At 70.8% G+C, this 230,686-nt stretch carries 191 protein-coding genes, 2 tRNA genes, 4 pseudogenes and 1 riboswitch (2 of these 198 only partly in view); of the genes and pseudogenes, 114 read left to right on the forward strand and 83 right to left on the reverse strand.

Annotated features, from left to right (window positions below; translation table 11 throughout):
• The 9 genes from MMA15_RS28505 to MMA15_RS18555 form a co-directional block, all read left to right on the forward strand.
• On the forward strand, nucleotides 1-264 hold the end of the coding sequence (locus MMA15_RS28505) for a CpaE/TadZ family protein (RefSeq protein ID WP_372498268.1). It extends 1,899 nt beyond the left edge of the window; the window shows 264 of its 2,163 coding nt (coding positions 1,900-2,163); its start codon lies off the left edge, out of view; it ends in the stop codon at nucleotides 262-264.
• Between the two features lie 7 nt (nucleotides 265-271).
• Nucleotides 272-775: a TadE/TadG family type IV pilus assembly protein gene (locus tag MMA15_RS18520; RefSeq protein WP_241061192.1), complete on the forward strand. Its 504-nt coding sequence runs from the start codon at nucleotides 272-274 to the stop codon at nucleotides 773-775.
• A 45-nt stretch (nucleotides 776-820) separates the two neighbouring features.
• Nucleotides 821-2,173 (forward strand): TadA family conjugal transfer-associated ATPase, encoded by a 1,353-nt coding sequence (locus MMA15_RS18525; RefSeq protein WP_241061194.1) that lies wholly within the window; start codon nucleotides 821-823, stop codon nucleotides 2,171-2,173.
• 155 nt (nucleotides 2,174-2,328) lie between these two features.
• A complete protein-coding gene (locus MMA15_RS18530) occupies nucleotides 2,329-3,273 on the forward strand; it encodes a type II secretion system F family protein (RefSeq protein WP_241061196.1) in 945 nt (314 codons plus the stop codon).
• Between the two features lie 14 nt (nucleotides 3,274-3,287).
• A complete protein-coding gene (locus MMA15_RS18535; RefSeq protein ID WP_241061198.1) occupies nucleotides 3,288-4,190 on the forward strand; it encodes a DUF5936 domain-containing protein in 903 nt (300 codons plus the stop codon).
• Nucleotides 4,191-4,551: 361 nt separating this feature from the next.
• A complete protein-coding gene (locus tag MMA15_RS18540) occupies nucleotides 4,552-4,755 on the forward strand; it encodes a hypothetical protein (protein ID WP_241061200.1) in 204 nt (67 codons plus the stop codon).
• Between the two features lie 44 nt (nucleotides 4,756-4,799).
• Nucleotides 4,800-5,351: a hypothetical protein gene (locus MMA15_RS18545; protein WP_241061202.1), complete on the forward strand. Its 552-nt coding sequence runs from the start codon at nucleotides 4,800-4,802 to the stop codon at nucleotides 5,349-5,351.
• Between the two features lie 32 nt (nucleotides 5,352-5,383).
• On the forward strand, nucleotides 5,384-5,974 hold the full coding sequence (locus MMA15_RS18550) for a hypothetical protein (RefSeq protein ID WP_241061204.1): 591 nt from the start codon (nucleotides 5,384-5,386) through the stop codon (nucleotides 5,972-5,974).
• Between the two features lie 4 nt (nucleotides 5,975-5,978).
• Nucleotides 5,979-6,749: an OmpA family protein gene (locus tag MMA15_RS18555; protein WP_241061206.1), complete on the forward strand. Its 771-nt coding sequence runs from the start codon at nucleotides 5,979-5,981 to the stop codon at nucleotides 6,747-6,749.
• A gap of 245 nt (nucleotides 6,750-6,994) precedes the next feature.
• Here MMA15_RS18555 and MMA15_RS18560 read toward each other — a convergent pair whose 3' ends face one another.
• A complete protein-coding gene (locus tag MMA15_RS18560) occupies nucleotides 6,995-7,174 on the reverse strand; it encodes a hypothetical protein (protein ID WP_241061208.1) in 180 nt (59 codons plus the stop codon).
• Nucleotides 7,175-7,985: 811 nt separating this feature from the next.
• Nucleotides 7,986-9,038, reverse strand: coding sequence for an L-glyceraldehyde 3-phosphate reductase (gene mgrA, locus MMA15_RS18565; protein WP_241061210.1), 1,053 nt, complete (start codon nucleotides 9,036-9,038; stop codon nucleotides 7,986-7,988).
• A gap of 209 nt (nucleotides 9,039-9,247) precedes the next feature.
• Between mgrA and MMA15_RS18570 the strand changes: the two genes are divergently transcribed.
• The 4 genes from MMA15_RS18570 (at nucleotide 9,248) to MMA15_RS18585 (ending at nucleotide 14,930) form a co-directional block, all read left to right on the forward strand.
• On the forward strand, nucleotides 9,248-10,051 hold the full coding sequence (locus MMA15_RS18570) for an isoprenyl transferase (protein ID WP_241061212.1): 804 nt from the start codon (nucleotides 9,248-9,250) through the stop codon (nucleotides 10,049-10,051).
• Between the two features lie 528 nt (nucleotides 10,052-10,579).
• Nucleotides 10,580-11,902 (forward strand): RNA 5'-3' helicase PhoH2, encoded by a 1,323-nt coding sequence (gene phoH2, locus MMA15_RS18575; protein ID WP_241061214.1) that lies wholly within the window; start codon nucleotides 10,580-10,582, stop codon nucleotides 11,900-11,902.
• Between the two features lie 488 nt (nucleotides 11,903-12,390).
• Nucleotides 12,391-13,083 (forward strand): aggregation-promoting factor C-terminal-like domain-containing protein, encoded by a 693-nt coding sequence (locus MMA15_RS18580; RefSeq protein ID WP_241061216.1) that lies wholly within the window; start codon nucleotides 12,391-12,393, stop codon nucleotides 13,081-13,083.
• A 287-nt stretch (nucleotides 13,084-13,370) separates the two neighbouring features.
• The gene (locus MMA15_RS18585) at nucleotides 13,371-14,930 is read left to right on the forward strand and encodes an AI-2E family transporter (protein WP_241061217.1); all 1,560 of its coding nucleotides are present in this window, start codon (nucleotides 13,371-13,373) and stop codon (nucleotides 14,928-14,930) included.
• Between the two features lie 209 nt (nucleotides 14,931-15,139).
• Here MMA15_RS18585 and MMA15_RS18590 read toward each other — a convergent pair whose 3' ends face one another.
• On the reverse strand, nucleotides 15,140-17,227 hold the full coding sequence (locus MMA15_RS18590) for an alpha/beta hydrolase (RefSeq protein ID WP_241061219.1): 2,088 nt from the start codon (nucleotides 17,225-17,227) through the stop codon (nucleotides 15,140-15,142).
• A 166-nt stretch (nucleotides 17,228-17,393) separates the two neighbouring features.
• Between MMA15_RS18590 and MMA15_RS28655 the strand changes: the two genes are divergently transcribed.
• The 6 genes from MMA15_RS28655 (at nucleotide 17,394) to MMA15_RS18620 (ending at nucleotide 24,028) form a co-directional block, all read left to right on the forward strand.
• Nucleotides 17,394-18,464 carry a Scr1 family TA system antitoxin-like transcriptional regulator gene (locus tag MMA15_RS28655; protein ID WP_241061221.1) on the forward strand — a complete coding sequence of 357 codons (1,071 nt, stop codon included), beginning with the start codon at nucleotides 17,394-17,396 and terminating at the stop codon, nucleotides 18,462-18,464.
• 215 nt (nucleotides 18,465-18,679) lie between these two features.
• Complete coding sequence (locus MMA15_RS18600; RefSeq protein ID WP_241061223.1) at nucleotides 18,680-19,207, forward strand: PadR family transcriptional regulator; 528 nt, start codon at nucleotides 18,680-18,682, stop codon at nucleotides 19,205-19,207.
• Complete coding sequence (locus tag MMA15_RS18605) at nucleotides 19,204-19,959, forward strand: ABC transporter ATP-binding protein (RefSeq protein ID WP_241061225.1); 756 nt, start codon at nucleotides 19,204-19,206, stop codon at nucleotides 19,957-19,959. Before MMA15_RS18600 ends, MMA15_RS18605 begins: the two co-directional genes overlap by 4 nt.
• Nucleotides 19,960-20,081: 122 nt before the next feature.
• On the forward strand, nucleotides 20,082-22,469 hold the full coding sequence (locus MMA15_RS18610; RefSeq protein ID WP_241061227.1) for an FtsX-like permease family protein: 2,388 nt from the start codon (nucleotides 20,082-20,084) through the stop codon (nucleotides 22,467-22,469).
• 237 nt (nucleotides 22,470-22,706) lie between these two features.
• Complete coding sequence (locus tag MMA15_RS18615) at nucleotides 22,707-23,720, forward strand: SPFH domain-containing protein (RefSeq protein ID WP_372498269.1); 1,014 nt, start codon at nucleotides 22,707-22,709, stop codon at nucleotides 23,718-23,720.
• 35 nt (nucleotides 23,721-23,755) lie between these two features.
• Nucleotides 23,756-24,028 carry a type II toxin-antitoxin system antitoxin gene (locus tag MMA15_RS18620; RefSeq protein WP_308290618.1) on the forward strand — a complete coding sequence of 91 codons (273 nt, stop codon included), beginning with the start codon at nucleotides 23,756-23,758 and terminating at the stop codon, nucleotides 24,026-24,028.
• A gap of 120 nt (nucleotides 24,029-24,148) precedes the next feature.
• On the opposite strand, the gene MMA15_RS18625 is transcribed toward MMA15_RS18620, so the two are convergent.
• On the reverse strand, nucleotides 24,149-24,427 hold the full coding sequence (locus MMA15_RS18625) for an ANTAR domain-containing protein (RefSeq protein ID WP_241061231.1): 279 nt from the start codon (nucleotides 24,425-24,427) through the stop codon (nucleotides 24,149-24,151).
• 504 nt (nucleotides 24,428-24,931) lie between these two features.
• On the opposite strand from MMA15_RS18625, the gene rox reads away from it, so the two are divergent.
• The 3 genes from rox to MMA15_RS18640 all read left to right on the forward strand — a co-directional run bounded on the left by rox (nucleotide 24,932) and on the right by MMA15_RS18640 (nucleotide 28,618).
• Nucleotides 24,932-26,413: a rifampin monooxygenase gene (rox, locus tag MMA15_RS18630; RefSeq protein WP_241061232.1), complete on the forward strand. Its 1,482-nt coding sequence runs from the start codon at nucleotides 24,932-24,934 to the stop codon at nucleotides 26,411-26,413.
• A 259-nt stretch (nucleotides 26,414-26,672) separates the two neighbouring features.
• On the forward strand, nucleotides 26,673-27,833 hold the full coding sequence (locus tag MMA15_RS18635) for a sensor histidine kinase (RefSeq protein ID WP_241061233.1): 1,161 nt from the start codon (nucleotides 26,673-26,675) through the stop codon (nucleotides 27,831-27,833).
• 38 nt (nucleotides 27,834-27,871) lie between these two features.
• A complete protein-coding gene (locus MMA15_RS18640) occupies nucleotides 27,872-28,618 on the forward strand; it encodes a response regulator transcription factor (RefSeq protein ID WP_277400392.1) in 747 nt (248 codons plus the stop codon).
• Nucleotides 28,619-28,800: 182 nt separating this feature from the next.
• On the opposite strand, the gene MMA15_RS18645 is transcribed toward MMA15_RS18640, so the two are convergent.
• The 5 genes and pseudogenes from MMA15_RS18645 to MMA15_RS18665 all read right to left on the reverse strand — a co-directional run bounded on the left by MMA15_RS18645 (nucleotide 28,801) and on the right by MMA15_RS18665 (nucleotide 37,133).
• Complete coding sequence (locus MMA15_RS18645) at nucleotides 28,801-31,017, reverse strand: SpoIIE family protein phosphatase (protein WP_372498357.1); 2,217 nt, start codon at nucleotides 31,015-31,017, stop codon at nucleotides 28,801-28,803.
• 363 nt (nucleotides 31,018-31,380) lie between these two features.
• The gene (locus MMA15_RS18650) at nucleotides 31,381-32,061 is read right to left on the reverse strand and encodes a class I SAM-dependent DNA methyltransferase (protein WP_241063287.1); all 681 of its coding nucleotides are present in this window, start codon (nucleotides 32,059-32,061) and stop codon (nucleotides 31,381-31,383) included.
• Between the two features lie 723 nt (nucleotides 32,062-32,784).
• Nucleotides 32,785-33,429 (reverse strand): annotated as a pseudogene (gene fomD, locus MMA15_RS18655) (cytidylyl-2-hydroxypropylphosphonate hydrolase); the annotation flags it as partial.
• Nucleotides 33,430-33,834: 405 nt separating this feature from the next.
• Complete coding sequence (locus MMA15_RS18660) at nucleotides 33,835-35,229, reverse strand: class II fumarate hydratase (protein ID WP_241061235.1); 1,395 nt, start codon at nucleotides 35,227-35,229, stop codon at nucleotides 33,835-33,837.
• Between the two features lie 206 nt (nucleotides 35,230-35,435).
• Nucleotides 35,436-37,133 carry a fumarate hydratase gene (locus MMA15_RS18665; RefSeq protein ID WP_241061236.1) on the reverse strand — a complete coding sequence of 566 codons (1,698 nt, stop codon included), beginning with the start codon at nucleotides 37,131-37,133 and terminating at the stop codon, nucleotides 35,436-35,438.
• Between the two features lie 353 nt (nucleotides 37,134-37,486).
• Between MMA15_RS18665 and MMA15_RS18670 the strand changes: the two genes are divergently transcribed.
• Complete coding sequence (locus MMA15_RS18670; protein WP_241061237.1) at nucleotides 37,487-38,209, forward strand: DUF1707 SHOCT-like domain-containing protein; 723 nt, start codon at nucleotides 37,487-37,489, stop codon at nucleotides 38,207-38,209.
• A 299-nt stretch (nucleotides 38,210-38,508) separates the two neighbouring features.
• Nucleotides 38,509-38,880, forward strand: a complete 372-nt coding sequence (locus MMA15_RS18675; RefSeq protein WP_241061238.1) for a WhiB family transcriptional regulator — start codon at nucleotides 38,509-38,511, stop codon at nucleotides 38,878-38,880.
• A 231-nt stretch (nucleotides 38,881-39,111) separates the two neighbouring features.
• Here MMA15_RS18675 and MMA15_RS18680 read toward each other — a convergent pair whose 3' ends face one another.
• The 3 genes from MMA15_RS18680 to glpX all read right to left on the reverse strand — a co-directional run bounded on the left by MMA15_RS18680 (nucleotide 39,112) and on the right by glpX (nucleotide 42,313).
• On the reverse strand, nucleotides 39,112-40,299 hold the full coding sequence (locus MMA15_RS18680) for a GDSL-type esterase/lipase family protein (RefSeq protein WP_241061239.1): 1,188 nt from the start codon (nucleotides 40,297-40,299) through the stop codon (nucleotides 39,112-39,114).
• A 133-nt stretch (nucleotides 40,300-40,432) separates the two neighbouring features.
• Nucleotides 40,433-41,029, reverse strand: coding sequence for a TetR/AcrR family transcriptional regulator (locus tag MMA15_RS18685; RefSeq protein WP_241061240.1), 597 nt, complete (start codon nucleotides 41,027-41,029; stop codon nucleotides 40,433-40,435).
• A 249-nt stretch (nucleotides 41,030-41,278) separates the two neighbouring features.
• On the reverse strand, nucleotides 41,279-42,313 hold the full coding sequence (gene glpX, locus MMA15_RS18690; RefSeq protein ID WP_241061241.1) for a class II fructose-bisphosphatase: 1,035 nt from the start codon (nucleotides 42,311-42,313) through the stop codon (nucleotides 41,279-41,281).
• Nucleotides 42,314-42,542: 229 nt separating this feature from the next.
• Here glpX and MMA15_RS18695 point away from each other — a divergent pair, with 229 nt between their 5' ends.
• Nucleotides 42,543-43,178 (forward strand): DUF4245 domain-containing protein, encoded by a 636-nt coding sequence (locus MMA15_RS18695; protein ID WP_308290563.1) that lies wholly within the window; start codon nucleotides 42,543-42,545, stop codon nucleotides 43,176-43,178.
• A gap of 221 nt (nucleotides 43,179-43,399) precedes the next feature.
• Here the strand turns inward: MMA15_RS18695 and MMA15_RS18700 are convergent, their stop codons facing one another.
• From MMA15_RS18700 to xseA, 3 genes are all read right to left on the reverse strand, one after another.
• Nucleotides 43,400-43,993, reverse strand: coding sequence for a malonic semialdehyde reductase (locus MMA15_RS18700; RefSeq protein ID WP_241061242.1), 594 nt, complete (start codon nucleotides 43,991-43,993; stop codon nucleotides 43,400-43,402).
• Nucleotides 43,994-44,242: 249 nt separating this feature from the next.
• Complete coding sequence (locus MMA15_RS18705; protein ID WP_241061243.1) at nucleotides 44,243-44,596, reverse strand: exodeoxyribonuclease VII small subunit; 354 nt, start codon at nucleotides 44,594-44,596, stop codon at nucleotides 44,243-44,245.
• 9 nt (nucleotides 44,597-44,605) lie between these two features.
• On the reverse strand, nucleotides 44,606-45,820 hold the full coding sequence (xseA, locus tag MMA15_RS18710) for an exodeoxyribonuclease VII large subunit (RefSeq protein WP_241061244.1): 1,215 nt from the start codon (nucleotides 45,818-45,820) through the stop codon (nucleotides 44,606-44,608).
• Nucleotides 45,821-45,897: 77 nt separating this feature from the next.
• Here xseA and MMA15_RS18715 point away from each other — a divergent pair, with 77 nt between their 5' ends.
• Nucleotides 45,898-47,043 carry a 4-hydroxy-3-methylbut-2-enyl diphosphate reductase gene (locus MMA15_RS18715; RefSeq protein WP_241061245.1) on the forward strand — a complete coding sequence of 382 codons (1,146 nt, stop codon included), beginning with the start codon at nucleotides 45,898-45,900 and terminating at the stop codon, nucleotides 47,041-47,043.
• Nucleotides 47,044-47,083: 40 nt separating this feature from the next.
• On the opposite strand, the gene MMA15_RS18720 is transcribed toward MMA15_RS18715, so the two are convergent.
• Nucleotides 47,084-48,007, reverse strand: coding sequence for a DUF6542 domain-containing protein (locus MMA15_RS18720; RefSeq protein ID WP_241061247.1), 924 nt, complete (start codon nucleotides 48,005-48,007; stop codon nucleotides 47,084-47,086).
• A gap of 145 nt (nucleotides 48,008-48,152) precedes the next feature.
• Here MMA15_RS18720 and ychF point away from each other — a divergent pair, with 145 nt between their 5' ends.
• On the forward strand, nucleotides 48,153-49,241 hold the full coding sequence (ychF, locus tag MMA15_RS18725) for a redox-regulated ATPase YchF (protein ID WP_241061249.1): 1,089 nt from the start codon (nucleotides 48,153-48,155) through the stop codon (nucleotides 49,239-49,241).
• 18 nt (nucleotides 49,242-49,259) lie between these two features.
• On the opposite strand, the gene MMA15_RS18730 is transcribed toward ychF, so the two are convergent.
• A complete protein-coding gene (locus MMA15_RS18730; protein ID WP_241061251.1) occupies nucleotides 49,260-49,631 on the reverse strand; it encodes an MmcQ/YjbR family DNA-binding protein in 372 nt (123 codons plus the stop codon).
• A gap of 502 nt (nucleotides 49,632-50,133) precedes the next feature.
• Between MMA15_RS18730 and MMA15_RS18735 the strand changes: the two genes are divergently transcribed.
• The 4 genes from MMA15_RS18735 (at nucleotide 50,134) to MMA15_RS18750 (ending at nucleotide 55,967) form a co-directional block, all read left to right on the forward strand.
• The gene (locus MMA15_RS18735; protein ID WP_241061253.1) at nucleotides 50,134-50,886 is read left to right on the forward strand and encodes a GntR family transcriptional regulator; all 753 of its coding nucleotides are present in this window, start codon (nucleotides 50,134-50,136) and stop codon (nucleotides 50,884-50,886) included.
• Between the two features lie 118 nt (nucleotides 50,887-51,004).
• Nucleotides 51,005-51,220 (forward strand): SPOR domain-containing protein, encoded by a 216-nt coding sequence (locus tag MMA15_RS18740; protein WP_372498358.1) that lies wholly within the window; start codon nucleotides 51,005-51,007, stop codon nucleotides 51,218-51,220.
• A gap of 90 nt (nucleotides 51,221-51,310) precedes the next feature.
• Entirely contained in the window at nucleotides 51,311-53,761 is a 2,451-nt protein-coding gene (locus MMA15_RS18745; RefSeq protein WP_241061257.1) for a SpoIIE family protein phosphatase, read from the forward strand.
• A 415-nt stretch (nucleotides 53,762-54,176) separates the two neighbouring features.
• Complete coding sequence (locus MMA15_RS18750) at nucleotides 54,177-55,967, forward strand: ATP-binding SpoIIE family protein phosphatase (RefSeq protein ID WP_241061259.1); 1,791 nt, start codon at nucleotides 54,177-54,179, stop codon at nucleotides 55,965-55,967.
• Between the two features lie 154 nt (nucleotides 55,968-56,121).
• On the opposite strand, the gene MMA15_RS18755 is transcribed toward MMA15_RS18750, so the two are convergent.
• The 7 genes from MMA15_RS18755 to MMA15_RS18785 all read right to left on the reverse strand — a co-directional run bounded on the left by MMA15_RS18755 (nucleotide 56,122) and on the right by MMA15_RS18785 (nucleotide 64,546).
• Nucleotides 56,122-57,915 carry a serine hydrolase domain-containing protein gene (locus MMA15_RS18755; protein ID WP_241061261.1) on the reverse strand — a complete coding sequence of 598 codons (1,794 nt, stop codon included), beginning with the start codon at nucleotides 57,913-57,915 and terminating at the stop codon, nucleotides 56,122-56,124.
• 477 nt (nucleotides 57,916-58,392) lie between these two features.
• Nucleotides 58,393-59,295: a succinate dehydrogenase/fumarate reductase iron-sulfur subunit gene (locus tag MMA15_RS18760; RefSeq protein ID WP_241061263.1), complete on the reverse strand. Its 903-nt coding sequence runs from the start codon at nucleotides 59,293-59,295 to the stop codon at nucleotides 58,393-58,395.
• On the reverse strand, nucleotides 59,292-61,277 hold the full coding sequence (locus tag MMA15_RS18765; RefSeq protein WP_241061264.1) for a fumarate reductase/succinate dehydrogenase flavoprotein subunit: 1,986 nt from the start codon (nucleotides 61,275-61,277) through the stop codon (nucleotides 59,292-59,294). Before MMA15_RS18765 ends, MMA15_RS18760 begins: the two co-directional genes overlap by 4 nt.
• Before the next feature lie 30 nt (nucleotides 61,278-61,307).
• Entirely contained in the window at nucleotides 61,308-62,090 is a 783-nt protein-coding gene (gene sdhC / locus MMA15_RS18770; RefSeq protein WP_241061266.1) for a succinate dehydrogenase subunit SdhC, read from the reverse strand.
• A 225-nt stretch (nucleotides 62,091-62,315) separates the two neighbouring features.
• On the reverse strand, nucleotides 62,316-62,621 hold the full coding sequence (locus MMA15_RS18775; RefSeq protein ID WP_241061268.1) for an Rv0250c family protein: 306 nt from the start codon (nucleotides 62,619-62,621) through the stop codon (nucleotides 62,316-62,318).
• Between the two features lie 222 nt (nucleotides 62,622-62,843).
• Nucleotides 62,844-63,494: a GNAT family N-acetyltransferase gene (locus tag MMA15_RS18780; protein ID WP_241061270.1), complete on the reverse strand. Its 651-nt coding sequence runs from the start codon at nucleotides 63,492-63,494 to the stop codon at nucleotides 62,844-62,846.
• 131 nt (nucleotides 63,495-63,625) lie between these two features.
• Entirely contained in the window at nucleotides 63,626-64,546 is a 921-nt protein-coding gene (locus MMA15_RS18785) for a bifunctional helix-turn-helix transcriptional regulator/GNAT family N-acetyltransferase (RefSeq protein WP_241063288.1), read from the reverse strand.
• A 408-nt stretch (nucleotides 64,547-64,954) separates the two neighbouring features.
• Between MMA15_RS18785 and MMA15_RS18790 the strand changes: the two genes are divergently transcribed.
• The 7 genes from MMA15_RS18790 to MMA15_RS18820 all read left to right on the forward strand — a co-directional run bounded on the left by MMA15_RS18790 (nucleotide 64,955) and on the right by MMA15_RS18820 (nucleotide 75,353).
• Nucleotides 64,955-67,186, forward strand: a complete 2,232-nt coding sequence (locus tag MMA15_RS18790) for an ABC transporter family substrate-binding protein (RefSeq protein WP_241061272.1) — start codon at nucleotides 64,955-64,957, stop codon at nucleotides 67,184-67,186.
• 199 nt (nucleotides 67,187-67,385) lie between these two features.
• Nucleotides 67,386-69,257, forward strand: a complete 1,872-nt coding sequence (gene typA, locus MMA15_RS18795; RefSeq protein WP_241061274.1) for a translational GTPase TypA — start codon at nucleotides 67,386-67,388, stop codon at nucleotides 69,255-69,257.
• Between the two features lie 249 nt (nucleotides 69,258-69,506).
• Entirely contained in the window at nucleotides 69,507-71,147 is a 1,641-nt protein-coding gene (locus MMA15_RS18800; protein ID WP_241061276.1) for a peptide ABC transporter substrate-binding protein, read from the forward strand.
• A 14-nt stretch (nucleotides 71,148-71,161) separates the two neighbouring features.
• Nucleotides 71,162-72,085: an ABC transporter permease gene (locus MMA15_RS18805; protein WP_241061278.1), complete on the forward strand. Its 924-nt coding sequence runs from the start codon at nucleotides 71,162-71,164 to the stop codon at nucleotides 72,083-72,085.
• 70 nt (nucleotides 72,086-72,155) lie between these two features.
• Entirely contained in the window at nucleotides 72,156-73,205 is a 1,050-nt protein-coding gene (locus tag MMA15_RS18810; RefSeq protein ID WP_241061280.1) for an ABC transporter permease, read from the forward strand.
• Nucleotides 73,206-73,216: 11 nt separating this feature from the next.
• Nucleotides 73,217-74,254: an ABC transporter ATP-binding protein gene (locus MMA15_RS18815; protein ID WP_241061282.1), complete on the forward strand. Its 1,038-nt coding sequence runs from the start codon at nucleotides 73,217-73,219 to the stop codon at nucleotides 74,252-74,254.
• Entirely contained in the window at nucleotides 74,235-75,353 is a 1,119-nt protein-coding gene (locus MMA15_RS18820) for an ABC transporter ATP-binding protein (RefSeq protein ID WP_241061284.1), read from the forward strand. The genes MMA15_RS18815 and MMA15_RS18820 overlap by 20 nt, the downstream gene beginning before the upstream one ends.
• A 151-nt stretch (nucleotides 75,354-75,504) precedes the next feature.
• On the opposite strand, the gene MMA15_RS18825 is transcribed toward MMA15_RS18820, so the two are convergent.
• The 7 genes from MMA15_RS18825 to MMA15_RS18855 form a co-directional block, all read right to left on the reverse strand.
• Nucleotides 75,505-76,098: a GTP-binding protein gene (locus MMA15_RS18825; RefSeq protein WP_241061286.1), complete on the reverse strand. Its 594-nt coding sequence runs from the start codon at nucleotides 76,096-76,098 to the stop codon at nucleotides 75,505-75,507.
• Nucleotides 76,079-76,468 carry a DUF742 domain-containing protein gene (locus MMA15_RS18830; protein ID WP_241061288.1) on the reverse strand — a complete coding sequence of 130 codons (390 nt, stop codon included), beginning with the start codon at nucleotides 76,466-76,468 and terminating at the stop codon, nucleotides 76,079-76,081. Before MMA15_RS18830 ends, MMA15_RS18825 begins: the two co-directional genes overlap by 20 nt.
• Nucleotides 76,469-76,894, reverse strand: coding sequence for a roadblock/LC7 domain-containing protein (locus MMA15_RS18835; protein ID WP_241061290.1), 426 nt, complete (start codon nucleotides 76,892-76,894; stop codon nucleotides 76,469-76,471).
• A 37-nt stretch (nucleotides 76,895-76,931) separates the two neighbouring features.
• Nucleotides 76,932-79,565 carry a sensor histidine kinase gene (locus tag MMA15_RS18840; RefSeq protein WP_241061292.1) on the reverse strand — a complete coding sequence of 878 codons (2,634 nt, stop codon included), beginning with the start codon at nucleotides 79,563-79,565 and terminating at the stop codon, nucleotides 76,932-76,934.
• A 487-nt stretch (nucleotides 79,566-80,052) separates the two neighbouring features.
• Nucleotides 80,053-81,240, reverse strand: coding sequence for an NAD(P)/FAD-dependent oxidoreductase (locus MMA15_RS18845; protein ID WP_241061294.1), 1,188 nt, complete (start codon nucleotides 81,238-81,240; stop codon nucleotides 80,053-80,055).
• 74 nt (nucleotides 81,241-81,314) lie between these two features.
• Nucleotides 81,315-82,883 (reverse strand): amino acid adenylation domain-containing protein, encoded by a 1,569-nt coding sequence (locus MMA15_RS18850; protein WP_241061296.1) that lies wholly within the window; start codon nucleotides 82,881-82,883, stop codon nucleotides 81,315-81,317.
• The gene (locus MMA15_RS18855; RefSeq protein WP_241061298.1) at nucleotides 82,880-84,892 is read right to left on the reverse strand and encodes a beta-ketoacyl synthase N-terminal-like domain-containing protein; all 2,013 of its coding nucleotides are present in this window, start codon (nucleotides 84,890-84,892) and stop codon (nucleotides 82,880-82,882) included. The genes MMA15_RS18850 and MMA15_RS18855 overlap by 4 nt, the downstream gene beginning before the upstream one ends.
• Before the next feature lie 425 nt (nucleotides 84,893-85,317).
• Here MMA15_RS18855 and MMA15_RS18860 point away from each other — a divergent pair, with 425 nt between their 5' ends.
• Entirely contained in the window at nucleotides 85,318-86,319 is a 1,002-nt protein-coding gene (locus MMA15_RS18860; protein WP_241061300.1) for a GAF domain-containing protein, read from the forward strand.
• 250 nt (nucleotides 86,320-86,569) lie between these two features.
• On the opposite strand, the gene MMA15_RS18865 is transcribed toward MMA15_RS18860, so the two are convergent.
• On the reverse strand, nucleotides 86,570-87,688 hold the full coding sequence (locus MMA15_RS18865; protein ID WP_241061302.1) for a hypothetical protein: 1,119 nt from the start codon (nucleotides 87,686-87,688) through the stop codon (nucleotides 86,570-86,572).
• Nucleotides 87,689-88,329: 641 nt separating this feature from the next.
• Between MMA15_RS18865 and MMA15_RS18870 the strand changes: the two genes are divergently transcribed.
• The 5 genes from MMA15_RS18870 (at nucleotide 88,330) to MMA15_RS18890 (ending at nucleotide 94,593) form a co-directional block, all read left to right on the forward strand.
• Nucleotides 88,330-89,376: an ABC transporter permease gene (locus tag MMA15_RS18870; protein WP_241061304.1), complete on the forward strand. Its 1,047-nt coding sequence runs from the start codon at nucleotides 88,330-88,332 to the stop codon at nucleotides 89,374-89,376.
• Between the two features lie 85 nt (nucleotides 89,377-89,461).
• Nucleotides 89,462-91,255 carry an ABC transporter substrate-binding protein gene (locus MMA15_RS18875; RefSeq protein ID WP_241061306.1) on the forward strand — a complete coding sequence of 598 codons (1,794 nt, stop codon included), beginning with the start codon at nucleotides 89,462-89,464 and terminating at the stop codon, nucleotides 91,253-91,255.
• Between the two features lie 140 nt (nucleotides 91,256-91,395).
• Nucleotides 91,396-92,373, forward strand: a complete 978-nt coding sequence (locus MMA15_RS18880; RefSeq protein ID WP_241061308.1) for an ABC transporter permease — start codon at nucleotides 91,396-91,398, stop codon at nucleotides 92,371-92,373.
• 10 nt (nucleotides 92,374-92,383) lie between these two features.
• Entirely contained in the window at nucleotides 92,384-93,457 is a 1,074-nt protein-coding gene (locus MMA15_RS18885) for an ABC transporter ATP-binding protein (RefSeq protein ID WP_241061310.1), read from the forward strand.
• Nucleotides 93,458-93,471: 14 nt separating this feature from the next.
• A complete protein-coding gene (locus tag MMA15_RS18890; RefSeq protein WP_241061312.1) occupies nucleotides 93,472-94,593 on the forward strand; it encodes an ABC transporter ATP-binding protein in 1,122 nt (373 codons plus the stop codon).
• A gap of 145 nt (nucleotides 94,594-94,738) precedes the next feature.
• Here the strand turns inward: MMA15_RS18890 and MMA15_RS18895 are convergent, their stop codons facing one another.
• On the reverse strand, nucleotides 94,739-96,997 hold the full coding sequence (locus MMA15_RS18895) for a S9 family peptidase (RefSeq protein ID WP_241061314.1): 2,259 nt from the start codon (nucleotides 96,995-96,997) through the stop codon (nucleotides 94,739-94,741).
• Nucleotides 96,998-97,217: 220 nt separating this feature from the next.
• Here MMA15_RS18895 and MMA15_RS18900 point away from each other — a divergent pair, with 220 nt between their 5' ends.
• The 4 genes from MMA15_RS18900 to MMA15_RS18915 all read left to right on the forward strand — a co-directional run bounded on the left by MMA15_RS18900 (nucleotide 97,218) and on the right by MMA15_RS18915 (nucleotide 101,249).
• Nucleotides 97,218-97,412 (forward strand): hypothetical protein, encoded by a 195-nt coding sequence (locus MMA15_RS18900; protein WP_028434116.1) that lies wholly within the window; start codon nucleotides 97,218-97,220, stop codon nucleotides 97,410-97,412.
• A gap of 31 nt (nucleotides 97,413-97,443) precedes the next feature.
• Complete coding sequence (gene mshB / locus MMA15_RS18905; protein ID WP_241061316.1) at nucleotides 97,444-98,382, forward strand: N-acetyl-1-D-myo-inositol-2-amino-2-deoxy-alpha-D-glucopyranoside deacetylase; 939 nt, start codon at nucleotides 97,444-97,446, stop codon at nucleotides 98,380-98,382.
• A complete protein-coding gene (locus MMA15_RS18910) occupies nucleotides 98,379-98,924 on the forward strand; it encodes a DUF6113 family protein (protein ID WP_241061318.1) in 546 nt (181 codons plus the stop codon). Before mshB ends, MMA15_RS18910 begins: the two co-directional genes overlap by 4 nt.
• Nucleotides 98,925-99,053: 129 nt before the next feature.
• Complete coding sequence (locus MMA15_RS18915) at nucleotides 99,054-101,249, forward strand: peptidoglycan binding domain-containing protein (protein WP_241061320.1); 2,196 nt, start codon at nucleotides 99,054-99,056, stop codon at nucleotides 101,247-101,249.
• A 317-nt stretch (nucleotides 101,250-101,566) separates the two neighbouring features.
• Here MMA15_RS18915 and MMA15_RS18920 read toward each other — a convergent pair whose 3' ends face one another.
• Both MMA15_RS18920 and MMA15_RS18925 read right to left on the reverse strand, forming a co-directional pair.
• A complete protein-coding gene (locus MMA15_RS18920) occupies nucleotides 101,567-102,589 on the reverse strand; it encodes a transglutaminase-like domain-containing protein (protein ID WP_241063289.1) in 1,023 nt (340 codons plus the stop codon).
• Nucleotides 102,590-102,730: 141 nt separating this feature from the next.
• Nucleotides 102,731-103,903 (reverse strand): GNAT family N-acetyltransferase, encoded by a 1,173-nt coding sequence (locus MMA15_RS18925; protein ID WP_241061322.1) that lies wholly within the window; start codon nucleotides 103,901-103,903, stop codon nucleotides 102,731-102,733.
• Between the two features lie 140 nt (nucleotides 103,904-104,043).
• On the opposite strand from MMA15_RS18925, the gene fdxA reads away from it, so the two are divergent.
• Nucleotides 104,044-104,370 carry a ferredoxin gene (gene fdxA, locus MMA15_RS18930; RefSeq protein ID WP_241061324.1) on the forward strand — a complete coding sequence of 109 codons (327 nt, stop codon included), beginning with the start codon at nucleotides 104,044-104,046 and terminating at the stop codon, nucleotides 104,368-104,370.
• A 342-nt stretch (nucleotides 104,371-104,712) separates the two neighbouring features.
• Nucleotides 104,713-105,789: a succinyldiaminopimelate transaminase gene (gene dapC / locus MMA15_RS18935; RefSeq protein ID WP_241063290.1), complete on the forward strand. Its 1,077-nt coding sequence runs from the start codon at nucleotides 104,713-104,715 to the stop codon at nucleotides 105,787-105,789.
• 156 nt (nucleotides 105,790-105,945) lie between these two features.
• Here dapC and MMA15_RS18940 read toward each other — a convergent pair whose 3' ends face one another.
• A complete protein-coding gene (locus tag MMA15_RS18940) occupies nucleotides 105,946-106,470 on the reverse strand; it encodes an ATP-binding protein (protein WP_241061326.1) in 525 nt (174 codons plus the stop codon).
• Between the two features lie 500 nt (nucleotides 106,471-106,970).
• Nucleotides 106,971-108,020, reverse strand: coding sequence for a VldE C-terminal domain-containing protein (locus tag MMA15_RS18945; protein ID WP_241061328.1), 1,050 nt, complete (start codon nucleotides 108,018-108,020; stop codon nucleotides 106,971-106,973).
• 51 nt (nucleotides 108,021-108,071) lie between these two features.
• Here MMA15_RS18945 and dapE point away from each other — a divergent pair, with 51 nt between their 5' ends.
• Together dapE and MMA15_RS18955 are read left to right on the forward strand one after the other, a co-directional pair.
• The gene (gene dapE / locus MMA15_RS18950) at nucleotides 108,072-109,151 is read left to right on the forward strand and encodes a succinyl-diaminopimelate desuccinylase (RefSeq protein ID WP_241061329.1); all 1,080 of its coding nucleotides are present in this window, start codon (nucleotides 108,072-108,074) and stop codon (nucleotides 109,149-109,151) included.
• A gap of 245 nt (nucleotides 109,152-109,396) precedes the next feature.
• The gene (locus tag MMA15_RS18955) at nucleotides 109,397-110,149 is read left to right on the forward strand and encodes an LOG family protein (RefSeq protein WP_241061331.1); all 753 of its coding nucleotides are present in this window, start codon (nucleotides 109,397-109,399) and stop codon (nucleotides 110,147-110,149) included.
• Between the two features lie 68 nt (nucleotides 110,150-110,217).
• Here MMA15_RS18955 and folP read toward each other — a convergent pair whose 3' ends face one another.
• On the reverse strand, nucleotides 110,218-111,087 hold the full coding sequence (gene folP / locus MMA15_RS18960) for a dihydropteroate synthase (protein WP_241063291.1): 870 nt from the start codon (nucleotides 111,085-111,087) through the stop codon (nucleotides 110,218-110,220).
• Nucleotides 111,088-111,291: 204 nt separating this feature from the next.
• On the opposite strand from folP, the gene MMA15_RS18965 reads away from it, so the two are divergent.
• Together MMA15_RS18965 and MMA15_RS18970 are read left to right on the forward strand one after the other, a co-directional pair.
• Nucleotides 111,292-111,873: a DivIVA domain-containing protein gene (locus MMA15_RS18965; RefSeq protein ID WP_241063292.1), complete on the forward strand. Its 582-nt coding sequence runs from the start codon at nucleotides 111,292-111,294 to the stop codon at nucleotides 111,871-111,873.
• The gene (locus MMA15_RS18970; protein WP_241061333.1) at nucleotides 111,863-112,468 is read left to right on the forward strand and encodes a DNA-3-methyladenine glycosylase I; all 606 of its coding nucleotides are present in this window, start codon (nucleotides 111,863-111,865) and stop codon (nucleotides 112,466-112,468) included. Before MMA15_RS18965 ends, MMA15_RS18970 begins: the two co-directional genes overlap by 11 nt.
• Nucleotides 112,469-112,526: 58 nt before the next feature.
• Here MMA15_RS18970 and MMA15_RS18975 read toward each other — a convergent pair whose 3' ends face one another.
• Nucleotides 112,527-113,315, reverse strand: a complete 789-nt coding sequence (locus MMA15_RS18975; RefSeq protein WP_241061335.1) for an enoyl-CoA hydratase-related protein — start codon at nucleotides 113,313-113,315, stop codon at nucleotides 112,527-112,529.
• Between the two features lie 321 nt (nucleotides 113,316-113,636).
• Here MMA15_RS18975 and MMA15_RS18980 point away from each other — a divergent pair, with 321 nt between their 5' ends.
• A complete protein-coding gene (locus tag MMA15_RS18980; protein WP_016469583.1) occupies nucleotides 113,637-113,804 on the forward strand; it encodes a DUF3117 domain-containing protein in 168 nt (55 codons plus the stop codon).
• 300 nt (nucleotides 113,805-114,104) lie between these two features.
• Here the strand turns inward: MMA15_RS18980 and MMA15_RS18985 are convergent, their stop codons facing one another.
• Entirely contained in the window at nucleotides 114,105-114,791 is a 687-nt protein-coding gene (locus MMA15_RS18985; RefSeq protein WP_241061337.1) for an O-methyltransferase, read from the reverse strand.
• A gap of 170 nt (nucleotides 114,792-114,961) precedes the next feature.
• Between MMA15_RS18985 and sigE the strand changes: the two genes are divergently transcribed.
• From sigE to MMA15_RS19005, 4 genes are all read left to right on the forward strand, one after another.
• Nucleotides 114,962-115,735: an RNA polymerase sigma factor SigE gene (sigE, locus tag MMA15_RS18990; protein ID WP_241061339.1), complete on the forward strand. Its 774-nt coding sequence runs from the start codon at nucleotides 114,962-114,964 to the stop codon at nucleotides 115,733-115,735.
• Nucleotides 115,736-115,746: 11 nt separating this feature from the next.
• Nucleotides 115,747-116,748 carry an anti-sigma factor family protein gene (locus tag MMA15_RS18995; protein ID WP_241063293.1) on the forward strand — a complete coding sequence of 334 codons (1,002 nt, stop codon included), beginning with the start codon at nucleotides 115,747-115,749 and terminating at the stop codon, nucleotides 116,746-116,748.
• 299 nt (nucleotides 116,749-117,047) lie between these two features.
• Nucleotides 117,048-117,539, forward strand: coding sequence for a sec-independent translocase (locus MMA15_RS19000; RefSeq protein ID WP_241061341.1), 492 nt, complete (start codon nucleotides 117,048-117,050; stop codon nucleotides 117,537-117,539).
• Nucleotides 117,540-117,756: 217 nt separating this feature from the next.
• On the forward strand, nucleotides 117,757-118,410 hold the full coding sequence (locus tag MMA15_RS19005) for a hypothetical protein (RefSeq protein ID WP_241061343.1): 654 nt from the start codon (nucleotides 117,757-117,759) through the stop codon (nucleotides 118,408-118,410).
• A gap of 164 nt (nucleotides 118,411-118,574) precedes the next feature.
• On the opposite strand, the gene MMA15_RS19010 is transcribed toward MMA15_RS19005, so the two are convergent.
• From MMA15_RS19010 to MMA15_RS19020, 3 genes are all read right to left on the reverse strand, one after another.
• Nucleotides 118,575-119,762 carry an Mrp/NBP35 family ATP-binding protein gene (locus MMA15_RS19010; protein WP_241061345.1) on the reverse strand — a complete coding sequence of 396 codons (1,188 nt, stop codon included), beginning with the start codon at nucleotides 119,760-119,762 and terminating at the stop codon, nucleotides 118,575-118,577.
• A 134-nt stretch (nucleotides 119,763-119,896) separates the two neighbouring features.
• Complete coding sequence (locus MMA15_RS19015; protein ID WP_372498359.1) at nucleotides 119,897-120,487, reverse strand: DUF1003 domain-containing protein; 591 nt, start codon at nucleotides 120,485-120,487, stop codon at nucleotides 119,897-119,899.
• A 76-nt stretch (nucleotides 120,488-120,563) separates the two neighbouring features.
• Nucleotides 120,564-121,907 carry a magnesium transporter MgtE N-terminal domain-containing protein gene (locus MMA15_RS19020; RefSeq protein WP_241061349.1) on the reverse strand — a complete coding sequence of 448 codons (1,344 nt, stop codon included), beginning with the start codon at nucleotides 121,905-121,907 and terminating at the stop codon, nucleotides 120,564-120,566.
• Nucleotides 121,908-122,172: 265 nt separating this feature from the next.
• Between MMA15_RS19020 and MMA15_RS19025 the strand changes: the two genes are divergently transcribed.
• Entirely contained in the window at nucleotides 122,173-122,847 is a 675-nt protein-coding gene (locus MMA15_RS19025; protein WP_241061351.1) for a hypothetical protein, read from the forward strand.
• Nucleotides 122,848-122,921: 74 nt separating this feature from the next.
• Here MMA15_RS19025 and MMA15_RS19030 read toward each other — a convergent pair whose 3' ends face one another.
• Both MMA15_RS19030 and MMA15_RS19035 read right to left on the reverse strand, forming a co-directional pair.
• The gene (locus tag MMA15_RS19030) at nucleotides 122,922-123,452 is read right to left on the reverse strand and encodes a hypothetical protein (RefSeq protein ID WP_241061353.1); all 531 of its coding nucleotides are present in this window, start codon (nucleotides 123,450-123,452) and stop codon (nucleotides 122,922-122,924) included.
• A 105-nt stretch (nucleotides 123,453-123,557) separates the two neighbouring features.
• Nucleotides 123,558-124,673 (reverse strand): magnesium and cobalt transport protein CorA, encoded by a 1,116-nt coding sequence (locus tag MMA15_RS19035; protein WP_241061355.1) that lies wholly within the window; start codon nucleotides 124,671-124,673, stop codon nucleotides 123,558-123,560.
• A gap of 584 nt (nucleotides 124,674-125,257) precedes the next feature.
• On the opposite strand from MMA15_RS19035, the gene MMA15_RS19040 reads away from it, so the two are divergent.
• From MMA15_RS19040 to MMA15_RS19050, 3 genes are all read left to right on the forward strand, one after another.
• A complete protein-coding gene (locus tag MMA15_RS19040) occupies nucleotides 125,258-125,905 on the forward strand; it encodes a suppressor of fused domain protein (protein ID WP_241061357.1) in 648 nt (215 codons plus the stop codon).
• A 76-nt stretch (nucleotides 125,906-125,981) separates the two neighbouring features.
• A complete protein-coding gene (locus tag MMA15_RS19045; protein WP_241061359.1) occupies nucleotides 125,982-126,623 on the forward strand; it encodes a DUF6758 family protein in 642 nt (213 codons plus the stop codon).
• Between the two features lie 155 nt (nucleotides 126,624-126,778).
• The gene (locus MMA15_RS19050; protein WP_241061361.1) at nucleotides 126,779-127,690 is read left to right on the forward strand and encodes a PHP domain-containing protein; all 912 of its coding nucleotides are present in this window, start codon (nucleotides 126,779-126,781) and stop codon (nucleotides 127,688-127,690) included.
• Here MMA15_RS19050 and MMA15_RS19055 read toward each other — a convergent pair.
• Entirely contained in the window at nucleotides 127,680-128,603 is a 924-nt protein-coding gene (locus MMA15_RS19055) for an alpha/beta fold hydrolase (protein WP_241061362.1), read from the reverse strand. The genes MMA15_RS19050 and MMA15_RS19055 overlap by 11 nt on opposite strands.
• A 194-nt stretch (nucleotides 128,604-128,797) precedes the next feature.
• Nucleotides 128,798-130,645, reverse strand: coding sequence for a DEAD/DEAH box helicase (locus tag MMA15_RS19060; protein WP_241061364.1), 1,848 nt, complete (start codon nucleotides 130,643-130,645; stop codon nucleotides 128,798-128,800).
• A gap of 330 nt (nucleotides 130,646-130,975) precedes the next feature.
• On the opposite strand from MMA15_RS19060, the gene MMA15_RS19065 reads away from it, so the two are divergent.
• Nucleotides 130,976-131,707, forward strand: coding sequence for a ferritin-like fold-containing protein (locus tag MMA15_RS19065; protein WP_241061366.1), 732 nt, complete (start codon nucleotides 130,976-130,978; stop codon nucleotides 131,705-131,707).
• Between the two features lie 241 nt (nucleotides 131,708-131,948).
• Here MMA15_RS19065 and MMA15_RS19070 read toward each other — a convergent pair whose 3' ends face one another.
• The 4 genes from MMA15_RS19070 to MMA15_RS19085 form a co-directional block, all read right to left on the reverse strand.
• Entirely contained in the window at nucleotides 131,949-132,242 is a 294-nt protein-coding gene (locus MMA15_RS19070; RefSeq protein ID WP_241061367.1) for a hypothetical protein, read from the reverse strand.
• Nucleotides 132,243-132,391: 149 nt separating this feature from the next.
• Entirely contained in the window at nucleotides 132,392-132,622 is a 231-nt protein-coding gene (locus MMA15_RS19075) for a DUF3107 domain-containing protein (protein ID WP_241061368.1), read from the reverse strand.
• A gap of 201 nt (nucleotides 132,623-132,823) precedes the next feature.
• On the reverse strand, nucleotides 132,824-133,447 hold the full coding sequence (locus MMA15_RS19080) for a TetR/AcrR family transcriptional regulator (RefSeq protein WP_111600785.1): 624 nt from the start codon (nucleotides 133,445-133,447) through the stop codon (nucleotides 132,824-132,826).
• A gap of 123 nt (nucleotides 133,448-133,570) precedes the next feature.
• Nucleotides 133,571-133,801 (reverse strand): hypothetical protein, encoded by a 231-nt coding sequence (locus MMA15_RS19085; protein ID WP_241061369.1) that lies wholly within the window; start codon nucleotides 133,799-133,801, stop codon nucleotides 133,571-133,573.
• Nucleotides 133,802-133,915: 114 nt separating this feature from the next.
• On the opposite strand from MMA15_RS19085, the gene MMA15_RS19090 reads away from it, so the two are divergent.
• From MMA15_RS19090 to moeZ, 7 genes are all read left to right on the forward strand, one after another.
• Nucleotides 133,916-134,959, forward strand: a complete 1,044-nt coding sequence (locus tag MMA15_RS19090; RefSeq protein ID WP_241061370.1) for an alpha/beta fold hydrolase — start codon at nucleotides 133,916-133,918, stop codon at nucleotides 134,957-134,959.
• A 353-nt stretch (nucleotides 134,960-135,312) separates the two neighbouring features.
• Entirely contained in the window at nucleotides 135,313-136,794 is a 1,482-nt protein-coding gene (locus tag MMA15_RS28270; RefSeq protein ID WP_241061371.1) for a DUF3152 domain-containing protein, read from the forward strand.
• A 321-nt stretch (nucleotides 136,795-137,115) separates the two neighbouring features.
• Nucleotides 137,116-139,347 (forward strand): DUF3492 domain-containing protein, encoded by a 2,232-nt coding sequence (locus tag MMA15_RS19100; RefSeq protein ID WP_241061372.1) that lies wholly within the window; start codon nucleotides 137,116-137,118, stop codon nucleotides 139,345-139,347.
• Between the two features lie 341 nt (nucleotides 139,348-139,688).
• Nucleotides 139,689-140,936, forward strand: a complete 1,248-nt coding sequence (locus MMA15_RS19105; RefSeq protein WP_241061373.1) for a hypothetical protein — start codon at nucleotides 139,689-139,691, stop codon at nucleotides 140,934-140,936.
• A 250-nt stretch (nucleotides 140,937-141,186) separates the two neighbouring features.
• A complete protein-coding gene (locus tag MMA15_RS19110; RefSeq protein WP_241061374.1) occupies nucleotides 141,187-142,131 on the forward strand; it encodes an NAD-dependent epimerase/dehydratase family protein in 945 nt (314 codons plus the stop codon).
• A complete protein-coding gene (locus MMA15_RS19115) occupies nucleotides 142,119-143,015 on the forward strand; it encodes a spherulation-specific family 4 protein (RefSeq protein WP_241061375.1) in 897 nt (298 codons plus the stop codon). Before MMA15_RS19110 ends, MMA15_RS19115 begins: the two co-directional genes overlap by 13 nt.
• Before the next feature lie 61 nt (nucleotides 143,016-143,076).
• Nucleotides 143,077-144,255 carry an adenylyltransferase/sulfurtransferase MoeZ gene (gene moeZ / locus MMA15_RS19120; RefSeq protein WP_241061376.1) on the forward strand — a complete coding sequence of 393 codons (1,179 nt, stop codon included), beginning with the start codon at nucleotides 143,077-143,079 and terminating at the stop codon, nucleotides 144,253-144,255.
• A 66-nt stretch (nucleotides 144,256-144,321) separates the two neighbouring features.
• On the opposite strand, the gene MMA15_RS19125 is transcribed toward moeZ, so the two are convergent.
• A complete protein-coding gene (locus MMA15_RS19125) occupies nucleotides 144,322-147,330 on the reverse strand; it encodes a flippase-like domain-containing protein (protein ID WP_241061377.1) in 3,009 nt (1,002 codons plus the stop codon).
• Between the two features lie 167 nt (nucleotides 147,331-147,497).
• On the opposite strand from MMA15_RS19125, the gene MMA15_RS19130 reads away from it, so the two are divergent.
• From MMA15_RS19130 to nudC, 5 genes and pseudogenes are all read left to right on the forward strand, one after another.
• A complete protein-coding gene (locus tag MMA15_RS19130) occupies nucleotides 147,498-147,947 on the forward strand; it encodes an MGMT family protein (RefSeq protein WP_308290565.1) in 450 nt (149 codons plus the stop codon).
• 155 nt (nucleotides 147,948-148,102) lie between these two features.
• Nucleotides 148,103-151,723: an ATP-dependent helicase gene (locus MMA15_RS19135; RefSeq protein ID WP_372498360.1), complete on the forward strand. Its 3,621-nt coding sequence runs from the start codon at nucleotides 148,103-148,105 to the stop codon at nucleotides 151,721-151,723.
• 150 nt (nucleotides 151,724-151,873) lie between these two features.
• Nucleotides 151,874-155,543, forward strand: a pseudogene (locus tag MMA15_RS19140) (ATP-dependent helicase).
• 10 nt (nucleotides 155,544-155,553) lie between these two features.
• Nucleotides 155,554-156,984, forward strand: a complete 1,431-nt coding sequence (locus MMA15_RS19145; RefSeq protein WP_241061378.1) for a dipeptidase — start codon at nucleotides 155,554-155,556, stop codon at nucleotides 156,982-156,984.
• Between the two features lie 166 nt (nucleotides 156,985-157,150).
• Nucleotides 157,151-158,056 carry an NAD(+) diphosphatase gene (gene nudC, locus MMA15_RS19150; RefSeq protein WP_241063296.1) on the forward strand — a complete coding sequence of 302 codons (906 nt, stop codon included), beginning with the start codon at nucleotides 157,151-157,153 and terminating at the stop codon, nucleotides 158,054-158,056.
• Between the two features lie 158 nt (nucleotides 158,057-158,214).
• Here nudC and MMA15_RS19155 read toward each other — a convergent pair whose 3' ends face one another.
• Nucleotides 158,215-158,457, reverse strand: a complete 243-nt coding sequence (locus MMA15_RS19155) for a mycoredoxin (RefSeq protein WP_241061379.1) — start codon at nucleotides 158,455-158,457, stop codon at nucleotides 158,215-158,217.
• 273 nt (nucleotides 158,458-158,730) lie between these two features.
• Here MMA15_RS19155 and MMA15_RS19160 point away from each other — a divergent pair, with 273 nt between their 5' ends.
• The 4 genes from MMA15_RS19160 to MMA15_RS19175 all read left to right on the forward strand — a co-directional run bounded on the left by MMA15_RS19160 (nucleotide 158,731) and on the right by MMA15_RS19175 (nucleotide 162,415).
• Nucleotides 158,731-161,025: an ATP-dependent DNA helicase UvrD2 gene (locus tag MMA15_RS19160; RefSeq protein WP_308290566.1), complete on the forward strand. Its 2,295-nt coding sequence runs from the start codon at nucleotides 158,731-158,733 to the stop codon at nucleotides 161,023-161,025.
• A 294-nt stretch (nucleotides 161,026-161,319) separates the two neighbouring features.
• Entirely contained in the window at nucleotides 161,320-161,595 is a 276-nt protein-coding gene (locus MMA15_RS19165) for a hypothetical protein (protein WP_241061380.1), read from the forward strand.
• A gap of 131 nt (nucleotides 161,596-161,726) precedes the next feature.
• Complete coding sequence (locus tag MMA15_RS19170; protein WP_308290567.1) at nucleotides 161,727-162,092, forward strand: WhiB family transcriptional regulator; 366 nt, start codon at nucleotides 161,727-161,729, stop codon at nucleotides 162,090-162,092.
• Complete coding sequence (locus MMA15_RS19175; RefSeq protein WP_241061381.1) at nucleotides 162,089-162,415, forward strand: putative WhiB-interacting protein; 327 nt, start codon at nucleotides 162,089-162,091, stop codon at nucleotides 162,413-162,415. The genes MMA15_RS19170 and MMA15_RS19175 overlap by 4 nt, the downstream gene beginning before the upstream one ends.
• A 505-nt stretch (nucleotides 162,416-162,920) precedes the next feature.
• Here the strand turns inward: MMA15_RS19175 and MMA15_RS19180 are convergent.
• Nucleotides 162,921-164,312 (reverse strand): ABC1 kinase family protein, encoded by a 1,392-nt coding sequence (locus tag MMA15_RS19180; RefSeq protein ID WP_241061382.1) that lies wholly within the window; start codon nucleotides 164,310-164,312, stop codon nucleotides 162,921-162,923.
• A gap of 55 nt (nucleotides 164,313-164,367) precedes the next feature.
• On the reverse strand, nucleotides 164,368-165,480 hold the full coding sequence (locus tag MMA15_RS19185; RefSeq protein ID WP_241061383.1) for a ThiF family adenylyltransferase: 1,113 nt from the start codon (nucleotides 165,478-165,480) through the stop codon (nucleotides 164,368-164,370).
• A gap of 124 nt (nucleotides 165,481-165,604) precedes the next feature.
• Here MMA15_RS19185 and MMA15_RS19190 point away from each other — a divergent pair, with 124 nt between their 5' ends.
• A complete protein-coding gene (locus MMA15_RS19190; protein WP_241063298.1) occupies nucleotides 165,605-166,228 on the forward strand; it encodes a M48 metallopeptidase family protein in 624 nt (207 codons plus the stop codon).
• An 83-nt stretch (nucleotides 166,229-166,311) separates the two neighbouring features.
• On the opposite strand, the gene MMA15_RS19195 is transcribed toward MMA15_RS19190, so the two are convergent.
• Complete coding sequence (locus MMA15_RS19195; RefSeq protein WP_241061384.1) at nucleotides 166,312-166,896, reverse strand: NUDIX hydrolase; 585 nt, start codon at nucleotides 166,894-166,896, stop codon at nucleotides 166,312-166,314.
• Nucleotides 166,893-168,476 carry a zinc-dependent metalloprotease gene (locus MMA15_RS19200; RefSeq protein WP_241061385.1) on the reverse strand — a complete coding sequence of 528 codons (1,584 nt, stop codon included), beginning with the start codon at nucleotides 168,474-168,476 and terminating at the stop codon, nucleotides 166,893-166,895. Before MMA15_RS19200 ends, MMA15_RS19195 begins: the two co-directional genes overlap by 4 nt.
• A 277-nt stretch (nucleotides 168,477-168,753) precedes the next feature.
• Here MMA15_RS19200 and MMA15_RS19205 point away from each other — a divergent pair, with 277 nt between their 5' ends.
• From MMA15_RS19205 to MMA15_RS19220, 4 genes are all read left to right on the forward strand, one after another.
• Nucleotides 168,754-169,851 carry an SDR family oxidoreductase gene (locus MMA15_RS19205; protein ID WP_241061386.1) on the forward strand — a complete coding sequence of 366 codons (1,098 nt, stop codon included), beginning with the start codon at nucleotides 168,754-168,756 and terminating at the stop codon, nucleotides 169,849-169,851.
• Nucleotides 169,852-169,919: 68 nt separating this feature from the next.
• On the forward strand, nucleotides 169,920-170,378 hold the full coding sequence (locus tag MMA15_RS19210) for a molybdenum cofactor biosynthesis protein MoaE (RefSeq protein WP_241061387.1): 459 nt from the start codon (nucleotides 169,920-169,922) through the stop codon (nucleotides 170,376-170,378).
• Between the two features lie 280 nt (nucleotides 170,379-170,658).
• On the forward strand, nucleotides 170,659-170,913 hold the full coding sequence (locus tag MMA15_RS19215) for a hypothetical protein (RefSeq protein WP_241061388.1): 255 nt from the start codon (nucleotides 170,659-170,661) through the stop codon (nucleotides 170,911-170,913).
• Nucleotides 170,914-170,938: 25 nt separating this feature from the next.
• Nucleotides 170,939-172,033, forward strand: a complete 1,095-nt coding sequence (locus MMA15_RS19220) for a YlbL family protein (RefSeq protein ID WP_241061389.1) — start codon at nucleotides 170,939-170,941, stop codon at nucleotides 172,031-172,033.
• Between the two features lie 257 nt (nucleotides 172,034-172,290).
• Here MMA15_RS19220 and MMA15_RS19225 read toward each other — a convergent pair whose 3' ends face one another.
• Nucleotides 172,291-172,866: a PPA1309 family protein gene (locus tag MMA15_RS19225; protein WP_241061390.1), complete on the reverse strand. Its 576-nt coding sequence runs from the start codon at nucleotides 172,864-172,866 to the stop codon at nucleotides 172,291-172,293.
• Nucleotides 172,867-172,976: 110 nt separating this feature from the next.
• On the opposite strand from MMA15_RS19225, the gene MMA15_RS19230 reads away from it, so the two are divergent.
• The 4 genes from MMA15_RS19230 to MMA15_RS19245 all read left to right on the forward strand — a co-directional run bounded on the left by MMA15_RS19230 (nucleotide 172,977) and on the right by MMA15_RS19245 (nucleotide 178,194).
• On the forward strand, nucleotides 172,977-175,865 hold the full coding sequence (locus tag MMA15_RS19230; protein WP_241061391.1) for a UPF0182 family membrane protein: 2,889 nt from the start codon (nucleotides 172,977-172,979) through the stop codon (nucleotides 175,863-175,865).
• An 86-nt stretch (nucleotides 175,866-175,951) separates the two neighbouring features.
• A tRNA-Met gene (locus tag MMA15_RS19235) sits at nucleotides 175,952-176,025 on the forward strand.
• A gap of 184 nt (nucleotides 176,026-176,209) precedes the next feature.
• Nucleotides 176,210-178,000 (forward strand): tetratricopeptide repeat protein, encoded by a 1,791-nt coding sequence (locus MMA15_RS19240; RefSeq protein ID WP_241061392.1) that lies wholly within the window; start codon nucleotides 176,210-176,212, stop codon nucleotides 177,998-178,000.
• A gap of 120 nt (nucleotides 178,001-178,120) precedes the next feature.
• Nucleotides 178,121-178,194 (forward strand) — tRNA-Met (locus MMA15_RS19245).
• A 211-nt stretch (nucleotides 178,195-178,405) separates the two neighbouring features.
• On the opposite strand, the gene MMA15_RS19250 is transcribed toward MMA15_RS19245, so the two are convergent.
• Complete coding sequence (locus MMA15_RS19250; protein WP_241061393.1) at nucleotides 178,406-178,822, reverse strand: Fur family transcriptional regulator; 417 nt, start codon at nucleotides 178,820-178,822, stop codon at nucleotides 178,406-178,408.
• 143 nt (nucleotides 178,823-178,965) lie between these two features.
• On the opposite strand from MMA15_RS19250, the gene MMA15_RS19255 reads away from it, so the two are divergent.
• Nucleotides 178,966-180,417 (forward strand): catalase, encoded by a 1,452-nt coding sequence (locus MMA15_RS19255; protein ID WP_241063299.1) that lies wholly within the window; start codon nucleotides 178,966-178,968, stop codon nucleotides 180,415-180,417.
• A 155-nt stretch (nucleotides 180,418-180,572) separates the two neighbouring features.
• Here the strand turns inward: MMA15_RS19255 and MMA15_RS19260 are convergent, their stop codons facing one another.
• Entirely contained in the window at nucleotides 180,573-180,989 is a 417-nt protein-coding gene (locus tag MMA15_RS19260; protein WP_241061394.1) for a CBS domain-containing protein, read from the reverse strand.
• A gap of 332 nt (nucleotides 180,990-181,321) precedes the next feature.
• Nucleotides 181,322-182,116 carry a histidinol-phosphatase gene (hisN, locus tag MMA15_RS19265; protein WP_241061395.1) on the reverse strand — a complete coding sequence of 265 codons (795 nt, stop codon included), beginning with the start codon at nucleotides 182,114-182,116 and terminating at the stop codon, nucleotides 181,322-181,324.
• A 235-nt stretch (nucleotides 182,117-182,351) separates the two neighbouring features.
• On the opposite strand from hisN, the gene MMA15_RS19270 reads away from it, so the two are divergent.
• Nucleotides 182,352-182,987, forward strand: coding sequence for a TetR/AcrR family transcriptional regulator (locus MMA15_RS19270; protein WP_241061396.1), 636 nt, complete (start codon nucleotides 182,352-182,354; stop codon nucleotides 182,985-182,987).
• Nucleotides 182,988-183,029: 42 nt separating this feature from the next.
• Here MMA15_RS19270 and MMA15_RS19275 read toward each other — a convergent pair whose 3' ends face one another.
• The 4 genes from MMA15_RS19275 to MMA15_RS19290 form a co-directional block, all read right to left on the reverse strand.
• Nucleotides 183,030-183,356, reverse strand: coding sequence for a DMT family transporter (locus MMA15_RS19275; RefSeq protein WP_241061397.1), 327 nt, complete (start codon nucleotides 183,354-183,356; stop codon nucleotides 183,030-183,032).
• 140 nt (nucleotides 183,357-183,496) lie between these two features.
• Nucleotides 183,497-184,507: a ribosome small subunit-dependent GTPase A gene (gene rsgA, locus MMA15_RS19280; protein WP_241061398.1), complete on the reverse strand. Its 1,011-nt coding sequence runs from the start codon at nucleotides 184,505-184,507 to the stop codon at nucleotides 183,497-183,499.
• A 13-nt stretch (nucleotides 184,508-184,520) separates the two neighbouring features.
• Complete coding sequence (aroA, locus tag MMA15_RS19285; RefSeq protein ID WP_241061399.1) at nucleotides 184,521-185,945, reverse strand: 3-phosphoshikimate 1-carboxyvinyltransferase; 1,425 nt, start codon at nucleotides 185,943-185,945, stop codon at nucleotides 184,521-184,523.
• A gap of 120 nt (nucleotides 185,946-186,065) precedes the next feature.
• Nucleotides 186,066-186,779, reverse strand: coding sequence for a M50 family metallopeptidase (locus MMA15_RS19290; protein ID WP_241061400.1), 714 nt, complete (start codon nucleotides 186,777-186,779; stop codon nucleotides 186,066-186,068).
• Between the two features lie 138 nt (nucleotides 186,780-186,917).
• Here MMA15_RS19290 and MMA15_RS19295 point away from each other — a divergent pair, with 138 nt between their 5' ends.
• From MMA15_RS19295 to MMA15_RS19340, 10 genes and pseudogenes are all read left to right on the forward strand, one after another.
• Nucleotides 186,918-187,736, forward strand: a complete 819-nt coding sequence (locus tag MMA15_RS19295; RefSeq protein ID WP_241061401.1) for an SOS response-associated peptidase — start codon at nucleotides 186,918-186,920, stop codon at nucleotides 187,734-187,736.
• 349 nt (nucleotides 187,737-188,085) lie between these two features.
• Nucleotides 188,086-188,742, forward strand: a complete 657-nt coding sequence (locus MMA15_RS19300; protein ID WP_241063300.1) for an alpha/beta hydrolase family protein — start codon at nucleotides 188,086-188,088, stop codon at nucleotides 188,740-188,742.
• 329 nt (nucleotides 188,743-189,071) lie between these two features.
• A complete protein-coding gene (locus MMA15_RS19305) occupies nucleotides 189,072-189,737 on the forward strand; it encodes a sigma-70 family RNA polymerase sigma factor (protein ID WP_241063301.1) in 666 nt (221 codons plus the stop codon).
• The gene (gene rsrA / locus MMA15_RS19310) at nucleotides 189,734-190,177 is read left to right on the forward strand and encodes a mycothiol system anti-sigma-R factor (RefSeq protein WP_241061402.1); all 444 of its coding nucleotides are present in this window, start codon (nucleotides 189,734-189,736) and stop codon (nucleotides 190,175-190,177) included. Before MMA15_RS19305 ends, rsrA begins: the two co-directional genes overlap by 4 nt.
• Nucleotides 190,178-190,597: 420 nt before the next feature.
• A pseudogene (locus MMA15_RS19315) lies at nucleotides 190,598-191,957 on the forward strand (HD-GYP domain-containing protein); the annotation flags it as partial.
• Between the two features lie 281 nt (nucleotides 191,958-192,238).
• The gene (locus tag MMA15_RS19320) at nucleotides 192,239-193,567 is read left to right on the forward strand and encodes an HD-GYP domain-containing protein (RefSeq protein WP_241061403.1); all 1,329 of its coding nucleotides are present in this window, start codon (nucleotides 192,239-192,241) and stop codon (nucleotides 193,565-193,567) included.
• Nucleotides 193,568-193,778: 211 nt separating this feature from the next.
• The gene (locus tag MMA15_RS19325) at nucleotides 193,779-194,777 is read left to right on the forward strand and encodes a tetratricopeptide repeat protein (RefSeq protein WP_241061404.1); all 999 of its coding nucleotides are present in this window, start codon (nucleotides 193,779-193,781) and stop codon (nucleotides 194,775-194,777) included.
• A 280-nt stretch (nucleotides 194,778-195,057) separates the two neighbouring features.
• The gene (gene def, locus MMA15_RS19330; protein ID WP_241061405.1) at nucleotides 195,058-195,717 is read left to right on the forward strand and encodes a peptide deformylase; all 660 of its coding nucleotides are present in this window, start codon (nucleotides 195,058-195,060) and stop codon (nucleotides 195,715-195,717) included.
• Nucleotides 195,718-196,116: 399 nt separating this feature from the next.
• Nucleotides 196,117-196,866: a D-Ala-D-Ala carboxypeptidase family metallohydrolase gene (locus MMA15_RS19335; RefSeq protein WP_241061406.1), complete on the forward strand. Its 750-nt coding sequence runs from the start codon at nucleotides 196,117-196,119 to the stop codon at nucleotides 196,864-196,866.
• A gap of 54 nt (nucleotides 196,867-196,920) precedes the next feature.
• Entirely contained in the window at nucleotides 196,921-197,460 is a 540-nt protein-coding gene (locus MMA15_RS19340; protein ID WP_241061407.1) for a hypothetical protein, read from the forward strand.
• Between the two features lie 174 nt (nucleotides 197,461-197,634).
• On the opposite strand, the gene MMA15_RS19345 is transcribed toward MMA15_RS19340, so the two are convergent.
• The 6 genes from MMA15_RS19345 to MMA15_RS19370 all read right to left on the reverse strand — a co-directional run bounded on the left by MMA15_RS19345 (nucleotide 197,635) and on the right by MMA15_RS19370 (nucleotide 205,216).
• A complete protein-coding gene (locus MMA15_RS19345) occupies nucleotides 197,635-198,696 on the reverse strand; it encodes a ribonucleotide-diphosphate reductase subunit beta (protein ID WP_241061408.1) in 1,062 nt (353 codons plus the stop codon).
• The gene (locus MMA15_RS19350; protein ID WP_241061409.1) at nucleotides 198,687-201,125 is read right to left on the reverse strand and encodes a ribonucleoside-diphosphate reductase subunit alpha; all 2,439 of its coding nucleotides are present in this window, start codon (nucleotides 201,123-201,125) and stop codon (nucleotides 198,687-198,689) included. The genes MMA15_RS19345 and MMA15_RS19350 overlap by 10 nt, the downstream gene beginning before the upstream one ends.
• 131 nt (nucleotides 201,126-201,256) lie before the next feature.
• Nucleotides 201,257-201,430, reverse strand: a riboswitch (cobalamin riboswitch).
• 120 nt (nucleotides 201,431-201,550) lie between these two features.
• Nucleotides 201,551-202,051, reverse strand: coding sequence for a GNAT family N-acetyltransferase (locus MMA15_RS19355; RefSeq protein ID WP_241061410.1), 501 nt, complete (start codon nucleotides 202,049-202,051; stop codon nucleotides 201,551-201,553).
• Between the two features lie 100 nt (nucleotides 202,052-202,151).
• Nucleotides 202,152-203,771, reverse strand: a complete 1,620-nt coding sequence (gene mctP / locus MMA15_RS19360; protein ID WP_241061411.1) for a monocarboxylate uptake permease MctP — start codon at nucleotides 203,769-203,771, stop codon at nucleotides 202,152-202,154.
• Entirely contained in the window at nucleotides 203,768-204,142 is a 375-nt protein-coding gene (locus tag MMA15_RS19365; protein ID WP_308290568.1) for a DUF3311 domain-containing protein, read from the reverse strand. The genes mctP and MMA15_RS19365 overlap by 4 nt, the downstream gene beginning before the upstream one ends.
• Nucleotides 204,143-204,421: 279 nt before the next feature.
• A complete protein-coding gene (locus MMA15_RS19370) occupies nucleotides 204,422-205,216 on the reverse strand; it encodes a GntR family transcriptional regulator (protein ID WP_241061412.1) in 795 nt (264 codons plus the stop codon).
• A 330-nt stretch (nucleotides 205,217-205,546) separates the two neighbouring features.
• Here MMA15_RS19370 and MMA15_RS19375 point away from each other — a divergent pair, with 330 nt between their 5' ends.
• The 6 genes and pseudogenes from MMA15_RS19375 to MMA15_RS19400 all read left to right on the forward strand — a co-directional run bounded on the left by MMA15_RS19375 (nucleotide 205,547) and on the right by MMA15_RS19400 (nucleotide 213,921).
• The gene (locus MMA15_RS19375; protein WP_241061413.1) at nucleotides 205,547-206,815 is read left to right on the forward strand and encodes an extracellular solute-binding protein; all 1,269 of its coding nucleotides are present in this window, start codon (nucleotides 205,547-205,549) and stop codon (nucleotides 206,813-206,815) included.
• Nucleotides 206,816-206,934: 119 nt separating this feature from the next.
• Nucleotides 206,935-207,987: a carbohydrate ABC transporter permease gene (locus tag MMA15_RS19380; RefSeq protein WP_241061414.1), complete on the forward strand. Its 1,053-nt coding sequence runs from the start codon at nucleotides 206,935-206,937 to the stop codon at nucleotides 207,985-207,987.
• 131 nt (nucleotides 207,988-208,118) lie between these two features.
• Nucleotides 208,119-208,943, forward strand: coding sequence for a carbohydrate ABC transporter permease (locus MMA15_RS19385; protein WP_241063302.1), 825 nt, complete (start codon nucleotides 208,119-208,121; stop codon nucleotides 208,941-208,943).
• Nucleotides 208,944-209,215: 272 nt separating this feature from the next.
• Entirely contained in the window at nucleotides 209,216-210,901 is a 1,686-nt protein-coding gene (locus tag MMA15_RS19390) for a glycoside hydrolase family 3 N-terminal domain-containing protein (protein WP_241061415.1), read from the forward strand.
• Nucleotides 210,902-210,956: 55 nt separating this feature from the next.
• Nucleotides 210,957-212,058, forward strand: a pseudogene (locus tag MMA15_RS19395) (SIS domain-containing protein).
• A 381-nt stretch (nucleotides 212,059-212,439) separates the two neighbouring features.
• A complete protein-coding gene (locus MMA15_RS19400; RefSeq protein WP_241063303.1) occupies nucleotides 212,440-213,921 on the forward strand; it encodes a sensor histidine kinase in 1,482 nt (493 codons plus the stop codon).
• 161 nt (nucleotides 213,922-214,082) lie between these two features.
• Here MMA15_RS19400 and MMA15_RS19405 read toward each other — a convergent pair whose 3' ends face one another.
• On the reverse strand, nucleotides 214,083-214,346 hold the full coding sequence (locus MMA15_RS19405) for a WhiB family transcriptional regulator (RefSeq protein WP_016469673.1): 264 nt from the start codon (nucleotides 214,344-214,346) through the stop codon (nucleotides 214,083-214,085).
• Between the two features lie 313 nt (nucleotides 214,347-214,659).
• Complete coding sequence (locus MMA15_RS19410) at nucleotides 214,660-215,628, reverse strand: diacylglycerol/lipid kinase family protein (RefSeq protein ID WP_241061416.1); 969 nt, start codon at nucleotides 215,626-215,628, stop codon at nucleotides 214,660-214,662.
• 79 nt (nucleotides 215,629-215,707) lie between these two features.
• Between MMA15_RS19410 and MMA15_RS19415 the strand changes: the two genes are divergently transcribed.
• A complete protein-coding gene (locus MMA15_RS19415; protein ID WP_241061417.1) occupies nucleotides 215,708-216,130 on the forward strand; it encodes a hypothetical protein in 423 nt (140 codons plus the stop codon).
• Between the two features lie 43 nt (nucleotides 216,131-216,173).
• Here MMA15_RS19415 and MMA15_RS19420 read toward each other — a convergent pair whose 3' ends face one another.
• The 6 genes from MMA15_RS19420 to MMA15_RS19445 all read right to left on the reverse strand — a co-directional run bounded on the left by MMA15_RS19420 (nucleotide 216,174) and on the right by MMA15_RS19445 (nucleotide 221,977).
• On the reverse strand, nucleotides 216,174-217,181 hold the full coding sequence (locus MMA15_RS19420; RefSeq protein ID WP_241061418.1) for an RNA polymerase sigma factor SigF: 1,008 nt from the start codon (nucleotides 217,179-217,181) through the stop codon (nucleotides 216,174-216,176).
• Nucleotides 217,178-217,600, reverse strand: a complete 423-nt coding sequence (locus tag MMA15_RS19425; protein ID WP_055486106.1) for an ATP-binding protein — start codon at nucleotides 217,598-217,600, stop codon at nucleotides 217,178-217,180. The genes MMA15_RS19420 and MMA15_RS19425 overlap by 4 nt, the downstream gene beginning before the upstream one ends.
• A gap of 267 nt (nucleotides 217,601-217,867) precedes the next feature.
• Entirely contained in the window at nucleotides 217,868-218,437 is a 570-nt protein-coding gene (locus MMA15_RS19430; protein WP_241061419.1) for a GNAT family N-acetyltransferase, read from the reverse strand.
• A gap of 9 nt (nucleotides 218,438-218,446) precedes the next feature.
• Entirely contained in the window at nucleotides 218,447-219,433 is a 987-nt protein-coding gene (locus tag MMA15_RS19435; protein ID WP_241063304.1) for a 1-aminocyclopropane-1-carboxylate deaminase/D-cysteine desulfhydrase, read from the reverse strand.
• Between the two features lie 261 nt (nucleotides 219,434-219,694).
• Nucleotides 219,695-220,285 (reverse strand): N-acetylmuramoyl-L-alanine amidase, encoded by a 591-nt coding sequence (locus MMA15_RS19440; protein ID WP_241061420.1) that lies wholly within the window; start codon nucleotides 220,283-220,285, stop codon nucleotides 219,695-219,697.
• A 66-nt stretch (nucleotides 220,286-220,351) separates the two neighbouring features.
• A complete protein-coding gene (locus MMA15_RS19445; protein WP_241061421.1) occupies nucleotides 220,352-221,977 on the reverse strand; it encodes an NsdA family TPR-like regulatory protein in 1,626 nt (541 codons plus the stop codon).
• A gap of 227 nt (nucleotides 221,978-222,204) precedes the next feature.
• On the opposite strand from MMA15_RS19445, the gene MMA15_RS19450 reads away from it, so the two are divergent.
• Together MMA15_RS19450 and MMA15_RS19455 are read left to right on the forward strand one after the other, a co-directional pair.
• Complete coding sequence (locus tag MMA15_RS19450) at nucleotides 222,205-223,578, forward strand: NsdA family TPR-like regulatory protein (RefSeq protein WP_241061422.1); 1,374 nt, start codon at nucleotides 222,205-222,207, stop codon at nucleotides 223,576-223,578.
• Nucleotides 223,579-223,666: 88 nt separating this feature from the next.
• The gene (locus MMA15_RS19455) at nucleotides 223,667-224,197 is read left to right on the forward strand and encodes an NUDIX hydrolase (protein WP_241061423.1); all 531 of its coding nucleotides are present in this window, start codon (nucleotides 223,667-223,669) and stop codon (nucleotides 224,195-224,197) included.
• Between the two features lie 190 nt (nucleotides 224,198-224,387).
• On the opposite strand, the gene MMA15_RS19460 is transcribed toward MMA15_RS19455, so the two are convergent.
• Complete coding sequence (locus tag MMA15_RS19460; protein WP_241061424.1) at nucleotides 224,388-224,624, reverse strand: hypothetical protein; 237 nt, start codon at nucleotides 224,622-224,624, stop codon at nucleotides 224,388-224,390.
• Between the two features lie 61 nt (nucleotides 224,625-224,685).
• Nucleotides 224,686-225,594 carry a LysR family transcriptional regulator gene (locus MMA15_RS19465; protein ID WP_241061425.1) on the reverse strand — a complete coding sequence of 303 codons (909 nt, stop codon included), beginning with the start codon at nucleotides 225,592-225,594 and terminating at the stop codon, nucleotides 224,686-224,688.
• A gap of 68 nt (nucleotides 225,595-225,662) precedes the next feature.
• Here MMA15_RS19465 and MMA15_RS19470 point away from each other — a divergent pair, with 68 nt between their 5' ends.
• The 3 genes from MMA15_RS19470 (at nucleotide 225,663) to MMA15_RS19480 (ending at nucleotide 229,074) form a co-directional block, all read left to right on the forward strand.
• Nucleotides 225,663-226,823, forward strand: coding sequence for an EamA family transporter (locus MMA15_RS19470; protein ID WP_241061426.1), 1,161 nt, complete (start codon nucleotides 225,663-225,665; stop codon nucleotides 226,821-226,823).
• Between the two features lie 9 nt (nucleotides 226,824-226,832).
• Entirely contained in the window at nucleotides 226,833-228,056 is a 1,224-nt protein-coding gene (locus MMA15_RS19475) for a methyltransferase (protein WP_241061427.1), read from the forward strand.
• A 172-nt stretch (nucleotides 228,057-228,228) separates the two neighbouring features.
• A complete protein-coding gene (locus MMA15_RS19480) occupies nucleotides 228,229-229,074 on the forward strand; it encodes an SAM-dependent methyltransferase (protein WP_308290569.1) in 846 nt (281 codons plus the stop codon).
• 262 nt (nucleotides 229,075-229,336) lie between these two features.
• Here MMA15_RS19480 and sodN read toward each other — a convergent pair whose 3' ends face one another.
• Nucleotides 229,337-229,732: a superoxide dismutase, Ni gene (gene sodN / locus MMA15_RS19485; protein ID WP_241061428.1), complete on the reverse strand. Its 396-nt coding sequence runs from the start codon at nucleotides 229,730-229,732 to the stop codon at nucleotides 229,337-229,339.
• 292 nt (nucleotides 229,733-230,024) lie between these two features.
• Between sodN and sodX the strand changes: the two genes are divergently transcribed.
• Nucleotides 230,025-230,390 carry a nickel-type superoxide dismutase maturation protease gene (gene sodX / locus MMA15_RS19490; protein ID WP_241063306.1) on the forward strand — a complete coding sequence of 122 codons (366 nt, stop codon included), beginning with the start codon at nucleotides 230,025-230,027 and terminating at the stop codon, nucleotides 230,388-230,390.
• On the opposite strand, the gene MMA15_RS19495 is transcribed toward sodX, so the two are convergent.
• A protein-coding gene (locus tag MMA15_RS19495; protein ID WP_241061429.1) for a CGNR zinc finger domain-containing protein crosses the window boundary here: on the reverse strand, nucleotides 230,285-230,686 show its 3' portion. 237 nt of this gene lie beyond the right edge of the window; only the last 402 of its 639 coding nucleotides appear in the window; its start codon lies off the right edge, out of view — the gene reads right to left on this strand; it ends in the stop codon at nucleotides 230,285-230,287. The genes sodX and MMA15_RS19495 overlap by 106 nt on opposite strands.

A 230,686-nucleotide genomic window follows, 5' to 3' on the forward strand; every position in this document is an offset into this window, starting at 1 on the left:
CTCGCGGGCAACGCGGCCGACGAGGCGGCACGTGCCGCGACCGCCGCCGCCTCGCAGGGCGACGCCCAGGGCGCGTGCAAGGCCGCCGCGACCAAGCATCTGCCCGCGGAGTGGCGGAAGAAGTCGACGGTGCGCTGCGACCTCGAAGGCCACCTGTGGAAGGCGGACGTCGGGCTGTCCGCGCCCGTCCTCTTCCCCGGCGCCGGGAAGCTTCCCTTCAGCATCAGCGGTACGGCGGGGGCCGCGCAGGAGGGCGAGGGGTGAGCGGGGGATGAGCGGTACGCGGACGGTGAGACGCGCGGTGCGGACGGTGCGGGCTGTGTGCTCGGTACGGACCGCGCGGGCGGCTGGTGCCGTGCGCTCCGCCCGTGCCGCAGGGACGCGGGCGGGCGAGCCCGGTCGCGGTGCCCCTCGGAAGCGGCCCGGCGAACGTGAACGCGGCGCCTCCAGCCTGGAGTTGGCCGGAATGCTGCCGCTGCTGCTGCTCGTGGCGATGGCCGCGATCCAGCTCGGCGTCGCGGGTTACGCCGTGCAGCAGGCCGGTACGGGCGCACGCGCCGCGGCCCGTATCGCCAGCCGCGACGACTTCTCCGACGACTACGCGGCGTCGGGCAGGGCGGCGATGTCCCAGTGGACCGCGTCCCGCAGCAAGTTCTCCCTCGGAGGAGCGGAGGACGAGGTCAAGGTGACCACCAAGGTGACCATCCCGTCCGTGGTGCCCGGAGTCGACGACTTCGGCGACGCCTCCCGCTCCGCGACCATGCCGCGCGACTGAGGCGGCCGCCCATATGAACGCGAACGCACAGAGAGGAGGCCGGAGTTGAGTCTGCGGGCCCGTATCACCACCCCCGAGACCCGGACGCGCAACGGTTCGGCCACCGACGGCGGCACCACGCACCTCGTGTCGGTCTACCGCGCCAAGCTCCTGGAGGAGATCGACCTCGCCGAGATGTCCGCCCTCGCACCGCAGGAGCGAAGGGCGCGGCTGGAGCGCGTGCTCGGGCACATCATCAGCCGCGAGGGTCCCGTGCTGTCCACGTCGGACCGTGCGCTGCTCATCCGCCGCGTCGTCGACGAGGCGCTGGGACTCGGCGTGCTCGAACCGCTGCTGGAGGACGCCGGAATCACGGAGATCATGGTCAACGGACCCGACCAGGTCTTCGTGGAGCGCGCGGGCCGCGTGGAGCAGGTCCCCGTGCGCTTCGCCTCCGAAGAGCAGCTCATGCAGACCATCGAGCGCATCGTCTCCACCGTCAACAGGCGTGTGGACGAGTCGAATCCGATGGTCGACGCCCGGCTGCCCTCGGGCGAGCGCGTCAACGTCATCGTGCCGCCGCTGTCCCTCAGCGGGCCCGCGCTCACCATCCGGCGCTTCCCGCGTGCGTACGCGCTGCACGAGCTGATCGCGCTGGGCACGCTCGACGAGTACATCCTGTCGCTGCTGTCGGCCTTCATCCGGGCGCGCTTCAACGTGATCGTCTCCGGGGGCACGGGCAGCGGCAAGACCACGCTGCTCAACGCCCTCTCCGGGCTCATCCCCGAGCACGAGCGCATCATCACCGTCGAGGACGCCGCCGAACTCCAGCTCCAGCAGCAGCATGTGATCCGGCTGGAGACCAGGCCGCCGAACGTCGAGGGCAAGGGCCAGATCACCGTGCGCGACCTCGTGCGGAACTCGCTGCGCATGCGGCCCGACCGCATCATCGTCGGCGAGGTGCGCGGCGGCGAGACCCTCGACATGCTCCAGGCCATGTCGACCGGCCACGACGGCTCGCTGGCGACGGTGCACGCCAACAGCGCGGAGGACGCGCTGATGCGGCTCCAGACGCTCGCGTCGATGTCCGAGGTCGAGATCCCCTTCCCGGCGCTCCAGGACCAGATCAACTCCGCCGTGGACGTGATCATCCAGCTCGCGCGGTTCGCCGACGGGTCGCGGAAGATCGTGGAGATCGTGCTGCTCGCCTCGCACGGCAGGGAGGTCTTCCGCATCGCGTCCGTCGCCCGCTTCGACGCCCGGCCCATGTCCTCGGACGGCAAGGTGCACGGCGCGTTCGAGCATCTGGCCGTACCGAGGCGTGTGGCCGAGCGGCTGCACATGGTGGGCGAGACCGTGCCGCCGGTCTTCGGCGTCGCGGACGACGCGGATCAGCTCACCACGAGGGAGGCGGTGTAGCGAGCGGGGCCGGGGCACGGCACACCCGGTCGTGACAGAGCAGCACACAGCAAGTCCCGCACAGCTCGGGACAGCCCCGCACAGCTCAGGACGCTCAGACAGCCCAGGACAGCCAGGAAACCCACGACCAGGAACCCCAGGATCAGGACCACGCCATGGAGACCACCGCACAACTCGCGCTCGGCGCCTTCCTGTTGGCCGGCGCACTGGCCGTCGCCGCGGTCATGGCGTTCGCGTCGGGACGCGCGCAGAAGAAGGCGCTCGTCGAGCGGCTCACCGCCGAGGCGGTCGGCCAGGAGCAGCCCGCGGACCGCCGCCGCGCCTTCACCGGCGTCGACAAGCGGCTGCGGCGTACCAGGCTGGGCCGCCTCGTGCAGAACCGGCTGGCCGCCACGGGCATGGACATCACGCCCGGCGAGTTCTTCGTGTACGTCGTCGTCCTCGTGGCCGGACTGTGGCTGGTCGCCGCGTCCGTGCTCGCGCCGTTCTTCGGGCCGATCGCCGGGATACTGGGCGTGATCGCCGCGGGTGCGTTCCTCACCCACCAACGGCAGCGCCGCACCGAGCAGTTCATCAATCAGCTTCCGGAGCTGTCCCGCATACTCGCCAACGCCACCTCCGCCGGCCTCGCACTCCGTACGGGGCTCAGCATGGCCGCCGAAGAGCTGGACGCACCGGCGGGCGACGAACTCACCCTCGTCACCAACCAGTTGGCCCTCGGCCGCTCCGTGGACGACGCGCTCGGCGAACTCGCGGAACGGCTGCCGTCACGTGAACTCGTCGTGCTCGTCACGACGTTGGTCCTCGCCAACCGCGCGGGCGGCACTCTCGTGGCGTCGCTGCGCAACCTCACGGACACCCTGGAGGAGCGCAAGGAGACCCGCCGCGAGGTGCGCACCATGCTCGCGGAGGTCAACGCGACCGCGTTCACCGTCCCCGTGCTCGGCCTCGGCGCGATGCTGATGATGAACACGATGATGCCCGGCGCCCTCGCCAGGGTCACCGGCTCCGCGCTGGGCCAGCTCGCGATCATCGTCGCGGTCGGCCTCTTCGCCGCGGGCTTCTTCGTCATCCGCCGGCTCGGCAAGATCGAGATCTGAGGAGGAGAGTGACCATGACCGCGGAGCTGATGCCCTTCCTCCTCGCCGGTGTCGCCGGGCTCGCCGTGTACGGAATCCTCGCGGGCGTCCGTATGTACCGAGCCGACGCCGAACTGCCCAGCGACCTCGCCCTCGCCCTCGAGGTCGGCTCCACGCGAACCACCAAGCGCGGGGCGGCCGTCGACCGTCTCGGCATGCCGCTCGCACCGCTCGTGCTGCGTCTGATGGGGGAGCGGCGCGTCGACAGCAAGCGCCGAAGGATCGACCAGGCGGGCAACCCCGGCGGGCTGACCATCCACCGCTATGCGGCCCGGCGCGCCGCGTACGGCGTCTTCGGCGCAGGCATGGCGCTCGTCGGACTGGCCGCCGACAGTTGGCTGTTCACCATCATCGTGCTCGCCTTCGGCTTCTCCGCCGCCGACTTGGGCATCCGGCAGGCGGTACGCGACCGCAAGCGCGTCATCGAACGCACCCTTCCCGACTTCCTCGACGTACTCGCCGTCGTCGTCTCCGCGGGCCTCAGCTTCCGTCAGGCGATGGAGCGGGTCGCCGAGCACTACGAGGGGCCCTGGGCCGACGAACTGCGCATCACGCTGCGGCAGATGGACCTCGGAGTGAGCCGCCGCGAAGCCTTCGACGACCTGCGCAAGCGCAACGACAGCGACCAGGTCGACCAGTTCGTCTCCGCGCTTCAGCAGGGCGAGGAGCTGGGAGCGCCCATCGCCGACACCCTCATCCAGATCGCCACGGACATGCGCCGCACGGACGCTCAGAACGCCCGCCGCCAGGCGGCCAAGACCGTGCCCAAGGCCACGATGACGACCATCGGCTTCCTGCTTCCGGGGACGCTGCTGCTGATCGTGGCCACCTTCGTACTCGGCTCGGACACCGACTTCGGCTCCGTACTGAACGGGTGACGTGATGAAAGCCGGACAGAGACGAGAGTTCCAGGGGACGCACCCCACATGGATTCAGGGGGCGCCGCCCAAGCCGGCGTCGCCCCAGTCGGTGTCGCCGCCGGGCATGCTCCGGGGGCGCGCCGTGCACGCCCGTCGCTCCCAACTCCCCCTTTACGACGCCCCCTTCGCCCAGGGCGCCCGATGTGGCACAGTCTGCATTCGGGCAACGACGGTGGGCGACGAGGTGAGGGCGGCATGACGGGGCGTCGGACCACTTCAGCACCTTCCAGCTCCAACTCGTGTACGCCGGCTGCCCGTTTGGCCCGCGACGAGACCGTCAACAACTACACCGAGCCCGTCATCACCGAAGGAGACCGCGATGTCGAATGCCATCCGCAACTGGCGCCGGCGCGCCATGGAGCGCATGCACGGCCGCGAGTCGGACAGGGGCGCCAGCGCCATCGAATACGCGGGCATCGTGATCATCGTCGCCGCGATCATCCTCGCGATCAGGGGGCTGGGCCTGAACACTGCGATCTCCGCGGGGATCGCGAAGGCCGTCAACAGCATCCTCGGCGGCTGAGAAGACGAGCCGGGGGCGGGGCCGGACGTGACGAGGGGGCGACCGTGATCCTCTACGGAGCGGTCATCGCCGGTCTGCTCTTCCTGGCCTTCGCCTTCTTCGCGGTGGCGCAGGCGGGCACCGTACGCAACGGCGGCCAGTCCGCCGCCGACGCCGCCGCGCTCGGCGCGGCCCAGGACGACCGGGACGAACTCTTCGAGGACTTCCTCGACGCGATCCTCGACGGCAAGGACCTGGAGGACATCCTCGACGGTCTCGGCTCCATCGCCGGCGACGGATGCGGCGAGGCGGACCACTTCGCCGGCCGCAACCGCTCGGACGTCGTGAGCTGCGACCCGGTCGAACGGGACGGCCACAACGGCTACACCGTGAAGGTCCGTACCCGCTTCGACACGGGCGAGACGATCGTGCCCGGCGCGGACAACAAGAAGGCGGAGGCCGAAGCCACCGCCGTGATCAAGCCCCGGTGCGAACTCGCGGACGACGGCGATCTGATCGAAATCACCTGCGACGGCGACGACTTCACCATCGACCCGGACGACATCGACCTCGAACTGAAACCGTCGGATCTCTTCTCGGTGGTGCTGGTCGGTTGACGAGCGGACGACGAAGAGGGGACGAGCTACCCATGACCATTCGGCGCACCAAGAGGCCCCGTAAAGGGATGACCGCGGCGGCGATCACCACGGGTCTGGTGCTCGCCGTGGCCGGTTGCAGCGGCGGAGACGACGGCGGAGACGGCGGCGCCAAGTCGGGCGACTCCTCCCAGCAGGACGGGTCGGGCGGCGCGGGCGGCGGTTCCGTCGACACGGACAAGGTGCTCGCGCAGGTCAAGGGCGGCAAGGGCGGAGACCTCACCCTGACCATCAACTCCGCGCAGCGCGACAGCTCCGGATTCACCACGTTCAAGGGGACGTTGAAGAACGAGGGGCCCACGGTCGCCGTACTGCCGGGCTGGGCGAGCGACGAGTCCGAGCTCAAGGACAACGGCCTGTCGATGGCCGGGGCGACGATGATCGACAAGAAGGGCAAGAAGCGCTACTACATCCTCCGGGACACCAACGGCCACTGCCTGTGCACCAAGTTCACCGGCGGCTTCGAGCAGGGCGAGACGTCCGAATGGTTCGCGCAGTTCCCCGCCCCGCCCTCGTCGACCACCAAGGTCGACTTCCAGGTGGCGGACATGCCCAGCGCCACGGTCAAGCTGTCAGGTGAGTGACGAGATGAAGCCGACCCGAGCGACCGGCGCGACCCGCGCCCATGTGCTGCGCACCCTGGTGTGCACGTCCGCCTCCGCCGTGCTGCTGACGGCGGTCACCGCGTCGAGCGCACGGGCGGACGACCCCGTCCCGGAGCCCACCGTGAAGGTCCCCAGTGGCCCCACGTCGCTCCCGGGCGCCGACGACCCCACGACCATCCCCACCACGGCGCCCTCGCTGCCGGGCGAGGGCGGCGCACCCGCGCCCGACTACAGCGAACCGCCGGACAACATCGGCGACTCCAAGCCGCCGGTGAAGATCGACCCGCAGGCGGCGGGCCTCAAGCTGGCGGACGGCGCCAAGCTCGCACCGTCGAAGGTGCTCGACATCAAGTTCGTCACCGAGGACCTGGGCGGTGCGGAACGCCGCGAGGACAGCACGGGGAAGACGAAGTTCACGCTCCAGGCGGAGGTGCTGTTCCCGAGGGACAGCTCCAAGCTCGACAGCAGCGCACGGTCGCGCATCTCGGACATCGCCGACGAGATCAACTCGCAGAAGTCGAAGGAGATCAACGTCTTCGGCTTCACGGACGACCTGGGCTCCTACGAGCACGGGAAGAAGCTGTCGAAGAAGCGCGCCGACGCCGTGCAGAAGGCGCTGGCCGAGGAGCTGGACCCCACCGTCGCCTTCAACGTCCGCGGCTACAGCGAGGATTACCCGATCGCGGACAACAACAGCGAAGAGGGACGGAAGAAGAACCGCCGCGTGGAGGTGTCCTTCCCGCGCCAGGGCTGACGGGTGTCGCCGCCCTGGCGGGACGGTGCGGGGCGTGTGCCCGGCCGTAGTGCGGGGCGTGTCCCGCCTCGCTCCACGGCTCTCGTCTCGCGCTTCGGTGGTATGCGCCGGTGTCAGGCGAGAGTCGCGCCGGTCCGGCTGGAGGTCGGGTCGCTGGCTCGGAAATCCGGGCGGTCAGGGCCAGTTGAACGGAATCCGGGACTCGGACGGAGCCGGAGCGCGGCCGGACCCGTCTCTACGGGGGCTCAGGCCGCCCGTGTCACCTGGGCCTGAACGGCGCGCTTCCAACTCGTACGCAGCCGGTCCAGCTCGGCGAGGTCCGCCTGCGACCAGATCGTGCGGCCCGAGACATACTGCCGGATCGCCTCGTTGGCTTCGGCAATGGTCTGACCGTCTGACCCTGGTGGCTGGGAAGTGGAGGACATGTGTCAAGACTAGGGCCTCCCACTGACAGCGACGGCCAAATAGCGGGCGATTTAGGTCACGTGACGCCAACTCAGCTCATGTAAACCCCACTTGGGGCGAGGCGACCCGACCATCCCGAACCCGCCCTGACCGGCGCCTTCGCCCCGCGGCACCCGCTGTCCGCGCCGCCTCGCGCCGTCCGCCGCCCTCGCGCGGACGGTCTCACCGTGAGCGATGCCTCAGTCATGGGGGGGTCGTGATCCGGCCACGGGCGAGGGTCGGCAGTGGTTCATCGTCGACTGGCGGTGCTCCACGTCTACCTCGGCGGTTGGGAAAGACCTGAAGGCATCGCGGCGCTGGAGAACAGAGACCGCTCGGCCTTGAGTCAAACGCTCACCGAGTATTCCGACGGCCTTCTTGAGGGGCGACGACTGGACGTGGGCGTACTCCGCCGCACTTGATCGCGGAGGCTGCCCCGCCCGCACCGTCACCGTCATCGTCGCCCCCGCGTGCGGGGGCTTCCGCGGCCCCCTACCCGGAGGCGTCAAGTCCGCGTTCGTCCGCGGGTCGCTCGTCGGGGTACCGCGGTCGGTGGCCGCCTCGGGCAGGCCGCAGGCGGGCCGACAGGGCGGAGCCCAGGGCCTGAGGGCCGCGGGGCGCTGAAACGATGCGCCTCGTAAGTCAGTTGGTGCCCGGACGGGACCTTCTCAGGGGCTAGGGTGGGAACCCCCCCTCGGGCCGGTCCGTATCCCCCCACGGACCGGCCCGCTTTACGTTACGGGCGTCGCACCGAACCCGGCGCCGACCCCAGCGCCCCAGCGCCCCGGTGCCTCAACTCTCGCTGCTGCGCGCCCAGATGTTCGTGCCGGGCTCGGAGACCGCGTAGGAGTCGATCTCGCGCAGCTCGTCCGCGGTGAGGTCCGGCCCGTCCAGCGCGGCCACGTTCGCCTCCAACTGGCGCACGCTGCTGGCGCCGATGAGCGCCGACGTCGTCCTCGGGTCCCGCAGCACCCAGCGGAGCGCGAGCTGCGCGAGGGACTGTCCGCGGCGTCGGGCGATGCCGTCGAGGCCGCGCAGCCGCCCGACCACGTCCTCCGTCAGGAGCGCCGGGTCCAGCGACGTCCCCTTCGAGGCGCGCGACCCCTCCGGGACGCCCTGGAGGTACTTGTCGGTGAGCAGCCCCTGTGCGAGGGGCGCGAAGCAGATGCAGCCCATGCCCTCGCCCTCCAGGGTGTCGAGCAGGCCGTCCTCCTCCGTCCAGCGGTTGAGCATCGAGTACGAGGGCTGGTGGATGAGCGCGGGCACTCCCATCTCCCGCAGCAGCGCCGCGGCTTCGCGCGTCCGCCGGGAGTTGTACGAGGAGATGCCGGCGTAGAGGGCCTTTCCCTGACGCACGGCGGAGGCCAGCGCCCCCATCGTCTCCTCCAGCGGCGTCTCCGGGTCGAAGCGGTGGGAGTAGAAGATGTCGACGTAGTCGAGACCCATGCGCCGCAGCGAGGCGTCGAGCGATGAGAGCAGATACTTGCGGGAGCCCCAGTCGCCGTAGGGGCCGGGGTGCATCGGATAGCCCGCCTTGGTCGATATGACCAGCTCGTCACGGTACGGGCGGAAGTCCTGGGACATCAGCTTGCCGAAGTTGGACTCGGCGGAACCGGGCGGCGGGCCGTAGTTGTTCGCCAGGTCGAAGTGGGTCACGCCGAGGTCGAAGGCGCGGCGGAGGATCGCCCGCTGCGTCTCCAGCGGGCGGTCGTCGCCGAAGTTGTGCCACAGGCCGAGCGAGACCGCGGGGAGCTTGAGGCCGGAACGGCCCGTACGCCGGTACTCCATGGAGTCGTAGCGGGCGTCGTCCGCACGGTAGGGGTGGAGGGAGGAGTCGTCCGTCATGGCCTCTTTCCTATCAGCGGCCCCCGACGGGCGCCCGGCCCCGCCTCCTCCCGGCTCGGGCACAGGCCCGCGCCCGCGACCCGCGAGCCCAGGTCCGCTTCCCCGTCCCGAACGCCCCCGAGTCCCCCCGGCCCCGAAGCCGCCGATACCTCCCGTACCGGCCCGAACAGCCCGAGTTCGTCCAAGGGCTTCACCCGCAGTAAGGTTCTATGGTCCCGGACTCGCCGAAGGAGGGGCTGGCCATTTACAAGAAGAAGCTTCGTGACCTGGCGTACCGGCTCTACGCCCGCCGGGTGGAGTACCGCCTCGACACCGACCAGGTGCCCAAGCACATCGGCGTGATCCTGGACGGGAACCGCCGCTGGGCCCGGGCCTCGGGCGGCACTACGGAGCAGGGCCATCAAGCCGGAGCGGAGAAGATCCGCGAACTCCTCGGCTGGTGTGAGGAGACGGACGTGAAGGTCGTCACGCTCTGGCTCCTGTCCACGGACAACCTCAGCCGCGCGGAGAACGAGCTGCTGCCGCTGCTCAGCATCATCGAGGACACCGTGCGGGACCTGGCCGACGCCGGGCGCTGGCGCGTGCACCACGTAGGCCAGCTCGATCTGCTCCCGGACCGTACGCAGCAGGTGCTGAAGAAGGCCGAGGAGAAGGCCGGGACGATCGACGGCGTGCTGGTGAACGTCGCCGTCGGGTACGGAGGCCGCCAGGAGATCACCGACGCCGTGCGCTCGCTCCTGTCCGACCGTGCCGCAGCCGGTGCGAGCCTGGACGAGCTGGCGGAGACGCTGACCGTCGAGGACATCTCCGAGCACCTCTACACCCGGGGCCAGCCCGACCCCGACCTCGTCATCCGCACCAGCGGCGAGCAGCGCCTCTCGGGCTTCATGCTCTGGCAGAGCGCTCACTCGGAGTACTACTTCTGCGAGGTCTTCTGGCCGGCGTTCCGGAAGGTCGACTTCCTGCGTGCGCTTCGGGACTACGCGGCACGCCACCGGCGCTACGGGAACTGACGACGCCGGGCACCGAGCCCGGCCTCGCACCGTCCCGGTGCCGTCCCGGCGGACCCGTACCGCCAAGGCGGACCCCGTACGGCTGCCGTCGCGCATCCGAACCCCGGCCTGCGCGTCGCCCCGTACCGCAACCCTCGCCGTCCCGCATCCCCTCGCACTCAGGGCGCGACGGTGTCCGTGAGGGCGCACCGATGCGCGCTCCCAAGGGGAGTGCGCCACCAGCGCACGTTGTCGACCTGCATCTCGCGTCGCCGGTACGGGTCCGTGAAATCACCCTGCGGGGGCGGCCCGCATATGCCATTGCATGCTTGCGCTCAGCCGGGGGAATATCCCCTCATGGCCGGGTGCCCTCCACAGGCGCCCGGCGCCGGGAGGCCCGATTGCAGACCACGGACCGCCGCAGCACTTCTGCGGTGACTGGGATGTCGCGGAGGGCCGGTATCCGGCCCGCCCCGTGCGGGCCCGGACCGGTCTCTTCCCTTGCGACGCCGTCGCACCCCGACCTCTTCCGAGGGGGTTCGTCCACCCGTGGTGACAAGCAACAAGCGCAACGATTCCGGCCGGCGCACGTATGTCATCGACACCAGTGTGCTGCTCGCGGACCCGATGGCGATGGACCGTTTCGAGGAGCACGAAATCGTGCTTCCCGTAGTCGTGGTGACCGAGTTGGAGGCCAAGCGGCACCACCCGGAGCTGGGGTACTTCGCCCGGCAGGCGCTGAGGAGGCTGGATGAGTACCGCGTCAAGTACGGCCGCCTGGACGCGCCCATTCCCATCGGGGACGTGGGCGGCTCGCTCCGTGTGGAGCTGAACCACTCGGACCCCGGGGTGCTCCCCGCCGGCTTCCGGCTGGAGGACAACGACTCGCGCATCCTCGCCGTGGCGAGGAACCTTCAGGCGGAGGGCTTCGACGTCACCGTCGTCTCCAAGGACCTGCCGCTGCGTATCAAGGCGTCGTCCGTAGGGCTGCACGCGGAGGAGTACCGCGCGGAGCTCGCCATCACGGAGTCCGGCTGGACGGGCATGTCAGAGCTGACGCTGCCGGGCGAGGAGATCGACGAACTCTTCGCGAACGAGACCGTGTTCGTGCCCGACGCCGCCCAGATGCCCGTGCACACGGGCCTGGTGCTCCACTCCGAGAAGGGCAGGGCGCTGGGCCGGGTGACCCCCGAGGGGCAGATCAAGCTGGTGCGGGGCGACCGTGAGGCGTTCGGCATCAAGGGCCGCAGCGCGGAGCAGCGCATCGCGCTGGACCTGCTGCTCGACCCGGAGGTCGGCATCATCTCGATGGGCGGCCGTGCCGGTACGGGCAAGAGCGCACTCGCGCTCTGCGCGGGTCTGGAGGCCGTGCTGGAGCGCAGGCAGCACAGGAAGGTGATGGTCTTCCGCCCGCTGTACGCGGTCGGCGGGCAGGATCTGGGCTATCTGCCGGGCACCGAGGCCGAGAAGATGAACCCCTGGGCCCAGGCGGTCTTCGACACGCTCTCGGCCGTCACCAGCCGCGAGGTCATCGAGGAGGTCGTGGAGCGGGGCATGCTGGAGGTGCTGCCGCTGACGCACATCCGCGGGCGTTCGCTGCACGACGCGTTCGTGATCGTCGACGAGGCGCAGTCGCTGGAGCGGAACGTACTGCTGACCGTGCTGTCGCGCATCGGCTCCGGGTCGCGGGTCGTTCTCACCCATGACGTGGCGCAGCGGGACAATCTGCGCGTGGGCCGCTACGACGGAGTCGTCGCCGTGGTGGAGAAGTTGAAGGGGCACCCCCTCTTCTCGCACATCACGCTCAGCAGGTCCGAAAGGTCACCGATCGCGGCCCTTGTGACCGAGATGCTCGAAGAGACCCATATCTGAGGGGAGTTGTCCCTTTCGACGGGCGTTCGGCGCCGGCCGCTCCAACGGCGGTCGGCGTCCGCGCTGTTCAGGGACCCGAGGGCCGCCGTGCCTTCTAATGCGGGGTGTTGAGAGCGCGGCAGCTTAGTACTCCGGCGGGCGGCGCGTGCGTCTTTCCGTTGAACGTGACAGTCAAACCAGGTGTGACCTATCCCACTCGGTGTGGAATTGCCTCAGGGTGCTCGGGTCCGGCAGGGTGTGGTTCCTGTCAGGCCCCGCATACGGCACTCCCGCACCAGCAATGGTGTTGCACCACAAGCGGTACAGCACAGTGCAGAACTGAAAAGCAGTCACGCCGTATGCCGCCCGAGCACCACGCGGGCCCTCCGCGCCCAAGGAGGGTCCCTACGGGCCCGTACCTCCGGTGACCGTGTTCCGAGGAGGTCTGTGCCAGGGGCACGATCAGCGCCCGCGCGGTCACTCAAGCGGGCACGTTGGAAGGAAAACGTGTGACTCGGATCTCCGTCCGGGGATTCGCAGTGGCGTCCGCCACCGCGGTCACCACCGTCGGCGCCGTCGTCGGTGTGGCCTCCGGCAGCCAGCAGGGCCAGACGACGAACGACGTCGAGGCCACTGCCGCTGACTCGACGCTCCTCGAAGACATACCGGCGGGTCAGCAGGCCCGGGTACAGACCGCTTCCCTTACGCAGCAGGCCGACACGGCCTCCACCGCTGCACACGCCGAAGCGAAGAAGTCCGCAGAGGAAGAGGCGCGCAAGCAGGCGGCCGAGGCCGCCGCGGCGAAGAAGGCCGCCGCGGACAAGGCGGCCAAGGAGCGCGAGGCGAAGCTCGCGGCGAGCCGTTCTTCCGCTCGTGCCGATGCGGGTGACTTCCCGGCGCAGGCCTCTTACACGGTCGCCGAAGTCAAGTCCATGGCGCAGAAGATCGTCGGTGGAGAGAACTACCAGTGCTTCTCCGAGATCGTCGAGCGTGAGTCGGGCTGGAACTACCGCGCGAGCAACGCCAGTTCGGGTGCCTACGGACTCGTGCAGGCGCTGCCCGGCTCCAAGATGGCCTCGGCCGGAGCCGACTGGCGCACCAACCCCGCCACGCAGATAAAGTGGGGCCTGAACTACATGAACGACCGGTACGGCAGCGCCTGCGGTGCCTGGGACTTCTGGCAGGCCAACAACTGGTACTGAGCAAGGCGGCCCTCAAGGCCCGGCTCTGAGTCGTACGACGCTCGCCGTCCAGGGCTCGTTCGACTACACAGTTCCATATGCTTCGACGCTCACCCTCGTCCCGTATCGCGGGCCGGGGGTGAGCGTCTGCCGTGACCGGGCGGTGACATCGTCCGTGACCGGGCGGTGAACAACGTCGCGCCCCCGCCGCGCAGGCAACCTTCACGCCGGTAACGTCGTCATCCAACGAACGCCGTCATTCACGGCATCGGGCACGGACACGAGGTTTCCGGGGGCGGAGGAAGCGGATGACGAGCAGGGTGGACAGGCTCCGGGACGGCGTGGCGCGAATGGCGGCTCGGATCGCGGCGCGACGCGAGGAACAGCTCGCGAAGGACGCTGAGATGACCGGACCGGGTCCGGTGTCCGGTCCGGGATCGGGGGCCGGGACGGTGCCGGAGCGTCCGCCCACAGCCGACGGCACGGGCGTACCCAGCGGCCCGGACGGCACGACGGGCCCGCCGCCCGCGGGCCCTGCCCGAGTCGTCCCCGCGGGCGACGGCAAGCCCGCGCCGTCCACGGCGGTGCCGTGGGGCATGCGGGTCGCCGCCGAGGCGGGCTGGCGGCTGCTGGTGCTCGCGGGTGTGGTGTGGGTGCTGATACAGGTGATCAGCTCCATCAGCCTGCTGGTGCTGTCGTTCTCCGCGGGTCTGCTCGTGACCGCGTTGCTCCAGCCGACCGTGGCGCGGCTGCGACGTCACGGCGTGGGGCGGGGACTTGCCACGGCGATCACCTTCATCACCGGCTTCGTCGTGATGGGGCTCGTCGGCTGGTTCGTCGTCTGGCAGGTCACGGAGAATCTGCCCACCCTCACCGAGCGCGTGCAGGAGGCCATCGAGGAGGGCAAACGCTGGGCGATCCAGGGGCCGTTCCATGTGTCGAAGACCCAGGTCAACGACATCGCCAAGAACCTGAGCCAGTGGCTGGGCGACAACAGCCAGGAGGTCACCTCCGCCGGACTCGCGGGCGTCACCGTGCTGTTGGAGTTCCTCTCCGGCGCGGTGCTGACGATGTTCATCACCCTCTTCCTGCTCTACGACGGGCGAGGCATCTGGTCGTGGTTCCTCAAGCTCGTGCCGCGGAACGCTCGTGAGGGCGTCGCCGGCGCCGGGCCCCGGGCCTGGGTGACGCTCACCGGCTATGTGCGCGGGACCGTGATAGTCGCGATGATCGACGCGATCTTCATCGGTGTGGGCATCTTCATCCTCAAGGTGCCGCTGGCGGTTCCGCTCGCCGTCCTCATCTTCATCTTCGCGTTCGTACCGATCGTGGGCGCGGTGGTCTCGGGCGCGCTGGCCGTGCTGGTCGCGCTGGTGACCAACGGGCCCATCACGGGGCTGCTGGTGCTGGGCGTGGTGCTGCTCGTGCAGCAGATCGAGAGCCACATCCTCCAGCCGTTCATCCTGGGACGGCTGGTACGGGTGCATCCGCTGGCGGTGGTGCTCGCGGTCACCGGGGGCAGCCTCATCGCGGGGATTCCCGGGGCGGTCGTCGCGGTGCCGCTGGTTGCCGTACTCAATACGGCGGTCGGTTATCTACGGGCGTACTCGGAGGGGCAGTTCGACGGCGGACCGGCGCTCGCGGGTGCGGGCGGTCCCGTGAGCGGGTCCGGGGGCGGCAGGTCCGCGGGGAAGCGCGGCAAGGGCGGCACCACGGGAGCCCCGGGTGCCGGTGCCTCCGGTGCCTCCGGTGCCGCGACGGAACCCGGCGCCTCTCCCACGGAGTCCGCCGACGCTCCGCCGCCACCGGAACCCGAAACCGGTCCGGAGAGCGGGGAGGGAAGCGGGCCGGAGGGCTCACAGCGGTAGCGCGGCAGCGGCCCGGCGTTCCTCTCCCGAGGCGGTGCCTGAACTGCCCCCGTCCGGGCGGTGGTTCGGGCACCACGAGCCTGGCCCGTCGCGAGCACGCCGCACCGCGAGCACCCACCGCGACTGCGGCCCACTGCGACTGCGGCCCCACGGTGAGCACCGCCCGTCCGCGAGCATGTGCGCGCGTCGTCCCTTCCATGGCCGCCGGTTCAGTAAGGCGCCTTGCGGTGGTCCATATAGCGCTTCAGACGGTGGTAGTCGGCCGTGCTCCAGCCCTGTGCGGGCGGCGCCACCGCGGTCCACGCCTCCACCGAGCCTGTGCCGTAGCGGTGCCCGTGCGGTGCGTCCACGTCGTACGAGACGGCCAGGTCGACCGTCGTCTGCCAGAAGGTGACGAACGGGAACCAGCCGACCTCCTCTGTGATGTCGGGGCCCAGCGGTTCGCGCAGCCAGCGGGGGCGCTCCACCGCCAGGTCCCAGGACCACCACACGATCGCGTCGGACGCGTTCTGCAGATACACCACCCGCGGGCCCCGCCAGGGCGCGGGCGGGCGCGGGAGGTCCCTCGCCGGCCACTGCGCGAAGCGGAAGTGCCTGCCTCGCTCGTACTGGGGGCGCCATACGGGGCTGCCCTCGTCGCGGTGGGCGGTGATCTCCCGGCGGATCGGTGAGAAGCCCGGCGTTCCCGCGAGCACCGCGCCGTCGACCTTCGACAGCAGATCGTCCGGGCCGTCGAACGCGGCCTCTATCCCGTATGCGCCGAGGCTCTCGCCGAAGACCACCAGGCGCGGGCGGCTGCGGGCCGGTTCCTCCAGCCAGCGTGCCCTCACGGCCTTCACCAGTGCGCGGTTGGCCCGTCCCGCCTGCTCCTTGTCGACGACGAAGGAGACCCAGCTGGGCAGTTGGGAGTACTGCATGGCGACGATGGCGGTGTCCCCGCCGTGCAGATATTCCAGGGGTTCGGCGTCTGTGGAGTTGACCCAGCCCATGCCCGTGGTGCCCGCGACGGCCAGCACCTCGCGGTCGAAGGCGCCCGTGCGCTCCAGTTCGGCGACGGCCAACTCGGCCCCGGCGGCGTAGGTCCCGGCCCCGTCCGATCCCAGGTCCTCGAAGGCGCGTCTGCCCACGTACACCCGTATCGGGTCCTTGGCGGGGCGGTGGACGACGTCGCCGATGTGGCGGGCGGTTGGCGTGGAAGCGGTGAAGTTGCGGCCCTCGTAGCCCAGTTCGCGCCACGTGATCAGCGACTGCGGGCTGCCCGAGACGTAGCGCGAGCCGGACTGGACCATGCCCTCCTTGGTGCCGCGGTCGGTGCTCGCCGCCACGGAGGCGACGACGTCCACCACGCCGCGGTCGAAGACCACGTCGCGCATGCCGACGACCACCGCCGTCACGCTGATCAGCAGCCCCGCCACGACCGCGACCGGGCGCGGCACGAATCGGCACAGCCCGCGTATCAGCGTCCGGGTGCCCAGACGTATGGCACGCGCCAGGAGCAGCAGCAGCCCGCACAGCGCCAGCGTCATCAGGGTGATCATCATCGAGTGCCAGGTCAGCGTCTCCGGCAGGTCCTGCAACGCCCTCAACCGCCGCTGCATGCGGGCGCTTTCGGAGAGCGCCAGTACGGTGAGGCCGAGCGCGAGGACGTAGTACGTCTGCCATGCGTGCGCGCGGGCCCGCTCGCCGGGGACCCGCGGGAGGAGGCGGCGGCAGGCCGGTATGAGGGCGAGGCGCGCGAGGCGGCCGAGCAGCGCGCCGATCGCGTAGCCGATGGCGGCGGTGATGCCGCCGATGACGCCCTGGAGGTACCAGGGGCGCGGCACGAGGGACGGCGTCAGCGAGAGCCAGAAGAAGACGGTGGCGAGGCAGGCCGCGCTCAGATCCGGCCAGCGGCGTACGACGCGGGTGGGGTCGGTGCACTTCCGGTACGGGTGGCGGGCGAGGGCGAGGACGCGGGTGGCGGCCCGGACGAGAAAGCGGCGGAGGGCGTCGCCGTCGCCGGGAGCCTTCCCTGGTGCCTGGTGTCCGGCCCCGTACTGGTGGGGGAGCCGCGGCCGCTCCCGCGGAGGTTCCAGCGGCCGTCCCCGCGGTGGCGGAGGTACGGGAGCGTCCGGAACCGCCGGTGGCCGAGGGGGAGCCGGAAACCGGGGCTGGTGAGGGGGCTGGTGCTGGGGCCGGTGCTGTGGTGGAGCCTGGGGCGGGCCGGTGGGCTGCCGCGTGGGTTGCCGCGTGCCTGTCCCGCCCGTCGTACCGGCAGTGCGCCGAGCACCCGGAGCCTCTCCCGTCCTGTACCCCATCGTCCGCCCCCACCCCTCGCCGGAACTCCGTCGCCGATACGGCTGACGCAGCCGGAAGGACTCGGGTTGAGTGTGCATATCCGGCCCGAATAAGGGTTGTTTCGCAACAACAAGGCCCGATAGGGCTGACAGGCAGGCGCGTAACGCAGGGAGGCAGGGAGTCACGATGCCCGCACGCAGGTCCGGCCACGGGGGCAGGCCGTCGGCCCGGCTCGTACTGGCGGCGGAGGCGGTACGCCTCAGGGAACGCGCCGGGATCTCCCTAGCCGAGCTGGCGGCAAGGACCGGCTACGACAGCTCGTATCTACGGGAGCTGGAGACCGGCGAACGCCTCGGCACGCCCGCCGTGTTCGCGGCCCTGGACGCGGTGTACGACTGCGGAGGCCACCTCGGGGAGCTGTGGGAACTGGCCAGGGACGGCGTCTTCCGCGAGCGTTTCAAGCGCTTCATGGAGCTGGAGCGGCTGGCGACGGCACGGAACGAGTACGCCTCGGCCACCGTGCCCGGCCTTTTCCAGACGGAGGAGTACGCACGGGAGCAGTTGCGCACGGCACGGCTCGGCAACGCTCAGGAGCTGGAGGAGCAGGCAGCGGCCCGCGTGGGCCGTCAGGGTCTGCTGGTCGGCGAGGGCGCGCCGCGCTTCCGTGCGGTGCTGGACGAGGCGGTGCTGCGTCGGGGGCTGCGTGACGCGGCGGCGTGGGGGCGGCAGTTGGACCGGCTGGTGCAGGTCGCGCTGCTGCCACGGGTCACGTTGCAGGTGCTGCCGTTCACCTCCGGTCTTCAGCATCTGCTGGGGAGTTCGCTGACGCTGCTGTGGATGCCGGACGAGTCCGTCGTCGCCTACAGCGAGGGGGTGCTGGTCGGGGGAGTTGATCGAGGAGACCGAGGACGTGGACCGGCTGCGTCTCTCCTGCGACGTGATGAGGGACTCGGCGCTCTCGCCGGAGGAGTCGGTGGAGTTCATCGAGCGCGTGAGGAAGGAGGCCGCGCTGTGACGGCGTGTGCGGGTGCGGACGCGGACGCGGGTGCGAGGGGCCGCGTCCGCTGGCGCGCGTCCAGCTACAGCAACGCCGAGGGAGGCAACTGCGTCGAGGTCGCCCCGCTCTCCGGCGGCGTCCGGCTCGCGTCCGGCGCCGTCCCCGTACGGGACAGCAAGCGACCGCGGGGGCCCGCGCTGCGGTTCGGCGCCGGGGCGTGGGGGGCCTTCGTCGAGGCGGTGAAGTCTCAACGGGTCTGATCCGCACGCCCGTTGAGCGTCCCGCCGGGCCGCTCGGCCCGGTCCGCCGACTGCCGCCGTACGCAAGGCAGTCGCGCGAAGCTGTCGGTCTGGCCAGTCGAAGACAGCCGAGGCCAGTCGAGAAGCCGAGGCCCACCTCGCCTTTCATCGCAGGTCACAGCCCTTTTCCGGCGATCTATACACGGCATGTATACCCGTGATGTATAGTCCCCGCCATGTCCATCAGCCACACGCTGCTCGGGCTCCTGGAGGAGTCCGGCCCCCGCCACGGCTACGACCTCAAGCGGGCCTTCGACGAACGCTTCGGGCACGACCGCCCCCTCCACTACGGGCAGGTCTACTCGACGATGTCCCGCCTGCTGAAGAACGGCCTCGTCGAGGTCGACGGGATCGAAGCGGGCGGCGGGCCCGAGCGGAAGCGATACGCCATCACCGACGCGGGCATCACCGACGTCGCCGAATGGCTCTCGCGCCCCGAGAAGCCGGAGCCCTACTTGCAGAGCACCCTCTACACCAAGGTCGTGCTCGCCCTCCTCACCGGGCGGGACGCCGGTGAGCAGCTCGACACGCAGCGCGCCGAACATCTGCGCCTCATGCGGGAGTTGACGCGGCGCAAGCAGGGCGGCGACCTGGCGGACCAACTCATCTGCGACCACGCTCTCTTCCACCTCGAAGCCGACCTTCGGTGGCTGGAGCTGACGGCAGCGCGGCTCGACAAGCTGGCCACGGAGGTACGGCAATGACGTCCACAGCATCCACAGCATCGGCGGCGTCCACCGCGACGGCCGCCTCACCCGGCGCCGGCAGTGCCCCGGACTCTCAGTTCCTGCTCTCGGCGAGCGGACTGCACAAGACCTACGGGTCGACCGCCGCCCTCGACGGCGCCGACTTCGCGATCCGCTCCGGCGAGATCGTGGCGGTCATGGGGCCGTCCGGGTCGGGCAAGTCGACGCTGCTGCACTGCCTCGCGGGGATCGTCCAGGCGGACGCGGGCACGGTGACGTACCGCGGCCAGGACCTGACCTCGATGAACGACGCGAGGCGCAGCGCCCTGCGCCGCTCCGACTTCGGCTTCGTCTTCCAATTCGGCCAGCTCGTACCCGAGTTGACGTGCCTGGAGAACGCCGGTCTGCCGCTGCGCCTCGCCGGACTGGGACGCAAGGAGGCCGAGTCGCGTGCCGCGGCGTGGCTGGAGCGCCTGGAGGTCGAGGACGTGGGCCGGAAGCGTCCCGGCGAGGTCTCCGGCGGGCAGGGGCAGCGCGTCGCCGTCGCCCGCGCGCTCGCGGCGGGCCCGAGGGTGCTCTTCGCCGACGAGCCGACGGGCGCACTCGACTCCCTCAACGGCGAGCGTGTGATGCAGCTTCTGACCGAGGCCGCCCGTGAGTCCAAGACCGCGGTCGTGCTCGTCACCCACGAGTCGCGGGTGGCCGCCTACTCGGACCGCGAGGTCGTCGTACGCGACGGCCGCGCCCGCAGCATGGCGGGCGCCCTGTGAGCGCCTCGGACACCCGCGCCGAGGGGCGGACCGCGGAGCCCTACGGACAGAACGGGCAAGACGGGCAGCACGGACACGACGACCCCGGAGGGGCCGGAGCGGCGGGACCAGCCGGATCGGCCTTGCGGACAGGAGGAACCGGCACCGCTGCGTCGACGCGCGGCAGCGGCGCCGCCGGTCTCCGGGAGTGGGCTCGCGACCTCGCCCTCGGCGCACGCTTCGCCACCAGCGGCGGGCGGCAGGGATGGCTCCGTACGCTGCTGACGGCCGTCGGCGTCGCGCTCGGTGTGGCGGTGCTGCTGCTCGCGGCGGCGGTGCCGGAGATCGTCCGCAGTCAGGACACCCGCGAGGAGGCCCGCTCGGGCGCTTTCACCCACCAGAGCGCCGGCCCCGACCGCAGCGAGTACTCGGTCCTAGGGAAGGACGCCAACAACCGCTGGAACGGCTACCAGTTGTACGGGCGTCTGCTCCAGGCCGAAGGGTCCAGCCCGGCCACTCCCCCCGGGCTGGACCACATTCCCGGACCGGGCGAACTGGCCGTCTCACCGGCTTTGAAGAAGGTGCTCGAATCCCCCGAGGGCGACGTCCTGCGGGAGCGGCTGGACGGCAAGGTCACGGCCGTCATCGGCGACGAGGGGTTGCTCGGCCCGTCCGAACTCGCCTTCTACAAGGGCGCGGACGATCTGTCGGTGGCTCATGGGGCCACCCGCGTCACGAAGTTCGGCAGCCCGCAGGACGAACAGCCCATGGACCCCACGCTGGTGCTGCTGGTCGTGGTGGCCTGTGCGGTGCTGGTGATGCCGGTGGCCATCTTCATCGCGACCGCCGTGCGCTTCGGCGGTGAGCAGCGCGACGCGAGGCTCGCGGCACTGCGGCTCGTCGGCGCCGACATAGCGAGCGCACGCCGCATGGCGGCGGGGGAGACGCTGGTGGGCGCGCTGATCGGGCTGCTGCTCGGCGGCTGGTTCTTCCTGCTGGGCCGGGCGTTCATGGCCAAGATCGAGCTGTTCCACATCAGCCTCTTCCCCGAGGACGTCACGCCCGGCCTGCCGCTCGGTCTGCTGATCGCCGTCGGTGTGCCGCTGACCGCCGTGGCCGTCACCATCTTCGCGCTGCGCGGTGTCGCCATCGAACCGCTGGGCCTCGTACGCAAGAGCGGGCAGCGCAAGCGGCGGCTGCTGTGGCGGCTGGTCCCTCCGGCGGGCGGTGCGGCGCTGCTGCTGCCGCTCGCGGGCAGCCTGAACGGCGGCGGCTCGGTCAACGAGGTGCAGGTCAGCTCGGGTGTGGTGCTGCTGCTCAGCGGTGTCGTGCTGCTGCTGCCGTGGCTGGTGGAACGCCTCGTGGCACGGCTGCGCGGCGGGCCCGTCTCATGGCAGCTCGCCACCCGCCGCCTCCAGCTCAGCAGCGGCAACGCCTCCAGGGCCGTCAGCGGGATCACGGTCGCGGTGGCCGGTGCGATCGCGCTACAGCTCCTCTTCTCCGTCGTACAGGTCGACGAGGAGCGCAACGAGCACCTCGGGCAGGACAAGACGCAGCTCGACATATACGGGCCCAGCTCGACGCTCGCCGACGCGCAGGCGCTGACCGCGGAGTTGAGGCGTACCGAGGGCGTCACGCAGGCGAACGGCTATCTCCAGTCGTGGCTGGAGGCCAAGGGGAAGAGCGACGACGGTGTGAACGTCACCGTGGGCACCTGCGCGTCGCTGCGCAAGGCGGCCCGTATCGGCGACTGCCACGACGGTGACGCCTTCGTCGTACAGCCGGGCAAGGACGAGGGCCCACCGGTCGAGCGTGGAATGCCACTCGTGCTCAACGGGTCCTCCGGCGGCGAGAACGCGAAGGGTACGGAGGGCACGAAGGGCGCCGAGGGGAAGATCTGGCGTGTGCCCTCCTCCGCGCGCACGGTCGAGGGCATCACCTCACCGGAGGGCTATGCCAACTCCGGGCTGCTGCTCACCCCTTCGGTGCTCTCCGAGAAGCAGCTCGCAAGCCCGTCGTTCCAGGGCTGGGCCGTGACCGAACGCACCGACGAGGCGCTGGAGAGGCTCCGTACGACGGTCTTCCACACCGACCCCGCGTACACCCTGTGGGAGACCTCCGACCAGCAGCGTGCCCAGGAGATCGAGGGCGTACAGCAGGCGATCCTGGCGGCCTCGACGGCGGTGCTGCTGCTGATCGGCGCCAGTATGACCGTCTCGATGCTGGAGCAATTGCGGGAGCGCAAGCGGCAGTTGTCGGTGCTGGTCGCCTTCGGCACGAAGCGCTCCACGCTCGGCGCCTCGGTGCTGTGGCAGACGGCGGTGCCCGTTGTGCTGGGCATCGGGCTGGCGGTGGTCTTCGGACTGGGCCTCGGCTGGGTTCTGTTGAGGATGCTCGACGAGGCGAAGCCGGACTGGCTGGTGTTCCTGCCGGCGGCCGGTGCGGGGGCCGCGGTGATCGCCCTGGTGACGGTGATCAGTCTGCCGTTCCTGTGGCGGATGATGCGGCCGGACGGTCTGCGGACGGAGTGAACTGCCGGGCGGTCTCCGGGAGTTCCGGCGGACCGGCGGGCTGAACGACCCGGCGTCACCGCAGTTCACCGCTGTTCCGATCCGGCGATCCGGAAGACCGCTCCCACCTGCGCACGGTTCCGGCCAGGCCCCCATGCTGGCCGGGACCGTGTTTCTGCGTTAAAGTGCTATCACTTTGCTAGACAAGGCTGGTGGCGCGGGCCGCCGGCCGTCCGACACGGAGACGGGGGCATCCCTATGTCAGCGCAGGACCCAGCACCGAAGACACCGAACACTTCCGGACCGGGCGCCGGTTCGCCCGGCTCGGGCGGACGCGGGACCGACACCGAGCCGCAGGACGTGCCCGAGATGCCCGACCCCGAGGTCCGCGAGGTCACCGCGCACAGCATCCCGGGCGGGCTCGCGCTCCTCCTCGGCCTCATCGGCTTCCTGCTGGGAGTCGCAGGGATAATCGTCGGCGGCGGCCTCGCCTCCGAGGGCACCGTCGGGCCCGGCGCGACCCTGATCGTCGTCGGCGTACTGGTGCTCATCGGCTCGGTCTTCGCGATGTGCGGCCTGAACATGGTCGCTCCGGGAGAGGCCCGCGTCGTGCAGCTCTTCGGGCGCTACACCGGCACGATCCGTACGGACGGCCTGCGCTGGGTCAATCCGCTCACGAGCCGCAGCAAGGTCTCGACGCGGGTCCGCAACCACGAGACGGCGGTCCTGAAGGTCAACGACGCCTACGGCAACCCGATCGAGCTGGCGGCCGTGGTGGTCTGGCAGGTCCGCGACACCGCGCAGGCGACCTTCGCCGTGGACGACTTCGTGGAGTTCGTGGCCACCCAGACCGAGGCGGCCGTGCGGCACATCGCCATCGAGTACCCCTACGACGCCCACGACGAGGACGGCCTCTCGCTGCGCGGCAACGCCGAGGAGATCACCGAGAAGCTCGCCGCCGAACTGACCGTCAGGGTCGAGGCGGCAGGCGTGAAGATCGTCGAGTCCCGCTTCACGCACCTCGCCTACGCACCCGAGATCGCCTCCGCCATGCTCCAGCGGCAGCAGGCGGGCGCCGTGGTCGCCGCACGCAAGACGATCGTGGAGGGCGCGTGCGGCATGGTCGAGGACGCCGTCACCCGCATCGCCGCGCAGGACTTCGTGGAGCTGGACGACGAGCGCAGGGCCCAGATGGTCAGCAATCTGCTGGTCGTGCTCTGCGGTGACCGCTCGCCCCAGCCGGTGCTGAACACGGGAACGCTCTACCAGTGACCGACCCCCCTGAGCGCGACGGCTCCGCGGAGCCCGTGGATTCCGTACCGTCCGCGGACGGTACGGACGGCGGGTCCGCGGACGCCCCGCGCGCCAAGCCGGGGAGGTCTGGGCGGCAGCGCAAGCAGGTGCTGTTGAGACTCGACCCGGCGATGTACGAGGCGATCGCCCGCTGGGCGGCGGACGAACTGCGTTCCACGAACGCCCAGATCGACTATCTGCTGCGCAAGGCGCTCGCCGACGCACGGCGCCTGCCGCGCGACGCCAGGCCCCATCCGCGAAGGGGGCGCCCGAGGCGCGAGGAGTGACGGCGCTGCCGGGCCGCAAGTCCCGGCGGTCGGGCGGCGGTCGGGTCCGGGGTTCGGCGGGTGGCCGCAAGGGGGTGGTCACCCGCGGTGCCCCGCCGACGGCGCCTTCGGGGAACGCCGTTACGAGAGGACGTTGCGGAGCGCGCAGGTGATCGCCGCTCGTATGGCGTCCGGCGGGGACTGGGAGTTGCTGTCCGCCACGGCCAGAACGTTTTCGGCCACGGCATGCAACGCGACGCCGGAACTGCGCGCGACTCCGGCGAGAATGCCCGCCGCCACCTGTGCGCTACAGCCGTGGGCGCACATCAGGGCGTCCTGAGCTCGCTCGATCGTCTCTCTGCGGAAGCTGTCGTCTTGTTGCGGGCCGAGTTCGTTCCCAGGGTGCTCTGCACAGTTCACGGTGTGCCCCACTTCTGCGCACAGGAGGAACCGGGTGGCTTGAATGCGCACCCGCTGTCGTGCAGACAATCACAGAGTGTGCCCTCACGGCCACTGTGAGAGGTTTTGGCTTGACTTCCGGCCGGTTGTCGCACTCACCAACTGCCGGACGACCGGCGATTGTTGGCCACAGGCGCGAGCACGGTCACGATCGGCCGTTCCATGGCGTACGCCGAACAGGGACGGACGGCGAGCAAGGGCCGGCGGCGGGAACGGCGCAAAAAGAAAGGGCAAGAAGGTCGTTACCTCCTTGCCTCTCTCAACCTATAGCGCACCGGGGGGCTTGCGGCAAGGCCCGGGTCGTGGCGCAGAATCCTCCGCCGAGGCCAGAACCTGCGGAAAAGACAGACTCGCGAAGTACGTGTGCCATTGCGGCCTTTGGTGTCGCAGGGAGACGGACGTCTGACCTGCGGTGAACACGCGGAGCGGCTGGCCGTGACACAGCCAGTTTGAAATGGGGGGTTCATGATCGACGTGATCATTGCCGGCGGCGGGCCGACCGGCATGATGCTGGCGGCCGAGCTGCGCCTGCACGGCGTCAGCGTGCTCGTGCTGGAGAAGGAGAAGGAACCGCCGCGCTACGTGCGCTCGCTGGGACTGCATGTGCGCAGCGTCGAGGTGATGGACCAGCGCGGCCTGCTGGAGCGCTTTCTCGCGCACGGCAGGAAGCATCGGGTCGGAGGCTTCTTCGCCGGCATCACCAAGCCCGCGCCCGACCGGCTCGACACCGGGCATCCGTACACGCTCGGCATTCCGCAGCCCGTCACCGACCGCCTGCTGGCCGAGCGTGCCGCCGAGCTCGGCGCCGAGATCCGGCGTGGTCGCGCGCTGACGGGACTGAGCCAGGACGACCAGGGAGTGACCGTCGAAGTGACCGGCGGGGACGGCCTCGACGGAGACGGCCTCGGCGGGGACGGCTCGCGGGCCGGGGCCGGGGCGCGGCTGCGCTCGCGCTATCTCGTCGGCTGCGACGGCGGACGCAGCACGGTGCGCGGACTGCTCGGCGTCGGCTTTCCCGGCGATCCCAGCAGTGCGGAGACGCTGCTGGGCGAGATGGAGGCGACCGAGGACCCGGAGACGATCAGCGCCATCACGGCGGAGGTCCGCAAGACCCAGTTGCGTTTCGGCCTCGGACCCGTCGAGGGCGGGGCGTACCGGGTCGTCGTGCCCGCGGAGGGGATCGCTGAGGACCGCTCGGTCCCGCCGACCCTGGAGGACTTCAGGAAGCAGCTACGGGCGACCGCCGGAACCGACTTCGGGGTGCACTCGCCGCGCTGGCTGTCCCGGTTCGGCGACGCCACGCGGCAGGTCGAGCGCTATCGGGTCGGCCGGGTGCTGCTGGCCGGGGACGCGGCGCACATCCACCCGCCGATGGGCGGGCAGGGGCTCAACCTCGGTGTGCAGGACGCGTTCAACCTCGGCTGGAAGCTTGCCGCCGAGGTGCGCGGCTGGGCACCGGAGGGGCTGTTGGACAGCTACCACACCGAACGGCACCCGGTGGCCGCCGACGTGCTGGACAACACCCGCGCCCAGAGCGCGTTGATGGCCACCGACCCCGGCGGCCGTGCGGTGCGGCGGCTGGTGTCGGAGCTGATGGAGTTCGAGGAGGTCAACCGCCGCCTGGTGGAGAAGATCATCGCGACCGGCATCCGCTACGACCTCGGCGAGGGGCACGAACTCCTCGGCAGGCGGCTGCGGGACGTCGAGCTGAAGCAGGGACGCCTGTACGGGCTCATGCACGAAGGGCGAGGGCTGCTGCTCGACCAGACCGGCCGCCTCTCGGCCGGCGGCTGGGCCGACCGGGTCGACCATGTCGTCGACGTCAGCGACGAACTGGACGTGCCAGCGGTGCTGTTGCGGCCGGACGGGCATGTGGCGTGGGCGGGGGAAGACCAGCGGGAACTGCTCGACCGGCTGCCGAAGTGGTTCGGCGCGCCCGCCGGTTGACGCGTTCTTCCCGGTTGACGCGTTCTTCCCGGTTGACGCGTGCTTCCCGGTTGACGGGTGCTCGCCGTTCGGGCGGGAAGGAGCGGCCGGGCGGCGCCGAGCGGCCCGGCCGGCCGCGCCCGGTCCCTGTCCGGCTGGTATCCCCGTGCCGGGACCGGCCCCCTACGGAAGTCGTAGCGCAAGCCGCCTCTGTCATCCGAAAGTCCCCGCCCGCGCCCGCGCCCTGCCATGGCCCGCTCACCGGCGTTACATTCCGTACGTGCCCCGGACCGCGGGCGACTGGATCGCCGACATCGCCCTCTTCCTCTTCGCGGCGTGCTTCGCCGTGCTGAGCGCCGACACCGTCCTGCACGGTGAACACCCGTCGCCTGCCGTGCTGTTCGCGGACCAGGCGGCGGGGGCGCTGGCGTGCGCCGCGCTCTTCCTGCGGCGCCGCCGGCCGGTCCAGCTCGCCGTGGCGCTGCTGGTGGCGGGCATGTTCTCGCACTTCATCACCGGTGCGACGATCGTCGCCGTCTTCACGGTCGCCGCAGGGCGGACGATCCGTACGACGGCGTGGGTGGCCGGGCTGGGCTTCCTTCCCGTACCGCTCTTCCTCGCCGGGGGCCCGAGCTTGGACGATCCGGCGACCGCTTCCGGCGTCACCTACTTCGTACTGCTGGCAGGCGCCATCGGCTGGGGACTGTTCGTACGGTCGCGGCGGCAGCTCGTGGAGTCGCTGCGCGAACGCGCCGAGAGCGCGCGCACCGAGGCGCGCCGTCAGGTGAGGGAGGACATCGCCCGTGAGATGCACGATGTGCTCGCGCACCGGCTGTCGCTGCTGAGCCTCCACGCAGGTGCGCTTGCCTTCAATCCGGGGGCCTCCGAGCAGGAGACGCGGGAGGCCGCGGAGGTCATACGGGACAGCGCGCACGAGGCACTTGAGGATCTGCGCGGGATCATCGGGGTGCTGCGCGCCCCGACGGGCGAGGTGTCACGTCCGCAGCCCGTGCTCACGGATCTGCCGTCGCTTGCGGAGGAGTCACGTAAGGCGGGCATGCGCGTCGACCTGGAGGTCGCCGTCGCGGCCGGGGAGGCGCCCGGCGCGCTGGGCCGTACCGCGTACCGGATCGTGCAGGAGGGCCTCACCAACGCCCGTAAGCACGCGCCGGATTCACCCGTGCACGTGTCGGTGAGCGGCGGTCAAGACGAGGGGCTGAGCGTGCGGCTGCGCAACGGTCTCGCCGCCGCACCGGTGTCCGAGGTGCCAGGCGCCGGTCAGGGCCTGGCCGGTCTCGCCGAGCGGACTCACATCGCCGGAGGGAGGCTCGAACACGGCGTGTACGGCGGTGAGTTCGAGCTGCGGGCGTGGCTGCCGTGGGCGGCGCGGCGCGGTGCGCCCGAGACCGCCGCGCAGGTCTCCGGGCCGGGCTCGACGTGAGGCAGAGGCACTCGGCGAACCCGCCGGACCGTACAGGGATGTCCGGCGCATCCGACGAAGGGGACGGGCGCGACGCGGCGGACGCGCCGGACGCGCCTCGCGGCGCGGGCGCATCCGCAGCGATCCGCGTACTCCTCGTCGACGACGACCCGCTCGTACGGTCCGGGCTGCGGCTGATGTTCGGCGGCGCACCGGACATCGAGGTCGTCGCCGAGGCCGCGGACGGCAGCGAGGTGCCGGGGCTCGTCGACGCCCACGCACCGCATGTCGTGCTGATGGACATCCGTATGCCGGTGGTGGACGGACTGGAGGCCACGGAGAGACTGCGGGGACTCCGACGCCCGCCGGAGGTCGTGGCGTTGACGACGTTCAACACGGACGCACATGTGCTGCGTGCCCTGCGCGCGGGTGCGGCCGGCTTCGTGCTGAAGGACACTCCACCGGCGGAGATCGTCCAGGCGGTGCGGAAGGTCGCGTCGGGAGAGCCCGTGCTGTCGCCGGAGGTGACGCGCCAGTTGATCGCGCGGGTGTCGGGCGGCGGCACGGAGCGCGAGGCGCGTGCGAGGCGGGCGCGGCGGCAGATCGCCGAACTCGGAGAGCGGGAACGCGAGGTGGCCATGGCCGTCGGACGGGGCATGTCGAACGCGGAGATCGCCGCCGAGCTGTACATGGGCGTCCCCACGGTCAAGACGCATGTCTCGCGCATCCTGAGCAAGCTGGGCCTCGACAACCGCGTCCAGATCGCACTTCTGGCCAGCGACTCCCGCGCGGACGCCGGCGATTGACCTGAGGCCTACGGCCTGACGCACGGGGTCTACGGCCCCAGACCCGGGGCCCACGGCCCGGAGTCCGCGGTCCGCGACGGCGAAGGGCCGGCCCTTGGAGGGCCGGCCCGTCCAGGTCCGCTCCTGGGACCTCCGCGGTCGGAACAACGCAGTCGGAACATCCGCGGTCGGAACAACCGCGGTCAGTTCACCGGCAGTTCGAACCACACGACCTTGCCCGTCGACAGCCGCGTCGCACCCCAGCGCCGTGCGAGCCGGTTGACGAGGTACAGCCCGCGGCCTCCCTCGTCGGTCGCCCGCGCCTGCCGCAGCCGGGGAAGCTGCGGCACGTCGTCGCCGACCTCGCAGCGGAGGGTGTCCGTACGCAACAGCCGTAGCGTGATGGGACGTTCGGCGTACCGCACCGCGTTGGTGACGACCTCGCTGACCAGCAGCTCGACCGCGTCGGACAGCTCCTCCAGGTCCCAGCGGGCCAGCGCGCGCCGCGCCAGCCTGCGTGCCTGGCCCGCCGTCTGGGCGCGGGGGTCGAGGAACCAGTAAGCGACGTCGCTCGGCGCGATCCCGTCGAACCGGGCGGCGAGCAGGGCGATGTCGTCGTCACGGTCGCCCGGGCCGAGGATGTCCAGCACCTCGTCGCAGAGCGGCTCCAGCGGAGCCGACGCGTCCGGGCGGGTCAGCCGTGCCGTCGCCGTCAGCTTCTCGCGCAGATGCTCGATGCCGGTCCAAACGTCCCGCTGGCGCGACTCGACCAGCCCGTCGGTGTAGAGCAGCAGCGTGGCGCCCGCCGGGGCGTCCAGCTCCACCGCTTCGAAGTCGACACCGCCGACGCCGATCGGCGCGCCTGCCGGTATGCGCAGCACCTCCGCACGCCCGTCCCGATGCAGCAGAACGGGCGGCGGATGACCGGCGTTGGCGATGATGATGCGGTGCGCCACCGGGTCGTAGACCGCGTAGAGGCAGGTCGCCATGCGGTCGCTGCCCAGGCGCTGCGCCTGCTCGTCCAGGTGGTGCAGCACCTCCTGCGGCGGCAGGTCGAGCTGCGCGAGCGTCTGCGCCGTGGTGCGGAGCTGGCCCATGATCGCCGCCGATGTCATGGAGTGGCCCATCACATCGCCCACGACCAGGGCCACCCTGCTGCCCGGCAGCGGAATCGCGTCGTACCAGTCGCCGCCGACCCGGGCCGTCTCGGCCGCGGGAAGATAGCGGCTGGCCAGATGGCAGCCCGTCGGCTGCGGCAACTCGTCGGGGAGCATGGTGCGCTGGAGCTCGTCGGCGATGTACGCCTCACGCCCGTAGAGGACCGCCTTGTCCACGCCCAGCGCGGTGTGGGTGGCGAGCTGCGCGGCGATCAGCAGATCGTCCGGCTCGAACGGCGCGCGCTCGGGGCCGCGCATGAACACCGCGGCGCCGATGACCCGGCGCCGCCCCCGCAGCGGAGCGAGTATGGCGCGCTGGCCCGAGGGCACGTCGGGCCCGGAGCCGAGGAGTTCGGGAAGCGCGTCGCGGGCGGCGGGCGCGTCGGCGAAGACGGGCCGCACGCCTCGCAGCACCTCGGCCAGCGGTCCGCCGGAGAGCACCTCGGCGTATTCGGCGGCACCGGCCGTGCCGTCCGACACCGCGGAGAGCGAGGGGCCCGTCGTGGTGCCGGGGCCGCCCGCCATGTCGCCGTCGGGCTGCGACCGGCCGTCCGCGGCTGACGCCGCCGCCACCATCGCGTGCGGATCGTCGGGGATGCGGTCGCTGCGCCGAAGCCGCAGCACCACCGGGCCGGTGGGCCGCTCGTCGCCCACGGGCAGCGGATCGCGCAAGTAGACGAGGATCGCGTCGGAGTACGCGGGCACGCTCGCCCGGCACAGACCCAGCACGGTCTCGTCCAGGTCCATGCCTCGGGCGATACGGCGAGTGGCGGCGCCGACGAAGCGCAGCCGGTCGCCGCCGCGCCGCTCCCGCTCGGCGGCGTCGCCGTTCCCCGGTGCCGCTTCACGGGCGGGGGGATCGGAGGCCTGGGCCTGGGGGGCGGCGGGCGGTACGTCGGCGGCGGTCATGTCGCCGGTGGTCGGATGAGACACGGCACCGCTCTCCGCGGTAGGGGGTTGGGACGGGTTGTGGGACGGCCGCTCGGACGCGGCTCCCGGCCCGCTGTGGGACGGTTCGGGGACGGCGCGCCCTGCGCCGCCCCTCCCGCTGGAGCCCCTTGAGGCTTCGGCGGTCTGCTGCTGGGACCTGTGCTGCTGTGATGCGTGCTGGTGCTGGTGCTGCGGGGGACGCTGGGCACCGGCGCCGGATTCCGGTCTCGTGCCCGGTTTCGCACCGGAGCCCTTGCCGGATGCACCGGCGCGCGGTCGTGTACGGGGGCGCACCTGCTCCACCTCCTCGCCGCCGGCGCATGTCGAGGGCAGCGCGCCGTCGTACGAGGTACCCGCCGCCGAAGGCGACGGACCGTCCCGCTCCGGGGAACGGCCGGGGGCCTGCTCGGGGGCACGGCCCTGCGCACCGCCCGGGGCCGACGGTGCTGAAGTCCCGGACGGCGCACGGCTCTCCGCACCGGCCGGCCGCGGGCCCACGGGAGGCGAGGTGCCCGCGGAGCGCAGGCCGAGGCCCGCCGACCCCGTCGTGGGTGTGCCCACAGCCGGAAGCGGCGGCGCTGCTGTGCCTGTCGCAGGCTCTTGGTGCTCCGTCACGCGTTCGGTTTCCATCCATCCGTGGCCGCGCGCCCTGTGCGCGGCGCTCCCTGCGCTCCCCGTACTACGTCCGTCGTCGTACTACGGCCGCCTTCGGCACTGGAGGAAGATCTGGATCTCGGGCGGCACGTCCGTGCTTGCCGGAGCGTAGGCATAGGCGTCCTCCCCGGCGATCTCGAAACCCGCATCGCGCACGAGCTGGCGCAATTCGTCCCGCAGATAGCCGGATACCCGGATCGTGTTGCCCAGGAACGGCAATGAGAAGTCATCGACATCCGCTTCCACCATCGACATGGCCATCGGTGCGCCTTCCCGCAGTTGCTGGTGCAGCATGCGCAGCGCGTAGGGAATTTCCGCCCGAGGCAGCATCAGGAGGGAGAAGAAAGCGGCGGCACCGTCGAAGGGACCGAGGTCGTACCTCTCGAACTCGGCGATGTCCATGCGGCGGAAGTCGCCGTCCGGCACGTTCTCCTGGGCGAGTTTCACCATGCCCGGCGAGAGGTCGATGCCGATGACCCGGTGGCCCGCCTCGCTGAGCTGGCGCGCGGTCGGCAGCCCGGTGCCCGAACCGAGGTCCAGCACGCGGGAGCCGGGGGCCAGTTGCTCGGCGAGCCAGGCGCCCGAGGCGATCTGGCCCTCTTTGTGCGGGAAGGCCTCGTCGTAGCGGTCGCCGATCGCGTCGAAGGCGTCGGCCTGCCCGGTGCGGTCCAGCGAACCCCAGTCGAAGCCCTTGTAGGCGCGCGCCTTCGACCTCGGGGGCACGGCGTCCTCGCGGCGGGCCCTGGCGCGTTCGCCCGGGTCTCCGCGGTCTTCGGGGTCCGCGGCACCGCCGGTGTCCTCCGGACCTGGCCCCGGCGGATCCCCGTGGCCTCCGTACGTGCTGCTCACGCTTGATCTCCTCTCTGGCCACGCGTCGCCAAATCCCCGAGGGGGAGGGGAGTTGTTGCAGCAGTGCGCCTACGGACGCTGATCCTACGTTTGCAGTATGGGGGCGCAGCAAGAGGGAACGGGAGGTCGAAGCGGGCGCGTGTCGTCCGACACATCCGGCACATCCACGCAAGTACGGAAGAGGGTGCGCTCCCGGGCCGACAAAGCGGGCCCCGCGGGGCGGCCGAACGGCCCGTGAGGGGCCGGGAGTCCGGCTGCCGGATTCGTGGGGGCCGGTGCGCACCGGAATCCGGACGGCGGGCCGGGGCCGGGCGTGAGCGGTCAGCCGGGCCGGGCGGTTCGCCGAGCGGTTCACGGCCGTCGCCCTTCACCTTGAGGGCGGCCACCGGGGGTTCCGGCCTCGCGGCGGCAACTCCCGGCTGCGTGCGTGCCGTCGTATGCCTCGCTGTCGCTGCCGCATGCCTCGCTGCCGCTTCCGGCGTGCGCCGGGCCGTCGTTGGCCGGGCCGCCCTCGGCCGGGGTGTCGTTCACTGTGCCTTCGGCTGTGCCGTAGACCGTGATGTCCGTCCGGCCGTACGGCTTCGCCGCTCCGGGAGGCGGACGGCCGTCCCAGTCCTGTGGGAGCGACGGCACCGGCCAGCGCGGATCGGGACGCCAGTGCTCCCAGCCGTCACGGAACGGCGACGCCCAGGAGCCGATCTGCTCGACCACCGCGCGCCCGGCCGCCCGTACCCGCGCGGCCAGTTCGTCGTCGACGAGGCCCGCGCTGCGCGCCGCAGCGAACTCGTCCTCGTCCCGCCACTCCCAGCTACGGTCCGGATAGACGGCGATGTCGAGGAAGTGGTCCTCGGAGTCGATGCCACCGGCCCAGCGGTGCCTGGGCTCCTCGAGGTTGACGTACCAGTTCTTGAACTGCCAGTCCCGCTCCCAGAACAGCCACACCGACCATGGCTCGCCGGGGCGTGCGAGCTTCAGCACGCCTGTGCCGAACCAGCGTGAGAGCACCGTGCGGCGTGGCTTGGTGTAGCGGGTCGCCAGCGGCTCGTGGTGTACGGGTGTGCCGTCCGCGATCTCCGGCTTGACGCATACGGTGCCCGGCGCGACCCATGCGGCGAGCAGTTCGGGGGAGTCGCGGACGACGGTCACGGGGCGGCAGATGTGGGGGAGACCGGTGCCGTTGGCGCGATAACGCCACAGGATGCGGGTGCCGGGCGCCCAGCGGTCAGCGACGCCGGCTGTGTCACCGGCCGCGTCACCTGCTGTGTCACCGGCCGCTTCCGGGGCCTGGGTCTCCGACCGCGTTCCGGCGCTGGACGCTGAGCGGGCCTCCGCGGGTGACTCCGCTCGCGCCGACTCTGCCCGCGCCCGGGTCACTTCCGGTGCTTCGGCCGCTGCCGACCCTGCCCTCTCCGCTGTCATGCGCAGATCCTAGGTGCGCCCCGCAGCCGCCGCCGTGAGCCGAGGCCCGAACGCGCCACGCCCCCGGCCCCTCCCGCCCGGCCCTTCCGACGCCCTGTCACCGGCCGCCCGACCGGGCCCGAACCCGCCCACGGACCGGCCACGGGACCGAGCCCGCCCACGGACCGGCCACGGGACCGAGCCTCAAGCCCCGGATCAGGAACGGACCAGGAACGGACCCGGACCTGCTCAGGGCCGGGTCATGCGCAGCACGTCCAGCGCCTCGTCGAGTTCTTCGAGCGTCAGCTCTCCCCGCTCCACATGCCCGGCCGCGAGCACTGCCTCCCGGATCGTCATACGTTCCGCCAGCGCCTTCTTGGCCGCCGCCGCGGCGTTCTCGTAGCCGATGTACCTGTTGAGGGGCGTCACCACGGACGGCGAGGACTCCGCGTACTCGCGGGCGCGCTCCTCGTCCGCCTCGATGCCGTCCACGGTGCGCTCCGCGAGGAGCCGGGAGACGTTGGAGAGCAGCCGTACCGACTCCAGCAGGTTCTTGGCCATGACCGGCATCATGACGTTCAGTTCGAAGTTCCCGGACGCCCCGGCCGCGGCGATCGTCGCGTCGTTGCCCGTGACCTGGGCCGCGACCATCAGCGCGGCCTCGGGGATCACCGGGTTCACCTTGCCCGGCATGATCGACGAGCCCGGCTGGAGGTCCGGCAGCCTGATCTCGGCGAGGCCGGTGCGGGGGCCCGACGCCATCCAGCGCAGGTCGTTGCAGATCTTGGTGAGGCCCACGGCGATCGTCCGCAATTGCCCCGAGGTCTCCACCAGCGCGTCCCGCGCGCCTTGTGCCTCGAAGTGGTCGCGTGCCTCGGTGAGCGGGAGCCCGCTGTCCGCCGCGATCCGTTCCACGACGGCCGCCGCGAAGCCGGGCGGGGTGTTGATGCCGGTGCCCACGGCCGTTCCGCCGAGGGGGAGTTCGGCCAGCCGCGGCAGCGACGAGCGCAGCCTCTCGACGCCGTTGCGGATCTGCGCCGCGTATCCCCCGAACTCCTGGCCCAGAGTCACCGGGGTCGCGTCCATCAGATGCGTACGCCCCGACTTCACCACTCGCTGGAACTCCCGCGCCTTGCGCGACAGCGAAGCCTCCAGCACCTCCAGCGCCGGGATCAGATCGCGGGTGACGGCGGCCGTGGCGGCGATATGGACGGAGGAGGGGAAGACGTCGTTGGACGACTGGCTGGCGTTGACGTGGTCGTTGGGGTGTACGGGCGCGCCCAGCCGCTCGGTGGCGAGCGTGGCCACGACCTCGTTGACGTTCATGTTGGACGACGTGCCCGAGCCCGTCTGGAAGACGTCGACGGGGAAGTGCTCGTCCCAGCGGCCCGTGGCGACCTCCTCGGCCGCGCTGCGCACCGCCTCGGCCAACTCCGGCTTCAGCACGCCGAGTTCACCGTTGACCCGGGCCGCTGCCGCCTTGATGAGGGCCAGCGCCTCGATGTGCGCACGTTCCAGACGCTGCCCGCTGACCGGGAAGTTCTCCACCGCGCGCTGCGTCTGCGCACGCCACTTGGCGCCGGCGGGCACCCTGACCTCGCCCATCGAGTCGTGCTCGATCCGGTACTCCTGGCTTTCGCTCATCGCGTGTGCGCCTCTCCGTACGGGCCTTGCGTGTGCACGTCCGTACGGGACAGCGGTCGCGCCGCGCGAGGACATTCCCGTTCCGCCCTCTCGCCGTCCCGGCGTCCCGCGGACCGGTGTCCCGTCGTCTGCCGTCCGCTGCGTCCCGCCGTCCCGCTCGGCCCGTGTACCCCGCCGCGCGGTGCGAACCCCGCCCGGCGCCCCCGCTACGAGCCGCTGCGTACGGGGATCGAGGTGACGAACGGCTGTGCCGGGCCGGGGTCGGTGAAGAAGTCGTTCCCCTTGTCGTCCACGACGATGAACGCCGGGAAGTCCTCGACCTCGATCCGCCAGACCGCCTCCATGCCCAGCTCCTCGTACTCCAGGACCTCGACCTTCTTGATGCAGTCCTGCGCGAGCCGCGCCGCGGGCCCGCCGATGGACCCCAGATAGAAGCCGCCGTGCGTCGCGCACGCCTCGGTCACCTGCGGGCTGCGGTTGCCCTTCGCCAGCATCACCATCGAGCCGCCCGCGGCCTGGAACTGCGCCACGTACGCGTCCATGCGGCCCGCCGTCGTGGGCCCGAAGGAGCCCGACGCATAGCCTTCGGGAGTCTTCGCGGGGCCCGCGTAGTAGACGGGGTGGTCCTTGAGGTACTGGGGCATCTCCTCGCCCGCGTCGAGGCGTTCCTTGATCTTGGCGTGGGCGATGTCGCGGGCGACGACGAGGGTGCCGGTCAGCGAAAGCCGCGTCTTCACGGGGTGCCTGGAGAGTTCCGCGAGGATCTCCGGCATGGGCCTGCCGAGGTCGATGCGCACGGCGTCCGAATGGTCCGCGCCCGCGCCCTCCGTAAGCTCCTCGTCGGTGGTCTCCGGGAGGAAGCGCGCCGGGTCCCTCTCCAACTGCTCAAGGAAGACGCCCTCGGCGGTGATCTTCGCCTTGGCCTGGCGGTCGGCCGAACAGGAGACCGCGATCGCCACGGGGCAGGAGGCGCCGTGCCGCGGCAGGCGCACCACGCGTACGTCGTGGCAGAAGTACTTGCCGCCGAACTGCGCGCCGATGCCGATGCGCTGCGTCAGCTCGAAGACCTGCTGCTCCAGCTCCTTGTCGCGGAAGCCGTGCCCGGCCGGTGAGCCCTCAGCGGGCAACTCGTCGAGGTAGTGGGCGGAGGCGTACTTCGCGGTCTTCAGCGCGTACTCGGCGCTCGTGCCGCCCACCACGATCGCCAGGTGGTACGGCGGGCATGCGGCCGTCCCCAGCGAACGGATCTTCTCCTCCAGGAACTTCATCATGCTCGCCTCGTTGAGCACGGCCTTCGTCTCCTGGAAGAGGAAGGACTTGTTGGCGCTGCCGCCGCCCTTGGCCATGAAGAGGAACTTGTAGGCGTCGCCGTCCGCCGCGTACAGCTCGATCTGCGCGGGGAGGTTCGTGCCGGTGTTCTTCTCGTCCCACATGTTCAGCGGCGCCATCTGCGAATAGCGCAGGTTGAGCTGGGTGTACGCGTCGTAGACGCCCCGCGAGATCGCCTCCTCGTCGCCGCCGGAGGTGAGCACCTGCTGGCCGCGCTTGCCCATGACGATGGCCGTGCCGGTGTCCTGGCACATGGGGAGCACGCCCGCGGCGGCGATGTTCGCGTTCTTCAGCAGGTCGAGCGCCACGAAGCGGTCGTTGGCGCTGGCCTCCGGGTCGTCGAGGATGCGGCGCAGCTGCGCGAGATGTCCTGGCCGCAGGTAGTGGGAGATGTCGTGCATCGCCTCGGCGGCGAGCCGCCGCAGAGCCTCGGGCTCGACCTGGAGGAAGGTCCGCCCGCCGGCCTCGAAGGTACGCACCCCCTCCGAGGTGACGAGGCGGTACGGGGTGGGGTCCTCGCCCAGCGGGAGCAGGTCGGTGTACGTGAAGTCCGGTCGGGACGGGCTGGCGGCCATCGTTGGGGTCTTCCTCTCGTACGGCTCGTACGGCTCTCGGCTGGGTTCGGCTGGGGCTCGGCTGAGGACAGCGCGTTCATCAGCGTAGAGCGCCGGGGCAAGGGCGTGGGGGTGAGGTCGGCCTCAGAAGGCCCGGCTGAGAGGGATGGGCCTCCGGGCCGCCGCATCAACTCGGCCTCGGGGAAGCCGGGTTGGTGCGGCGGCCCGGAGGCTCCGGGCGTACGGCGGGGCGGCGGTCCGGCGGCTCGGCGGCTCCGGGCGTACGGCGGTACGGCCGCTCCGACGCGATACGGGGTCATCGATGCCGCCGCCGGGCTAGTCGCGATCTATCGCGTTTGGGTACGCTGCTCGTTGTGACTGAATCCCCGCTCGAAAAGAAGCCCGGACCGGCCGCCGGACCGGAGACCCGGCCCGCGGTCAAGGACGCGGAGGCGGCGCCCGTCCCGGTGCGTGCCTCGGACGCCGATCGCGACCGCGTCGCCGACATCCTCCGTGAGGCGCTGGCCGAGGGACGGATCGACGCGGAGGAGCACTCGGAGCGCATCGACTCCGTCTACCAGGCCAAGACCCTCGGCGAACTGGAGCCGCTCGTAAGGGACTTGCCCGCAGGAAGGACGCAGCAGCAGGCGGCGCACCCGGTGCGCGAGGCCGCGCCCGCCGGGGAGTGGCCGGAGACGCCCGCGACCGGCGGCTGCTCGAAGGACAACCTCGTCGCCATCTTCAGCGGCTCGACCAGGAAGGGCCGCTTCCGGGTCCCGGCGAAGATCAACGCCTTCGCATGCTTCGGCGGCGTCGAGATCGATCTGACGGAGGCCGTCTTCGAGCGGCAGCATGTGCAGATCAACGCCACGGCGATCTTCGGCGGCATCGAGATCCGCGTCCCCGAGAACGTCACGCTCCGGCAGAAGGGCGCCGGGATCTTCGGCGGATTCGACGTGCACACCGCGGAGTCCGACGATCCGCACGCTCCGGTCGTACTCGTCGAGGGCGCGGCGATCTTCGGCGGCGTCGAGGCGAAGCCGAAGCGCGGCAAGCGGCTGCGCGATCTGCGCCACCGCATGCGCAAGGAACTCTGAACGCGCCGCACGGAGACGGCCCCGCACACCCCGCACACCCCTCGCACTCCCTGACCAGGGCCGGGCGGCCGGGCGCGTATGGCCGTCCGCCGGGGGTGAACTCAGGGTTCCGCAGCGGCCGATGCAGGCGCGGCGCCCGTGCCGGCGGTCCGGGCACGGAACCCGCCCGCATTCCTACGGTATGCATACCGGTGCGTACAGCGGGTAGAGCCTGGGCATCGTCGTACGGCGGCAGCGCGAACTGCCGTGCGCAGCAAGTCGGGTGAAGGTGCCCCCCGTCGTCCCGTCAGGAGTTGACCGTGCTGCAACCGCCGCATCAGTCCCTTCAGGCAGCCCCCTCTGTCCCCGTGCCGCGAGCGACCGCACGTGAGGACGAGGAGGGCCCCTGGCACTCGGAGGCGGTCTGCCGCCGGGATGAGGCGGGACTGTTCTTTGCCCCGTCGAAGGAGCCCACGGCGGCGAGGCTTTCGCGCGAGCAGGCCGCCAAGCGGGTCTGCTCCCGCTGCCCTGTGATGGTCGAGTGCCGTGAGCACGCTCTGGTCCTGCCGGAGCCCTACGGCGTGTGGGGCGGGCTGACCGCGGCCGAGCGACGCGTCGTACTGGCCAGGCGCCGCAGGCGGGAAGCCGCTGCTGCCGCGGGCGAGGCCGGACAGGTCCCGCGGATCGCCTGAAACGCGAAGCTACGCGCGTGGCAGGGGCGCGGACCGGGTCAAAAGCGACCGGCACCGCGCCCCCGTAGAGGCTCGGGCTCCGCGGGCCGGGACGTGAACTGCTCCCACGGGCCGAGGCGTTGAAGGCCCACGCACTCGACGCTGACGCCCTGCGCGCCGATGCCCTGCGTGCCGATGCTCTGGGCGCGCACGCCCTCCACGCCCGCCGCTGAACGCTCATGCCCCGAGGGCTCAGGAACCGCCCTCCCCGAAGGGGCCGCCCGCGGCGAAGGCGAGCTTCGTGAAGCGTTCGCCCATGAGCCGGTGAGTGGCGGCGTCCGGATGGAGCCCGTCTTGCAGCGGCATCTCCAAGTGGTCTGCCTCGCCGTAGAGTTCGCGGCCGTCGAGGTGGTGCAGGTGCGGATCGCCGTCCGCGCGTTCCGCCACGATCCGGGCCAGCTCTTCCCGTATGACGCCCAGCGTCAGCTTTCCGTACGCACGCTCGGCCGGGTCGCCCGTGGCCCGGAAGCGCAGCCGCCCGGCGCTCAGCGAGGTGAAGTCCGGGGCGGTCGGCCCCGGAGTGTCCTCGTGAAGGGGGCAGTGCACGGGCGAGATCACCAACAGCGGGGCGTCCGGGTGCCCTTCGCGCACGGTGTCGAGAAAGCCGTGCACGGCCGGTGTGAACGCACGCAGGCGCATCGCGTCCGAGTTGACCAGATTGATGCCGATCTTGACGCTGATCAGGTCGGCAGGGACATCGCGCATCGCACGTGAGGTGAACGCGTCGAGCAGCGCGCCGCCGCCGAACCCCATGTTGATCAGTTCCACGCCGCCGAGGGAGGCGGCGAGCGCGGGCCAGGTCCCCGTGGGGCTCGCGGCCTCGGAGCCATGGCTGATCGAACTCCCGTGATGCAGCCACACCTTGCGGACCCGGTCGTCCTGTACGGGCGTCACGGGGGCGTCCGTACGCAGCGCCGTCAACTCGGTGGTCTCGTCGTGCGGCAGCCAGATCTCGACGTTCTTCATACGGGCGGGAAGACCGCCGAAGCAGACGGTCCCGGGCGTCCCCTCGCGCTTCTCGGCCGTGCCCGAGGTGAGGTCGATGGTCAGCGTCGCGCCGCCGGAGACGCTGCCCTGCCCGTGCAGACGCCCGTCGACGAGCAGGTCGTACACGCCGTCCGGGCGGGGCGGTGCGCCCGTGTAGACGCGCTTGGTGGGCAGCGTGTCCAGTTCCACGGCGGTGGCACGGGTACGGAAGACCAGCCGCACGCCGGAGGGCTGCGACTCGGCCATGGCGAGCTGCGGGTCGGTGCACTGGGCGCGGGCACGGGCGGGCAGCCGGTGCGGCAGCACGCCCCGCGCGGTGCGCTCCAAGTCGAGGGCGCCGCGCAGCAGTTCCGCTGTGACGGGTGTGGTGGTCCAGGTCCGGTCGGTGTGCATGGCATCGCCTGTCGGGTCGGTGGGCGGACGGGAAGCGGGGCGGAAAGCGGGAACGGAAGCCGGGGCGGGCCGGATCGGCCGGAGTTCGGCATGGATCGGCCGGGATCGCTCGGGATCGCCCGGTGAGCGCCGCTCAGGCAGTCCCTTCCGGCTCGGGCTCCTCCGGCGCGGGCCAGTGCCGCAACAGGGCGTCGAGGGCGTCCAGCACGCGCGACCAGGTCTCCTCCGTATCCGGGGCGCTGTGGCTGAACCCTCCGCCCAGCTCCAGCGATACGTAACCGTGGAAGACGCTGCCGAGCAGCCGTACGGCATGGGTCTGGTCGGTGCCCGTCAGGTCGTAGCCGCGCAGGACCGCCCTCGTCATCCGTGCGTGCCTGACGCCCGCGCTCGCCGCCGCCGTATCGGGGTCGAGCCGGAGCTGGGCGGCGGCATAGCGGCCGGGATGCTCGCGGGCGTAGTCGCGATAGACGCCGGCGAAGGCGGTCAGCGCGTCCTTGCCCGCGCGCCCGGCGAGGGCGTCGGCGGCACGGTCGGCCATCTCCTCCAGGGCGAGGAGCGCGATCCGGGTCCGCAGGTCCTGTGAACTCCTCAGATGCGAGTACAGACTCGCGACCTTCACATCGAACCGCCGGGCGAGCGCCGAGACCGTCACCTGGTCGAAGCCGACCTCGTCGGCCAGCTCCGCCCCGGCCCGCGTGAGCCGTTCCGCGGTCAGCCCCGCACGTGCCATGCCGCCTGCCCCTCCTGCGCCTGCTCCTGCTCCTGCTCCTGCGAAAGCAATCGTGCAATTACCTAAAGAGTATAGGCAACTCGGTAATTCCAGTAGGGAGGCGTTCTGGGTACCGGAACGCGGACTGCGTGAGGCCGCACGACGAACCCCCGCCACCCCGGGCGGCAGTCCGCACCGGTGCGACGGGGGAGATGTGACGGGGGAGACCTGACGGGCGAGGGGGGCGGCGGCCAGGGCGCAGGCGCCGCCCTAGCGTGCGCGGTCGAAGTCGACGGCGCTGTAGGCGCGCAGCTTGGAGAGCTTGTGCGTCGAGTCGATCATGCGGATCGTGCCGGACTTCGAACGCATCACGAGCGACTCGGTGAAGGCCCGCTCGCCCCTGTAGTGCACTCCACGCAGCAGATCGCCGTCCGTGATGCCGGTCGCGACGAAGAAGACGTTCTCGCCGCTTACGAGGTCCTCGGTGTGCAGCACCCTGCCCAGGTCGTGCCCCGCGTCCAGCGCCCGCTTCTTCTCGTCGTCGTCCTTGGGCCAGAGCATGCCCTGGATCGTGCCGCCGAGGCACTTGATCGCGCACGCGGCGATGATGCCCTCCGGCGTACCGCCGATGCCGAGCAGCAGGTCGACGCCCGTGCCCTCGCGTACGGCCATGATCGCCCCCGCGACGTCGCCGTCCGAGATGAACTTGATGCGCGCACCGGTCTCGCGCAGCTCCTTGACGATGCCGTCGTGCCGTGGCCTGTCGAGGATGACGACGGTGACGTCGTCCGGCGTGCAGCCCTTCGCCTTGGCCACCCGCCGGACGTTGACCGCGGGCGGCGCCGTGATGTCGACGAATTCCGCCGCGTCCGGGCCCGTGACGAGCTTGTCCATGTAGAAGACGGCGCTCGGGTCGAACATCGAGCCGCGTTCCGCCACGGCCAGTACGGACACCGCGTTGGACATGCCCTTGGCCGTGAGCGTCGTCCCGTCGACCGGGTCCACGGCCACGTCGCACTCCGCGCCCGTGCCGTCGCCGACGCGCTCCCCGTTGTAGAGCATCGGCGCCTCGTCCTTCTCGCCCTCGCCGATGACGACGACGCCGTTCATCGAGACCGTGGAGACGAGATGGCGCATGGCCTTCACGGCCGCGCCGTCCGCGCCGTTCTTGTCGCCGCGGCCCACCCAACGGCCGGTGGCCATCGCGCCCGCCTCCGTGACCCGTACGAGTTCCAGGGCGAGGTTGCGGTCGGGGGCCTCGGGACTGACGTCGAGCGGGGGAGGGAGGTGCTGATGATCGGTCATCGGGGCACACCTTTCTGCTCGGCTGACTGGCCTGACTCGGCTGACAGGGCTGAGACGGCGGCCGGGCTACTGAGGGTGCTTCGAGGGTACCCAGCATCCGACAGAGTGAGCAGAGGGCCCCACGGATGAGCGCCGTCACATGGCTACGTAGCGGGACATGTCAGGGAGAAACCCGCAGCGCACCGCCCGGCCGGTTCCCTGGGTACCCCGCGGCCGGACTCTCTCCCCCATGAGCGACGATGGTGGCGTGGCAGAAGAAGGCGTGGCGACAGAAGCCGTGACGGCAGAGGGCGCGGCAGCGGAGGCGGAGCAGCCGGAGAAGCGGCGGGGCGCGCGGACCGTGCGCGGCATGGTGCCCTCGCTCGCCGTGGTCCTGCTCGCGGCCTTCTTCATCTATCTCTTCATCCCGCACGACGAGAGCGCCGACCCGGTCAAGCCCGTCGGCTACAAGGTCGAGCTGGACTCCGCCCGACGCGCCGCGCCGTATCCCGTGCTGGCCCCCGAGGGGCTCTCCGCCAAGTGGCGTGCCACGTCCGTACGTTACGAGGCGAACGGCCCCGGCGGACACGCCTGGCACCTGGGCTTCATGACTCCGGACACGCAGTACGCGGCGGTCGAGCAGAGCGACGACCCCCGCCCCGTGCGGTACGTGGAGGACGTCACGCAGGGTGCCCGTAAGACGGCGAAGACGGTACGGGTCCGGGGCGAGGAGTGGACGCGCTACGAGGGCGAGAAGTACGACGCGCTCGTACGGGTCTCGCGCCGGCCGGGGGCGGTTCCGGTTCCGGCTCGGGCTCCGGGGAGGCCGCTGGGGACGCCGGGGACCGCGGAGGGCGCAAGGCCCGTGCGCACACCACCGTCGTGACCGGCACGGCCACCTTCGAGCAGCTTCGGACGATGGCGGCGGCGCTGCGCCCCGGCGAAGGCAAGGGCGGAGACGGGGACGGCGACCCCGCAGGCAAGCGCTGACGCCCCGTCCCCGCGAGCGTCCCTGTCCCCCGAGAGGTCCCGCTCTGCGACAGGCGATCGCTGTCGCGCACGTCACGGACCGCTGCGGACGCCGCCCGTCCCTGCCCGGAGCCGCCGTCAGACGGTCGTGACCGCGTCGTCGTACGAGAGCCGCGGCTGCCGCGGCCGGTAGGCGTCCTCGCCCGGCCTGCCGATGTTGACCACCAGCAGCGACTTCTGGGTGCCGTCGCCGAAGAACTCCTTGTCGACACCGTGCTTGTCGAAGCCGCTCATCGGGCCCGCGGCCAGCCCGGCCGCCCGTACGCCGACGATGAAGTAGCCCGCCTGGAGCGTCGCGTTGAACGTGCCGGACGTCTCGCGCGCCTCTGCCTCCGAGAAGAACTTGTCCTTCAACGCCGGGGCCAGCGGCTGGAGTTCGGGCAGCCGCTCATGGAACTCCAGGTCCACGGAGAGGATCGCGGTCAGCGGGGCCGCGGACGTCTTGGGCCTGTTCCCCTCCGACATGTGCTTCACCAGGCGGCTGCGTGCTTCGGCGGAGCGCACGAGCGTGATCCTCAGCGGGCTCTGGTTGAACGCGGTGGGGGCGTACTTGACCAGTTCGTACACCGCCCTTATCTGCTCGTCGCTCACCGGCTCGTCGGAGAAGGTGTGCGCCGTGTGGGCCTCCAGGAAGAGCAGTTCCTGGGCGGTTCGGTCGAGGGCGAGAGTCATGTGGGGAAGCCTTGCCTTTACGCGATGTCGTTGCATACGAGCGGCCCACCGTAAGCGGTGGACCTCTTGCCGCCCCGTCAACAATCGGACTGCGCGTAATCTTCCATCTCACCGTTCACGCTCGTCCCACGCAGCTCAGCGGGCCTCTCCGCCATCACCCGCACCGGCTTCCTCACGCAGCGTCGCCCTACGTGCGGGAGCGCCCGTGGGACCGCGAGTCACGCGACCGGGACCCTGCGCAGCGCCGGGTCACGCTCCGGCGCCGTCCTCCTCGCCGTCCCCGTCCCGTCCGTCCTCCTCGTCGGTCCATGTGCCGTCGGGGCCGGTGCCCTCCGGGTCCGCGTCCTCGCCCGCCTCGGCCTCCGCCTCCAGCACGGCGTCAAGACGCGCCCTGGCCCCCTCCAGCCACTCGCGGCAGACACGGGCCAGCTCCTCGCCGCGCTCCCACAGCGCGAGCGACTCCTCCAGCGTGGCGCCGCCCGCCTCCAACTGCTGGACCACACGGACCAGTTCGCCCCGGGCCTGCTCGTAGCTGAGTGCGGAGTGCGCCTGCTGCCTGTCCGTCTCCACGCCCGATTCCGTCTTCGTGTCGTCCGAGGTCATGGCGCAACCCTAAGCGTCCGGTCCGACCGTCACGCCGAACTCGCCCTCCGCGACCCTGGCCCTCAGCTTCTCCCCCTCGCCGGTCTCCTCCGGCGACCTGATCACGCTGCCGTCCTCCCGCTGAAGCACCGCGTACCCCCGCTTTAGCGTCGCAGCCGGGGAGAGCGCGACGACCCGGGCGTGCGTGTGCGCCAGCTCGTCCTCTGCGCGCTCCAGCCGGTGCCCCAGAGTGCGCCGTGCGCGCGCCAGCAAGTGCCCGGTCTCCTCCGCCCGTTCGGCCGTCATCGCATACGGATCGGCCATCACGGGACGGCTCATGACATCGGCGAGGCCGCGCTCCTCCCGGTCGAGGAAGCCGTTGATCACCCGGTACGCCCGTGCTCTCAACTCCCTTACGCGCTCGTGCTCCTCGCCCACGTCGGGCACCACGTCCTTCGCCGCGTGCGTCGGCGTGCGAGAGCGCAGATCGGCGACGAGGTCGAGCAGCGGCGCGTCCGCCTCGTGCCCGATGGCCGAGACCACGGGCGTACCGCACGCCGCGACCGTGCGCACCAACTGCTCGTCGGAGAACGGCAGCAGGTCCTCCATGCTGCCGCCGCCACGGGTGACGATGATCACGTCGACGTCGGGGCGCTCGTCCAGCTCCCGCACCGCGTCGATCAGTTGGGGAACGGCCCGTACGCCCTGGACCGCCGTGTGCCGGACCTCGAAGCGGACCGCGGGCCAGCGCTCGCGCGCAGTGTGCAGCACGTCCCGCTCGGCGTCGGAGGCGCGGCCCGTGACGAGCCCGACGCGGCCCGGCAGGAACGGCAGCCGCCGCTTGCGCTCGGCGGCGAACAGGCCCTCCGCCGCCAGCGACTTCTTCAACTGCTCCAGCCGCGCCAGCAGTTCGCCGATGCCGACCGGCCGGATCTCGGACGCCCTCAGCGACAGCGTGCCCGCCCGCCCGTACCAGACGGGCTTGGCGTGCACGACGACCCGCGCGCCCTCCGATACGACGTCCTTCACCCGATCGAAGACGTCACGGAAACAGGTGACGCTGATGGAGACGTCGCGCGAGGGATCGCGCAGCGTCAGGAACGCCATCCCCGCACCCGGCCTGGGCGAGAGCTGGATGATCTGCCCCTCGACCCACACGGCTCCCAGCCGGTCGATCCAGCCGCCGATCAGCCGGGACACCTCACCGACGGGGACGGGGGCCTCGGGAGTGGTGATGAGAGCCATACGAGGACACTAACGGCCGCCGCCGACAGCGCCGGTCCGCCGTACGCCGCGGCCGGCCCCTCCGCCGGGCAGCGCCCGTGCTCAACGCCCTTACGATGGACGCATGTCTGCAACGCCCTCCCATCCCCTCGGGCCCGGCCCTGGGGAGACCCCAAGGTCCGACGCCGACGCCCCCGACCGCTCGGCCGCCGCCCGGCCGAGCCGCCGCCGACCACGCCGAGAAGCCCTCCGGGACCGAGGCCGACGCGAACGGCGACCGCCGCCGCGTGCTGCTCGCCGCGCCCCGCGGCTACTGCGCGGGCGTGGACCGCGCGGTCATCGCCGTCGAGCAGGCCCTGGAGCAGTACGGCGCCCCCGTCTACGTTCGCCACGAGATCGTGCACAACAAGTACGTGGTGAAGACCCTGGAGAAGAAGGGCGCGATCTTCGTCGAGGAGACCTCCGAGGTCCCCGAGGGCGAGATCGTCATCTTCTCCGCGCACGGCGTGGCCCCCGAGGTCCACAAGGAGGCGGAGAAGGGCAAGCTGGCGACGATCGACGCCACGTGCCCGCTGGTGACGAAGGTCCACAAGGAGGCCGTCCGCTACGCCAAGGAGGACTACGACATCCTCCTCATCGGCCACGAGGGCCACGAGGAGGTCATCGGCACCAGCGGCGAGGCCCCCGAGCACGTCACGCTCGTCGACGGCCCGGACGACGTGGCGAACGTAGAGGTCCGCGACCCGGACAAGGTCGTATGGCTCTCGCAGACCACGCTCTCCGTGGACGAGACGATGGAGACCGTCGACGCCCTCAAGGGCCGCTACCCGAACCTGCTCTCCCCGCCCAGCGACGACATCTGCTACGCCACGCAGAACCGCCAGACGGCCATCAAGCAGGTCGCCAAGGACGCCGACCTCGTCCTCGTCGTCGGCTCCAAGAACTCCTCCAACTCCGTGCGCCTGGTCGAGACCGCCATCGCACACGGCGCCCGCGACGGCCACCTCGTCGACGGCGCCGAGGAGATCGACGAGACCTGGCTCGAGGGCGTGAACACGGTCGGCCTCTCCTCCGGCGCCTCGGTCCCCGACGTCCTGGTCGACGGCGTACTGGAGTGGCTCGCGGAGCGCGGCTGGGAGGACGTGGAGATCGTCCAGCCGGTGGAGGAGCGCATGCAGTTCTCCCTGCCGAAGGAGCTGCGGCGCGATCTGCGTGCGGAGGCGGCGGCCCGCAAGACGGGCTGACGGGACGAGCGGAGACGGCAGGCCCGGCGGGTCAGCGGGATCAGTCCGCCTGCGCGGCCTCCTCCTCGGCGTCCTCCGCCTCCATCAGCGCCCGTACCCGCGACTGCTGCACCATCAGCGCCACCTTGCGCGCCGTGACGATGAGCACCGCGACGAGCGTTCCGGCGTAGAGCCAGAAGGCGTTGACGGCGAGCGCGGGGAAGAGGTTCGTCATCCGGTCCATGTAGCTCTGGTGTCCGGCGCCGCCGCTGATCAGGAAGAGGCCCGCGGTGAAGGCGAGCGGCACGGCGACGGGCGCGGCGACCAGATCGGTGGGCCGCACCCATGACGCGCAGGCCACGCTGACGACGACGAAGGCACCCCCGTACACCGTGGACGATCCGCCGAGCAGCCAGTCGTCGGCGGCACCGGTCAGCACCATCAGCAGTACGCCCAGCAGTCCGCTGCCGAGCGCCGTCAGACGGGCGCGCGGCAGCCACGACAGCGCTTCGGTGAGCGGGGCGGGAATCAGCGGGAAGCGAAGCTGCGCCTGGTAGAGCGCCGCGGCCTCCTGCCGTACGGCGCCCCCGCCACGGCGGCGGGACTCACGTACCGCACCGCCGACGGAGGCGACGGACGTGTGCTCGTCGGCGGAGAAAGCGGCGGGCGAACCGGAGGACGGACCAGCGGGCGAACCCGAGGCCGAGCCGGACGCCGAACCGGCGGACGAATCAGCGGGGCCCGCGGACGACGCGGAGGCCGTGCCGTTACGGGATCTCGCCCCGCGCGAAGGGCGCCGGCGGCGGTTCTCCTCGTTCCCGGACGGACCCTGGCTCTGCGACTGACCCCGGCTCTGCGACGGCCCCTGTGACGGATTCTGCGACGGGCCCTGCGACCGCTTCCGCGTCCGGCCCTGCTCCTGCCCCGGCCCCTGCCCCTGACCGGGGTCTTTCCCACCCGTGTGAGCGCTGTGCTGCTGTTCCACTGCTCCAACGTAGGCCGCGTCACCGCTGTTCACCGGGGACGGACACGCGTTGGCCGTCAGTTCGAGCCGTAGACTGGCCGACCGGGCGGGCTCGTTCAGCCGCCCATGTTCTGCACCCTCGGACCTCGCTACGGGAAGTCGCCACGTGTCGCTCACGATCGGAATCGTCGGCCTGCCCAACGTCGGCAAGTCGACCTTGTTCAACGCCCTGACCAAGAACGAGGTGCTGGCGGCCAACTATCCGTTCGCCACGATCGAGCCGAACGTCGGCGTCGTCGGCGTACCGGACCCTCGCCTGGCCACCCTGGCCGAGCTGTTCGGCTCGGAGAAGGTGCTTCCCGCCACCGTCGACTTCGTCGACATCGCGGGCATCGTGCGGGGCGCGAGCGAGGGCGAGGGCCTGGGCAACAAGTTCCTGGCGAACATCCGTGAGTCGGACGCGATCTGCCAGGTCATCCGCGCCTTCCAGGACGAGAACGTCGTACACGTCGACGGCAGGATCTCGCCGAAGGACGACATCGAGACGATAAACACCGAGCTGATCCTCGCCGACCTCCAGACCATCGAGAAGGTGCTGCCCCGGCTGGAGAAGGAAGCGCGGGTCAAGAAGGAGAAGCAGGCCGAGGCCAAGGCGGTGCAGGAGGCCAAGGACATCCTCGAACAGGGCCGCACCCTCTTCTCCGCGGGCCTCGCCCAGGGCAGCGAGGCCGCCAGGCCCCTCCACGACCTGCATCTGCTGACGACGAAGCCGTTCATCTACGTCTTCAACGTCGACGAGGACGAGCTCACCGACGAGTCCTTCAAGGAGAGCCAGCGCGCGCTCGTCGCGCCCGCCGAGGCCGTCTTCCTCAACGCCAAGCTGGAAGCGGATCTCGCCGAACTCGACGAGGAGGAGGCCCTGGAGCTGCTCCAGACCGTCGGCCAGGACGAGCCGGGCCTGGCGACCCTCGCCCATGTCGGCTTCCGCACCCTCGGACTTCAGACCTACCTCACGGCCGGGCCGAAGGAGTCGCGCGCCTGGACGATCAAGAAGGGCGCCACGGCTCCCGAGGCCGCCGGAGTCATCCACACCGACTTCCAGCGGGGCTTCATCAAGGCCGAGATCGTCTCCTTCGACGAACTGGTCGAGGCGGGCTCGGTCGCGGAGGCGCGTGCGAAGGGCAAGGCCCGCATGGAGGGCAAGGACTACGTGATGCGGGACGGCGACGTGGTGGAGTTCCGCTTCAACGTCTGACGAGCGGTCTCCGTGCGGTCAGCCGCGCTCGTCCTCCTCCAGGACCGTACGGGCCAGGCTCTTCGGTGCCACGAGGGTGTACGAGGTGCGGACCCACTCCGTGATCTGCTGCCAGCGTTCGCCGCCCGCGCTGTCGGAGACGGTGAGCGCGATCCAACCGTGTCTGCCGAGGCCGTAGCCCGCCGGTTCCGCGTCGGGCTCGGTGGCGACCACGGCCGCGGCCTCCTCCTTCGACAGCTTCAGGGTGAGGCTCCGCGCGTCGCCGTCCGCGAACACGAAGTTCTTCCCGCGGACGCGGAAGGTCGGATGGTCGCCCCACTGCTCGATGTCGACGCGTTCCGCTTCCGGCAGCGCGGCCACGATCGCCTCCAGGCGGTCCATGTTGGTCATCTCTGCTCCTCGCTACGGTCGTTCGCATGCTTCGACGCCAGTAGTAGAACCCGGCGGGGGAGAGGCGCGCTTCAGCCCCAGCCGTGGAGGACGCTCCGAGAGGCCTACGGAAAAGCGTCCGGCGGAAAAGCGTCCGGTGGGAAAGCACATGACCCGCGCGCCCAATGCGCGATGACAATTCCCGGTTCTGGTCCTGCGGCATGAAATCCCCCCGCGCGGGCGGCTGTCGGGAATTGCGCGCAGCGCTTGGCGGTACGGCCGCAGGCAGCGCACGAGGGCGCCGAGCCGTAGGGCCGCGAGACCTGGCGAAGGGCCCGGGGTGTGAATGAATCAGGCTCGCTGTGGAGGCTCTGAGCAGCTACTCATCACATCGGGTGAAACTCTGGGCGTCGGTTGCGAGCCACAACCGTCAGTTGCGAAGCTGTTGCCCATTGTCAACTTCAGCTTCACCACCTGTCGCGACCCATTCGGGACCGGCCTTTCGAGAACGGGGAGGGCACTCGTGCCATTCGGTGAACAGCCCGCCTACCTCCGCGTCGCCGGCGATCTCCGTCAGAAGATCATCGGCGGCGATCTACCGCCCCACACCCGGCTGCCCTCCCAGGCGCGCATCCGCGCCGAATACGGCGTCTCCGACACCGTCGCCCTGGAGGCCCGCAAGGTCCTGATGGCCGAGGGGCTCGTCGAGGGCCGCTCCGGCTCGGGCACGTACGTCCGCGAGCATCCGGTGCCCCGCAGCATCGTCCGCAGCGGCTTCCGGACCCTGGACGATTCCACGCCGTTCCGTCAGGAGCAGGCCGACGAGGACGTGAAGGGCACCTGGGAGTCGCGCAGCGAGCAGGAGGACGCGAGTCCGCTCATCGCCGAACGGCTGCGCATCGAGCCCGGTGAGCGCGTGATGCGCACCAGGTACGTCTTCCGGGTCGACGGCGAGGCCGTGATGCTCTCCACATCCTGGGAGCCGCTGTCCCTCACGGGCCGTACGCCGGCGGTGCTCCCCGAGGACGGACCGCTGGGCGGCAAGGGCGTCGTGGAGCGGATGGCGGCCATCGACGTCGTCGTGGACAACGTCGCGGAGGAGGTCGGTGCGCGCCCCGGCCTGGCCGAGGAGATGATCGACCTCGGGGGTGTGCCGGGGCATCACGTGCTCGTCGTCACCAGGACGTTCTTCGCGGGCGGACGCCCCGTGGAGACGGCCGACGTGGTCGTTCCGGCGGACCGTTTCCGCGTCTCGTATCACATGCCCGTGAAGTGAACCGGAGGTTCCGGGGCCGCGTGAGGCCGTACGAACGTCTGGCCGAAATCGATGCCTCGACGTACCGGGCCGAATGCGGTGAGTGAAGGCCCGGCGTAAGCTCCGGCATATGCGAAGCATGAGCGGTGACGGCGACACTGTTCTGCCCTGGCACGTCATACGTGAGGACGGCCACGGCAACCGCTATCGCGTGGGCAGCTACGCCACCCGTACGGAAGCACAGCGGGTAGCCGACCGGCTCGGCGGGGGCGGAGGCCGCGCGAAGGGCGGCAGCGAGGGCGACGGCAGCTATCTGGTCGAGCCCCTGGGATGCGCGAGCGGCGAATACGCCTGACCGGGCCCAGAATCGGAAGCAGGGACCTTTCGTTCCCGCCTGCCCGGAAGGACCGGGCGGGTCAGCTACCCGATCAGGGACGTGGGCGGTGTGAGCACAGGACCCTCCGAGGGAGTGGCCTCGATCCTCGACACCCTCCGGGTCGGCACGGTCATGCTCGACGGCAGGGGAAAGATCCTGCTCTGGAACCCGATGACCGAGGAGATCCTCGGCTGGCGGGCCGACCAGGTCGTGGGCTGCCGCATCCAGGACTTCCTGGAGGACGGGTACGGCGAGGGCGAGCACCAGCGCGCCGAGGCCCTGCGCACCCAGGGCCGCTGGCGGGGCAAGATGAGCATCCTGCACAGCGCCGGTCACCGCGTCGCAGTCGAGGGGCGCGTCTCGCTCCTCACCGACCGCCAGAACCGGCCCGTCATCCTCGCCAACATCGTCGAGACCAGCAGGATCCGCGCCGTCGAGCACGATCTGGCCGCACTCGACGCGCTCTTCGAGTCCTCCCCGCTGGGCATCGCCCTCTTCGACAACGACAAGCGCTTCGTACGCGTCAACGAGGCGCTCGCCAGGCTCACCCAGGTCAGCGCGGAGGCACACATCGGCAAGTCCGTCCACGAGGTGCTGCCGGAGTGGATGGCCGAGGAGGTCTCCACCGTCCAGTCGACAGTGCTGGAGACCGGTGAGCCGGTCGTGGACGTGGTGATGCCCGCGCCGGAGGGGCCCGGCTCGCGCTCCGTCTCGTACAGCAGGCTCACCGGCGAGAAGGGCGAAGTGCTCGGGGTGAGCACCGTGATCATGGACATCACGGAGCGGCGGGAGGCCCTGGAGAAGATCGAGGCCGCACGCGAGCGACTGGCGCTCCTCGACGACGTCGGAGTCGGACTCGCCGACCGCTTCGACGTCACCGCCATCTCCCAGGCTCTCGCCTCCGCCCTCGTGCCGCGCCTCGCGGACTACGCGGGCGTGATGCTGATCGGTGCCGCAGCGCACGGCGGCGATCTGCCCGACATCGAGATGCTCACCGGTACCCCGCTGTTCCAGCTCGGTGTCGCCGCACGCGACGAGGGGCCGACGGTGAACCGGATGCTCCGCGTCGGCCAGGACGTGCCCTTCCTCGCCGACTCCTTCTTCGGCCGGACACTCGCCAGCGGCGTCCCGCACGTGGCGTCCTCGCCCCGTGAACTGCTAGCCGCCACCTACCCCGGCGACCCGAAGATGCAGGCCGCGCTCGATCTGGACGTCCACTCGATGATGGCCGTGCCGCTGCGCGCCCGGGGCGTCGTGCTCGGGCTGCTCGTCGTCAGCCGAGCCGAGGGCCGTGAGCCCTTCGGCAGGGACGACATAGCACTGGCCATGGAACTGGCCGACCGCGCGGGCGTCTCCCTCGACAACGCCCGCCTGTACGCGCGTGAACGCGCCGGCGCCCTGATGCTCCAGCGGAGCCTCCTGCCGCAGAAGGTTCCCGAGCCCGCCGGTGTGCAGGTCGCCTACCGCTATGTGCCGGGCAGCAGCGGCACCGAGGTGGGCGGCGACTGGTTCGACGTGATCCCGCTCGCCGGCGGGCGCGTGGCCTTCGTAGTGGGCGACGTCATGGGGCACGGGCTGCACGCGGCGGTGACGATGGGACGGCTGCGCACGGCGGTGCGCACACTCGCCGGACTGGACCTGCCCCCCGACGAACTGCTGCGCCGCGTCAACGACTTGGCGGACGACTTCGTCCAGAGTTCCGACGACCCTCTCGTAGCCACATGCGTCTACGCCGTCTACGACCCGTCCACGCGCCGGTGCAGCCTCGCCAAGGCCGGGCACCCGCCGCCGCTGCTGCTGACCGAGACTCCCGGGGGGAGCTGGGACGCCCACACCCTCGACCTGCCCTCGGGAGCGCCGCTGGGAGTCGGCGGCGTGCCCTTCGAGTCCTACGACCTGGAGGTCGTCGAAGGGTCCGTGCTGATCCTCTACACCGACGGCCTCATCGAGTCGCGCGGCGAGGACATCAGCCAGGGCATCGACCGGCTCTGCGGAATGCTCTCCGGCGGTCCCGCGAGGCGCGACCCGGACACTCCCGCGACCATCGAGGCGGCCTGCGACAGCGTCATCGACGACCTGGAGGGCAGGACGGCGTCCCAGCCCGACGACGACGTCGCCCTGCTGATGGCGAAGCTCGGCGGACTGCCCCAAGGCAGCGCCGCCTCCTGGACGTTCCCCGCCGAGAGCTATGCGGTACGAAGAGCACGCGAGGTGGTGCGCCGCACCCTCCACGAGTGGGGGCTCGACGCGCTGGAGGACACCACCGTGCTGCTGGTGAGCGAACTGGTCACCAACTCGATGCGCTACGCGCACGGGCCCATCGGCGTTCGCATGGTGCGCGGCGGTTCGCTGCTGCTGGAGGTCTCCGACCCGCTGCCCGATCCACCCCGCGAACGCAGCGCGATGCCCGACGACGAAGGGGGCCGCGGCATCCGGCTCGTCGCCAGGGAGGCGCGCCGCTGGGGCACCCGGCACGGCCCCATGGGCAAGACCGTCTGGTTCGAGATCGCCATTCCCTGAACTCCGCGACGGCTCTTGCCACTTGGGGACCGCCCCTCCCCGGACGTCCCGACCGGCCCTTGCCCGGCCCCGCTTTCCGTAAGGAGCCGGAGGGCGCGGCGCCGCGTGTCGGTACGCCGCTTCGCTCCCCGTAGCGCACCGAGTCCGGGCACGGGGCATCGCGTTCCGGTTCCGCTCACGTCGCGCTGCCCACGTAGAAGATGGTTCGAACACGCTCAGCCTGGTTAGGAGACAGATGTCCCTGCCGGACGGCGTCAGGGGAGAGCTGCACGGAGGTGTGAGGCCGCACGTCAGTTGTGAGAAGCGACGGTAGCCACGAATTTCGTGCGGCGATCGGGAAGAGCGTGTTCCGGGTGCCTTACGCCTGCCACACTGCTCAGAACCGGTGCCACACTGGTCACGGGAAGGGGCGGCGTTGAGCGATATCCCTGTGGAGGCAGGCAAACCTGACGACGTTCGCCGCGCTCTCGCTCTGCTCAACGCGGCGGGGGCCCGCATCGGCAACTCGCTGGACCTGGAGACGACGGCCCGCGAACTGCTCGACGTGGGCGTCCCGCAATTCTGTGATCTCGCCTCCGTCGACCTGTACATGGACGTACTCGCCGGCGACGAGCCGCGCCCCGTCGGCCCCGGAGACGGCAGCGGAGAGCTGCGCCGTGTCGGCTTCGCGAGTTCGGTCTCGGAGGCCCCGCCTTCGCTCAGCCGTGAGAACCAGGCGAACACCACGGGGTCGTCTCCGGTCACGGTCGGCGCGACCCACTGCTATCCGTACAACACCCCCTGCGCGCAGGCCCTTCGAAGCGGACGCGTACAGCACATTCCGGGGCAGGACGGCACGGTGCCGGTGCAGTTCGGCGCCGTGGTTCAGTCGACGCTGGCGGTGCCGATGGTCGCCCGCGACCGGGTGCTCGGGCTGGTGCAGTTCTCACGCGTCAAGGGCAGCGAACCCTTCGGCGAACGGGACGCCGCGCTCGCCGCCGAACTGGCCTCCCGCGCGGCCGTGTGCATAGACAACGCGCGCCTCTACCGGCGAGAACACGAACGGGCGTTGATACTCCAGCGCAGTCTGCTCCCGCCCGGTGACCCCGAAGCCGCCGGCCTCGACATCGCCTGCCGCTATCTGCCCGGCAATCCGGCGACCGAGGTCGGCGGCGACTGGTTCGACGTCATAGAACTGCCGGGACACCGCACCGCCGTCGTCGTAGGCGACGTGATGGGACGTGGACTGCGCGCCGCCGTGGCCATGGGCGAACTGCGTACCGCCGTACGGACGTTGGCGCTCACCACCGACATGGAGCCGGCCGAGGTGCTGGGCGCGCTCGACGAGATCGCCCGAGGGCTCGGCGACTCGCCGGGCTCGCAGCGCGGCAGCGACGACCTCGCGGAGGTCTACCTGGCGACCTGCATCTTCGCCGTCTACGACCCGGTCTCCCGCCGCTGCACCATCGCCAACGCCGGTCATCTGCCGCCCGTACTCGTCGAACCGGACGAACCGGCGCTGCTGCTGGAGGTCCCCAAGGGAGTGCCGCTGGGCGTCGGCGGCGAACCCTTCGAAGAGATCGAGATGGAGCTGTGCGACGGCGCGATGATCGCGCTCTATACCGACGGTCTCGTCGAGTCGCGCGAACACCCCATCGACGAGGGCCTGGGCTCGCTGCGCTTGGCCCTCACCGACGCCACCGAGTCCCTTGAGAACGTCGCCGACCAGGTTCTGACCAAACTCAACGTCCACCACGGCGAGGACGACATCGCGCTGCTCGTCGCACGAGTGCAGGGACTGCCGGACGGCGCCGTCGGCGACTGGACCCTCTCCGCCGAACCGCGCTCGGTCGCCCGCGCCCGTGAACTGACCCGGGAGCAGCTCTCCGCCTGGGAGCTGGACGCTCTCGCGGACACCGCCGAACTGCTGGTGAGCGAGCTGGTGACGAACGCACTGCGGCACGGGGAGGGCGAGATCCGGCTGCGGCTGCTGCTGGACCGCACCCTGGTGTGCGAGGTGTGGGACTCGGGGCTGGTGCAGCCGCGCAGGCGGCGCGCACATGTGACGGACGAGGGCGGCAGAGGGCTTCAGCTCGTGGGGCTGCTCAGCGCGGGCTGGGGCAGCAGGCGAACGCACCGAGGCAAGACCGTGTGGTTCGAACTGGCGAGACCCGGTGAGAACTCCAAGCCCACCGATCCCACGGAGGCGTTGCTCAGCCTCTTCTGAGCCGCTTCCGAGGGGCAGGGCCGGCAGGGCCGTGACTTGAGGGCTGAGCCGTGGAGCGGGCACGCAACTCCCGCACGCACGGCGGTGGTTCGCGGCAGGGGCAGGCGCGCCGCGCGTCCCTCGGCCGCCGCTCAGTCCTCGGCCGATCCTCCGCTCAGTCCTCCGAGAGCCGCCAACCGTCCGCCCGTACGCGGGCGTTGTCACGCGGCCGTACGCTCATGAAGACCGGGCGGGCGCCGTCGAGCACCCTGATGTCGTCCAGATAGACGCCCCTGCCCTGCTGCTCCTCGTCGGTGACGTACCGCCAGCGCACCGCCGTAACCCCGTCCCGCAACTCGCCCCGGGCGTGCAGCCAGCGGCGAGCCGAGAAGCCGGAGAAGTCGCCCTCGCTCTCCCAACGCCGCTCGCCCGAGCGGAACTTCAGCGGGACCGGCGTCCACTTCGCGTCGTCGCCCGGCGCGTCCGTGGTGGCCTCCACGGTGCATACGTCCGTGTCCTGGGTGTCGTACCAGACCCGGAAGCGCAGCGAAGCGTCCTTCCGTACGGGCTGCTTCAGCGGCACCCGCAGCGTGGCGGTGTCGGAGTCGCGCTGCCCCGAGTACCAGGCGGCACGGGCGACAGCGGGACGCACCGGGACGGCACGTGCCAGGTGCCGTGCGGGCGCACGCCGGTAGACGCTCTCGGTGCCCCAGTCGCGGGTGGGATGGACGCGATTGGTCATCAGCACGAAGAGCGTGCCGGCGATCGGGTCGGCCACGAGGCACGTACCGGTGTAGCCGGTGTGCCCGGTGGTGACGGGCGAGGTGAGGGCGTCCATGTAGAAGCGCTGGTCGAGCTGCCAGCCGAGACCGCGTGCGGCGTCCGGGCCCAGGTCCGGGTTCTCGTTGGTGATCATCGCGCGGACCCACTCCTCGCCGAGCACCCGATGACCGCCGTACGTACCGCCGTTGAGCACCATCTGCCCGAAGACGGCCATGTCGGCGGCAGTCGAGAAGACGCCCGCATGACCGGCGACGCCGCCGAGGTAGTACGCCTTCTCGTCGTGCACGGAGCCGCGCACCATGCCGCGTCCGGTCCACGGCATGTACTCGGTCGCCGCGATCCGCTCCAGTTGGGACTCGGCGGGGTTGTAGCCGGTGTCGGTCATGCCGAGCGGCTCGGTGATGAGTTCGGCGACGAGTTCGTCGAGGCCCTTGCCGGTGATCTTCTCCAGCATGCGGCCGGCGGTGATGAGGTTGAGATCGGAGTAGGTGTAGTGCTCGCCCGGCGGGTTCTCCAGCGGCTCCGCGTAGATCGCGGCCATCCGCGACTCGTTGTCCGGGTAGGGCTTGAGGTCCATGTCGGCCTTCATGCCCGAGGTGTGGTTCACCAACTGCCGTACGACGATGGGGGACTTGGCCGGATCGCTGTCGTCGAAGGCCGGCAGATAGCGGGCGACGGGCGCGTCGAGGTCGAGGTCGCCCTTCTCGGCGTGCGCGACGAGCACGATCGACGTGAACAGCTTGGAGACCGACGCCATGTCGAAGATCGTGTCCTCGCGCATGGGCACCCACTGGTCGCGCGGCAGCTCCACGGGCTTCTCGGCCGCCGCGTCCCAGGAGGCGTAGCGCAGCGCGTGGCCTCGGGCCTCGTGCTCGACGATCACTCCGTCACGGGCGGCCAGCACCACGAAGCCCGGGTGCGAGGGGTGGGGACGGTCCGGCCCCGGCCGCATGTACTCCTCCGCGGCCGGCACGATGCGTTCCACCTCGGCACGCAGCAGCCCCGCCCGCTGCGGGCTGCCCCGGCGCAGGGTACGTGGACGGAAGCGGAGATCCTGGGGCGTCACGGTGGGCGGCCCCTCCGCGCCTCCGTACGGTGTCGCGGCGAAGGCGGGGGCGGAGCTGGGCCCGACCCCGGAGGCGAGCGCGACGCTGCCGACGGTGCCGAGGAATTGCCGGCGTCTCATCGTGGGTCCCCTGGGCTGTCGAGTGCGGACGTACGGACGTGGCGGTGCGTGAGTCGGTGCCGCGGGGCGGCCCCGGACGAGGGTGCCGGGGCGGGCCGCTCGTCCCGTCGGCGGCGGTCCCGGTGCGTCCGGACCCCAGCAGCGTAGCCAGCGCGGCGCCGGCGCGAGCGGTTGTACGGGGATGCCGTTGGTAGGGCCAATGACGCCCGGCAAGCCACGAGGGCAAGCCGGGCTTAGCCCGCGAAACCGCGTAATACGGCCGGATGGAGCGGGATGCGGAGGAAAACCGCGGGGCGGGGTCGCCGGTCGGGAAGAGCCGTCACGGGGGCGCGCGGTCGCACGCCCCCGTGACGGACTTCATATCCGGCCGGGCGTCCCGGGACGCCACGGGGGGCCGAGCCGCATGGCCCGGCCGGGCCCCTGGCCAGGCCCAGGTTCAGGCCCGGTCATGCCCAGGCCCGCGTCCCGGCCCGGGGCTCAGGCCCCGTTACGCCGCCGGATCTTGTTGCCGAGCCAGACGAGCGGGTCGTACTTCCGGTCGACGGCACGCTCCTTGAGCGGGATCAGCGCATTGTCGGTGATCTTGATGCCCTCCGGGCAGACCTCCGTGCAGCACTTGGTGATGTTGCAGTAGCCCAGCCCGTGTTCCTCCTGGGCGCTGGCCTTGCGGTCCAGGCCGGTCTCCTCGGCGGCGTCCAGCGGATGCATGTCCAGCTCCGCCTGCCGCATCAGGAAGCGCGGACCGGCGAAGGCCTGCTTGTTCTCCTCGTGGTCACGCACCACATGGCAGACGTTCTGGCACAGGAAGCACTCGATGCACTTGCGGAACTCCTGCGAGCGCCCGACGTCCTCCTGCTGCATCCGGTACTCGCCGGGCCCCAGGTCCGGCGGCGGCACGAAGGCCGGGATCTCCCGCGCCTTGGTGTAGTTGTACGACACGTCCGTGACCAGGTCCCGCACGACCGGGTTCGCCCGCAGCGGCGTGATCGTGATCGTCTCCGAGCGCTCGAAGACGGACATCCGCGTCATGCACAGCAGCCGCGGCCGTCCGTTGATCTCCGCGCTGCACGAACCGCACTTGCCCGCCTTGCAGTTCCAGCGGACCGCGAGGTCCGGGGCCTGCGTGGCCTGGAGCCGGTGGACGATGTCGAGCACGACCTCGCCCTCGAAGACCTCGACCTTGAAGTCCTCCAGGCCGCCGCCCTCGGTGTCGCCCCGCCAGACCCGGAAGTCGGCGATGTAGCTCGTACCGCCCGTGTCCGGGGCGCCGCCGCTGACGGCTCCCGGCGTACCGGTGCCCTCGGCGGTGCTCTGCGCGTCCTGCGCGCGGGGGCGCGTGTGCTCACCCGTGCCCTCGCCCGCGTGCGTCTCGGCGCTCATTCGGTCGTCAGCTCCTCGTCCGTCAGGTACTTGATCAGCTCCTCCTTCTCGAAGAGCTCCAGCAGATCCGGGCGGATCGGCGGCATGTCACGGCGGTTCAGCTCGATGCGTCCGCGGTCGGCGCGCTTCGCGGCCTCGCCGGGCTGGCCGGAGGCGTCGAGCGAGACGGGCTCGTCGGCGAGCGTGCAGACGAGGTTCGAGCGCCGCCATTGGCGGTCCATCTCCGGATAGTCGTCGCGCGTGTGACCGCCGCGCGACTCGGTACGGGTCAGCGCGGCGCGCGCCACGCACTCGCTGACCAGCAGCATGTTGCGAAGGTCGATCGCGAGGTGCCAGCCCGGGTTGAACTGGCGGTGCCCCTCGACGCCCGCGTACGTGGCCCGTACGCGCAGCTCGGCGAGCCGCTCCAGCGCCTGGGTCATCTCCTCGTCGCGGCGGATGATGCCGACGAGGTCGTTCATGGACTGCTGGAGGTTCTGGTGGATCGTGTACGGGTTCTCGGCGGGCTCGCCGTCGGGCACCTCGGCGGCGCTGAACGGGCGCAGTGCCTCAGCCTCGGCCTGCTCGATCTGCTCCTCGCTCACGGACGGCCGTCCCCCGTCCTTGAGCGACGAGGCGTACTGCGCGGCGTGCAGCCCCGCGCGGCGCCCGAAGACCAGCAGGTCGGACAGGGAGTTGCCGCCGAGCCGGTTCGAGCCGTGCATGCCGCCGGCGACCTCGCCCGCCGCGTACAGGCCCGTGACGCCGATGGCCGCCGCCGTGTCCGGGTCGACGTCGACGCCGCCCATCACGTAGTGGCAGGTCGGGCCGACCTCCATGGCCTCGCTTGTGATGTCCACGTCCGCCAGCTCCTTGAACTGGTGGTGCATGGACGGCAGCCGGCGCCTGATCACCTCGGGCGACATCCGCGTGGAGACGTCGAGGAAGACACCGCCGTGCGGTGATCCACGGCCCGCCTTGACCTCGGAGTTGATGGCGCGGGCGACCTCGTCGCGCGGCAGCAGCTCGGGAGGCCGCCGGTTGTTCTCCGGGTCCTCGTACCAGCCGTCGGCCTCGTGTTCGGACTCGGCGTACTTCTCCTTGAAGACGTCCGGGATGTAGTCGAACATGAACCGCTTGCCCTCGGAGTTGCGCAGGACACCGCCGTCGCCGCGCACCGACTCGGTGACGAGGATGCCCTTCACCGACGGCGGCCAGACCATCCCCGTGGGGTGGAACTGGACGAACTCCATGTTGATCAGCGAGGCCCCGGCCAGCAGCGCCAGCGCGTGCCCGTCGCCCGTGTACTCCCACGAGTTCGACGTCACCTTGAAGGACTTGCCGATGCCTCCCGTGGCGAGTACGACCGAGGGCGCCTCGATGACGAAGAACCTGCCGGACTCCCGCTCGTAGCAGAAGACGCCGGAGACGGCCTCCTCACCGGGTGCGCCGCCCTCGACGGGGGACTTGAGGATGCGTGTGACGGTGCACTCCTGGAAGACCTTCAGCCGGGACTCGTAGTCCCCGGTCTCCTTGAAGTCCTCCTGCTGGAGCGCGACGGTCTTCTGCTGGAGCGTACGGATCAGCTCCAGGCCCGTACGGTCGCCGACGTGCGCGAGCCGCGGGTACTCGTGACCGCCGAAGTTGCGCTGGGAGATCTTGCCGTCCTTCGTGCGGTCGAAGAGCGCGCCCCAGGTCTCCAGCTCCCAGACCCGGTCCGGGGCCTCCTTGGCGTGCAGTTCGGCCATGCGCCAGTGGTTGAGGAACTTGCCGCCGCGCATGGTGTCGCGGAAGTGGACCTCCCAGTTGTCACCGGGGTTGGCGTTGCCCATGCTCGCCGCGATGCCGCCCTCGGCCATCACCGTGTGGGCCTTGCCGAACAGCGACTTGCAGATCACCGCCGTGCGCAGACCCTGTTCGCGTGCCTCGATCGCTGCCCGCAGACCCGCACCGCCCGCTCCGACGATGACGACATCCCACTGCTGGCGTTCGACTTGCGTCATTTGTGGTGCATCCCTCTCGAAGAAGCTCGGTCAGAAAAGCTGCGGATCGGTGAACGCACCGGTCGCCAGCAGGTACACGTAGAAGTCGGCGAGGCCGACGCTCAGAAGCGACGCCCACGCCAGCTCCATGTGACGGCTGTTGAGCTTTCCTACCAGGCCCCACATGCGGTACCGCACCGGATGCTTCGAGAAGTGCTTGAGCCGCCCGCCGACGATGTGCCGGCAGGAGTGGCACGAGATGGTGTACGCCCAGATCAGCACGATGTTGACGAGGAAGACCAGGCTGCCGAGGCCCATGTGGCCCCACTCGTAGTCGGAGTTGCGGAAGCCCAGGAGGGTGTCCCAGGTGAGGATGAGCGCAACGCCGACGGCCGCGTAGAAGAAGTAGCGGTGGATGTTCTGAAGGATCAGCGGCAGCTTCGTCTCGCCGCTGTAGCTCTTGTGGGGCTCGGCCACCCCGCAGGCCGGGGGAGAGGCCCAGAAGCCGCGGTAGTACGCCTTGCGGTAGTAGTAGCAGGTGAGCCGGAAGCCCAGCGGGAAGATCAGGATGATCAGCGCCGGGGAGAGCGGCCACCAGTCCCCGAACAGCGCCCAGTTGGGGCCGCCCTGCATCTGCTCGCAGTTCTCGGCGAGGCACGGGGAGTAGAAGGGCGAGACGTACGGCGCGTGGTAGTAGTCGGCGTTCGCGAACGCGCGCCACGTCGAGTACACGACGAAGACGAACAGGCCGAACGCGGTGGACGCGGGCGCGAGCCACCAGCGGTCGGTCCGCAGATGCCGCTCGGGGATGGCCGCACGCGTGCCTGTACGCACGCCGCCTGTGCCGCCGGCGGCCGCGGACTGCTCGTGCTTCCTGTGCTGCTCGTATTCGGTTGGGGTCGGGTGCCAGTGGCCAACGGTTTCTCCGGTATGGGCGACTTGTCAGTTGAGGCTGCCTCTTGAGCTGCCGGACCGGGCTCCACGACCGCGGTGGTGGCCGTCGGTCGCTGCCGGTGGCTGTGGCCGCCGCCGGTCCGGCTCAGCTCGGGGGCGCTGGGCTCACGGCGCGTGCCGGTCCTTGGCGCCCACCCCCTCGTCATCGACGTCCGACCACAGGCCGTGGTCGTAGGGCTTGTCGGGGATCGTCACCATCTCGGGGTGCGCCGGTCCCGGCGCACCGGCGGCGGGCGAGGCCGCTCGCAGCAGGGACAGCGACTCCCGCAGATGCTCCGCGTCGCTGCGTACGCGCCTGACCTCCAGGCCGCTGCCGAGGGTGCGCTCCAGTCGGTCGACGGTACGCGTGAGTTCGTCGAGGCAGCGCTGGGCCGCCGTCAGGTCGTCGTGCAGTGACGTGTGAGGTGACATGACGTGCCTACCTCCGCTGGTCTTGGCGGCTGGCTTGTGTACATGAGCGGCTTGCGTGCCCAAGTGAGATGGCGAGTGTCGCTCTTCACACTCCCTGTTGTGAAGGGCGCTGCACGGGTTTACCCCTAGCGGGTCATGCTCGCCCTGCCCGCTCACCCGCACGGGTACGGGTGCCTGCCTCCGGCCCACAAACGCGTGCGTACGGGCGGACCACCGCCGCCATCAGGGGAGCCGCGCGCCGAACAGCTCCAGACAGGGCCGAAGTCCGCTGATTTCGACAGGTACCGTGCGCCGCCGCTCCCACGTGGCGCGGTCCAGTCGCAGCCGCCGTACGGTACGCGCCCGTCCGCGTACCGCGACCGTCTCCAGGCCGTCCTCGCCGTAGCCGAGTTTCCTTGAGACGGCGAGAGAGCGCGCGTTGTCCGTCATGGCGCCGGAGGTCAGGGCACGCGCCCCGAGCCCCTCGAAGGCCAGGTGTGCCAAGGCCGCGCGCATCTCCGTGCCGATGCCCTGGTTCTGGTGCGCGAGGCCGAGCCAGGAGCCGCTCTGCGCCTCGCGGGTGACGGCGAAGTCGCGGGCGGTCAGGTCCTGCCGTCCGACCACCCGGCCGTCGTGGACGACGGCCAGGCTCAGCGTCCAGTTCTCGGGCCGCCACCCGGCGACCGTGCCGAGCACATGCTGGAAGACGGCGCGAGCGCGCTGCTCGGGGGAGCCTTCGGTCCAGGGGAAGGAGAAGGGCATCTCTCCGGGCTCGTGCACGCCCGCGGCCGCCACGGCTGCCAGCTCCTCCAGCAACGGCAGGCCGGGCAGGCGCAGTTCGAGCCGTGGCGTCGTGACGCTCAGGCCGTAGAGCGGCCAGCAGGAGGGAGTCATGGGAGGAGGCTGCCGCAGCGGGGACGGGGCGTCGAAGAGTTTTCGGCCGGGTACGGGCCGGGCGCGAGGCCGTGCGGGAGCGAGCGGGCGGGCGGCGCGCGGCCGGCGCCGCCGCCCCGGTTCGGGCGGTGTCAGAGCGCCAACCGCCAGTCCTGTCCCGTCAGTTCGTGGCCGAAGCTGCGGTGCCGGTCCTCGCCGACGAGTTCGAAGCCCGCCCGCTGGTAGATGCGCCTCGCCGCCGCCAGTACGTCGTTGGTCCACAGCACCAGCTCCCGGTACCCGGCGGCACGTGCGAACGTGACGCACTCTGCGACCAGCCGGTCCCCGAGCCCGTGGCCCCGCGCGGCCGGGTCCACGAGCAGCAGCCTCAGCCGTGCGGTGTCCTCGGCGGCGTCGGCCACGCACATCACGCAGCCCGCCCGGCGCCCGTCCAGCTCCGCGATCCAGGCCGCCTCGCGTACGGGATCGTGCTCCCCGGCGAACTCCGCGACGATGCGTGCGACCAGCGCCTCATAGGTCTCGTCCCAGCCGAACTCCTCGGCGTACACCGAGGCGTTGCGCTCGATGATCCAGCCCATGTCGCCGGGTCGGGGAGCCCTGATCCGTACGCGGGCCGCGGTGCCGCCCCGGGAGTCCGCGGCGTCCGCGCCTCCCTCCAGGATTCGACGGGCCGTACGCAGGCTCTCCGCCAGCCGTTCCCGCTCCGCCTCCGCCATGCCCTCCAGCAGCGACTCGACCGCGGTCTGCGCTCGTTCCTCCAGCAGCCCCGCGGCCTCCCGGCCGTCGGCGGTCAGGGTGACTTCGACGCGGCGGGCGTCCCGCGCCGACGGCCTGCGGCTTACGAGTCCGCGCTCCTCGAAGCGGGCGAGCATCCGGCTGAGCTGACCGGCGTCGACGGAGAGCGCGGCGCGCAGATCCGCGGAGTCCGTGCGCGGCGCGTGCACCAGCTCGTAGAGCACCCGGGCCTCGGTGAGGGTGTACGGGGTGTGGAGGTGGCGGCTGTAGTCGAGCGCGCCGATGAGGTTCGTGTAGAAGCGGTTGAACGCCCGCATCTCCTGCACGGTCTCGGCGCCGGTCCCCGTCCCCGTACGGGTCTTGCCGGGGGTGCGGGGCCGGGAGCCGTCACGAGTCCGAGCAGTCCGTGCAGCCATGGGACACCCTCCCTTTCTTTGACTGAGTCAAAGATATTGCCCCGGCGCCGAGTTTGTCTCCCGTCCGGCGACTCCCGCTCCCGGCCCCCGCCGGCCACGTCCCGCGCACGCTTCTTCCGGCCCGTCCGAACTCCTGCTCCGCACGGGTGGGATGCCGCACGACCCGGCCGAGCCTCCGGGTCACGGCACACGGCCTCCCCTTCAGTGGGCGATAGATGTGATGAAACGCCTATGCCGCCGAACGTGCCCACGCAGGCACCGAGCCGCGTGTACGCACAGTCGGACCCCGTCAGCCCCGGAGGTTCAGACATGCAAGCCGCGCAAGCTCTCGACGCAGCCACCCGGCGTTCACTGGCACTCCTCCTGGCCGGCGCACTGATCCCCCTCGCCGGATGCACGTCTGGCGACGGCGGTGGCCCAAGCTCCGAAGGAGGCGGCAGCGGCGCCTCGCGGGACGTGCCGCACCTCGACCGCGAGCAGGTCGCCTCGGGAGGCACGCTGCGCTGGGCGGTCGACGCCGTCCCCACCACGCTCAACGCCTTCCAGCCGGGGGCGGACCCGTCGACCGAGCGCATCACCGGAGCCACGCTTCCCGGCCTCTTCACGCTCGACGCGGCCGCACGTCCGCAGCTCAACCCGGACTATCTCCAGGCCGCCGACGTCACCGAGCGCGAGCCGCGCCAGACCGTCGTCTACAAGCTCAACCCGAAGGCGAAGTGGAGCAGCGGACGCCGCATCGGCGCGGCCGACTTCAAGGCCCAGTGGAAGGCGCTCAGCGGCAAGCGGAAGTCGTTCGGCGCCGCACGCAACGCGGGCTACGACCGGATCGGGAAGGTGACGCGTGGGGCGAACGCCCACGAGGTGAAGGTCGTCTTCCGCAAGCCGTACGCCGACTGGAAGTCGCTGTTCACGCCCCTCTACCCGAAGAGCGTGATGAGCCGCCCCGACGACTTCAAGCACGCCGCCCGCCGCTCGCTCCCCGTCTCCGCCGGGCCGTTCCGGGTGGAGCGGATCCACCGGGGCGACGACACGGTCAGGCTCGTACGGGACAGGAAGTGGTGGGGCGACAAGGCGAGGCTGAAGCGGATCGTGCTGCGCGTGGTGCCCCGCGATCAGCGCAAGGAGGCGCTGAAGCAGGGGAGGCTCGATCTCGCCGAGGTGGACGTGACGACCGTGCGCAGCATCGTGCGCGCCCACAAGGGCGGGGACGAGGACGCCAAGAGCGCGAAGCACGGCGAGCACTCCCGCAGGTCCCAGGCGGAGCTGCGCAAGCAGGCGAAGAAGGACGGCATGCTGCGCCACATCGCGGTACGGCACGCCTTCGAGCCCGCGTACACACAGCTCGCGCTCAACGGGTCGGAGGGTCCGCTGGCCGACGAGCGCGTACGCAGGGCCGTGGCCCGCGCCATCGACCGCGAGGCCATCGCCAAGCACGCTCTGCGCGGTACTGGGCTGCCCGTCAAGACGCTCGGCAGCCATCTGCGGATGATCGACCAGGACGGATACGCGGACAACAGCGACGCCCTCGGCGACCAGGACGTCGAGTCGGCCCAGTCGCTGCTCGCCGAGGCGGGCTGGAAGGGCGGCGGCGCCCGCTCGGAGCCGTCGGCGGGCGCGGACGCGAAGAAGGGCGAGCACGGGAAGCCGGGTTCGGAGAAGAGCGACAGGAACGACAAGAACGCGAAGTCCGACGGCGACGGCAAGCACGAGCGCAAGCACGACGAGCGCAAGCACGACGAGCGCGAGAAACACGGCAAGCACGGCGACGGCGGCGACAGTGGCGACCGCGGCAGCAGCGCCCACCAGAGCGGCGCCCACGGCGGCGCCGCCGCCCCCGGGCCCGTACCGGCCGTCGCACCCCTCAGCATCGGCGAGGCCGCCCAGCTACCCGGCCGGCCGCTGACGCTCTCTCCCGAGAGGCACAAGGCCCGCGCGGCACACCGGGACGCCGCCACCCGTACGACCGAGGACCGGACGCGGCTGCTGTCCGACGGCGGCTCGAAGGCGCAGCGCACGAGGGCCGGAAAGCCGCTCACGCTGCGGCTCGTGCTGCCCTCGGGGCCCGGCTCGGAGTCGGTCAGGTCGACGGGCGGCCGCATCGCCAAGGCGCTGGACCGCATCGGCGTACGCACGAGGATCAAGCAGGTGCCCGACGAGGACTACTTCGAAAAGCACATCGCCACGGGCGAATACGACCTGGCCATCTACTCCTGGCCCGGCACGGCCTACCCCGCGACCGACGCCCGGCCGATCTTCGCCAAACCGGCCGCGGCGGCGGACGGTTCGCTGCTCGTCGAGCAGAACTACACCCGCGTCGGCACCAACCAGATCGACCAGCTCTTCGAGGAGGCGTCGAGGGAGCTGGACGACGGGGCACGCAACGACCTCATCAAGCGGGCCGACGCCCGTATCTGGGCGGCAGCGGGTTCGGTGCCGCTGTATCAGCGTCCGCAGCTCGTGGCGGCCGGGGAGAAGGTCGCCAACGCGGGGGCCTTCGGCTTCCAGACGCCGCGCTACCAGGACATCGGCTTCGAGAAGTAGCGGGCGGCCCGCGGCGGAGCCCCCCGGCCCGCTGTGGAGCGGGCCGGGGCCCGGCCACCCCACAGGGCGGAATCCGCCGGCGGGGTGGCCGGGCCTTACCATGGTTGACGGTGCCGCGGCGAGATCCAGCCCGGCAGGGCGCGCGAGGAGCAGTTGCGTACCGTGCCCCACCACGATCCGGGAGAAGCGTCAGTCAGCCATGCCCACGCGCCATGACATCCGCAATGTCGCCATCGTCGCCCACGTCGACCACGGGAAGACCACCCTCGTCGACGCCATGCTCAAGCAGGCCGGGGCGTTCGCAGCGCACCAGTTGGAGTCGGTCGACGACCGGGTGATGGACTCCAGCGACCTGGAGCGCGAGAAGGGCATCACCATTCTCGCCAAGAACACCGCGGTCAAATACCACCCCAAGGGCGGCGGGGAGTCCGTCGTCATCAACATCATCGACACCCCCGGCCACGCCGACTTCGGCGGCGAGGTGGAGCGCGGCCTGTCCATGGTGGACGCGGTGGTGCTGCTGGTGGACGCCTCGGAAGGGCCGCTGCCGCAGACCCGTTTCGTACTGCGCAAGGCCCTGGAGGCGCGGCTCCCGGTCATTCTGTGCATCAACAAGACCGACCGCACCGACGCCCGCATCTCAGCCGTCGTCGACGACACCTACGACCTCTTCCTCGACCTCGACGCCGACGAGGAGCAGATCGAGTTCCCCATCGTCTACGCGTGCGCGCGGGACGGCGTCGCCTCGCTGACCCAGCCCGAGGACGGTACGGTCCCCGCCGACAGCGACAGCCTGGAGCCGTTCTTCACCACGCTGCTGGACACGGTCCCGGCGCCGACGTACGAGGAGGGCGCGCCGCTCCAGGCGCACGTCACCAACCTCGACGCCGACAACTTCCTCGGCCGCATCGCGCTGCTGCGCGTGAAGAACGGCACCCTGAAGAAGGGCCAGTCGGTCGCCTGGCTCAAGCGCGACGGCAGCGAGCAGAACGTCCGCATCACCGAGCTGCTGATGACCGACGCGCTGACCCGTAAGCCCGCCGAGGCCGCCGGGCCCGGGGACATCTGCGCGGTCGCCGGCATCCCCGACATCATGATCGGCGAGACGCTGGCCGACCCGGAGAACCCGGTCGCGCTGCCGCTGATCACCGTCGACGAGCCCGCGATCTCGATGACGATCGGTACGAACACCTCGCCGCTGGTCGGCAAGGGCGGCAAGGGCCACAAGGTGACGGCACGGCTGGTGAGGGACCGGCTGGAGCGCGAGCTGGTCGGCAACGTCTCGCTGCGGGTGCTCCCGACCGAGCGCCCGGACGCCTGGGAGGTGCAGGGCCGGGGCGAACTGGCCCTCGCCATCCTCGTGGAGACCATGCGCCGCGAGGGCTTCGAGCTGACCGTCGGCAAGCCCGAGGTCGTCACGCGGCAGATCGACGGCAAGCTGCACGAGCCGGTCGAGCGCATGACGATCGACGCCCCCGAGGAGTACATGGGCGCGATCACACAGCTCATGGCCACGCGCAAGGGCCGCATGGAGACGATGACCAACCACGGCTCCGGCTGGATCCGGATGGAGTGGATCGTCCCGGCGCGCGGCCTCATCGGGTTCCGTACGGAGTTCCTGACGGAGACCAGGGGCACGGGCATCGCGCACAGCCTCTTCGAGGGGCACGAGCCGTGGTTCGGCGACCTTCGTACGAGGCGCAGCGGCTCGCTCGTAGCGGACAGGGCGGGCTCGGCGACGCCGTTCGCGATGATGAATCTCCAGGAGCGCGGGACGATCTTCATCGAGCCGGGCACCGAGGTGTACGAAGGCATGATCGTCGGTGAGAACTCCCGTTCCGACGACATGGACGTCAACATCACCAAGGAGAAGAAGCTCACCAACATGCGTGCGGCGGCGGCCGATACGACGGAGAACCTGGTGCCGCCGCGGAAGCTCTCCCTGGAGCAGGCGCTGGAGTTCTGCCGCGAGGACGAGTGCATCGAGGTCACGCCCGAGACGGTTCGCATCCGCAAGACGGAGCTGGACCAGAAGGCACGCGGACGGGCGGCGGCACGAGCCAAGCGCTGAGTCGCGCCCGGCCCTGAATCTCTGCTGCGGCGGTCCTCCTCGCTCCCCGGTCACCCGGCCGGGCGCAAGGGGGGCCGCCGCTTTCCGTTACGTGAACTCCCCATGTGCGGCCGGGAGTCGGGCCGTGGCGAACGGGGGTTTGTGCGCGAATCGCGGGCGTAGCGGCGCCAGGGCAGCGAGAGGGAACCCCGCGAAGGGTGTTATCTGGTCCGCAAGGCAGGACGTCGGCGGTACCGAGGGAGGCACCCCATGCGTGGAGCCACGCGTGTCACGTGGGCATTCGGCTGTGCGACGGTGGTCACCCTGGCGGCTGCGGGGTGCGGTGGCGGAGCGGGCGGCGGTGCCGCCGCCGGTTCGGACGCCGGAATCGTAAGGGCCTTCTGGACCGACCCGCAGAACCCCCTCGAACCCGCGAACACCAACGAGGTGCAGGGCGGCAAGGTCCTGGAGATGGCGTTCCGCGGCCTCAAGCGCTACAACCCGCGTACGGGGAAGGCGGAGAACGCCGTAGCGAAGTCGATCGAGACCGACGACCAGCAGAACTTCGACATCACCCTGAAGAAAGGCTGGAAGTTCTCCGACGGCACTCCCGTCACCGCCAAGTCCTTCGTCGACGCCTGGAATTACGGTGCGCTCGTCACCAACAGGCAGGTGAGCTCGTACTTCTTCGAGTACATCGACGGCTACGAGGACGTGCACCCGGAGAACGAGAGCGCGAAGCCGAAGGCGAAGAAGATGTCCGGGCTCAAGGTCACGGGCCGAAACTCCTTCAAGGTGAAGCTCAATCAGAAGTTCTCCCAGTGGCCCGACACTCTCGGCTACGCGGCCTTCTCGCCGCTGCCGGAGAAGTTCTTCACCGACCACGAGGGCTGGCTCAAGAAGCCCGTGGGTAACGGCCCGTACAAGATCGACTCCTACACCAAGGGCCAGTCGATGAGGCTTTCGGTGAACAAGGAGTACGCCGGTCCCGACAAGCCGAAGAACAAGGGCGTCGAGCTGAAGGTCTACACGGACCAGAACACCGGCTACACCGATCTACAGGCCGGGAACCTCGACGTTTTCGACGAACTGCCCGCCGGCCAGCTCAAGAACGCCAAGCGCGATCTGGGCGGCCGGTACATCAACCAGCCCGCAGGAATTCTCCAGACGCTCTCCTTCCCGCTGTACCGGAAGGAGTGGAAGAGCGAGAAGGCCAAGCAGGTCAGGCGCGGACTGTCGATGGCGATCAACCGCAAGGAGGTGACCGAGAAGATCTACCACGGCACCCGCAGACCGGCCGGCGATCTGACCTCGCCCGTGCTGTCGAAGGCCGGGGGCTTCGAGCCCGACATGTGCGGCGACGTGTGCAAGTACGACCCGAAGGAGGCGAAGAAGCTGATCGAGGACGCGGGCGGACTGCCCGGCGGAAAGGTCACGCTCACCTCCAACGTCGACACCGGCTCGCACCGGCAGTGGATGGACGCCGTGTGCAACAGCATCAACAAGACGCTCGACAAGAACGGTGCGTGCAGCGTCAATCCCGTGCCGACGTTCGGTGAATTCCGTAAGGACATCGCCGGGAAGAAGCTCAAGAGCATGTTCCGCACGGGCTGGCAGATGGACTATCCGCTGATCCAGAACTTCATGCAGCCGCTGTACTACACCGGCGCCTCCTCCAACGACGCCGGCTACTCCGACAAGCGCGTGGACAAGCTCATCGACGAGGCGAACGCGGCAGGCGAAGCAGAAGCCGTGGCGAAATTCCAGAAGGCCGAGTCGATCGTGCTCGACGACCTTCCCGCCGTTCCCCTCTGGTACCAGGACGGCAACGCGGGATATTCGCAGCGGGTGAGCGACGTGCGGCTCAATCCCTTCTCCGTACCGGTGTTCACCGACATCAGAGTCAAGTGAGAGAGTGAAGCAGAATGGGGCGCTACGTCATCAGACGACTGCTCCAGATGGTCCCGGTGTTCCTCGGGACGACGTTCCTGATCTTCGTGATGGTGTACGCGGTCGGCGACCCGGTCAACGCCATGTTCGGCGACCGGGCCCCCGACCCGGCGACCGCCGCCCAACTGCGGGCCCAGTTCAACCTCGACAAGCCGCTGTGGATGCAGTACGTGCTGTACCTCGGCGACATCTTCACCGGCGACTTCGGCAACGCCTTCAACGGGCAGCCCGTAACCGAGCTGATGAGCAGGGCCTTTCCCGTGACGCTGCGGCTCGCGCTGATCGCGCTCGTCATCGAGATCTGCATCGGGATCGCCCTCGGCGTCGTCACCGGGCTCAAGCGCGGGCGTCCACTGGACAGTTCGGTGCTGATGCTCACCCTCGTGGTGATCTCGGTTCCGACGTTCGTCACCGGGACGCTCGCGCAGTATCTGCTGGGCGTGAAGTGGGGCTGGATCGCCCCGGCCGTGTCACCCGAGGCACCCGTCGGCCAACTGCTGCTGCCCGGACTGGTGTTGGCGCTGCTGTCACTGGCCTACGTCACCCGGCTCACCCGTGCGTCGATCAGTGAGAACGTGCGCGCCGACTACGTGCGGACCGCGCTGGCGAAGGGGCTGCCGCGTGCCCGCGTCAACGTGCGCCACCTGCTGCGCAACTCGCTGATCCCCGTCGTCACCTTCCTCGGCACGGACGTCGGCAATCTGATGGCGGGCGCCCTGGTCACCGAGCGGATCTTCAACATCCAGGGAGTCGGCTTCCAGTTGTGGCAGGGCATCGTGCGGCAGAACTCGCCCACCGTCGTCGGGTTCGTCACGATCCTCGTGATCGTCTTCCTGCTCGCGAATCTGCTCGTCGACCTCCTCTACGCCGTGCTCGACCCGAGGATCCGCTATGCGTGAAGTCGACGGCGCCGCGGGCAGTACCGCGAGCCCGCACCCGCAATGGACGCCGACAGGCAGGAGGTGACGGATGGTTGAGCGCGTCCCGGAGAGCACACCGGGGCCGGCGGACACGGGCCCGGCGGCGGGCGCGGGTGCCGGCGCAGGTGCCGGCGCGGGTGCCGGTGTCGCCGGTTTCTCCCCCGGCACGGCCGGGGATCGAGCTGCGGGCCCGGCCACGAGTCCCGCTGCGCCTCCCAGCGCGCCGCAGGAGCCCGCACCGGGGGAGCGCGCCCGTAGCCTCTGGTCGGACGCCTGGCACGACCTGCGCCGCAACCCCGTGTTCGTCGTCTCCGCGCTGCTGATCGCCTTCCTCGTGCTGATCTCCGTATGGCCCGGACTGATCGCTAGCCGCAACCCCCTCTCCTGCAGCCTCGACAAGTCCCTCGACCCGGCCTCGCCAGGCCACTGGTTCGGTTACGACACCCAGGGCTGCGACGTCTATACGCGGGTGGTCTACGGCGCCCGCACATCGGTGACAGTCGGCGTCTGCGCCACCCTCGGCGTCGCGGTGGCGGGCAGCGTCCTCGGCGGTCTCGCGGGCTTCTTCGGCGGCTGGTGGGACGCCCTGATCTCACGCCTCACCGACGTCTTCTTCGGCATCCCGATGATGCTCGGCGGGCTGGTCTTCCTGTCGATGACGGGCAGCCGGTCCGTGTGGACGGTCGTCGCGTTCATCATGCTGCTGGGCTGGCCGCAGATCGCACGCATCGCACGCGGCTCCGTCATCGCGGCCAAGCAGAACGACTACGTACTGGCCGCGCGTGCCCTCGGCGCCGGCAACGCACGGACGCTGGTGCGCCACATCCTTCCCAACGCGGTCGCGCCCGTGATCGTGACGGCGACGATCGCCCTCGGCACGTACATCGCCCTCGAGGCGACCCTCAGCTATCTGGGAGTCGGGCTACAGCCGCCGACCGTCTCGTGGGGCGCGGACATCTCCGACGCGTCGCAGGGGATGCAGTTCCGCAACGCGCCGCACATCCTGCTCTATCCGGCCGCCGCGCTGAGCCTGACCGTACTGGCGTTCATCATGCTCGGCGACGCGGTGCGCGACGCCCTCGATCCCAAGCTGCGCTGAGGGAGGCGTACGTGACTCAGACACAGGCCGCGAGCGGGCCGCGCCCCGGGGAGGACGGTTCGCAGCTCCTCCGAGTACGGGATCTGAGCGTGGAGTTCCGTACCCGGGACGGTGTGGCCACCGCCGTGGACGGCGTCAGCTTCGACGTCGCGGCCGGTGAGACGCTGGCCGTGCTCGGCGAGTCCGGATGCGGCAAGTCCGTCACCGCGCAGGCCGTGATGGGCATTCTCGACAGCCCGCCCGGACGGATCACCAGCGGCCGGATCGTCTTCGGCGGGCGGGACCTGCTGCCGATGCCGGCGGACGAGCGGCGTGCCGTGCGGGGCGCCCGGATGGCGATGATCTTCCAGGACGCGCTGTCCGCGCTGAACCCCGTGCTCAGCGTCGGCGACCAGCTCGGCGAGATGTTCCAGGTGCACCGCGGCGCCTCGCGCAAGGAGGCACGGGCCAGGGCCGTGGAGCTGATGGAGCGGGTACGGATTCCCGCGGCACGCGCACGCGCGGGCGACTACCCGCACCAGTTCAGCGGCGGAATGCGCCAGCGCATCATGATCGCCATGGCGCTCGCCCTGGAGCCCGAGCTGATCATCGCGGACGAGCCGACCACCGCGCTCGACGTCACCGTGCAGGCCCAAGTGATGGACCTGCTCGCGGAGTTGCAGAGCGAGTACCGGATGGGCCTCATCCTGATCACCCACGACCTGGGCGTCGTCGCCGACGTCGCCGACCGGATCGCCGTGATGTACGCGGGCCGCATCGTGGAGACCGCGCCCGTGGCCGACCTCTACCGGGCGCCCGCGCATCCGTACACCAGGGGCCTGCTCGACTCGATCCCCAGGCTCGACCAGAAGGGGCGGCAGCTCAACGCCGTCAAGGGGCTGCCGCCGAGCCTGCTGAGCGTCCCGCCCGGGTGCAGCTTCCATCCGCGCTGTCCCGCCGCGCGTGCCGTCTGCCGTACGGACGAGCCGCCGCTCCACGAGGCCGGGCCGGGAAGGACGAGTGCCTGCCACTTCTGGAAGGAGCTGCTCGATGACGAGTGCGCCGAGTGACGGTGCCGCGGGCCCTGCCGCGACCGCCGAACGGGAGGAGTCCGGCGGCCGTGTGCCCGGCGAGACGATCCTGGAGGTACGGGACCTCGTCAAGCACTACCCGCTCACGCAGGGCATCGTCCTCAAACGGCAGGTGGGCGCCGTCAAGGCCGTCGACGGCGTCTCGTTCGAGCTGAGACGCGGCGAGACCCTCGGCATCGTAGGGGAGTCGGGCTGCGGCAAGTCGACGGTGGCGAAGCTGGTGACGAGCCTGGAGGCACCCACCTCGGGCAGCATCCGCTACAAGGGCGAGGACATGACGCGGCTGAGGGGCCGTGCGCTGAAGTCCCTGCGCCGCAACATCCAGATGGTCTTCCAGGACCCGTACACCTCGCTGAATCCGCGCATGACGGTCGGCGACATCGTCGCAGAGCCCTTCGACATCCACCCCGAGGCGGCGCCGAAGGGCGAACGGCGGCGCCGCGTACGGGAGTTGCTGGACGTCGTCGGGCTGAACCCGGAGTACGTCAACCGCTATCCGCACCAGTTCAGCGGCGGCCAGCGGCAGCGCATCGGCATCGCACGCGGGCTGGCGCTGCGGCCGGAGATCATCGTCGCGGACGAACCGGTCTCCGCGCTGGACGTCTCCGTGCAGGCACAGGTGGTCAATCTGATGGAGCGTCTCCAGGACGAGTTCGACCTCTCGTACATCTTCATCGCGCACGATCTGTCGGTCGTACGGCACATCTCCGACCGGGTCGGGGTGATGTACCTGGGCAAGCTCGTCGAGACGGGTACGGAGAGCGAGATCTACGAGCACGCCACGCACCCGTACACACAGGCGCTGCTGTCGGCGGTGCCCGTGCCGGATCCGGGGGCGGAGGCGGCGCGGGCCCGCATCGTGCTGGACGGCGATGTGCCGTCGCCGGCGAATCCGCCGTCCGGCTGCCGGTTCCGTACGCGCTGCTGGAAGGCGGACGAGAGGTGCGCACGGGAGGAGCCGCTGCTGCGGGTCCGTGAGGAGGCGGGGACGAGGCCCGGGGGCGTCGCGGGAGGGGGCGCGCGTCATCCGGTGGCCTGCCACTACGCCGAGGAGAGGGCCCGGGTCGTACCGGAGTGAGGGCCGGGCCGGCGGTGTCTGCTGCGTCAAACCGTCAACTCGCCGGGCGGACAGCCGAGTTGCTCGGTCAAACGGCCGGAGGGCGTCAGCCAGCCGGTCCTCTCGGCGACTTCCCGGCCGGGCAGCCGACCTGGCAGTCGAACTCGCCCCGTCAGGCGACGACCTTCGTCTGCTCCGACTCCAGCAGCGCCAGCAGCACCTCCTTGCTCGGCTCCCGGTGGCGCACGTCGCACATCACGATGGGCACCGGCTTCCGCAGGCTCAGGGCGCCCCTTATCTGCTCGACCGTGAAGTCGCATTCGCCGTAGAAGCAGTTGACGCCGATCGCGAACGGAATGCCGCACTGCTCGAAGAAGTCCACGGAGGCGAAGCAGTCGGAGAGCCGCCTTGAATCGGCGAGGATGACCGCTCCGAGCGCTCCGGAGGCGAGGTCCTCCCACATGAACCAGAAGCGTTCCTGGCCCGGCATGCCGAACAGGTACAGCACGTTCTCGGCGTCCTCGTCCAGCGTGATGCGGCCGAAGTCCATGGCGACCGTCGTGGTGGACTTGTCCGGAATTCCCTGGAGGTCGTCGACCCCCAGGCTCGCCTCCGTGATGTCTTCCTCGGTGTTCAGCGGTTCTATCTCGCTGACCGACCCGATCATGGTCGTCTTGCCTACGCCGAAACCGCCCGCGACAAGAATCTTCAATGCCGTCGGCATGGCCGTCGGGGCACGCCGCGGTTCAGAGCTTTCGAATTCCATCGATCACCTTACGCAAAACCCGAGCGTGTTCGTCCGGGGTGTTCTTCTCCGGCCCTGGCTTCTTGACCAGGATGAGCGACCTGTCGGCCAGGTCCCCGCACAGGACCCTCACCACGCTGGCCGGCAGGTCCAGATACGAAGCGATTTCCACGACGGCCAGGGGACGCTCCCTCACCAGGTCGAGGATGGCCGCCGACTCCGGCTGCTCCATGCGCACATCGTGGTCGGAACGCAGACCGTTTCCGACCACCTGGGTAATGAGCGTGAGATCAGAGCGGCTGGGTAAGGTGCGCCCACCCGTGATCGCGTACGGCCGGGTGGTGAATCCGGCCTCTCTGTCGAACCACTGCGGACTATGCGGGGTGCCCATTTATCGAGGCTGGTCACCGGCTGCGACTTCGAGGCGGGGTGCTGCGCCGAGGTGCATGCCGACCTGCTGGACGACTTTCGCCATCTCGTACGCGGCCATTCCCGCGTCGACCTTTTCCGAGGCCAGCAGGGCGAGACGTGAACCGTCGCCGCCCGCGGTGATGAGGAGAAGGACGTTCTCCATCTCGATGACGGTCTGCCGGACCCTTCCGCCGTGAAACCGGCGGGCAGCGCCCTGCGAAAGGCTGTGCAGCCCGGAGGCGAGCGCCGACATGTGGTCGGCGTCGTCCTTGCTGACATCGCGGGAACGTGCGAGAAGCAGCCCGTCCTGGGACAGCACAATGACGTGAAGCGTCTCGGGAACCCGATCCAGCAGGCCGTCAAGTAGCCAATTGAGCTTTTCGTAGACTGGTGACTGCTCGTTCAATGTTCTGGTCCTTCCTCAGGAAACCTCGGTGCCTCGGTCAAGGTCGGGAATCCTCCGGGGAGGCACCGTCGCGCTGTGCGTCCGTCGACTCGGTGCGGGCTTGTCGGCTCGCCCGCTGCACGGCGCCCGCTATCGCCCCTGCCCGGCCCGGGGTGGGCCACGGGGATGTGTCGTCTGCGGGGGGTCGTTCTTCTGCTCGTGACTGTCCGGGCGAGCGGCGCAGTGGTGCTGCGAGGTTCTCGCCCGGCTTTCTCGTGGGCAGTGTCAAGGGTTTCTGCACCGGCTCCGGAGGCTGTGGGGGTTCCTCGTCGAGATGGGGCGCCGCGGTCTCCGGCGCGGGTGCCGCATGTTCCCCGGTGGGAGCCAGCAGCGACACGGACTGCATGGGGGTGTCCACGGCCCTGCGGGGCTTCGAACGCGTCAACAGACCTCCGCCCGTGTAGGCGGGGAAGCCGCCGTGGTCCTCCTCCGGGTCCCGCCAGTCCTCATCGGTGTCCTGTACGTCCCGCACGTCCCGTACGGCGGCCACGGAAGCGGCCGCGGGCGCGGGCGCCGCGACGGCGGGAGCCGGTGCCGCAGCGGCAGCGGGAGCGGAGACCGGCGCGGGCGCCGACTCGGGCTCGGGCATGGGCCGTTCGCGGTGCTCCAGGGCCGGTGGCGCCTGCACCTCCGCTACGGCGGGCCGCTCGGCCGGGGGCGCCTCGGGCCGCTCACGCGGTGGCTCGCTGAGCTTCGGAATGATCGGCGGGGCTTCTTCGAGCAGCTCGTTGGGGATGAGCACGACGGCCTTGGTACCGCCGTACGCGGACTTGCTCAGGGTGATCTCGAGGCCGATGCGGTTGGCCAGAAGTGCCACGACGAACAGGCCGAGTTGGGGGATCTCGCCCAGCCGCGTCACATCCGGCTCGGGCGGGTCGGCGAGCAGCCGGTTGAGGTGCTCGTACTGCTCGCTGTCCATTCCCAGACCGCGGTCGATGACCTCGACGGCCAGCCGTCCGCCGGCGACCTCCTCGGCCCTGACGGTGACGTTGGTGTGCGGGGGCGAGAAGGCGGTGCCGTTCTCGATGAGCGCGGCGAGGATGTGGCCGACGTCAGCGACGACCCGGCCGGAGAGCGAGAACTCCGGTGCGGTCTCCACCTCGATACGGGTGTAGTCGACGGTCTCCGCGACGGCACTGCGCAGCACCTGGAAGACCGGGACGGGCTTGCTCCAGCGGCGGCCCGGCTGGACGCCGACGATGAGCGACTGGTTCTCCAGGTCCCGGCGGAGCCGGGTGACCAGGTGGTCGATCTTGAAGATGTCGGTGAGGAGTTCGGGGTCGTGCTCGCGCCGTTCCAGGCTGTCGATGAGGCTGATGAGCTGGCTTATCAGCAACTGGTTGCGGCGGAGGAGACCGAGGACGACGGTCTCCGCGCCCTCGCGCTTGCGTGCCTTCTGCTCGCTGGTCTCCGCGGCGGCCTTCCACCGCTCGTCGACGGCCTCCGCGATGGTCTCCAACTCCGCGACGGCTGCCCGCTGCTGGCCGCGTATCGCGTCGATCACACGGCTCAGCTCGTCGTCGCCGTCGTCGGCGCGCGGCATCTCCGGGGCGGCGTGGCCCCGTTCGCCGCGGGTGCAGCTCTCGACCAGCTCCGGCAGGGCGCGTTCGGTCCACTGGCCCGTACCGTCGCGCAGCCGGGAGAGCCGTCGTACGAGCGCGAGCGGGGACCGTACGGTCAGGAATCCCGTCAGGCCGAGCACGCCCAGTACGGCGAGGGAACCCGCCCCGGCGGAGAGCAGTGCCTCGTCGGCCCGTTCGGCGCCCTGGGCCGCCAGGCCGTCGAGCGAGGCCGACGTGGCGTCACGCAGGTCCTCGCCGACGGTGTCGGCGGCCGGACGCCACTCGTCGATGCGGTCGGGCAGCGACCAACGCGTCGGCGTGACCCGGGTGTTGGGCAGCGTCGAGCCGGGGGTGCTACGGGCGACCGGGTTCTTGTCGGCGGCGACCGCGTCCTCGACGCGCTGGAGGACGGTCCACTGGGGCGTGTCGGCGATCTTTCGGTAGTCGCGGGCTGCCGACTCGGGGATGTCGCCGGTGTCCATGACCCTGGCGAGCTGCCGCTGGGTGGCGACGTGGCCGAGGAACGACTGCCGTACGCCCGCGCTGAGATGGCCGGAGGGCCCGGCGCTGGCCAGCAGGGAGTCCTCACGGGAGAGCAGCTCGGCGATGTGCGTGAGGGACGCCACGGCGGCGGCGCTGTGCGCGAGCCGGCCGTCGTCGCTGTGGAGCACCGCGGCGAGGAGGGCGATGCCTGCGTCGGTCGTGTCGGTGTAGTAGCCGTAGGCCGAACTGCGGGTGACCGCCCGTGAGTCGACCTGGTTGCGTTCACGGGTGAGTTCGGCGAGGGCTTTCGTCAGGGCGCGTTCCTTGCCGCTGCCCGAGGCCCGGCCGAGATCCGTGCCGGACGACTGGAAGGCCGTGATCGCGTCGTCGGTGCGCGATCGGGCCTCTTCGAGACTCCGGTGCGCCTTGTCCGTACGGTGGCTCTGCCAGGCGACGGTGAGACGGCGCTCGTCCTGAAGGCGGGTCACGAGGGAGTGGACGGACTGCCCGGCCGAGGCACCGGCCTTGGCCTCCGCCCTTAAGGCGAGCCCGCTTTCGACGGAATCGCTCGCCGCGTAGGCCCACATTCCCGCGAGTGCTACCGCGGGTATCAAAATGGGCGAAACCAGCGCAATGCGCAGGGAGCGACGACGTGCAGTCTTCGGCACTCTGTGCCGGTCGCGTTCGTCTGACATCTTCTTCCTCGCGACAGCGGACCGATGGTGGCGCTTAAGAGGGTTTCCGCCGAGTGGGCTCGGTTGTGCCAGTTGATCACTGCATTCGCTGACGCGGCTTTCCCGGCAGATGGCCGGGAACGCTACCAGTTGCGATGCGCCCACGGCGAATGCGAAGCCTCGTCAACCCCCCACGTGATTGCGGGAGTTGACGACGAACGCCGGCCCGGGCGGCGAGTCGGGCCGCCGCCGGGATTCTGCTGTTCACAGGCTATGTCTATCAGTTGTGCGACGAGCCCGGAAAGCAGCGCTCACGCAGATGCGAACCAGAGGTCTGACGCTGTGTGGAAACCGGCCGGTTCGAAAAGATTCCGTGTAGCCGGGCCCGTCGCCGTACCGTCTATAGCCGGGCGAGGAGTTGGGGTGTGTACAGCGCGGTGGCGGGCCGGATTCCGGCAAATATGTCGAAGTAGGTCGATGTGAGACCGGGGTCGGACTGCACCGCGCGCAGCAACGACAGCCGCTTCGGGTGGATTTCCAGCCTGGCGGCCGAGAGCGCGGCACTGTAACTCTCCGACATCAGATTGTCCCGGTCGCCGGAGTAGGCCGCCAATGCCTCGTCCAGACGCGGCTGTCCACCCTCTCCGAGCGCGTCCTCGACGTGCCCCGTCAGGCACTCCGCCTGGAGGAACGCATCGGTGATTCCGCGTGCGGTGATGGAGTCCTTGTGGTGTCCGGCGTCGCCGACGAGCGCCCATCCCGGGCCCGTCGCCTGGCGGAAGAAGTTGCGCTGATGCCCGGTGCCGCGCAGCCGTTCGGTACGCGACTTGCCCCGCAGCACCTCGTATAAGCCGGGGGCGGTGACACGTATCTGTTCGAGATAGGACCGCTCGGCGTCGGCACGTACGTCCTCGAAGGACGACTGCGGAAAGTAGGCGAGAACGAGGGTCGTACGGTCGTTGGTCGGGACCGCGGCGACCCAGCCCCCGGGTCTCTCGTGGAGTTCGAGCCGCGAGGACTCGTGGTCCCAGTAGGAGTAGTAGGCGCAGGTCAGGCGAGGCGTCTCCTGCACGATCGGAGCGCCGCACAGCGAGGCGACCGTGGAGCGCATCCCGTCCGCTCCGATCAACAGCCGTGCGCGCTCGGTGAATTCGCGTCCCTCGTGCCGCGCCCGCACCCCCTGGACGCGGCCGTTCTCGTCGCGCAGCAGCCCGGTGACCGTGCACCGGGAGCGGTACTCGACGCCGGCTTCGGCGGCGGCGTCGGCCAGTACGGGATCGAGGAGATACCGGCGGGGTGCGTAAGCGGCATGGTGGCCGTCGACGCCCCCGCTGCACCCTTCGAGGCGTATGTCCGCCACCTGGTAGAGCACCTTGTCGATGGGCGGGCAGCCGGTGGCGCGTATCCGGTCGAGGAGTCCCCAGCGGCCGAGCGCGGCGACTCCGGGCTGGTGGATGACATGGGTGGAGAGCGTGTCGGTACCGTGTTCGCTTCTGTCGAGCAGAAGCACCCGGTATCCGGCACGCGCGAGCAACATGGCCGTGGGTGATCCGGCGCACCGGGCGCCCACCACGATGACGTCGAACATGCCTGAATCTCGCAGACGTTGATGAGGTCACTGGGTCTCAGGGTGCTCGGTGCGCTCGGATGCGTCCCGGGCCTTCAGGAGCGGTGCTCCTCCAGGGCGGTCGCCAGGGCTTTTCTGTCGACCTTGCCGTTGGGGTTCAGCGGTAGCTGCTCCAGGGTCGTGATGCGGCGCGGAAGCATGTACGAGGGCAGGCGGGCGCTGAGGGTGCGGTACATGCTCTCGGTGTCGTCGTGGCTCGCGGTGACTGCCGCCTCCAGGTCCTGTTCGCCGTTGCGGCCGGTCACGGCTATGACGATCGCGTCACGCACGCCCGGGTGCCGTCTGAGGAGCGCTTCGATCTCCCCGAGTTCGATCCGGTAGCCGCGGATGTGCACCTGGTGGTCCGTACGTCCCAGGTGCACTAGCTGCCCGTCGATGCGGACGACCCGGTCGCCGGTGCGGTACCAACTCTCGTCCGTGGGCGCCGAGTCGCCCGGCCGTGGCCTTGCCGTGCCGTCGTCGCCGGTCCACAGGAAGCGGCCGGCGTTGTCGGCGGGATCGAGATAGCCGGGGAAGCGCTGCACCCCGCGCAGGCACAACTCGCCGTCCTCGGCGGGCTCCCCGTCCTCGTCGAGTACGAGGTGGTCCACCGTCGGATAGCAACTGCCGATCGGCACCGTGCCGTTGGGCGACTCGGGCCAGTCGGCGGTGTCGTCCGGGAGCCGGTAGCCGACGCAGGTGCAGGTCAGCTCGGTCGGCCCGTACAGGTTGTCGATCGTGCTGTTCGGCGCGGCGGCCCGCCACAGCCGCGCGCTGGTGAGGGACAGCGGCTCGCCGCCGAAGAGGCTTCTTCGCAGCGTCGGCATGCTGCCCGGCTTCAGGGTGCCGAGCCGGTCCGCGAAGGACACCAGCGAAGGCACCGACCACCAGTGCGTTATCCGCGCCGAGTTGACGAACGAGACGGGCGACAGCAACTGGCTGCGCTGTGGCACGACCAGCGTGCCGCCGCGATACCACGTGACGAACAGGTCGTAGACCGAGCCGTCGAAGGAGAGATCGAAGGTCTGGGAGCAGCGGCTCCCGGGGCCCACGTCGTAGAGCCCGCTCACGTAGTCGACGTAGGCCGTGACACTGCGGTGGAGCACCGGCACGCCCTTGGGCGTACCGGTGGAACCCGAGGTGAAGACGATGTACGCGACGTCGTCCGGCGCGGCCGGGCACTCGGGCAGGTCCGCGGGGGCCGCCTCCGCGGCGAGCCCCGCGACCTCCTCCGGGCTCAACGTCAGCTTGGGAACGGTCAGTTCGCCGGTCGCTGGATGAGGGTCGGTGATGAGGAGGCCGAGGTCCGCGGCCTCGGCGATGGCCGCGTTTCGGCCCGGCGGATAGTCGGGGTTGAGCGGCACCACGGTGGCGCCGGTCCGCAGCACCGCGAGATAGCCCACGTAGGAGCCGATCGAGCGGTTGGAGAGCAGGCCGATGCGACGGGGGACACGGCCGTCGGCACCGGCGTGCGAACTGATCAGCCGCGCCGCCAACGCGTCGGCCGCACCCAGGAGTTGGCGGTAGGTCAGCTTGTGCCCGCCGACCTCCAGGGCGGTGTGTCCATCGTGCCGTGACGCTGCGGAGGCGAACTGCCCGTAGAGGTTGCGATGATGAACGCTCATACGGTCTGGGCCTCCAACTGCCGGAGGAATATCCGCAGTTGGCCCACAGTGTGCAGCGACGCCAGCGCCTCGGGATCGATCTCGAAGCTGTGCTCCTGCGCCAGCTTCGCGATGATCTCGATCCGCGCCAGCGAGTCGATGCCGATCTCCGAGAGCAGGGAGCTGTCCCGGTACTCCGACGCGGCACGCGCGTGTTCGCCCAGCAGCGCCTCCGCCAGGTCGTCGCCGCCCTCGTCGCCCGCGGCCTCGCCCGGCCAGTAGCGCCGGGTCTGCCAGGGATAGCCGGGCAGCGGCACGAAGACGCAGTCCGCGCCGAAGAGCGTCTTCCACTCCACGTCGCGTCCCGCGGCATACCGTGCGGCGACGGACGGCAGGTCCTGGTCCTGGTCGCATGTCGGGTCCGGCTCCTGGGGGACGCTCAAGTCGTCCGCGCCGGCGGGCACTTGACCGCGCAGCCGCTCTTGCAGCGCGCTGACCGCCTCCGCGTGCGAGGACGCCACGACCGCCATACGGTGCTCGTGGTGCTGGCGGCGCGTCGCCGCGCTGTAGCAGATGTCGCGCAGGGCGAAGGCCGCGCCCTTGCCGCCGGGGGAGAGATGGCGGACGTAGGCGAGCGCCAGCTCCTCGAGCGCCGCGGGGCTGCGGGCGGACAGCGGCAGCAGATACGCCCTGCCGTCGTCAGCGGACGCGCCCGCGCCGCCGGGGGAGGAGAGCGGTTCTCCCTCGCGCAGCACCACATGGGCGTTGAGACACGAGGCGCCCTGACCGGTGACCCCGGCGATCGCGGGCCGTCCGCGGTCGGGGAACTCCCGCATCCCCGTGGGCACTTCGAGCGGCACCTCTTCCCAGGGGATGAGCGGCGTCGGGCTCGACAGGTGCAGGTTGGGCGGGATGCGGCGGTGCTCCAGGCACAGCACGGTCTTGATCAGCCCGGCGATGCTTCCGGCGCCCTCCGCGTAGCCGATGTTGGTCTTGATCGAGCCGACATAGCAGGGACGGTCGGCCGGCCTGCCCTCGCCCACGACCGTTCCCAGCGCGGCCAGCTCCGCCTGGTCGAGCGTGGGCGCGCCGGAGCCGTGCGCCTCGACGAAGTCCACCTCGGACGGGGCGACTTCGGCGTCCTCGTACGCCCACCTGAGCACTGCCGTCTGACCCTCGACGGACGGCGCGAGCAGCGAATCGCCGCTGTGGCCGTTGTTGTTGACCGCGCTTCCCTGGATGACGGCTCGTATTCGGTCGCCGTCGGCCCGCGCGGCGGCGAGCGGTTTGAGCACGACGACCCCCACCCCGTCGCTCGGCGCGAAACCGTCGGCGCCCGCGTCGGCGAACTTGCTGCGTCCGTCGTGCGCGAGCGTCCCGGCCTGCGTCATCATGACGGCCTCGTCGGGGCGCAGCGCGATGTTCACACCCGCCACCACGGCGAGCGGGACCTCCTGTGCGCGGATGCTCTGGACGGCCGCGTGCACCGCCGCCAGCGAGGACGAACAGGCCGTGTCTATCAGCACGCTCGGCCCGCGAAGATCGAGCTGGTACGACAGCCGCGCGGCCAGAAGTGCCCTGAAGTTGTTGAGCTGTGACGCCGTGACGGTCTCCAGCCCCTGGCGGAACTGGCGTTCAAGGAAGTCGCCGCGGGTGTTGCCCACGTAGACGCCGGTACGGCCCCCCGCCAGTTCCTCCGGAATCTGGCCCGCGTCCTCCAGCGCCTCCCAGGCGGTCATCAGCAGAAGCCGCTGCTGGGGATCGATGTCCGCGGCCTCCCCCGGTGACATGCCGAAGAATCCGGCGTCGAACTCGGCGATCGCGTCCAGATAGCCCGCACGGCGGCTGATCACCGTGCCCGGCTCGGGGTGTGCGGAGTACATCGCGTCGACGTCGTACCGCTCTGACGGCGTCTCGCTTGTGGCGTCGTGACCGTTTCGCAGGATTTCCCACAGTTGGTCGGGATCCGCGGCGCCGGGGAACTTGCAGGCCATGCCGATGACAGCCACCGACCGGGTTTCGTTGCCCATCGCTTCTCGCCTCACTACCGCCCCTCCATTGCCTTCGTGACGCGCGATGATGATGCTGCCACCCGCTCATCAGCATTCCACCGTGGCTCTAACTTGATGCGTTCGGGACATCTCGCCCAGTGACGTACTGGGCGGTAAGGCGCAGTAACGGCATCGGGGACAGCCTTTTGAGGGGCATATGCCTGGAACATGGCTTTTTTTCTTCACCGTTTCTTGGCCACCTGTGCTCACTGTTTTCGCATGCAGAGCGTGGCCGGAATTGAAGATTGGCGGGAAGCTTTCGCTGGGTGAACGGTCCGCCGGTGCGCCGCGCCTGCTCATCGCCGTCCCGTCCCCGCTCATGGCCGCGCGTGCGCGCGGTGCTGCCTCAAGTCCCGGGAAGCGCGCCAGGACAGTACGCGCCATCTCTGGTTTCATGTGCGGCCATGGACTCCACTGCCTCCAAGGACGCGCGGCTCGCGGATGAGCAGCGCGAGCGCCGGCTCCAGCGCCTCGGCCTCAACTCCCCTGAGCCTGAAGAGAAGTTCGACCGCATAGCCACTCTGGCGAGCAGTCTCGCCGATGCTCCCATCGCCATGGTCAACTTCATCGGCGGCCAGCAGATGTTCCGCGGTCTGTGCTTCCCGACCTCCGAGCAGAAGGGCGATCGCGCGGGTGTGCCCTTCGGGATCGGCGATCTGCCTCCGGCACCGGACTCGCGGGACGCGCCCATCGACATCGGCTTCTGCCCCCATGTGGTGCGCCAGAAGGCCCAGTTGGCGATCGAGGACGTTCTGGCGAGCCGTCACTACCGCAACAACCCGGTGGTGGAGGCGCTGAACGTGCGCGCGTACCTCGGTACGCCGCTCCAGGACAACACCGGCCTCATCATCGGCACCGTGACGGTCGCCGACGTACGGCCGCACCGCTGGACGGAGAAGCAGAAGTCGGAAATGCAGTTCCTGGCCGAGACGTTGAAGCCGGAATTCCAGCTTCGAGACAGCGTTCTCGCCCAACAGGACGAACTGCTCGCCGTGTTCGACCGTGCGCCGTTCCCGATGATGCTCACTCAGGGTCCCGAGCATCTGCTGCGTTTCGCCAACACCCGGCAGGGGACCGCTTTCGGGCGGGCCGACCTGCTCACTCCCGGGCGTGAGGCCTACCCCTCCCTGAAGGAGGCGGGGATCTTCGACTCGATGGACTGGGTCCTCCAGGAAGGCCAGGTCACCGAGTTGCGGAGCGTGACGCTGCCGCTGCACGGCACCGATCTCGCCCAGCGTTTCGACATCACCTGCACTCCGGTACGGCTGCGTCCCGAGGCGCCCGTCAATTCCGTACTTACGACGGCGATCAGGACCGCCGAGTCGGTGCAGGGAAGCGAACAGCAGAAGATGGCACAGGACTTGGTGTCGCGTTTCGCCAACCCGGCGCAGCCTTCGGAGAATTGAGGACGCGGCGGATTCGGGGAGCGCCCGCCGCCCCCTGGCGGGGAAGGCGCAAGAGGGGGCTGGTGAGAGGGATTTGAGACGGAACCGGCCGGTCACCGGCACCGGCACGGTCCCCTCCGCCTCCCTTATGCGCACTGCCCCTTCCGCGCACGGCCCCTTCAGCGCACGGCCGCTTCCGCTTCCCGGCGCGCGTGGGGCTGTATGCCTACGGACGTATGGATGTACGGGCGTACGGGCGTATGGCCGTACGTCAGGGCGTCGTCGAGCCGTCTTCCGGGGTGTGTTCCACGGCTTCCGCAGCGGCGGCCGTAGCTGCCGTGGTGCCCGTAGCCGCGGCAGGGGTGGTGCCCGTATCGCGACCGGCCAGTGCCAGCAGCACGCCCATCGCGACGAGGATCTCGAACACGGCCGTGGAGAGCCAGAGTTGATCGCGCGTGGAGAGTCCGGCGAAGCCGCCGAGCAGACCGGCCTTGGCGGCGAAGGAGAGACGGAAGAGACCCAGCCCGAGCAGCGGCCCGCACACCGTCATGCCCAGCGGCCGTGAGTACGTGGTACGGCCGAGGGCGGCGAACGCCGCGCACAGGGAGACCAGGGCGAGCGCACAGCCGTACCAGCTGTCCGGCACGGCGAGCAGCGTGGCCAGGGCCCTGTCGCCGGTGAAGTGGTGCGAATACAGCTCCCAGCCCTGCTGGGCGAGCGAGTGGATCTCCCAGGAGACCAGCGACGCGGTGACGGCGAAGAGCATCACGCAGGCGGCCACGGCTCCGTTCCGTGTGGGGCGCGCGGGCGGCTCGTCACGGGTGGCGGTGCCCGGATCGCCGCCGGTGGTGGTGCCCCGGGCGCGCGTGCTCCCGTCCGTGAGCGCGTTCGCGAACTCGCCCGCGTCGTCCCCGCGTTGGGCCTGGCCCTGGTCCTGATCAACGCCATGGCCGCCCTGGTCCTGACCCCCGCCCTGGTCCTGACCCTCGCTCTGGTCTCCGCCCCGGTCGTCCCCCTCCCCGGCGTACGACGGCACGCGCCTCCGCCCCGCGGCCGCCAGTACGACCAGGGCGACGCCCGCCACCAGCATCGCGATCACGCTGGTGAGCACCTGGTTGCGCAGCGCGTCGGAGACGCCGCCCTTGACCCAACTCGCGTTCAGATTCCACAGGGTGGGGACCCGCAGGAGGATCGTCACCACGCCCGTGGAGGCGAGGACGCCGCTCGCCGCCGACGAGACGGACGCCGTGACGGCACTGACCGTATAGAGGACGAGCAGCGTGGGCTCCACGAAGGAGCTGGCCCATATGCCGTCCTGTGCGCGGAAGATCAGCCCGGACCACATCCACCACGCGTCCGTGACGGCGGTGGCCTTCTCGAAGTCGCGCACGATCCAGGCGAGATCGAGCAGCGCGAGCGCGGCCAGCAGTACGGCGCGCGGCGGTACGCGCGCCGGGTCTCAGCATCCTGCCCTGGCTCATTGACGCCCCCCGGCGGTGCGGTTACCCGATCGCCGCTCGTTCGGTCAGGACGGCGGCGTCGTAGCGTCGGGCAAGCCTACTGTGGCGTTTCATGGCGGTTCACGGCGGCTGCGGACAGGCCCCTTCGGGCGGGAGCAACCCGGGGGAGGAATCGGGGAGGACCGCCGGGGGCGACACCCCGCGTGGCGGGCCGGGCCGCCGCGGCACGCACCGCCGCGGCCCGGCCCTACGGCCCCCGCAAGGCCGTACGAAGTTCAGAGTCCGAGGTTCGTATATCGGAGCGGAGTCGGCTGAGTTGCGGTCGTGTTAACCGTCTTCAGGAACCCATATGACGACATGTCTCATAGGCGGCGAGGCCGTCAAGCACGCTGTGACCTCAATCTGCAAAACCTTCGCTCAAGATGCGCCGGGGGTCCACATGCTGAAGCCGGTACCCCTTGACTGAGCAGTTATTGACTTGCAAAGTCTCCTCAACCCATGGCACGGACTGTCCGCGTGCCAACGCATGGATCTATCCGCATAGATTGACGAGCGCGGGGGCGCAGACACGATGACAAGTCCATCCCAGGCCGCGATCGCCGGGGCAGAGACCCCAGAGCCCGACGGCGCCGGCCTGACCACCGAGCCGGCAGGCGGCCAAGAGGCCGTGAAAGACCAGCTCGTGGGCCGCTCTCCCGGCCAGCTCATGTGGATGCGCTTCAAGCGCGACCGTACGGGCGTCATATCGGCCATCGTCGTCCTCGCGGTCTTCGCGATCGCGGCGCTGGCCCCCGTTATCTCCTGGCTCTACGGCAAGAATCCGTGGACCCGTTACGGGCAGGAACGGCCGGGGCTGCTCAACGACAACGCCTACCCGATCAAGCCCAACGGCGGCATCGACAGCGAGTTCTGGTTCGGTCTCGAACCGGGCCTCGGGCGGGACGTGCTCACCCAGCTCGTCTACGGGATGCGCACCTCGCTCTCCCTGGCGATCGTCATCACGATCCTCTCGGTGGGCCTCGCCATCGTGATCGGCGTCGCGGGCGGCTACATGGGCGGCAAGACGGACTACTTCCTGGGCCGTCTCACCGACCTGATGATGTCGTTCCCGAACCAGCTCTTCTTCGTCGCGTTCACACCGGTGATCGCGGCCCTCATGGTCAGCCCGCAGGACGAGATGCCGATCTGGCTCCGTGCCTCCGTGCTGATCTTCGTCATGTGGCTGCTGGGCTGGATGACGCTCGCCCGGCTGCTGCGGGGACAGGTACTGACCCTGCGCGAGCGGGAGTTCATCGAGGCGGCGAAGGTCGCGGGCACTCCGCCCTGGCGGATCATCCGCAAGGAGCTGCTCCCGAACGTGGTCACGCCGATCCTCGTCCAGGCCACCTACATGCTCCCGAACTTCGTGACCGGCGTCGCCGGCCTCTCCTTCCTCGGAGTCGGCATGCCGGACTCGGTCCCGGACTGGGGCCGGATGTTCGCCACGGGTGCCGAGGTGTACCAGAGCGACATCACATACATGATCTTCCCCGGCGTCGCGATGGTGGTCTTCATCGTCGCGTTCAACCTGCTCGGGGACTCGGTCAGGGACGCCTTCGACCCGAAATCGGGACGTTGAAGACCGAGCGGCGGGGGGTGCTGCCACCCCAGCACCGTATGAGTCAGGCAGCAACGGACAACCGACAGGCAGGTGCTACCACACCATGAGCACATTCAGGATGCGTACGGCGCGCGTCTCCGTCGTGGGGCTCGCCGCGGGCGCTCTCATCCTTACGGGATGCAGCAGCGGCGGCGGAGGCGACGCCGGGGGCGTGAGCAAGGACGACGCCGCGAAGCAGCAGGTCCGATACGACTTCGGTGACGCCGCGGCCTCGAAGGGCCCGGCCGAGCCGATCAAGGGCGCCCAGAAGGGCGGCGACCTCACCGTCTACCAGCGGGACAGCTACGCCCACCTCGACCCCGCGCAGATGTACGTGAGCGACGAGGGCACCATGTCCCAGCTCATCCACCGTCGTCTGACCACTTACAAGCGTGACAGCGCCGGCAAGTACACCGTCGTCGGCGACCTGGCCACCGACAGCGGTACGCCCTCTAAGGACAAGAGGTCCTGGAAGTACACGCTGAAGGACGGCGTGAAGTGGGAGGACGGCTCCCCGATCACGTCGAAGGACATACGCCACACCTTCGAGCGGCAGTTCGCGCCGTTCATCTCCGAGGGCCCGGTCTTCATCCAGCAGTGGCTGGCGGGCAAGAGCGGCACCGGCTACCGCAAGCTGCTCCCCGACGGTCCCTTCAAGGGCGACCACCTGCCCGACAAGACCCTGGAGACCCCGGACGACAAGACCATCGTCTTCCACTTCAAGGACCCGCAGCCCGACCTGCCCTACGCGCTGGGCATGGTGGGTTACGCCGCGGTCCAGAAGAAGGGCGACACGAAGGAGAAGTACGACAAGAAGCCGGTCTCCTCCGGCCCGTACAAGATCGCCTCCTTCAAGTCCGGCAAGAGCATGAAGCTCGTCCGGAACAAGGAATGGGACCCGAACACGGACTCGGTGCGCCACCAGTACCCGGACGCGCACAACATCCAGTTCGGTGTCTCCTTCGAGGCCTCGACGAAGCGCCTCGTCTCCGACAGCGCCGAGAACCAGACCGCGGTCAGCTACAACAACCAGGTCGACGCCTCCAGCATGCAGTCGGTGCGCTCCGACCCGAAGGTCAAGAAGCGCTCCCTGTCCGGCTACCAGCCCTACGTCGGCAAGATCTCGCTGAACATGGACCGCCTGAAGGACAAGCGGGTCCGCGAGGCCATCGCCTACGCGCTTCCCGCGCAGTCCCTGCTCCAGGCGTTCGGCGGCTCCGGCGGCGGTGAGCTGGCGGGCAACTACCTCAGCCCGACGGTCGCCGGCCACAGCGAGTCGGACCCGTACGGCAAGGTCAAGAACCCGCAGGGCGACGTGAAGAAGGCCAAGCGGATCCTGAAGGAAGCCGGCAAGGACGGCATGAAGCTGACCTTCGCCTTCCAGAACTCCCCGGAGTGGTCGGACTTCTCCATCGCGGCGAAGGACAACCTCACCAAGGCCGGATTCGACGTCCAGCTCAAGGACATCGTGACGGACACCTACTACGACCAGATCGGCAAGGTCAAGAACAAGTACGACATGTACCACTCCTCCTGGGGTGCCGACTGGCCGAGCGCCGGCACGGTTGTTCCGCCCACGCTGGACGGTCGTCAGGTGCAGGACGGTGCGTCGAACTACTCGCACTACAACAACCCGAAGATGAACAAGGAGATGGACCGCATCTCCAGGATCGCGAACGCCGACAAGGCCGCGAAGGAATGGGCCAAGCTCGCAGACAAGATCCTCAAGGAGGACCTGCCTGACGTGCCGCTCATGTACTACAAGCAGATCCAGCTCTACGGATCGAAGGTCGGCGGCGCCGTGATGAACGACGTCCTCAGCAGCATCGACCCGACCCAGCTGTACATCAAGAAGTAACAGCGCACACGGCGCGGTTGCTCGCGCCGGCCGTGGTGCCCGCCCTCCTGGGGGCCCTCTCGGGGGTCTTCCCCGGGGGCGGGCGCCACGGGCCGTTCCCCCACCCCTGAATCCGCTGCCCACGAGAGCTGCGTTCCGTCATGCTTCGTTTCCTCGTCCGCCGGACCCTCGGCGCGATGGTGATCCTGCTGATCATCAGCGCGGTCACCTTCTTCCTCTTCTACGCCGTACCGCGAGATCCGGCGATGCTGGCCTGTGGCAAGAACTGCACGCCGGACGCGCTGGAAGTCATCCGCAAGAACATGGGCATCGACGAGCCCATCCCGATGCAGTACTGGCACTTCATGATCGGCATCGTCGCGGGCCGTGACTTCGCCCAAGGGGCCTGCCCCGCACCGTGCTTCGGCTACTCGTTCGCCAACTCGGACCCGGTCTGGAACACCATCCTCGACCGCTTCCCGACGACCGTGTCGCTGACCGTGGGAGGCGCGGTCGTCTTCCTGATCATCGGTCTCGGCGCCGGCATGATCGCGGCCTGGAAGCGCGGCACCCTCGCCGACAAGGTCTTCAGCACCGCCTCGCTGGTGCTCAGCTCGATGCAGATCTACTTCGTGGGCCCCCTGGTCATGGCACTGCTGGTGTTCAACCTCGGCCTCCTGGACCAGCCCGCGTACGTGCCGCTGACGGAGGACCCGGCCGGCTGGTTCATGGGCCTGCTCATCCCGTGGATGGTGATCCAGATCATCTTCACGGCCAACTACACGCGTCTCGCCCGCTCTTCGATGATCGAGCAGCTAGCGGAGGACCACGTCCGCACGGCGAGGGCGAAGGGCATGTCGGGGAAGTTCGTCTTCTTCCGCTACGCCTGGCGCGGCTCGCTCATCCCCATCGTGACGATCTTCGGCGTCGACCTCGGGTCGCTGCTCGGCGGCGCGATGATCACCGAGTGGACGTTCTCGCTCCCGGGCCTCGGGAAGCTGGCTGTCGAGTCCGTGGAGAACACCGACCTGCCCATGGTGATGGGCGTGATGCTCTTCTCCGCGACCTTCATCATCCTCTTCAACGTCATCGTGGACGCCGCATACGCATTCATCGACCCGCGCGTGCGGCTGGCCTAGGAGTACCGCTGTGACCACCCTGACCCAGGAAGCGGACGTCCCGGCACCGCGCGACGCGGGCGCCTCCGGCGCGTTCCTCTCCGTACGAGACCTGTACGTGCACTTCGACACCGAGGGCGGCACCGTCAAGGCCGTCGACGGGCTCTCCTTCGACCTGGAGCGCGGCAGCACCCTCGGCATCGTCGGCGAGTCCGGCTCCGGCAAGTCGGTGACGAACCTGTCGATCCTCGGGCTGCACAACCCGAAGAAGACCGCCGTCTCCGGTGAAATCCTGCTGGACGGCCAGGAGTTGACCGGCGCACGCGAGAAGACCCTCGAATCGCTGCGCGGCAACAAGATGGCCATGATCTTCCAGGACCCGCTGACGGCGCTCTCGCCGTACTACACCGTGGGCCGCCAGATCGCCGAGCCGTACCGCAAGCACATGGGCGCATCCAAGCGCGAGGCGCATCTGCGGGCGGTCGAGATGCTCGACAAGGTCGGCATCCCCAACGCCAAGCTGCGCGTGGACGACTACCCGCACCAGTTCAGCGGCGGCATGCGGCAGCGCGCCATGATCGCGATGGCGCTGGTGTGCAACCCCGACCTGCTGATCGCGGACGAGCCGACGACCGCGCTCGACGTGACCGTACAGGCGCAGATCCTCGACCTGCTCAAGGACCTTCAGCAGGAGTTCGGTTCGGCGATCATCTTCATCACCCACGACCTGGGTGTGATCGCCAACGTCGCGGACGACATCCTCGTGATGTACGGCGGCCGTGCCGTCGAGCGCGGAAGCGTCGCCGAAGTGCTGCGCGCGCCCCGGCACCCCTACACCTGGGGACTGTTGAGTTCCATGCCGCGCCTCTCCAGCGACGTCAACGAAGAGCTGGTCCCGATCAAGGGCACACCCCCGAGCCTGCTCGCGCCGCCTCCTGGCTGCCCGTTCCACCCGCGGTGCAACTACGTGGACGAGGTGGCCGGCGACAAGTCCTGCTCCGCCGACCGGCCCGTGCTGCCGGCCGGGCGTGGCGCCGCCTGCCATCTGACGGCCGAGCAGAAGAAGACCTTCTTCATCGAGCAGATCAAACCCCGGCTGGGCTAGGGAGAATCACAGCAATGAGCGAAGAACTCACCCTGACCAAGCCGCAGGACGATGTGCCGGCCTCGGGCGAGCCGCTGCTGACGGTGAACGGCCTGACCAAGCACTTCCCGATCATGGGCGGTTTCCCGTTCAAGCGGCAGGTGGGCGCGGTCCAGGCAGTCGACGGGATCGACATGACGGTGATGCCGGGCGAGAGCTTCGGCCTCGTCGGCGAGTCCGGCTGCGGCAAGTCCACTACGGGGCGGCTGCTGACGCGGCTGCTGGAGCCCACACGCGGCACGATCTCCTACCGCGGCCGTGACATCTCCCACGCCAGCCGCAAGCAACTGGCGCCCGTACGCTCCGAGATCCAGATGATCTTCCAGGACCCGTACTCGTCGCTGAACCCCCGGCAGACGGTCGGCTCCATCATCGGCAACCCGATGGAGGTCAACGGGATCAACCCGCCCGGCGGCCGGGAGAAGCGCATCCGGGAGATGCTGGAGACCGTCGGCCTCAACCCGGAGCACTACAACCGCTTCCCGCACGAGTTCTCCGGCGGCCAGCGGCAGCGCATCGGCGTCGCACGGGCGCTCGCGCTGGAGCCCAAGCTGATCGTGGCGGACGAGCCGGTCTCCGCCCTGGACGTCTCCATCCAGGCGCAGGTCGTCAACCTGCTCCAGCAGGTGCAGCGCGACCTGGGCATCGCGTTCGTCTTCATCGCGCACGACCTGGCGATCGTGCGGCACTTCTCGCAGCGCCTCGCCGTGATGTACCTGGGGAAGATCGTCGAGGTCGGCGACCGTGAGTCGATCTACCAGCGCCCCCGCCACCCGTACACGCACGCGCTGCTGTCGGCGGTGCCGGAGGCGAAGCTGGACGAGGGCGAGGAAGACCAGCGCGAGCGCATCCGCCTCGCGGGCGACGTGCCCTCGCCTATCAACCCGCCCTCCGGGTGCCGTTTCCGTACGCGCTGCTGGAAGGCGCAGGACAAGTGCGCCACGGAGGAGCCGCCGCTCGTCCAGATCACGGGGAACGCCGCGGGGCATCTGACCGCGTGCCACTTCCCGGAGGAGGGGTCGACGACCGCACGCGAGCAGGACGTCGTACTCGACTCGGCGCTGAAGGCGATGGAGTCCGGCGGGGCCGGGGCCTGAGAGGGCCGGCCCGGTCCTGAGAGGCCGCTGACGCAAGGCTCACGTGGGCGCCGCCGCGATCGGTTCGCGGCGGCGCCCACGCGTGTGTCCGGCGGTACGTGCGGTGCGCGTGCCGTGCGGCACGCCGTGCGCGGGCAGGTCCGGCTCAGGCCACGCCCAACGTCCGCTTGAAGAACGCCACTTGAAGCAGGAGCAGATTCTCCGCGATCTGCTCCTGCGGCGTCATGTGCGTGACGCCGGACAGCGGCAGCATCTCGTGCGGACGTCCGGCCGCGAGCAGCGCCGAGGAGAGCCGCAGCGTGTGCGCGGCGGCCACGTTGTCGTCGGCGAGCCCGTGGATCAGCATCAGCGGACGGTGCCGGTGATCCGCCCCGGACAGGCCCTCGTCGGTGACCACGGACGAGCGCGCGTACACCTCCGGGTCCTCTTCGGGCGTGCCGCAGTAGCGCTCCGTGTAGTGCGTGTCGTACAGCCGCCAGTCGGTGACGGGGGCGCCCGCGACCGCCGAGTGGAAGACGTCCGGGCGGCGCAGCACGGCCAGCGCCGCGAGGTAACCGCCGTACGACCAGCCGCGGATGCCCACCCGCGTCAGATCCAGCGGATGGTCCTCGGCGAGCGAGAGCAGCGCCTCGACCTGGTCGTCGAGCGTGACGTCGGCGATCTGCCGGGAGACCGCCTTCTCCCACGCGGGCGAACGACCCGGCGTGCCACGGCCGTCGGCCACGATCACCGCGAACCCCTGGTCGGCGAACCACTGCGAGGTCAGCCAGGCGTTGTGCGCCGCGACGACGCGCTGTCCGTGCGGACCGCCGTAGGGGTCCATGAGTACGGGCAGCGGGCCGTCGCCCTCGCGATAGCCGGTGGGCAGCACCAGGCCCGCCGGGATGCGCCGCTCCCCGGTGCGCAGCAGCCGTGGCGACGTCGACAGCAGCGGCGTCTCGGCGTGCGACGGTACGGCGTCCAGGGGCTTCAGCGGCAGCGCACCGTCCTGGCCGTCCTGGCCGCCAACGCGCAGCACGGCGGCACGCGAACCGGGCCGCGACAGCGACGCGGTGACCAGCACGAGGGTGTCGCCGCCGCGCACCGCGGACGCCACGTGAGGCTGCCCGGCGGCTCCCGCGCCGGGCTCTTCGCCGCCGTCCGGGTCCGTCAGGCGCTCCACGCCCGCGCAGGAGCCGTCGCCTGCGAAGCGCGCGAAGTAGACGCCGACGTCGCCGACTTGAGCGCTCCCGCCCTCGGCGGGCTCTCCCTGGCCGTGCTCGCCGCCCGCCCCCGCGGAGGCGGAGAAGAGCACACCGTCCTCCCCGACGTCGAGTACCGCACGTACATGTGACGAATCGTCGGTGAAGGCGCTGCCGTCCACCGTCAGCACCCGCGCCCCGGACGAGTCGTCGATCCGCACCAGCCGCCCGTCATGCGTCCATGCGGGCACTCCGGCGAACAACTCCAGCCAGTCCGGGTCCTGTTCGCCGTGGAGCGTGCTGGTGGCGCCCGTGCCGGTGTCCACGCCGAGGTGGAGCTGCGTGCGCTGGTCCCGCGCCTGTACGAGCAGCAGCGGCGGGCCGCCCGCCGACCAGTGGACGCGTGCGAGATACGGGAAGCGCTCGCGGTCCCATCGGACCTCCAGTCGCTCCGCGCCGCCGTCGCCCTGCGTGTCCAGCGGACCGAGCAGATGGAGCGTGACGTCGGCGTTGGGCGTTCCCGCCGCCGGATAGGCGACCTCGGACGGCTCCCGGTCCGGATGCGCCGGGTCGGCGATCCACCAGCGCGTCACGGGGGAGTCGTCGGCGCGTGCGACCAGCAGCCGCCGGCTGTCCGGCGCCCACCAGAAGCCGCGCCCGCGGTCCATTTCCTCGGCGGCGATGAATTCGGCCAGACCGTAGGTGATCCGGTCGTTCTCGGGGACGGCCACCGCACGGTCGCCGGTGCCGTCCGTACGTACGACACGGAGGGCGCCGCCCGACACATAGGCGATGTGTGTGCCGTCCGGGGAGAGGCGCGGGTCCACGACGGGCGTGGGAACGCGCAGCTCGCGGCACTCGCCGCCGGGCGTCAGGCCGGCTGCGAAAAGACGCCCCGACAGGGCGAACACGGCCTGTGCGACCGCGATGTCAGTGGCATATCCGACGATTCCGGCCGAACCCTCGCGGCTGCGTTCCCGCCTCGCGCGCTCTTCCGCGGACAGCTCCTCGGCCGCGCCGCCGAGGAGGCTCGCGGGATCGGCGGCGACGTACTCGTGCCCGGTGGAGGGCTCGCGTACCCACAGGAGATTCGCCCGGTCAGTGCCCTTGCGGGAGCGGAGGAAGACGACGCGGGAGCCGTCGGGAGCGACGGTGAACGCGCGTGGGGCGCCCAGGGTGAAGCGCTGGGTGCGGGCGTACTGACGGGGAAAGGTAGTGGCCATGGGCCAGAGCGTAGAGCCTGGCGGGCGCGAGCCGGGGTGGCCGGATTCGAATATGCGCCCCTCCTCTGCACCCGTGCACCCGGCCAATGCCATCTGACGGATAGTTATGATCCATTGCGCGACGCGGGAGCCGGGTATGAAGCCGGGGGCCCGCTCGTGTCATGGGCTCATGCTGTCCGGATTCCGTCGCCCGACCGCGCGTACTTGGAGGTGAACCGCCGTGGCACTCTCGATTTCGGCGGTCGTGCTGCTGCTGATCATCGTCCTGCTGCTCGTCAAGAAGGCCGGGCTGAAGGCCGGGCACGCGGTGGTGTGCGTGCTGCTGGGCTTCTATCTGGCGGGCTCGTCGATCGCACCCACGATCAACGAGCTGACTACGAACGTGGCGGGCATGCTCGGGGACATCAAGTTCTGAGCTGTTCGAGAGGGGCCGTAGGGTCAGGGGCATGAGCGCAGCTCCTGACCGCCGTCTACTGCTGGTGCACGCGCACCCCGACGACGAGTCGATCAACAACGGTGCCACCATGGCCAGATACGCCGCCGAAGGTGTACAGGTCACGCTCGTCACATGCACCCTCGGCGAGGAGGGCGAGGTCATCCCCGCCGAGCTGGCGCATCTCGCGCCAGAGGTGCCGCAGCCGGGGGCTCCCGCTCCGGAGCCCCCGGCCGCCGACGACGGCATCACCCCCCTCGCACGCCACCGCATGAGCGAACTCGCCCACGCCATGCGTGAGTTGGGCGTCACCGACCACCGCCTCCTCGGCGGCCCCGGTCGCTACCGCGACTCCGGGATGATGGGTCTGTCCACCAACTCGCGCCCCGGGTCCTTCTGGCAGGCACCCCTCGACGAGGCGGCGCTCCATCTGGTCCGTGTCGTCCGCGAGGTGCGTCCACAGGTGATGGTCACCTACGACCCCGACGGCGGCTACGGTCACCCCGACCACATCAAGGCCCACCGCGTGGCGATGCGCGCCGCCGAACTCTCCGCGGACGCGGACTTCGCACCCGAGGCGGGCGAGCCGCACCGGCCGGCCCGGGTGTACTGGAACTGCGTGCCCCGGCCCGTCGTCGAGGAGGGCTTCGCCCGGCTGCGGTCGCAGTCGCCCTCTCCTTACGAGGTATACGCCGAACCCGAGGACGTACCGGGGCTGTTGGAGGACGGCGTCCCGCCCGACGTCGCCGTCGACGGGCGTGCCTACGCCGAGGCCAAGGCGGCCGCCATGAGCGCGCACGCCACCCAGATCACCGTCCACGGGGGCGGCTTCGCACTCTCCAACGGGCTTGGCCAGCCACTGATCAGCACCGAGTACTACCGCCTCGCTCGGCCCCAGGGGGAGCGATCCGGCGGCCCCGCAACGGACTTGTTCGACGGAGTGGACGCATGAGCGGCGAAGACGGCAGGGGAGAGGACGGCAAGCGGCAAGGGGGCGGCGGGCAGTCGGACGGCGCGCCTTCGGACGGGGCTCGTTCGGACGGTGCGCGTTCGGCAGGTGCGCCCGCGAACCGTGAACAGGGCGGCGGGCAGCGGCAGCTCACGCCGGAGTGGCCCACACGCGTGCCCGCCTCCCGCACCGCACGCCTGGCCGTCTATCTGCTGCTGCTCGCGCTCGGAGTCGTCACGGCGGCGGCGGGCGCGCTCGTGCAGAGCGGCTGGTTCCCGGGCGGACTGGTGCTCGCGCTGGCCGGTGCGGTCGGGCTCTTCTGGGGCGGTGCGAAGTTGTGCCGTACGCGGGTCGGGGCGGCGGCCCCAGGCGTCGGCTGGGTCGTCACGGTGTTCGCGCTGACGTCTCCGCGCCCGGAGGGCGACTTCGTCTTCGGGGCGGGCATCGGTTCGTATGTGTTTCTACTCGGCGGGGTGCTCGCCGCTGTGATGTGTGCCACCATCGCGCTGCCGGCACCGCCAGTGCCTGGGCCCAAGTACCGCTGATGAGGCCGCTGTCCAGGGGATTGAGAGGGAGAGGGTCCCGCGGCGGCGACCCCAAGTAAGCTGGTGCGCGCCGGCGAGCCGTCCTGGGCCTTGCATGATGGGCGGCGAACCCAACCGGGAGTACCTGCTTTGAGTCGTGAAACTGACCGTTCGTCCTCCGGGCCACAGGGCCACGGCGGTCCGTCGTACCCGCCGGGTACGGGGCCGTACGGCCCCGGCGCCGCCGGGGACTCCGCCGACCCGGAAGAGACGGCGGCCTCGGACGCGCAGCGGCCCGAAGACCGCAAGACGGAGACGACGCTGACGACCCGCATCCGGATCAACATCCCCGGATCGCGGCCGATTCCGCCCGTCGTGATGCGTACGCCCGTGAGCGAGGCCGACACCGACGGCGGCAAGAGCGACGCCGCGGGCGGCACCGGGAAGAAGGGCGCCCCGCAGTCCGACGTCGCACATCCGCTGCGCGCTCCCGGAGACGGGGTCTCGGGCACCGGGCCCTCGTCGGTGCCGGGCGGTGGCGCGGGAGCAGCCGGTGCGCCCGGAGCGGGCTCCTCCGGGGGGTCACGTACGTCCGAGGAGTCGTCCGGCGGCGGCGAGTTCAAGCAGAAGACCAGCGACTGGTTCGCGCCCCGCAAGGCGAAGCCCGGCTCGGGCGCGGGCCCCTCTTCCGGTACGGGAGCGGGTTCCGCGACGGCCTCGGGCGCGGGAGCCGGTGCGAGCGCGCCTCCCCGGCCCGGCGGCCCGGCGGGCGCGGGCACACCGCCCGGCGCGGCGGAGTCCCCTTACGGCAGCAGCGATCCGTACGGCGTCCAGAACCCCTACGGCGCGGGCGACCCGTACGGTTCGTCCGATCCGTACGAGACGGGCTCCTACTCGCTGCCCCGCACGGACACACCGCCCGGCGGCACACCGGCCCCTGCACCCGGCGAACTGCCCGGCCACGGCGGCCAGGGCACACAGAGCGGCCCGACGACGGGACCCGTCAGCGGTGACATGCCGCTGCCCCCGCCGCCCGCCGAGAGCGGGGCGCCCCCGGAGTCCCCGGCGAGCTCCACTCTCGGACTGGGCATCGGACGCGCCCCGTTCGCCCCTGGCGGCGCGGGCGAGGAGATGCTCGCCCGCGAGCAGGAGGGCACCGGCGGCAAGGACGGTCTGCCCGCCTACCCGGGCTCGTCGTCTTCGCCGGGCTCGCCGGGCGGCGGCGAAGGCACCGCCGTGGCGGACGAGCCGGAGGGCGAACGCATCGTCAGCGACACCCTCATGAGCAGGGCCCCGCGCCTTGCCGAGGAAGAGCTGGCGGGCACCTCGGGCTCGCCGTTCGAGCGCGTATCCACGAGGCCGTCGGCCGTACGTGCCGACGAGTCCTCCGGAGGCGGCCGTTCGAAGCTGGTGCTCGTGGGGGCCGCGGTCCTCGGGGTGGTCGGCATCGCCTATGGCGCGGGTCTGCTGCTCGACCACGCGGACGTTCCGAACGGCACGACGGTGCTGGGCGTCGAGATCGGCGGCATGAGCAGGCACGAGGCGGTCAACAAGCTGGACGCGGCCTTCGGCGACCGTACGACCCAGGCGTTCACCGTCGTCGCCGGGGACCAGCGGGCCAAGCTCAAGCCGAGCGTCGCGGGCCTGACCCTGGACACCGAGGCCACCGTGCGCAGCGCAGCCGGCCGTGACTACAACCCGGTCTCCGTCATCGGCTCGCTCTTCGGTGCCGAACGTGACGCGGAGCCCGCGCTCAAGGTCGACAAGGAGAAGATGGCCTCGGCGCTCAGGCAGGTCTCCAAGCAGACCGGCGTCGGAGGCGCGCCCAAGGACGGAATGGTCAAGTTCGTGGGCGGCAAGGCCGTCGGAGTACCGGGCAAGCCGCACAAGGGAATCGACACGGGCAAGGCGAGCGACGAACTGGAGAACGCCTACCGCACCCGCGCGGCCACCGGTAACAACAGCCCCGTCGAACTGCCCGTTTCCGTGCAGCAGCCGCAGGTCGGCAAGAAGGAAATCCAAAGGGCCATCCGGGACTTCGGCAAGCCCGCCATGTCCGGACTTGTGACGATCAAGGCGGGCGACGCCTCGATCCAGTTCAGCCCGGAGAAGTCGCTGCCGAAGTTCCTGTCCATGAAGCCGGTCAACGGCACGCTGGTCGACACATACGACCTGCCGGTGCTCAAGCAGCTCTACGGGACGACCTTCGCCGGGGTGAAGATCACGCGCGGCGACGGCAGCAAGTCGCCCGTCACGCCGCAGGACGTCGCGGGGGCGCTCCGTCTGGCGCTCAAGGAGACGAACCCGGCCAAGCGCGTACAGGAGATTCCGCTCAATCCGCAGTGATGCGTGCGCATCCGCGGCAGTGAGACGCGTCTGTGTGAGGGATGCGTCAGCGTCAGAGATGCGTCCGAGATACGCGTCTGGCATGAGATGCGTCCGCTGTCAGGGACCCGGTGGTGCTGCGGGGGAGCGGTGTGCGCGGGGTGCCTGGGGCGGCGGGTGCGGGGGTGCGCGGTGCGCGGGGCCTGGGCGTGGATGACAGATGCTGAAATCTGTTATCTGCCATCTGTTGTCTGTCGACTGTCCTTCGTCATCTGTGATCCGTCATCTGACATGCGGCATCTGACATCTGTTACCTGTCATCTGAAATCTGACGTCTGTCAGTTGAGCCTCGCGCGGGCCGCTCGCGCCGCTCGGCGCAGCTTCTCGGCCTCCGCAGGTTCCATCGCAGAGATCGCCGACGCGTACTCCTCCAACTCCGCCGCGCCGCCCCGGAAATCACCGCGTTCCACGAGCAGCCGCGCACGTTCCTGACGCAGCCTCGCCGGGCGGTGGGGAAGAAGCAGCGACAGGTCCAGCGCCCAGAGCTGGACGCCCGACTGTTCGGGGCGTGCGGCGGCCCAGGCGCGGATGTTGTTGAGAATCCGCAGCACTATCTCCAGCGGGCCAGAAGGGTGCAGCATCGCCGCGGAGAGCGGCACGCGGGCTCCGGTCGCACCCGCGACGAGCAGTTCCAGATCGCCCGACGTGAGCAGCCGCCCGCCGTTGTAGGGGTCCGCGAGGGCGTGTTCGCCCGTCGGATCGCCGAAGCCGACCACGAAGTGCCCCGGCAGGCCCACCCCGTACACAGGCGCGCCCGCGCGCCGGGCCACCTCCATCCACACCACCGAGAGCAGGATCGGCAGTCCGCGCCTGCGGCGCAGCACAGACGGCAGCAGGGAGGAGTCCAGCCTCCGGTAGTCGCCGGGTACGCCGTGAAAGCCCTCGTCCCGTCCCAGCAGCCGTCCCAGGGCGCGGGCCCACTCCTCGGGCGTACGGGCGGGGGCGTACGGCAACAGCCCTGCCAGACGGTCGAGTTCGATCTGCGCTTCCAGAACTGTCTGCTCCTGGCCGCCAGGCGGCAGCTCCCGCTCGCCGCGCGTAGCACCCGCGTCCGCGTCCGCGTCCGCGTCCGGTCCTTCGCGCCCGCCCTGGCCCGCGCCCTCCTTGTCGTGCTGGCCCGCGTCCTCGCCGGAGGCGCTGCGCACCGGTCCGCGGCGTACCGGCCCGGTCGGCGTCGTCGCCGCCTCGACGGCGATCAGCAGGCACAGCAGCGCCAGATCGGGCCGCTCCTCACGGGCCGCCTCCGCGAACCGCTCACGGTTGCTCCGGCCGCCCTCGTTCTCGTCGTATCGCTCGTCCAAGCCCCCGCCCTCGCCGCTGTCGCCGCTCTCGCCTTCGCTGCCGCCCCCGTCGGTGCCGTCACCCGCGCCGGTGCCGCCGACGGACTCGTCACGGTCCTCGTCACCGCCGCCCTCTCCCGTGTCCTCACCGGCCAACGCGGATCAGTCCTCCGGGGCGCGGCGGTAGTGGTACGCGTGATGGTCGGCGAAGCCCATCCCGTCGTAGAGCGCACGCGCCGCGTCGTTGTCGCGCTCCACCTGGAGGTACGCCGCCGAGGCACCCTCCGCGAGGGCCGCCCTCGCCAACTCGCCCATCACCGCGGTCGCCAGACCTTCCCTGCGCCGCCCGGGAGCGACCTCTATCGCCGCGAACCCGGCCCACCGTCCGTCGACCACGCACCGGCCGATCGCCCCCGCGGGCACCGCGTCACCCGCGCCGCCCGCACCATCCGCGCCGCCCGCCGCCGAAGTCGCCGCGCCCGCCGCCGAGGCCGCCGCGCCCGCCTCTTCGCCGGGCACCGTCGCGAACCATACGGACGGCCCGCCCGTCAGCACCCTCCTTGCCGTACGCGGCATTTCACGGGCGCGGCCGTAGAGCGAGAACCAGTCCGCGCCGGGTGTGCGGCTCAGCCGTACCCGCCCGTCGGGCTCACGGTCGGCCAGGGGCGCCAGCGCCGCCACCCGCAGCACGGCGTACCGTTCGCCGGTCCAGCCGCGCTCGTCCAGTTCCGCCGCGAGCAGTTCGTCGCTGCGTTCGCCGCCCGTGGTGACCTGCACTCGCGGCACCAGCCCACGTGCCTCGTACCAACGCCGTACCCGGTCGAGCGCCTCGGCCCTCGGCAGCCCCGGATCGTCCAGCGGCAGTACGGAGTTGGCGCGTGCGGTGAAGCCCTCGCGCCGCCGGGCACCCGTGCCGCCGCGGCTGCCTTCGCTGCTTCCGCCGTGTCCGCCTGCGCCACCGGGGCCGTCCGGAACCTCCTCGGTGCTCGCCCTGAGCGTCCAGCCGCCCAGCCGTTCCGTCTCCACGGCGGGCCAACCGCGCGCCGCGACCTCGACGAGTTCACGTACGCTCGCAGCAGGGAGGCCGCGCCGCCGCGCCGGTGCGTCCGGCACGACTTTCCCGGCGACCAGCGCCGACTCCGCGACCGGCACGACCTGTCCGCCGCGGCGGGTGATGTGGAGCACACCCTCGTTCCAGGATGTGAGAACGCCGACGGTGTCGGTCATGGTGGCGTGCCGCTCCCCGGCACCGGTCAAGTACCGTACAGAAATACGTTTTCCCACGTCAGACGCGGTGATTCGGACCGTGAGGCGTCCGCCCGTGGTGAATTCCACAGCTCTACCCGCCCCTCCTGTTCGTCTCGGTACCGGGAACGGAGATACTAGGACGGGCATCGACGACGCCGCGCTCCCGCGCGCCCAGCGGCGGACCCCTGACACCGGTCCGCCGGCCCTCATCGAGGAGGAACGACAGCGTGACCTACGTCATCGCGGAGCCTTGTGTCGACCTTAAGGACAAGGCCTGCATCGAGGAGTGCCCCGTCGACTGCATCTACGAGGGCCAGCGGTCCTTGTACATCCACCCGGACGAATGCGTCGACTGCGGTGCCTGCGAACCGGTCTGCCCGGTCGAGGCGATCTTCTACGAGGACGACACTCCTGAGGAGTGGAAGGACTACTACAAGGCGAACGTCGAGTTCTTCGACGAGCTGGGTTCGCCCGGCGGAGCCAGCAAGCTCGGCCTGATCGAGCGGGACCACCCGGTCGTCGCCGCGCTCCCCCCGCAGAGCCACGACGAATGACGCGAAGGCACCGGCGGCTCCGCCTCGGTGCTCCAGCGAAGCGGCCTGAGCGGTCCCGCACAGCGCGCCGGAGTTCCGGCGGGCGTGCGGGACCGTGTGTTTCACAGCAGAGAGCGAGTCATTCCCGTGGCTTCTTCATCCGGTTTGCCTGACACGTCCGGCTCACCCGGCTCACCCGGCTCACCCGGGTCACCCGGGTCACCCGGCTCGTCCGGTTCGGCGGGCGCACCCAACCCACGTGCGGGCTCGGGCAGTTCGGGATCGGGCCGCACGGACTCCGGTACCGTCTCCGGCCGTCCCGGCCGCGCCGGCTCCGCCTCCGGTACGTCCGTCTCCGCGCGGCTGCCCGAGTTCCCCTGGGACAAGCTGGAGCCGTACAAGGCCACGGCCGCGGCGCACGACGGCGGCATCGTCGACCTCTCCGTCGGCACACCCGTCGACCCCGTACCGGAGTTGATCCGCCGCGCGCTCACCGACGCCGCCGACAGCCCCGGTTACCCCACGGTGTGGGGCACCCCCGCGCTGCGTGACGCGATCACCGGCTGGTGCGAACGCCGCCTGGGCGCCACCGGCATGACCCACCGGAGCGTGCTGCCCATCGTCGGCTCCAAGGAGTTCGTCGCATGGCTGCCCACCCAGCTCGGGCTCGGCCCAGGCGACCGGGTCGCCTGCCCGCGGCTGGCCTACCCCACGTACGAGGTGGGCGCACGGCTCGCCCGCGCCGAGCCCGTCTTCTACGACGACCCCACGGCACTCGACCCCGACGGGCTGCGCCTGCTGTGGCTCAACTCCCCGTCGAACCCCACCGGCAGGGTCCTGGACGCGGCGCAGCTCACCCGCGCTGTCGCGTGGGCGCGCGAGCACGGCGTGCTGCTCGTCAGCGACGAGTGCTATCTGGAACTGGGCTGGGAGACCGAACCGGTGTCGGTGCTGCACCCGGACGTCTGCGGCGGTTCGCACGAGGGCCTGCTCGCGGTGCACTCGCTCTCCAAGCGCTCCAATCTGGCGGGCTATCGCGCGGCCTTCGCCGTCGGCGACCCGGAACTGCTCACGGAACTGCTCCACATCCGCAAGCACGGCGGAATGATGGTGCCCGCCCCGGTGCAGGCCGCCACGGTCGCGGCGCTCGGCGACGACGCACACGTCGAGCAGCAGCGCGAGCGCTACGCCCGTCGCCGCACCGCACTGCGCACCGCCCTGGAGGCCCGCGGCTTCCGCATCGAGCACAGCGAGGCGTCGCTCTACCTCTGGGCCACCCGGGACGAGCCGTGCTGGGACACCGTCGGCGACCTGTCCAAGCTCGGAGTGCTCGTCGCGCCGGGGGACTTCTACGGCACCGCGGGCGAGCGGTTCGTACGGGTAGCGCTGACGGCCACGGACGAGCGGGTGGCCGAGGCGGTACGGCGCCTGGAGAGCTGAGCGCCTGGAGAGCTGAGCGGCTTCGGAACGGCGGGCACCCGACGGCGGGCACCGCGCGAACGGCGAGCACCGAGCGAACGCCCCACTCACGCGGAAGGGCCGCGGAGGGAAACCCTCCGCGGCCCTGCGCATGGCCGTGCGCCGAGTGGCGTGCCGTCAGCCCAGGCTGATGGGGCTCTGGCCGTTGCCGCCGATCAGACCCTGGACCGGCGTCTGGCCGCCGGTGACCGCCCGAGTCGCGCCCTCCAGGGGGAGGGCACGCGCCGGGTCGCCCTTCATCGTCTCGTCGGTCGGCAGGCCCTTGGTGCGTACGTCCGGAACCTGCTTCCCGACGTCCGGGCTCTTGGGGAGGCCGTGCTGGGCGGCGCCGGCGATCAACTTCTCCGCCTCGGAGGCGGCCGGGCCGTTGTTCGTCTTGGCGCTGGCGCCGACCTCCGGCACACCGTCGGTCTGGTCGAGGGGGCTGGTGCTGCTCATCGGGGTGAGAGCCTGGGCGCCCTCGGAGGCGGCGTGGGAGACCTTGTCCCCGACGCCCGTGTCCAGGTTGCTCAGCCCGCCCACGTCAGCGGTCGTCGGCAGTTCGGCGGCACTCGCCGCACCGGCCGTACCTACGACGGAGGCGGCGCCCGCGGCCGTCAGCAGCACGGTCTTGGCGATCCGGCGCGTGAGAGGGAGGGACATGTTGCTCCTTTGACGGAGAGATCTACTGCTACGGAAACGTGGTGCAAGCCCGGCCGGGCGACCGCCGGGCCGGGCGCTGTGCCTATCGCGTTGAGGAGCCGGAAAGTTGCGGGCCCTCGGAGTAAAGGATTGGCAATGCGTTGCATGATCTGCTTTGCCCAACGGGCTTTCCCCGTGCGCCTTTCACGGCCTCTGAACAGCCGAAACCCGGTAAAGGCAGGGGAGTTGGGCACATGCGCGGGACAAGAGCCGCTTCCGCCCGGCGTCCACACTCGTGTGCGCGAATCCTCCGTTGGTGATGTGTGGTCACGCGATGTGGACGTACGGCCATTCCGCGGACGGGCTTACGGGGCGGGGCAGTTGTACGTGGGCGTGACGGACGCGATGGACGAGACGGACGCGGCCACGCGCACGGCGCCCGCTGCCCGGCCTCGAAGCCGCCGTGCGCGGCCTGCCGCCCCGGCTCGGTCTCAGCGCCCCGTCGTCCTCACTCGCCGTCCTCAAGTCCCCTTGGCCAGCCGCACGCTGACCGCCCGCTCGCCGTCAGCGCCGCCGGAGTTCTCGCGCGGACGCCAGCCCTCCTCCGAACTGGACGCGTCCCAGACGCGGTCGAGGTAGGAGATCTGCTCGATGTGCAGATCCTGGGCGTTCGCCACCGCCCAGTGGGCCAGTTCCCAGCCGCGCTGACCGCGCCGTACCGGGATGCGTACCCGGGACGCGTCGTCGCCTTCCGCCGCCGCGGCGTGCGGGGCGTGCGCGGCGCTCTTCCGCCCGTGCGTGCCGGTCTCGTCCGGGCCGTCCCCGCGCCGCTCCGGCACCTCGTCCAGGCTGACGTTCCGCCCGGACGGAGCCGCGGCCCCTGCCGCCTCGTCGCGCCGCTGCCCGGGAAGCACGCCGTCGCCGAACTCCCGCACAAGACGGGCCCGCAGCCGCTCGGCGCTGCCCGCCTTGCCGTCGCCGCCGGCCGGTCCCGTGGTGCAGTTGAGCGCGGCGGCGCGGCGGCCGGTCAGCGCGGCCGTGAGAAGCGCGGCGTTCTGCTCGTGCTTCGCGTACGCCTGCGGATAGCCGCTGCGCTGTACGCGCTGCGCGGCGACCGTCAGGGGCAGCCGCGAGTAGCCCGGAATCTCCACGAGATGGTCGTAGAACTTCCCCGATGAGTACACGGGGTCCTGGATCTGGCGCTCGCTTCCCCAGCCCTGCGAAGGACGCTGCTGGAACAGGCCGAGCGAATCGCGGTCGCCGTGCTCTATGTTGCGCAGCGCCGACTCCTGCATGGCCGTGGCCAGCGCTATCGTCACGGCTCTCTCCGGCAGGTCGCGCTGAGAGGCCACAGCGGTGATCGTCGCGGCGTTGGCGGCCTGTTCGGGCCTTATCTCGTAGCGCTCCGGCTTCTCACCAGGGGTTTCGACCGTGCAGCGGGCGGGACCCTGGCTGCTGGTCGCGTACTGGGTCACCGCGTAACCGGCGACGACGAGCAGCACCGTGCACGCCGCGGCCAGGCGCAGCGCTCTCTTACGGGACTTCGGGTGAGCGGATTCGGCGGGGGACACGGGCACAAAGGTAGCCGGTGCGCCAAGTCCCCTGGCCCGTAGGCTGTGTTCATGGTGCACAACGGACTCGACCTGCAACAGGACGCCGCCGGGCTGACCGCTCAGCTCGTGGACATGCCCTCGGAGAGCGGCAGCGAGCAGCCGCTCGCCGACGCGGTCGAGACCGCGCTGCGCGCCCTGCCCCATCTGACGGTCGACCGGCACGGCAACAACGTCGTGGCACGCACCCGGCTCGGCAGGCCCGAACGCGTCATCCTCGCCGGGCACATCGACACCGTGCCGGTCGCTGACAATCTGCCGTCGCGGCTCGACGACTCGGGCGTGCTGTGGGGGTGCGGCACGAGCGACATGAAGGCAGGCGTGGCCGTGCAGTTGCGCATCGCGGCGACCGTGCCGTCGCCGAACCGCGATCTCACCTTCGTCTTCTACGACAGGGAAGAGGTCGCCGCGCATCTCAACGGCCTCGGCCATGTCGCCGACGCGCACCCCGACTGGCTCGCCGGCGACTTCGCCGTGCTGCTGGAGCCCTCGGACGGCCAGGTCGAGGGCGGTTGCCAGGGCACGCTTCGTGTGCTGCTGCGCACCACGGGCGTACGTGCGCACTCCGCCCGTAGCTGGAAGGGCGAGAACGCGATCCACGCCGCGGCACCGATCCTGGACCGGCTCGCCTCGTACGAGCCCCGGCGGAAGGTGATCGACGGGCTGGAGTACCGGGAGGGGCTCAACGCCGTCCGCATCGAGGGCGGAGTCGCGGGCAACGTCATCCCGGACGCGTGCACCGTCACCGTCAACTACCGCTACGCGCCCGACATCGGCGAGGAACAGGCCCTCGCTCACGTACGGGAGGTCTTCGCGGGGTGCGGCGCGTGGGAGCTGACCGTAGACGACAGCTCGGGCGGAGCCCTGCCGGGCCTGTCGCACCCGGCGGCGAAGGCGTTCATCGACGCCGTGGGAGGCGAGCCGCAGCCCAAGTACGGGTGGACGGACGTGTCCCGGTTCAGTGCTCTCGGCGTCCCCGCGGTGAACTACGGTCCCGGCGATCCGAACCTGGCGCACAAGCGCGACGAGCGCGTGGAGACGTCGAAGATCGGGCACTGCGAGGAACGGCTGCGCGCCTGGCTGACGTCCTGATTGGGCTTCGGGACTTCGGAACCTCGGGGCTGCCGGGCCTGCCGCGCCTTTCGTGAGGCCGGGCCTTCTGTTACGCCGGGCCTTCCCGGACGCCCGGATGCGCGAGACCGTCGGGTGCGCGCCTTTCGACCGCTGGAAACGCGCCGTACATCCGCCCGCCGGGCGCGGTGCCGCCTTCTGTCACGTCCATACGGGTCCGCGTGCGTACGCTGAATCAGAATGATCGCAGTCGGAGGGAGCCTGGGATGACCAGCCCGGAGCGGGAGCGAGCACGTAAGCCGCACGAGCAGCGTCTCGGACCGGTGGTGCGCCGCCGCAAGCAGATGCAGGCCGAGACGACCGACCAGCGGCTGCTGGACACCACCGGACCTTCCGACTGGGTGCACCAGGATCCGTGGCGGGTGATGCGGATCCAGTCGGAGTTCGTGGAGGGCTTCGGGGCTCTCGCCGAACTCGGCCCCGCCATCAGCGTGTTCGGCTCGGCACGCACACCGGTCGACTCCCCGGAGTACGAGGCGGGGGTGCGTATCGGACGTGCGCTCACCGAGGCCGGATTCGGAGTGATCACGGGCGGCGGGCCGGGCGCTATGGAAGCCGCCAACAAGGGCGCGCTGGAGGCGGGCGGCACCTCGGTGGGGCTCGGCATCGAGCTGCCCTTCGAGCAGGGCCTCAACCCCTACGTCGACATCGGCGTCAACTTCCGCTACTTCTTCGTGCGCAAGACGATGTTCGTGAAGTACGCACAGGGCTTCGTGGTGCTCCCCGGTGGACTGGGCACGATGGACGAGCTGTTCGAGGCGATGACCCTCGTGCAGACCAGGAAGGTCACGCGCTTCCCGATCGTCCTCTTCGGCAGCGGATACTGGCAGGGCCTCGTCGACTGGCTGCACGGCTCGGTCGTCGCACAGGGCAAGGCGTCGGCACGCGACGTCGAACTGTTCCACGTCACGGACGACATCGACGAGGCAGTGGCCGTGGTCACCAAGGAAGCGGGCTGAACGCAGCGACGGGGGAAGCGGGGACGGACCCGGGGCGGGCGGCGGATGCGCCGGGTACGAGGGAGCGCTCAGGCGAGCCCCCGCCGCGCCACCGCGGGCGGCCGGTGCCCCGCGATCGACGCCACCATGTCCAGCACCTGCTTCGTCTCGGCGACCTCGTGCACCCGGTAGACCCGGGCGCCGAGCCACGCCGAGACGGCGGTCGTGGCGAGCGTCCCCGTCAGCCGCTCCTCGACCGGCCTGTCCAGCGTCTCCCCGACGAAGTCCTTGTTGGACAGCGATACGAGCACGGGCCAGCCCGTACCGACCATCTCCGCCAGTTCGCGGGTGGCCTCCAGCGAGTGCCGGGTGGACTTCCCGAAGTCGTGCCCGGGGTCGATGAGGATGCCGTCCCTGCGTACGCCCAGTGAGACCGCGCGCTCGGCCAGCCCGAGCGTCACGCGCAGGATGTCCGCTACGACGCCGCCCTCACCGTCGTAGCTGACGCGGTGCGGGCGGGTGCGCGGCTCGGCGCCGCCCGCGTGAGTGCACACCAGCCCCGCGCCGTGGCGGGCGGCGACCTCGGCCAGCGCCGGATCGACCCCGCCCCAGGCGTCGTTGAGCAGATCCGCGCCGGCCGCGCAGACGGCCTCGCCGACCTCGTGCCGCCAGGTGTCCACGCTGATCACGACATCCGGGTGGCGTCGGCGTACCTCGGCGACGAAGCCCACGGTGCGCCGCACCTCCTCCTCGGCGGTCACCTCGTCACCGGGACCGGCCTTCACGCCGCCGATGTCGATGACGGCCGCGCCCTCGGCGACCGCCTGGTCGACCCTTTCGAGGGCGGGCTCGTCGCGGAAGGTCGCGCCGCGGTCGTAGAAGGAGTCCGGCGTCCGGTTGACGATGGCCATGATCACCGACTCGTGCGGACCGAATTCCCGTGTCCCCAGGCGCAGCATCGCCATCCTCTCGCTCGGCACAAGGGGCGGCACGTGCCGTTTCCCCCGGAGGCGACCTTAACGGGCGCCCGAGCGCCCTCCGTCCGGAGACCTGTCGGTTGTGTCAGTGGGGCGTGGCACGATCAGGGAGCATAGGAAGCCTCAGTCATCCGGACGTCTGCGAGAGGGCCTCTCGCAGAAGATGCCCTCGGGGAGTTGGCCTTCGTGTTCTGGTTCCTGCTGATCTCGCTCGCCGTGGTCGTCGCCGCGGTCACGCTCGCCGTGGTGGGCAGCTCAGGCGACGGGCGCGGCGGTGCGGTCTCGGGCGGGCTGGCGGACGCTCCGCCGGACCAGCTCGACGAGCCGCTGCCGGCGGACCGCCCGGTGAACCGGGTGGACGTGGACGCCCTTCGGCTCCCGGTCACCGCCCGTGGATACCGGATGCAGCAGGTCGACGACGTGCTGGACCGGCTCGGTGCGGAGCTGGCCGAGCGTGACGCCCGTATCGCCGAGCTGGAGTCGGCACTGGCGGGCGCCCAGGCGGCGGCCATAGCGCGCGGCGAACCGGCCGGATACGCCCCGGCGGGCACTCGCGATCTCCCGCCGTCGCCCGGCTCAGAGGGCGAACTGCGCGGGCGGTACGGAAAGTTGGAGGAGCCGGGGGATATGGGCGAGACGAGGGAGACGGGGGGCTCGCCGCGGTCCGTGCGGCACGGGCCTGGAGCGGCGGGAGCGATGGGAGCACCGGGGCCGGACGCCCCGGGAGCGTTCGTACGGGATTCGACGGAGCACCGCGATGGGCGTTGAGGGCGGGGCGAAGCCGGGTCCCGACGGGGCGCTGCGCTGCCCGTGGGGGCTGTCCGCCGAGGACTACGTCGCGTACCACGACGGCGAGTGGGGCCGCCCGGTCCACGGCGACGACGCGCTCTACGAACGGCTGTGCCTGGAGGCGTTCCAGTCCGGGCTGTCCTGGCTGACGATCCTCCGGCGCCGCGAGGGGTTCCGCGCCGCCTTCGCGGGTTTCCGCATCGAGAAGGTGGCGGCGTTCACTGCGGCCGACGAGGAGCGGCTGCTCGGCGATCCGGGCATCATCCGCAATCGCGCGAAGATCAGCGCGACGGTCGCCAACGCGAAGGCCGCGCTGTCCCTGGGCGAGGGCGCACTGGACTCCCTGATCTGGTCGTACGCACCCGATGCCGAGCGGCGCCCCGCGCCCCGTACGCATGACGAGATCCCCGCGGTGACACCGGAGTCGACGGCACTCGCGAAAGAACTCAAGAAGCGCGGCTTCCGCTTCGTCGGCCCGACGACGGCGTATGCGCTGATGCAGGCGTGCGGCCTGGTCAACGACCACCTCGCGGACTGCTGGGCGCGAGACGAGATGCGGCCGGGTCCCGGCTGACCGGCGCGGCCCGGCAGGCCCGGGAAGCTCCCGGGCCCGACGCCTGCCGAGGGGACCGTCAGCGCCCCGTGAAGCGCGGCTTCTCCTTTTTCACGAACGCCTCGACCGCCGCCTGATGGTCCTTCGACGCGCCCGCGCGCACCTGTAGTTCGGCCTCCTTCTCCAGCGTCTCTGCCAGAGAGTGGCCGGCGCCGTATGCCAGCGACTCCTTGATCGCGGCGTAGGCACGCGTAGGTCCCTGTGCCAGCTCCCGCGCCACCTTCAGCGCTTCCTCCGCCAACTCGCCGTCTCCCACGACCCGATGGGCCAGACCCAGCTCCAGCGCCTCCCCGGAGCGCACGCTGCGCGGGAAGAGCAGCAGATCGGCGGCCCGGCCGGGCCCGACGAGACGGGGCAGCGTCCAGGAGATCCCCGAGTCCGCGGTCAGTGCGATCCCGGCGAAGGAGGTGTTGAACGCGGCGGACTCGGCGAGCAGCCGGTAGTCGGCGGCGAAGGCGAACCCGGCGCCCGCGCCCGCCGCGACCCCGTTCACCGCGGCCACGACCGGTTTCGGCATCTCCGCGATGGCGAGCGTGATGGGGTTGTAGTGCTCCTCGACGGTGCTGAGGGCGTTGCCGCCGTCGTCCTGGAGCGCCCCGATGTGTTCCTTGAGGTCCTGTCCCACGCAGAAGGCCCGCCCGTTGCCGGTCAGCAGTACGGCCCGTACGGCATCGTCGGCCGCAGCCTGGCGGAGGGTGTCCCGCAGCGCCGACTTCAGCTCGTTGTTGAGAGCGTTCATCGCATCGGGGCGGTTGAGGGTGACCGTCGCAAGACCCTCGGTCACGTCATAGAGCACGGTGTCCGACATGGGCCAAGCATGGCCCAGATCCCCGGGCCCCGACAGGGCGTCCCCGCGTGGACGGTCCCGGATGCCGCCGCGCCCGCGGAAGCCGAAACTGGCCCTTCGGGAAGGCTTGCTGTTCAGTCACCCAGGGTGCGAAGCGGAGAAGTATCGCAGCTTCCTCGACGGAATGAGTGGTTTTGTGCGAGAGCGAGTCACAAGTGATGCGACCTCTTGTTGGTCATCGGGTCGTGCCATGCGGGATAATGGCCGTGAAGCAATGTGTTCGATGCCGGTGACACGCGCGTTGTCGGCTGCGATCAGCTGGTTTCAGGAAGGGGAACGAGCATGGCGGCCATGAAGCCGCGGACGGGTGACGGCCCGCTCGAGGTGACCAAGGAGGGGCGGGGCATCGTCATGCGCGTTCCGCTCGAAGGCGGTGGGCGACTCGTCGTCGAGCTGACCCCGGATGAGGCGACTGCGCTCGGTGAGGAGCTCAAGAAGGTCTGCGGCTGAGGTTCCGCAGCCGGGCGGTCCGCCCGCCGCGAGCGAGCGGCGAGCCGTCAGTGGGGGTTCCACTGCCCAGGAGTCCGCTGCCCCGGAGCACGCTTCGTGCTCCGGGGCAGTCGTGTTTCCGATGAGCCGTCTTCCCGCATGGGTCCGACGGCGTCTCAAGAGGCGTCCTGCGACGGCGACTTGCGGAAGCGACTCACCGGGACCTCCTGCCTGGGCGACCCAAGGAGATGTCCTACGGAGACGTCCCACGGAGGCGTTCTACGGAGATGTCCGGACCGGGACGCCCCGGCCGTACCGGCGTCACGCCTCGCGCTTGACCGCGCAGAGCAGGCCGTCCCCCACGGGCAGCAGCGACGGCACGAGCGCCGTGCTCTCCCTTACGGCGCCGAGGAGTTCACGGAGCCTGCGCACCTCGGCGGGCTGGGCCGCGGAGTCGACCGTACGGCCGTTGGCGAAGACCCCCTCGAAGCAGACGAGGCCGCCGGGCCGCAGCAGACGCAGCGCCTCGGCGAAGTACTCCAGGCACTCCGCGCGGTCCCCGTCGCAGAAGACCAGGTCGTAGCCGCGGTCGGCCAGGCGCGGCAGTACGTCGAGAGCGGAGCCGGGGATGAAGCGTGCGCGGTTCCCCGCGAACCCGGCGGCGCGGAAGGCCTGCCGTGCGAACTGCTGCAACTCCGGGTCGGTGTCGACCGTGGTCAGCACGCCGTCGGGTCTCATCCCGGCCATCAGATGGATGCCGGAGACGCCGGTGCCCGTACCGATCTCGGCGACGGCCTTGGCTCCCGCGGTGGCGGCGAGCAGCCGGAGCGTGGCACCGGTCGCGGCGGACACCGCGCGCACGCCCGCCTGCTGAGCCCGCTCGCGGGCCCAGCGAAGCGCCGTGTTCTCGGCGTCGTCGACGAGTTCGGCGCCGTAGGCGTCGGCGAACGCCCAGCTCGACTGCCGGTTGCCGGTAATGGCCCTCTCCTGTCCCCGTCCTCCACGCAACGGTGACTGTATCCGCTGCCCCGGGAACCCGCTGATGGGACCGAGCGTTGTAACGGGGTGGAAGGTGCGAGGGGGGTGCCGGGCAATTGCGAGCGACGGCTGTGAAGCAGGAAGAGCTGGACCGGGAGCCGGTCAAAAGTGCTTATCCGGAGCTAACGGGCGAGGTGGCTATGGTTGGTGCTCCACTGGACACCACCAGAGCCGACAGGGGAGGTGCGGCTGCTGTCCGGGATCGTGGAATGCTCCGTCGTTTCCGCAGGTCGCCGGACGAGCCGAAATCCGTGACTGACACCGCTGACCAGGTCCGCCCCGCCGATTCCGCGACCACGGCGACTTTCGACACCGATGCGGACAGCCAGGCGTGGACCCCTCCTTCCTGGGAGGAGATCGTCAGCACTCACAGTGCGCGGGTCTACCGCCTCGCCTACCGCCTCACCGGCAATCAGCACGACGCCGAGGACCTCACCCAGGAGGTCTTCGTCCGCGTCTTCCGTTCCCTTTCGACGTACACGCCGGGGACTTTCGAGGGCTGGCTGCACCGCATCACCACGAACCTCTTCCTGGACACGGTGCGCCGTAAGCAGCGCATCCGCTTCGACGCCCTCGCCGACGACGCCGCCGAGCGTCTGCCCAGCCGTGAGCCCACGCCGCAGCAGCACTTCAACGACACCCACTTCGACGCCGACGTCCAGCAGGCGCTGGACACCCTCGCGCCGGAGTTCCGTGCCGCGGTGGTGCTCTGCGACATCGAGGGACTGTCGTACGAAGAGATCGCCGCCACGCTCGGCGTGAAGCTGGGGACCGTGCGCAGCCGCATCCACCGGGGGCGCTCGCAGCTTCGCAAGGCGTTGCAGCACCGCTCTCCCGAGGCGCGTGCGGAGCAGCAGCGCGCGCTGAGCGCGGCGGCCTCCGCAGTGGGGAGTGGGGAGGTCGGTGCCGCGTGAGTGGCACAGGCATGGGTGGCAGAGCCACGCAGCAGGACAGAGAACTCACCCCGGCCGAGCAGCATCTCGGCGACCGGCTTGCCGCGCTGATCGACGGCGAGCTGGGGCATGACGCACGCGAGCGTGTGCTGTCGCATCTGGCTACCTGCCGGGGCTGCAAGGCGGAGGCGGACGCACAGCGCCGAGTGAAGAACGTCTTCGCGGACACGGCGCCCCCGCCTCCCTCCGACGGTCTGCTGGCGCGCCTTCAGGGCCTGCCGGGCACCGGCCCGGGAGACGGCCCGTACGACGGGATGGCATCGGGGAACGACGGGCTGAACCTCCCGGCGCGCGGCCCCCGGGGCACGGGCGGCGATCCCGCCCGCACATCAGACCCTGCGGCGCACGCGGAGTCCGGCGGTTCCGTGTGGGCCCTCGACCAGTTGCGGGGAGGGCGCGCGGGCAGTCTGCTCTCGCCGGGCCGCGGCTTCCGTGTCCATGAGTTCGAGCGGCTCTCGTCGCGCGGCAGGCGCTTCGCCTTCGCCGCCGCGGGTGCCGTATCGCTCGCGGCGCTCGCCCTCGCGGGCGGTGTGGGCGCGAGCGGCACCGCCGGGAGCGGGCCCTCCGTGGCGAAGGGCGACTCCGGTACGGCTGCGGCCAGTTCCGTGCGCTCGGCGGCGTCGGGCGGAAGCAGCGACCGCGAGCGCCGCCGCCGTGACGCCGGCGGCGCCCAGGACGCGGTGAGCGGCACGGTGCTCAGCGTGAGCGCCACGTCCGGCGACAGCGCGGGTGCGTCACTGAAGGCGGGTCGCGGCATGGGACTTCACCGCGGCGCTCCCTGGGCGGCGCCCACGGCTCCTCCCGAGGAGGGCCCGGGGACCGGCTCGGGAGCTCCGCTGCCTCTGCTGCGCGAGGCGTTCTTCAGCTCTTACGCCTCGGGTTCCTACGGCCATGGCTCGTACGGATTCTCAGCCTGGCGGAAGAGCACGCCACCGCCCTCACCCGTCACCACGGCGGCACCGCCGCGCCGCTGAGCCGGTGGCCGCAGCCGCGGGGGCCCGACGACGCGAGCGGCCCAGGGCCCCGGGGGGCACACACCGTCCCTGCCCCGCCCGTCCCAAGTCCCGCCGGGCGAGGGAGACTTACCGCACACGCATCGCACAGCAGACGGCGGGACCGCACCTTGGTGGGGCGCTCCCGTCCGCTCGATCCCGTAGCCGTACGGCCTTTCGTACGGATGCCAAGGCGGGCTCCCACCGCGGAGGGCACTGCGGGTACCGTGAGACGGGGCCGTAGGCCGCCCGCGAACGCATCAGGATGAGGGAGCTGCAAGGTGTTCTTCGATATAGGACCCCTAGAGCTGGTCGCGCTCGTCATCCTCGCGATTCTGGTGTTCGGGCCGGAGAAGCTGCCCAAGGTGATCCAGGACGTGGCCGGTTTCATCCGGAAGGTCCGCCAGTTCTCCGACAACGCCAGGGAGGACATCCGCTCCGAGCTGGGGCCGGAGTTCAAGGACTTCGAGTTCGAGGACCTGAATCCGAAGACCTTCGCCCGCAAGCATCTGCTCGACGGCGACGACCTGGGCATGAAGGAGATCCGCAACACCTTCGACTTCCGCGACGATATGGCGGAGGTCACAGACGCGGTGAACGGCACCGAGAGCGTCGGCGCCCGCGGTTCGGGAAGCGGCGGCAGCGGCAGCCGTACCAGTCTCAGCAAGGGCGGCACCGCCACCGGGCTCGGCTCCGCCGATCCGCTCAGCAAGGAGAGCACGGGGGAGCGCCCGAAGGACGATCCGCCGCCGTTCGATGCCGACGCCACCTGAATCTTTCGGGTCACATCTCCGTGCGCATGCGCAACGCCCGCATCATCCGCTTCAAACGGGTCACCTGAGAGGCGCATCTCACGTCCCTGATGAAGGGCCGTTGTTTGGTCATGCCCGAAACGGCGGACCCGGGTGGCTATCCTCCCTGTGTCCGGGGTTCGCCGTCCGAGGGGGGCAGGCTGCCCGTGGCACAGGGCATTGAGGAGGCGTCGCGCACATGGAGACGACGAGTCGGGTGGCCGGTGAACCCGGGCCCGCCGCACCGGGAGAAGCCGGTGGCGAGCGGGCTGTGGACGGGTTTCTGACGGCTTCCTTTCCGTGGTACGGCCTCGACGAGGCGTTTAACGGGCCTCGCTGGCTGATGCAGGTCGGTACGACGGCGGACGGCACCGTCGAGCACGGTTCGACAGGGCACGGCGAAGTGCCCTCGCTCAAGGTCGAGGCGAATCCGGACAACCAGCGTTTCGCGGTCACCGTCACCGTCGCGAGCCGCCCCGTGCGGCGCAGCGCGGACGGCACCGGCGTGCTGGAGGCGACATCCGTGTCCACCGCCGCGTGGCTGGCGGGCTCGGGTCTGCTGTCGTGCACCTGGCCGCAGGAGATGGAGCGCGGGCTGCGTCAGGACTGGCTCGACCAGCAGACCGGGGTCGCGTGGGAGCTGGCCGACGACCTGGGCGGCCCGGGATGGTCCACGCTGACCCTGCCGGTGGACGGCGTTCCGACCGACTTCCACTACCGCGAGTCCGAGTACGGGTGGGTGCTCGCGGGCGCCGCGCAGGAAGGCGTGCACATCGGGGCCTACGGGCGCGGCATGAGCGCCTACGGGCTGGGCTTCGCGGTCGTCAAGGACATCACCAGCTATCAGCAGTGACCGCGCGTTCCCGTATCGCGGCCGAGTCGGCCCGTGGCTCGGTCCGTAGTACGGCTCGCGCATGACGCCGTGTTAAGCCCGTGCACGGCGCCGTGTGAAGCACGCGAGGGGCGCCCCGGATTCAGCGATCCGGAGCGCCCCTCATCCGCACAATCGGCGTGCCGTCAGAACTTGTTGGACGGCGTGAGCCCCAGCGACATTCCGGACAGGCCGCGCTGCCGTGCGCCGATCTTGGCCGCCACCGCGCGCAGTGCCGAACCGGCGGGCGAGTCCGGGTCGCTGAGCACGACCGGCTTGCCCTCGTCGCCGCCCTCGCGCAGGCGCAGATCGATGGGGACGGCGCCCAGCACCGGGACGTCGGTGCCGGTCGTCTTCGTAAGGCCGTCGGCGACCCGTGCCCCGCCGCCCGTACCGAAGACGTCGACCATCTCGTCGCAGTGCGGGCAGGGCATGCCGGACATGTTCTCGATGACGCCGACGATCTTCTGGTGCGTCTGTACGGCGATGGAGCCGGCGCGCTCCGCGACCTCGGCGGCGGCCTGCTGAGGCGTGGTCACGACGAGGATCTCGGCGTTGGGTACGAGTTGTGCGACCGAGATGGCGATGTCGCCCGTGCCGGGTGGCAGATCGAGCAGCAGCACGTCGAGGTCGCCCCAGTAGACGTCCGCGAGGAACTGCTGGAGCGCGCGGTGCAGCATCGGGCCGCGCCAGACGACCGGGGCGTTGCCGGGCGTGAACATCCCGATCGAGATGACCTTCACGCCCTGTGCCGACGGCGGCATGATCATGTCCTCGACCTGTGTGGGACGGCCGTCGGTGCCCAGCATCCGCGGTACGGAGTGGCCGTAGATGTCGGCGTCGACCACGCCCACCTTCTGGCCCTCGGCGGCCAGCGCCGCGGCCAGGTTGACCGTCACCGACGACTTGCCGACGCCGCCCTTGCCGGAGGCCACGCAGTAGACGCGGGTCAGCGATCCGGGCTGGGCGAACGGCACTTCACGCTCGGCCTTGCCGCCGCGCAGCGAGGCGGCCAGCTCGCGCCGCTGCTCGTCGCTCATCACGTCGAGCTCTACGGAGACCCGTGTGACACCTGCCACACCCTGCACGGCCTCGGTGACGTTCGCGGTGATCGTCTCCCGCAGCGGACACCCGGAGACCGTCAGATAGATCCCCACATCGACGGCCCCGTCGGGCGCGATGCCGATCGACTTCACCATGCCCAGGTCGGTGATCGGCCGGTGGATCTCCGGGTCGTCGACCGTCGCGAGCGCGGCACGTACTGCGTCCTCGGTGGGAGGGGTCGCAGAGGGATCCCCCTCCCGTACGGACTCTGGGGGAGTGTCGGTAGCCATGCGCAAATGGTACGGCCGTGCGCCGGGCGGGCCGAAGGCGCGGGTCTGCGGTGCGCGTCACCCGGCGCTCACGCCCCGCGTGGCCCTGCACTCACCGCCGCCGGGCCGCGGTCACCGGCCGTCGGGCCGCGCACTCATCCGCCGTCGGGCGGGCCTCCCGTGCGGGCGGCCGTCCTCTCCGCCGGCCGCTCCTGCCGCCCTTGCTGCTCCAGGTCCTTGACCAGTTCCTGTAGTTCCGAACGGATCCAGTCGCGGGTGGCGACCTCGCCGAGGCCCATACGCAGCGAGGCGATCTCGCGGGTGAGGAACTCGGTGTCGGCGATGCTGCGTTCGTTCTGCCTGCGGTCCTGCTCCAGATTGACCCGGTCCCGGTCGTCCTGGCGGTTCTGCGCCAGCAGGATCAACGGGGCCGCGTACGACGCCTGTAGGGACAGGGCGAGCGTCAGGAAGATGAAGGGGTACTCGTCGAAGCGCAGCGGCGCGGGCAGCAGCACGTTCCAGGCGATCCAGACGGCGACGACGAACGTCATCCAGACGATGAACCGGCCAGTGCCCAGGAAGCGTGCGATCTCCTCCGACAGGCGGCCGAAGGCTTCGGGGTCGTACTCGGGGAGCACCCTGCGCCTCGTCGCCCGCGGCACGTCGAGGCGGCCGCGTGTGCTGCGCTCCCGCTCGCGTTCGCGGGCCTCCTCGCGTTCGCGGTCCCTGTCCCTCTCGCGTTCCAGCTCCAGTTCCAGGTCGCGTTCGCGGGCGCGGTCCCTGATCTCCCTGATGCGGTCCCTGATGCGGTCCCGGTCCCGTTCAGCCGCCATGCCGTACGACCCCCTCCGTACGCGGACCGCCGGCGGAGGGCAGCCGCTGGGCGGCCTCCTCCCGCCAGTCGTCCGGCAGCAGATGGTCCAGTACGTCGTCGACGGTGACGGCGCCCAGCAGATGCCCGCCCTCGTCGACGACCGGTGCCGCCACGATGTTGTACGTGGCGAGATAGCTGCTGACCGCGGGCAGCGTGGTCTCCGGCGGCAGCGGCCGCAGATCCGTGTCGACGATCGAGGCGACGAGGGTGAACGGCGGGTCCCGCAGCAGCCGTTGGAAGTGGACGACGCCCAGATACTTGCCGGTGGGCGTCTCGTCGGGCGGGCGGCAGACGAAGACCTGCGCGGCCAGCGGTGCGGGCAGGTCGGCGTTGCGCACCCGCGCCAGCGCCAGGGCCACGGTGTCGTCGGGCTGGAGCACGATGGGCTCCGTGGTCATCATGTTCCCGGCCGTGCCCTCCTCGTAGGACAGCAACCGCCGTACGGGCGCCGCGTCCTGGGGCCGCATGAGCTGGAGCAGCCGCTCCTTGTCTCCCTCGGCGAGTTCGGAGAGCAGGTCGGCGGCGTCGTCCGGGTCCATGGCCTCCAGCACGTCGGCGGCGCGCTCGTCGGCCAGCTCGTCGAGGAGTTCGACCTGGTCGTCGGTGGGCAGCTCCTCCAGTACGTCGGCGAGCCGGTCGTCGTCGAGCGCCGCCGCGACCTCCATGCGGCGCTTCGGGGAGAGGTGGTGGACGGTGTTGGCGATGTCCGCGGGGCGCATGCGTTCGAAGGTGGACAGCAGCGTCGCGGCGCCCTGCTCCTTCTCCTCCAGTGAGAAGCCGGTCACGGCCGACCACTCGACGGTCAGCGTCTCGCCGCGACGCCGTAGCGCGCCGGTCTTGCCGCGGCGCCCGCGCCGTACGAAGACCTTGTCGATCTGCCAGTCGCGCCGCGACGGGAGCTGCTGGATGCCCACGTCGAGCACGGTGACCTGCTCACCGGTCTCCACCAGGGTCACCTGACGGTCCAGCAGCTCACCCAGTACGAGCGTCTCCGCGGGGCGCTGTTCGAAACGGCGCATGTTCACCACGCCGGTGGTGATGACCTGGCCCGACTCGACGCCCGTGACCCGCGTCATCGGCAGGAACACCCGCCGCCTGCTGACCACTTCGACGACGAGACCGAGCACGCTCGGCGGCCGTTCGCCGCGCGGGCGGTCGCCCGCCCCGGGGACGGGCTGGCCGCGCAGCATCACGACGACGTCGCGCACCCGGCCCACCTGGTCGCCGTTGGGATCGAACACGGCGATGCCCGACAGGTGCGAGACGAAGACCCGGGACGCGCCTGCGGCCATCGGTCGGGCCTCCTCGTACGTCCGCGCTTCGGTGCATACACACCCTTTGCCGCCTTCAGCCTAGCCTGGTCCCGCCTCGTCGGACCGTGCGCGATGGTCCGGACGGCTGCCGTCCGGACCCTGCCCGTGGCCCCGGTAGGGTGCGGTTCCCCGGCTCGATCTCCAGGAGGTTGCCGACGTGGTTGGACGCGCCCGCACAGGAGGAAGCACGGTCCTCAGGGGGGCCGTCTGCGTGGGACTCGGCATTGCACTGGCCGCTTGCGGGATGAGCGATCCCGACGAAGGCACCAACGGGGTCGGCAAGCTCTCCGCGGCCAAGATCGAGAAGAAGGCACGTACCGCCGCCGAGAGCGCCCGCTCGGTGAAGCTGTCCGGCTCCGTCGTCAGCAAGGGCCGTACGTACGAGCTGAACATGCACCTCAAGCGCGACGGAGCCATGGGCAAGGTCGCGGCGAAGGGCGGTTCGACGTTCTGGCTGCTGCGCGTCGGAAAGGAGCTGTTCCTCAAGGCCGACGCCGGTTTCTGGGCACGGCAGGGCAAGGGCGGCAAGCGGCCCTCCAAGTCCGACGTGCAGGCGGCGGGCAAGCTGGACGGCAAGTTCGTGAAGGTGCCCTCGGGCGACCCTGCGTACAGGCAGCTCAGCGGCTTCGCCGACATGCGTGTGCTGCTGGAGGGGCTGATGGTGCTGAGCGGCGAGCGGGAGACCGGCGACCGCGGCGAGGTCGGCGGCGTCAGGACGGTACGAGTACAGGCGGGCGGCGGCAGCGGCGGGATCGTCGACGTCTCGCTGCTCGGCACTCCGTATCCGCTGCGCATCGAGCGCGCGGGCGGCGCCGGCACCCTCGAACTCGACGACTGGAACAAGGACTTCGCGTTGAAGCCGCCGGCGAAGCAGCAGGTCGTGGACTACGGGAAGAAGATCTTCGCGGACAAGGGCTGAGCCCAGGCCTCGGGGCCCGGGCCCCGAGGCCTGGCGCTGTGAGGCCCGGCCGAGCGGTGCCGGTCTCCGCTGGATTACGCGCCGTGCTCGCGGCGCCTGCGGAAGAGGAGCCTCGGCAGGCCCGCCGGGATGCGGCGCCGGGTCGTCGCGGGCGTCGGCACGGGCACCGCCGCCTGCGGGTCGTCCGGCATCGCGCCCGGTTTCTGGAGGGGCGCGCCCGCGGGCTCCAGCCTCAGCACGCGGCACTCGCGTGCCCAGCGGTCCGCGATCGTGGTGAAGTCCGGGGCGTTGAGGCGCTTGCCGCGCAGCTCGCCTACGGTCGTCTCCCAGCGCCCGCCCCGCGGCTCCAACTCGGTTACGCGGGCGGGCCAGACCACCAGGCGGCCGCCCTTGTCCTTGCTGCGCACGCTGACGGTGGCGGTGCCGCCGTCCGTCAACCCCAGGTCGTCCAGGGGCTGTTCGAGCTCGCCGCCGCCGACGACGCACACGGCGCCGTCGTGCCATACATGCCACAGGGCACGGGAGGGGCCCTCGGGGCCGCGCACCCAGATGAGGCCGGACTTCTTGCTGGCCTCCTCGATGAGGGCCTGGTCGAGCAGCGTCATGTGCGCAGGCTACCGGGAGACGCCCGGCGGACAGGCGGTGACGTGCCTGCCTGTTGCCGCCGGACGTCAACGATCATCGTCAACCACGGGCGCAGATGTCGCCCTTCAGAGCCACCCGTTCCTCTTGAAGCCGCGGTAGATGGCGACACAGATGGTGACCGTGACGGCCATCACCGTCGGATAGCCGTATTTCCAGCCCAGTTCAGGCATGTACTTGAAGTTCATCCCGTAGATGCCCGCGATCATCGTCGGGACCGCGAAGATCGCCGCCCAGGACGTGATCTTGCGCATGTCCTCGTTCTGCGCGACGGTCGCCTGCGCGAGATTGGCCTGGAGGATGGAGTTGAGGAGGTCGTCGAAGCCCAGGACCTGCTCGTTGACCCGCGTCAAGTGGTCGGCCACATCGCGGAAGTACTTCTGGATCTCCGGGTCGATGACCTGCATCGGCCGCTCGCTCACGAGCTGCATCGGCCGCAGCAGCGGAGAGACGGCGCGCTTGAACTCCAGCACCTCGCGCTTGAGTTGGTAGATGCGGCCCGCGTCGCCGCCGCGCCGCGCGTTGCCCGTGGTGTTGGAGAAGACCTCGATCTCCACCTCGTCGATGTCGTCCTGCACCGCGTCGGCCACCGCGAGATAGCCGTCGACCGTCTGGTCGGCGATGGCGTGCAGCACCACCGACGGGCCCTTGGAGAGCAGTTCGGCGTCGTCCTCCATGCGGTGGCGCAGCGCGCGCAGCGAACCCTGGCCGCCGTGCCGCACCGTGATGATGTAGTCCCGGCCGGTGAAGCACATCACCTCGCCGGTCTCCACCACCTCGCTGGTGGCGGTCAGTTCGGCGTGCTCCACGTAGTGGATGGTCTTGAAGACGGTGAACACGCTGTCGTCGTAACGCTCCAGCTTCGGGCGCTGGTGTGCCTGCACCGCGTCCTCGACGGCCAGCGGGTGCAGTCCGTACTCCGTGGCGATTCCGGAGAACTCCCGCTCCGTCGGCTCGTGCAGTCCGATCCACACGAACTCCCGCCCGCCGCTTGCCCGTACGCGCCGCAGCGCCTCGTCGGGTGTCATGCGGGCGTCGACGCGCTGCCCGTCGCGGTAGACGGCGCAGTCCACGACTGCGGTGCCTTCCGCGGCGGTACGGGTGTTCTCGTACGGGTAAGCCGAGCGGCCCCCCTTGCGCAGGGACGGGCGGACGGCGGCGCGCAGGTCTTTGATCATCGACATGCTGGGCTCCTTGTCGGTGCCGTGGCGCGGCCCGGCCCAGCGCTGCCCGGAATGTGGACCTACGGTTCGTGGACGCGGTGTTCGGCGGCCGGAGGTCTGCAAAGCGGGTACCGCTCGGTGCCGGTCGCGACGGCGTTCATCGGTTCGCTGTCGGACGGGGTGGAGCGAAGCTCTGCGCTCTTCCGACTCTCTGCGCCCTGTTGGAACCCGCGGAGAACAGCCCGGAAAAAGCTTCCCCCGGCGAGGTTTCACTGTCGAAACCTGTGGGGAGTAGGGCGCTCAGGAGCGGGGACGCGGCCTTGCGACGGAAGAGCAGTTGGTACTGCACGGTCGACTCGGATCCATGTCAGTCCCACCTCCTCCGGCCGGTCCCCTGCGGGGGACGATTCGCATGCCTGACCAGCAGCCAACGGTAACACCGGTCAGGCGGTGCCGTGTCCGTTCGTGCCGTCAGGCGCATCTCTTTGCCTCCTCCTTACGTGATTTCCCACGCCTTTCCTTGAGAGATGCCTCGTGCTGCTCGCGCGGTTCCTCGCCGCCCCGGGGCCGATACCGGCCGATACGCGCCGATCTATGCTCGCGTCATGGCTGACGTATCGGAACTGGTGGAGGCGCGCCTGCGTTCGGCGCTGGGCGAGCCGGACGCACGGGCCTCGGTGACGTTCCTCGGCACCGAACGCATCGAGGTGCTGCGCTTCGTCGACGCCGGCGGGGACAACGGGGGCGGCGTCAACGGCGAAGGCAGCGGCGACGGCAGCGGCAGCGGTGCCGTCGTGCGGTACGCCACGCTCGGAATGTCCGCCGCTCCGATGACCGATCCCGCCGCCGCCCTCGCCGACCCCGGCCGCGGCCCGCGTGCCGAACTGCTGCTGTCCGTAAGGGCGGGAGCCGCGGAGACCGACAAGGTGCTGCGTCCACTGGCCGTGCTCGCGGCCTCCCCGCAGGTCGAAGGCGTCGTCGTCGCGCCGGGCGCCTCGCTGGACGTAGGCGAGCCGCTGTGGCCCGGCGCGCCCTTCACGTCCGTACTCGTGGCCGAACCGGGCGGTCTCGTCGAGGACTTGGAGCTGGACGCCCTGCTGGAACCGGTGCGTTTTCTGCCACTGCTGCCGATGACGCCCAACGAGGCGGCATGGAAGCGGGCACACGGCGCCGAGGCCCTTCAGGAGCGCTGGCTGCGGCACGGCACCGACCTGCGCGACCCGCTGCGCCGGGCGGTGCCCCTGGATGACTGAGCGACGGGCCTGCCGGTGGCCGGAGCGAGGTGATCGTCCTTGACGCGGGAGCCACCGGGGAGCACCGTTGTTCAGCATGAGGGGCGAACCCAGTTGCCCGAAGTGCGGTGGACGGGTACGGGCGCCCGGACTCTTCGCCGATACCTGGCAGTGCGATCTGCACGGGACGGTGCACCCGTTGCAGCCCGTCGTTCCCCCCAGCGTCGAAGCTCTCGCCGTGGCCGTCGGCCGTACGAAGGTGCCCGTGTGGATGCCGTGGCCGCTGCCCGTCGGGTGGCTCTTCTCCGGGGTGGCCTGCGCGGGCGACGACCGCAGCGGCGGACGTGCCACGGCTGTGGCGTGCTCGGGACCCGGGCCGCTCGGCGGGCCGGGTGAACTCATCCTGGTCGCCGAGGAGTTGGGCGTCGGCCTGGGTGCGCGCTACGCGGGCGTCGACGGCCCCGACCCCGGCCCGGGCATGCGCGTCGACCAGCCGCCGCCGGTGAAGGTGCTGGCCGCGGGGCGCCCGACACCGCTGTGGCATGTGGCGGGCTCCGCCAGCGACCGTGCCGTCTTCGCGGGCGAGGCGCGGGGGCTGTGGCTGTGGGCGATCGTCTGGCCCGAGCAGTCGGGGCTGCTGATGTACGACGAACTGGTGCTCACGGATCTGCGTGACGCCGGGGCCGAAGTCGATCTGCTGCCGTGCGGGACGCTGTCGCCGCGCATCATCTCGCCCTGAGCGCGCCGGGCCCCGGGCATACGGGACGGGCCTCGGCCTCTTGGTGCCTCGGCCCGCTCCCGGCCGTGCGCCCTCGCCTCCGGGGCCGCCGGCGGGCGCGGCTATCCTGGGGGCACCGCCTCCGTACGCCCTCGGCCGCAGATGGGGTCTTCCTCGTGCGCATCGACCTGCACACCCACTCCACAGCCTCCGACGGCACGGACACCCCCGCCGAACTCGTAAGGGGAGCGGCAGCGGCGGGCCTCGACGTCGTCGCGCTGACCGACCACGACACGGTCTCCGGGCACGACGAGGCCGCACGGGCCCTGCCCCCGGGCCTGACGCTGGTGACCGGCGCCGAACTCTCCTGCCGCCTCGACGGCGTGAGCCTGCACATGCTGGCCTACCTCTTCGACCCGTCCGAGCCCGAACTCGCCCGCGAGCGCGAACTCGTACGCGACGACCGCGTCCCACGCGCCCGCGCCATGGTGGCCAAGCTGCGCGAACTGGGCGTCCCCGTGACCTGGGAACGGGTGGCGGAGATCGCAGGCGACGGAGCCGTGGGCCGCCCGCACATCGCCACCGCCATGGTCGAGGCGGGCGTCGTACCGACCGTCTCGGACGCCTTCACCACCGAGTGGATCGCGAACGACGGCAGGGCGTACGCGGAGAAGCACGAACTCGACCCGTTCGACGCGCTGCGCCTCATCAAGGGCGCGGGGGGAGTCGCCGTCTTCGCGCACCCGCTCGCCGCCAAACGCGGCCAGTGCGTACCGGAGAGTGCGATCGCCGACCTGGCGGCGGCGGGCCTCGACGGCATCGAGGCCGACCACATGGACCACGAACCGGCGACCCGCGCCCGGCTGCACGGCATCGCCGACGACCTCGGGCTCCTCGCCACCGGCTCCAGCGACTACCACGGCAGCCGCAAGAGCTGCCGACTCGGGGAGCACACCACCGATCCGGGGGTCTACGAGCAGATCGTGGCGCGTGCCTCCGGCGCCGCTCCCGTCACATCGGAGGCGTACGGCGATGACCCGGCGGTCCCGGGGCGTCAGGGCACCGGGACAGGTTCTGTCACCGGCTGAGGCCGCCGGACCAGAAGGACACCAGCGCGCGGGCGGTCTCCTCCGGACGCTCGGCGTTGGGCGAGTGCCCCGCCCCGGCCACGACGGTACGGACGGCACCGAGCCGCACGGCCGTCTCGTCCAGCAGCGGCACTGGCCACGCGTAGTCGACCGAGCCCGAGATCACATTCACGGGCAGCGGCTCAGGAAGCGCGGCGAGTGCGTCGGCCAGTTCGTCGATCCGGTCCGGCTCGGCGATCAACTGATGTGCGGTGGCGGACAGTTGCTCCGGTACGTGCGCCATGAAGCGCCGGTGCAGGAACTCGGCGACCTCCGGCGGGGTCTCCTCGTCCGCCGCCTCCACCGGGTCCAGCTCGCGCATCGCCTGCCAGATCTCCTCCATCTCCATCACGCCCAGCGCACCCAGCAGCATCTTCAGCCGCCGCTGCTGCGCGGCGGAGACGGCCCCGGGGCCGCTGCTCATGAGGGTGAGGGACGCGAAGGGCGAGGCGTCCAGCAGCACGGCGGCCCTGGCGATCAGGCCGCCGAGGGAGTGCCCCAGCAGATGTACGCGCTCGGCGGGGGATTCGCCTCCGGCGGCGTCCTCCCGTAGCCCGTCTGCCTCTTCCCGCAGCGCCGCCGTGACGGCGAGCAGGTCACGCGCCAGCTCGGGCTGCGCGTACGCGGACTCATCGCGCGGCCCGTCCGTCTCGTGCTGGCCGCGCCCGTCGACGGCCACGACCCGGTAGCCGCCCGCGGCCAGCGGGCCGAGCAGCGCGATGAAGTCCTCCTTGCTGCCGGTGAATCCGGGCAGCAGCAGCGCCGTGCCCGCCGTGGGCTCGCCCGCTTCGTGAACGGCGAACTCACCGCGTGCGGTGGGCAGTCGGCGGGCGCGGACCGTGGGCGGCAGCCCGAGGAACGGCGGCTTGCTCATGCGAGGACGCTACCGCTACGTACGGCCCTTGGCAGCGGGGCGTCGGGCGCCGCCGCGCACGAGGCGAGGCCCGGCCCGCTCTCAGTCGTGGGCCGGGCCTCGCCTCATACGGGCCTGGTGTCCGCTGGGCCCGCCGCTACGGAACCTCGGACGCCGGAATTCCGGGAGATGCCGGGGTTCCGGGCGCCGGCGGGTCAGCTCTCGGGGCTCGCTTGCGGCTGCTGCCCGGCCTTCGCACCGGCGGTGCTTCCGCTGCGGGTGCGGCGACGGCGCCGCGGCTTGCCGCCCTCTCCGTCCGACGCGTCGCGCTGCGTGCCTGCCGCCGTGGCCGTGGCGGTCGCGCCGCCCGAGCCACCGGATGCGGCGCCCGACTCGGAGACCGCCTTGGCGCCATGGCCGTTGCCGCCCCCGCGGGTACGGCGCCTGCGGCGCGGCTTGCGGGCCCCGCCGTCCTCGCCGGAGTCCGCCGGGGTCACCGGTGCGCCACCGGCCGAGCCGGTTCCCGCAGCCGTACCGGTCGCGTCCGTACGGGCCGAGTCCGTGCTCGCCGCCGCGGAACCCTCGTCGCCGACCGGTCGCCCGTTGCGCATGCGCCGCCGCTGCCGGGGCGGACGTGCGCGCCGCTGCGGTGCCTCCGGCTCGCCGTCGGTGTCAGCGCCCCGGGCGCCGCGTCCGCCACGTCCACGCGGACCGCGGCCCGTCTCGCCCAGGTCCTCGACCTGCTCGGCCGAGAGCCCCGCGCGGGTGCGCTCGCCGCGCGGCAGCACGCCCTTGGTGCCCTCGGGGATGCCGAGCGCCTCGTAGAGATGCGGGGAGGTGGAGTAGGTCTCCTCCGGGTCCGGAAGACCCAGTTCCAGCGCCTTGTCGATGAGCTGCCAGCGCGGGATGTCGTCCCAGTCGACGAGCGTCACGGCCGTACCGGAGGCGCCTGCGCGTCCCGTGCGCCCGATGCGGTGCAGATACGTCTTCTCGTCCTCGGGCGTCTGGTAGTTGATGACGTGCGTGACGTTGTCGACGTCGATGCCGCGCGCCGCCACGTCCGTGCACACCAGGACGTTGACCTTGCCGTTGCGGAAGGCGCGCAGCGCCTGCTCACGTGCGCCCTGGCCCAGGTCGCCGTGGACGGCGCCCGCGGCGAAGCCACGACGGCTGAGCTGGTCCGCGACGTCCGCCGCGGTCCGCTTAGTACGGCAGAAGATCATCGCCAGATCGCAGCCCTCGGCCTGGAGGATGCGGGCGACCATCTCCTGCTTGTCGAGGGAGTGGGCACGGAAGGCGTGCTGTGTGGTGTTCGCCACGGTCTGCCCGGCGTCGTCCGGCTCGGAGGCGCGGATGTGCGTGGGCCTGTTCATGTAGCGCCGGGCCAGGGAGATGACCTGGCCCGGCATCGTCGCGGAGAACAGCATGGTCTGCCGTTTCACCGGCAGCATCTGGATGATCTTCTCGACGTCGGGCAGGAAGCCCAGGTCGAGCATCTCGTCGGCCTCGTCCAGAACGAGCGAACGCACGTCGGAGAGGCGGAGCTTCTTCTGGCCCGCCAGGTCGAGCAGCCGCCCGGGAGTGCCGACGACGACGTCGACGCCCTTCTTCAGCGACTCGATCTGCGGCTCGTAGGCCCGGCCGCCGTAGATGGACAGGACCCGTACGTTACGGACCTTGCCCGCCGTCAGCAGGTCGTTCGTGACCTGCTGGCACAGCTCACGGGTCGGTACGACCACGAGAGCCTGCGGGGAGTCGGTGAGCATCTCCGGCTCGGCCCTGCCGGACTCGACGTCGGCGGGAACGGTGACGGACTCCAGCAGCGGAAGGCCGAAGCCCAGGGTCTTGCCAGTGCCGGTCTTGGCCTGGCCGATGACGTCGCCGCCGGTGAGGGCGACGGGGAGCGTCATCTCCTGGATGGGAAAGGGCGTGCTGATGCCTACGGCTTCTAGTGCTTCGGCGGTCTCGGAAAGGATTCCGAGTTCGCGGAAAGTCGTGGTGGTCAGGATGCTGGCCTCTTCTGTGTGACGCGCGATGAGGCGGCGAGGAGGGTCGTACCGCATACCGGGGGCGGCGCCTTGCCGGCCCGCCGGTCTGTGCGGGACCACTGGCTCTCGCTCAAGCGCTCTTCACGCGAGCGGTCCCTCTTGTCGCGGGACGTGTGGGGAACACGCGCCACGCGCGGAGGGCTGTCGGGGTCGGAGCCGATCGGTCCTCCGACCGGGCATCCGCAGTCTTTCGTGCATCGTCCCGCCGTACGGCGGGAGCCAATATCACTGTACCCCGGATCCGCGCATGTGTACCGGGGCGATCGTTGTGTACGAGTTCACTGTGGGCCGCGAGCCCGGAACCAGGGGCTTACCGGGCTGTTGACGCGGGCTATCGTGCTCGGCATGGAGACCAATGGGAAGACCCCCGAGGCTGTGCATACAGGGATCGCCACCCAGGACTGGGCGGAGGCGTCCGCCGACCCGACGTACCGGGCGGCCGTGGTGGATCTGCTGGGTGCGCTGGCCTACGGGGAGCTTGCCGCCTTCGAACGGCTGGCGGAGGACGCGAAGCTCGCGCCGACGCTCGCCGACAAGGCCCAGCTCGCGTCGATGGCGTCCGCCGAGTTCCAGCACTTCGCGCAGCTACGGGACCGGCTGTCGGTGATCGACGCCGAGCCGACCGAGGCGATGCAGCCCTTCGCCGCGGCCCTGGACGAGTTCCACCGGCAGACCGCACCCTCCGACTGGCTCGAAGGCCTGATCAAGGCGTACGTCGGCGACTCGATCGCCGCGGACTTCTACCGTGAGGTGGCCGTACGTCTGGACTCCGACACGCGTGCGCTGGTGCTGGGAGTACTCGACGACAGCGGGCACTCCAGCTTCGCGGTGGAGAAGGTACGCGCCGCCATCGAGGCGGACCCGAGGGTCGGCGGAAGGCTGGCGCTCTGGGCGCGGAGGCTGATGGGGGAGGCGCTCTCGCAGGCGCAGCGCGTGGTCGCGGACCGCGACGCGCTCTCGACGATGCTGGTGGGCGGGATGGCCGACGGCTTCGATCTGGCGGAGGTGGGCCGGATGTTCTCCCGCATCACGGAGGCGCACACCAAGCGGATGGCGGCGCTGGGGCTGGCGGCCTGAGCGACGCCTCAGCGACGCCTCAGCAACGAGGCCGCGCCGCAGGGCCGCAGGGCCGGAGGGTCAGAGGGGCCGGGATTCTCTGAGTGCGGTAAGCGGAGCCTTCCGGACCGACGCTCGAAAGGGCGACGAACGCGGACGGGCGGGCCTTGACCGGCACCGCCCGCTCCCGTTCACGGCCGTACCGCCGAGGCCGTGGCCCGCTGGCGCCTCTCGGAGCCGCGGCACCGCCAGGAGGCACCGCTCAGAGCTGCGGCGGGCTGGCCATCTCAGGGCCCCCGAGGCGCTGCGGAGGCCGTACGTTCTCCACGAGCAGCAGTGAGAGGATCGCCACACTCACGGCCGCGGCGACCGCGAGGGTCACCAGCACATGACCGCCACCGAGGACGATGTGGCAGATCAGCCCGCCCAGCAGGGCGGCGGCGGGCCCGGTGGCGAGAACGAGGGAACGGCTGGGGAGTCGCTCGGGAAGCCGCCGGACTGCCGCGTAGGCGATGGCGAGTCCCAGGGCCGTGGCGCCGAGTGCCTCCCAGATCATGGGACCTCCTCGTGTCGGACGGCGGCCGGTCGGCCGCCGTGCAGTTCGAGTCGCTCCCGTACTCCCCGTGCGGCCCGTACGCGAAACGGCGGCTCCCCGAAAGATTCGGGAAGCCGCCGCAATGCCGGACGTATCCGTCGCGCGGGCCGTCAGATGGTGCCGAAACCCACCTTGCGGCCGCTGTGTTCGGCGATCTCGACGTAGGCGACGCGGTCCGCCGGTACGAGGATCTTGCGACCGTGCTCGTCCTCAAGGTTGAGCACGTTCGAGCCGCCGTCGGCCAGTGCGGCCGACACCGCGCTCTCCACTTCTTCGGGAGACTGCTTGCTCTCGAAGACGATCTCGCGGGGCGCGTGCTGCACGCCGATCTTGACCTCCACGGCTATGTCCCTCCGAACGGTCAGTTGATTACGCGGTCAGCCGCGCTGTACGGAGCACACATTAGCCCGACGGCGGCCCGCACCGGGGCCCGCCTCCGCACGCCCGCAGCGAACAGGAACCGGGCCCTCGCATCGTCGCGAGGACCCGGCGGTAGGGCGTCCGTATGTGAAGCCGTCATCGGATGCCGGCGGTGGACGGGGTCACTGCATGGGGAAGCCGGCGATGCCGCGCCACGAGAGCGACGAGATCAGCTTCGCGGCGGCGTCCCTGGGGATGGGCCGCCCCGAGCCCAGCCAGTAGCGCGCGGTGATCTGCGCCATTCCGCACAGGCCCACCGCGAGCAGCATCGACTGGTCGCGCGAGAGCTTGGTGTCCTCGGCGATGACGTCGCTCACGGCCTCGGCGCACTCCAGGCTCACCCTGTCCACCCGGTCGCGGACGGCGGGCTCGTTGGTGAGGTCCGACTCGAAGACGAGACGGAAGGCACCGCCCTCGTCCTCGACGTAGGCGAAGTAGGCGTCCATGGTCGCCGCGACCCGCTGCTTGTTGTCCGTCGTGGACGCGAGTGCCGCGCGTACCGCTTCGAGAAGGGACTCGCAGTGCTGGTCGAGCAGCGCCAGATAGAGGTCCAGTTTTCCTGGGAAGTGCTGGTAGAGCACGGGTTTGCTGACGCCCGCCCGGTCGGCGATGTCGTCCATTGCCGCCGCGTGGTAGCCCTGCGCGACGAAGACCTCCTGTGCTGCTCCCAGCAGTTGGTTGCGTCGGGCCCGGCGCGGCAGGCGCGTACCGCGAGGGCGCGCCTCGGTTTGCTCGATGGCTGTCACGCCGCCTCCCTGATCAGTCTGTGTGCGCTGTGCGCGCTGCGCCCCGCCATCGTACTTTTCGGTAACTGGACTGTGCCTGCCGCGGGCCGAATATTTCAGCTCGGAGCCGAGGCAACGGGCGCTTTATCGGTACTCGTCCTCGTTCAGTTCGACCACGCGTGCCTGCTCGGCCGCGTCCGCGGGGTCGACCTCCATGTCCTCGCGGCCGGTGATCGGCATCTCCCGCTGGCGGAGCAGATCGGCGTGCTGTTCGGCGGCGTCCTCAGGCGGAGCTTCGAATCCGGTCGGTTCCTCGTCCGGCTCCTCCTCGTAGGTGTCCTCGTAGTCCTCGGGGTCGGTCGGATCAACAGACATGCTCGCTCCCCTTTCCAGGAAGGACGCCTCCTATTCGAGGCTACGTCGTGAGCTGGGCGAGAGCGTGACCGCGAACACCGGTTGGGCCGTGTGATCGTCTCGTAATATTGCGCCATGTCGTCGACCGATCAACCCGGTGTGCGGCCCGGTGTGCCAGGCGTCTCCGAGGCGGCGCAGGCCGTTCCCCCGGCCGCTGATCCTCCCGTACACGAAGGCGAGGAGCTTCGCACCGTCTCCCTCCCCGGTCTGACACTGAACGTGCGCTCGCGGCCACCGGAGCGTACGGGAGTGCCGCCGGCGGTGTACGTGCACGGGCTCGGCGGCTCCTCTCTCAACTGGTCGGCGCTCATGCGGGAGCTCAGCGCCGACGTCGACAGCGAGGCCGTCGACCTGCCGGGCTTCGGGCTGTCACCGCCGCCCGACGACGGCGACTACTCGGTCTCGGCGCACGCCCGCGCGGTGCTGCGCCACATAGAGGCCTCCGGACGTGCCCCCGTACATCTGCTGGGGAACTCCCTGGGCGGCGCCGTGGCGACGCGCGTGGCGGCGCTGCGCCCCGACCTCGTACGCACGCTGACGCTGGTCTCGCCCGCGCTGCCCGAACTGCCGCCGCAGCGCACGGCGCTGCCGACCGCGCTGCTCGCGGTGCCCGGGGTGGCCGGGCTGTTCGGGAAGCTCACAAGGGACTGGTCGGCGGAGCGGCGCACCCGGGAGGTTCTCGCACTGTGCTACGGCGACCCGGGGCGCGTGTCACCTGGGGGATTCGCGGCGGCGGTCGCGGAGTTCGAACGCAGGCTGCGCCTGCCGTACTTCTGGGATTCCCTCGCACGTTCCGCACGCGGCATCGTCGACGCCTACACTCTGGGCGGTCAGCATTCGTTGTGGCGGCAAGCGGAGCGCGTGCTCGCACCGACGCTGCTGGTGTACGGCGGGCGTGACCAGCTCGTGAGCTTCCGGATGGCGCGACGTGCCGCTGCCGTCTTCCGGGACAACCGGATGCTGGCGCTGCCCGAGGCAGGGCACGTCGCGATGATGGAGTATCCGGAGATCGTCGCGTGTGCATTCCGTGAACTGCTCGTGGACACAGCTCGGTTGACGGGTGACGCCGAGGTGGGCGAGGCTTCGCCCCCGAGGCCCGTACCCCCGGAAGGTGACTAGTGGGACGTCATAGCCGCAAGGGGCGCGCAAAGGCCGGCCATCCGTCGGAACGCGCGACGCCGCGCGGTGAGGCCCCGCCTTCTTACGGCACGGCTGAGCCCGCCACCGCCGACCCCGGTGCGACCGCTTCCCCGCCTGCTTACGGAGCCCCGGATCACGGGACGTCCGGGTACGGCCCTCCGGGCCACGGGATCACGGACTACGGGACCTCTGGTTACGGGGTCTCGGAGCGGCGAGAGGACTCCTCGGGCGCGGGCTCGCCCTGGTCCTCCCGTGAGGGATACGCCAGCGCCCGTGAGACATACGGCGCTTCACGCGACGCACATGGCAACGGCTACGGCCGCGGGCCCGCCGTGCGCGGCGGACACCCCGAGCACCGGGAACCGGGCGGCGGCTGGGGCGCGGGCGCCTCGCGGCGCGGACCGGAGGGCGGCGAGGTCGCCGGGCGGGTGCTCCAGGGCACGCCCGGCGGTGCGTTCGGCGCGGGTCGGCGCCCCGGGCCGCGGCAGGAGTACGTGGAGGCGTTCGACGACGACGTCTTCGGCAAGGGCTTCCCCGGCAAGGGGTACTCCGGCAATCGCTACCCCGGCAGGGACCACCCCGGCGGGGACTATTCCGGCGGGGACTATTCCGGCGACGAGACCACGGCCGGTGCCGCCGACGGGGCGGCTGCGGGGACCGGTGCCGTACGGGCTCCGTCGCCGCGCCAGCCGGACGCCGCGCCCGTATCCGCGCCGCCCATCTCGGAGCCTTTGCACGTAGGGCGTCCGCTGCCCGACCCCGGGCCGCCGCCGGTACGCCGCCATGAGGACCGCGGGCCCCGAACTCCCGGGCAGTGGAACGGATTCGACCGTGCCGCCGCCTTCCCCCGTACCGGCTCCGGCGAGGACGGTCCGCGGCGGCGGAACATGAGCGAAGCGGGCGCGGGCCTGGCTCCGGGCCGCGCTCCGGAACGTGCGCCCGCCGGTGGCGAACCGCCGCGTGCGCCCGCCATCCGCGTAGCGCCCTCGGAGAAGAGCCCGAGCAACATGGGCCGTGCCTTCACCGGGGTGCTGGCGGTGGCGGTCACGACCGTGATCGCGTTCGTCGTGGCGACTCAGATCACCAGCGGCGGTACGCCCGGCAACGACCGCGCGGACGACGACGCGGGCGCCGGGCGCGGACTGGCCGCGGAGGGCCCGGCGTCCCGTTCGGACAAAGGCCGGGGCTCGCCGGGCGAAACGCTGGTGGCGCCCACGTACGAGGAGAAGCTGAGCAAGACCTACGCCCTGGACTCGGACTTCAAGGGCAAGGGCGACTTCGAGACCGTGTCCGGCACCGACGATGGCGCGGGCGGCGACGACGTCATGCGCTACCGCGTGGACGTCGAGAAGGGACTCCCTCTGGAATCCGGCCTCTTCGCGAAGGCCGTGCAGAGGACGCTGAACGACAAGCGCAGTTGGGCGCACGGCGGGGAGCGCAGCTTCGAGCGGATCTCGAAGGGGAAGGCCGACTTCGTCGTCACGCTGGCCAGTTCGCCGACGACGGACGTGTGGTGTGCGAAGTCCGGGCTGGACACCAGCGAGGACAAGGTCTCCTGCGACTCGGCATCCACCGACCGCATCATGATCAACGCCTATAGGTGGGCGCAGGGTTCGAAGACCTTCGGGGACGACCGGATGCTCGCCTACCGGCAGATGCTCATCAACCACGAGGTGGGGCACAGGCTCGGACGCGACCATGTCGGCTGCTCCAAGGACGGCGCGATCGCGCCCGTGATGATGCAGCAGACCAAGTCGCTGACGACGGACGGGGCGAAGTGCCGCCCCAACCCCTGGCCGTACCCGAAGAGTTAGCCCGTCCCCGAAGACCAGTCCGTACCCGAAGACCGGCCCGTACCCGAAGCATCGGCGGAGGCCGCCCGGCAGGGCCGGATCCAGCCGCTCGGGACGCCCGCCCGACTCGGGCCGTAGCGCGTCCACTTGGGCCGTCTCGTCGGCCCCCTTGAACGGCGGAACGTTCAACTAGGCCGAAAGTCACGGGCATTCACCCCTTTTGGTGGTGCGACGGACAACCGTCCACCTTGTGTGAAACACGCGCATAGCGTCTTCCGCGTCACGCCATCGGTCCGTACGGCCGGTGGCCCACTCGGAGAACGGGTCGGGGGTGGTGCGCCGATGCGCATCGCATTGCTCACGGAGGGTGGCTATCCGTATGCGCGCGGCGAGTCGGTCGTCTGGTGCGACCGGCTGCTGCGGGGTCTCGGCGGGCACGAGTTCGAGGTGTACGCGCTCAGCCGCAGCGCGCGGCAGGCAGCCGGCGCCAGGTGCGAACTGCCCGCCAACGTGGGCCTGTTGCGCACGGCGCCCTTGTGGGACGCCGACGGGGCCCGAGTCCCGGGCGAGGCGTGGACCGGCGCTACGGGCCCGTACGGACGGCGTGAGAGGCGGCGCTTCGAGGAGTGCTTCGCGGAGCTGGCCGCGGCCGTCTGCGGCGGAGGGCAGGGCGACGCCCGGGGCGGTGGCCGTGGCGGTGCCCGTTGGGGCGATGCGGCAGGCCGCCAACGGGGCGCGCGGCGGGGAGAGTCGAAGCCGTCGTCGGAGGTGCGCCCGCCGTCCGGCGGGGAGCTGGCGGACCGTTTCGCCATCGGGCTCTACGGCCTGGCCGATCTGGTACGCGACTGCGGACGCGGACTGGGCGCGATGCTCCGCTCCGAATCGGCCGTCCGCATCCTCCAGTCCGCCTGCCGGGCACCGGGCGCGGTGCGCGCCGTCCAGTCCGCACAGGTCGCCGATCTGCTCGCGGTCGCGGAGCGGCTGGAGCGGGCACTGCGACCGCTGTCGCTGGACTGGTACGGCGATGACGCGGGCGAAGGGCAACGGGCAGCGGCCGGCGGCTTCGGCGCATCCCGTGACTTGGGTGCGGGCGGCGGACTGGCGGACGTGGACCTGTGCCACGCCGTCGGCGCCGGTCCCGCGGCGCTACCCGGACTGCTGGCGAAGCGATTCTTCGGTACGCCCCTGCTGATCACCGAGTACGGAGTGCGGGTGCGCGAGCACTATCTCGCCAGCGCCGCCGCAGCGGTCGCCCCGGAGGACGCCGTGCCACCGGCCGCCGCCGGAGCACCCGTACGGGCGCTACTCGCCTCGTTCCAGGGGCAGTTGGCACATGAGGCGTACAACGGCGCCCAGCTCGTCACGCCGGGGAACACCCATGCCCGGCGCTGGCAGGAGCGCTGCGGCGCACCGTCGGCGAAGCTGCGCACGGTCTATCCGGGCATGGACGCCGCGCCGTTCGCGGAGCTGGGCGAGCGGGCGGGCGCCGGTTCGGGGGCCCGCGGCGACGGGGACAGCGGCGGCGCGGGCGGGGACGGCGCGACGCTCGTCTGGGCGGGCCGCGTCGAGCCCGGCAAGGACCTGATCGGGCTGCTGCACGCCTTCGCCGAGGTCCGGCGGGCCGTGCCATGCGCACGGCTGCGCATCGTGGCCACCGCAGGAGGGCGCGGGCCCGGGGCCGGTGAGTATGAGTCGCGGTGCCGGGCGCTGGCGGCACAGCTCTTCCCCGACGAGGCCGCCGACTCGGTCGCCGTCGGAGAGAACCCCGTGTCCTTCGAGGAGCTGGGGGACCCGTCCGTGCCGACGATCGCCGAAGCGTACGGGGCGGGGTGCGTCGTGGTGCTCTCCAGTTCGGTCGAAGGCTTCCCCGTGACGCTCGTCGAGGCGATGTTCAGCGGGCGGGCCACCGTCTCCACGGACGTGGGCGCGGTGTGCGAGGTGATCGGCGGTACGGGGCTGGTGGTACCGGCCCGCAATCCCCGTGCGCTGGCGGACAGTTGCGTCGCGCTGCTGCGTGATCCGGCGAGACGTGAGCGTCTCGGAGCGGCGGCGCGTGCGCGTGCGCTCGAACTCTTCACCGTCGAACAGAACGTCGCGGCGTTCCGCACGGTCTATCTGGAGCTGATGTCGCGCTGGCCCGTCGGGGCGTGCGGTGCGACGGCCGCCGGCGGGGGCGGCGACGGCCGCGCCGTTCGGGAGGAGGCGCGTCCGCTGCCCTTCGCGAGACCGCCGGAGTCGCATGTGCCGGGACGCTGGGCCGGGGGCCGTGGCGGCGGAGGCGTGGTCCGTGCGAGCGGTGCCGGGGGTCCGCTGCCTGTCGGCGCATTCACGGGCGCTACAGCTCCTACGGCCACTGCGGCCATGGCCGCTGCGGCGATGACCACCGTTGCTTCGGCCGCGAATGCTTCGGCCGCAAAGGCTACGGAACCTGACGCGGCTACGGCCACGGTCGCCCGACAGGCGCCCGGCGCCGGTCCGTTGGCGCACTGCGCGGTGCCCGGCCGTACGGCGGCCTTCCACGTCGCGCATGCCGGTCGTGAACACCCGGAGGTGAGGGCAGATGAGTGGTCATAGACCTCGGGCCGGTACCGGGAACGGCGCTGCGGCCGGAAACGGGCCTGGCGCCGCGCCCCGTACGACGCCCGGCAAAGGCTCCGAGAGCGCGTCCCAGGTTTCCGCGTCCCAGGGCTCCGCGTCCCCCGGTTCTGCGTCTTCGGGTACTGCGTCCGTGGGCGCCGCGCTGCGGGCACCGGTGGGGCCGTAGCTGCGGCCCGCGTAAACCGGCGCCCGCAGACCCCTGGGACACCCGCTCCAGGGCGCTGCTCGACGGTGCGGCGCCGAGGCCCGCGCGGGCGAAGCAGGGGCGTGGACGGACACCGTCCTCCGGCCGGCCTGCCGATCCCGTGAGGGAGTTGATGCACCGCCACCGTGAGCTGTGCGAACACGCCGTCGACCCACTGGAGATCGCCGCGGCGCTGGAGACGGACGGGGTCACCGACCGGGTCGCCGCGCGTTTCCGGCACCGGGACGTCTTCTCCCTGGCGGAGGAGTTGTTCGCACGCGCACCGCAGGCGGAGGACCGGTCCTGTGCCCTGCCTGCGGCGGCAGCCGCGTCCGGCCGGTCCGCGATTCCCGCCCCGTCCGCCTCACCCACCCCACCCGCCGAGTGGCCCAGGTCGGCCAGGTCGGCCAGGTCGGCCAGGTCGGCCGAGTCCGCCAGGTTCGCCTCGTCCGAGGCCGGGCGTACCGCTCCGCGTGTGCTGCTGCCGCTGCTCGCGGTGCTGCCGGGCGTGCTCGCCGCGGCGGCGGTCGCCGTCCTCACACCGGCGGCTACGGGCCCGCCCCGGGGATCGGGCGCCGTCGAGGCCGCCGCGGTCGCGACGGCCGTCGGTCTCGCATGTGCCGTGGTGGCGGCCGTGTGGTGTGCCCGCTGGTTCGGAGTACGGGCGCGGCGGCGGCTCCGACACAGCCGCAGCCTGGGCGAGTTCGGAGCCGGGGCGCGGTCGCTGCTGACGGCGGCGGTGGTGATGTTCGCCGGTGCGCTGACGGGGCTTCATCTCGCCGTACGAGGGGCGGCGGCGCTCTCCGGTGTACGTGACCGGGGAGGCGGAGGTTCCGGCGGTCCGCTCATCGGGGGCTTGGTGTCCGGCAGTTCGCTGACCGTGGCTTCGCCGACCGGCGCTTCGACGGCCGGTGGTGTGCCGTCGCCGGTGGCGGCGCCTTCGGTGGTCGCGCTCGGACTGCTGCTCTTCGTGGCGCTGCTGCTCGCGGCACACGGTTTCGGCAGGGTCGCCGCAGTGGGGCTCGTGGCCGCGTGCGCGCTCCAGGCATGCGCCGCCTTCGCCGTCCGAGTCCCGTCCGCCGCGGCGCCCGCGGTCCAAGTCCCGCCTGCCGTCGCCTCCGTAGCGGCGTACGGTCTCGCGGCACTGTTGCTGCTGGCGTGTGCGTACCGCCTGCTCGGCAGAGCCTCCTCGCACCGTCCGCGGAGCGTCGCCGCCAAGGCGAAACCCCCTTGCGCGCAGGCGGCGCGTGGGCCCCGCGGTCGCCGGGCGTACGGCGTGCGTCGCGAGCACGGTGTGCACCCCGGGCACTGCGGCTGCGAACCGTACGGGCTCCGTGAGCCCTGCGAGAGCTGCGGCGGGCCGCCCGGACCCGCCCTCTGACGCCCGGCCCCGCCTCCGGCAACGGACAAGGGCCCCGCAGCAGTCCGTAAGCCCCCGCGGCGGTCGGACCCCAACGCCTCCCACGACACCCGTAGTTCACGGCCCCCCGCAACCCCCGCAACCCCCGCAACAGAGCCCGCGTGACGGGCCCCGCCGAGGGCCCGCCGCGCGACCCGCAGAACGACAAGGAGCAACACGAGATGATCAGTGCACGGCCGCCGTACCGCATGTCCGGACAGGGGGACATGCGATGAGGGTGCTTCTGCTCGGTGCCGGCGGCTACCTCGGCCGTTTCGTCGCCGACCGGCTGCTGGCGGACCCCGCCGTACAGCTCACGGCCCTGGGCCGCAACGACGACGCCGACGTCCGCTTCGACCTGTCCACGGGCAGCCCCGGTGCGCTGACCCGCTTCCTGGACGCGGTGCACCCGGGCGTCGTCATCAACTGCGCGGGCGCCACCCGTGGCGGCGCACGCGAACTGACGCGGCACAACACCGTCTCCACGGCGACCGTGTGCGAGTCGCTGCGCCGCAGCGGCTGCGGCGCGCGGCTGGTGCACATCGGTTGCGCCGCGGAGTACGGGCCCTCCACGTCCGGTTCGTCGATCGGGGAGACCGCCGCGCCGCGCCCCGGCGGCCCCTACGGCGTGAGCAAGCTCGCCGCGACCGAGCTGGTGCTCGCGTCGGGCCTGGACGCCGTGGTGCTGCGGGTGTTCTCGCCCGCGGGGCCCGGCACTCCGGCCGGTTCGCCGCTGGGGCGGCTGGCGGAGGGGATGCGCCGCGCGATGCAGCTCGGCGAGAGCGAGTTGAGGCTCGGAGGGCTCAGCGTGCAGCGGGACTTCGTCGACGTACGGGACATCGCGCGTGCCGTGCACGCGGCTTCGCTGTCGGCGGCGCAGGGAGTCGTCAACATCGGTACGGGCAGGGCCGTACGGCTGCGTGACGCGGCGGGTGCGCTGGCACGGGTCGCCGGGTTCTCCGGCCCGGTGCACGAGGCGGAGCCCGGCGCGGGGGAGCGGACGGGCACGGGCGCGAGCGCGTCCGCGGGCCCGTCGACGCATCCCTATCCGGACGGCTGCGGCCAATGGCAGCAGGCGGACGTGCGTACCGCACGCGACCGGCTCGGCTGGCGTCCCCGCATCGGGCTCGAGGAGTCGCTGGCCGACATCTGGATGGAGGCCGCATGCCGCATCTGACGACTCCCGGCGGTGTGGTGCGAGCGCCCGCCGGGTCCACCGGAGGAACGGGCTTCGGCGTCCCGGGCTGGGCGCATCCGATGCTGGCGCCCGTCGAGTGGGCCGTGCTGGCACAGCCGGGACTGCCCGTGCACTGGGCGGTGCTGGACGTGGCGCGCGGACCCGGCGCAAGGCCCGACCCGTACTGCGTGGCGGCGGTGGCCACGCTGCGCGAGTCGGGCGTGACGGTGCTGGGCCATCTCGCGATGCGGGACGGCGCACGGTCGTTCGGCGAGCTGGTGTCGGACGCCCACCGCTTCCTCGACTGGTACGGCGTCGACGGCTTCTATCTCGCCGACTGCCCGTCGGGGCGCGTGGATCTGTCGGAGACGGCGCGGACGGTGACGACGCTGCGGGCACTGTGCGTTCAGCAGCGCCGCTACCAGCACCGGCACCGCGTCATCGCGGGCCGCTCCGTCGGGGGCGGCTCCGTTGCCGGACGGGGCGCGCCGCGGGGCGTCGACGAGCCGGTCCGCTGCCCGGAGGGAAGGGACCCGGCGGCGGGGCCCCACCCGCTGCTCGTCTTCGGGCACGGCACCCATCCGCATCCCGGATACGCGGATCTCGCGGACCAGTTGGTGACGTTCTCCGGGGGCTGGACGGCCTACCGCTGGTCGCAGGCCGCCGACTGGACGGCCGACCATCCGCCGGAGCGCTTCTGCCACCTGGTGCACGGCGTACCGCGCATGCACATCGACGAGGCGCTGAGGGTCGCGCGCTGGCAGGGCGCGGGCACCGTCTGGTTCACCGACAGGACGGACAGGGAGGGCCAGAACCCGTGGGAGGCGCTGCCCGGCTACTGGGACGAGCTCGTCTCGCGTCTCGGACCGGGTGTCTCGGAATGAGACCGTGCGTGGCAGTGTTACGGGAGAGCAACCGTACGTTCCACCGACCAACGGAGTCCCCGTGTCGCTGCCACCCCTGGTCGAGCCGGCTCCCGAGCTCACCGTCGACGAGGTCCGCAGGTACTCGCGCCACCTGATCATCCCCGACGTCGGGATGGACGGGCAGAAGCGGCTGAAGAACGCCAAGGTGCTCTGCGTCGGAGCGGGCGGCCTCGGGTCGCCCGCCCTGATGTACCTGGCCGCCGCGGGCGTGGGCACGCTGGGCATCGTGGAGTTCGACGAGGTCGACGAATCGAACTTGCAGCGCCAGATCATCCACAGTCAGTCGGACATCGGGCGTTCCAAGGCCGAGTCCGCGAAGGACACGGTGCTGGGCATCAACCCCCACACCACCGTGAACATCCACGAGGAGCGCCTCGACTCCTCCAACGTGATGGACATCTTCGCCCCGTACGACCTCGTCATCGACGGTACGGACAACTTCGCGACCCGCTACCTCGTCAACGACGCCTGCGTGCTGCTGAACAAGCCGTACGTCTGGGGCTCGATCTACCGCTTTGACGGCCAGGCGTCGGTCTTCTGGAGCGAGCACGGCCCCTGCTACCGCTGCCTGTACCCGGAGCCCCCGCCGCCCGGCATGGTGCCGAGCTGCGCCGAGGGCGGTGTGCTGGGCGTGCTGTGCGCGTCGATCGGCTCGATCCAGGTGAACGAGGCGATCAAGGTGATCGCGGGCATCGGCGAGCCGCTGGTCGGCCGCCTGATGATCTACGACGCCCTGGAGATGAGCTACCGGCAGGTCAAGGTCCGCAAGGACCCGGACTGCGCGGTGTGCGGCGAGAACGCGACCGTGACCGAACTCATCGACTACGAGGCGTTCTGCGGCGTGGTCTCCGACGAGGCGCAGGAGGCCGCGGCCGGGTCGACCATCACTCCCAAGCAGCTCAAGGAGTGGATGGACGACGGCGAGTCCATCGACGTCATCGACGTGCGCGAGCCCAACGAGTACGAGATCGTCTCGATCCCTGGCGCGAGGCTCGTACCGAAGAACGACTTCCTGATGGGCAGCGCGCTTCAGGACCTTCCGCAGGACAAGAAGATCGTCTTGCATTGCAAGACGGGTGTCCGTTCCGCGGAAGTCTTGGCCGTGCTGAAGGACGCGGGCTTCTCCGACGCCGTGCACGTCGGCGGCGGAGTCATCGGCTGGGTCAACCAGATCGAGCCGGACAAGCCGGTGTACTGAACCGGCGTACCGAACTCGCCTTCCGCGTACGCCCGTCGGCGGTCCGTCCGCCGGCGGGCGCACGCGTCAGATCGCGCCCTTGCGCGTGAGATGCGTGAACGACAGCCAGCCGGGGCCCACCGGCAGCCACAGCGTCAGCAGCCTGAACAGCAGCACCGCCGGTGTCGCGATCTCCTTCGGCACCCCGAAGGTGATGAGCCCGGCGATCAGTGCCGCCTCCACCGCGCCGAGACCGCCGGGCGTGGGCGCCGCCGAACCCAGCGCGTTGCCCGCGAGGAAGACGACGGCGATGCTCGCGTAGCTCGCGTCGTGTCCGAAGGCCCGTACACAGGCGTCCAGGCACATCACGAACAGCAGCGTCATCAGCAGCATCCCGCCGATGCCCGTCACCAGCTTCCGAGGGCGCTGCACCACGTCCAGCATCCGGGGCACGACGCCGGCGAAGAGCGAACGCAGCCGGTTGGAGACGAAGCGGCGCAGCGCGGGCACGGCCGTGACGATCAGCACCAGCACCGCCGCGGCGAGCAGTCCCGCGATGACGCCGCGCGAGGGCGACAGCGTCGGCGTGTGCTCGGTGCCGGTGAGATAGCCGAAGACCAGCAGCAGCGTCACATGGCTGCCGAGGCCGAAGAGCTGGGAGGCGCCGACGCTGGCGACCGCGTGCCCGGGGCGTACCCCGGCGCGTTGCAGGAAGCGGGCGTTGAGCGCGACACCGCCGACGGCCGCCGGTGCGACCAGCTTCACGAAGGAGCCCGCGACCTGGGCGACGACGGTACGGGGGAAGGGCACCTTCTCCGGTACGAAGCCCAGCAGCGCCATCGCCGCCGCGAAGTACGTACACGCGGAGAAGACCGCTGCGCCGCCCACCCAGGCCCAGTTGGCCTCTCCGACGACCTGGCCGAAGTGGACCTGCGTCAGTTGCGACAGCAGGAAGTACGCGGCGAGCGCACCCGCGATGAACGTGACCAGCGTGCGCGGCTTGACCCTCTCCAGACGGGCGGGCTCTATCGGCGCCTGCGGCCTGATCAGCAGCACCTGCTTGCGGATCTGCGCCAGCAGGTCCTCCTCGCGGGCCTCCTCAAGCGCGTCGTCGATGGCGCGCTTCTCCGCGTTCTTCTCCGCCCGCAGCGACTTGCGGTCCGTCTTGTGCGCCGCCGCGTGCGTCCCGGAGCCGCCGGTGAGGGCGTGGCCCTTGGCGTCCTTGCCCTCCTTGCCCGCGCGTGAGGCCTGGATGACGGCGTCGCGTTCGCGCTGGGCGCGCTCCTTGGCGAGCCTGCGCAGCGTGTGACGCGTACGGCGGCTGAGGGCGATGGGCTGGAGCAGCGGCAGGCTGTCGGCGACGGCGTCGGGGCCGAGCACGTCGACGGCGGCGGCCACCGCCCGCTCCGCGCCCACGCGCAGCCCGAACGTGGTCATCAACTGCGCGATGTCCATGCGCAGTACGACGTCTCCGGCGGCGATCTCACCGGTGCGCATGTCCGTCAGATAGACCGTGCCGGAGCCGTCGACCAGGATCGCGTCGCCGACGAGGCGCCGGTGGGTGATGCGGCGCGACTGAAGCGCCTCGACCTGGCGCCACACGGCACGCATCAGGGTGTCGGTGATCTCCTCGTCCGAGAGGGAGTCGAGGGTACGGGCGTCGATGTGCTCGTAGACGAGCATCACCGCGTCCGGGCCGAGTTCCGAAGTGGCGATGAGGCGAGGCGCGTTGGCGCCCGCGGCGATGGCGGCGTAGGCGAGCAGCGCCTCCTGCTCCAGGGCCTGGCGCAGCGACTGGAGGCTGCGGTTCTGGATGATGCCGCGCAGGGTCAGGCGCCTCCACACCCGGTAGAAGAAGCCGTGGGCCTGCTGTTCGCGGTCGACGACGGTCACGTCGATCGGCGGGCCGTCCTCCAGCGTCACGAGATAGCGGCGTCCCTGGTCGCCGGGCTCGTTCGCCTCGGGACCCTCGGCTTCCTCGACGCGCTTGGCGCCCACCGGGTTGAAGCCCACGCGCCGCAGGCCCGCAAGCAGCGTCTGCCCGGTGGGGCGCACGTTCGGGGTGCCGACGGCGTAGAGGGTCCCGTAGGCGACGGACCAGCCGATGAGCACCGTGACGATGATCGAGAACAGGGTGGAGTAGCCGGGGAAGAGGATCGCGAACGCGTTGAGCACCAGCACCGCCCACAGCAGCACCCGCCAGCGCGGCCTGCGCGCCATGCCCACGGCCGTCATATAGGCGATGACGGGGGCGAGATAGCTGTGCACGGGGGTCGTGAGATCGGTGTCGGTGATCTGCTTCGTCAACGCGTCGCGCACCGAGTCCGGCGCCGCCTGCGCCACCCACAGGTCGACGGCGAGCGAGGCGCCGTGCGCCAGTACGGCCGCGAGCACGCCGTCGGCGATGCGCAGCCCGTCCCGTTTGATCAGCCGCTCGATCGCGAACGCGACGGGCACGAGCAGGATGACGATGCTGGACGTCAGCCCCGTGATGCTCAGCAGCAGCGGCGGCGCCTGCTGGGTGCCCTTGTCGATGTCCTGTTCAAGGCCCGCGGTGGTGCCGTGCGCGAAGTTGGCGATGACCAGTACGACGGTGATGGCCAGCAGGCCCAGGCCCAGTCGGAGCAGGTCGGAGGGGCGGTGGACGCGGGCGGGCAGCAGCGGCTCGTCGCTCTCCACGGCGTCGGACGGTTCGGGTTCGTCGGGTGCGCCGTGCGCCCCGGTGGCGTCGGAGGCGCGGTCCGCGTCCTTGTGCCGTCCGCCGCCGCGTCCGTGTCCGCGTCCGTGGTGCTTCGCGGGGTGGTGGCCGTCGGGCCGGTCGTGGCCCTCGCGTGCGCGCTCGTCGCGTGAGGCGTCCGTCTCCGGTGAACCGTCCGCGTCCCGTGAACCGTCCGTCTTCCGCGAACCGTCCCCGTCCCGCGGCCCGTTGGCGCCCGCACGTCTCCTGGTGCCGCGCGGCTCGTGGCGCCGCTGGCCCGCGGCGCCCTTGTCCGTACGGCCGTGGGCAGCGTCACGGGCGGCGCCGCCCCTGTCCGTGGCGGGCCGTTCACCTTGCCTTCGGCCGGCTGCCGCCGGCCCGTCCTGGTCCCGTATCACTCGTCACCGCCCGCACGATGGTGGCACGAGTCGTCGAGGGAGCGGCAGCCGAGGGTGGCGCCCCGGCGCGAGTACGGGCGGAGCGACAGGCGCGAGTACGGGCGGAGCAACGGCAGGGGCACCGGGCGCGGAAGCGACTGTCGGAGGCGTACGGCACCATTGCCCGCATGCGAGCGAGCCAGCGGCAGCCGGGAACGCCGGACCGGCGGGACGGCCGGGACAGCACGGAACGGACGGGGGAGTCCGTACCCTCCGCGGCGGATGACCCCGCACCTTCCGAACCGTCCGGCCCGCCCGCGCTGCCCGAGTTCGCCGAACGGGTCCTCGACGTCGCCGACCGCATCCCGCCCGGCCGGGTGATGACGTACGGCGACATCGCCGAATGGCTCGAAGAGGGCGGCCCCCGCCAAGTGGGCCGCGTCATGGCGCTCTACGGCGGCGCCGTCCCATGGTGGCGGGTCGTCAGGGCCGACGGCGTACTCCTCGCGGGACAGGAGCGGGCGGCCGTGGAGCACTACAGGGCCGAGGGCACGCCGCTGCGTGAGGCCGGGCGTGCCGCCGAGGGCCACGTGCCGCGGATCGACATGCGAAGGGCCAGGTGGGACGGCGAGATGTGACCACATACTGCGGCTGCTCACGGTTACCACCTTCCGCCATCTCCGCTCCCAGCTCGTACCGGGCCACACGTACGGAGTACCCGGGCACTGCGCTGCGGCCCGTGTGCCCGCTGGCGTAGCGTCTGCACCAGTCAGCACAGACCCTCCCCGAGGCGATCCACGTGAGCTCCTCCATCCCGTCCGACGCGCACCGCCCGTGGACCGGTCCTCCGCCGGGCCCGGGCTCCGGTACGGGCGGCGGCACCTACCGGCTCGTGCGCACACGGCCGGAGAGCGTGGACCCTCCTGCCTTGGACGCACAGCAACGCGAAGTGGTTGACCATTCCGGCGGCCCGCTGCTGGTGCTCGCCGGCCCCGGCACGGGCAAGACCACGACGCTCACCGAAGCCGTAGCGGAGAGGGTAAGGGCGGGAGGCGATCCCGAGCGCATCCTCGTTCTGACCTTCAGCCGCAAGGCCGCCGTCGAACTGCGCGACCGGATGGCCGCGCGGCTGACCGGCCTTGAGGAACGCGCCTTCGCACCGCAGGCGACGACGTTCCACTCGTACTGCTACGCGCTCGTACGCGCGCACCAGGACGCCGAGCTGTTCGCCGAGCCGCTGCGGCTGCTCTCCGGACCCGAACAGGACCTGTACATCCGCGAGTTGCTCCAGGGGCAGCTCGCCCTGGAGTCCGAGGGCCGCGGGCGGGTCGCCTGGCCCGGTGAGCTGCGTGCCTGCCTCACCACTCGCGGCTTCGCCGACGAGGTGCGCGCCGTGCTCGCCCGCAGCAGGGAACTGGGCCTGGGCCCGGACGAACTCGGCGACTTCGCCGCACGCACCGGGCGGCCCGACTGGAGCGCGGCGGCCGGTTTCCTCGCCGAGTACCTCGACGTGCTCGACGCCCAGGGCGTACTCGACTACGCGGAACTCGTGCACCGCGCCGTGCTGCTGGCGGAGAGCCGCGGCGTCGCGGAGACCCTGCGGGAGCGCTACGACGCCGTCTACGTCGACGAGTACCAGGACACCGACCCCTCGCAGGTGCGGCTGCTGCGCGCGCTGGCCGGCGGCGGCCGCACGCTCGTCGTCTTCGGCGACCCGGACCAGTCGATCTACACCTTCCGCGGCGCGGACGTGAACGGAATCCTCGACTTCCCCCAGGTGTTCCGGCAGCGCTCGGGAGCACCGGCGCCCGTGCGGGTGCTGCGCACGGGGCGGCGCAGCGGCGGCAGGCTGCTGGAGACCACGCGGGAGATCACCCGGCGTCTGCCGTCGACGCGGCTTCCCTCGGAGGCGGTACGGGCGCACCGGGGGCTGGCGGCGACAAGACCAGGCGGACGGGTCGAGGTCCTCACCTGCCCCACGGCGGGGGCCGAACTCGACAACATCGCCGACCTGTTGCGCCGCGCACATCTCGAAGAGGGCGTCCCCTGGGGCGAGATGGCGGTCCTGGTGCGTGCGGGCGGCCGTACGATCCCGGCGGCGCGCAGGGCCCTGACGTCCGCCGGCGTACCGCTCGACGTGGACGGCGCCGATGTGCCGCTGCGCCATGAGCCCGCCGTGGCACCGCTGTTGACGGCGCTGCGGGCGGTGGCCCGTGCGGCGGCGCACGGCGACGCCGACGCGGACGGGAAGGGCGGGAGCCGTGCCCCCGGTGACGCCGAGGTCGCGGGTGAGGCCACCGGCGACGGCGCGGACGCGGACGGCGGCGCCCACGAAGGGGCCGGTGACGGCGCAGGCGACGGCGCGGGCGACGGGTCGGCTCCGGCGGCCGGCTGGCTGGACACCACGACCGCGCTCACCCTCCTCGGCTCGCCGCTCGGCGGGATGGACGCCGCCGACCTGCGGCGCCTCGGGCGTGCCCTGCGTGAGGAGGAGCGCGCCGCCGGAGAGCGGGTCCCTCGACCCTCCGACGTACTGCTGACCGAGGCACTGGCCGAACCCGAGCGCCTGGTCGCACACGATCCGGCCTACGCACGCGGCGCGCAGCGCCTGGGCCTGCTGCTGCGCAAGGCACGTGAACTCCTCGCGGGCGGCGGCACCGCGGAGGAGGCGCTGTGGCAGCTGTGGGACGGTACGCCGTGGCCCCGGCGGCTGGAGCGCGCCGCTTTCCGCGGCGGCGCCGCAGGACGTAACGCGGACCGCGATCTGGACGCCGTATGCGCGCTGTTCGACGCCGCGGCCCGCGCCGAGGAACGCAGCGGCGGCAGAGGCGCCCTCAACTTCCTCGAGGAGGTCGACGCCCAGGACGTCGTCGCCGACACCCTCGACCGCCGCGGCGTACGCCCGGACGCGGTGCGGCTGATGACCGCTCACCGCTCCAAGGGCCTGGAGTGGCGGCTCGTGGTCGTGGCGGGCGTACAGGAGGGCCTGTGGCCGGATCTGCGCCGCCGTGGCTCGCTGCTGGAGGCCGACCGCATCGGCCGCGACGGGCTCGCCGAGCCGCTGCCGCCCGGCGCCCTGCTGACGGAGGAGCGCAGGCTGTTCTATGTGGCCGCTACGCGGGCGAAGGAACGGCTCGTCGTCACCGCCGTACGTGCGCCCGCCGACGACGGAGACCAGCCGTCGAGGTTCCTGGACGAGCTGGGCGTCGAACCCAAGGCCGTCAACTCCCGTCCGAGACGGCCGCTTTCGGTTTCCGCGCTGGTGGCGGAGCTGCGCGCCACGACCGTTGACCCGGACGCCTCTCCCGCTCTGCGGGAGGCGGCGGCCTCTCGGCTCGCCCGGCTGGCCGGGCTGCGCGACGAGGAGGGGCGTGCGCTCGTACCGGCGGCCCATCCGCACCGCTGGTGGGGCCTGCACGAACCAACTCGTTCCGAGACGCCGCTGCGCGACCCCCGACGGCCCGTCACGCTCTCGGGCAGCGCCCTGGACCAGCTCGCCAACTCCTGTTCCCTGGAATGGTTTCTGGCACGCGAGGTGAAGGCGGAGGAACCCGCGACGGCCGCGCAGGGCTTCGGGAACGTGCTGCACGTGCTCGCCGACGAGGTGGCCTCCGGCGGCACTCCCGCCGATCTCGCCGTGCTGATGGAGCGGTTGGAGACCGTATGGGACGGGCTGGCGTTCGAGGCGCCGTGGAAGTCCCGGCAGGAGAAGCAGAACGCGAGGGCCGCGCTGGAGAGGTTCCTGCGCTGGCACGTGATGCGCGACGGCACGGCGCGGACCGGGGCGGACGGGCAAGCGGACCTGGACGCGGACGGCGACGGGAGTACGGACGGCGACGGGAATACGGACGGGGACGCGGGCCGTGCCGGTGACGTGGGCGTCGCCGGAAGCGAACTCGGCTTCGACGTAACGCTGGAGGCGGGCGAGTACGAGGTACGGATCCGCGGCAGCGTCGACCGGGTGGAACGCGACGGGCAGGGCCGCGCGTACGTCGTCGACTTCAAGACGGGCCGCACCAAGCCGAGCAGCAAGGAGGCCGCACGCCATCCGCAGCTCGCCGTCTACCAGTTGGCCGTGCGTCAGGGCGCGGCCGACCCGCTCTTCGGAGGGAAACGCCCCGAGCCCGGCGGCGGGGAGCTGGTCCATCTGAGGCTGGGAGCACCGGAACGCGACGGCGGCGACGCCCTTCCGGTGGTGCAGCGTCAAGAGCCCCTGGGCGACGGGGAGTCGCACGCAGACGACGTGAAAGACCATGGGGACGGCGGCGGCGACTGGGTCGGCGAACTGCTCGCGACCGCCGCGGGCCGCATCCTCGACGAACGCTTCACGCCCTCGCCCGGTACGCACTGCACCCACTGCTCGTTCCGCGGCGCCTGCTCCGCACGCCCGGAGGGCCGCCAGATCGTGGAGTGACCGACTGCCGTCCCTGCGGGGACAGTTGGGCACACGCACGCTGATGCCGGAGCCGGGCCCAGCCGGTCCCACGCGACCCGGCCGCAGGCACCAGCCCCACGAACCCCGGGCCCACCGCGAATGTCAGTCCCGGCAGCTAGCGTCTCTCCCGTGCCCGAACGACTCACCCGCCCCGGACAGCTCGCAGACCTTCTCGGCATCCCCTTCACCCCTGAGCAGCTCGACTGCATCACCGCACCGCTCGCTCCCCAAGTCATCGTGGCGGGCGCCGGTTCGGGCAAGACGACCGTCATGGCGGCACGTGTGGTGTGGCTGGTGGGCACCGGGCAGGTCCAGCCGGAGCAGGTGCTCGGCCTCACTTTCACCAACAAGGCCGCGGGCGAACTCACCGAGCGCGTAAGGAAAGCACTCGTAAGAGCGGGAATCACCGACCCGGACCCCGCCGACCCCGAACACGTCAGCGGAGAGCCGCAGATCTCCACCTACCACGCGTTCGCGGGACGGCTGCTGACCGAGCACGGCTTGCGGCTCGGCATCGAGCCCGGGGCGCGGCTGCTCGCCGACGCCACCCGCTTCCAGCTCGCCGCGAGCGTGCTCCGCTCCGACCCGGGCCCGTTCGAGGCGCTCACCAAGTCGGTCTCGGCGCTCGTGGAGGATCTGCTCGCCCTCGACGGCGAGTTGAGCGAGCATCTGGTGCAGCCGGGCCGGCTCCGCGCCTACGACGAGGAGTTGCTCGCCACCCTGAAGGGCTCGACTCTGAGCAACGGTTCGCTGCGCAAGGTGCCGCAGGCCGCGCTCGGCCGCGTCGAACTCCTCGGCCTCGTCGAGAAGTACCGTGCCCGCAAGCGTGAGCGCGACCTGCTCGACTTCGGCGACCAGATCGCACTCGCCGCGACCCTGGCGCGCGATGTGCCGGAGGTCGGGCGTGCGCTGCGGGCGCAGTTCTCCGCCGTCCTCCTCGACGAGTACCAGGACACCTCCGTCGCCCAACGCGTCCTGCTGTCCGGCCTGTTCGGCGCCGCAGAGGGCTCGGGCCGTACGGAGGACGCGGGCCGCGCGGAGGAGCCGGCGCTTACGGAGGACGCGGGCCGTATGCCGGGGGAGGGCGCCGGGCACGCCGTCACCGCCGTCGGCGACCCCTGCCAGGCCGTCTACGGCTGGCGCGGCGCCTCCGTCGCCAACCTCGACGACTTCCCACGGCACTTCCCGCACGCCGACGGCACTCCCGCCCGCCGCTACTCCCTCAGCGAGAACCGCCGCAGCGGCGGCCGTCTGCTCTCCCTCGCCAACACCCTCGCCGCCCCCCTCCGCAGCCGCCACGAAGGCGTGGAGGCGCTGCGCCCCGCCCCCGGCGCGGAGAGCGAGGGACTGGTGCGCTGCGCCCTGCTGCCGACGCACGAGGAGGAGCTGGAGTGGCTCGCCGACTCCCTCGCCCACCTCGTCCGTACGGGCACACCGCCCGGCGACATCGCCGTACTGTGCCGCGGCGCGGCCGACTTCGCCGAGATACAGGCCGTGCTGACCGCCCGCGAACTCCCCGTGGAAGTCGTCGGGTTGACGGGCCTGCTGCATCTGCCCGAGGTCGCCGACCTCGTCGCCATGTGCGAAGTGCTCCAGGACCCGACGGCCAACGCCTCGCTCGTACGGCTGCTGACCGGGCCGCGCTGGCGGATCGGGCCCCGCGACCTCGCACTGCTGGGGCGGCGCGCACGTCTCCTCGTACACCACGAGGACGACCACGGCAGCGACCCCGACGGGCGGCTGGCCGCGGCGGTCGAGGGCGTCGACCCGGCCGAAGTCCTCTCGCTCGCCGACGCGTTGGAGACCTTCGGCGAACCGGGCGACGGCCCCGGCGACGGGCTGCCGTTCTCCACCGAGGCACGAGTGCGCTTCGCCCGCCTCGCCTCCGAGATACGCGAGCTGCGCCGCTCCCTGTCCGATCCGCTGATGGACGTGCTGCACAGGGTGCTCGCGGTCAGCGGACTGGAGGTCGAACTCTCCGCGTCGCCAAGGGCGTTGGCCGCCCGCCGACGCGAGACCCTCAGCGGCTTCCTCGACGTGGCCGCCGGATTCGCCGCGCTCGACGGAGACGCCACGCTGCCGGCGTTCCTCGGCTTCCTGCGTACGGCCGCCCAGTACGAGAAGGGACTCGACAGCTCACTCCCCGGCGGGGAGAACGCCGTGAAGGTGCTCACCGCGCACAAGGCCAAGGGCCTGGAGTGGGACGTGGTCGCGCTGCCGGGGCTGGTGGCGAAGCAGTTCCCCAGCGAACAGCCCCGCGAGTCGTGGCTGAGCCGTCCGAGAGTGCTGCCGCACGCCCTGCGCGGCGACGCGGCCACCCTCCCGGACGTCGCGGAGTGGACCGCCAAGGGCGTCAAGGACTACGACACCGCGATGCGCGACCACCAGGCCACCGAGGAACTGCGCCTGGGATACGTCGCGTTCACCCGCCCCCGCTCACGGCTGCTCGGCTCCGGCCACTGGTGGGGACCGCACCAGAAGAGGCCGCGCGGGCCTTCCGCGTTCCTTGAGGCGCTGCGTTCCCACTGCGAGGCCGATCCGGCACACGGCGAGGTGGAGCACTGGGCAGAAGCACCCGACGAAGGCGAGGAGAACCCTGCGCTGGCCGCCGCTGCCGCAGAGGCACGGGCCTGGCCGATGCCGCTGGACGAGGAGGCGCTGGCCCGCCGCCGGTCCGCGGCCGACGCGGTACTGGCACACCTCGCGAACGAACCGGACGCGGCGGAAACGGAGACCACGGCGGACGCGACGTCGCACGCGAGATCGGGGGCGCCAGCGGGGACGGGGGCGCGCGGCGGAGACGACCGCGAGGGAAGAGGCAGCGGCCGGAAAGCAGGCGCCCACCGGCGAGCAGGCCCCGGTGGCGGCCGAGGCGCCCGCCGGAAGCGGGACCGCGCCGCTCCCCTTCCCCCTCACCCCCGAGGAATCACGGCTCGTGGAGTCCTGGGACCGCGATCTGGAAGCGCTCAGCAGCGAACTGCGGCGCTCTCGCGTATCCGTGCGCGACGTACCGCTGCCGCCCGCGCTGTCCGCGTCGCAACTGCTGCGCATGGCCGCCGACCCCGACGGCTTCGCGAAGGAACTGGCGCGGCCCATGCCACGGCCACCGCAGCCGGCCGCCGCCCGCAGAGGCACCCGCTTCCACGCATGGGTGGAATCCAGCTTCGAGGAATTGACGCTTCCGATGCTCGGCCCCGACGAACTCCCCGGCAGCGGCGACCCGTCGCTGGGCTCCGGCTCCGGGCCCGGCGCCACCGGCCCCGGCGGAGAACCCGACGGCATCGCCGACGAACGCGACCTCACCGCGCTCAAGGAAGCCTTCCAGCGCTCCCCCTACGCCCAGCGCACCCCGTACCGCGTGGAGGAGCCCTTCCAGCTCGAACTGGCGGGCAGAATCGTCCGCGGCCGCATCGACGCCGTCTACCGGGAGACCGCGCCGGACGGCTCGCCCACATACGACATCGTCGACTGGAAGACCGGCCGCACCCGCGCCGCCGACCCACTCCAGCTCTCCGTCTACCGCCTCGCATGGGCCGAGAAGCAGGGAGTGCCGCTCGGATCGGTCGGCGCCGCCTTCCTCTACGTACGAAGCGGGGAACTGGTACGGCCCGAAGGGCTGCTGGACCGGGACGCGTTGGAGAAGCTGCTCCTCGGCGAGGGCGGCGAAGCCACCGAGGCGAGCGAGCCCAGCGGAGACAGGGAGGGCGGCCACGACCGCCAAGCCCGCGCCCGCCCCTGGCAGCGGGCGAGGGAGACAGCGCAGCGACAGGATGGGAACCGTCCCCCATATGCCGGATAGGCTGCCCGGCATGAGCAGCATTCCCGCAGCTCCGGACGACGCCGTCCGGGCCTGCATCGCAGACTGGCGCGCCGCCTTTCTCGACGACCTCGCGGAGTGGCTGCGCATCCCGTCCGTGTCCGCCGACCCGGGCCACGCCGCCGACGTGCGGCGCAGCGCGGACTGGCTCGCCGCGAAGCTGGCAGCCACCGGCTTCCCCGTCACCGAGGTCTGGGACACCGACGGCGCGCCCGCCGTCTTCGCCGACTGGCCGTCCGGGGACCCCGCGGCGCCGACCGTGCTCGTCTACGGCCACCACGACGTACAGCCCGCGGCACGCTCCGACGGCTGGCACTCCGACCCCTTCGTCCCGGAACAGCGCGACGGCAGGCTGTACGCACGGGGCGCCGCCGACGACAAGGGCCAGGTCCTCTTCCACGCCCTCGGCGTGCGGGCACATCTGACCGCCACCGGCCGCACGTCCCCCGCCGTGAATCTGAAACTGCTCATCGAGGGCGAGGAGGAGTCCGGTTCACCGCACTTCCCCGAGCTGCTGCGGACCCACGCCACGAGGCTGGCCTGCGACGCGGTGATCATCTCCGACACCAGCATGTGGTCGAAGGACACCCCGACCGTCTGCACCGGCATGCGCGGCCTGACGGACTGCCAGATCGACCTGTACGGACCCGGCCAGGACATCCACTCCGGAGCCTTCGGCGGCGCCGTCCCCAACCCCGCGACCGAGGCCGCACGGCTCGCGGCCTCCCTCCACGACGAACAACGCCGCGTCACCCTCCCCGGCTTCTACGACGACGTCATCGAACTCACCCCCGCCGAACGCGAGTTGTTCGCCGAACTGCCCTTCGACGAGGACACCTGGCTGCGTACGGCCCACTCCCACGCGACGCTCGGCGAGGAGGGACACACGACCCTGGAGCGCATCTGGGCCCGCCCCACCGCCGAGGTCAACGGCATCGCCGGCGGCTACCAGGGCCCCGGCAGCAAGACCGTCATCCCCTCGCACGCCCTGCTCAAGCTGTCGTTCAGGCTCGTGGCCGGGCAAGACGCGGAGAAGATCCAGCAGTCGGTCCGCGAGTGGGCCGCGCGGACCCTGCCCGACGGCATCCGGCACGAGATCGTCTTCTGGGGCGCGACCCGTCCCTGCCTGACTCCGCTGGGGCATCCCGCGCTGACGTCGGTCGTACGGTCGATGGAACGCGCCTTCGGCGGGCGGGTCCGCTTCACCCGCGAGGGAGGGTCCGGGCCCGCGGCCGATCTCCAGGACGTACTGGATGCGCCGGTGCTCTTCCTGGGCATCTCGGTGCCCTCCGACGGCTGGCACTCGCCGGACGAAAAGGTCGAACTGGACCTGCTGACGAAAGGCGCCGAGGCCGCCGCCTACCTCTGGGACGACCTCGCGGAGCACTGGAGCACACAAGCGCGCACTCCCACAGTGCCGTAGCGCAAGGACGCGTAAGGAGCAGGAAGCTGAAGTGACCACTCGGACCGACTCGACCACGGGCCCCGGCACGGGCGCGGTTCCCGCCGCGACCCCCGGCCCCGGCGCGAGCGCAGGCGAAGCCGGCACCGCGGACGGCGAAGGCGCCGCCGCCGGCGCCGACCGCCCGATCACCCTCACCCCCACCGGCGGCATCGACCGCGCCGCACACCACCGCATGGACGAGGCGTGGCTCGCGGCCGCCTGGAGCCACCCGACGACACGGGTGTTCGTCGTCTCCGGCGGCCAGGCCCTGATCGAGGACGACGGGGAGGGCCGCACGGAACTGGTGATGATGCCGTCGTTCGACGCGCCCTTCACCGAGGCACACAGATACTTCCTCGGCGTCGACGAGGACGGCATCCGCTACTTCGCGCTGCAAAAGGACGCCCTGCCGGGACGCATGGACGACATCGCACGGCCCGCCGGGCTGCGCGAGGCAGGCGTACTCCTCGACGCACGCGACGCCGAACTCATGGCCCACGCCGTCGGCTTGGAGAACTGGCAGCGCACACACCGCTTCTGCTCACGCTGCGGCGAACGCACCGTCATCGCCGCCGCCGGCCATCTGCGCCGCTGCCCCGCCTGCGGCGCCGAACACTATCCACGTACCGACCCCGCCGTGATCATGCTGGTGACCGACGAGAAGGACCGCGCGCTGCTGGGCCGTCAGGTCCACTGGCCCGAAGGCCGCTTCTCGACGCTCGCGGGATTCGTCGAACCGGGGGAGTCGCTGGAGGCGGCGGTCGTCAGGGAAGTCGCCGAGGAGGCGGGCGTCACGGTCGGCTCCGTCGAATACGTGGCCAGCCAGCCCTGGCCGTTCCCCGCAAGCCTCATGCTGGGCTTCATGGCGCGAGCCACGTCGCCCGAGATCCAGGTCGACGGCGACGAGATCGAGGAGGCCCGCTGGTTCTCCCGCGACGACCTCAAGGAGGCGTTCGCCTCCGGCGAGGTGCTGCCGCCGTCCGGAATCTCCATCGCCTCGCGCCTCGTGGAGCGCTGGTACGGGCAGCCGCTGCCCCGGCCCGGACGCTGAGGCCGGGGGACTGAGGTCCGGGGGCTGACGCCAGGGGCCGGGGGGCGACCGTTCCGGATCAACAGTCCCGGATCAACGGTGCCGGGGCGGCTGCCCGAGGGCGGCGGCGCCGCACGGTACGGGCGGCCGCGGCCTGCCCGTACCGGCTCCGGCCGCGCTCAGGCCACGACCTTCTCCTTGACCTGCGCCAGCGACGGATTGGTGAGCGTCGTCCCGTCGGGGAAGAGCACCGTCGGCACCGTCTGATTGCCGTTGTTGGCCTTCTCCACGAAGTCGGCGGACTCCGGGTCGTGCTCGATGTTGATCTCCGTGTACGGGATGCCCGCACGGTCCATCTGGCCCTTCAGCCGACGGCAGTAGCCGCACCATGTGGTGCTGTACATCGTCACGTTTCCCGCCATGGGTCCTGAGCTCCTTAGTCTCCGTTGGTGAATGGGGAACGTGTGAACCGGCCGGACCATTCCCGGAGAGCGAGCCGCCGACGGCGAGACGACGGGGCCGAGAACGGTGCCGGGGGAAGGCTCCCGAGGGCGGGCGCTGCGGCAGGCGTCGAGCCGGGTGTCAGGCCGGGCGTCGGGCCGCAGCCCGGGAGTCGCGTGAGTGTCGTATGACGATCCGGGACCGGCTGTGGACAACCGTCTCGTCCGCCTCCTACGACCTGGCAGCATGGCGGGGTGACAGCAGCCACGGACTCCACTCTCTTCACCCACGCCGAGCAGGACACGTTCACCGGGCCGCCCCGCGACGCGGACGCCGTGCTGGAGGGCCTCGACCCAGAGCAGCGCGAAGTGGCCACATCGCTGCGCGGACCGCTGTGCGTGCTCGCCGGCGCGGGCACGGGCAAGACCCGCGCGATCACCCACCGCATCGCATACGGAGTGCGTGCCGGAATCCTCCCGCCCGCCGGCGTGCTCGCCGTCACATTCACCAACCGGGCCGCGGGAGAGATGCGCGGACGCCTGCGGCAACTGGGCGCCGAGGGCGTCCAGGCCCGCACGTTCCACTCCGCGGCGCTGCGGCAGCTCCAGTTCTTCTGGCCCCGCGCCGTAGGAGGAGAGCTGCCCAGACTGCTGGAACGCAAGGTGCAGCTCGTCGCCGAAGCCGCCGCCCGCTGCCGCCTACGCATCGACCGCAGCGAACTGCGCGACCTCACCGGCGAGATCGAATGGTCGAAGGTCACCCAGACCGTCCCCGAGGACTATCCCGCCATGGTCGCCAAATCGGGCCGCCTCGCCCCACGCGACCCCGCCGAGACGGCCAAGGTCTTCGCGCTCTACGAACAGCTCAAACGGGAGCGTTCGGCGATCGACTTCGAGGACGTACTCCTGCTGACAGTCGGCGTCCTCCAGGACCGGCCCGACATCGCCGACCGCGTCCGCACCCAGTACCAGCACTTCGTCGTCGACGAATACCAGGACGTCAGCCCCCTCCAGCAGCGCCTTCTGGAACTGTGGCTCGGCGACCGCGACAGCCTCTGCGTCGTCGGCGACGCCAGCCAGACCATCTACTCCTTCACCGGCGCCACCCCCGACCACCTCCTGGACTTCCGCACCCGCCACCCCGGGGCGACCATCGTCAAACTCGTACGGGACTACCGCTCCACACCCCAAGTCGTGCACCTCGCCAACGGCCTGCTCAGCCAAGCCGCCGGCCGAGCCGCCGAACACCGCCTGGAACTGGTCTCCCAGCGCGAAGCCGGCCCCGAACCGGTGTACACCGAGTACGCCGACGAGCCCTCCGAAGCGGAAGGCACCGCCCAACGCATCCGCAGCCTCGTCGACTCCGGCGTCCCCGCCAGCCGCATCGCGGTGCTCTACCGCATCAACGCCCAGTCCGAGATCTACGAGCAGGCCCTCGTCGACGCCGGAGTGCCCTACCAACTCCGCGGCGCCGAGCGCTTCTTCGAACGCCCCGAGGTCCGCGAGGCCGGAGTCGCACTGCGCAGCGCAGCCCGCTTCGGAGGCAACGACACCCTCCTCGACGGCGCCGTCGGCCTCCCCTCCCAGGTGCGCGCCGTACTCAGCGGCAAAGGCTGGACTGACGAGCCCCCGGCAGGCTCCGGCGCCGTCCGCGACCGCTGGGAATCACTGATGGCACTGGTACGGCTCGCCGAATCCCTCTCCGCGGGACGCTCCGCCTCAGGAGGAGAGGAGCCCACGCTCGCCGACTTCGTCGCGGAACTGGACGAGCGAGCCAACGCCCAGCACGCCCCCACCGTCGAAGGCGTCACCCTCGCCTCGCTCCACTCGGCCAAGGGCCTCGAATGGGACGCCGTGTTCCTCGTCGGCCTCACCGAAGGCATGATGCCGATCACCCACGCCAAGAGCGACGCCCAGATCGAGGAGGAGCGGCGCCTGCTCTACGTCGGCGTCACCCGCGCCCGCTTCCACCTCCACCTCTCCTGGGCGCTGTCCCGCTCACCGGGAGGCCGCGGCGGACGCCGCCCCAGCCGCTTCCTCAACGGGCTGCGCCCCGGATCCTCCGCGTCCGGCGCAGCAGGCAGGCCCGGGGGCCGCGGCGGCATCGAGCACGGAAGCACCTCCGGGGGCCGCTCGCGTAAGCGCCGCGGGCCCGTCCGCTGCCGGGTGTGCGGGCGTTCGCTGACGGACCCCGGCGAGGTGAAGCTGATGCGCTGCGAGGGATGCCCCTCGGACCTCGACGAGGCGCTCTACGAGCGGCTTCGTGAATGGCGCTCGGAGCGGGCCAAGCAGCTCGGCCAACCCGCGTACTGCGTCTTCACCGACAAGACCCTCATGGCGATCGCCGAGACCGTACCCGAGGACGACCGAGCCCTCGCCTGCATCTCCGGCGTGGGAGCGCGCAAACTGGAGCGCTTCGGAGCGGACGTCCTCGCGCTGTGCGCGGGCGAGGAGCTGGGCGGAGACGAAGAGACGGGACTCGGCGAACAATCGGGCACGAACGCCGAGTTGGGCGCCGGAGACGAGCCGCAGTCCGACACCGGGCCGTAGACGGATACCACTTCGCGGATGTCACCGGGCCGTTGGAGGCCACGGTGCCCAAGGGCACAGGCACCGAAGGGTCGTGAGAGGCACGGGAGGCGGCGCCTCTCCCTCGCGCCCTCGCGGAAGCTTTTTCGGAGATGACGGAAAAATAGTTTGCGCCCGCTGTCCGGAGCCCCATAGCCTTCCGGACGTGGACAGGGCGGGGGCTTTCCGCTCCAACCCATCCATGCTGTACTGACTCTTGCACGTTTACGGATCGGCCCCGGCCGATCCCCGAGTCGCCGAGAGGAGGCGAGCCAAGTGATCGACTTCATTAACACCACCAAGATGACCGACCGCTCGGTCGTCGCCTCTTGCCTGCTCGGCTCCCGGACCGATGGCACGGGTCTGTCCCGCGTCGTCCCCGTCACCGACGGGCGACCGGCGACGGCACTCGAGGTAGCGGCAGCAGCGGCGCCGGCACCGGCCTACGCCTTTGCGCTCGCGGCCGGCGGTGTCGGCGATGGCAGCCAGAAGACGAAGCACAACCCGATGTGGGCCTTCCGTGGGCTCGAACCCTGGAGAGATCCAGCCTGATCGGCGAGATCAGGTCGGCACCTTCCAGGGCCGCGGAACCCACACAGGGATCCGCGGCCCTTCTGTTTGCCCCGCCCGGCCACCAGCCGGGCCGACAACACAACAGACGACGACAGACGAGGAACCCGGCAGTGCACCCCGAAACGCACACCCCGTCACCCACGACAGACCTGATGCCGCCTGACGCCACCACGGAGGAAAACGTGTCCGCCCCGCTGATCACGCTCACCGAGCTCGACGAAGCCATCGAGCGGCTCGGTGTCACCGTGCCCTGCCGCTCCTACGACCCGGAGGTCTTCTTCGCCGAGGCCCCGGCCGACGTCGAATACGCCAAGACGCTGTGCCAGACCTGCCCGCTGCGTGAAGCGTGCCTCGCCGGTGCCAAGGACCGCCGTGAGCCCTGGGGCGTCTGGGGAGGCGAACTCTTCGTCCAGGGCGTGGTCGTGCCCCGCAAGCGGCCCCGCGGCCGTCCCCGGAAGAACCCGGTCACGGCATGAACACCGCAGGCACCATCGACCGCCCGACAACGCGTGATCCGCAGCAGCGGCACCTTCCGAAGCAGCAGGACCCGACGATGACATCCGCATCCGACACCACGAACCACACCGGTACAGACGCCGAAACCGCGCGTCAGAACAGGACCCGTCAAATGCAACTCATGCCAGAATCCCTGGCTCGAGCCCATATGAACGACCGCCTGCACCAGGCCGAAGCCGAACGCAAGGCTTTGCGCATCACCTCGGCCCGTCGCCTACAGCGCCGAGCGGAGCGAGCTTCACTGCGCGCCCGCAGAGCGCTGGCCATGGCCGTCATGCAGTGACCGAGTCAGTCGAAGTCGGTCAAGCGGCGAGTCGGCCGAGCAGGGAGCCGGAGCCAATCGAAGAGCGAAGGCATCACTCGGTGACGGCCGAGAGCTGAAGGTTGAGCGCTGAGCACCGAGAAGTGGTAGCCACAGCTGAAGACCGCGAGTGAAAGAGCCGGAGAGCCGGGGGAGTTATCTGCCCCGGCTCTTCGCCGTGCGGTGCCGCGGCTCTCGCCGTTCGCGGCGGGAGCGGGCGCCGGAGGTGCCGTCGGGGTGGCGGGCGCAGGTGGCCGTGAAGGCGAAGCGGCGTGGCGGAACGGAACTGCGTAGCGGGACGGCCGTGCGGAACGACTATGCACAATGACCTTGCGGCGGTTGCCACTTGAGCCGCTGGTTCTTGGGTGGTTGCTGCGAGCAGAGGGGTTTCTCTTCCGGGAGCTTTCCCGGGGGCTCCCCCCACCCGCTCCCCCCACCCCCTCCCCCCCAACCCCCGTGTTGCAGCCTTAACCAGCCCGCCACCAGTTCAGGCCGGCGTCCCCGCTTCTGCTGGTGAGCCCTCGTCACCGGTGTCGGTGTCCGGTTCCGCTAGGAAGCCCGGTACCCAGGTCTCCATTTCCTCCCGCATCCGTACCGTTGCTCCCAGTTGGCACAGCACGCCGATGGTGCTGAGCGTCACCCGGTGTATGAGCAGATACGACGGGGGCAGATTGAGCTGCTTGCCCAACTGGTGTGCGGGCGAGCGTGGATCGGCGATCCTCGCGGCCTGCTCCCGCATCCAACCCCGGTGGAAGTGGAAGGACTCGGCTCGTGCCGGCTCGATGACGGGCACCAGATAGTCCAGTACCGCGGACGGCTCCAGCTCGATGGAGTCCTTGACGAATCCTTCCGAGCACAGCAGTTCGTAGACCGCGTCGGCTTCGCCGTCGATGACCATGCGCAACGCCGTGCCGATCACCGGTGGCAGACCTCCCGGCAGCCGGTCGACGGTGCCGAAGTCCATCACGCCGAGCCGCCACTCGCCGCCCTCCTCGGGGTCTTCCGCTGGCAGCAGACGGAAGTTCCCCGGGTGAGGGTCCGCGTGCAGCAGCCCTGTGCGGGCCGTGCCGGAGCAGAGGAACCGGGCCAGCAACTGCCCTGCCCTGTCACGTTCTTCCTCGGTGCCCTCCGTTATGACCTCGGCGAGAGGAATCCCATCGATCCACTCCGTCACCAGTACCTGCTCGCACTGGTGCACAACGTCGGGGATCACCACGTCCGGGTCGTCTGCGAACTCCTCCGCGTAAAGCCTCTGGGCTTCCGACTCAAGTTCGTAGTCCAGCTCCTCGGTGATGCGGTCCCTCAGTTCGGAGACGAGGGGCTTGATGTCCATGCCGGGGATCAGCGGCCCCAGCATCCGTACGAATCGGCCGAGTTGGGTGAGATCCGAGACGAGTGCCTCACCGGCTCCCGGATACTGCACCTTGACCGCCACCTCGCGTCCGTCGTGCCAGACCGCGTGGTGCACCTGACCGATCGATGCCGCCGCGGACGGCTTGTCGTCGAACTCCTCGAAGAGTTCGAGCCAGTCTTCGCCCATACGCTCGGCCAGCACTTCGTGGACCCTGCTGGTCGGCATGGGAGGTGCCGCTTCCTGGAGCTTCGTCAGCGTCGCTCTGTATGGGCCGGCTATCTCCTCGGGAAGTGCCGACTCGAAGACCGAGAGCGCCTGGCCGAACTTCATGGCGCCCCCTTTCAGCTCGCCGAGCACCTTGAACAGTTGTTCCGCGGTGCGCCGTTGAAGATCGTGACCGACGAGTTCTGCGGAGAGCCCTCCGATCCGCTTGCCGATGCCCCATGCGGAGCGCCCGGCGAACCCCAGCGGCAGCGCGGCCAGTTTGGCCGTACGCGTGACTGCCTTACGGGGGAGATCAGACATGGGCCCCTCCAACTTTCAGACGGCTCGGCGGCGTCCCGCCGAGAAACGGCGGCCGTCAGGCCATTGTGACCTCTTCGGCGGCTTCCGCCGAGGGCGGGCGATCCGCTGTCACGGAAGAGGCACCGCACGGACACTCGGGGTGGGCCGTGAACTGCTCGGTGCCGCCGACGAGATGCGGCAGTGCGAACCGCATCCGGTAGCCGGAAGCGCATGCGCCGTCACCGTCGACGAACGCGAGCGCGTAGGAGGCGATGGCCCCCGCGACCATCGTTGCCAGTGCCGCGTCGCAGGCCGGTACGCCGGAGCGCCGCCTGGCCGACATCCGCCACTGGCCCACCACCAGCGGCCAGCTCGGTTCACGTTCCGCACGTGCGCGCAGTATGCAGCCCGCGCACGGTGAGGCTCCGGGCGTCACCAGCGGTCCGACGAAGCCCGTGCCCTCCACGATTCCGCCGTAGAGGTGCGGGGTCCCCGCTCCCATGAATCCTTCGGCGGCGTCGGGGTCGGGTGCGTAGGCGTCGAGCCCGTCACGTGGCGTGAGGATCACGAGCTTCGGTCTCGGCCGGGACCGGCAGCCTGAGGGCGAGCGGGTTCGTGAACGCCAGGGCCGCCCCCGGGAGACGGCTCTGCGGGCTGCCACATCGCGTCGCTCTCCGCAGTCTTCGGGTGCGATGCCGCCGGGGGCGGTGTCCCAGGGCTCGACCTTGCCGCCGTCCACGACGGCGACTTCCCCTACTCCGGCTGCGGAGAGCGTCGATGCGACGAGAGCGCCGACCCGGCCTGCGCCGCGCACCTGTACGCATGTGTCCCCGCGCGCCACCAGCCTGCGCAGCCCTTCGCCGGGCCGTGGATGGACGACGGACAGGGAGGCCAGGTCGGGCCGCAGCCGGTCGCCGACATCGGCCGACGCTTGCCTGTCGGCGGTGGCGTCGTCGAGTACTCCCGCGGAGCCGAGCCTCTCCACGAGTCTCTCCGCTGTCCCTTCGGACAGGCCCAGGCGGGCCGCTTCGTCCCGTAGTCGGGCCAGGGACCTGGTGCCGTCCATCGTCTCCATGAATGCGGCCGTCGTGTCGTCGACCGGCCCGAGGAGCACCGCATGGGCTGGTGCCACCCCGTACTGCACCGTCTGCCGGTCACGCCATGCACGCCTCAACGCAGGCTTGATCATCGGATGCATGCTGCTGCCCCGTTCTTCAGGTCTGGCTGCTGATGGGGACAAGCATGGGGTGGAGGGGGTGGAGGGTGCCGAGAGTCATCCACAGGCTCGGGAAAAGGTCGTATGAACCGAACGGATAAGGGGCGATTGCCGTGAACCCCACCGGAGGTGGGACTTCCGCTCTCCACAGCGGGTAACGTCGAGACGTGTCCGCCGACCCGCTGAACAGCACAAGCCAGCCGCGGCGGTCGAAGTGCGTCGCAGCGCGCGTCGCAGGCGCACGGTCTCCGCCTACCGCGAGGGCGACCGCACCATCGTGATGATTCCCGCCCGTATGTCGACGGACGAGGAGCAGCGCTGGGTCGGCGTCATGCTCGACAAGCTCGCGGCGCAGGAGAGCAAGCGCATGCTGGGCGACGCCGAGCTGGCGGAGCGCGCCGCGCGGCTGTCCGAGCAGTATCTCGACGGCCGTGCCAGGCCCGCCACGGTCCGCTGGGTCACCAATCAGAACACCCGCTGGGGTTCGTGCACCCCGGCCGAGGGCAGCATCCGCCTCTCGCACCGGCTGCGCGGCATGCCCGAGTACGTCATCGACTACGTGCTGCTGCACGAGCTGGCGCATCTGCTGGTGCCGGGGCACGGTTCGCGTTTCTGGGAGCTGCTCGACGCCTATCCCCGTACGGAACGGGCCCGGGGCTTCCTCGAAGGGGTCGTCGCCGCGGACCGGCTGCCCCATCTCCCGGGGCCACGCGAGGTGTAGGGGCATCGGGCGCCTCCGGTTCGATCGCATCGACCCCGGTCGGCCGCCTCCGCGCATGCCGGTCCCGCCCCGTCGGCCGCGTCCTACCCTGTGGCCCGGCCGTCCCCTACCAGGGCGCGTGCCTGCTCGGTGAGGCGTACGACGGACTCGTCGGCCACCGTGGGCACGTCCTGGTATCCGTACCAGCGCAGTTCCAGCGACTCCTCGCTCACGGTCTCCAGGGCGCCCTCGGGGGCGAGCGCCGCGTACTGCACGTCCAAGTGCCAGGCGCACGGCGTGAGATGGCGGTCGAGGCGCACCGGGCCGCCGGGCAGCAGCGTCAGGGACTCGATGCCGGACTCCTCCCGCGCCTCGCGCAGTGCGGCGCCCTCCAGCGTCGCGTCCTCCGGTTCGCAGTGGCCGCCCATCTGGAGCCACATCCGCAGCTTGCGGTGGAGCGTCAGCAGTACGCGGCCGGCGGACGGGTCGATGACGAGGGCGCTCGCCGTGATGTGCCCGCCGGCGCACGCCTTCCACATGCCGTCGTCATGGGAGCGCAGATGCGCCAAGTAGTCCTGGCGCAGCTTCTCCTGGCCGTGTCCGTCGGGGCCGCGGTGGGCGTCCGCCGGAGGGGACCATTCGGTAAGCGTCCGGATCGCGTCTTCGCGCAGGCTGGGCGGACTGCTCACGGCTTCTTTCCGCCGTCGCCGCCCGGCTCGTCCCCGTCCGGCTTGTCCTCGCCTGACTCGTCCCTGCCTTCCGCTTCGTCGCCTCCGGTGCCGCTGCCGCCGGTCTCCTCGTCCGCCTTGGCGCCGCCGGCCGCGTCGCCCAGCAGCGACTCCAGCTCCGAGAAGTCCACGTTCTCCCGGTGTACGAAGCCGTCGGGGTCGTCGAGGTCGGCTGCCGTCGGCAGCATGTCGGGGTGTGCCCAGAGGCTGTCGCGGCCCTCGGACCCGCGGGCGTCCGTGAGCGAGGCCCACAGCCGGGAGGCGTCACGCAGCCGCCTCGGCCGCAGTTCGAGCCCGATGAGGGTCGCGAAGGTCTGCTCGGCCGGGCCGCCCGAGGCGCGGCGCCGGCGCAGCGTCTCGCGCAGCGCGGACGCCGACGGCAGATGGGGCTCCGCAGCCGCGTGCACGACGGCGTCGACCCAGCCCTCGACGAGCGCCAGAGCGGTCTCCAGCCGGGCCTTCGCGGCACGCTGCTCGGGGGTGTCCTCCGGCTGGAACATGCCCTGCTGGAGGGCCTGTTGGAGTTCCTCCGGGTTCTGCGGGTCGAACTGCCCGACGACGTCCTCGAGTTTGGTGGTGTCCACCTTGATGCCGCGGGCGTATCCGTCGACCGCGCCGAACAGATGGGAGCGCAGCCACGGTACGTGCATGAAGAGGCGCTGGTGCGCGGCCTCACGCAGCGCGAGGTAGAGGCGCACCTCCTCCTGCGGGACGCCGAGGCCCTCACCGAGCGCCGACATGTTCGCCGGGAGCAGCGCCGCCTTGCCGTCGGGACCGAGAGGCAGCCCGATGTCGGACGAGCCGACGACTTCGCCCGCGAGCACGCCGAGCGCCTGGCCGATCTGCGTGCCGAACATGGCGCCGCCCATGGAGCGCATCATTCCGAGCAGCGGGCCCGCCATGGCCTGCATCTCCTCGGGAAGCACATCGCCCATGGCCGCGCCGACGCGCTCGGCGACGGGGTCGACGAGGTCCTTCCACACCGGCAGCGTGTTCTCCACCCACTCGGCGCGGCTCCACGCCTCGGCCGTCGTGGAACCGGACGGCAGCGACGTCACACCGTCCAGCCACACGTCGGCCAGCCGTACGGCCTCCTCCACCGCGGCGCGGTCGGACGGCCCGATGCTGGCGTCCTTCGTGCCCGTGGCCGCGCCGCCGGACTCCGAGCCGCTGCCGGGAGGCCCCGCGGCGACGGTCTGGCGCGCGATGTCCTTGGCCATGTCCCAGTTAACGGGCCCGCCCTCGTAGGAGAGCATCTGCCCGAGCTTCTGGAAGGCGGCGCCCAGGTCGTTTGGGTCCATGCCGCCCTGGCCGCCGCCGAGCGAGCCGAACATCGCGGCCAGCGGGTTGTCGGCGCCCGGACCGCCCGCGCCGCCGGAGCCGCCGAAACCGAAGGGATTGGGAGTGCCGCCCTGGCCCCCGCCCTGACCGCTTCGGCCGCCCTGGCCGCTCTGGCCCGCGCCGTCGCCCTTCTTCTTGCCCTCGTCCCCGTCTTCGGGCTCCTCAGGAGGTACGCCGAATCCGAATGGGGTGTCACTCACGGGTTTCCTCGGCTCTGTCGTATGCGTCTCGTGGGTCTACGTACGTCGTGCGGGTCTCGCGGGAGGGTGCGCCGGAGTCGGGTCGGTCGGCTCGCCGTTCGGCTCGCAGGCATGCGCGTGTGGACTACGTTGGACTGGCCCCGATCGGTCGAAGGGGACCATTCGGGACACAGGCGAGCCTGCTTCGGTGTCACGGGCTCCACCTCCAGCCTAGACACCTGTCAGGCAGGATGGAGCTTGCGCACCTCCTACCAGAAACAACCGCTGGAGACGACTGGTGAGTTCCTCCGACAGCAACGTTCGCGCAGCGCGAACCCCGACCGTCGCCGTCACGGGTGCCGCGTCAGGAGTGGGCGCGCTGCTGACGGAGCGGCTCGCGGCATCGGAGGAGATCAAGAGGGTCATCGCGCTGGACGAGCGGCGCGGCGAGGTCAGCGAGGCCCAGTGGCACACTCTCGACGTGCGCGACCCGGCGATCGCGGACCGCCTGCGCAACGAGGGCGACCCGGTGGACGTCGTCGTCCACCTCGCCCTCGACCTCGACCTGGAGACCGATCCGACGGCCCGTACCGCCCTCAACGTGCGCGGCACGCAGACCGTGCTGACCGCCTCGGCCGCGGCAGGCGTCCCCCGCGTCATCCTGTGCACCTCGACGATGGTCTACGGGGCTCTGCCCGACAACGACGTGCCCCTCGCCGAGGACGCCGAACTACGGGCCACCGCCGAGGCGACCGCCGTCGGCGACCTCCTGGAGATCGAGCGGCTCGCACGCCGCGCCCCGCGCGCCCACCCCGGGCTCAACGTCACGGTCGTACGCCCCTCCGTGCTCGTGGGCGCCGGCATGGACACGGCCCTCACCCGCTACTTCGAGTCGCCCCGGCTGCTGGTCGTGGCCGACTCCCGGCCCTGCTGGCAGTTCTGCCATGTCGACGACCTCGTCAGCGCGCTGGAGTTCGCCGTGCTGGAGAAGGCCGACGGCGAGATGGCCGTCGGCTGCGACGGCTGGCTCGAACAGGAGGAGGTCGAGGAACTCACCGGCATCCGCCGCATGGAACTCCCCTCGGCCGTCGCCCTGGGCGCGGCCTCCCGGCTGCACCGCCTGGGCCTCACCCCGTCCCCGGCGGGGGACCTCGCGTACACGATGCACCCCTGGGTCGTCTCCGGTGCGCGCCTGCACGACGCGGGCTGGCGCCCCCGGTGGACGAACGAGGAGGTGCTGGCGGAACTGCTGGAGGAGGTCGCGGGCCGCCACACCCTCGCGGGCCGCAGGCTGGGACGTACGGAAGCGGCGACCGCGGCGGGCGCGGGCGCGACCGTGGCGCTGCTGGGCACGGCGGCGCTCGTACGCAGGGCCCGCAAACGCCGAGGTCTGTAGCCGGGCCGCAGGCGGCCGAGCGGGCGGGGCGGTTCCCCCCGCCGCCCGGCGTGCGGCAGCATGAAGCCATGGCGCAGAGGCACGATCACCCTGGCGAGAAGGCCGCGGCGGACCCTTTCCGGCTGCTGGCGATCCGCGACGAACCCCTCTCCGTGGACGAGGTGTTCACGGCGGTCGGCGACCCCTCGTCGGGCGGCACCGCGCTCTTCGTGGGTACGGTGCGCGATCACGACGGCGGTGCGGACGTCACACGTCTGGGTTATTCGGCGCATCCCACCGCCGAGGCCGAACTGCGCCGCGTAGCCGAGAAGACCGCGGCCGACTTCCCGGTGCGCGCGCTCGCCGCGGTGCACCGCGTCGGGGAGCTGGCGATCGGCGACCTGGCCGTGGTGGCGGCGGTGTCCTGCCCGCACCGTGCGGAGGCGTTCGCCGCGTGCAGGCGGTTCGTCGACGACCTCAAGCGCGAGGTCCCGATCTGGAAGCACCAGATCTTCGCGGACGGCACGGAGGAGTGGGTGGGGGTCTGACGCCGGCCGGCACCAGTGCCGTCGCAGTGCTCCGGCCGGTGCCGGTCCGTGTCCGGACGGTTCCCTTCCGGGGCTTCGGGTAAGAGGACCGGTACGCAGCGGTCGGCGTAGCGCCGTCACCGGGTGGAGGCGACCCCCGCACCCGTACGGTCCACGCTCCGGTTGCGTAACCGGATCCCGGGAAAGAGCGTTGTCCTGCCGAGAGTTAATCTGCTCATCGGCCGTTCAGCCCGGTGAGATCCGGGCGGGCAGCTTCTTCTCAAGGGGTCGGGAGGTCTTCATGGCGGCACTCTCCTGGTTGCTGATTCCGATCATGGCCACGGTTGCGGCCGGTGTCTGGGGTAGCTGGGCCAGTCGGCGTCGGACGGGCATCCCCGATACCGTGGGCGTCACCGGCTACGAGCGCTTCCGTGCCGCGATGGAACGTTCACGCGTCGAGGAGACCGGGGGGACGTTCCGCCCGGAAGCTCCCGCCGAGCCCGTTGTGACCGCCGCCCGGCAGGCCGCGGATCCGTCCGCCCGGACGGCGGACTGACGGTCCCTTCCCGTACTGTCGTGCCATGCCACGACGCACCGCGACGATGCTCGCGTCCACGCTGCTCCTCATAGCGATGCTCTGTGCCGGGCTGCTCATCCAGGTGCCCTACGCGGAGATGTCGCCCGGCCCGACCGTCAACACCCTCGGTGAGCACGACGGAGAGCCGGTGCTCAACATCAAGGACCACAGGACGTACGACACGTCGGGCCATCTGAACATGACGACGGTCCGCGTCACGGGCGCCGACTACCGGATGAATCTGCTGGAGGCCGTCGGCGGCTGGCTCGAGCACGACAGTGCGGTGGTGCCGCACTCGACGCTCTACCCGGAGGACAAGTCGGCCAAGGAGGTCGACCAGCAGAACGCCGAGGAGTTCAGCGCCTCGCAGGAGAGCGCGAAGGTCTCGGCGCTGCGGGAGCTGGGGATCCGCGTCCCCTCGTACATCGTCGTGGGGTCCGTGGTGAAGGGCGGTGCGTCCGAGGGCAGGCTGCACGCCGGGGACCTCATCCGCAGCGTCGACGGCAAGCCCGTGAAGGACCCCGAGAGCGTCGCGGACGTGGTGACCCGGCACAAGCCGGGGGAGAAGGTCCGCTTCGAGGTCGTCCCGGCGGCGAAGGTCAAGGCGGCGCAGAAGGCGGGGAAGAAGCCGTCGGCGCGCGACGCGGAGCAGATAACCGTCGGCACGAAGAAGGCCGAGGACGACGGCCGGGCGATCGTGGGCATACAGCCGGCGACCGGCCACATCTTCCCGTTCGGCATCGACATCAAGCTCGCCGACGTCGGCGGGCCGAGCGCCGGGCTGATGTTCTCGCTCGGCATCGTCGACAAGCTGACCCGCGAGGACCTCACCGGCGGTTCCTTCGTGGCGGGCACCGGCACCATCGACGACAAGGGCAAGGTCGGAGCCATCGGCGGCATCCAGATGAAGACCGTCGCCGCCCGCGCCAAGGGCGCCAAGTACTTCCTGACCCCCGCGGCCAACTGCCAGGCCGCGGCGAAGGACAGGCCCGCCGGACTCACGCTCGTGAAGACCGGCACCATCGGCGACGCCATGGACGCGCTGAAGAAGATCCGCGAGGACGACACGGGCGGTCTCTCGCGCTGCAAGGCGAGCTGACGCCCGGCGTCGCCGCTGCCGCCTCACGGGTGACGCCGCCCTTTCGTACGGTCGACGCCCCCGCGCCCGGGGCCGTATGGACGCGCGCACGCGGGTACGGGAACGCGGCTCAAGGGGGCGGACCGCGCACCCGGCACGAACCGCCCCGGCCGCCGTCTCCGCAGGGACCGGGCCCCGTCGGCCTCGTCACGTATGGCGGTTGGCCGACAGCGCCCTTTACTCCTCTGGCTCCTGACGCCTGGCTCCAGTGGCTCCTCTTACTCCTCGAAGGTCGCCGCCAGCGCGTCGGCCAGCCCCGGCACCAGGCCCGCCCCCGTGAGCACCTCCGTGGCGCTGTCCTTCTCGCGCAGCCGCAGCGCCGATTCGCGCTTGCCGTCCCGCAGCACGGCCACGGTGAGCCGCACCTCCTGACGTTCGGGGTGGTCGGCGACCCACTGCGAGAGCTGCTCCTCGGCGCCCTCCTCCTGGAGCTCCTCCGGAACCGCAGCCTCCGCCGACTGCGGCAGCATCAGCCGCTCGACCGTCATCGCGCAGCCCGCGACGGCTTCGGGCCAGGCGATCGTCGCCAGGAACTCGTCGAGGGGAGCACCGGTCGGCAGCTCGTCCTGTTCGACGGGGGTGAGGGAGTCGGCCTGCTGCCCGGCGTCCTCGTCGAGACCGAGCTGACCTGCTATTTCGGGCTCCTCCGCGCGCAGTCGGGCCGTGTCGACGAGGGCGAAGAGGCGGCTGGGCTGGTCCCAGCCCAAGCCCGCCGCGTATTCGTCGAGTTCCAGCACCGCTCGGGTGAGCGGATCGGCTGCGAGAGGCGTGCCGTCGGTGGGGAGGTTGTCCATGCGTATATCGTGCCCGCTTCCACCCCGGGATCGGGAACTGGGTAAAGCTTCGTTAAGTTGCATGAGTGGGCTTACGATGCGGGGCCCGTTCTGTCTCAGCGATCTTCGAGGTGCGCACCTTGGCTTTCCAGATGCCGGACCGTGGCTCAGGCGGTCCCTCAGGGCCACGGATCAGAGTAGGACGGCCGTCGCGGCGTGCCCGTACGCTGCTGATGACCGTCGGCGTTCTCGCAGTGCTCGCCATGCTCTTCGTGATGTTCGCCGGGTTCTGGACCGACTGGCTGTGGTATCGCTCGGTCCACTACAGCGCGGTCTTCACCAAGACGCTGTGGACGAAGATCGGCATGTTCGCCGTCTTCGGGCTGCTGATGGCGGCCGCGGTGGGTCTCAACCTCTGGCTCGCGCACAAGCTGCGGCCTCCGCTGAGCGCCATGTCGCTGGAGCAGCAGAGCCTCGACCGGTACCGGATGGGCATCGCCCCGTACAAGAAGTGGGTGCTGCTGGGGGTCACCGCCCTCGTCGGTCTGATCGCGGGCGCCTCCGCGGCGGGCCAGTGGCGCACCTGGCTGCTGTGGGTCAACTCCGTGTCGTTCGGCAAGACGGACCCGCAGTTCGGCAAGGACATCTCCTTCTACGCCTTCGACCTGCCCTGGTACCGCTTCCTGCTCAGCTTCGGCTTCGCCGCCGTGGTGCTGTCGCTGCTGGCCGCGGCCCTCGTGCACTACCTCTACGGCGGGCTGCGCATCACGACGCCCGGCGCCCGCGCCACCGCGCAGGCGACGGGCCATCTGTCGGTGCTGCTGGGCTTCTTCGTCACGCTGAAGGCCGTCGCCTACTGGCTCGACCGGTACGGACTGGCCGTGAAGACGGGCGACTTCAAGGCGACGGACAACTGGACGGGTCTGAAGTTCGTCGACGCCAACGCCTATCTCCCGGCGAAGACCATCCTCTTCTGCATCGCGATCATCTGCGCCCTGCTCTTCTTCTCCACGATCTGGCGCCGCACCTGGCAGCTCCCGGTGATCGGCTTCGGGCTGATGGTCCTCTCCGCGGTCCTGATCGGCGGGCTGTACCCGGCGATAGTCCAGAAGTTCCAGGTCCAGCCGAACGAGCAGGCCAAGGAGACGCCGTACATCAAGAAGAACATCAAGGCCACGCGTGAGGCGTACGGCATCGACGCCTCCCAGGTGAGGGACTACTCGGGCACCAGCAAGGCCGGCAAGGAGCAGCTCCGTCAGGCCGCCGACGACACGGCGAGCACGCGGCTGCTCGACCCCAACGTCGTCTCGCCCACGTTCCAGCAGAAGCAGCAGGTCCGGGGCTACTACCAGTTCCCCGCCGTGCTCGACGTGGACCGCTACAAGAACAAGGACGGCGAGGAGCAGGACACCGTCGTCGGTCTGCGTGAGATCAACACCGACGGCATCCCCGAGAAGAACTGGATCAACGAGCACTTCAAGTACACCCACGGCTACGGCATGGTCGCCGCCAAGGGCACCACCGTGGACAAGGACGGCGCCCCCGCCTTCACCGAGCAGGACCTGCCGCCCAAGGGCGACAAGGGCAAGTACGAAGGGCGCGTCTACTACGGGGAGAAGACCAACCAGTACTCGATCGTGGGCGGTCCGCAGAAGGAGCTGGACTACGCGGACGACAAGGGGGAGAAGACCTACACCTACAAGGGCAAGAGCGGAGTCGACCTCACCAGCCCCGTCAACCGGGCCGCGTACGCGGTGAACTTCAACGAGCCGCAGATCCTCTACTCCGGTGCGATCGGCGAGGGTTCGCGGATCCTGTACAACCGCACCCCGAAGGAGCGGGTCGAGGCCGTCGCGCCCTGGCTGACGATCGACGGCGACCCCTATCCGGCGGTCGTCGACGGCCGGATCAAGTGGATCATCGACGCCTACACGACGTCGGACAACTACCCGTACTCATCGCGTACGACGCTGGGCGACACCACGGAGGACTCGCTGACGGACGGCCAGCGTGCTGTCGTCGCCCGGCAGAACCGGGTCAACTACATCCGCAACTCCGTGAAGGCCACGGTCGACGCGTACAGCGGCAAGGTCGAGATGTACCAGTGGGACAAGAAGGACCCGGTGCTGAAGACCTGGATGAAGGCGTTCCCCGACACGGTCAAGCCGAAGAGCGCGATCGGCGACGACCTGATGGACCATCTGCGGTATCCCCAGGACCTGTTCAAGGTGCAGCGGGAGCTGCTGACGCGGTATCACGTGACCTCGCCTTCGCAGTTCTACAGCGGCAGTGAGCGCTGGCAGATCCCGGACGATCCGACGCACAAGGGCAACGCCGTACCGCCGTACTATCTGAGCCTTCAGATGCCGGACGAGAAGAAGCAGTCGTTCTCGCTGACGACGACCTTCAACCCCAACAACCGGGAGACGCTGGGCGCGTTCATGGCGATCGACGCCGATCCGCGCAGCACCGGCTACGGCAAGATCAAGATGCTGAGGCTGCCGTCCAACACCACGGTGTCCGGGCCGTCGCAGGTGCAGAGCAAGTTCAACTCCGATCCCAGCATCGCCGAGTCGCTCAACCTCCTCAAACGCGGCGACTCCGAGATCGAGTACGGCAACCTGCTGACGGTGCCCCTGGAGGGCGGCCTGCTCTACGTCGAGCCGGTGTACGTGCGCGGCGCCGGCACCAACTACCCGCGCATGCGGAAGGTGTTGGTCACCTACGGCGAGCGCATCGCCTTCGAGGACACCCTGGGCGAGGCCCTCGACAAGGTCTTCGACAGCAAGGGCGATTCCGGCTCCGACACCGGCGGCCAGCCGGAGGAGCCGCCGTCGTCCGGCGACGCCTCGGTACGTGAGGCGCTGAAGAACGTGCAGGACGCCTACGACGCCGGACAGGACGCGCTGGAGAAGGGCGACTGGAAGGCGTACGGCAAGGCGCAGGACGACCTGAGGGACGCCATCAAGGAAGCCCAGGACGCCGAGAACAAGGCCGAAAAGGGCGCGAACAAGGAGTAGTTGGGAGCGCCCGGACGCACGCGGGGCGGTAGCGGGCCCCGTGTGCGGAGCACTCCGTACCGTGGTGTAGAGTTGTCACACAACGGCGCGGGGTGGAGCAGCTCGGTAGCTCGCTGGGCTCATAACCCAGAGGTCGCAGGTTCAAATCCTGTCCCCGCTACTGAAGTCGAAGGGCCCGGATCCTCAGGATCCGGGCCCTTCGCATGTGTCAACGCGTCAGTCCTCAAACCCCTTTCGTGGCAAGCGGTTTGAGGTGTCTCTCTGTCGGGAAGTCGACAAACCTCTGAAGTGACCTCACCCGGTGGTGGTTTTCCAGGTGTACGTGGGTTGCGGGTGGTGCGAACATGGGGTTCATGGGGGACAAGGTGAGGCTGGAGGCTCCGCCGGGTACCGGCTCGAGTCCGGCCGCTGTTGACAGCGGGGCCGAAGACGTAAGAGACATCGGGGCGTTGAGCGTTCTCGGCGCCAAGCTGTTGCGCAACGGGGATCTCGACCGGGCGGAGGCTCCGCTGCGGGCTGCCACCGCGGCCGGCGACCGGGCCGCCGCCAACAATCTGGGGGTTCTGCTCCACCAGCGCGGCCATGAGGACGAGGCCGCCGGCTGGTGGCGCGTCGCCGCCGTCGCGGGTTCCGCCGCGGCGGCACACGCACTCGGAAGGCACCACCGCGAGCGCGGTGACGAACCGGCGGCGCACTACTGGCTGCTGCACGCCGCCGAGTGCGGGCACGCACTGGGGGCGTACGCGCTGGCGGATCTGCTCGACCACCGTGGGGAGGACGGCGCGGAGGCCTGGTTCCGTGCCGCCGCCGAGCAGGGTCACCGCGAAGCCGCGTACCGGCTGGCGCAGATCGTCGCCGCACGCGCCGCGGAGATCACAGCGGAGGGGGAGGAGAACGAGCAGACCGGGGAGCGCCGGGAGGCCGCCGAGCGCGAGGCGGAGCAGTGGTTCCGGCAGGCTGCCGCGCGCGGTCACCGCCGTGCGGCACTGCGGCTCGGCGCGATCCTGGAGCGCCGCGGCGAACTGAAGGAGGCCGGGCGCTGGTATCTGACGTCCGCCAAGGAGGGCGAGCCGCGTGCCGCATGCGCGCTGGGCTTCCTGCTCCGAGACGCGGGCGACGAGGAGAGCGCCGCGCTGTGGTGGCGCCGTGCCGCCGAGGACGGCGACGGCAACGCTGCCAACGCACTTGGCGCGCTGCACGCCGACCGCGGCGAGCGCCAGGCCGCCGAGCGCTGGTACCGCGTGGCACTCGAAGCGGGCTGTGACAACGGCGCGTTCAACCTCGGGCTGCTGTGCGCGGCACAGGGACGCACGGCGCAGGCCGAGCAGTGGTATCGCCGTGCGGCCTACGCGGGCCACCGTGAGGCGGCCAACGCGCTCGCGGTGCTGCTGCTCCAGCGTGGCGACGCCGACGGCGCCGAGCCCTGGTTCTCCAAGGCGGCCGAGGCAGGCAGCGTCGACGCCGCGTTCAACCTGGGCATTCTGCACGTCGGCCGGGGCGACCACGGTACGGCCCGCGTCTGGTACGCGCGTGCCGCGGCGGCGGGGCACACCGAGGCCGCGCTCCAGGTCGGCATCGCGCTGCTGAGGGAAGGCGACGAGCAGGGCGCGGAGCGCAGGCTGCGCTGCGCCGCCGGCGGCGGAAGCATCGAGGGCGCCTTCCGGCTGGCCGTGCTCCTTCAGCGCCGCAGGCCGCGCGAGGCCGACGGCACCGGTGCGACGTCGTCGGTCAGCAGCCGCGACGAGCACGAGGAGTGGTACGAGCGGGCCGCCGAGCAGGGCCACAGGCGTGCGCAGGTGCGCCTCGGCATGTGTCTGGCGGCGCGTGGCGAGATCGTCGACGCGGCCCGCTGGTACCGCGTAGCCGCGGAGGCAGGAAGCCCCAACGGGGCGTTCAACCTCGGGCTGTTGCTGGCCCGTGAGGGCAGCGAGCCGGAGGCGGCCCTGTGGTGGACGCGTGCAGCGGAGGCCGGACACGGGCGCGCTGCGCTCCGTCTCGCGCTGCTGAGCGCGCGCCGGGGCGAGCTGGAGACGGGGCAGCGCTGGTGTGCGCGAGCCGTCGAACTCGGACCGGCAGAGGTGGCGGAACGTGCGGCGAAGCTGCATGACGCCCTGCGGTCCGAACTGACCGCCTGACGAGGGCACCGCTGGCTGCCGCGGGCGCCGTGGGGATACGACCACGGTGCCCGGCCCGGCGGGCGGAGGGAAAGCGATTTGCGCTGGTCGTCGGCGCAGGGTTAGAGTTGCGGCACACGGCGCGGGGTGGAGCAGCTCGGTAGCTCGCTGGGCTCATAACCCAGAGGTCGCAGGTTCAAATCCTGTCCCCGCTACTGAAGTCGAAGGGCCCGGATCCCCAGGATCCGGGCCCTTCGCATGTGACGCGCGCGGTGGGTGCCGAGCCCCGGCCGGGCTTCGCCCGCCGCCCACGCGAGAGCCGCAGCCCGTATCTATGGGCCGAAGTCGAAGTCATGAGATCCGGACCGGGCGACGACCGCGTCCAGGAAAACGGAGCCCGGAGAGCCCAGAGAACGGAGCGCAGGGTCAGTCGGCGGCGCACTGGGGGCAGGTGCCCCGGTAGGTGATGGTGGCGTCCGAGATCGTGAACCCGTAGCGCTCGGTCTCGGGAAGACCGGCCAGCGGGTCCCCCGAGGGGTGCACGTCGCGGATCGTGCCGCACTTCGAGCAGACCAAGTGCTGATGTGAATGGCGGGCGTTGGGGTCGTAGCGCTTCGCACGGCCGTCCGTGCTGACCTCGATCACCTCGCCGATGGCGACGAGTTCGCTCAGCGTGTTGTAGACGGTGGCCCGTGCGATCTCGGGCAGACGTGCGGCTGCGCGCGCATGAACCTCGTCGGCCGTGTAGTGCACGTGATCGCCGTCGAGGACTTCGGCGACGACTCGCCGCTGCGCGGTGAGCCGCCAGCCGCGGTCTCGAAGCCGCTCCAGCAGGTCGCTCATACGTCAACCCTAGCAGTGCTGCCGTCTGGGAAAAGAACCCGTATGGACTTCGTCATGTTCTTGACTTAGACAATGTCCAATGTAGGATCGGCTCAAGCTCAGCCCAGTGCACAAAGCAGGAGGAGTACGTGACGGTGCAGGACATGCCCACCGGCCCGCTGACGACGGAAGCCGGCGCTCCGGTCGCGGACAACCAGCAGAGCCAGACCGCGGGCCCGGGCGGCCCCACCCTGATCCAGGACCAGCTCCTGCTGGAGAAACTGGCGCACTTCAACCGCGAACGCATCCCGGAGCGCATCGTCCACGCCCGGGGCGCCGGTGCGTACGGCACGTTCACGGTGACCGCCGACGTGACGCGGTACACGAGGGCGAAGTTCCTCTCCGAGGTGGGCAAGCAGACGGAGACCTTCCTCCGCTTCTCGACGGTGGCCGGCAACCTCGGCGCGGCCGACGCCGTCCGCGACCCGCGCGGCTTCGCGCTGAAGTTGTACACCGAGGAGGGCAACTACGACCTCGTCGGCAACAACACCCCGGTCTTCTTCATCCGGGACGCCATCAAGTTCCCCGACTTCATCCACACCCAGAAGCGCGACCCGTACACCGGTTCCCAGGAGCCGGACAACGTATGGGACTTCTGGAGTCTCTCCCCGGAGTCGACGCACCAGGTGACGTGGCTGATGGGCGACCGCGGCATCCCCGCGACGTACCGTCACATGAACGGCTACGGCTCCCACACCTTCCAGTGGAACAACGCCGACGGCGAGGTCTTCTGGGTCAAGTACCACTTCAAGACCGACCAGGGCATCCAGACCCTCACCAACGAGGAAGCCGAGATCCTCGCCGGCAAGGACCCCGACAGTCACCAGCGGGACCTCCGCGAGGCCATCGAGCGCGGGGACTACCCGAGCTGGACGGTGCAGGTGCAGATCATGCCCGCGGCGGAGGCGCCCAACTACCGCTTCAACCCGTTCGACTTGACCAAGGTCTGGCCGCACGAGGACTACCCGCCGATCGAGATCGGGAAGCTGGAACTCAACCGCAACCCGCAGAACATCTTCGCCGAGGTCGAGCAGTCGGTCTTCTCCCCGCACCACTTCGTGCCCGGCATCGGGCCGTCCCCGGACAAGATGCTCCAGGGCCGTCTCTTCGCCTACGGCGACGCCCACCGCTACCGCGTCGGCATCAACGCCGACCACCTGCCGGTGAACCGGCCGCACGCCACGACCGCCAACTCACATGGACGAGACGGTGTGATGTACGACGGGCGGCACGGCGGAGCGAAGAACTACGAGCCGAACAGCTTCGACGAGGTGAAGCAGACCGGCAGGCCACTGTGGGAGCCGGTCGCGGTCTCGGGCTTCACGGGCGACCATGTGACGCCTTCGCACGCCGAGGACGACGACTTCGTCCAGGCCGGCAACCTCTACCGGCTGATGCCGGAGGACGCCAAGCAGCGTCTGATCGACAACCTCGCCGGGTTCATCGCGCGGGTCTCGCGTGACGACATCGCCCAGCGCGCCATCGAGAACTTCCGCATGGCGGACGAGGACTACGGCAAGCGACTGGAGGCCGCGGTACAGGCCCTGCGCGGCTGACAGGGCTGCTCGCCGTAAAAGCCGGAGGGACCGCGCCGTCGCGCGGTCCCTCCGGTGTTTCCGTATGCGCTGCTCGGATTCGTAACTCCTGTTCGCTGCTCGGATGTTGCTGCTCGGAGTTTCGCCGCCGGGGGCCTGTCGTCCCCGTGCTCAGGTCATGCGCCCAGCGCCTCCACGGTTTCCACCGCCTCGGCGCTGCCCGTCCAGCAGCGCACGATGTCCCGTACGGACACGATGCCGACGGGCTCCTGTGCGCGCAGCACGATCAGGTGGCGGAATCCGCCGTGGGTCATCGCGTGGGACGCCTGCTCCAAGGTCCACTCCTCGGAGGCGAAGACGACGTCGGTCGTGGTGTGTGACTGGGAGGTCTCCTCGTCCGGGTCCTGGCCCGCGCCGAGTGAGTTGAGGATGTCGCGCTCGGTGAGGATGCCGAGTCCGCTGGTGTCGGGGTCGAGCACCACGGCTGCGCCGACCCGCCGGGCCGACATCAGCGAGGCGGCCTGGCGGAGTGTGTGTGCGGGGCCGATGGTGAGGACGACAGTGGTCATTGCGTCTCGGACGAGGGTGGGCATGTGCGTGGTCCACCTCCTTGGAGAAACCTCTCCCCTTCGAGAAGAGATTCACAAGGTCACAAGCTTACGGAACCTCATGTTCACATGGCTTCGGGACCACAACAAGGGCACGCGCAACGGCAGATGAGGCGCGCGGCGCTTCGGCGCCGCGCGCTGCGCGGGACGGGGGCGTACGCGGGAGGGTCGCACGAGGCAGGGCCCTGCAAGGCGGCACGTGGGAGTCGTCGTGACGTGGGGGCCGGTACGTGGGGGCAGTGAGTGGGGGCGATACGTGGGGGTGATACGTGGGGGAGGGGCGCCGTGGCGAGGCGGGGAGGGTGCGCGGGCGCGGGCTAGGCCGTCAGATAGGTGAGCACCTCTTCGTGCACCAGTCCGTTGGAGGCGAGTGCGTTCCCGCTGTGCGGGCCGTCCCTGCCGTCGAGACCGGTGAACATGCCGCCGGCCTCCTGCACGATGATCGTGTTCGCGGCCATGTCCCACAGGGACAGCTCGGGTTCGGCGCAGGCGTCGACCGAGCCCTCGGCGACCATCATGTACGGCCAGAAGTCCCCGTATCCGCGGGTGCGCCAGCAGTCCCTGGTCAGTTCGAGGAAGCCCGGGAGCATGCCGCGCTCCTCCCAGCCGTGGAGCGAGGAGTACGCGAACGAGGCGTCCCGTACGGCCTCGATGCCGGAGACGTGGAGGCGGGTGGCCTGCGAGAGGCTGCGGCCGGTGTAGGCGCCGCCGCCCTTCGCCGCCCACCAGCGGCGGTTGAGCGCGGGGGCCGAGACGAGTCCGACCACGGGCTGGTCGCCGCCCTCGCCCAGCTCGGTCAGTGCGATCAGGGTCGCCCAGACCGGGACTCCGCGTACGTAGTTCTTCGTGCCGTCGATCGGATCGATGATCCAGCGGCGCGAACCGTGGCCTTCGGTGCCGAACTCTTCGCCCAGCACCGCGTCACGCGGGCGCGTGCGCTTGAGCGAGGTGCGGATCAGCTCCTCGGCCGCCTTGTCGGCCTCGCTCACCGGAGTCAGGTCCGGTTTCGTCTCGACCTTCAGGTCGAGAGCCTTGAACCGCTCCATCGTCGCGGCGTCGGCGGCGTCGGCCAGTACGTGGGCGAGACGCAGATCATCGTGGTAGTCCGGCATGTGTGAACAGTATCGACCAGCCGGATAGCCAGCCACAGGGCAGAGGCTCCCGGACGCCAAGCGGGTGCGGTCCATTCGCGCCTGCCGGCGGGCGGAACGCTGCGCGGCGGTGTGCCGGAGGCTCGGCGGGAGGCGGCTGACCGGGGGCCGCCGGCGTTGTCCGCACATTGTCTTGACAAGAGTTGGTGACGCGTCAATTCTGTCCCGCACCCCAGCCGCCGGGTTCGGAGGCACGATGCCTACTGCACGCGAGACATTGCTGGAAGCCGCACACACCGCGGTCGGTGCACAGCCCTGGGCGGGAGTGCGGATGGTGGACGTCGCCAACGCCGCGGGAGTCTCCCGGCAGACGCTCTACAACGAGTTCGGAACGAAGGAAGGGCTCGGCGCCGCCCTCGTCGGGCGCCTCGTCGACGGCTTCGTCGAAGGTGCGGCACGCGCGGCAGCCGAAGGCGGCCGTGGAGGCGCCGACCCCGCGGCGTCATGTGCCTCGGCGGCCGCCTGGATGCTGCGTACCGCCCGCGACGAGCCCATCGTCCGGGCCGCGCTCACCGGATGCTGGGGCTCGCCGATGCCGCTGCCCGCAGGTGCCGTACGGGAGAACGGTGCCGGTGAGGGCTTCTCCCGCACGGGCGGGCCCGAGGGCGTACGGCCGGGAGAGCCGGGGGCGCTGGCGGCCCGATTGTGCGAGCGCGTACTCGCCGGGCTCACGCCCAACGGCTCCTCGCCGGGCAGGCTGGGCCTGGCCTGCGAGGCGGGAATGCGGATCGCGCTGTCGTTCGTGGTCGCGCCCTCCAAGGACCGGCCCGACGAGGAGGCGGTGGGGCAGATCCGCGAGGTGGTACGGGCGCTGCTCGCCCACCCCCGCTGACCGGCGAGAGCCCAACGCGCCCCGGCTGGAAGGCGGTTCGGGCTAGTGGACGCTTCCCGAGAACTGGAGGCCCACCAGTCCGATGACGACCAGCGAGATCGAGACCAGCTTCAGCGCCGAGACGACGTCGCCGAGGAAGAGCATCCCGTAGACGGCCGTGCCGGCGGCGCCGATGCCCGTCCACACCGCGTACGCCGGGCCCACTTCGAGCCGCTTCAGTGAGAGCGTCAGCAGGCCGAAGCTGCCGAGGGCGAAGGCGCAGAACGCGACGGTCGGCCACAGCCGGGTGAAGCCGTGGGAGAGCTTGAGGCAGACCGCGAAGCCGGTCTCCAGGAGACCCGCGACGATGACCAGCAGCCACGCTGCCATGTGGATGCCTCCGTGCCTGGTGCGGGTCTGGTGGGCGCTCGCGTATGAGTCGGGGTGCGTGTGTGCGGGGCATGCCTCTTCGCGTGCCCGGGATGCGTACTTCCGGGCGATTATGCCGCCGACCGGCGGTCGTAAGCCGGTCAATCCCCTTCGTGCTCGTCCCGCGTCGCCAGCAGGCGGCGCAGCGAGTAGAGCCGCTGCGGATCGGCGTGGCCGTCCGAGACCCACTTGTCGAGGGCGCAGTCGGGCTCGTCGTGGCTACAGGCGCGCGGGCACTCCGCGGTCCCCGGTTCGAGGTCGGGGAAGGCGCCGATGACCCGGGACGGGTCGACGTGGTGCAGCCCGAAGGAGCGGACGCCCGGGGTGTCGATCACCCAGCTCCCCTCCTCCGGCAGCGGCAGGGCCAGGGCCGAGGTGGTGGTGTGGCGGCCACGGCCGGTCACCGCGTTGACATGGCCCGTGGTACGCCGCAGCTCCTCCGGGACCAGGGCGTTGACCAGGGTGGTCTTGCCGACCCCGCTGTGTCCCACCAGCACCGTGATCCGTCCGTCCAGCGACTGCCGTACGCGCTCAAGGGCCTCGCCGTCCGCCAACTCGGCGCGCCCGGTGACGACATGGCGCACCCCCAGCGGCGTGTACTTCTCCAGCAGCGGTTCGGCGGGGGCGAGATCCGACTTGGTGAGTACGAGCAGGGGGTCCAGCCCGGCGTCGTAGGCGGCGACGAGACAGCGGTCGATCAGACGCGGCCGGGGCTCGGGGTCGGCGAGGGCGGTGACGATGGCGAGCTGGTCGGCGTTGGCGACGACGACGCGCTCGTACGGGTCGTTGTCGTCGGCGGTGCGCCGCAGCACGGACGTACGCGGCTCGACGCGGACGATGCGCGCGAGCGTGTCCTTCGCGCCGGACATGTCGCCGACGAGGGCCACGCGGTCGCCCACGACCACCCCCTTGCGGCCGAGTTCGCGTGCCTTCATGGCGGTGACGATGCGGCCGTCGACGAGGCAGGTGAGGCGGCCCCTGTCGACCGTCAGCACCATGCCCTGTGCGGCGTCCTCGTGCTTGGGGCGGTTGTGCGTGCGCGGACGGCTGCCCTTGCGATTGGGACGTACGCGGACGTCGTCCTCGTCGGTGTGCTTGCCGTAGCGGCGCATCGCGGGGCCGTCCTCAGGCGCTCTCTTCGAGGCGCGCGCCGACTGCGGACCCGCCCGTGCCGGTCGTGCCGCTCGTCCCGGTCGTAACGGTCGTGCCGGGCGCGCCCGCCGGATGCGGGGCGCCGTCAGCGGTGAGCATCCGCGTCCACATGGCGTCGAAGCCGGGGAGGGTCTTGCCGGTCGTCGCGATGTTCTCGACCTCCACGCCCTCGACCGCAAGGCCCAGCAGCGCTCCGGCCGTCGCGAGGCGGTGGTCGTCGTAGGTGTGGAAGACACCGCCGTGCAGCGGGCGCGGGCGGATGCGCAGGCCGTCCTCGGTCTCGGTGACGTCGCCGCCGAGGCCGTTGATCTCCTTGGTGAGCGCGGCCAGCCGGTCGGTCTCGTGCAGCCGCAGATGGCCCACGCCACGCAGTACGGACTCCGAGTCGGCGAGGGCGGCTACGGCGGCGACGCCCGGCGTGAGTTCGCCGACGTCGCTGAGATCCACGTCGATGCCGTGCACACGTCCGCTGCCGGTGAACGTCAGCCCCCGCTCGTCCAGTTCGCAGGAGCCGCCCATCTCCGTGAAGATGCCGCGCAGCGCGTCGCCCGGCTGTGTCGTGTGCGCGGGCCAGTCGGGGACGGTGACCCGGCCCCCGGTGATCAGTGCCGCCGCCAGGAACGGCTGTGCGTTGGAAAGGTCCGGCTCGACGACGAGGTCCCGGCCCAGCAGGGCTCCGTGGGTGACCCGCCAGACGTCGGGCTCGCCGCCGTCCTCGGGGGCGTCGACCTGGGCCCCGGCCCTGCGGAGCATGTCGATCGTCATGCGGATGTGGGGCATCGACGGGAGCCTGCCGCCGACGTGGCGCACCTCCACGCCCTGGTTGAAGCGCGGCCCCGACAGCAGCAGCGCGCTGACGAACTGGCTGGAGGCGGAGGCGTCGATCTCCACGCTGCCGCCCGCGAGCGAGCCCGTGCCGTGCACCGTCATCGGCAGGCGTCCGCGCCCGTCGTCGTCGATGCGGGCTCCGAGGACGCGCAGCGCGTCGATGACGCCGTGCAGCGGACGTTCGTGACTGCGCGGGTCGCCGTCGAAGCGCACCGGCCCGTCCGCCAGCGCCGCGACGGGCGGCAGGAAGCGCATCACGGTGCCGGCGTTGCCGACGTCGACGGTGGCGGGCCCGTGCAGACCGGCGGGGACCACGCGCCAGAACTCGCCCGTGCCGTCCGGGCCGACGCCCTCCTCGACATGGACGCCCATCGCACGCATCGCGTCCGCCATCAGCGACGTGTCCCTGGAGCGCAGCGGGCGCAGCAGCCGTCCGGCGTCGGCGGCCAGTGCGGCGAGCACGAGACCGCGGTTGGTGACCGACTTCGACCCTGGCACGGCGACGGTCGCGTCGACGGGGGCGGTGGCGGAAGGCGCGGGCCACAGGGCGGCGGTGGTGTGCTCGGTCATGAGTTTCACCTTAGTCGTTCGGCGGTCGCGGCCTCCCGGACGCTGATCGCGGGGGCGTCCCGGCAAGACCGCCTCCTGGCAGCGCGTGCGCTCGCCCCCCAGCCCGCGGCCGCGGGATGCTCACAAGCCGAGCAGCCACCGTCCGCCGCCGGTCAGCGAGCACAGCGACACCGCGTGGAAGAGCAGCAGCCAGGCGACAGGCGGTAGGTGAGTGAGCCGCGAGAGCTGGTCCGCGTCCGAGTCGGGCGCGCCGCCGCGGCGTCGCTTCCCCTGGAGTTCGAAGGCGGGCCGTACACCGCCGAGCAGCAGGAACCAGACCACGACGTATGCGAAACCGGCCTGCACCTGCGGCTCCGTCAGCCATGAGACGAGGACGAAGGCGCCGCCGGTGAGGAGGACGGTCAGCACGCCGTAGGCGTTGCGGATCATGGTGAGCATCGCCAGCAGCAGCGCGGTGGCGCTCCACAGCAGCAGCGTGATGTGGTTCGCGGCGAGCAGCCAGGCGCCGCCGAGGCCGAGCAGGGAGGGCGCCGTGTAGCCCGCGGCGGCGGTGAGGATCATGCCGATCCCGGTGGGCTTGCCCCGGGAGAGGGTGAGGCCGGAGGTGTCGGAGTGCAGGCGTATGCCTTCGAGTCGGCGCCCCGACAGCAGGGCGATCAGACCGTGGCCGCCCTCGTGCGCGATGGTTACGGCGTTCCGCGAAAGGCGCCACATGCCCCGCGGCGCCACGGCCGCGAGGGCAATGACCGCGGTGGTGAGGACCAGCCACTGGTCGGGGTCCGGCTGGGTGCCGAAGACCCGGTCCCACAGACCGGCGATGCTCGTTGTGTCCATATCTGCCCTTCGTCCTCCCCTGTCCCGCTGTCCGCGTCTTTGCGTCTGCACCCGCCCCGCACATCTTCTCCCTGAGCGGAATCTTGTTCTCCGTGAACGCGGGGCGACGCACATCAGTGCCGTGGCAGTGTGGCACCTATGTGCGGACGCTATGCAGCAAGCCGGAGACCCGAGGACCTCGTCGCACTCTTCGGCGTGGAGATGTGGAACCCCGAGGAGACCCTCGCTCCCGACTGGAACGTCGCCCCCACCAAGCAGGTGCACGCGATCCTCGACCGGCCCTTGAAGGGGTCACAGGAGCCGCGCCCCGTAAGGCAGTTGAGGACGCTGACCTGGGGGCTCGTACCCGGCTGGGCCCAGTCTCCCGACATGGGCGCGAAGATGATCAACGCCAGGGCCGAGACGGTGCACGAGAAGCCCGCCTACCGGCGACCCTTCGCCTCCCGGCGGTGCCTGCTCCCCGCCGACGGCTATTACGAGTGGTGCACGGCGAAGGACGAGCTCCAGCTTGAACAGGAGGGGAAGCGGAAACGGCCGCGCAAGCAGCCCTACTTCGTGACGCCGGCGGACGGATCGGTGATGGCGATGGCCGGGCTGTATGAGTTCTGGCGCGACGGGACGCTTCCGGACGACCATCCCCGCGCATGGTGGACGACGTGCACCGTGGTGACGACGGAGGCCGAGACGGCGCCCCTGGTGGGCCCCACCGGCGAGAACGGTCCCAAGTCGCTGGCGGACATCCATCCGCGGATGCCGCTGATGCTGCTGCCGGAGCGCTGGAACGCCTGGCTGAACCCGGCGCGAAGGCCGCAGGAGGAGCTGCGTGCGCTGCTGGAGCCGCCGCCTCCGGGGATGATGCGTGCGTATCCGGTCTCCACGGAGGTCAGCAACGTACGGAACAACAACGCCGGGCTGCTGCGGGAGTTGACCGGTCCCGAGGTCGGCACGCTCTTCTGACCGGTACGGCACTGTTCCGGTAGCCGCAGACCGACGGCGATCCGCAGGCCGACTGCGATCCGCAAGCCGCAGACCGACGGCCGGCCGCTTCTTGAGCGGCCACCCGTGACCCGGGCGACCGGCCACCGCTCATCGACCGTGGGCCGTGGACCGTGGGCAGTGCACGCAGGACACGAAGGGGAACGGACGGGGACGGGGACGGTACGGGGCAGGATGGCTTTCCATGACCAAGAGAGCCGAACGCGGCGGGGACCGCGGACACCGTGAGAGCGCCGGCGCCGGGCACACAGCGCAGGCAGCGCCTTCCGCGCGACCCGGGCGCTCCGGGCACCCCGCTCACTCCGAGGACATGGGCGGCGGCCGCACGCGCTCCGAGACCGTCCCGACCCCTGCCGGAGACGCCCGTATCACCTGGCACGACGCCACCGCGGCACGCACTGTGCTGGCCCTGGGCCACGGCGCGGGCGGCGGCGTCGAGGCGCGCGACCTCCAGGCTCTCGCCCGGGTCCTGCCCGGTGCGGGCGTCACGGTCGCGCTCGTCGAGCAGCCGTGGCGGGTGGCCGGGAAGAAGGTCGCCCCCGCGCCGAGGACCCTCGACACCGCGTGGCGCGGCCTGTGGCCCGCGCTGTGTGCGCCGGGGCTGCCCGTCGTCGCCGGCGGGAGGAGCGCGGGGGCGCGGGTCGCCTGCCGTACGGGCGAGGCGCTGGGCGCCGCCGCGGTGCTCGCGCTGTCCTTTCCGCTGCATCCCCCCGGTAAGCCGGAGAAGTCCCGCGCCGGGGAGCTGACGGGCGCGGGGCTGCCGTCACTGGTGGTGCAGGGCGGGCGTGATCCCTTCGGCCGCCCCGGGGAGTTCCCCGAGGGCACCCGCATCGTGGAGGTACCGGAGGGCGACCACGGTTTCGCGGTTCCCAAGCGCGCCGCCGTCGGGCAGGAGGAGGCGCTGGCCCTGCTGACGGACGCTGTCGCCGACTGGCTCTCCGGGCTTACGCCGACGGCCCGCCCGTAGACCCGGATCGCCCGTGGACCGGATCGTCCGTAGACCGCATGTCCGTGGGCCGGATCGCGGGCGCCCGCGGGCGTAAGCCCCCGGAGCCCGCGCCCGGGAATGAACACCCGGCGGCCACGTGTTCACAGCACAGTCAGAGTGTCGAGACCTAGGGAGCCGTCAGTATGGGTTCTGTCGCTTGCCCGCAGCGTCCGAAGGCCGCTGACCTGGACTGGGCCACGGTGGCGCTTGCCGGCGGGACGGCGACCGGGGCGGCGCCGGGGATGGAACGTCGTCTATTCTCCGATTCGGGCGGGTCCGCGGTCGGGCTCGCCGGAGCACCGGAGGAGGTGGGTCCGGTCACCGGGACCGAAGACGGCGGCAACGCCGGGCGAGACAGCGCCGGGCAGGAGACCGAGGCGGAGCGCAGTGCGCGCTTCGAGCGTGATGCGCTGAACTACCTCGACCAGATGTACTCGGCGGCGCTGCGCATGACGCGCAACCCCGCGGACGCCGAGGACCTGGTGCAGGAGATGTACGCGAAGGCCTACGCCTCGTTCCACCAGTTCCGCGAGGGCACGAACCTCAAGGCGTGGCTGTACCGGATCCTCACGAACACCTTCATCAACTCCTATCGGAAGAAGCAGCGCGAGCCCCAGCGCAGCGCTGCCGAGGACATCGAGGACTGGCAGCTCGCGCGCGCCGAGTCGCACATGTCGACCGGGCTGCGTTCCGCCGAGGCGCAGGCGCTCGACCACCTGCCGGACTCCGATGTGAAGGAGGCCCTCCAGGCGATTCCGGAGGAGTTCCGCATCGCGGTGTATCTGGCGGACGTCGAGGGGTTCGCGTACAAGGAGATCGCCGACATCATGGGGACGCCGATCGGTACGGTCATGTCCCGGCTGCACCGCGGCCGTCGGCAGCTTCGCGGGATGCTGGAGGACTACGCGCGTGACCGGGGCCTTGCGCCCGCGGGCGCGGCGCAGTCGCACGACGGGAAAGGTTCGGGCTCATGAGCTGCGGAGAGCCGCACGAGACGGACTGCTCGGAGGTGCTCGACCACCTCTACGAGTACCTGGACCGGGAGATGCCGGACAGTGACTGCGAGAAGTTCAAGGAGCACTTCGACGAGTGCTCGCCCTGCCTGGAGAAGTACGGCCTCGAACAGGAGGTCAAGAAGCTCGTCAAGCGCTGCTGCGGCCATGACGACGTGCCGTCGGACCTGCGCTCGAAGGTGATGGGCCGTATCGAGCTGATCCGTGCGGCCGAGGCTGCGAAGGCCGAAGTCCCGGGCGAGCGGGCCGAGTCGGACACGGAGGCCCGCGGCGGTACGGCTTCTGGCGGCCCTGGCGCCCCGTCGGCTTCGGCACAGGCGGAGGCCGCCTCCGAGGCGGCGTCGGGACCGGCCTCCGAGGCGTCCACCCAGTCGGTCTCCGGGCGCAAGAAGTACGCGTGACGCGGAAGTTCGCCTGACGCAGCAGTACGTGATGACGTGCGAGTGCGCCAGACACGGCGCCTGTTCGGTCCGCGGCAGCGGTGCACCTCCGGGCTCCGACGTTCAGCGAGCGTCGGGGCCCGCTTCGTGCCCTGGGCCGCCGAAGGGCCGAGCCGCCTCGTGGCCGCGTCCCATCTCTCGCCCGCCGCAGGCGAGTCGGCACCGTCCTTGAGCGAGCCGGGTCTTCGCCGCCTCGCGGAGCCTCGTGCAAGTCGGCCCTCCACTACGCGAGTTGGGCCGCTCCTGTCTGCTCGTTGGTGTCTTCTCACTCCAAGGTGTGAGAACTTGCGGTCACCTGAGGAGCATTGGGCTGTTGGCGCCCCACTCCCGTCCCGTCCGTCCTATTCTCCCCTTCCACCGTGGTACGGGGAGGAGTCACCGATGCGTGCAGGGCAAGCCCGCCTGCCGTCGGTGGCGCGTGTGCTCATCGCGGCTGCCGCGGCGGGCGTGCTGGTCTGCGCGGCTCCCGCTCTCTCGGACCCCGTACGCCTCGAATGGGGCGTGCTGCTGCCGATGGCCGCGCTCTACGCGATCTGCGAATTCGCCCCGCGCTGCCCGCTGATGGGGCACAAGGTGCCGGGGAACATGGGCGCGTTCTTCCCGGTGCTGCTGACCGCCGTGTTCCTCACCCCCGCGGCTGCCGCAGCGCTCGTACCGGTGCCGGGAGCGCTCATCGGGCATGTCGCGCCCGGTCACACCGCTGCACGCCGGGTGTGGCACGCGGCCCAACTCGCCCTCGCCTCCTGGACGTCCGCACACGTGTGGAGCGTGCTGGGCGGCAGCGTGACCGTGCCCGACCTCGGCGGGACGGGTTTCCCGGCGGTGCTGCCCGGCGGCGGCCGCCGCGGCGCTCACCTTCTGCGCGGTCGTCACGGCGCTCGACGGCGCGATCCTCGTCGCCGCCGAGCGGTGTGCGCTGCGTGCGGCGTGGCGCGGGCAGTTACAGCGTGCTGTGGCGCCCCATCTGCTGCACGGCTTCGTCGGGTTGATGATGGCCGTGCTGTGGCGCAGCTCGTACGGACCGGCCGCGGCGTTCTTCGTGCTGCTGCCCATGTACATCTGCTGCTGGGTCTTCGCCCAGTACCACCGTGAACGGGGAGCCCATCAGGCCACGATCCGGGCCCTGGTGCAGGCCGTCGACCTCAAGGACCGCTATACGCGCGGCCACAGCGAACGCGTCGGCCGCGCCTCCGTGCTGATCGCACGGGAACTGGGCATGGACGACGAGCGGACGGAGGCGCTGCGCTTCGCGGGCATACTGCACGACATCGGCAAACTCGGCGTCCCCACGCGCCTGTTGCGCAAGGAGGGCCCGCTCACTCCGGAGGAGCGGCGCGTGATCGAGCTGCATCCCGAGTACGGGCACGAGATGGTCCGCGGCATCGGGTTCCTCGACGAGGCACGCGACGCGATCCTGCACCACCACGAGCGACTGGACGGCAGCGGCTATCCGTTCGGACTGGCGGGTGCCGAAATCCCGGAGTTCGCACGGGTGGTGGCGGTGGCCGACGCCTTCGACGCGATGACTTCCACACGTAGCTACCGGCGGGGGCGGCCCGTGAGCGCGGCGGTCGCGGAGCTGAAGCGATGCGCGGGCACGCAGTTCGACCCGCGGATGGTGCGGGCGCTGGCCGGCGCCCTCGACCGTCAGGAGTGGTCGCCCGCGGTCACGACGGACCGGCCCTGGGAAACGGGAAGACCGGCGAGAGCGGAGGTGCCGGGGCGAAACGTACCGGCAGCGCGTGACCAGGACGAAGCGGTCGCGACAGGCGCCGCCGGGTCGGTGGATACCGGGCACGGTGCGTTCCGGGGGCCCGCCGCCGACTCCGCTTCGGGCTCCGTCCCGGGCGCTTCCGCCTCCGCTTCGGGCTCCGTCCCGGGCCCCGACGCTGACTCCGCTTCCGGTTCCGGCGCTGATCGCCGTTCGGGCTCCTCTGCCGGCAGCGGCCGCATCGCCGGCAGAGCCGGCACGGCGCATACCCCGGACTCCGTCGCCGAGGAAGATGCGGTGCGTCCCCCGGCATGAGACATCTGACCGCGCTGTGCCGCGTCGCGGCGGTCGCCCTCGCGTGCGCCGCCCTCGGTTCCACCCTGGCGTACGGGCTTCAACAGCCTTGGGTGGCCCTCGCTTTCGCGGCGGTCATCGCGGTCGGGGAGTCCCTTCGCGTACGTCTGCCCGGAGGCGAGCACGACGAGGGCACCCCTACGAGCGCGCCCCTCGCCGCGGCCGGAGCGCTCGGCTACGCACTGCTGGGAGAGGTCGGCGGCGAGCGCACCACGCACGGTGTGATGCAGGTCGTCGCCGTCGTGATCGTCGCCGGGCTCGCGGGGCACGCGCCGCGCGCCGCGCTCGGCCCCTCCCTCGAACCCGACCACGCGGTGCGCGGAGTGCTCGCCGTGGGCTTCGCCGCCACCTGCTTCCAACCCCTGTTCAACTCGGGCGCGTTGACGCACTGGCTGGGGCACGGCTCGTACTACGCGCTCTGTCTGCTGGCCGTCACGCTGGTGACGGGGCTGTGCGACGCCGTGCTGGCCGCCGTCTTCGCCGCGAACAGCCCGGGCGGCCCCGGTGCGGGCCGATTCGGCTCAAGCCATCCCGGTGCAGGGCGTTCCGTTTCGGACCGCTCGGGCACAGGCCGTCCCTTCGGGCCGTTGCTCCGCGCCCAGCTACGCACCCATGTCGGCATAGCTCCGGCCATCGGCGCCACCGGGGCCGTCATCGCGCTCGCCGTGGCCGTCGTGGGGCTGTGGGCGCTGCCCGTCTTCTGTGTGCCGCTGCTGCTGACGCTGTTCTCCTTCCGCCGCTATGCGACGGTGCGCGCCACGTACCGGCAGACCATCGCCTCCCTAGCGCGCTCCACCGAGGTCGCCGGCTACACCCCGCACGGCCACGCACGCAGAGTCGCCGAACTGAGCTGTGCCGTGGGGCGCGAGCTGGGGCTGACCCATCCCGAGCTCACCGTGCTGGAGTATGCGGCGCTGATGCACGACATCGGGCAGCTCTCACTCGTCGACCCGGTCGACTCGGGCGCCACCGAATCCCTCGACCCCGGGTTGCAGCGCCGGATCGCGCTGCTGGGCGGCGCGGTCGTACGGCAGACCGGGGTGGCGCCCGAAGTCGCCGTGGTGGTCGAACGCCAGGCGGACCCTTTCCGTGAACAGCCGCTTACGGCGCGTATCGTCCGCACGGTCAACGCGTATGACGACATGGTCGCCGGGAAGGCTTCCGTCGAGGGGTCTTTGCAAGCGCTGGAGCGGCTGCGACTGGGGTCCGCCCACGACTTCGAACCACGCGTCGTGGAGGCCCTGTCACGCGTGGTGTCGCGAGGGGCGAGGGGTGGGGCCGGGTAGTGAGCAGGCCGTCGTACGGGCATGGTTGGATGCGACAGGGGAACTCCGAACAGGGCACACACCGTGCTCGAAAGGGATACCGAGCGGCCGTGGGAGGGCCGGTGGGCGCTCCCCGCGAGAGCCGTATGACAGACAGCCGCAGGACAGAGCGCGGCAGCGGGAGCGAACCCGACAGCAGCCGATCGACAGGCGGGAATCAGGCGGAAACATCGTGAGGATCTTCGGCAAGGTGAGGCACCGTCCCTCCGCTACGTGGCGGCAGGCGACGGACCGTGCCTTCGCGCTCATCGGTGACGGGCGCTACGAGGACGCGGACGAACTGCTCACGCAGGCCGCCGACCTCGAACCGTGGCTCTCGGAGTCCTGGTTCAACCTCGCCCTGCTGCACAAGTTCCGGCACGACTGGGAGCAGGCCCGTACGGCCGGTCTCAGGGCCGTGGCACTGCTGGAGCGGCAGACGGGCGCTCCCGACTGGTGGAACGTGGGCATCGCCGCCACCGCGCTCCAGGACTGGCCGCTGGCCCGCCGGGCCTGGCAGGCGTACGGACTTCGCGTACCCGGGCAGTCGCAGTCCGCGGCGGTCGCCGAACCGACCGGCATGCAGCTCGGCAGCGCGGCCGTGCGGCTTTCCCCGGAGGGCGAGGCCGAGGTCGTATGGGGCAGGCGGATCGACCCCGCCCGCATCGAGGTGCAGAGCATCCCGCTGCCGTCCTCGGGGCGCCGCTGGGGCGAAGTGGTGCTCCACGACGGAGTGCCGCACGGCGAGCGCACCACGGCGGGCGGCCCCACCTATCCGGTCTTCGACGAGATCGAGTTGTGGGCTCCCTCGCCCGTGCCGACTTGGGTGGTGCTGTTGCAGGCGGCCACCGAGTCGGACCGCGACGCGCTCGAACGGCTCGCCGCGGACGCCGGGTTCGCCGCCGAGGACTGGTCGTCGTCCGTACGGCTGCTGTGCCGCACGTGCTCGGAGAGCCGTATGCCCGCGGACGAGGGCGACGGCTCGGTGCACGTCGATCCGCACGACCACAGCTCGCCGGGGCATCCGGGGCCGCTGGGGCATATGGCTCCGGGCGGGCCCGGGGAACTGTGGGTGCCGGAGCGGGAGTGCGGACTGGCCGCGCCGGGCGGTCTCGTACGCGGGCTGCTGGACAGTTGGGTCGCCGACAGTCCGGACAGCCGCGAGTGGCGGGATCTCGAAGAGGTCTGCTGAGACGGCCAGTTGAGACGGTGCTGAGACGGCGAGTTGAGACGGTGCTGAGGCAGCCCGCTGAGACTGTCCGCTGAGACGGGCCTGTTGGGAGACGGCCTGTCGGGAGACGTCTGCCGGGACGGTGGCGCCGGGTTTCTTTCGAACCTGACGCGTCCCGTTCGAACCTGACAGAACGGGCTCGAACCCGACGGCCCGGCCCCGGCGCTCCCGGACGACGGCACCGCACCTCCGGCTACGCTGTGGGGCGACGGTTCACGTGGCGAGGAAGGCAAGCGGCGGAATGGCGCGACAGCAGCAGGAGATCAGCGGGGAGTCCGTGACGGGTGGCACCGGCACCGCCGGGTCCGGCTTCGTGGACGACACCAGGGACTGCGAGGCGCGCGAGACCGCCCACCGTGAGCGTGGCACCGCACGCCCGATCACCGTCGTGGGGAACCCGGTGCTGCACAAGGAGTGCAAGGACGTCACCTCCTTCGACGACGAACTCGCCTCTCTCATCGACGACATGTTCGCCAGCCAGCGTGCCGCGGAGGGCGTCGGCCTCGCGGCGAACCAGATCGGCGTCGATCTGAAGGTCTTCGTCTACGACTGCATGGACGACGAGGGAGTGCGCCACGTCGGCGCGGTCTGCAACCCGGTACTCGACGAACTCCCCGCCTCCCGCCGCAGCCTGGACGACTCCAACGAAGGCTGTCTGTCGGTGCCCGGCGCCTATGAGGCGCTCGCGCGCCCCGACTACGCGGTGGTGCGCGGGCAGGACGCCGAGGGCAAGCCCATCGCCGTTGAGGGCACCGGCTACTTCGCCCGCTGCCTCCAGCACGAGACGGACCACCTGTACGGCTACCTCTATATCGACCGGCTCTCGAAGCGTGAGCGGAAGGACGCTCTCCGGCAGATGGCGGAGGGCACTCCGAGATATGAGACCGTGCCCAACGACTGAGACGCAGCGGGGCGTTGGGGCGCGTACGGCCCTCGCCGCGGTCCAGCCGCGGTTCCGGCCACCCCCGGGTCCCGCAAGCGGAATCGGGACCGTGCGCCGGGCCTCCGCCGCGCGATCCCCGTTCGGGGTGCGGTCGAGGCGCAGGGACTTCGCTCACGCATCACGCGTGGCGGCCTCCAAACATGACAGACATAACGTGTCACGGGCGACCGCCGCCCGGTGCCGATGGTGCCGGGCGGCGGTCGTTCCGTTCTCCGGGGGCTCCGGCCTGCACGGATGCGCGCCAGGGGAGTTCGGAGTCCAGTGGCCTCGTCCATTGGCACTTTTTGACAGTTGTTGACGCGTTCTCTTTGTCACGACAAGCTCTGTTGCCACTCCCCACAAAATATGGAGGCCACCATGCCCCGACGTGCGGTAAGAGCCGTACTGGCGCTTGTCATGGTCGCGGCAGCAGTCCTGGTGGGCACGGCAGTGGCGACCGCCGGGCCCGCAGCCCCCACGGACGGCTGCTTCACCTGGAACCGCGACCTCGCCGAGGGCGCTTCCGGGGACGACGTCAAGCAGCTCCAGGTCCGGATCTCCGGATACCCGGCGAGCGGTGAAGTCATCTCCGTCGACGGCAAGTTCGGCCCGGCCACCAAGGCCGCCGTCTCCCGCTTCCAGAAGGCGTACGGAATCAGCGAGACCGGCAAGGCCGACGCGGCCACGTACAAGAAGATCTACGAGTTGCAGGACGACGACTGCACGCCTGCCCACTTCTCCTACGCGGAGTTGAACAACTGCAACTCCGACTGGAGCGGCGGAGCCGTCAGCGCCTCGGAGGCCAAGGCCAACGCCCTGCGCACCATGTGGAAGCTGGAGGCCATGCGGCACGCCATGGGCGACAAGCCGCTCCGCGTCACCAGCGGTTTCCGCTCCAAGGCCTGCAACGACCAGGTGGGCGGCGCTCCTTCGAGCCGTCATCTCTTCGGTGACTCGGCCGACCTCGGCGCAGGGGCGCACTCGCTGTGCGCCATGGCCAAGGAAGCGCGCAACCGCGGGTTCCACGGCATTCTCGGGCCGGGCTTCCCCGCCCACGACGACCACACCCACGTGGACCACCGTTCAAGCAAGTACTGGGACGCGCCTGACTGCGGCGTCACCAACTGACCCGGCACCACATCTGCTCGGCACAGCTTGACTCAGGAAGGAAACCAACCCCCCATGAACCGAAAGATCGCTCTGCGGACGGCCGTCGGCGCCTCGGCGATGGCACTCGCGATCTTCTCCACCGCATATGTGGCGGAGGCGACCACAGACGAGCCCGCGAAGGCCAAGGAAGCCGCTCCGCTCGCGAAGATGAGCCACTCCGCGGCTGCGAAGAAGCTGGGTGACGCCGGCATCGGCATCACCTCCAGCGGCGGCTGCTCCGACCGCAACAACTCAAGCTGCACCTCGCTGGACCAGGTCAACTCGGCGACGATCGACGGTGCGATCACCCTCAAGGGCGCCAGCAAGTGCGACCTGACGGTCACCGGCGGCACCGAGACGGGCCACGCCAGCGGCACCTACAGCCACTGGAACGGCTACAAGCTGGACTTCCACATGACGGGCTGCCTCAGCAGCTACGTCAAGAACACCTTCACCTCCATCGGTGGCAACAAGTGGAAGTCCGGGTCGGGGAACATCTACTTCGACGAGGGCAACCACTGGGACGTCACGTTCCACAACTGCGGCGGCTGCCTGAGCGGCGGCAAGGGCTGAGCGAGCCGGACGAACAGCCAAGGACTCATGACGGACGGCTGACGGGGCCGGGTCGGTAGGTCCGGGGGGCCGCGCGGGGAGCGCGGCCCCCTTGCTGTTCCCGTACTCCCAAGCGGATAGGGCGAGTTGCCGGGAGGCCGTCTGAAGGGACCGGCCCGGCCAGGCCAGGCGCCGTCAGAAGTCGTCGTCGAAGGCGACCGAGCCCTCCACGGCGACCTGATAGGCGGAGGCTCGCCGTTCGAAGAAGTTGGTCAGCTCCTGCACGTTCTGAAGCTCCATGAACGAGAACGGATTCCTGGCGCCGTAGCGGGCGGGGAAGCCCAGCCGGACGAGCCGCTGATCGGCGACGGCACGCAGATACTGCTCCATCGACTCGGTGTTCATCCCGGGCAGCCCCTCGCCGCAGAGGTCGCGGGCGAATTGCAGTTCCGCCTCGACTGCCTCCTCCAGCATCTCCGTCACCTCCTTCTCCAGCTCCTCGTCGAAGAGTTCGGGCTCCTCCTCGCGGACGGTGTCCACGACGTCGAAGGCGAAGGACATGTGCATCGACTCGTCGCGGAACACCCAGTTGGTGCCGGTCGCCAGCCCGTGCAGCAGGCCGCGTGAGCGGAACCAGTAGACGTAGGCGAACGCACCGTAGAAGAACAGCCCCTCGATGCAGGCGGCGAAGCAGATGAGGTTGAGCAGGAAGCGCCGCCTGTCCGAGCGGCTCTCCAGCCGCTCGATCCGCTCCTCGCCCTCGCCCTCCTCCAGGGCCGCCATCCAGCGGAAGCAGAACTGTGCCTTCTCCCTGATGGACGGGATGTTCTCGACGGCCGCGAACGCCTCCGCACGCTCGTCCACATCGGGCAGATACGTATCCAGCAGCGTCAAGTAGAACTGGACGTGCACCGCCTCCTCGAAGAGCTGCCTGGAGAGATACAGGCGCGCCTCCGGGGAGTTGATGTGCTTGTAGAGGGAGAGCACGAGATTGTTCGCCACGATCGAGTCACCCGTGGCGAAGAAGGCCACGAGGCGGCTGATCATGTGCTGTTCGCCGGGCGTGAGCTTGGCGAGGTCGGCGATGTCGGAGTGGAGGTCGACCTCCTCGACGGTCCAGGTGTTCTTGATGGCGTCGCGGTAGCGGTCGTAGAAGCCGGGATAGCGCATCGGCCGCAGGGTCAGCTCGAAGCCGGGGTCGAGCAGATTCCCCGCGCGGCCGCCGTCGGTGTTCTTGGCGCTGGTCGTCACTGGCATGCCTCGCAGGACTCGGGGTTCTCCAGGGAGCAGGTGGCGGCGTCGGCGCCATGCGGGGGCGGCACGGACGCGTGCGGGGGCTCGGCGTCCGCCGAAGCAGCGGCAGCCCCCGCCGTCGCCGTTGCCGCCGCTGCGCCCGCGGCCCGTGCGATGCGCGTCGCCGGCCGCGAACGCAGGTAGTACGTCGTCTTGATGCCGCTCTTCCATGCGTAGGCGTACATCGAGCTGAGCTTGCCGATCGTCGGCGCCGCCATGAACAGGTTCAGCGACTGGCTCTGGTCGAGATACGGGGTACGGGCCGCGGCCATGTCGATCAGCGAGCGCTGAGGCAACTCCCATGCCGTACGGAAGAGTTCACGCACCTCCGCGGGGACCCGGCGGAGGTCCTGCACCGATCCGTCCGCCTCCCGCAGCTCCTCGCGAGTGCGTTCGTCCCACAGCCCGAGCCGCTTCAGCTCCGCTACGAGATAGGTGTTCACCTGGAGGAACTCGCCGCTGAGCGTCTCCCGCTTGAAGAGGTTCGAGACCTGCGGCTCGATGCACTCGCAGACGCCCGCGATGGCCGCGATCGTCGCCGTCGGCGCGACCGCCAGCAGCAGCGAATTGCGCATCCCCGTACGGCTGATGCGCTCCCGAAGGGCCGACCAGCGCTCCGGCCAGGCCGGTCGCGCCCGCGGATAGTGGTCGGGGTGCAGCACGCCGCGTGCGGTACGGGTCTCCTCCCAGGCAGGCAGCGGCCCGTGCCGCTCGGCGAGGTCCGCGCTGGCCCCGTACGCCGCGAGCATGATCCGTTCGGAGATACGGGTGGAGAGCCGCCGTGCCTCCTCCGAGTCGAAGGGCAGCCTCAGCCGGAAGAAGACGTCCTGGAGGCCCATCACCCCCAGACCGACCGGGCGCCAGCGGGAGTTGGAGCGCTCTGCCTGCTCTGTGGGATAGAAGTTGATGTCGACGACACGGTCCAGGAACGTCACCGCCGTACGCACCGTGGCGTCCAGGCGCTCCCAGTCCATAGCGCCCGACTCGCCGAGATGCGCCGCGAGATTGACCGAACCCAGATTGCAGACGGCGGTCTCGCCGTCGTCGGTGACCTCCAGGATCTCCGTGCACAGATTCGAGGAGTGCACGGTGCGGCCCGGCTTCGCCGTCTGATTCGCCGTGCGGTTGGCGGTGTCCTTGAAGGTCATCCAGCCGTTGCCCGTCTGGGCGAGGGTGCGCATCATGCGCGCGTACAGGCGGCGGGCGGGCACCCGGCGCACCGCACGGCCGTCCGCCTCCGCCCTGCGGTAGGCGTCGTCGAACTCCCCGCCCCAGAGGTCCGCCAGCTCCGGCACGTCGACGGGCGAGAAGAGCGACCAGTCGGCGTCCGCCTCCACGCGGCGCATGAACTCGTCCGGAATCCAGTGCGCGAGATTGAGGTTGTGGGTGCGCCGGGCCTCCTCGCCGGTGTTGTCGCGCAGTTCCAGGAACTCCTCCACGTCCGCGTGCCAGGTCTCCAGATAGACGCAGGCGGCGCCCTTGCGACGGCCGCCCTGGTTCACGGCGGCCACCGAGGAGTCCAGAGTGCGAAGGAACGGCACGATGCCGCCCGAGTGCCCGTTCGTGCCCCGGATCAGCGAACCGCGGGCACGGATACGGGAGTAGGACAGGCCGATGCCGCCCGCGTGCTTCGACAGCCGCGCCACCTGCTTGTAGCGGTCGTAGATCGAGTCCAGCTCGTCCTTCGGCGAGTCCAGCAGATAGCAGGACGACATCTGGGCGTGCCGCGTACCGGAGTTGAAGAGCGTGGGGGAGGAGGGGAGATAGGCCAGCGAACTCGTCAGCCCGTACAACTCCGCGACCTCGTCCGCCGCCTGTGCGGAGTCGCCGTCGGCGAGCCCGCAGGCGACGCGCAGCAGGAAGTGCTGCGGCGTCTCGATCACCCGGCGCGTCGTGGGATGGCGCAGCAGATACCGCGAATGCACCGTCCGCAGCCCGAAGTAGCCGAAGCGGTCGTCCGCTCCCGATTCGACCGCCTCCTCCACGAGGGCGTCGAGGCGGGCCGCGTGGGTCCGTACGAACGCGGCCGTACGGTCCGCGATCAGGCCCTCGCGGTGCCCCGTGGCGATGGAGGACGAGAAGGACGACGCGCCCTGGCCGCGGGCCTCTTCGCGGATGGCGAGCGTGAGCAGCCGGGCCGCCAGCCGCGAGTAGGCGGGCTCCTCGCCGATCAGCCCGGCGGCCTCCTCCGCGGCGAGCGACCTCGACTCGGCCTCGTCTGCGTCCTGTCGGCGTCCGCGCAGCACAGCTCCGGCGACCCGCCGGGGATCGGTGCCGGGAAGATCGGCGGCCAGCTCGGTCAGGGTGTGCAGCAGCGCGCCGTCCTCGGCGGGCTGCCCGGATACGTGAGGCGGCGCGGCGGAGCCGGGTGGCGATGCGGGTGCGATGGTCACGGGATGTGCTCTCCCTCGCTCGGGTCAGGTCACCGGTCACCGGGGGAGCGCACAGGCGGGCGCGCGGGCATGCCGCATCGCTCAGCGGCATGCCTTGCGGCGTCCACCGGCCCAACCCTCGGGACCCGGACGTCTGTCGACACGGCCGGCAGGCACTCGGACTCGCGACGAGGCGGCGGTGCCGCCCGTCATGGCGGGGCCATGGAGGGCAGCGAAGCACCACATCGCACACCGTTGCGGGACAGTTCCGGATTCACACCGGATTCCCCTGCGCGGCAGCGAGCACGAGCATACATCTAGTAGTGGAGAGCGCCAGTCGCCCCCACATATTGTGTCGACCGGTTCTGCTCTTTGGACTGGTTCGCAACTCGGTCCGCGGGCCGCCTGGTTGGCGACCGCGCGCTTCACCCGCGGTCGGCCCCGGCTCACAGTTCGAGCGCGTACGCCCGCAGCGCCATGCTCGGAAGCGGTTCCCAGTCCCTCTCCGGTATGCGTACGAAGCCCAGCCGCGCGTACAGCCTGTGCGCCGACGTCATCCGCTCGTGGCTGCACAGCAGCAGCCGTCTCAGGCCCCGTTCACGCGCCCGCTCGACGCATGCCCGCACCAGGGCCTCGCCCGCCCCGCGACCGCGCCCCTCGGCCCGTACCGCGAGCATCCTGAACTCGCCCTCGCCCGGGCCCGCGATGTCCGCGTACTCCCCGCCGTCGCCGACGAAGGCCACCGCGCCGAGCACTCGCTCCGACGCGGCCTCCGCGGCGACCAGCACCTCCGTGTGCAGTGCACGGCGCCGGGCCGCCCGCAGTGTGTCCAGATACGGGTCGTCCTCGCCGAAGTCCAGCAGCCCGTCCCGTAGATACGCCTCCGCGGTCAGCTCGCCGACCTCGTCCAGCTCCTCGTCGCGAGCCGGTCTGATCGTGATGTCCATGGAACGAGCATGCCTCGCCCCACTGACAATCGGGTGTCAGTGGGGCGAGGCATGCGATCGTGCGCAGTCCGGACTGTGCGGAGGGAGGGCTCCCGCTCTCTCAGTGCGCGCCGGTCGGCGCGGGCAACTCCTCCTGTACGCCCGGGTCTCCGACGTCCGCCGTGTAGTCCGAGGGACGCGTCTCGTCGACTCCGTCCGGTGCCTTCACGGCCCTCAGTACGAAGGTGAGCACCACCGTGACCACCGCGTTGAGCACGAACGCGGTCAGGCCGATGTACCCGATCTCCCCGATGCCGGGGATCACGTCGTTGCTGCCGCCGAAGTGCTTCTGCACCGGCGAGGAGACGCCGTACGCCGTGACCGTTCCGTAGACCATGCCGACGGCCCAGCCGGCCAGCAGCGCCCACCGGTGGAACCAGCGGGTGAAGAGCCCGCCCACGAGCGACGGGAACGTCTGGAGGATCCAGATGCCGCCCAGGAGCTGGAAGTTGATCGCGACCGTCTTGTCCATCCCGAGGACGAAGATCAGGGCGCCGACCTTCACCAGCAGCGACGTGATCTTGGAGACCTTGGTCTCCTGCTCGGGGGTCGCATCGGGGCGGAGGAAGTCCTTGTAGATGTTCCTGGTGAAGAGGTTCGCGGCCGCGATCGACATGATGGCCGCCGGTACGAGCGCGCCGATGCCGATGGCGGCGAAGGCGACGCCCGCGAACCAGCTCGGGAACATGTTCTCGAAGAGCTGCGGGATCGCGAGCTGCCCGTTCTTCACCTTGATGCCCGCCGCGATGGCCATGAAGCCCAGCAGTGCGAGCATGCCCAGCATCAGCGAGTACAGCGGCAGGATCGTGGTGTTCCGACGGATCACGTTGCGGCTGCCGCTGGAGAGCGTCGCCGTGATCGAGTGCGGATACATGAAGAGCGCCAGCGCGGAGCCGAAGGCGAGCGTCGCGTACGCCCACTGGTTGGGCGAGCTGGTGACGACCTCGCCCTTCGGCTTGCCCGTGGCCGGGTTGGTCTGCGACAGGGCGTCGCCGGCCTTGGCGAACACGTCGTCGAAACCGCCCAGTTTGAACGGGATGTAGATGATCGCCACCGCGATGACGATGTAGATCAGCGTGTCCTTGACGAAGGCGATCAGCGCCGGCGCCCGCAGCCCGGAGGAGTAGGTGTACGCCGCCAGCACCGCGAAGGCGATCAGCAGCGGCAGGTCCTTGATGAACCAGTGCGTCGACTCGCCGCCGCCGATGCCCATGACGTCCAGCACCGACTGGATGCCGACGAGTTGCAGCGCGATGTACGGCATCGTCGCGAGGATGCCCGTCACGGCGACCGCCAGCGCCAGCGACTTGGAGCCGAACCGGCCGCGCACGAAGTCCGACGTCGTCACGTACCCGTGCCGGTGCGAGACCGACCACAGCCGCGGCAGGAACGTGAAGATCAGCGGGTAGACGAGGATCGTGTACGGGACGGCGAAGAAGCCCGCGGCGCCCGCCGCGTAGATCGCCGCCGGAACCGCCACGAAGGTGTACGCCGTGTACAGGTCGCCGCCGAGCAGGAACCAGGTGACCCAGGTGCCGAAGCTCCGTCCGCCCAGGCCCCATTCGTCGAGGCTGTCGGCGTTCTCGGCCTTGCGCCAGCGTGCCGCGAGAAAGCCCATCGCCGTGACGAGCACGAAGAAGAAGACGAAGACGGCCAGCGCCACTCCGTTGACCCCGCTCATCGGGCACCGTCCTCTCCGCCGTCGGCGTCGCTTCCGTCTGCCGCGTCCGCCGCTTCGGTTCCGTCGGCCGCGCTTGCCGCGCCGGCCCCTCCGGTTCCGGCCGCGGCTCGCCGCCTCGCCTCGTCACGCTGGACGAGCTTGTACGCGACCACCGTCATCACGGCCGAGACCAGCACCCACAGCATCTGGTACCAGTAGAAGAACGGCAGCCCGCCGAGCGTGGGTTCGGTACGCGAGTACGAGCTGACCCACATCAGCGCGACGAACGGCAGGAAGAGGCACACTCCGACGGCCACCCGCAGCGGCGTGACCACGGGCGAGTGCGACGGCGACTGCGTCGCGGTCTCAGGTGTTTCGGGTGGCGCTGGCATGCCTCAACTCCGTCCGTCGGGTAACTCCTGTCGAGACGCGCAGGAAATCTAAACGAGCGCTTCGCACTCCGTCACTACCTGCACGGATAACGGAACGGCACCTTTTGTGCGGGAGGCGGCGGCGGTTGCCGCGGACGGCGCTAAAGCAGGCGCCGAGGCAAGCGATTTCGTAGCGTTCCGTGCCGTGAAGAGCGGTACGCACGGAATGCGAACCGAGCCGCGTTCGAGCCGTAAAGAGCGGTGCGAGGTCTATGTGCCCTACGGGGGCTATGACACCCGTCAGCCGTTGTGTCCGTGATGCGGGCGCTGGAGATTGGCGACGAACTTGTAGCGGTCCCCCCGGTAGACCGAGCGCACCCACTCCACCGGCTCCCCGTCGGTGTCGAGCGAGTGCCGCGAGAGCATCAGCATCGGCAGGCCCACGTCCGTGCCGAGCAGCCCGGCCTCCCGGGGAGTGGCGAGCGAGGTCTCGATGGTCTCCTCGGCCTCCGCGAGGTGGACGCCGTACACCTCCGCGAGTGCCGTGTAGAGCGAGGTGTACTTCACGAGGCTGCGCCGCAGCGCCGGGAAACGCCGCTGTGAGAGATGGGTCGTCTCGATCGCCATCGGCTCCCCGCTGGCGAGACGCAGCCGCTCGATGCGCAGCACGCGCCCGCCCGCGGGTATGTCGAGGGCGTCGGCGAGGCGGTCGTCGGCGGTGACATAGCCGATGTCGAGCAACTGCGACGTCGGTTCCAGGCCCTGTGCGCGCATGTCCTCGGTGTACGAGGTGAGTTGGAGGGCCTGGGAGACCTTCGGCTTGGCGACGAAGGTGCCCTTGCCCTGAATGCGCTCCAGCCGTCCCTCGACGACGAGTTCCTGCAGGGCCTGGCGCACGGTCGTGCGCGAGGTGTCGAACTCGGTGGCCAGAGTGCGCTCCGGCGGGACGGGAGTGCCGGGCGGCATCGTCTCCGTCATCTCCAGCAAGTGCCGCTTGAGCCGGTAGTACTTGGGCACGCGCGTGGTCCGCGCGCCGTTGCCGTTTCCGGACTCCGGTTCCGCCGCGGCTGTGACCGCGCCCCCGTCCGTGCTCATGGCTTGCCTTCCCGCTCGAGTCGTGCTGCCGTCACCGGCTTCCTCCGTGCGCAGGCGATGCGTGGCGCCTTGTGCGCGGCTTCGGTCACGGCACCGGATGCGGCGGCGTCTTGGGAGGTGCTGCGCTCTCCGGCCGCCGTTCCGGCTGTACTTCGCGGCTCACATCGTGGCACGGGGTCGGGCTCTCGGGACTCCCGCGCCCAGATGTCGTTCCGATAACGGAACCCCCGGCTTGGTTTCTGCACCGTTGACACCCTTATAGGTCTAGGCCAAGCTGCGAACTGGTCTAAACCATTAGACCAGTTCAAGCAGTCCGTTGGGGAGGATGCCGTGAGACGAGGACTCGTCGCCGCGACCGTGATCGCGGCTCTGACGGCGGGTGTTGCCGCCTGCGGGCCGGGCGGTGAGGGCAAGTCCGGTGCCGACGGCTTCAAGGGGCAGACGCTGACGCTCTGGGCCATGGACGGCTCGACGCCCGAGAAGTGGCAGAAGGACGTGAAGGCGGCCTTCGAGAAGAAGACCGGCGCCAAGCTGAAGCTCGAAGTGCAGCAGTGGAACGGCATCCAGCAGAAGTTGACCACCGCGCTCTCCGAACCCGAGCCGCCGGACGTCGTGGAGGTCGGGAACACCCAGACACCCGCGTACGCGAAGACCGGCGGCCTCGCCGATCTGAGCGATCTGAGGAAGACGATCGGCAAGGACTGGACGGAGTCCGTCAACAAGTCGGCCGTCTACGGCGGCAAGCAGTACGCGGCCCCCTGGTACACGGTCAACCGCACCGTCATCTACAACAAGCGGATCTGGGCGGAGGCGGGCGTCGACAAGACCCCGAAGACCCGCGCCGAGTTCTTCGACGCCCTCGACGCCATCAAGCGGAAGACCGACGCCGAACCGCTCTATCTCCCCGGCCAGAACTGGTACTTCTTCGACGGCCTCCTCATCGGCGAGCACGCAGACCTCGTCAGGAAGCAGGGCGGCAAGTGGGTGTCCGACCTCTCGAACCCCAAGGTCGGCGCCGCCATGAGGACCTATGAGAAGTACGCGTCGTACTCGAAGGCGCCCAAGGACAAGGACGAGGCGACACCGCAGCAGGCCGAGGTCTTCGCCAAGGGCAAGACGGGCGCCTTCATCGGGCTCGGCTGGGAGGCGGCGACCGCGATCAAGGCCAATCCGAAGATCGAGAAGGACATCGGGTACTTCACCATCCCAGGTGAGAAGGCCGGCAAGCCCGAGGGCGTCTTCCTCGGCGGCTCCAATCTGGCCGTCGCCGCGGGCAGCGAGAAGCAGGAACTCGCAAGGGAGTTCCTCAAGATCGCGCTGTCCGACGAGTTCGAGGGCGCGCTCGCCGAGGAGGGCGGCGTCATCCCCAACAAGGAGTCCCTCCAGAAGAAGGTCGAGGGCAACCCGGCCGCCGAGACCGCCGCACCCGCCGTCGCCGGCGGCGGACTGACGCCGCTCATCCCGCAGTGGGCGGCCGTGGAGAACCCGCCCAACCCCGTCAAGCGCTATATGACGGCCGTGCTCAAGGGGAAGTCGCACGCCGCCGCTGCCGCCTCCGTCGAGGACGAGTTCAACAAGAGGCTGTCGCAGAAGCAGTGACGTCCCGCCGGGCTGCCGGGGTGCAGGCAGTCGTGTTGCCGGAGGGGGTGGCACGACTGCCGGCACACCGGCAGCCCGGGCCCGGGCTCTACGACCGACTGAGCCGAGCTGGAGCAGAGATGTCAGTGCGAACCCATGACACGCCGCAGGCGGAGCGGGGCACGCCGTCCGCCACGTCCAACGGCGGCCCGCAGAGCAGCCGTCCGCAGAGCAGCGGCGCGAGAGTCCGCGGCAAGGGCGACGCCGACGGCAGGGGCGGACGCAGAGGCGGGAGCGACGGCGGCGGCACACGCGCCCTTCCGTATCTGCTGCTGCTCCCCGCGCTCGCGGCCACCGCAGTGCTGCTGGGCTGGCCGCTGCTGATGAACGGCCTGCTGTCCTTCCAGAACCTCAACATGACGCAGCTCATCCAGCACGTCACCGAGTGGGCCGGGTGGGACAACTACCGAACGACGCTGGGCAGTTCGGACTTCTGGCGGGTCACCCTGCGGTCGGTGCTCTTCACCGCCGCCAACGTCGTGATGATCATGGTGTTCGGCACCCTTACCGGACTGCTGCTCGCCAGACTCGGACCGCGCATGCGGCTGCTGCTCTGCGCGGGCCTCGTACTGGCCTGGGCGATGCCCGTCATCGCCGCGACGACCGTCTACCAGTGGCTGTTCGCACAGCGCTTCGGCGTCGTCAACTGGGTGCTCGACGCCCTGGGCTGGCACTCCATGGCGGGCTTCAACTGGACCGGCGGACAGCTCTCCACGTTCTTCGTCATCTCGCTGCTCCTCGTGTGGACGTCGGTGCCGTTCGTCGCGATCAACCTCTACGCCGCGACGACCACGATCCCCGGAGAGCTCTACGAGGCGGCGGCACTGGACGGCGCGGGCGCCGCGCAGAGCTTCGCCACGGTGACGCTGCCGTTCCTCAAGCCGTTCCTGCTGGTGACGACGTTCCTCGAAGTGATCTGGATATTCAAGGCGTTCCCGCACGTCTTCGCCGTCAACGAGGGCGGCCCCGACCGTCTCACCGAGACCCTGCCCGTCTACGCCTTCGTAGAGGGCGTGGGCAACCAGCACTACGGCACGGGCGCGGCCGTCTCCGTCCTCACGATCGTGATCCTGCTGGCGCTGATGTCGTACTACCTGCGCGCGGTGATGCGCCAAGAGGAGGGCGAGAAGTGAAAGCCGCCGACGCGGTGGAGAGCCGCAACCCGGTGAACCACGAAGGTGCGTCGCAGACCGGGGGTTCGGTGAACGCCGGGGGCGCGGCGAGGCCGGCACCGGCGTCCGCGCCCGCGCGGACGGGCGGGCGCATGCGCGTCTGGGCCGGCCTCTGGCCGAACGCGACCGCACTCGTGCTCTTCGCGTTCTTCGTCTTCCCCGTGTACTGGATGTTCAACACGGCGTTCAAACCGGACCGGGACGTCCTCAGCGACACCCCGGTCTGGTTCCCGTCACGTCCCACGCTCGACCACTTCGCCACCGCGGTCCAGGCCGACAACTTCCTCACGCTGGTGCGCAATTCGGTCACCGTGACGCTGCTCGCCGTCGGATTCGCGCTGCTCGTCGCGCTCTTCGCCGCGTTCGCTCTCGCGCGCATGCGCTTCGCGGGACGCAGAAGCATCGTGCTGATCTTCATGATCGCGCAGATGGCGCCCTGGGAGGTCATGGTCATCGCCGTCTATATGACCGTGCGCGACGCGGAGATGCTCGACAGCCTCGTACCGCTCACGCTCTTCTACACCGCGATGGTGCTGCCGCTGACGGTGCTGACGCTGCGCGGCTACGTCGCCGCCGTACCGAAGGAACTGGAGGAGTCGGCGATGGTGGACGGCTGCGGACGCGCACAGGCGTTCCGCAGGGTGATCTTCCCGCTGCTCGCCCCCGGGCTCATGGCCACCTCGCTCTTCGGATTCATCACCGCCTGGAACGAGTTCCCGATGGTGCTCATCCTCAACAAGGACGCGGGAGCCCAGACCCTTCCGCTGTGGCTGTCGGGATTCCAGACGGCGTTCGGGGACGACTGGGGCGCCACCATGGCCGCCGCGTCCCTGTTCGCGCTGCCCGTACTGCTGCTCTTCCTCTACTTGCAGCGGAAGGCCGTCAGCGGGCTCACGGCCGGTGCCGTGAAGGGATAGGCCGTACCTACCCGGAACCGGTCCCGGACCCCGGCCCCGGCCCACGGCGCAGGGCCGTACGGCGTCAACTCCCGGGCACACGACGAGCGGAGGGCGATCCGCAAGGCAGACGAACCGCGGGCAAGCCGATCAGGCATACCCCACAAGCCTCGCAAGCCTCGCAAGCAACGAGTCACAAGCACCAGCCTCAAGCACGCGCGCCACACGAGCCTCAGCACGAGCCACGACCGATCTACCGGCAAAGGGCCTCCAGCGAAGGGACAATGCGCCACATGACCACGCTCGCCACCGGCACCGAGAGCCTCACCCGCGACGCCCTCACCGTGCTCCAGCCCGGCTTCACCGGCACCAGCGCCCCCGACTGGCTGCTGCGGCAGCTCGCCGAAGGGCTCACCTCCGTGGGCCTGTTCGGGCGGAACATCGAATCGCCGGAGCAGCTCGCCGCGCTCACCGCCCAACTCCGCGAGGTACGGCCCGAGGTGCTGGTCGCGATCGACGAGGAGGGCGGCGACGTGACTCGCCTGGAGGCCCGCACCGGCTCGTCCTTCCCAGGGAACCTCGCCCTCGGTCACGTCGACGACACCGGTCTCACGCGTGCGGTGGCCGGTGAACTCGGCCGCAGGCTGGCCGCGTGCGGCGTCAACCTCAACTGGGCCCCGTCCGCCGACGTCAACTCCAACCCCGACAACCCCGTCATCGGAGTCCGCTCCTTCGGCGACGACCCGCGGCTCGTGGCCCGGCACACCGTGGCGTACGTGGAGGGACTACAGGCGGCGGGCGTCGCGGCCTGCGTGAAGCACTTCCCCGGGCACGGCGACACCGCGGTCGACTCCCACCACGCCCTGCCCCGCATCGACGCGGACATGGACACGCTGCGCGAGCGTGAACTCGTCCCGTTCCAGGCGGCGATCGACGCCGGTACCAAGGGCGTGATGAGCGCGCACATCCTGCTGCCCGCCCTGGACGAGGCACTGCCCGGCACGCTCAGCCCGGCGGCCCTCATGGGTCTGCTACGCGCGTCACGTGAGGACGGCGGCCTCGGCCACACCGGTCTGATCGTCACCGACGGCATGGAGATGCAGGCCATCTCCGGCACCTACGGCCTGGAGCGCGGCAGCGTGCTCGCCGTCGCGGCCGGGGCCGACGCCCTGTGTGTCGGCGGGGGACTGTCCGACGAGGAGACGGTCCTGCGGCTGCGCGACGCACTCGTAAAGGCAGTGCGGGACGGCGAGTTGACGGAGCAGCGCCTCGCGGACGCCGCGGCACGCGTACGGGCGCTCGCGCGCTGGACGAGGAACGCGCGCACGGCGGCGGAGGCCCCCGCACCCCCGGCTGCACACCGCGCCTCCGGCAGCGCCCCCGACGTGGGCCTCGAAGCCGCCCGCCGTGCCCTGACCGTCACCGTCCCGCAGGCGGACCCCGGCAAGGAGACGTCCGGCGGCGAGACGCCCGGCCACGGATCATCCGGCGGCGGCGCCCGTCGAGCCCGGCAGCCGCTCACCGAGCCCCCGTTCGTCGCCTCGTTCACCCCGGCCGCGAACATCGCCGTAGGCGGGGAGACCCCCTGGGGAGTCGCCGCCGAACTCGCACGGCTGCTGCCGGGCACGGCCGCCGGAACATACGGACCCGACGGCGGCGAAGGCGAAAGCAGCACGGGCAGCACGGGCACCACGGGCGGCACGGCCGCCACAGGCGGTGAGTCCGCACTGGTCGCAAGCGTGCTCGCCGATGCGGCGGACCGTAGGATCGTCGCCGTGGTACGCGACGTGCACCGTCATCCGTGGATGGCCGACGCCCTGGAGGCCCTGCTCGCCGCACGCCCGGAGACCGTCGTGGTCGAGATGGGAGTGCCGCAGGCGCCGCCCTCGGGAGCGCTGCACATCGCCACCCATGGAGCCGCTCGCGTATGCGGACGGGCCGCCGCCGAGGTCATCGCCGGTGAGGCCGCAGGCGGCTGACGTCCCGCGGCACGTGCCCGCCCACACCCCGACACCTCAACTGGAGGCAGCCACCATGTCCGCCACGTCGGCACCGACCCCCGAGCAGTCTTCGTCGACGGAACGGACCGGCAGCGCGCCGGGCCGCGTGATGTCCGGCGAGATGGCCGAAACAGCCGGCCGTGCTGCGGCGCATCCTCGACGAGGGGGCGCCGCGGATCCGTGAGATCGCCCAGGAGGTCGCCGCCCGCAGCCCCCGCTTCGTACTGCTGACGGCGCGCGGCACGTCCGACAACGCCGCGCTCTACGCGAAGTATCTGCTGGAGATCCTGCTGGGCAAGCCGTGCGGACTGACGTCGATGTCCACGACCACCGCCTACGGTGCAAGGCCGGATCTCACCGACTGCCTCGTCGTCACCGTCAGCCAGTCGGGAGGCTCCCCCGACCTCGTGGCCTCTACGAAGGCGGCACGCGAGGCGGGCGCCCTCACCCTGGCGGTCACGAACAACTCCGCGTCGCCGCTGGCGGAGGTCAGCGAGTACCACATCGATGTGCTGGCCGGTACGGAGAAGGCGCTGCCCGCGACGAAGACGTACACCGCCGAACTCCTCGCCCTGTACCTCTTCGTGGACGGCATGCGCGGCGGCCAGGGCGCCGGCAAGGCCGAACTGCTCCCGGATCTGGCCCAGTCGGTGCTGGACCGCCAGCCTGAGATCAAGGCGCTCGCCGCGCGCTACCGCTTCGCCGAGCGGATGGTGCTGACCTCACGCGGATACGGCTATCCCACGGCGAAGGAGGCGGCGCTGAAGCTGATGGAGACCAGCTACATCCCCGCGCTGTCGTACTCGGGCGCCGATCTGCTGCACGGCCCGCTCGCCATGGTCGACAACATCTCGCCCGTGATCGCCGTCGTCACGGACGGCAAGGGCGGCGAGGCGCTCCAGCCCGTCCTCGGACGGCTGCGCGACCGGGGCGCCGACCTGGTGGTCATCGGCAGCCGCGAGGAGGTCGACAGGGCGTCGGCCGGTTTCGCGCTGCCAACCGAGGGTCTGCCGGAGGAACTTCAGCCGATCCTGGAGATCATTCCCCTCCAGATGCTGGCCTACGAGGTCACCATCGCGCGGGGCCAGGACCCGGATTCACCCCGCGCGCTGGCGAAGGTGACCGAGACCCGCTGAGACCGCCCGCGGGGACCGCCCGGCCGGATACGACGGGCGGCGGGCCCACACACGTCGGGCCACGGCGCCGGGGCGGGACCCTCAACCCGCCCGGCACCGCAGCCCGATGCCGGAGACCCGGCGCAATCAGGGCAGACGACGTCCGGGCCTCTCTCTGTCCTCCTGTGCGGGGAGGACAGAAGCCTTTGTTACTACGGGTTCATTGTGGACTAGACCACCTTGTCTGTCCATGCCATGCCTGTTTTTCATCACGAGACGACGAAGTCGGGGCCTCTTCGGCTACGGATTCCGTCGTGTCCGTACACCGTCCGTGGGCGGCCCCGCGAAGGCGGTCCCGGCCGCCCGTTCACGTCCGCCGGTAGGCTCGCCGGTGTGCCCTCGATGAACGACCTCGTACGCCAGCACACGGCCCTCTCGGACGCCGATCTGGAGTGGCTGCATCTGCTGATCTCCGAATGGCAGCTCCTGTCGGACCTCTCCTTCGCGGATCTCGTGCTGTGGGTCCCCACGCGTGACGGCACTCGCTACGTCTCCGTCGCACAGATGCGGCCGAACACCGGGCCCACGTCCCACCAGGACGACATGGTCGGCCACCTCGTGCCGCGCGGCAGGCGCCCCCTGCTGGACGCCGCGCTCGACGAGGGCAGGATCGTGCGCGAGGGCGACCCCGAGTGGCGCGAGGAGGTGCCGGTACGGGTCGAGTCGATCCCGGTGTGCCGCGAGGGCCGCGTCCTCGGCGTCATCGCCCGCAACACCAACCTGCTGACCGTACGCACCCCGAGCCGGCTCGAACTCACGTATCTCCAGAGCGCGTCGGACCTCGCACAGATGATCGCGGCGGGCTCCTTCCCCTTCCTGGGGCAGCAGCTCGACATCGATCACCTTCCCCGCGTCGGCGACGGCCTGATCCGGCTCGACTCCGACGGCGTCGTCCAGTACGCAAGCCCCAACGCCCTCTCCGCGTACCACCGCCTCGGTCTCGCCACCGAGATCGTGGGGCTCCACCTCGGCCAGGTCACCGCCGAACTGGCGCCCTCGCGCGCCCCGGTCGACGAGGCACTGGTGAAGCTCGCCAGCGGATGGGCACCGCGCGGCGCCGAAGTAGAGGCCAACGACTGCGTCGTACAGCTTCGCGCCATCCCGCTCGAACCGAAGGGCACCCGCATCGGTTCGCTCATCCTGCTGCGCGACATCACCGAAGTACGGCGGCGCGAGCGGGAGTTGATGACGAAGGACGCGACGATCCGGGAGATCCACCACCGGGTCAAGAACAACCTTCAGACGGTAGCCGCACTGCTGCGTCTCCAGGCCCGCCGCATGGACTCCGACCGCGGCCGCGACGCGCTCAACGAGGCGGTGCGCAGGGTCGGTTCGATCGCCATCGTGCACGAGACGCTTTCGCAGACCCTGGACGAGAGCGTCGAGTTCGACGAGATCGCCGACCGCGTGCTGGCGATGGTGGCGGAGATCTCACCCGGCCGTGTCACCGGCCATCGCACGGGCCACTTCGGGGTGTTGGAGGCCGAGGTCGCCACACCGCTGTCCATGGTCCTCACGGAGGTCCTCCAGAACGCCCTGGAACACGGCTTCGGCCAGGGCGAACAGGGCACCGTCGAGGTCGGCGCCGTACGTACGGCAGGGAAGGGCAAACAGCCGGGCAGGCTGCTGGTCACGGTCCAGGACGACGGGCGAGGCCTGCCCGAGGACTTCGACCCCAAGCACACGGGCAACCTGGGCTTGCAGATCGTACGGACGCTTGTGGAGGGCGAGTTGGGCGGCGAGTTCGACATGGTGCCAGCGCCCTCGGGCGGCACCCGTGTGGTCTTCGACCTTCCCGTCTCCGTGGAGAAGCGCGAACGCTGACGCCCGGCGATCTCGCCGTCCCGGAACGGACCTGTCCCGGAACGGACTTCGAGCCCCGCTCCTGTGGGAACGGGGCTCGAAGTCTGTGTGAACGCGGTGCGCTTCGTGGCACTGCGCGCTGCGGCTCGGGATGCAGCGGGTGGCCGGTGTGGGCGTCAGTCTCAGGCGGTCGCGGCGTTGTTCCGCGCCCGGTTGCGAGCGGCGCGGCGCTTCATGGCGCGGCGCTCGTCCTCGCTGAGGCCCCCCCAGACACCGGAGTCCTGACCGGACTCCAGGGCCCACTGCAGGCACTGCTCCATGACGGGGCAGCGACGGCAGACGGCCTTCGCTTCCTCGATCTGCAGCAGCGCAGGACCAGTGTTGCCGATGGGGAAGAACAGCTCGGGGTCTTCCTCGCGGCAAACGGCGTGGTGACGCCAGTCCATGGCTGCTACCTCTCCTCGTGAGTTGCATTGGCTTGTGAATGTGAACGCTTTCACGAATCCTCCCGCAAGGGAAGGGGTGCCGATCGACTGTGATGCGGGTCCCAGTGGAATGAGAGAGAGGATTCGGGCGCCTAGGGGGCCGCCGTGAGGGGCCGCCCGATCGCCATGAAGAGACTCGCAAACCTCAGCGGCGGATACAACCCCTTCCGCCAAGTTTTTTTTGATTCCTTGGTGTCGCATCACTCACAGTCGTACTTCCAGGGGGTGGACCCTGGTTTAAACGTTCGACTGGAAGGACTTTTAGGGCTTCGACTTAAGCAATCACACGCAGTGCACGGCGTACGCCTGTGAAGTTCACGCTGTTCCGCACTCCCAGGTGGTCACCGTCCATCTGAAACGGCAGTGGCACCTGGGAATGCAAGGTGAAGTCACTTACGTCATGGAGGGTTACCGCGTGTTTACCCCGGGGCCCGCGCTTGGGGCTGGAGGTCAGTAGCTGGGTCCCGTACCGGCTCATCGCCAGCGGGGTCAGACGGGAGAGTCCCAGCACGTCGAGGGCGGTGTCGAAGGACGCATGGGGCGTCGCGTACACGGGCCGGTTGCCCAGATAGGTCCACGGGGAGGTGTTGCAGACGATCGACGCCACAAGCTCGTCGACGGGCTCCTCGCCCTCTCGCTCCAGCGTGATCGTCCCGCCTCTGCGGTGCTGTTCCTTCGCGAACTGCTTCAACACCTGCCGTACGTACAGGGCATGAGTGGATCGCTTGCCCGTCTCCCGCTTCTGTTCGACGCGGCCCACCACGCCCGCGTCGAAGCCGAGGCCAGCGCAGAAGGTGAACCAGCGCGGCCGGACGCCGGCGTCGTCGGTGCCCGGCACACCCGAGGCGAGGCCGAGACCGACGGTGCGTTCACGGCCGTGCTCGATGGCGTCGAGCAGCGCGCCGGTCGCCTCGACCGCGTGGTTGGGCAGGCCCAGCGCACGGGCGAAGACGTTCGTGGAGCCGCCGGGCACCACCGCGACGCGGGGAAGCCGCTCCGGATCGGGGCCGTCGTGCAGCAGGCCGTTGACGATCTCGTTGACGGTGCCGTCGCCGCCGAGCGCGATCACCAGCTCGGTCTCGCCGTTCTGCGCCGCCAGCCGCGCCAGTTCACGGGCGTGGCCGCGCGACTCGGTCGCCACCACGTCCAGCTTGAGGTCGCTCGCGAGCGCGTGCGTGATCACTTCACGGGTCCGCAGGCTGGTAGTGGTCGCCACCGGATTGACGACGAGGAGTGCGCGCATGGGGTGCAGCGTACCTATCCGGAGGCCGTGGTCAGCCGGGGTTGGAGAGGTACGCGGGCGTAGGACTACGCTCTTCACCGTGCCCACACCGAACGAGACCCCCGCCTCCGCCGGCCGTCCACGACGGATCACGGCAGCCGCTTCGCTGACCGCCCTCGAAGGGCTCGTCGTCGCCGCCTTCGGTGTCGTGTCACTGGTGAAGCTCGTGACCGACAAGCCGGACGGGATGGTGCAGGCGGTCACGTTGGCGGTGACCGTACTGGCGCTGTCCGCGCTGCCGTTGGCCGCCGCGCGTGGGCTGTGGCTGCGCAGGCGCTGGAGCCGGGGCCCGTCGATGATCGTGCAGTTGATCGCGCTGCCGAGCGGCTACCAGATGGCGCAGAACGGCGGGGTGTGGACCGCGGCGGGCATCGTCATCGCGCTGACGGGAGTGGCGGTGCTCGGCTGCCTGGTGAATCCCACCGCGACCGAGGCGCTGGGGATCGGGCCGCGCGACGCATGACGCGGAGCACCGCCCGGCCGTCACGGGCTCGGGCGGTGCCGGATCACTCCTCGACGAGGAGCCTGTCGCGAAGCTGCGCCAACGTCCTTGCCAGCAGGCGCGATACGTGCATCTGAGAGATGCCGACCTCCTGCGCGATCTGCGACTGCGTCATGTTGCCGAAGAAACGCAGCAGCAGGATCTTCTTCTCCCTGGGCGGGAGTTCCTCCAGCAGTGGCTTGAGGGACTCGCGGTACTCCACGCCTTCCAGGGCGTCGTCCTCCGCGCCGAGGGTGTCCGCGACGGCGGGCGACTCGTCGTCCGTGTCGGGCACGTCGAGGGAGAGAGTGCTGTAGGCGTTGGCGGACTCCAGGCCCTCCAGCACCTCCTCCTCGGAGATCGACAGCCGCTGTGCCAGTTCGTGCACCGTCGGGGCCCTGCCGTGCAGTTGGGACAGCTCGGCCGTCGCCGACGTGAGCGACAGACGCAGCTCCTGGAGGCGGCGCGGGACGCGTACCGCCCAGCCCTTGTCGCGGAAGTGCCGCTTGATCTCGCCGACGACGGTGGGAGTGGCGTAAGTCGAGAACTCCACGCCGCGCTCCGGGTCGAAGCGGTCGACGGACTTGATCAGACCGATCGTCGCGACCTGGGTGAGGTCGTCGAGAGGTTCGCCGCGGTTGCGGAAGCGGCGCGCCAGATGCTCCACCAGCGGCAGATGCATCCGCACCAGGTGGTTGCGGAGTTCGGCGCGCTCGGGGGAGCCGTCGGGGAGGCCGCGCAGCGCGATGAACATGGCACGCGCTCCGCTGCGGTCGTGCGGATCGAAGTGCGCGAACTGCGCAGCCCGTGCCGTACGCGCGCCGTGCTGGCCGGACCCGTGCTCGAGTCCGTGCGCGGTGCCGTGTCCGTGCGTCTCCTGCTGCTGCATGTCCATCGCGTCCGCCCGCTCTGCCTGCTCCGGTCGCTGACTGCTGGGGTCGGCGGGGTGCGGCCTGGCCTGCTCAGGCACGACCGGGTCGGCCGCCGCACCGACGCGGCCTGCCCAGTGCTCCCGTGCCTCGTGGTCGGTCACGGCGCTCCGGGGCCCGCACCGCGCTTCTTGTGCAGGCTGATGCTGACCGTACGGTCGTCGGACACCGCCGAGTCCACTTCACCGGCCAGGGCGGAGAGCACCGTCCAGGCGAAGGTGTCGCGCTCGGGTGCCCTGCCGTCGGTCGTGGGTGCCGAGACGGTGACCCTGAGGGAATCGCCGACGAGACGGAAGACGCAGCTCAGTACCGAGCCCGGCAGGGCCTGCTGGAGCAGGATCGCGCATGCCTCGTCGACGGCGATCCGCAGATCCTCGATCTCGTCAAGGGTGAAGTCCAAGCGGGCCGCGAGTCCGGCAGTGGCCGTCCGCAACACCGACAGATAGGCACCCGCCGCGGGCAGCCGGACCTCGACGAAGTCCTGCCCGTCCTGCCCCACGGGCTCACCTGCGATCTGGGACACCCTCACCTCCAAGGTGGCACAAGCCGGTTCGGCTCGTTGTCTGTACGAGTGCGTCGGTCTGCCGCGCAGTCCGTGGATCCCCTCCACGGAGAACCGGCGGACTGACGCCGTCGATGGTTCGCCTGCGACGCTATCGCGATCCGCGAGCGGATGTCGCCCGCACGGATCTACGACGACCCCACGGCGCCCCATCACTTGAGCGTCACCCATAGTAAACATATGGGCACTGTCTGTGGCTAGGGGTCGGAGGTTCCGAATCCGAAGTGGTTACGCTGCGTTGCCGTTTGCCAGCTTCCTCAGTGGTGCCCCGGACATGCGGAAGACCGTCCAATCCTCCATCGGTTCGGCGCCGAGCGATCTGTAGAAACCGATTGAGGGCTCGTTCCAGTCCAATACCCACCACTCGAAGCGTTCATAACCCCGCTCGACACAGATTCCGGCAAGGGCTGAAAGCAGTTGCTTCCCGTGCCCGGCGCCCCGGGCCGACGGCCGGACGTACAGGTCCTCCAGATACACACCGTGAGTGCCGGTCCATGTGGAGAAGTTGAGGAACCACAGAGCGAAACCGACGGGCTCACTCTCCGTGTTCCTCTTTGTGTCCTCAGCTGTGCCCTCAGCCGTGCCCTTCGAGGCGCCCTCCGCGGCGTCCCCTGATCCGTCCCCCGATGTGTCCTCCTCGGCGATCAGAACGAAGACCGCGGGGTGCTCGCCGAAGAGCGCGTCGTGCAACTGGCGTTCGGTGGCCCTGGCATGCTCCAACGCCCGCTCGTACTCGGCGAGTTCGCGGATCATCGCGTGGATCGCCGGTACGTCGGACGGCACCGCTGCTCTGATCATGCGTCCACGCTAACGCGGGCCTGTGACGACGGCCGTCACGGTGGTGCCCGGTGCGAAGGCGCCCTCCTCGGTGAGGGCGGCGAGTGCGAACAGCAGCTTGGCGACGTAGAGCGGCTCCAGCGGCGGCAGGTCGTGGAGGGCGGCGAACTCGGCGGCGAAGGCGTCCAGTTCGCGGGTGGTGCGGGCGTAGCCGCCGAAGTGGAAGCGCTCGTCGAGCCGCCAGTCGCCGCGCTCGCAGCCGAAGGCCGCCCGTTGCAGGTCGCGGACCTCCCCGGCGAGGAAGCCGCCGCGCAGCACGGGGATTCCCAGGGCGCTCTGGCCCTCGCCCAGGCCGGCGGCGAGACCGGCGAGCGTGCCGCCCGTGCCGCAGGCGACGGCGGCCACGTCGGTACGGCCGCGCAGCTCCTCGCCCAGGGCCGAACAGCCGCGTACGGCAAGGGCGTTGCTGCCGCCCTCGGGTATGCGGAACGCGTTTCGCAGTAGGTCTCCGGTCCGCAGTGCCTCCACGGCGGGCAGCGCGTCCCCGGCGCTCGGGGGGTCCCCGGCGTCCTCGCGCTCCCCGGTGCGTACGGCCCCGTGGAGCAGCCGTTCGGTGAAGTCCGGGTCGTGGCGGTGCCGGTAGTCGGCGCGGGAGACGAACAGCAGCCGCATGCCGTCGGCGGCGCAGCGCGCCAGCGAGTGGTTGAGCGGGCGGGCGGCGAGTTCGTCGCCGCGTACGACGCCGACGGTGGCCAGCCGGAGCATCCGCCCGGCGGCGGCCGTGGCGCGCAGATGGTTGGAGTAGGCGCCGCCGAAGGTCACAAGTGCCGTGTGGCCGCCTTCGATCGCGGCCTTCAGGTTAGGGGCGAGTTTTCGCCATTTGTTGCCCGGAACGGCGGGGTGTATCAGGTCGTCGCGCTTGAGCAGCAGCCGTACGCCACGGCGCGCGAACCGCTCGTCCCGGATCTCCTGGAGCGGCGAGGGGAGCCGAGGGGGCGGATGTACCGCGGTGAGCACTCCGGTGCCGCCGGTACGGCCGTTGCCACCGGTGCCAGTGCCGGTGCCTGTGCCTGTGCCGGTGGGGCCGTTGCCGCTGTCGCCGGCGGCCTCCGGGCTTCCGGAGCGGCTTCCGGAGGGCGTGATTCCGGAGTGCGGGGGAGGGGCGGGGCCGCCGCTGATCCTGCTGCTCACCTCTGCATTGTCGCGCGTGTCATCGCGCCGCGGCGTCCGCGCGCCCTCCCCTTGCTCAGGCTCCTCCCGCTCCGGGCGTGCGGCGGTTCACTTCAGGCGCTTCTTGATGCGCTCGCGCATCGAGTCCATCGTGAAGCCGCGCGGATCGGACTTCTGGTTCGTCCACTCCAGATGACCGATCACCGAGCCCTCGTTCCAGCCGTGGTGCCTGCACAGCGCGGTCGCGGCACGCTCGATGGCGTCGAGCTGCTCGTCGGGCCACGGGTCGTCGCCGTCGCCGAGGTTCTCGCACTCGAAGCCGTAGAAGTACCGGTTCCCGTCCGTGTTCATCTGGTTGGGTTTCGGCAGATCGTCCTCCGCTATCACCGCGCGTAGCACGTCGTCGTCACCGAGCCCCGCGTGGTTCGCGCGGCCGTGGCCTACGAGGTGGACCGTGCCGTCCTTGGTGATGACGCCGTGCGCCAGCGGGCCGGGCAGATCGGAACGCCCGTCGTAGACGAGGTCGACCGTCTCCTTGGCGCCGCTGGTCACGGTGTGGTGGAGCATGATGCCGTGGACCGGGCCCCATGGTCCCTTGTGGTTCCGGTTGTGGTTCCGCCAGTCGCGGACCTCCTCGACCGTCACGCCCTCTTTCTCGAGGGCCGTGATGAAGGCGCTTGCTGTGATGGGTGTGGCCATCTCTGCCCCGTACCTTCCCTGTGCGCTCTCGTGTGTTCGGGGGGTGATGCCCGTCAGGCCGGGCGCTTACTCCGTCCCAACGCCGTTCGGCAGTAAGCCCGTTCGCGTCAACACGCCCTGTACGCAACGCTCGTGTGCGTAGGGGCGCAGCAGCCGCGGCATCCGGTCGCGAGCCCGACGCGCACGCCCGGACCTTACGAGAGCCGAGTCCTCCAGGAATCCCTGCCACGCCGCGCACGCCTCCTCCAACCGGCCGTCCGCCAGCAGCAGTTCGGCGAGTTCGGCCTCGCTGAGCGCACGGGAGCGGCGCTCCCCGGCGGGCCGCGAGCGCAGCGAGGCGCGCAGCTCGCGGACGGCGCCGTCGCGGTCGCCGAGGGCGGCCCGGACCTGGCCTGCCTGGTAGTGGAGCGCGGCGTCCTGGTAGGAGCCGACGGGTTCGCCGCCGTCGGGGGACTCGGGGCCCGTCGTCAAGTCGGCGGGGGCACGGGCGAGTTCGTGCTCGGCGCGGCGCAGGTCGGCCAGCGCGCGCCCGCGTTCGCCGTCCGCGGCGCGCGCTACGGCGAGCCCCGCGTAGAGGAACGAGCGCGTCGAGGGCGCCGCGCCGGGGGGCGCCGCCTCGCATGCCGCCTCCGCGAGGGCGAGGCTCTGCCGCCGGTGTCCCAACTGGTGTGCCTGGGAGCTGAGCGCCCTGTGTACGAGCGCGACTCCTTCGGGGTCTTCGCCCTCGGCGGCGAGCTGCGCTGCCGTGTCGAACGCGCGCTGGGCCAGGCCGTGGCGCTGCTCGTCCGCGTAGACGCGTGCCAGCAGATAGCTCAACCGGGCTGCCCCGGCGACCAGTCGGGGGTGGTGGGGGCCTTCTCCTCCGGTACGCAACCTGCGTACGAGCCCCGCGAGGCAGGCGGCCAGCGGCGTGCGGATGTGGCCGCCGCCGTGGCGGTCCGCCTGCTGGGCGAAGAAGCGTGCGTGCTCGCGTACGGAGGCGACCTCGTCAGGGGTGGTGCGCCTGACGGGCCGTCCGCCCCGGGGGAGGGAGGGGAAGTGTGCCCGGGGCGGACGGGGGCGCAGGGGCTCGGCGGTCTCGGTGGGGTCGTCGCCGATGCCCGGTCCGCCGGCGGTCGACTCGTCGGCGCTCGACTCGCGGCCGGGCGCTGCCGGTTCGGGGTGTGTGCCCGTAGCGGTGGCGTACGCGGGCGGACCGAGCGTGAGCCGGTACGGGGCGGGGGGCGGCGCATCCGCACGCGGCGGGCCCACCACCGCGGCGGTGAGGGCGGCCAGTTGGTCGGCGGGGAGCGGCTGCCTCTGCGCACGCCTCTCGAACCCGGCGTCACCGCTGGGGAGTTCGGCGCCCGCGTCGCCTTCCTGGCCGCGGGCCGCGGCGTTCTCCCGCAGGGCACGCCGTCCGGGACCCCCCGACCGCCCGTCGCCCATGCCCAGTTGAGTCACGTACACGGGGCGGCCGAGCCGCCGGGACAGTGCCTCCGCGATGAAGCTCTGCACCCTGGGCGAGGGGCGGCTGCCGCGCAGCCAGCGCGCCACGGACGTGCGGTCGTAGCCGAGCGGTACCCCGGCCTCGGCGCCCACCTTCGCGATGGCGCGGGCGAAGGACTCCTGCGTCCAGCGGGTCTCCTCGAGTAACGAGCGCAGCGCGTCGTTCGGCGTCGGATCACGGCGCCGGTGCTCACCGGGCCGCATGGCGAACCATCTCCGTGGTCTCGAAGCGGAATCGGATCGGGTCGTTCACGGTATTACCTCCTCGTGGGCTCCGCGGGTCTGTCCGATGCGGAGTGCTTACAAGCGAACCGCAGCCTCCGCTTGTTGGGGAGCATGTGCGGCGCGCACGCAGAGGTGCGACTTTCACACCCCGTGTGAACGGATGTCCGTTACTCTCTGAAACAAGGGTTGGACGACCGGAGGGCGAGATGGAGCCCAACAGTCAACTGGACGTGCTGCTTGACCAGTCCGGAATCTCCCGGGCCGGTCTGGCCTTGAGAGTCAATCGCCTCGGCGCGGAGCAAGATGTCACTCTGCGTTACGATCACACGGCTGTGGCGCGCTGGCTGAAGGGTCAGCGTCCGCGTGGCCGCGTACCGGAGTTGATATGCGAAGTCCTCGGTGCGCGCCTCGAACGCACGCTGACTCTCGCGGACATAGGCATGGCCGGTCCGCCGGGCGCGCGGTCCGCCTCCACCCCGCCGTCCGGAACGGCGGGGGAGGAGGACGAACGGGCCTCGCTGGGCGGCTTCGTGGAGCGCGCGGCGGTCTCCTGGCGCTCCGACCAGATGCACCAGGACGCCCACGGGCCCGCGCTGCTCACGGGTGCCGCCGCGGTCGCGCCCGTATGGGAGTGGGAGAACCCTCCCGACGACCTGGACGTCTCCCACAAGGGAAAAGTCGAGGTCTCGGAGGTGGACGTCGCGGTGCTGCACGCCGCACGCGGCCACTACGAGCACCTGTACCGCAACGCCGGAGGCGTCGCCACCAGACCCCGCGTCGTCGGCTTCCTCACCGGTGAGGTGGCGCCGCTGCTGCGCGGCGACTACGACGACGACACCGGACGCGAACTGTGCCGCGCCTCGGGCGCGTTGGCGGCCGTGAGCGGCATCTGCGCCTACGACGCCGACGAACAGGGCCTCGCCCAGCGCTACTTCCACCAGGCGCTGCGCCTCGGAAAGGCCTCCGGCGACCGCCTCTTCGGCGGCTACGTCGTCTCCCTCATCGTCAACCAGGCGCTGCACCTCGGGGACAACAGGCGCGCGATCGCCTGCGCGGAGGCGGTGTTACGCACCCCCGGCCCCCAGTCGACCCCGGCACTCGCGACCGACCTCTACGCGATGCAGGCGAAGGCGTACGCACGCATCGGCGATCGCAGGAGTGCCCATAGCTGCATGCGCAGTGCGGAGAACTGCTCCACACGCATACGTCCCGAGGAGGAGCCCGAGGAGACCGGCTACGTTCAACCGGGCCTGGTGCAGGTGCGATTGGCGGAGGCACTTCTCGTACTCGGCGAACTGGACCCGGCCCGGCGGTATGCCGAGGAGGCGGCCAGGGCACCCGCCCACGTGCGCGGCCGGGTCAACCGGCTGGTCACGCTCACCGGCGTCGAGTTGCGCACCGGCTCACCGGAACGCGCTGCCGAGACGGCGGCGCAGATGGCCGATCAGGCGCAGGGCATCGAATCACAGCTGCTGCGGCAGCGCATGCGGCAGGTGCGGGAGCGTCTGCTCCGGCATCCAGGTGCGCCGGCCGCGGAAGCGGCGGAGCTGATCGAGGAGACGCTGAGGGTGCCTCTCTGACGGGAGGGTGGCCGGGCGGCGCCTCTGTCAGGCGACCGCCGCGGCGTGCTGGGATGTGCCCAACCTCCGTCAGGAAGGGGGCACATACGTGCGATGGAAGAACCTGGGTGAACACACGGTGTATGAGAACCAGTGGTTACGGGTCAATCTCGCGGACGTACTGCTGCCGGACGGCCGTCATCTGGACCACTATCTGATCCGGCTGCGGCCCGTGGCCATGGCCACGGCGGTAAACGAGCGCAACGAGGTGCTGATGCTCTGGCGGCACCGCTTCATCACCGATAGCTGGGGCTGGGAACTCGCGGCCGGAGTCGTCGAGGACGGCGAGGACATCGCCGAGGCGGCGGCACGCGAGATGCTGGAGGAGACGGGCTGGCGGCCGGGTCCGCTGCGTCATCTGATGACGGTCGAGCCCGCGAACGGGCTGACCGACGCCCGCCATCACATCTACTGGTCGGACAGCGCCGCCTACGTGGGCCACCCCGAGGACGACTTCGAGTCGGACAAGCGCGAGTGGGTGCCGCTCAAGGAGACGCCGGATCTGATCGCCGACGGCGTGGTGCCTGCCGCGAACACGGCGGCCGCGCTGCTGATGCTGTACCGGCTGCGCTTCGGCTAGCCGGACGGCCGGCTGACCGGGCCCGGACGGCCGTACGGGCGTCTGATCGGGGCCGGGCGGCCGGTGAGCGGGCGCCCGGAGCCGGTTCGGTGCTCAGTGGAACCGGTGCGGCGCTCCATGCCCCGGTCCGCCGACTGCGCGGGCCGGGGCACATGTACGCGGTGCCGCAGGAGCTGCGCGTGCGGCGGCCTCACTGCTGGCGCAGGAATCCGTCCCCGTGCTGCGCGATGTGCTGCTCCAGCGCCGACAGCGCCTGCTGCACCTGTGCGGCGGAGCCGCTGCCGCGCTGCTCCGCGTAGTAAGCGGCCCCCAGGCGGCGCAGCAGTTCGCCGCCCTGGCGCTGCGCCTGCACCTCTTCCATCTTCTCCTTGCCCTGCGCAAGTCCGCGCTGCGCCTGCTCCTTGGCCCTGTCGAGGAAACCCGCCATCGCTCCCGCCTCCTGTGCCTGTTGTGTCCGTATGTGGCTGCTCGTCCAACGTATGCCGTGATCAGCGGGTTCCCTGTTCGTCCTCCGCGAGCACCTCGAGTGCCACCCGTACGAGCTGCGGCACGGCAGGATGGCCGGGCCTGCCCGAACCGACGGGGCTCTCCCGCCAGATGAGCATCAGCGGGACGTCGCCCGCTCCGGCGAGCGGCCGGTAGACGACGTCCGGGTGCGGATGCATCTCGGCGGTGGCGGAGGTGGAGACGCCGACGGCGTTGCCCGCGGCGATGGCGCCCAGCCAGTCGTCGGTGTTGGCCACGAGTACGGCCGAGTCCGGGTCGGGGCGGATCTCCTCCGGCCACAGTTCGAGCGTCGTCAGCCCGGAGACCGTGTTCAGGGCGATGGGGTGGTGTGCGAGGGCGGCCAGGTTCAACGGGCCGCGCCGAGCGGCCAGTTCGCTGTCCGCCGGCACGGCGGCGACCCGGGGCTCGTTGCACAGCCACTCGCCCAGCAGACCCTCCGCCTCCCGTGGGATCGAAGGGGCCCTCACGAGCGCTACGTCGACCTTGCCGCTGAGCAGTCCCGCGGTGCGCTCGTCCACGCGGAGCAGCTCCAGCGGCGTCTGCGGGTTGGTCTCCTTCCAGCGGCGCAGCAGGGGCGTGGTGTGCCGCCCGAAGGCCGACCACGCATGGCCCAGACGCAGCGGCCAGGGGCGCAGCCGTGCGGGGTCGAGCGCCTCGTCGACGGCGGCCACGGCGGTCGCGGCCTTGTCACGGAACCGCCGTCCCTCGTCGGTGAGTTCGAGACGGTGCGTCGTACGGTCCACGAGGCGTGCACCGAGATGTGTCTCGAGCTGGCGGAGGGTACGGGAGAGGGCGGGCTGGCTGATCCGCAGCACCGCGGCCGCGGACGTCACGCTTCCCGCGTCGGCGATCGCGAGGAAGGCGCGGAGATGGCGCAGTTCGGCGGTCATGCGCACGGAGCATAGCCGCAGGCCCAAACGCATTTCACCGCGCGACGCGGCGGCCATAACGTGGGTCCATGAACTCCGGTGACAGCAGTCGGGGGCCGCACACGGGCCATTCCTTCTCGGACGCGGTCTCCTCGGACGCGTCCTCCTCGGGCGCGTCCTCCTCGGAGCCGCCCACGGGGGGTCAGCTCACGTCGGGTCAGGCCACACGGGGCCGCGACGGCGAACAGGGCGCGGGGGCCGGGCGGCTCGGCGCGGTCGGTCTGGTCATCGGCAGCGCGCTGTCGCTTCAGTTCGGGGCGGCGGTCGCCGCGACGCTCTTCCCTCGCGCGGGCGCCCTCGGCGTCGTGGCGCTGCGGCTCGTCTTCTCCGCGGCGCTGCTGCTCGCGGTGAGCAGACCGCGGCTGCGCGGCCACTCCCGCAGGGACTGGGCGGCCGTCACCGGGCTCGGCGTCGCCCTCGGCACCATGAACACGCTCTTCTACCAGGCCATCGAACGCATCCCGCTCGGTGCCGCCGTGACCCTCGAACTGCTCGGCCCGCTCGTGCTGTCGGTGGCGGGCTCGCGCCGCGCGCTGAGCCTGGTGTGGGCGGTCCTCGCGCTGACGGGGGTCTTCCTCCTCGGCAGCGACGGATTCGGCGGCGGTCCCGGCGGGTTCCTCGGAGGCGTCCTCGGAGGGGCGCCCGGAGGCGGCGGCGCGGGCGAACTCGACCTCGTGGGCGTCGCCTTCGCGCTGGGCGCCGGTGCGATGTGGGTGGCGTACATCCTCTTCAACTCCCGTACGGGCGCCCGCTTTGCGAAGACCGACGGCCTCGCTCTCGCGATGGCGCTGGCCGCGCTGCTCAGTGCGCCGCTGGGCTTGGCGAGCGCCGGGCGCGCGCTGCTGGACCCGGTGACGCTGGGGCTGGGCGCGGCGGTGGCGGTGCTGTCCTCTGGCGTTCCGTACTCGCTGGAGCTGTTCGCCCTGCGCAGGCTGCCCGCCGCCACGTTCGCGCTGCTGATGAGCCTGATGCCCGTGGCGGCGACGGCGGCCGGTTTCCTGGTGCTGGGACAGCGACTCGGGGCGCCGGAGCTGGTGGCCATCGCGCTGGTGATCGTCGCGAGCATGGGCGCGGTGCGCACACAGCCGCGCTCGTCCCGCACGCAGCCGCGTCCCTCGTCCCGTGCGCGGCCGCGTACGCCACCGGGCACCCCGCCCCGTGAACGGCCGCGCACCCGGCCACGCTCGTAGGGTGTCCCGGTGAGCGAGCGCGAGCGGCGTACGGCCGTCTGGAGCGAGGACGGCCGTGAACGGACGGCACTGTGGCGTTCGGAGAGCGGGATGAAGCCGCCGCGGCACATTCGAGTCGCGGACGACCGGATGACGGCGGACGCCGCGTACCGGCTCGCCTGCGAGGGCACCGCGCTGCTGTGGCGCGGCGACTACCACGGCGCCAGGCAACTGCTGTCGGCGCTGGGCCGCCGCGTCGACCGCAAGCCGCCGAAGGCGGGCGCGACCCCGCGTGAGACCTTCCACCTCCAGCGCCAGGCGCAGTCGCGGCGGGCAAGGGTGCTGGGGATGCTGCTGGTGCCCCTGGAGCACGGGCACGGGGATGAGCCCGTGAGCGGGCACGGCGGTGGGGACGGCAAGGGGCACAAGGGGTACAAGGGATACGCCGTGCCGCTGCGGCGCGCGCCGGATGTGAACGAGGCGTGCACCGAGGCGTACGGGCAACCCGCGGGCGCCGGAGGGCTCTCGCTGGTGCCGCTGCGTGAACTCCTCGGCGTCGTCGGCGCACACGAGTGGCATCGGGAGGGCGTGCCGGTCCCGGCTCTCGGCGGCGACCGGGTGCACCCGGCCTACGGGGTCTTCTCGCCGGTGCGCGGCGAGTACGTCGACCTGGTCGCGGAAGCCGAACTGCCGCCCGGCGGGCTCGCGTTCGACATCGGCACCGGTACGGGCGTGCTCGCGGCGGTGCTCGCCAGGCGCGGCGCCGGACGCGTCGTGGCGACGGACCAGGACGAGCGGGCGCTGGCCTGCGCACGCGAGAACGCCGAACGCCTCGGCGTCTCCGGCCGGTTGACGGTCGTGGAGGCGGACCTCTTCCCTCCAGGCGGCGAACACGCCTCCCTCGTCGTGTGCAACCCGCCCTGGCTGCCCGCGAAACCGACCTCCCCGCTGGAGCACGCCGTCTACGACCCGGGCAGCCGGATGCTCCGCGGATTCCTGTCGGGGCTGGCGGAGCGGCTGGCACCGGACGGCGAGGGCTGGCTGATCCTCTCCGACCTCGCCGAACGGCTACAGCTCCGTACGCGCGAGGAGTTGACGGCCTGGATCGAGGGGGCGGGTCTGCGAATCGCGGGCCGTGAGGACACCAGGCCGCGCCATGCGCGGGCCGCCGACGCCTTTGACCCGTTGCACTTCGCACGCGCCGCGGAGATCACCTCGCTGTGGCGGCTCAGGCACGCCGGAACCGGGCACTGACATGCCGGGACGGGGGTTCGGGCACATCGAGACCGGGCATGCCCGGACGTGGGAAGGCGCATCGGGATTCGGCCAACAGGCGGTCTCCCGGCGGGACTTGCGACCAGGCTCCGCGCGGGTCCGCGTGCGCTAGCATCACGTGACCGTCGACACATCGAGGAGCGTGGGGCAGATGGCAGACGACACGGACTCCGACGCCGCCTCCGGGGTCGACGCTCCGCTGATCGTCGGCCGTGACGTCCCGATGGTCGTCAGCAACGTGCCGCACTCGGCGCGGATGTGGGACTACTGGCTCGGCGGCAAGGACCACTACGAGGTCGACAGGCGTGCCGGTGAGCAGGCGCGCGAGGCGTACCCCGGCGTGGTCGACATCGCCCGTACGAGCCGCGCTCTGCTCGGACGCGTCGTGCGGTACCTCATCGACGAGGCGGGCATCCGGCAGTTCCTCGACATCGGCACCGGGCTGCCCACAGCAGACAACACCCATGAGATAGCGCAACGGATCGCGCCCGAGAGCCGCATCGTCTACGTCGACAACGACCCGCTGGTGCTCACCCACGCAAGGGCGCTGCTGACGAGCGCACCCGAGGGCGCCACCGACTATCTGCACGCCGACATCAACGAGCCGCAGCCGATCCTCGAAGGGGCCGCGCGCACACTGGACTTGACCCGTCCGGTGGGGCTGATCATGTTCGGCATCATCGGGCACGTGCCGGAGCACTCCGACGCCCTCGCCATCGCACGCGGCCTGCTCGACGGCCTCGCCCCGGGCAGCCATCTCGCGATCTACACCGGCACGGACTCCGACCCCGACCTCGTGGAGGCGGAGCGTCGCGTGGGCGAGCACGGCGGCGTCCCCTACCGGCTCTCCAATCTGGAGCAGGTCCAGGAGTTCTTCTCGGGCCTGGAACTCGTAGAACCCGGTGTGGTGCCGGGACCTCACTGGCGTCCCGAGGGCGAAGTCACCGAGTCCGCGGCGACCGTCACGTCGCTCGGCGGCCTCGGCCGCAAGCCCTGACCCCGGCCTCACCCTGATCTCGGACGGCTTCCTCCGGGCTCCGGGCATGCTCAACGCCCGTCGTACGGACGTCCGTTGAGCGCAGGCCCGGACGGTCACGTGTCCGTCCGATGACGTGACTACGCCGGGAACGAGCGCGCAGGAGCCCGCGGAAGCGCGCAGAACGCAGCGATCCGCCCCCGCCGCGACGGTCTGATTCCCGTCGTGCGGGGGCGGATTCAGCAGACTCCCGGCCCGTAAGGGCCGTCGCGAAGAAGGCCGTTCAGCCCTTCTTGGTCTCCCAGAAGATCTTGTCGATCTGGGCGATGTAGTCCAGAGCCTTCTGCCCGGTGGCCGGGTCGGTCGAGCCCTTGGCCGCGGAGAGGGCCTTGAGGGTCTCGTTGACGAGCTGGTGCAGGTCCGGGTACTTCTCGAAGTGCGGGGGCTTGAAGTAGTCGCTCCACAGCACGGATACGTGGTGCTTGGCCAGTTCGGCCCGCTCCTCCTTGATCGTGGTGGCACGAGCGCGGTAGTGCGGGTCGTCGTTGGCCTGGTACTTCTCCTGGATGGCCTTGACCGACTCCGCCTCGATGCGGGCCTGCGCCGGGTCGTAGACACCGCAGGGCAGGTCGCAGTGGGCGCTGACCTTCACCGTGGGCGCGAACAGACGGGAAAGCATAGAGCCGTCCTTCCTCGTGATCGTCTTCTCACCTGTGAGATTACTCCGTAGGGGAGGCCTTTTCGCGTGTGCCCCCGACGGCTTAGGACAAAAGTCCGGTGCCGGGTGAACGTGAGGACGGCTACGACGGGAGCGGCACGACGGGGCAGGCGCGGAGCGGCGGCGGACGGAGCGGGCGGTGCGGGAGCGGGCGGTGCGGGACCATTCGGAGAGTGAGCACTCGGAGCATGGGAGCGGGATCTTGGACGGGCTGCTGAAGCGGATCGGGCTCGCGGAGGTCTACAACCCCTCGATGCTGCCCACGCTGCGCCCCGGGGACCGGCTCGTGCTGAAGTACGGCTCACGTGTGCGCCCCGGTGCGGTGGTGGTCGTACGGCATCCGCTCCAGCACGATCTGCTCATCGTCAAGCGGGCCGTCGAGCGCCGCCCCGGAGGCTGGTGGGTGGTCGGTGACAATCCGCAGGTGCGCAACGACAGCCGGGAGTTCGGGCCTGTGCCCGACGATCTGGTGGTCGCGCGGGCATGGGTGCGGCTGCGTCCGCCGCGGGGGCCTCAGCGCTCGTTGCGGCCTGTGCTGCTGTGGGTGCTCTCGGCGGTACGGCCGCTGGTGGCGCTGCCGCCGGCCTCGCGGTCGGCGGCGCGCTTGCGGGCCCGGTAGGCCGCCACGTTGGCGCGGGTCGCGCAGCGGTCGGAGCAGTAGCGCCGGGAGCGGTTGGTGGAGGTGTCCAGATACGCCTTGCTGCACGGCGACGCCTGACAGATGCCCAGCCTGTCGACGCCGAGGTCCGTGAGGTGGAAGGCGAGCCCCATGCACGCGGTGGCGGCGTAGCCGGCGGCCGCCGTGACGGGGTGCTCGGCGAGGTGCATGTGCCAGCGGGGGCGCCCGTCGTCGGCGAGGTCGCCGTGGCCGCTGATCTGCGGGCTGGCGGGGAACTCCATCAGCAGGGAGTTGAG

Source organism: Streptomyces marispadix (assembly GCF_022524345.1).
GTDB classification, from domain to species: Bacteria; Actinomycetota; Actinomycetes; order Streptomycetales; family Streptomycetaceae; genus Streptomyces; species Streptomyces marispadix.

Coding starts and splice junctions, on each gene's coding strand:
- MMA15_RS18520 (WP_241061192.1), top strand. CDS start 272: ATGAGCGGTACGCGGACGGTGAGACGCGCGGTGCGGACGGTGCGGGCT.
- MMA15_RS18530 (WP_241061196.1), top strand. CDS start 2,329: ATGGAGACCACCGCACAACTCGCGCTCGGCGCCTTCCTGTTGGCCGGC.
- MMA15_RS18535 (WP_241061198.1), top strand. CDS start 3,288: ATGACCGCGGAGCTGATGCCCTTCCTCCTCGCCGGTGTCGCCGGGCTC.
- MMA15_RS18540 (WP_241061200.1), top strand. CDS start 4,552: ATGTCGAATGCCATCCGCAACTGGCGCCGGCGCGCCATGGAGCGCATG.
- MMA15_RS18550 (WP_241061204.1), top strand. CDS start 5,384: ATGACCATTCGGCGCACCAAGAGGCCCCGTAAAGGGATGACCGCGGCG.
- MMA15_RS18555 (WP_241061206.1), top strand. CDS start 5,979: ATGAAGCCGACCCGAGCGACCGGCGCGACCCGCGCCCATGTGCTGCGC.
- MMA15_RS18560 (WP_241061208.1), bottom strand. CDS start 7,174: ATGTCCTCCACTTCCCAGCCACCAGGGTCAGACGGTCAGACCATTGCC.
- mgrA (WP_241061210.1), bottom strand. CDS start 9,038: ATGACGGACGACTCCTCCCTCCACCCCTACCGTGCGGACGACGCCCGC.
- MMA15_RS18570 (WP_241061212.1), top strand. CDS start 9,248: ATGGTCCCGGACTCGCCGAAGGAGGGGCTGGCCATTTACAAGAAGAAG.
- MMA15_RS18585 (WP_241061217.1), top strand. CDS start 13,371: ATGACGAGCAGGGTGGACAGGCTCCGGGACGGCGTGGCGCGAATGGCG.
- MMA15_RS18590 (WP_241061219.1), bottom strand. CDS start 17,227: ATGGGGTACAGGACGGGAGAGGCTCCGGGTGCTCGGCGCACTGCCGGT.
- MMA15_RS28655 (WP_241061221.1), top strand. CDS start 17,394: ATGCCCGCACGCAGGTCCGGCCACGGGGGCAGGCCGTCGGCCCGGCTC.
- MMA15_RS18600 (WP_241061223.1), top strand. CDS start 18,680: ATGTCCATCAGCCACACGCTGCTCGGGCTCCTGGAGGAGTCCGGCCCC.
- MMA15_RS18605 (WP_241061225.1), top strand. CDS start 19,204: ATGACGTCCACAGCATCCACAGCATCGGCGGCGTCCACCGCGACGGCC.
- MMA15_RS18615 (WP_372498269.1), top strand. CDS start 22,707: ATGTCAGCGCAGGACCCAGCACCGAAGACACCGAACACTTCCGGACCG.
- rox (WP_241061232.1), top strand. CDS start 24,932: ATGATCGACGTGATCATTGCCGGCGGCGGGCCGACCGGCATGATGCTG.
- MMA15_RS18640 (WP_277400392.1), top strand. CDS start 27,872: ATGTCCGGCGCATCCGACGAAGGGGACGGGCGCGACGCGGCGGACGCG.
- MMA15_RS18660 (WP_241061235.1), bottom strand. CDS start 35,229: ATGAGCGAAAGCCAGGAGTACCGGATCGAGCACGACTCGATGGGCGAG.
- MMA15_RS18665 (WP_241061236.1), bottom strand. CDS start 37,133: ATGGCCGCCAGCCCGTCCCGACCGGACTTCACGTACACCGACCTGCTC.
- MMA15_RS18680 (WP_241061239.1), bottom strand. CDS start 40,299: ATGCACACCGACCGGACCTGGACCACCACACCCGTCACAGCGGAACTG.
- MMA15_RS18685 (WP_241061240.1), bottom strand. CDS start 41,029: ATGGCACGTGCGGGGCTGACCGCGGAACGGCTCACGCGGGCCGGGGCG.
- glpX (WP_241061241.1), bottom strand. CDS start 42,313: ATGACCGATCATCAGCACCTCCCTCCCCCGCTCGACGTCAGTCCCGAG.
- MMA15_RS18695 (WP_308290563.1), top strand. CDS start 42,543: ATGAGCGACGATGGTGGCGTGGCAGAAGAAGGCGTGGCGACAGAAGCC.
- MMA15_RS18700 (WP_241061242.1), bottom strand. CDS start 43,993: ATGACTCTCGCCCTCGACCGAACCGCCCAGGAACTGCTCTTCCTGGAG.
- MMA15_RS18705 (WP_241061243.1), bottom strand. CDS start 44,596: ATGACCTCGGACGACACGAAGACGGAATCGGGCGTGGAGACGGACAGG.
- xseA (WP_241061244.1), bottom strand. CDS start 45,820: ATGGCTCTCATCACCACTCCCGAGGCCCCCGTCCCCGTCGGTGAGGTG.
- MMA15_RS18730 (WP_241061251.1), bottom strand. CDS start 49,631: ATGACCAACATGGACCGCCTGGAGGCGATCGTGGCCGCGCTGCCGGAA.
- MMA15_RS18740 (WP_372498358.1), top strand. CDS start 51,005: ATGAGCGGTGACGGCGACACTGTTCTGCCCTGGCACGTCATACGTGAG.
- MMA15_RS18755 (WP_241061261.1), bottom strand. CDS start 57,915: ATGAGACGCCGGCAATTCCTCGGCACCGTCGGCAGCGTCGCGCTCGCC.
- MMA15_RS18760 (WP_241061263.1), bottom strand. CDS start 59,295: ATGAGCGCCGAGACGCACGCGGGCGAGGGCACGGGTGAGCACACGCGC.
- MMA15_RS18765 (WP_241061264.1), bottom strand. CDS start 61,277: ATGACGCAAGTCGAACGCCAGCAGTGGGATGTCGTCATCGTCGGAGCG.
- MMA15_RS18775 (WP_241061268.1), bottom strand. CDS start 62,621: ATGTCACCTCACACGTCACTGCACGACGACCTGACGGCGGCCCAGCGC.
- MMA15_RS18780 (WP_241061270.1), bottom strand. CDS start 63,494: ATGACTCCCTCCTGCTGGCCGCTCTACGGCCTGAGCGTCACGACGCCA.
- MMA15_RS18785 (WP_241063288.1), bottom strand. CDS start 64,546: ATGCGGGCGTTCAACCGCTTCTACACGAACCTCATCGGCGCGCTCGAC.
- MMA15_RS18790 (WP_241061272.1), top strand. CDS start 64,955: ATGCAAGCCGCGCAAGCTCTCGACGCAGCCACCCGGCGTTCACTGGCA.
- typA (WP_241061274.1), top strand. CDS start 67,386: ATGCCCACGCGCCATGACATCCGCAATGTCGCCATCGTCGCCCACGTC.
- MMA15_RS18800 (WP_241061276.1), top strand. CDS start 69,507: ATGCGTGGAGCCACGCGTGTCACGTGGGCATTCGGCTGTGCGACGGTG.
- MMA15_RS18805 (WP_241061278.1), top strand. CDS start 71,162: ATGGGGCGCTACGTCATCAGACGACTGCTCCAGATGGTCCCGGTGTTC.
- MMA15_RS18810 (WP_241061280.1), top strand. CDS start 72,156: ATGGTTGAGCGCGTCCCGGAGAGCACACCGGGGCCGGCGGACACGGGC.
- MMA15_RS18820 (WP_241061284.1), top strand. CDS start 74,235: ATGACGAGTGCGCCGAGTGACGGTGCCGCGGGCCCTGCCGCGACCGCC.
- MMA15_RS18825 (WP_241061286.1), bottom strand. CDS start 76,098: ATGGAATTCGAAAGCTCTGAACCGCGGCGTGCCCCGACGGCCATGCCG.
- MMA15_RS18830 (WP_241061288.1), bottom strand. CDS start 76,468: ATGGGCACCCCGCATAGTCCGCAGTGGTTCGACAGAGAGGCCGGATTC.
- MMA15_RS18840 (WP_241061292.1), bottom strand. CDS start 79,565: ATGTGGGCCTACGCGGCGAGCGATTCCGTCGAAAGCGGGCTCGCCTTA.
- MMA15_RS18845 (WP_241061294.1), bottom strand. CDS start 81,240: ATGTTCGACGTCATCGTGGTGGGCGCCCGGTGCGCCGGATCACCCACG.
- MMA15_RS18850 (WP_241061296.1), bottom strand. CDS start 82,883: ATGAGCGTTCATCATCGCAACCTCTACGGGCAGTTCGCCTCCGCAGCG.
- MMA15_RS18855 (WP_241061298.1), bottom strand. CDS start 84,892: ATGGGCAACGAAACCCGGTCGGTGGCTGTCATCGGCATGGCCTGCAAG.
- MMA15_RS18860 (WP_241061300.1), top strand. CDS start 85,318: ATGGACTCCACTGCCTCCAAGGACGCGCGGCTCGCGGATGAGCAGCGC.
- MMA15_RS18870 (WP_241061304.1), top strand. CDS start 88,330: ATGACAAGTCCATCCCAGGCCGCGATCGCCGGGGCAGAGACCCCAGAG.
- MMA15_RS18875 (WP_241061306.1), top strand. CDS start 89,462: ATGAGCACATTCAGGATGCGTACGGCGCGCGTCTCCGTCGTGGGGCTC.
- MMA15_RS18880 (WP_241061308.1), top strand. CDS start 91,396: ATGCTTCGTTTCCTCGTCCGCCGGACCCTCGGCGCGATGGTGATCCTG.
- MMA15_RS18890 (WP_241061312.1), top strand. CDS start 93,472: ATGAGCGAAGAACTCACCCTGACCAAGCCGCAGGACGATGTGCCGGCC.
- MMA15_RS18895 (WP_241061314.1), bottom strand. CDS start 96,997: ATGGCCACTACCTTTCCCCGTCAGTACGCCCGCACCCAGCGCTTCACC.
- mshB (WP_241061316.1), top strand. CDS start 97,444: ATGAGCGCAGCTCCTGACCGCCGTCTACTGCTGGTGCACGCGCACCCC.
- MMA15_RS18910 (WP_241061318.1), top strand. CDS start 98,379: ATGAGCGGCGAAGACGGCAGGGGAGAGGACGGCAAGCGGCAAGGGGGC.
- MMA15_RS18940 (WP_241061326.1), bottom strand. CDS start 106,470: ATGTCCCTCCCTCTCACGCGCCGGATCGCCAAGACCGTGCTGCTGACG.
- dapE (WP_241061329.1), top strand. CDS start 108,072: ATGGTGCACAACGGACTCGACCTGCAACAGGACGCCGCCGGGCTGACC.
- MMA15_RS18955 (WP_241061331.1), top strand. CDS start 109,397: ATGACCAGCCCGGAGCGGGAGCGAGCACGTAAGCCGCACGAGCAGCGT.
- folP (WP_241063291.1), bottom strand. CDS start 111,087: ATGCTGCGCCTGGGGACACGGGAATTCGGTCCGCACGAGTCGGTGATC.
- MMA15_RS18970 (WP_241061333.1), top strand. CDS start 111,863: ATGGGCGTTGAGGGCGGGGCGAAGCCGGGTCCCGACGGGGCGCTGCGC.
- MMA15_RS18975 (WP_241061335.1), bottom strand. CDS start 113,315: ATGTCGGACACCGTGCTCTATGACGTGACCGAGGGTCTTGCGACGGTC.
- MMA15_RS18980 (WP_016469583.1), top strand. CDS start 113,637: ATGGCGGCCATGAAGCCGCGGACGGGTGACGGCCCGCTCGAGGTGACC.
- sigE (WP_241061339.1), top strand. CDS start 114,962: ATGGTTGGTGCTCCACTGGACACCACCAGAGCCGACAGGGGAGGTGCG.
- MMA15_RS18995 (WP_241063293.1), top strand. CDS start 115,747: ATGGGTGGCAGAGCCACGCAGCAGGACAGAGAACTCACCCCGGCCGAG.
- MMA15_RS19005 (WP_241061343.1), top strand. CDS start 117,757: ATGGAGACGACGAGTCGGGTGGCCGGTGAACCCGGGCCCGCCGCACCG.
- MMA15_RS19010 (WP_241061345.1), bottom strand. CDS start 119,762: ATGGCTACCGACACTCCCCCAGAGTCCGTACGGGAGGGGGATCCCTCT.
- MMA15_RS19020 (WP_241061349.1), bottom strand. CDS start 121,907: ATGGCCGCAGGCGCGTCCCGGGTCTTCGTCTCGCACCTGTCGGGCATC.
- MMA15_RS19025 (WP_241061351.1), top strand. CDS start 122,173: ATGAGCGATCCCGACGAAGGCACCAACGGGGTCGGCAAGCTCTCCGCG.
- MMA15_RS19030 (WP_241061353.1), bottom strand. CDS start 123,452: ATGACGCTGCTCGACCAGGCCCTCATCGAGGAGGCCAGCAAGAAGTCC.
- MMA15_RS19035 (WP_241061355.1), bottom strand. CDS start 124,673: ATGTCGATGATCAAAGACCTGCGCGCCGCCGTCCGCCCGTCCCTGCGC.
- MMA15_RS19040 (WP_241061357.1), top strand. CDS start 125,258: ATGGCTGACGTATCGGAACTGGTGGAGGCGCGCCTGCGTTCGGCGCTG.
- MMA15_RS19045 (WP_241061359.1), top strand. CDS start 125,982: ATGAGGGGCGAACCCAGTTGCCCGAAGTGCGGTGGACGGGTACGGGCG.
- MMA15_RS19055 (WP_241061362.1), bottom strand. CDS start 128,603: ATGAGCAAGCCGCCGTTCCTCGGGCTGCCGCCCACGGTCCGCGCCCGC.
- MMA15_RS19060 (WP_241061364.1), bottom strand. CDS start 130,645: ATGCGGTACGACCCTCCTCGCCGCCTCATCGCGCGTCACACAGAAGAG.
- MMA15_RS19065 (WP_241061366.1), top strand. CDS start 130,976: ATGGAGACCAATGGGAAGACCCCCGAGGCTGTGCATACAGGGATCGCC.
- MMA15_RS19070 (WP_241061367.1), bottom strand. CDS start 132,242: ATGATCTGGGAGGCACTCGGCGCCACGGCCCTGGGACTCGCCATCGCC.
- MMA15_RS19085 (WP_241061369.1), bottom strand. CDS start 133,801: ATGTCTGTTGATCCGACCGACCCCGAGGACTACGAGGACACCTACGAG.
- MMA15_RS19090 (WP_241061370.1), top strand. CDS start 133,916: ATGTCGTCGACCGATCAACCCGGTGTGCGGCCCGGTGTGCCAGGCGTC.
- MMA15_RS19100 (WP_241061372.1), top strand. CDS start 137,116: ATGCGCATCGCATTGCTCACGGAGGGTGGCTATCCGTATGCGCGCGGC.
- MMA15_RS19105 (WP_241061373.1), top strand. CDS start 139,689: ATGCACCGCCACCGTGAGCTGTGCGAACACGCCGTCGACCCACTGGAG.
- MMA15_RS19110 (WP_241061374.1), top strand. CDS start 141,187: ATGAGGGTGCTTCTGCTCGGTGCCGGCGGCTACCTCGGCCGTTTCGTC.
- MMA15_RS19115 (WP_241061375.1), top strand. CDS start 142,119: ATGCCGCATCTGACGACTCCCGGCGGTGTGGTGCGAGCGCCCGCCGGG.
- MMA15_RS19130 (WP_308290565.1), top strand. CDS start 147,498: ATGCGAGCGAGCCAGCGGCAGCCGGGAACGCCGGACCGGCGGGACGGC.
- MMA15_RS19145 (WP_241061378.1), top strand. CDS start 155,554: ATGAGCAGCATTCCCGCAGCTCCGGACGACGCCGTCCGGGCCTGCATC.
- MMA15_RS19155 (WP_241061379.1), bottom strand. CDS start 158,457: ATGGCGGGAAACGTGACGATGTACAGCACCACATGGTGCGGCTACTGC.
- MMA15_RS19175 (WP_241061381.1), top strand. CDS start 162,089: ATGAACACCGCAGGCACCATCGACCGCCCGACAACGCGTGATCCGCAG.
- MMA15_RS19180 (WP_241061382.1), bottom strand. CDS start 164,312: ATGTCTGATCTCCCCCGTAAGGCAGTCACGCGTACGGCCAAACTGGCC.
- MMA15_RS19185 (WP_241061383.1), bottom strand. CDS start 165,480: ATGATCAAGCCTGCGTTGAGGCGTGCATGGCGTGACCGGCAGACGGTG.
- MMA15_RS19210 (WP_241061387.1), top strand. CDS start 169,920: ATGGCGCAGAGGCACGATCACCCTGGCGAGAAGGCCGCGGCGGACCCT.
- MMA15_RS19215 (WP_241061388.1), top strand. CDS start 170,659: ATGGCGGCACTCTCCTGGTTGCTGATTCCGATCATGGCCACGGTTGCG.
- MMA15_RS19220 (WP_241061389.1), top strand. CDS start 170,939: ATGCCACGACGCACCGCGACGATGCTCGCGTCCACGCTGCTCCTCATA.
- MMA15_RS19225 (WP_241061390.1), bottom strand. CDS start 172,866: ATGGACAACCTCCCCACCGACGGCACGCCTCTCGCAGCCGATCCGCTC.
- MMA15_RS19240 (WP_241061392.1), top strand. CDS start 176,210: ATGGGGTTCATGGGGGACAAGGTGAGGCTGGAGGCTCCGCCGGGTACC.
- MMA15_RS19250 (WP_241061393.1), bottom strand. CDS start 178,822: ATGAGCGACCTGCTGGAGCGGCTTCGAGACCGCGGCTGGCGGCTCACC.
- MMA15_RS19255 (WP_241063299.1), top strand. CDS start 178,966: ATGCCCACCGGCCCGCTGACGACGGAAGCCGGCGCTCCGGTCGCGGAC.
- MMA15_RS19260 (WP_241061394.1), bottom strand. CDS start 180,989: ATGCCCACCCTCGTCCGAGACGCAATGACCACTGTCGTCCTCACCATC.
- hisN (WP_241061395.1), bottom strand. CDS start 182,116: ATGCCGGACTACCACGATGATCTGCGTCTCGCCCACGTACTGGCCGAC.
- MMA15_RS19270 (WP_241061396.1), top strand. CDS start 182,352: ATGCCTACTGCACGCGAGACATTGCTGGAAGCCGCACACACCGCGGTC.
- MMA15_RS19275 (WP_241061397.1), bottom strand. CDS start 183,356: ATGGCAGCGTGGCTGCTGGTCATCGTCGCGGGTCTCCTGGAGACCGGC.
- rsgA (WP_241061398.1), bottom strand. CDS start 184,507: ATGCGCCGCTACGGCAAGCACACCGACGAGGACGACGTCCGCGTACGT.
- aroA (WP_241061399.1), bottom strand. CDS start 185,945: ATGACCGAGCACACCACCGCCGCCCTGTGGCCCGCGCCTTCCGCCACC.
- MMA15_RS19290 (WP_241061400.1), bottom strand. CDS start 186,779: ATGGACACAACGAGCATCGCCGGTCTGTGGGACCGGGTCTTCGGCACC.
- MMA15_RS19295 (WP_241061401.1), top strand. CDS start 186,918: ATGTGCGGACGCTATGCAGCAAGCCGGAGACCCGAGGACCTCGTCGCA.
- MMA15_RS19300 (WP_241063300.1), top strand. CDS start 188,086: ATGGGCGGCGGCCGCACGCGCTCCGAGACCGTCCCGACCCCTGCCGGA.
- rsrA (WP_241061402.1), top strand. CDS start 189,734: ATGAGCTGCGGAGAGCCGCACGAGACGGACTGCTCGGAGGTGCTCGAC.
- MMA15_RS19320 (WP_241061403.1), top strand. CDS start 192,239: ATGAGACATCTGACCGCGCTGTGCCGCGTCGCGGCGGTCGCCCTCGCG.
- def (WP_241061405.1), top strand. CDS start 195,058: ATGGCGCGACAGCAGCAGGAGATCAGCGGGGAGTCCGTGACGGGTGGC.
- MMA15_RS19335 (WP_241061406.1), top strand. CDS start 196,117: ATGCCCCGACGTGCGGTAAGAGCCGTACTGGCGCTTGTCATGGTCGCG.
- MMA15_RS19340 (WP_241061407.1), top strand. CDS start 196,921: ATGAACCGAAAGATCGCTCTGCGGACGGCCGTCGGCGCCTCGGCGATG.
- MMA15_RS19345 (WP_241061408.1), bottom strand. CDS start 198,696: ATGCCAGTGACGACCAGCGCCAAGAACACCGACGGCGGCCGCGCGGGG.
- MMA15_RS19355 (WP_241061410.1), bottom strand. CDS start 202,051: ATGGACATCACGATCAGACCGGCTCGCGACGAGGAGCTGGACGAGGTC.
- mctP (WP_241061411.1), bottom strand. CDS start 203,771: ATGAGCGGGGTCAACGGAGTGGCGCTGGCCGTCTTCGTCTTCTTCTTC.
- MMA15_RS19365 (WP_308290568.1), bottom strand. CDS start 204,142: ATGCCAGCGCCACCCGAAACACCTGAGACCGCGACGCAGTCGCCGTCG.
- MMA15_RS19370 (WP_241061412.1), bottom strand. CDS start 205,216: ATGAGCACGGACGGGGGCGCGGTCACAGCCGCGGCGGAACCGGAGTCC.
- MMA15_RS19380 (WP_241061414.1), top strand. CDS start 206,935: ATGTCAGTGCGAACCCATGACACGCCGCAGGCGGAGCGGGGCACGCCG.
- MMA15_RS19385 (WP_241063302.1), top strand. CDS start 208,119: ATGCGCGTCTGGGCCGGCCTCTGGCCGAACGCGACCGCACTCGTGCTC.
- MMA15_RS19390 (WP_241061415.1), top strand. CDS start 209,216: ATGACCACGCTCGCCACCGGCACCGAGAGCCTCACCCGCGACGCCCTC.
- MMA15_RS19400 (WP_241063303.1), top strand. CDS start 212,440: ATGAACGACCTCGTACGCCAGCACACGGCCCTCTCGGACGCCGATCTG.
- MMA15_RS19405 (WP_016469673.1), bottom strand. CDS start 214,346: ATGGACTGGCGTCACCACGCCGTTTGCCGCGAGGAAGACCCCGAGCTG.
- MMA15_RS19410 (WP_241061416.1), bottom strand. CDS start 215,628: ATGCGCGCACTCCTCGTCGTCAATCCGGTGGCGACCACTACCAGCCTG.
- MMA15_RS19430 (WP_241061419.1), bottom strand. CDS start 218,437: ATGATCAGAGCAGCGGTGCCGTCCGACGTACCGGCGATCCACGCGATG.
- MMA15_RS19440 (WP_241061420.1), bottom strand. CDS start 220,285: ATGGCCACACCCATCACAGCAAGCGCCTTCATCACGGCCCTCGAGAAA.
- MMA15_RS19445 (WP_241061421.1), bottom strand. CDS start 221,977: ATGCGGCCCGGTGAGCACCGGCGCCGTGATCCGACGCCGAACGACGCG.
- MMA15_RS19450 (WP_241061422.1), top strand. CDS start 222,205: ATGGAGCCCAACAGTCAACTGGACGTGCTGCTTGACCAGTCCGGAATC.
- MMA15_RS19460 (WP_241061424.1), bottom strand. CDS start 224,624: ATGGCGGGTTTCCTCGACAGGGCCAAGGAGCAGGCGCAGCGCGGACTT.
- MMA15_RS19465 (WP_241061425.1), bottom strand. CDS start 225,594: ATGACCGCCGAACTGCGCCATCTCCGCGCCTTCCTCGCGATCGCCGAC.
- MMA15_RS19470 (WP_241061426.1), top strand. CDS start 225,663: ATGAACTCCGGTGACAGCAGTCGGGGGCCGCACACGGGCCATTCCTTC.
- MMA15_RS19480 (WP_308290569.1), top strand. CDS start 228,229: ATGGCAGACGACACGGACTCCGACGCCGCCTCCGGGGTCGACGCTCCG.
- sodN (WP_241061428.1), bottom strand. CDS start 229,732: ATGCTTTCCCGTCTGTTCGCGCCCACGGTGAAGGTCAGCGCCCACTGC.
- sodX (WP_241063306.1), top strand. CDS start 230,025: ATGCTGCCCACGCTGCGCCCCGGGGACCGGCTCGTGCTGAAGTACGGC.